This is a genomic window from Clostridium sp. UMB9555A, assembly GCF_030222355.1.
GTDB lineage: Bacteria > Bacillota > Clostridia > Clostridiales > Clostridiaceae > Sarcina > Sarcina perfringens.
In genome coordinates this window covers 1-230,686 of record NZ_JASORQ010000003.1, presented here as the reverse complement: position 1 = coordinate 230,686, position 230,686 = coordinate 1, and the positions used below count along the sequence as shown (strand labels likewise).

General features: G+C 26.9%; 200 protein-coding genes, 1 tRNA gene, 4 pseudogenes and 2 riboswitches (1 of these 207 cut by a window edge). Of the genes and pseudogenes, 176 read left to right on the top strand and 29 right to left on the bottom strand.

Annotation, left to right across the window (positions count from 1 at the left end):
- The 8 genes and pseudogenes from QP548_RS11075 to QP548_RS11040 all read left to right on the top strand — a co-directional run.
- Positions 1–177: pseudogene (locus tag QP548_RS11075) on the top strand (transposase) (it extends 134 nt beyond the left edge of the window).
- A complete protein-coding gene (tnpB, locus tag QP548_RS11070; protein ID WP_060794355.1) occupies positions 161–1,234 on the top strand; it encodes an IS200/IS605 family element RNA-guided endonuclease TnpB in 1,074 nt (357 codons plus the stop codon). The pseudogene QP548_RS11075 and the gene tnpB overlap by 17 nt, the downstream one beginning before the upstream one ends.
- Before the next feature lie 164 nt (positions 1,235–1,398).
- On the top strand, positions 1,399–4,011 hold the full coding sequence (locus tag QP548_RS11065) for a 3'-5' exonuclease (protein ID WP_061426348.1): 2,613 nt from the start codon (positions 1,399–1,401) through the stop codon (positions 4,009–4,011).
- Between the two features lie 114 nt (positions 4,012–4,125).
- Positions 4,126–4,785, top strand: coding sequence for a tRNA (guanosine(46)-N7)-methyltransferase TrmB (gene trmB / locus QP548_RS11060; protein ID WP_003471427.1), 660 nt, complete (start codon positions 4,126–4,128; stop codon positions 4,783–4,785).
- 1,201 nt (positions 4,786–5,986) lie between these two features.
- Positions 5,987–7,270: a glycoside hydrolase family 125 protein gene (locus tag QP548_RS11055; RefSeq protein ID WP_061426349.1), complete on the top strand. Its 1,284-nt coding sequence runs from the start codon at positions 5,987–5,989 to the stop codon at positions 7,268–7,270.
- Positions 7,271–7,735: 465 nt separating this feature from the next.
- Positions 7,736–8,314: a hypothetical protein gene (locus tag QP548_RS11050; protein WP_061426350.1), complete on the top strand. Its 579-nt coding sequence runs from the start codon at positions 7,736–7,738 to the stop codon at positions 8,312–8,314.
- Positions 8,315–8,542: 228 nt separating this feature from the next.
- Complete coding sequence (locus QP548_RS11045) at positions 8,543–8,698, top strand: hypothetical protein (RefSeq protein WP_164472972.1); 156 nt, start codon at positions 8,543–8,545, stop codon at positions 8,696–8,698.
- A 392-nt stretch (positions 8,699–9,090) separates the two neighbouring features.
- On the top strand, positions 9,091–9,618 hold the full coding sequence (locus QP548_RS11040; RefSeq protein ID WP_061426351.1) for a hypothetical protein: 528 nt from the start codon (positions 9,091–9,093) through the stop codon (positions 9,616–9,618).
- Between the two features lie 87 nt (positions 9,619–9,705).
- Here QP548_RS11040 and lepB read toward each other — a convergent pair whose 3' ends face one another.
- Positions 9,706–10,248 (bottom strand): signal peptidase I, encoded by a 543-nt coding sequence (gene lepB, locus QP548_RS11035; RefSeq protein ID WP_061426352.1) that lies wholly within the window; start codon positions 10,246–10,248, stop codon positions 9,706–9,708.
- 207 nt (positions 10,249–10,455) lie between these two features.
- Here lepB and QP548_RS11030 point away from each other — a divergent pair, with 207 nt between their 5' ends.
- The 4 genes from QP548_RS11030 (at position 10,456) to QP548_RS11015 (ending at position 14,666) form a co-directional block, all read left to right on the top strand.
- Positions 10,456–11,298, top strand: coding sequence for a metallophosphoesterase (locus QP548_RS11030; protein WP_061426353.1), 843 nt, complete (start codon positions 10,456–10,458; stop codon positions 11,296–11,298).
- A 283-nt stretch (positions 11,299–11,581) separates the two neighbouring features.
- Positions 11,582–12,421, top strand: coding sequence for an alpha/beta fold hydrolase (locus QP548_RS11025; protein WP_061426354.1), 840 nt, complete (start codon positions 11,582–11,584; stop codon positions 12,419–12,421).
- Positions 12,422–12,506: 85 nt separating this feature from the next.
- The gene (locus QP548_RS11020; protein ID WP_061426355.1) at positions 12,507–13,802 is read left to right on the top strand and encodes a WG repeat-containing protein; all 1,296 of its coding nucleotides are present in this window, start codon (positions 12,507–12,509) and stop codon (positions 13,800–13,802) included.
- Positions 13,803–14,177: 375 nt separating this feature from the next.
- Positions 14,178–14,666 (top strand): GNAT family N-acetyltransferase, encoded by a 489-nt coding sequence (locus QP548_RS11015; RefSeq protein ID WP_061426356.1) that lies wholly within the window; start codon positions 14,178–14,180, stop codon positions 14,664–14,666.
- Positions 14,667–14,720: 54 nt separating this feature from the next.
- On the opposite strand, the gene QP548_RS11010 is transcribed toward QP548_RS11015, so the two are convergent.
- Positions 14,721–15,005 carry a hypothetical protein gene (locus QP548_RS11010; RefSeq protein WP_242944976.1) on the bottom strand — a complete coding sequence of 95 codons (285 nt, stop codon included), beginning with the start codon at positions 15,003–15,005 and terminating at the stop codon, positions 14,721–14,723.
- A gap of 56 nt (positions 15,006–15,061) precedes the next feature.
- Positions 15,062–15,478, bottom strand: coding sequence for a YtxH domain-containing protein (locus QP548_RS11005; RefSeq protein ID WP_061426358.1), 417 nt, complete (start codon positions 15,476–15,478; stop codon positions 15,062–15,064).
- Positions 15,479–16,023: 545 nt separating this feature from the next.
- On the opposite strand from QP548_RS11005, the gene QP548_RS11000 reads away from it, so the two are divergent.
- The 11 genes from QP548_RS11000 (at position 16,024) to QP548_RS10950 (ending at position 25,654) form a co-directional block, all read left to right on the top strand.
- Positions 16,024–17,361: a hemolysin family protein gene (locus tag QP548_RS11000; RefSeq protein ID WP_075808096.1), complete on the top strand. Its 1,338-nt coding sequence runs from the start codon at positions 16,024–16,026 to the stop codon at positions 17,359–17,361.
- A 293-nt stretch (positions 17,362–17,654) separates the two neighbouring features.
- The gene (locus QP548_RS10995; RefSeq protein WP_003449860.1) at positions 17,655–18,707 is read left to right on the top strand and encodes a Fe(3+) ABC transporter substrate-binding protein; all 1,053 of its coding nucleotides are present in this window, start codon (positions 17,655–17,657) and stop codon (positions 18,705–18,707) included.
- Entirely contained in the window at positions 18,707–20,299 is a 1,593-nt protein-coding gene (locus QP548_RS10990; protein WP_041702739.1) for an ABC transporter permease, read from the top strand. Before QP548_RS10995 ends, QP548_RS10990 begins: the two co-directional genes overlap by 1 nt.
- Before the next feature lie 2 nt (positions 20,300–20,301).
- Positions 20,302–20,982, top strand: a complete 681-nt coding sequence (locus QP548_RS10985) for an ABC transporter ATP-binding protein (protein ID WP_003450225.1) — start codon at positions 20,302–20,304, stop codon at positions 20,980–20,982.
- A 289-nt stretch (positions 20,983–21,271) separates the two neighbouring features.
- Positions 21,272–21,961 carry a nitrite reductase gene (locus QP548_RS10980; protein ID WP_061426360.1) on the top strand — a complete coding sequence of 230 codons (690 nt, stop codon included), beginning with the start codon at positions 21,272–21,274 and terminating at the stop codon, positions 21,959–21,961.
- Positions 21,962–22,150: 189 nt separating this feature from the next.
- A complete protein-coding gene (locus tag QP548_RS10975) occupies positions 22,151–22,324 on the top strand; it encodes a (2Fe-2S)-binding protein (protein WP_003449944.1) in 174 nt (57 codons plus the stop codon).
- A 267-nt stretch (positions 22,325–22,591) separates the two neighbouring features.
- The gene (locus QP548_RS10970) at positions 22,592–22,963 is read left to right on the top strand and encodes a GntR family transcriptional regulator (RefSeq protein ID WP_003455483.1); all 372 of its coding nucleotides are present in this window, start codon (positions 22,592–22,594) and stop codon (positions 22,961–22,963) included.
- A 33-nt stretch (positions 22,964–22,996) separates the two neighbouring features.
- Positions 22,997–23,860: an ABC transporter ATP-binding protein gene (locus tag QP548_RS10965; protein WP_003471481.1), complete on the top strand. Its 864-nt coding sequence runs from the start codon at positions 22,997–22,999 to the stop codon at positions 23,858–23,860.
- Between the two features lies 1 nt (position 23,861).
- A complete protein-coding gene (locus tag QP548_RS10960) occupies positions 23,862–24,488 on the top strand; it encodes an ABC-2 transporter permease (RefSeq protein ID WP_061426361.1) in 627 nt (208 codons plus the stop codon).
- 1 nt (position 24,489) lies between these two features.
- A complete protein-coding gene (locus QP548_RS10955; protein ID WP_061426362.1) occupies positions 24,490–25,158 on the top strand; it encodes an ABC-2 transporter permease in 669 nt (222 codons plus the stop codon).
- Positions 25,159–25,273: 115 nt separating this feature from the next.
- Positions 25,274–25,654, top strand: a complete 381-nt coding sequence (locus tag QP548_RS10950; protein WP_003450196.1) for a VOC family protein — start codon at positions 25,274–25,276, stop codon at positions 25,652–25,654.
- A gap of 137 nt (positions 25,655–25,791) precedes the next feature.
- On the opposite strand, the gene QP548_RS10945 is transcribed toward QP548_RS10950, so the two are convergent.
- Positions 25,792–26,649: an AraC family transcriptional regulator gene (locus QP548_RS10945; RefSeq protein WP_061426363.1), complete on the bottom strand. Its 858-nt coding sequence runs from the start codon at positions 26,647–26,649 to the stop codon at positions 25,792–25,794.
- 187 nt (positions 26,650–26,836) lie between these two features.
- Here QP548_RS10945 and yiaY point away from each other — a divergent pair, with 187 nt between their 5' ends.
- From yiaY to QP548_RS10925, 4 genes are all read left to right on the top strand, one after another.
- A complete protein-coding gene (gene yiaY / locus QP548_RS10940) occupies positions 26,837–27,985 on the top strand; it encodes an L-threonine dehydrogenase (protein ID WP_061426364.1) in 1,149 nt (382 codons plus the stop codon).
- Positions 27,986–28,175: 190 nt separating this feature from the next.
- A complete protein-coding gene (locus QP548_RS10935) occupies positions 28,176–28,499 on the top strand; it encodes a CGGC domain-containing protein (protein WP_061426365.1) in 324 nt (107 codons plus the stop codon).
- A gap of 110 nt (positions 28,500–28,609) precedes the next feature.
- A complete protein-coding gene (locus QP548_RS10930; RefSeq protein WP_061426366.1) occupies positions 28,610–29,002 on the top strand; it encodes a VOC family protein in 393 nt (130 codons plus the stop codon).
- A 314-nt stretch (positions 29,003–29,316) separates the two neighbouring features.
- Positions 29,317–31,320 (top strand): SH3 domain-containing protein, encoded by a 2,004-nt coding sequence (locus tag QP548_RS10925; RefSeq protein ID WP_061426367.1) that lies wholly within the window; start codon positions 29,317–29,319, stop codon positions 31,318–31,320.
- Positions 31,321–31,638: 318 nt separating this feature from the next.
- Here the strand turns inward: QP548_RS10925 and QP548_RS10920 are convergent, their stop codons facing one another.
- A complete protein-coding gene (locus tag QP548_RS10920) occupies positions 31,639–32,424 on the bottom strand; it encodes a MerR family transcriptional regulator (protein ID WP_061426368.1) in 786 nt (261 codons plus the stop codon).
- A 114-nt stretch (positions 32,425–32,538) separates the two neighbouring features.
- Here QP548_RS10920 and QP548_RS10915 point away from each other — a divergent pair, with 114 nt between their 5' ends.
- The 25 genes from QP548_RS10915 (at position 32,539) to QP548_RS10795 (ending at position 63,082) form a co-directional block, all read left to right on the top strand.
- Positions 32,539–34,359 (top strand): FUSC family protein, encoded by a 1,821-nt coding sequence (locus QP548_RS10915; RefSeq protein ID WP_061426369.1) that lies wholly within the window; start codon positions 32,539–32,541, stop codon positions 34,357–34,359.
- Positions 34,360–34,659: 300 nt separating this feature from the next.
- Positions 34,660–35,169: a DedA family protein gene (locus QP548_RS10910; RefSeq protein ID WP_061426370.1), complete on the top strand. Its 510-nt coding sequence runs from the start codon at positions 34,660–34,662 to the stop codon at positions 35,167–35,169.
- Between the two features lie 73 nt (positions 35,170–35,242).
- The gene (locus QP548_RS10905; protein WP_061426371.1) at positions 35,243–35,875 is read left to right on the top strand and encodes a hypothetical protein; all 633 of its coding nucleotides are present in this window, start codon (positions 35,243–35,245) and stop codon (positions 35,873–35,875) included.
- Between the two features lie 229 nt (positions 35,876–36,104).
- Positions 36,105–36,809 carry a response regulator transcription factor gene (locus QP548_RS10900; RefSeq protein ID WP_061426372.1) on the top strand — a complete coding sequence of 235 codons (705 nt, stop codon included), beginning with the start codon at positions 36,105–36,107 and terminating at the stop codon, positions 36,807–36,809.
- Positions 36,784–39,024, top strand: coding sequence for a sensor histidine kinase (locus QP548_RS10895; protein WP_061426373.1), 2,241 nt, complete (start codon positions 36,784–36,786; stop codon positions 39,022–39,024). Before QP548_RS10900 ends, QP548_RS10895 begins: the two co-directional genes overlap by 26 nt.
- Positions 39,025–39,959: 935 nt before the next feature.
- Complete coding sequence (locus QP548_RS10890) at positions 39,960–40,997, top strand: FUSC family protein (protein WP_061426375.1); 1,038 nt, start codon at positions 39,960–39,962, stop codon at positions 40,995–40,997.
- Positions 40,998–41,816: 819 nt separating this feature from the next.
- Entirely contained in the window at positions 41,817–42,230 is a 414-nt protein-coding gene (locus tag QP548_RS10885; RefSeq protein WP_061426376.1) for a hypothetical protein, read from the top strand.
- A gap of 484 nt (positions 42,231–42,714) precedes the next feature.
- Complete coding sequence (locus tag QP548_RS10880) at positions 42,715–43,413, top strand: YveK family protein (RefSeq protein WP_061426377.1); 699 nt, start codon at positions 42,715–42,717, stop codon at positions 43,411–43,413.
- Positions 43,414–43,426: 13 nt separating this feature from the next.
- Positions 43,427–44,080 carry a CpsD/CapB family tyrosine-protein kinase gene (locus tag QP548_RS10875; protein ID WP_061426378.1) on the top strand — a complete coding sequence of 218 codons (654 nt, stop codon included), beginning with the start codon at positions 43,427–43,429 and terminating at the stop codon, positions 44,078–44,080.
- 175 nt (positions 44,081–44,255) lie between these two features.
- The gene (locus tag QP548_RS10870) at positions 44,256–46,172 is read left to right on the top strand and encodes a polysaccharide biosynthesis protein (protein ID WP_061426379.1); all 1,917 of its coding nucleotides are present in this window, start codon (positions 44,256–44,258) and stop codon (positions 46,170–46,172) included.
- Positions 46,173–46,189: 17 nt separating this feature from the next.
- Positions 46,190–47,416, top strand: coding sequence for a DegT/DnrJ/EryC1/StrS family aminotransferase (locus tag QP548_RS10865; RefSeq protein ID WP_061426380.1), 1,227 nt, complete (start codon positions 46,190–46,192; stop codon positions 47,414–47,416).
- On the top strand, positions 47,410–48,093 hold the full coding sequence (locus QP548_RS10860) for a sugar transferase (protein ID WP_061426381.1): 684 nt from the start codon (positions 47,410–47,412) through the stop codon (positions 48,091–48,093). Before QP548_RS10865 ends, QP548_RS10860 begins: the two co-directional genes overlap by 7 nt.
- Before the next feature lie 49 nt (positions 48,094–48,142).
- Positions 48,143–49,300: a glycosyltransferase family 4 protein gene (locus QP548_RS10855; protein ID WP_061426382.1), complete on the top strand. Its 1,158-nt coding sequence runs from the start codon at positions 48,143–48,145 to the stop codon at positions 49,298–49,300.
- Positions 49,301–49,438: 138 nt separating this feature from the next.
- Positions 49,439–50,578 (top strand): glycosyltransferase, encoded by a 1,140-nt coding sequence (locus tag QP548_RS10850; protein WP_061426383.1) that lies wholly within the window; start codon positions 49,439–49,441, stop codon positions 50,576–50,578.
- Between the two features lie 32 nt (positions 50,579–50,610).
- Positions 50,611–51,768 carry a glycosyltransferase gene (locus QP548_RS10845; RefSeq protein ID WP_284905339.1) on the top strand — a complete coding sequence of 386 codons (1,158 nt, stop codon included), beginning with the start codon at positions 50,611–50,613 and terminating at the stop codon, positions 51,766–51,768.
- The gene (wzy, locus tag QP548_RS10840; protein ID WP_075808094.1) at positions 51,762–53,177 is read left to right on the top strand and encodes an O-antigen polysaccharide polymerase Wzy; all 1,416 of its coding nucleotides are present in this window, start codon (positions 51,762–51,764) and stop codon (positions 53,175–53,177) included. Before QP548_RS10845 ends, wzy begins: the two co-directional genes overlap by 7 nt.
- Entirely contained in the window at positions 53,170–53,688 is a 519-nt protein-coding gene (locus tag QP548_RS10835) for an acyltransferase (RefSeq protein ID WP_061426387.1), read from the top strand. Before wzy ends, QP548_RS10835 begins: the two co-directional genes overlap by 8 nt.
- Positions 53,689–53,697: 9 nt before the next feature.
- Positions 53,698–55,200, top strand: a complete 1,503-nt coding sequence (locus QP548_RS10830; protein ID WP_061426388.1) for a lipopolysaccharide biosynthesis protein — start codon at positions 53,698–53,700, stop codon at positions 55,198–55,200.
- Between the two features lie 4 nt (positions 55,201–55,204).
- Entirely contained in the window at positions 55,205–56,326 is a 1,122-nt protein-coding gene (locus QP548_RS10825; RefSeq protein ID WP_061426389.1) for a glycosyltransferase, read from the top strand.
- A gap of 111 nt (positions 56,327–56,437) precedes the next feature.
- Positions 56,438–57,493, top strand: a complete 1,056-nt coding sequence (locus tag QP548_RS10820) for a nucleoside-diphosphate sugar epimerase/dehydratase (protein WP_061426390.1) — start codon at positions 56,438–56,440, stop codon at positions 57,491–57,493.
- The gene (locus tag QP548_RS10815; protein WP_061426391.1) at positions 57,493–58,713 is read left to right on the top strand and encodes an NAD-dependent epimerase/dehydratase family protein; all 1,221 of its coding nucleotides are present in this window, start codon (positions 57,493–57,495) and stop codon (positions 58,711–58,713) included. Before QP548_RS10820 ends, QP548_RS10815 begins: the two co-directional genes overlap by 1 nt.
- 524 nt (positions 58,714–59,237) lie before the next feature.
- Positions 59,238–59,849: a hypothetical protein gene (locus tag QP548_RS10810; protein WP_061426392.1), complete on the top strand. Its 612-nt coding sequence runs from the start codon at positions 59,238–59,240 to the stop codon at positions 59,847–59,849.
- A 340-nt stretch (positions 59,850–60,189) separates the two neighbouring features.
- Complete coding sequence (locus QP548_RS10805) at positions 60,190–60,714, top strand: hypothetical protein (protein WP_061426393.1); 525 nt, start codon at positions 60,190–60,192, stop codon at positions 60,712–60,714.
- A gap of 30 nt (positions 60,715–60,744) precedes the next feature.
- Positions 60,745–61,932 carry a non-hydrolyzing UDP-N-acetylglucosamine 2-epimerase gene (gene wecB / locus QP548_RS10800; RefSeq protein ID WP_061426394.1) on the top strand — a complete coding sequence of 396 codons (1,188 nt, stop codon included), beginning with the start codon at positions 60,745–60,747 and terminating at the stop codon, positions 61,930–61,932.
- A gap of 64 nt (positions 61,933–61,996) precedes the next feature.
- Complete coding sequence (locus QP548_RS10795) at positions 61,997–63,082, top strand: NAD-dependent epimerase/dehydratase family protein (RefSeq protein ID WP_061426395.1); 1,086 nt, start codon at positions 61,997–61,999, stop codon at positions 63,080–63,082.
- A 53-nt stretch (positions 63,083–63,135) separates the two neighbouring features.
- Here the strand turns inward: QP548_RS10795 and QP548_RS10790 are convergent, their stop codons facing one another.
- Complete coding sequence (locus tag QP548_RS10790; RefSeq protein ID WP_061426396.1) at positions 63,136–64,614, bottom strand: nucleotide sugar dehydrogenase; 1,479 nt, start codon at positions 64,612–64,614, stop codon at positions 63,136–63,138.
- Positions 64,615–65,029: 415 nt separating this feature from the next.
- Between QP548_RS10790 and QP548_RS10785 the strand changes: the two genes are divergently transcribed.
- From QP548_RS10785 to QP548_RS10735, 11 genes are all read left to right on the top strand, one after another.
- A complete protein-coding gene (locus QP548_RS10785) occupies positions 65,030–65,983 on the top strand; it encodes an LCP family protein (protein ID WP_061426397.1) in 954 nt (317 codons plus the stop codon).
- Positions 65,984–66,183: 200 nt separating this feature from the next.
- Positions 66,184–67,104 (top strand): UTP--glucose-1-phosphate uridylyltransferase GalU, encoded by a 921-nt coding sequence (gene galU, locus QP548_RS10780; protein ID WP_061426398.1) that lies wholly within the window; start codon positions 66,184–66,186, stop codon positions 67,102–67,104.
- 375 nt (positions 67,105–67,479) lie between these two features.
- Complete coding sequence (locus QP548_RS10775) at positions 67,480–68,127, top strand: sigma-70 family RNA polymerase sigma factor (RefSeq protein WP_003471487.1); 648 nt, start codon at positions 67,480–67,482, stop codon at positions 68,125–68,127.
- Between the two features lie 423 nt (positions 68,128–68,550).
- Positions 68,551–70,791 carry a hypothetical protein gene (locus tag QP548_RS10770; RefSeq protein ID WP_061426399.1) on the top strand — a complete coding sequence of 747 codons (2,241 nt, stop codon included), beginning with the start codon at positions 68,551–68,553 and terminating at the stop codon, positions 70,789–70,791.
- 77 nt (positions 70,792–70,868) lie between these two features.
- Complete coding sequence (gene galE / locus QP548_RS10765; protein WP_061426400.1) at positions 70,869–71,885, top strand: UDP-glucose 4-epimerase GalE; 1,017 nt, start codon at positions 70,869–70,871, stop codon at positions 71,883–71,885.
- Positions 71,886–72,166: 281 nt separating this feature from the next.
- Entirely contained in the window at positions 72,167–73,111 is a 945-nt protein-coding gene (galU, locus tag QP548_RS10760; RefSeq protein WP_061426401.1) for a UTP--glucose-1-phosphate uridylyltransferase GalU, read from the top strand.
- A 333-nt stretch (positions 73,112–73,444) separates the two neighbouring features.
- A complete protein-coding gene (locus tag QP548_RS10755; protein WP_061426402.1) occupies positions 73,445–74,137 on the top strand; it encodes a VanZ family protein in 693 nt (230 codons plus the stop codon).
- A 143-nt stretch (positions 74,138–74,280) separates the two neighbouring features.
- Positions 74,281–74,356 (top strand) — tRNA-Met (locus tag QP548_RS10750).
- Positions 74,357–74,717: 361 nt separating this feature from the next.
- Positions 74,718–79,382 (top strand): cell wall-binding protein, encoded by a 4,665-nt coding sequence (locus tag QP548_RS10745; RefSeq protein WP_061426403.1) that lies wholly within the window; start codon positions 74,718–74,720, stop codon positions 79,380–79,382.
- Between the two features lie 426 nt (positions 79,383–79,808).
- Positions 79,809–82,010, top strand: a complete 2,202-nt coding sequence (locus QP548_RS10740) for an alpha-galactosidase (RefSeq protein ID WP_061426404.1) — start codon at positions 79,809–79,811, stop codon at positions 82,008–82,010.
- Between the two features lie 367 nt (positions 82,011–82,377).
- Positions 82,378–84,180 (top strand): glycerophosphodiester phosphodiesterase, encoded by a 1,803-nt coding sequence (locus QP548_RS10735; RefSeq protein WP_061426405.1) that lies wholly within the window; start codon positions 82,378–82,380, stop codon positions 84,178–84,180.
- A gap of 186 nt (positions 84,181–84,366) precedes the next feature.
- Here the strand turns inward: QP548_RS10735 and srtB are convergent, their stop codons facing one another.
- Entirely contained in the window at positions 84,367–85,116 is a 750-nt protein-coding gene (gene srtB, locus QP548_RS10730) for a class B sortase (RefSeq protein WP_061426406.1), read from the bottom strand.
- A gap of 232 nt (positions 85,117–85,348) precedes the next feature.
- Between srtB and QP548_RS10725 the strand changes: the two genes are divergently transcribed.
- From QP548_RS10725 to QP548_RS10700, 6 genes are all read left to right on the top strand, one after another.
- On the top strand, positions 85,349–85,876 hold the full coding sequence (locus QP548_RS10725) for a signal peptidase I (protein WP_061426407.1): 528 nt from the start codon (positions 85,349–85,351) through the stop codon (positions 85,874–85,876).
- A 43-nt stretch (positions 85,877–85,919) separates the two neighbouring features.
- Positions 85,920–86,651, top strand: coding sequence for a BsaA family SipW-dependent biofilm matrix protein (locus tag QP548_RS10720; protein ID WP_061426408.1), 732 nt, complete (start codon positions 85,920–85,922; stop codon positions 86,649–86,651).
- Between the two features lie 46 nt (positions 86,652–86,697).
- The gene (locus tag QP548_RS10715) at positions 86,698–87,429 is read left to right on the top strand and encodes a hypothetical protein (protein WP_061426409.1); all 732 of its coding nucleotides are present in this window, start codon (positions 86,698–86,700) and stop codon (positions 87,427–87,429) included.
- A gap of 2 nt (positions 87,430–87,431) precedes the next feature.
- Positions 87,432–88,058, top strand: coding sequence for a hypothetical protein (locus tag QP548_RS10710; protein WP_061426410.1), 627 nt, complete (start codon positions 87,432–87,434; stop codon positions 88,056–88,058).
- Between the two features lie 16 nt (positions 88,059–88,074).
- Positions 88,075–89,943 carry a vWA domain-containing protein gene (locus QP548_RS10705; RefSeq protein ID WP_061426411.1) on the top strand — a complete coding sequence of 623 codons (1,869 nt, stop codon included), beginning with the start codon at positions 88,075–88,077 and terminating at the stop codon, positions 89,941–89,943.
- A 274-nt stretch (positions 89,944–90,217) separates the two neighbouring features.
- Entirely contained in the window at positions 90,218–90,934 is a 717-nt protein-coding gene (locus QP548_RS10700) for a LytR/AlgR family response regulator transcription factor (RefSeq protein ID WP_061426412.1), read from the top strand.
- 177 nt (positions 90,935–91,111) lie between these two features.
- Here the strand turns inward: QP548_RS10700 and QP548_RS10695 are convergent, their stop codons facing one another.
- Entirely contained in the window at positions 91,112–91,234 is a 123-nt protein-coding gene (locus tag QP548_RS10695) for a hypothetical protein (RefSeq protein ID WP_265156941.1), read from the bottom strand.
- Between the two features lie 106 nt (positions 91,235–91,340).
- Here QP548_RS10695 and QP548_RS10690 point away from each other — a divergent pair, with 106 nt between their 5' ends.
- The 6 genes from QP548_RS10690 to QP548_RS10665 all read left to right on the top strand — a co-directional run bounded on the left by QP548_RS10690 (position 91,341) and on the right by QP548_RS10665 (position 96,942).
- On the top strand, positions 91,341–92,225 hold the full coding sequence (locus tag QP548_RS10690) for a sensor histidine kinase (RefSeq protein WP_170869542.1): 885 nt from the start codon (positions 91,341–91,343) through the stop codon (positions 92,223–92,225).
- Between the two features lie 155 nt (positions 92,226–92,380).
- Entirely contained in the window at positions 92,381–93,187 is an 807-nt protein-coding gene (locus QP548_RS10685) for an SGNH/GDSL hydrolase family protein (protein WP_061426413.1), read from the top strand.
- A gap of 368 nt (positions 93,188–93,555) precedes the next feature.
- A complete protein-coding gene (locus tag QP548_RS10680; protein WP_061426414.1) occupies positions 93,556–93,999 on the top strand; it encodes a PTS sugar transporter subunit IIA in 444 nt (147 codons plus the stop codon).
- A gap of 175 nt (positions 94,000–94,174) precedes the next feature.
- Positions 94,175–94,447: a PTS sugar transporter subunit IIB gene (locus tag QP548_RS10675; protein ID WP_003471182.1), complete on the top strand. Its 273-nt coding sequence runs from the start codon at positions 94,175–94,177 to the stop codon at positions 94,445–94,447.
- A gap of 168 nt (positions 94,448–94,615) precedes the next feature.
- Positions 94,616–95,887 carry a PTS ascorbate transporter subunit IIC gene (locus tag QP548_RS10670; RefSeq protein ID WP_003461029.1) on the top strand — a complete coding sequence of 424 codons (1,272 nt, stop codon included), beginning with the start codon at positions 94,616–94,618 and terminating at the stop codon, positions 95,885–95,887.
- A gap of 260 nt (positions 95,888–96,147) precedes the next feature.
- A complete protein-coding gene (locus QP548_RS10665) occupies positions 96,148–96,942 on the top strand; it encodes a Cof-type HAD-IIB family hydrolase (RefSeq protein WP_061426415.1) in 795 nt (264 codons plus the stop codon).
- 265 nt (positions 96,943–97,207) lie between these two features.
- On the opposite strand, the gene QP548_RS10660 is transcribed toward QP548_RS10665, so the two are convergent.
- The gene (locus QP548_RS10660) at positions 97,208–97,654 is read right to left on the bottom strand and encodes a MarR family winged helix-turn-helix transcriptional regulator (RefSeq protein ID WP_061426416.1); all 447 of its coding nucleotides are present in this window, start codon (positions 97,652–97,654) and stop codon (positions 97,208–97,210) included.
- Between the two features lie 322 nt (positions 97,655–97,976).
- On the opposite strand from QP548_RS10660, the gene QP548_RS10655 reads away from it, so the two are divergent.
- From QP548_RS10655 to QP548_RS10570, 18 genes are all read left to right on the top strand, one after another.
- Positions 97,977–100,274: an ABC transporter ATP-binding protein gene (locus QP548_RS10655; RefSeq protein WP_061426417.1), complete on the top strand. Its 2,298-nt coding sequence runs from the start codon at positions 97,977–97,979 to the stop codon at positions 100,272–100,274.
- Positions 100,267–102,123, top strand: coding sequence for an ABC transporter ATP-binding protein (locus tag QP548_RS10650; protein ID WP_061426418.1), 1,857 nt, complete (start codon positions 100,267–100,269; stop codon positions 102,121–102,123). The genes QP548_RS10655 and QP548_RS10650 overlap by 8 nt, the downstream gene beginning before the upstream one ends.
- A gap of 511 nt (positions 102,124–102,634) precedes the next feature.
- Positions 102,635–103,516, top strand: coding sequence for a hypothetical protein (locus tag QP548_RS10645; RefSeq protein WP_061426419.1), 882 nt, complete (start codon positions 102,635–102,637; stop codon positions 103,514–103,516).
- A gap of 254 nt (positions 103,517–103,770) precedes the next feature.
- A complete protein-coding gene (locus tag QP548_RS10640) occupies positions 103,771–104,820 on the top strand; it encodes an AEC family transporter (RefSeq protein WP_011591597.1) in 1,050 nt (349 codons plus the stop codon).
- Between the two features lie 326 nt (positions 104,821–105,146).
- Entirely contained in the window at positions 105,147–106,145 is a 999-nt protein-coding gene (locus tag QP548_RS10635; protein WP_061426420.1) for a 2-hydroxyacid dehydrogenase, read from the top strand.
- Positions 106,146–106,442: 297 nt separating this feature from the next.
- Positions 106,443–107,993 (top strand): ATP-binding protein, encoded by a 1,551-nt coding sequence (locus tag QP548_RS10630; protein WP_061426421.1) that lies wholly within the window; start codon positions 106,443–106,445, stop codon positions 107,991–107,993.
- On the top strand, positions 107,993–108,661 hold the full coding sequence (locus QP548_RS10625; protein ID WP_061426422.1) for a response regulator: 669 nt from the start codon (positions 107,993–107,995) through the stop codon (positions 108,659–108,661). The genes QP548_RS10630 and QP548_RS10625 overlap by 1 nt, the downstream gene beginning before the upstream one ends.
- 188 nt (positions 108,662–108,849) lie before the next feature.
- The gene (locus QP548_RS10620) at positions 108,850–109,479 is read left to right on the top strand and encodes a hypothetical protein (RefSeq protein ID WP_061426423.1); all 630 of its coding nucleotides are present in this window, start codon (positions 108,850–108,852) and stop codon (positions 109,477–109,479) included.
- 20 nt (positions 109,480–109,499) lie between these two features.
- Positions 109,500–109,931 (top strand): DUF350 domain-containing protein, encoded by a 432-nt coding sequence (locus QP548_RS10615; RefSeq protein ID WP_061426424.1) that lies wholly within the window; start codon positions 109,500–109,502, stop codon positions 109,929–109,931.
- Positions 109,931–111,433 carry a polyamine aminopropyltransferase gene (locus tag QP548_RS10610; RefSeq protein WP_061426425.1) on the top strand — a complete coding sequence of 501 codons (1,503 nt, stop codon included), beginning with the start codon at positions 109,931–109,933 and terminating at the stop codon, positions 111,431–111,433. Before QP548_RS10615 ends, QP548_RS10610 begins: the two co-directional genes overlap by 1 nt.
- A 256-nt stretch (positions 111,434–111,689) precedes the next feature.
- Positions 111,690–111,869 carry a hypothetical protein gene (locus tag QP548_RS10605; protein WP_061426426.1) on the top strand — a complete coding sequence of 60 codons (180 nt, stop codon included), beginning with the start codon at positions 111,690–111,692 and terminating at the stop codon, positions 111,867–111,869.
- Positions 111,870–112,039: 170 nt separating this feature from the next.
- Positions 112,040–112,570, top strand: coding sequence for a hypothetical protein (locus QP548_RS10600; RefSeq protein WP_061426427.1), 531 nt, complete (start codon positions 112,040–112,042; stop codon positions 112,568–112,570).
- Between the two features lie 478 nt (positions 112,571–113,048).
- The gene (locus tag QP548_RS10595; RefSeq protein ID WP_003450208.1) at positions 113,049–113,189 is read left to right on the top strand and encodes a hypothetical protein; all 141 of its coding nucleotides are present in this window, start codon (positions 113,049–113,051) and stop codon (positions 113,187–113,189) included.
- Between the two features lie 523 nt (positions 113,190–113,712).
- Positions 113,713–114,354 carry a manganese efflux pump MntP family protein gene (locus QP548_RS10590; RefSeq protein WP_061426428.1) on the top strand — a complete coding sequence of 214 codons (642 nt, stop codon included), beginning with the start codon at positions 113,713–113,715 and terminating at the stop codon, positions 114,352–114,354.
- Between the two features lie 208 nt (positions 114,355–114,562).
- Positions 114,563–114,976 carry a hypothetical protein gene (locus QP548_RS10585; RefSeq protein ID WP_060796689.1) on the top strand — a complete coding sequence of 138 codons (414 nt, stop codon included), beginning with the start codon at positions 114,563–114,565 and terminating at the stop codon, positions 114,974–114,976.
- Between the two features lie 310 nt (positions 114,977–115,286).
- On the top strand, positions 115,287–116,402 hold the full coding sequence (locus QP548_RS10580) for a 4-hydroxybutyrate dehydrogenase (protein WP_003461317.1): 1,116 nt from the start codon (positions 115,287–115,289) through the stop codon (positions 116,400–116,402).
- 8 nt (positions 116,403–116,410) lie between these two features.
- Positions 116,411–116,599: a hypothetical protein gene (locus tag QP548_RS10575; protein WP_061426429.1), complete on the top strand. Its 189-nt coding sequence runs from the start codon at positions 116,411–116,413 to the stop codon at positions 116,597–116,599.
- Positions 116,600–116,634: 35 nt separating this feature from the next.
- Entirely contained in the window at positions 116,635–117,315 is a 681-nt protein-coding gene (locus QP548_RS10570) for a TrkA C-terminal domain-containing protein (protein ID WP_003461340.1), read from the top strand.
- Between the two features lie 115 nt (positions 117,316–117,430).
- On the opposite strand, the gene QP548_RS10565 is transcribed toward QP548_RS10570, so the two are convergent.
- A complete protein-coding gene (locus tag QP548_RS10565) occupies positions 117,431–117,883 on the bottom strand; it encodes a MarR family winged helix-turn-helix transcriptional regulator (protein WP_057230769.1) in 453 nt (150 codons plus the stop codon).
- 254 nt (positions 117,884–118,137) lie between these two features.
- Here QP548_RS10565 and QP548_RS10560 point away from each other — a divergent pair, with 254 nt between their 5' ends.
- Positions 118,138–119,271: an AI-2E family transporter gene (locus tag QP548_RS10560; protein ID WP_061426430.1), complete on the top strand. Its 1,134-nt coding sequence runs from the start codon at positions 118,138–118,140 to the stop codon at positions 119,269–119,271.
- Between the two features lie 404 nt (positions 119,272–119,675).
- Entirely contained in the window at positions 119,676–121,067 is a 1,392-nt protein-coding gene (locus QP548_RS10555) for a peptide MFS transporter (RefSeq protein WP_060796694.1), read from the top strand.
- Positions 121,068–121,218: 151 nt separating this feature from the next.
- On the opposite strand, the gene QP548_RS10550 is transcribed toward QP548_RS10555, so the two are convergent.
- Both QP548_RS10550 and QP548_RS10545 read right to left on the bottom strand, forming a co-directional pair.
- Complete coding sequence (locus tag QP548_RS10550) at positions 121,219–121,434, bottom strand: hypothetical protein (RefSeq protein WP_061426431.1); 216 nt, start codon at positions 121,432–121,434, stop codon at positions 121,219–121,221.
- Positions 121,435–121,448: 14 nt separating this feature from the next.
- Positions 121,449–121,679, bottom strand: coding sequence for a hypothetical protein (locus QP548_RS10545; protein WP_061426432.1), 231 nt, complete (start codon positions 121,677–121,679; stop codon positions 121,449–121,451).
- A gap of 246 nt (positions 121,680–121,925) precedes the next feature.
- On the opposite strand from QP548_RS10545, the gene QP548_RS10540 reads away from it, so the two are divergent.
- From QP548_RS10540 to speB, 5 genes are all read left to right on the top strand, one after another.
- Positions 121,926–123,476: a nitrite/sulfite reductase gene (locus QP548_RS10540; protein WP_061426433.1), complete on the top strand. Its 1,551-nt coding sequence runs from the start codon at positions 121,926–121,928 to the stop codon at positions 123,474–123,476.
- Between the two features lie 313 nt (positions 123,477–123,789).
- Positions 123,790–124,605, top strand: coding sequence for an adenosylmethionine decarboxylase (gene speD / locus QP548_RS10535; protein WP_011009885.1), 816 nt, complete (start codon positions 123,790–123,792; stop codon positions 124,603–124,605).
- A 17-nt stretch (positions 124,606–124,622) separates the two neighbouring features.
- On the top strand, positions 124,623–126,077 hold the full coding sequence (locus QP548_RS10530) for an aminotransferase class I/II-fold pyridoxal phosphate-dependent enzyme (RefSeq protein WP_061426434.1): 1,455 nt from the start codon (positions 124,623–124,625) through the stop codon (positions 126,075–126,077).
- 14 nt (positions 126,078–126,091) lie between these two features.
- Positions 126,092–126,943: a polyamine aminopropyltransferase gene (gene speE, locus QP548_RS10525; protein WP_003449853.1), complete on the top strand. Its 852-nt coding sequence runs from the start codon at positions 126,092–126,094 to the stop codon at positions 126,941–126,943.
- Positions 126,930–127,787 (top strand): agmatinase, encoded by an 858-nt coding sequence (gene speB, locus QP548_RS10520; RefSeq protein WP_061426435.1) that lies wholly within the window; start codon positions 126,930–126,932, stop codon positions 127,785–127,787. The genes speE and speB overlap by 14 nt, the downstream gene beginning before the upstream one ends.
- 322 nt (positions 127,788–128,109) lie before the next feature.
- On the opposite strand, the gene QP548_RS10515 is transcribed toward speB, so the two are convergent.
- A complete protein-coding gene (locus QP548_RS10515; RefSeq protein WP_003450079.1) occupies positions 128,110–128,373 on the bottom strand; it encodes a DUF1294 domain-containing protein in 264 nt (87 codons plus the stop codon).
- Between the two features lie 209 nt (positions 128,374–128,582).
- Here QP548_RS10515 and nanJ point away from each other — a divergent pair, with 209 nt between their 5' ends.
- Together nanJ and QP548_RS10505 are read left to right on the top strand one after the other, a co-directional pair.
- Positions 128,583–132,104: an exo-alpha-sialidase NanJ gene (gene nanJ / locus QP548_RS10510; protein WP_061426436.1), complete on the top strand. Its 3,522-nt coding sequence runs from the start codon at positions 128,583–128,585 to the stop codon at positions 132,102–132,104.
- Between the two features lie 145 nt (positions 132,105–132,249).
- Entirely contained in the window at positions 132,250–132,888 is a 639-nt protein-coding gene (locus QP548_RS10505) for a TasA family protein (RefSeq protein WP_061426437.1), read from the top strand.
- Between the two features lie 118 nt (positions 132,889–133,006).
- Here QP548_RS10505 and QP548_RS10500 read toward each other — a convergent pair whose 3' ends face one another.
- Positions 133,007–135,658, bottom strand: a complete 2,652-nt coding sequence (locus QP548_RS10500; protein ID WP_061426439.1) for a heavy metal translocating P-type ATPase — start codon at positions 135,656–135,658, stop codon at positions 133,007–133,009.
- A 300-nt stretch (positions 135,659–135,958) separates the two neighbouring features.
- Here QP548_RS10500 and QP548_RS10495 point away from each other — a divergent pair, with 300 nt between their 5' ends.
- The 8 genes from QP548_RS10495 to treR all read left to right on the top strand — a co-directional run bounded on the left by QP548_RS10495 (position 135,959) and on the right by treR (position 147,001).
- The gene (locus tag QP548_RS10495) at positions 135,959–136,615 is read left to right on the top strand and encodes an FMN-dependent NADH-azoreductase (RefSeq protein WP_061426441.1); all 657 of its coding nucleotides are present in this window, start codon (positions 135,959–135,961) and stop codon (positions 136,613–136,615) included.
- A gap of 1,286 nt (positions 136,616–137,901) precedes the next feature.
- Positions 137,902–139,038, top strand: coding sequence for a betaine/proline/choline family ABC transporter ATP-binding protein (locus QP548_RS10490; protein ID WP_061426445.1), 1,137 nt, complete (start codon positions 137,902–137,904; stop codon positions 139,036–139,038).
- Positions 139,031–140,584 carry a glycine betaine ABC transporter substrate-binding protein gene (locus QP548_RS10485; protein WP_061426446.1) on the top strand — a complete coding sequence of 518 codons (1,554 nt, stop codon included), beginning with the start codon at positions 139,031–139,033 and terminating at the stop codon, positions 140,582–140,584. The genes QP548_RS10490 and QP548_RS10485 overlap by 8 nt, the downstream gene beginning before the upstream one ends.
- A gap of 258 nt (positions 140,585–140,842) precedes the next feature.
- Complete coding sequence (locus QP548_RS10480) at positions 140,843–141,418, top strand: sigma-70 family RNA polymerase sigma factor (RefSeq protein ID WP_061426448.1); 576 nt, start codon at positions 140,843–140,845, stop codon at positions 141,416–141,418.
- Positions 141,411–142,460 (top strand): DUF4179 domain-containing protein, encoded by a 1,050-nt coding sequence (locus QP548_RS10475; protein WP_061426449.1) that lies wholly within the window; start codon positions 141,411–141,413, stop codon positions 142,458–142,460. The genes QP548_RS10480 and QP548_RS10475 overlap by 8 nt, the downstream gene beginning before the upstream one ends.
- 274 nt (positions 142,461–142,734) lie before the next feature.
- On the top strand, positions 142,735–144,156 hold the full coding sequence (gene treP, locus QP548_RS10470) for a PTS system trehalose-specific EIIBC component (RefSeq protein ID WP_061426450.1): 1,422 nt from the start codon (positions 142,735–142,737) through the stop codon (positions 144,154–144,156).
- Between the two features lie 203 nt (positions 144,157–144,359).
- Positions 144,360–146,027 carry an alpha,alpha-phosphotrehalase gene (treC, locus tag QP548_RS10465; RefSeq protein ID WP_061426452.1) on the top strand — a complete coding sequence of 556 codons (1,668 nt, stop codon included), beginning with the start codon at positions 144,360–144,362 and terminating at the stop codon, positions 146,025–146,027.
- A gap of 266 nt (positions 146,028–146,293) precedes the next feature.
- A complete protein-coding gene (treR, locus tag QP548_RS10460; RefSeq protein WP_003457761.1) occupies positions 146,294–147,001 on the top strand; it encodes a trehalose operon repressor in 708 nt (235 codons plus the stop codon).
- A 446-nt stretch (positions 147,002–147,447) separates the two neighbouring features.
- Here the strand turns inward: treR and QP548_RS10455 are convergent, their stop codons facing one another.
- On the bottom strand, positions 147,448–149,634 hold the full coding sequence (locus tag QP548_RS10455; protein ID WP_004460693.1) for a stage V sporulation protein D: 2,187 nt from the start codon (positions 149,632–149,634) through the stop codon (positions 147,448–147,450).
- A gap of 357 nt (positions 149,635–149,991) precedes the next feature.
- On the opposite strand from QP548_RS10455, the gene QP548_RS10450 reads away from it, so the two are divergent.
- The 5 genes from QP548_RS10450 to ribE all read left to right on the top strand — a co-directional run bounded on the left by QP548_RS10450 (position 149,992) and on the right by ribE (position 154,943).
- Positions 149,992–150,660, top strand: coding sequence for a peptidoglycan recognition family protein (locus QP548_RS10450; protein WP_061426454.1), 669 nt, complete (start codon positions 149,992–149,994; stop codon positions 150,658–150,660).
- An 89-nt stretch (positions 150,661–150,749) separates the two neighbouring features.
- Positions 150,750–150,865, top strand: a riboswitch (FMN riboswitch).
- Positions 150,866–151,232: 367 nt separating this feature from the next.
- Positions 151,233–152,330 carry a bifunctional diaminohydroxyphosphoribosylaminopyrimidine deaminase/5-amino-6-(5-phosphoribosylamino)uracil reductase RibD gene (gene ribD / locus QP548_RS10445; RefSeq protein ID WP_061426455.1) on the top strand — a complete coding sequence of 366 codons (1,098 nt, stop codon included), beginning with the start codon at positions 151,233–151,235 and terminating at the stop codon, positions 152,328–152,330.
- A gap of 21 nt (positions 152,331–152,351) precedes the next feature.
- Positions 152,352–153,005: a riboflavin synthase gene (locus QP548_RS10440; protein ID WP_061426456.1), complete on the top strand. Its 654-nt coding sequence runs from the start codon at positions 152,352–152,354 to the stop codon at positions 153,003–153,005.
- 150 nt (positions 153,006–153,155) lie between these two features.
- Positions 153,156–154,355, top strand: a complete 1,200-nt coding sequence (locus QP548_RS10435; protein WP_061426457.1) for a bifunctional 3,4-dihydroxy-2-butanone-4-phosphate synthase/GTP cyclohydrolase II — start codon at positions 153,156–153,158, stop codon at positions 154,353–154,355.
- Positions 154,356–154,481: 126 nt separating this feature from the next.
- Positions 154,482–154,943, top strand: coding sequence for a 6,7-dimethyl-8-ribityllumazine synthase (gene ribE / locus QP548_RS10430; RefSeq protein WP_061426458.1), 462 nt, complete (start codon positions 154,482–154,484; stop codon positions 154,941–154,943).
- Between the two features lie 306 nt (positions 154,944–155,249).
- On the opposite strand, the pseudogene QP548_RS10425 reads toward ribE, so the two are convergent.
- A pseudogene (locus tag QP548_RS10425) lies at positions 155,250–155,765 on the bottom strand (cell wall-binding protein); the annotation flags it as partial.
- A 280-nt stretch (positions 155,766–156,045) separates the two neighbouring features.
- The gene (locus QP548_RS10420; RefSeq protein WP_061426460.1) at positions 156,046–156,453 is read right to left on the bottom strand and encodes a secondary thiamine-phosphate synthase enzyme YjbQ; all 408 of its coding nucleotides are present in this window, start codon (positions 156,451–156,453) and stop codon (positions 156,046–156,048) included.
- A 557-nt stretch (positions 156,454–157,010) separates the two neighbouring features.
- Between QP548_RS10420 and QP548_RS10415 the strand changes: the two genes are divergently transcribed.
- The 33 genes from QP548_RS10415 (at position 157,011) to QP548_RS10255 (ending at position 185,050) form a co-directional block, all read left to right on the top strand.
- Complete coding sequence (locus QP548_RS10415; RefSeq protein WP_236907326.1) at positions 157,011–157,379, top strand: hypothetical protein; 369 nt, start codon at positions 157,011–157,013, stop codon at positions 157,377–157,379.
- A gap of 17 nt (positions 157,380–157,396) precedes the next feature.
- Positions 157,397–158,188: a hypothetical protein gene (locus QP548_RS10410; protein ID WP_061426461.1), complete on the top strand. Its 792-nt coding sequence runs from the start codon at positions 157,397–157,399 to the stop codon at positions 158,186–158,188.
- A gap of 34 nt (positions 158,189–158,222) precedes the next feature.
- A complete protein-coding gene (locus tag QP548_RS10405) occupies positions 158,223–158,624 on the top strand; it encodes a type II toxin-antitoxin system PemK/MazF family toxin (RefSeq protein WP_061426462.1) in 402 nt (133 codons plus the stop codon).
- A gap of 14 nt (positions 158,625–158,638) precedes the next feature.
- Positions 158,639–158,908: a hypothetical protein gene (locus QP548_RS10400; protein ID WP_061426463.1), complete on the top strand. Its 270-nt coding sequence runs from the start codon at positions 158,639–158,641 to the stop codon at positions 158,906–158,908.
- A 60-nt stretch (positions 158,909–158,968) separates the two neighbouring features.
- Positions 158,969–159,967, top strand: a complete 999-nt coding sequence (locus tag QP548_RS10395) for a CAP domain-containing protein (RefSeq protein ID WP_061426464.1) — start codon at positions 158,969–158,971, stop codon at positions 159,965–159,967.
- A 163-nt stretch (positions 159,968–160,130) separates the two neighbouring features.
- The gene (locus QP548_RS10390) at positions 160,131–163,700 is read left to right on the top strand and encodes a SpaA isopeptide-forming pilin-related protein (RefSeq protein WP_139312209.1); all 3,570 of its coding nucleotides are present in this window, start codon (positions 160,131–160,133) and stop codon (positions 163,698–163,700) included.
- A gap of 120 nt (positions 163,701–163,820) precedes the next feature.
- Positions 163,821–164,168: a hypothetical protein gene (locus QP548_RS10385; RefSeq protein WP_061426465.1), complete on the top strand. Its 348-nt coding sequence runs from the start codon at positions 163,821–163,823 to the stop codon at positions 164,166–164,168.
- A gap of 21 nt (positions 164,169–164,189) precedes the next feature.
- Entirely contained in the window at positions 164,190–164,522 is a 333-nt protein-coding gene (locus tag QP548_RS10380; RefSeq protein WP_061426466.1) for a hypothetical protein, read from the top strand.
- Between the two features lie 183 nt (positions 164,523–164,705).
- A complete protein-coding gene (locus QP548_RS10375) occupies positions 164,706–164,960 on the top strand; it encodes a hypothetical protein (RefSeq protein ID WP_061426467.1) in 255 nt (84 codons plus the stop codon).
- Positions 164,961–164,968: 8 nt separating this feature from the next.
- Positions 164,969–165,580 (top strand): class D sortase, encoded by a 612-nt coding sequence (locus tag QP548_RS10370; RefSeq protein WP_061426468.1) that lies wholly within the window; start codon positions 164,969–164,971, stop codon positions 165,578–165,580.
- Positions 165,581–165,829: 249 nt separating this feature from the next.
- Complete coding sequence (locus QP548_RS10365; RefSeq protein ID WP_061426469.1) at positions 165,830–166,210, top strand: single-stranded DNA-binding protein; 381 nt, start codon at positions 165,830–165,832, stop codon at positions 166,208–166,210.
- A gap of 41 nt (positions 166,211–166,251) precedes the next feature.
- The gene (locus QP548_RS10360) at positions 166,252–166,467 is read left to right on the top strand and encodes a helix-turn-helix domain-containing protein (RefSeq protein ID WP_061426470.1); all 216 of its coding nucleotides are present in this window, start codon (positions 166,252–166,254) and stop codon (positions 166,465–166,467) included.
- A gap of 39 nt (positions 166,468–166,506) precedes the next feature.
- Positions 166,507–166,743, top strand: coding sequence for a helix-turn-helix domain-containing protein (locus QP548_RS10355; protein ID WP_061426471.1), 237 nt, complete (start codon positions 166,507–166,509; stop codon positions 166,741–166,743).
- A 2-nt stretch (positions 166,744–166,745) separates the two neighbouring features.
- Positions 166,746–166,949, top strand: a complete 204-nt coding sequence (locus QP548_RS10350; RefSeq protein WP_170869541.1) for a hypothetical protein — start codon at positions 166,746–166,748, stop codon at positions 166,947–166,949.
- A gap of 93 nt (positions 166,950–167,042) precedes the next feature.
- The gene (locus QP548_RS10345) at positions 167,043–167,588 is read left to right on the top strand and encodes a hypothetical protein (RefSeq protein ID WP_061426473.1); all 546 of its coding nucleotides are present in this window, start codon (positions 167,043–167,045) and stop codon (positions 167,586–167,588) included.
- Positions 167,578–167,847: a hypothetical protein gene (locus QP548_RS10340; RefSeq protein WP_236907327.1), complete on the top strand. Its 270-nt coding sequence runs from the start codon at positions 167,578–167,580 to the stop codon at positions 167,845–167,847. The genes QP548_RS10345 and QP548_RS10340 overlap by 11 nt, the downstream gene beginning before the upstream one ends.
- Positions 167,848–168,526: 679 nt before the next feature.
- Positions 168,527–169,234: a hypothetical protein gene (locus QP548_RS10335; RefSeq protein WP_061426474.1), complete on the top strand. Its 708-nt coding sequence runs from the start codon at positions 168,527–168,529 to the stop codon at positions 169,232–169,234.
- Between the two features lie 120 nt (positions 169,235–169,354).
- On the top strand, positions 169,355–169,540 hold the full coding sequence (locus tag QP548_RS10330) for a hypothetical protein (RefSeq protein WP_061426475.1): 186 nt from the start codon (positions 169,355–169,357) through the stop codon (positions 169,538–169,540).
- 1 nt (position 169,541) lies between these two features.
- Positions 169,542–169,799 carry a hypothetical protein gene (locus QP548_RS10325; RefSeq protein ID WP_003476200.1) on the top strand — a complete coding sequence of 86 codons (258 nt, stop codon included), beginning with the start codon at positions 169,542–169,544 and terminating at the stop codon, positions 169,797–169,799.
- A 58-nt stretch (positions 169,800–169,857) separates the two neighbouring features.
- Positions 169,858–172,053: a VirD4-like conjugal transfer protein, CD1115 family gene (locus QP548_RS10320; protein WP_061426476.1), complete on the top strand. Its 2,196-nt coding sequence runs from the start codon at positions 169,858–169,860 to the stop codon at positions 172,051–172,053.
- Positions 172,054–172,057: 4 nt separating this feature from the next.
- Positions 172,058–173,929, top strand: a complete 1,872-nt coding sequence (locus QP548_RS10315; protein ID WP_061426477.1) for a pLS20_p028 family conjugation system transmembrane protein — start codon at positions 172,058–172,060, stop codon at positions 173,927–173,929.
- A gap of 2 nt (positions 173,930–173,931) precedes the next feature.
- Positions 173,932–174,219 carry a DUF5592 family protein gene (locus QP548_RS10310; protein WP_061426478.1) on the top strand — a complete coding sequence of 96 codons (288 nt, stop codon included), beginning with the start codon at positions 173,932–173,934 and terminating at the stop codon, positions 174,217–174,219.
- Between the two features lie 55 nt (positions 174,220–174,274).
- A complete protein-coding gene (locus QP548_RS10305; RefSeq protein ID WP_061426479.1) occupies positions 174,275–174,937 on the top strand; it encodes a hypothetical protein in 663 nt (220 codons plus the stop codon).
- 13 nt (positions 174,938–174,950) lie between these two features.
- Positions 174,951–176,840, top strand: a complete 1,890-nt coding sequence (locus tag QP548_RS10300; RefSeq protein ID WP_061426480.1) for a VirB4 family type IV secretion system protein — start codon at positions 174,951–174,953, stop codon at positions 176,838–176,840.
- A 1-nt stretch (position 176,841) separates the two neighbouring features.
- The gene (locus tag QP548_RS10295; RefSeq protein ID WP_061426481.1) at positions 176,842–177,435 is read left to right on the top strand and encodes a hypothetical protein; all 594 of its coding nucleotides are present in this window, start codon (positions 176,842–176,844) and stop codon (positions 177,433–177,435) included.
- Positions 177,436–177,499: 64 nt separating this feature from the next.
- Positions 177,500–178,654, top strand: a complete 1,155-nt coding sequence (locus QP548_RS10290) for a C40 family peptidase (protein WP_061426482.1) — start codon at positions 177,500–177,502, stop codon at positions 178,652–178,654.
- Between the two features lie 99 nt (positions 178,655–178,753).
- Complete coding sequence (locus QP548_RS10285) at positions 178,754–179,605, top strand: hypothetical protein (RefSeq protein ID WP_061426483.1); 852 nt, start codon at positions 178,754–178,756, stop codon at positions 179,603–179,605.
- Between the two features lie 293 nt (positions 179,606–179,898).
- Positions 179,899–180,192 (top strand): hypothetical protein, encoded by a 294-nt coding sequence (locus QP548_RS10280; RefSeq protein WP_061426484.1) that lies wholly within the window; start codon positions 179,899–179,901, stop codon positions 180,190–180,192.
- Complete coding sequence (locus QP548_RS10275) at positions 180,180–180,584, top strand: hypothetical protein (protein WP_061426485.1); 405 nt, start codon at positions 180,180–180,182, stop codon at positions 180,582–180,584. Before QP548_RS10280 ends, QP548_RS10275 begins: the two co-directional genes overlap by 13 nt.
- A gap of 2 nt (positions 180,585–180,586) precedes the next feature.
- Positions 180,587–181,705 (top strand): MobP2 family relaxase, encoded by a 1,119-nt coding sequence (gene mobP2, locus QP548_RS10270; protein ID WP_061426486.1) that lies wholly within the window; start codon positions 180,587–180,589, stop codon positions 181,703–181,705.
- A 10-nt stretch (positions 181,706–181,715) separates the two neighbouring features.
- The gene (locus QP548_RS10265; protein ID WP_158024730.1) at positions 181,716–182,747 is read left to right on the top strand and encodes a toll/interleukin-1 receptor domain-containing protein; all 1,032 of its coding nucleotides are present in this window, start codon (positions 181,716–181,718) and stop codon (positions 182,745–182,747) included.
- Positions 182,748–182,804: 57 nt separating this feature from the next.
- Entirely contained in the window at positions 182,805–183,011 is a 207-nt protein-coding gene (locus QP548_RS10260; protein WP_061426488.1) for a hypothetical protein, read from the top strand.
- A 212-nt stretch (positions 183,012–183,223) separates the two neighbouring features.
- The gene (locus QP548_RS10255; RefSeq protein WP_061426489.1) at positions 183,224–185,050 is read left to right on the top strand and encodes a pentapeptide repeat-containing protein; all 1,827 of its coding nucleotides are present in this window, start codon (positions 183,224–183,226) and stop codon (positions 185,048–185,050) included.
- A 202-nt stretch (positions 185,051–185,252) separates the two neighbouring features.
- On the opposite strand, the gene QP548_RS10250 is transcribed toward QP548_RS10255, so the two are convergent.
- From QP548_RS10250 to QP548_RS10240, 3 genes are all read right to left on the bottom strand, one after another.
- Positions 185,253–185,561 carry a hypothetical protein gene (locus QP548_RS10250; protein ID WP_061426490.1) on the bottom strand — a complete coding sequence of 103 codons (309 nt, stop codon included), beginning with the start codon at positions 185,559–185,561 and terminating at the stop codon, positions 185,253–185,255.
- Between the two features lie 70 nt (positions 185,562–185,631).
- On the bottom strand, positions 185,632–185,928 hold the full coding sequence (locus QP548_RS10245) for a hypothetical protein (RefSeq protein ID WP_061426491.1): 297 nt from the start codon (positions 185,926–185,928) through the stop codon (positions 185,632–185,634).
- Between the two features lie 97 nt (positions 185,929–186,025).
- Positions 186,026–186,229 carry a hypothetical protein gene (locus QP548_RS10240; RefSeq protein WP_061426492.1) on the bottom strand — a complete coding sequence of 68 codons (204 nt, stop codon included), beginning with the start codon at positions 186,227–186,229 and terminating at the stop codon, positions 186,026–186,028.
- Between the two features lie 498 nt (positions 186,230–186,727).
- Here QP548_RS10240 and QP548_RS10235 point away from each other — a divergent pair, with 498 nt between their 5' ends.
- The 3 genes from QP548_RS10235 (at position 186,728) to QP548_RS10225 (ending at position 189,348) form a co-directional block, all read left to right on the top strand.
- A complete protein-coding gene (locus QP548_RS10235) occupies positions 186,728–188,362 on the top strand; it encodes an EAL domain-containing protein (RefSeq protein WP_061426493.1) in 1,635 nt (544 codons plus the stop codon).
- 250 nt (positions 188,363–188,612) lie between these two features.
- Positions 188,613–188,879, top strand: a complete 267-nt coding sequence (locus QP548_RS10230; protein ID WP_061426494.1) for a hypothetical protein — start codon at positions 188,613–188,615, stop codon at positions 188,877–188,879.
- Between the two features lie 151 nt (positions 188,880–189,030).
- Positions 189,031–189,348, top strand: coding sequence for a DUF2726 domain-containing protein (locus tag QP548_RS10225; protein ID WP_061426495.1), 318 nt, complete (start codon positions 189,031–189,033; stop codon positions 189,346–189,348).
- A gap of 711 nt (positions 189,349–190,059) precedes the next feature.
- On the opposite strand, the gene QP548_RS10220 is transcribed toward QP548_RS10225, so the two are convergent.
- From QP548_RS10220 to QP548_RS10210, 3 genes are all read right to left on the bottom strand, one after another.
- A complete protein-coding gene (locus tag QP548_RS10220) occupies positions 190,060–191,211 on the bottom strand; it encodes a ParB/RepB/Spo0J family partition protein (protein ID WP_061426496.1) in 1,152 nt (383 codons plus the stop codon).
- A 62-nt stretch (positions 191,212–191,273) separates the two neighbouring features.
- A complete protein-coding gene (locus tag QP548_RS10215; protein ID WP_075808063.1) occupies positions 191,274–192,026 on the bottom strand; it encodes a ParA family protein in 753 nt (250 codons plus the stop codon).
- A 68-nt stretch (positions 192,027–192,094) separates the two neighbouring features.
- The gene (locus tag QP548_RS10210; RefSeq protein WP_061426497.1) at positions 192,095–192,319 is read right to left on the bottom strand and encodes a hypothetical protein; all 225 of its coding nucleotides are present in this window, start codon (positions 192,317–192,319) and stop codon (positions 192,095–192,097) included.
- Positions 192,320–192,786: 467 nt separating this feature from the next.
- On the opposite strand from QP548_RS10210, the gene QP548_RS10205 reads away from it, so the two are divergent.
- The 13 genes from QP548_RS10205 to QP548_RS10145 all read left to right on the top strand — a co-directional run bounded on the left by QP548_RS10205 (position 192,787) and on the right by QP548_RS10145 (position 209,180).
- Positions 192,787–194,139 carry an IS110 family transposase gene (locus QP548_RS10205; RefSeq protein WP_061426498.1) on the top strand — a complete coding sequence of 451 codons (1,353 nt, stop codon included), beginning with the start codon at positions 192,787–192,789 and terminating at the stop codon, positions 194,137–194,139.
- Positions 194,140–194,780: 641 nt separating this feature from the next.
- Positions 194,781–195,029 carry a hypothetical protein gene (locus QP548_RS10200; protein ID WP_003457734.1) on the top strand — a complete coding sequence of 83 codons (249 nt, stop codon included), beginning with the start codon at positions 194,781–194,783 and terminating at the stop codon, positions 195,027–195,029.
- A gap of 292 nt (positions 195,030–195,321) precedes the next feature.
- Entirely contained in the window at positions 195,322–197,526 is a 2,205-nt protein-coding gene (gnpA, locus tag QP548_RS10195; protein ID WP_061426499.1) for a 1,3-beta-galactosyl-N-acetylhexosamine phosphorylase, read from the top strand.
- A gap of 184 nt (positions 197,527–197,710) precedes the next feature.
- Positions 197,711–199,462, top strand: coding sequence for a sensor histidine kinase (locus QP548_RS10190; RefSeq protein ID WP_061426500.1), 1,752 nt, complete (start codon positions 197,711–197,713; stop codon positions 199,460–199,462).
- A 12-nt stretch (positions 199,463–199,474) separates the two neighbouring features.
- Positions 199,475–201,064, top strand: a complete 1,590-nt coding sequence (locus QP548_RS10185) for a response regulator transcription factor (RefSeq protein WP_061426501.1) — start codon at positions 199,475–199,477, stop codon at positions 201,062–201,064.
- 152 nt (positions 201,065–201,216) lie between these two features.
- A complete protein-coding gene (locus QP548_RS10180) occupies positions 201,217–202,602 on the top strand; it encodes a carbohydrate ABC transporter substrate-binding protein (protein ID WP_061426502.1) in 1,386 nt (461 codons plus the stop codon).
- A 78-nt stretch (positions 202,603–202,680) separates the two neighbouring features.
- Entirely contained in the window at positions 202,681–203,607 is a 927-nt protein-coding gene (locus QP548_RS10175) for a carbohydrate ABC transporter permease (RefSeq protein ID WP_003457627.1), read from the top strand.
- 1 nt (position 203,608) lies between these two features.
- The gene (locus QP548_RS10170) at positions 203,609–204,490 is read left to right on the top strand and encodes a carbohydrate ABC transporter permease (RefSeq protein ID WP_003449831.1); all 882 of its coding nucleotides are present in this window, start codon (positions 203,609–203,611) and stop codon (positions 204,488–204,490) included.
- 234 nt (positions 204,491–204,724) lie between these two features.
- Positions 204,725–205,420: a TVP38/TMEM64 family protein gene (locus QP548_RS10165; protein ID WP_003450082.1), complete on the top strand. Its 696-nt coding sequence runs from the start codon at positions 204,725–204,727 to the stop codon at positions 205,418–205,420.
- Positions 205,410–206,522: a (Fe-S)-binding protein gene (locus QP548_RS10160; protein WP_061426503.1), complete on the top strand. Its 1,113-nt coding sequence runs from the start codon at positions 205,410–205,412 to the stop codon at positions 206,520–206,522. Before QP548_RS10165 ends, QP548_RS10160 begins: the two co-directional genes overlap by 11 nt.
- A gap of 161 nt (positions 206,523–206,683) precedes the next feature.
- On the top strand, positions 206,684–207,271 hold the full coding sequence (locus tag QP548_RS10155; RefSeq protein ID WP_057257332.1) for a CDP-alcohol phosphatidyltransferase family protein: 588 nt from the start codon (positions 206,684–206,686) through the stop codon (positions 207,269–207,271).
- A gap of 285 nt (positions 207,272–207,556) precedes the next feature.
- Positions 207,557–208,189: a DUF47 domain-containing protein gene (locus QP548_RS10150; protein ID WP_003450071.1), complete on the top strand. Its 633-nt coding sequence runs from the start codon at positions 207,557–207,559 to the stop codon at positions 208,187–208,189.
- On the top strand, positions 208,182–209,180 hold the full coding sequence (locus QP548_RS10145) for an inorganic phosphate transporter (protein WP_003450180.1): 999 nt from the start codon (positions 208,182–208,184) through the stop codon (positions 209,178–209,180). The genes QP548_RS10150 and QP548_RS10145 overlap by 8 nt, the downstream gene beginning before the upstream one ends.
- Positions 209,181–209,329: 149 nt before the next feature.
- Here the strand turns inward: QP548_RS10145 and QP548_RS10140 are convergent, their stop codons facing one another.
- Genes QP548_RS10140 through QP548_RS10130 form a run of 3 tightly spaced genes read right to left on the bottom strand, consistent with a single transcriptional unit; the run spans position 209,330 to position 212,892 of the window.
- The gene (locus QP548_RS10140; protein WP_061426504.1) at positions 209,330–211,222 is read right to left on the bottom strand and encodes a PTS fructose transporter subunit IIABC; all 1,893 of its coding nucleotides are present in this window, start codon (positions 211,220–211,222) and stop codon (positions 209,330–209,332) included.
- 3 nt (positions 211,223–211,225) lie between these two features.
- Positions 211,226–212,146: a 1-phosphofructokinase gene (gene pfkB / locus QP548_RS10135; RefSeq protein WP_061426505.1), complete on the bottom strand. Its 921-nt coding sequence runs from the start codon at positions 212,144–212,146 to the stop codon at positions 211,226–211,228.
- Complete coding sequence (locus tag QP548_RS10130; RefSeq protein WP_061426506.1) at positions 212,146–212,892, bottom strand: DeoR/GlpR family DNA-binding transcription regulator; 747 nt, start codon at positions 212,890–212,892, stop codon at positions 212,146–212,148. Before QP548_RS10130 ends, pfkB begins: the two co-directional genes overlap by 1 nt.
- Positions 212,893–213,375: 483 nt before the next feature.
- On the opposite strand from QP548_RS10130, the gene QP548_RS10125 reads away from it, so the two are divergent.
- Positions 213,376–213,828, top strand: a complete 453-nt coding sequence (locus QP548_RS10125; RefSeq protein WP_061426507.1) for a hypothetical protein — start codon at positions 213,376–213,378, stop codon at positions 213,826–213,828.
- Between the two features lie 50 nt (positions 213,829–213,878).
- Here QP548_RS10125 and QP548_RS10120 read toward each other — a convergent pair whose 3' ends face one another.
- Entirely contained in the window at positions 213,879–214,979 is a 1,101-nt protein-coding gene (locus QP548_RS10120; RefSeq protein WP_061426508.1) for an AI-2E family transporter, read from the bottom strand.
- Between the two features lie 256 nt (positions 214,980–215,235).
- On the opposite strand from QP548_RS10120, the gene QP548_RS10115 reads away from it, so the two are divergent.
- The 5 genes and pseudogenes from QP548_RS10115 (at position 215,236) to QP548_RS10095 (ending at position 219,367) form a co-directional block, all read left to right on the top strand.
- The gene (locus QP548_RS10115; protein ID WP_061426509.1) at positions 215,236–215,895 is read left to right on the top strand and encodes an isochorismatase family cysteine hydrolase; all 660 of its coding nucleotides are present in this window, start codon (positions 215,236–215,238) and stop codon (positions 215,893–215,895) included.
- Positions 215,896–215,947: 52 nt separating this feature from the next.
- A riboswitch (Fluoride riboswitch) is annotated at positions 215,948–216,007 on the top strand.
- Between the two features lie 402 nt (positions 216,008–216,409).
- Complete coding sequence (glsA, locus tag QP548_RS10110) at positions 216,410–217,333, top strand: glutaminase A (protein ID WP_061426510.1); 924 nt, start codon at positions 216,410–216,412, stop codon at positions 217,331–217,333.
- Between the two features lie 301 nt (positions 217,334–217,634).
- Positions 217,635–217,910 (top strand): annotated as a pseudogene (locus tag QP548_RS10105) (MgtC/SapB family protein); the annotation flags it as partial.
- 224 nt (positions 217,911–218,134) lie between these two features.
- Positions 218,135–218,626, top strand: coding sequence for an MgtC/SapB family protein (locus QP548_RS10100; protein ID WP_075808062.1), 492 nt, complete (start codon positions 218,135–218,137; stop codon positions 218,624–218,626).
- A gap of 300 nt (positions 218,627–218,926) precedes the next feature.
- Positions 218,927–219,367 (top strand): hypothetical protein, encoded by a 441-nt coding sequence (locus QP548_RS10095; RefSeq protein ID WP_075808061.1) that lies wholly within the window; start codon positions 218,927–218,929, stop codon positions 219,365–219,367.
- A 47-nt stretch (positions 219,368–219,414) separates the two neighbouring features.
- Here the strand turns inward: QP548_RS10095 and QP548_RS10090 are convergent, their stop codons facing one another.
- Both QP548_RS10090 and QP548_RS10085 read right to left on the bottom strand, forming a co-directional pair.
- Entirely contained in the window at positions 219,415–219,585 is a 171-nt protein-coding gene (locus tag QP548_RS10090; protein WP_081092138.1) for a helix-turn-helix domain-containing protein, read from the bottom strand.
- Between the two features lie 63 nt (positions 219,586–219,648).
- On the bottom strand, positions 219,649–220,386 hold the full coding sequence (locus QP548_RS10085; protein ID WP_139321055.1) for a hypothetical protein: 738 nt from the start codon (positions 220,384–220,386) through the stop codon (positions 219,649–219,651).
- A gap of 494 nt (positions 220,387–220,880) precedes the next feature.
- Between QP548_RS10085 and QP548_RS10080 the strand changes: the two genes are divergently transcribed.
- The 6 genes and pseudogenes from QP548_RS10080 to QP548_RS10055 all read left to right on the top strand — a co-directional run bounded on the left by QP548_RS10080 (position 220,881) and on the right by QP548_RS10055 (position 230,491).
- Positions 220,881–222,398 carry a type I restriction-modification system subunit M gene (locus QP548_RS10080; protein ID WP_075808059.1) on the top strand — a complete coding sequence of 506 codons (1,518 nt, stop codon included), beginning with the start codon at positions 220,881–220,883 and terminating at the stop codon, positions 222,396–222,398.
- 16 nt (positions 222,399–222,414) lie between these two features.
- Positions 222,415–223,695, top strand: coding sequence for a restriction endonuclease subunit S (locus QP548_RS10075; protein ID WP_075808058.1), 1,281 nt, complete (start codon positions 222,415–222,417; stop codon positions 223,693–223,695).
- Positions 223,696–225,639: 1,944 nt separating this feature from the next.
- A pseudogene (locus QP548_RS17015) lies at positions 225,640–225,717 on the top strand (SEC-C metal-binding domain-containing protein); the annotation flags it as partial.
- 23 nt (positions 225,718–225,740) lie between these two features.
- Entirely contained in the window at positions 225,741–228,923 is a 3,183-nt protein-coding gene (locus tag QP548_RS10065) for a type I restriction endonuclease subunit R (RefSeq protein ID WP_075808056.1), read from the top strand.
- A gap of 44 nt (positions 228,924–228,967) precedes the next feature.
- On the top strand, positions 228,968–229,684 hold the full coding sequence (locus tag QP548_RS10060; protein WP_075808055.1) for a M48 family metallopeptidase: 717 nt from the start codon (positions 228,968–228,970) through the stop codon (positions 229,682–229,684).
- Between the two features lie 39 nt (positions 229,685–229,723).
- Entirely contained in the window at positions 229,724–230,491 is a 768-nt protein-coding gene (locus QP548_RS10055; protein ID WP_075808054.1) for a hypothetical protein, read from the top strand.
- The last annotated feature ends 195 nt before the right edge of the window (positions 230,492–230,686 follow it).

The following is a 230,686-nucleotide window of genomic DNA, read 5'->3' as shown; positions in this document are numbered from 1 at the left end:
TTATAAATCTGCAAGTAGTAGACTAATAAAAAAAGAATATCCAAGTATAAGAAAACAACTTTGGAAAGAATATTTTTGGAGTAGAAGCTACTGTTTGTTAACTATTGGGGGGATCATATTGAGGTGGTGAAAAAATACATGAAAATCAGGGGAGGAAATAATGCTCAAAGCTTATAAGTATAGGATATATCCTAATTCAGAACAAAAAGAATATTTAGCTAAAACTTTTGGATGCACTAGATTTATTTATAATAAAATGCTTAATGATAAGATTGAGTATTATAAACAAACTGGTGAAATGTTAAAGAATACACCAGCACAATATAAGAAAGAATTTGAATGGCTAAAAGAAGTTGATTCATTAGCGTTAGCAAATGTTCAGCAAAATTTAGAAAAAGCCTATAAGAATTTTTTTAGAGATAAATCTGTCGGATTTCCAAAGTTCAAGTCTAAAAAGACAAATTATCATAGTTTCACTACTAACAATCAAAAGGGAACTGTAAGTATTGACAATGGATATATAAAAATACCTAAATTAAAAACTAGGATTAAAATTAAATATCATAGAAAATTTATAGGTAAAATTAAAAGTTGTACTATTTCTAAAACACCAAGTAACAAATACTTTATTTCTATTTTAGTTGATACTGAAAATATGACATTGATTAAAACTGATAAAAAAGTAGGTGTTGATGTTGGGTTAAAAGAATTTGTAGTTTGTTCAGATGGATACAGAGTTGATAATCCCAAATATTTAAGAAAATTAGAAAAAAGATTGATAAAATTACAAAGAGATTTGTCAAGAAAACAAAAAGGAAGCAATAATCGATATAAAGCAAGATTAAAAGTTGCTAAACTACATGATAAAATCGCCAATCAAAGGAAAGATTTCTTACATAAATTATCTATAAAGCTTATTAGAGAAAACCAATCAATAGCAATAGAAGATTTGAAAGTAAGTAATATGTTAAAAAATCATAAGTTAGCAAGAGTAATATCAGAAGCTAGTTGGTATGAATTTAGAGTGATGCTTGAATATAAGGCTAAATGGTATGGAAGAAATATTGTTGTTGCTCTATCAAATTATGCTAGTTCACAACTATGTTCTGAATGTGGATATAAAAATAGTGATGTAAAAAGTCTAGCACTTAGAAATTGGATTTGTCCAAAGTGCGGAGCAGAACACGATAGAGATATTAATGCAGCTAAAAACTTAGAGAAATTGATAGTATAAATAGATATTATATTGGGGTAGGAACTACCCTATAAGCTTGGGGAAACTTGTGCCACTAGGTATATTGACCAAGAAGCTCCCACTTCTATAAGTGGAGAGTAGTTCACAATTAATAACATATAAATAAAACTTTTAGCCAATTTTATATGGAAAGGAAGGCTGGTATGATTAATTTAAATGAAGAGCAACAAAAGGTTATAAATGAACAAAAAAATAATATTATTTTGCTTGCCTCTGCTGGAACAGGAAAAACTAATACCTTAGCAGAAAGAGTCACTTCCATAATAAAGAATGGAAATTCAAAGCCTTCAGAAATTTTATGTATCACTTTTACAAATAAGGCATGTAAAGAGATGAGTGATAGGGTAATGAAAATAGTTGGGGGAGAGGCTAAGGATATAACCATAAGAACTTTTCATAGCTTTTGTTTTGATGTAGTTAGAACTTATGCAAAGAGAAATACAGATATTTTTTCAGATTTCACAATATTTGATGAAGATGATTGTAGAGAAGTTATAAGTAAATTAAGTTATTACTATGCTACAAGCAATTTAATGGCTACTAATATGCAAATTCAAAAGGTTATTGATTTTATAAAGGTTGAGAGAGCAAGAATAGAAACTTTAGAGGATAGAGTTTTAGATGAATATAAAACTGTAATTGATGAAATTTTTAAATTTAGAGAAGAAAAAATAAATCAAGTTTGTACTAACAAAGGAAATTTAAATTTAAACCTTAAAAATTATATTAAGTTTCATGGTCATGAATTAGTAACACTATATGATTCTAGGCTTAGAGATGATCATGCTTTAGACTTTAATGATTTAATAATACTTACTAAGGAATTATTTAAGGATGAAAAAGTTGTTAGGGCTCTTAAAAATAAATTTAAGTATATAAATATAGATGAGGTTCAAGATACAAGCATTATAGAGTATTCAATAATTGAGAAGCTTTTTGAAGGAAATAATGTTCTTATATGTGGAGATTTCTTTCAAACCATATATAGTTGGCGTGGATCTGACCCAGAGATGATTTTTAATAAATTTAAAGAGAAATATAATCCTATAGAAATTGTTTTTTCTAAGAATTATAGGGCAACTAAAAATTTAAATAAGGCTTCATTAGAATTTTTGAACAATGCTTTTTCGAGTAAAGTTTCTACTATGTATAAGGATGGTATTTTAGCAGAATCAAAAGAAGATGGTGAGAAAATATTATTAAAGGAAACTAGAGGATTAAGAGAAGAAGCTAGGTTTATCTTTGATTATGTAAACAAGCTATGCAAAAATGGTGAAGATTTAAAAAGAGTATGTGTTCTTACAAGGGATAATAACTATAATATAGGACTTAGTGAAGAGCTTTATCAAATCGGTGGATATGAGGGGGCAGATTTTGAGTTTATACTTGTTGATCAATTTAAGTTTTTTAGGAGACAAGAAGTTAAAGATATATTAGCCTTTTTAAAATTAATAGCTAATAGATATGATTCACTAAGTTTAAAAAGAATAGTCAATAGACTTCCAACAGGAATTGGTATGAGAACCTTAGAGGCTATAGAATCTTATAAGTACAAAGAGGTTGGTATAAGATTAGCAGATTATATAGATCCTCTTGTATTAGAATATGGAGAAAAATTTTCCCTACTAATAAATGAATTTGAAAAAGAAAATATAATAGTTTTTGATGTGGAAAGTACAGGGATTGATGTTACAGAGGATGAGATAATTCAAATAGCAGCCATAAAATTAAATAAGAAGGGGGAAGTAGTAGATAAGTTTGAAAAATTTTTAAAGAACAAGAAACCAGTTAAGGATTCTTATTATGTTCATGGTTTTTCAGATGAAATGCTTCAAAGTATTGGAGAAGACAAAGAAAAAGTTTTAAAGGAATTTGTGGAGTATTCTAAGGATTCTATAATAGTTGGGCATAATGTTCAATATGATATAAATATCCTACGTAGTGAACTTGAAAGAAATAATTTAGGAAAGCCTAAGTTTAAAACTTTTTATGATACTTTAGATATATATAGAAGATTTTATCCTGGAAATATAAATTATAAGTTAGAAAATCTAAGTAATGTTTATGATACTAAACATAAGCCAAGCCATGATGCTATGGATGATATTATTGCTACAGGTGAGCTTTTAGTTAGGGCAATAAATGAAAAGATAATTCCAACTTCAATGGAAAGAATGGCTTTAATGTCAAAACATCTAAAAGTATTTAAGGCTATTAGTAAGAAACTAAATGAGCTTTTTAAAATAGCAGAAAGTAAAAGACCTTACGAATTAGTTGCCTGTGTAATGAATGGCTTTAATATTAAGAGTATGTATGCTGGAAATGAAAACAAAGAAAAGTTAAATAGATTAAGAGATTTATATGCTTTATTTAGAGATTTAGATGATAAGAGCAAAGGAAATAGAGATGCCTTGTTAGATATTATAAGAATAACAGGCCTTTCTAATGGAGAGTTAGAATCTTTAATAATAAATAGAACTAAAAAGCCTAGAATACCAATAATAACTGTGCACCAAGCAAAGGGCTTAGAGTTTGATACTGTATTTTTAGCAGGTATTCAAAATAATACATTTCCTTCTTATATGTCTATTAAAGAAGGAAATCTATCAGAAGAAAAAAGAGTATTTTATGTGGCAATAACTCGTGCAAAGAAAAGGTTAGTTATAACATATAATTCTCAAGGGAAATATGGACATAGAAATGAAATAAGTCAGTTTATAAATTATATTCCAAAGGAGTTCTTTAAGATTATATAAGAAATATTTTAATTAGATATATAATTTTTATAGGTTAGGAAAAGCCTAAGGTTGATATACTTCATATAAATCTGTATAATAATTCTGAAACTAAAGGATGGAGTGGATTTTAAGATGAGAATGAGAAGAAAGCCTTGGGCTAGACCAGAATTAGAAGCATGTGACTTCTTTGTAGCTAATCCAAAAGAGAATAAAGGTAATTGGAAAAATACTTTTAAAAATACAGAAAACCCAATATATTTAGAATTAGGATGTGGAAAAGGAACATTTATGGCTGTACATGGTTCTGACCATCCAAACATAAACTATATAGCAATAGATATAAAAGATGAAGTTCTTGTTTTAGCTAAAAGAAATATAGAAAAAGCATATGAGGAGAAAAATCAACCTTTAGATAATGTTAAATTAATGCCTCAAGAGATTGCTTTAATAGATACTATATTAGATAGCAATGACAAGATAGAAAGAATTTATATAAACTTCTGTAATCCATGGCCTAAAGATAGACACAAGAAGAGAAGATTAACTCACACAAGACAGTTAACAAAATATAGAGATTTCTTAGTTGATGGTGGAGAAATTCATTTTAAAACTGATGATGATGAGCTTTTTGAAGAATCTTTAGAGTATTTTAAAGAGTGTAATTTTGAGATAACTTACATAACTCGTGATCTACATAATAGTGGATATGAATATAATGTAGTAACAGAGCATGAAGAAATGTTCTCAAAACAAGGAATAAAAATAAAGTTTTTAATAGCTAAAAAGTTATAATTTACTTGATAGTTTAAGTGTACAAATATTGAAAATAAGATATTTAAAAAGGACCAATGATTTATTGGTCCTTTTATTTTGTTATTTATTAAAATTGTTCTTGAATTAAAGTATAGATTAGTATATTATTTATTTTTTTATTCGTTTAAAATCAATCCATATTTCTTTAATAATGCTAAGTATACAAAGGATAATAAACATCCTGCTAACCCGTATATAGCATCAATAATATCCTTCGTGTTTATAATACTTAAAAATAATTCATATATAAAATTTCCTAAAATTAAACTTATACCTAATGCAATTACATATCGAAATTTAACATCAAATAAGATAATAATATAACCATAAAACAAGTAAAAAAGAATACTTAAGGAAAAGTTTGATATATGTGAAGTAATAGTGTTATTAATGAATACAATGTTGCTATCAAAACTATTAATCCATCTAATAATAATTAAAGTGAGACAAAAACAAACTAGTGAAAGATAACATATATTAAATCCTTTTTTTATATTGTATTTATATTTTAGTTTCATAGTATTTCTCCAATTTATATGTACTTAATAATATAATAAAGTTTTAATTCTATTATAATACAGAAAATTATTTTACTTTACTTGTTTTGGTGTTTTTGATTAAAATAGTTATTTAAAAATTGTAATATAGTTTTATACAAAAAACATATTTTTTTAACTGATGTGTATAAAACTTATAAATAGTATGAAGAGAATATCTAAATAAGCTCTAGAATTTAAGCTATTACGTAGAATATTTTACCTTAAGAAGCGAAACTGTTTGACCTAAGGGAGTTTTCCGCTTTAGTAAAATCTTCGGAGTAATTGCTATAAATTCTTAGCGAAATTCAGTAATTTATTTATAAGTTGTTTATTCTGAACTTGTCTAGTTTCTAGATTTAAGTGATAAATTTTAGAAACATAAAGAACTTTAAAAAAGTATATTTATTACAATGATGAAATGGTATACAATGTATCTGAAGTTGCTTAGGAATTCTATAAAATTAAGTCAACTTTTAGTTAAATAGTAAAGCATAGAAGTTAAATAAATTTAGTTTTTAATTAGTGTTTATTAAAAAATTACTTAGTTTTTAATTATAACTTAAGAAGCACATTTAATTAAAATTTAGTTTTAATTTAGGAAATAACTAAATAATAAATATTTGAACTTGGGGGTAAAGAAAATGAGTTTATCAACTAACGAATTAAAAGAGATTGTAAGAAAAATTGGTAAAGATTTATCAGCTAAAATAGAGGACAAGAAGTTACAAGAATTATTTTATAATTGCTTTATAAATACAATGGATACAACTGTAGAGGTTTCAGAGGGAGATGCCTTTGTAATTACTGGTGATATTCCTGCAATGTGGCTTAGGGATTCCACTTCTCAAGTAGAACATTACTTACCATTTGTTAAGGAATATCCAGAATTAAAGGCTATTTTTACTGGATTAATAAATAGACAAGTAAAATGTATATTCATAGATCCATATGCAAATGCCTTTAATAAAGAGCCTAACGGACAAAAATGGGACAATGATATAACTAAGGATAGTCCTTGGGTTTGGGAAAGAAAGTATGAAATAGATTCACTATGTTATCCAGTTAGATTAATACATAAGTATTGGAAAGAATCTGGCGATGAAACTTTCTTTAATGATGATATCAAAAAAGCTTTCAATATGATAATAGATCTTTGGAGAGTGGAGCAATATCATAGAGAAAAATCAGATTATAGCTTCCAAAGATTAAATTGTTCAGTAACTGACACTTTAAGCCATAAAGGATTAGGAACTCCAGTTACTTATACAGGAATGACATGGTCAGGATTTAGACCAAGTGATGATGCGTGTGAATATGGATACTTAATTCCAGCAAACATGTTCGCTGTAGTTGCCTTAAGATACATTTCAGAAATTGCAGAAAAAGTTTATAAGGATGAAGAGCTTAAGGAAAAAGCTGATAGTTTAAGAGAAGAAATAGATAATGCTATAGAAAAGCATGGAAAAGTTTATAAAGAAGGATTTGGAGAAGTTTATGCATATGAAACTGATGGTATGGGGAACTATAACTTTATGGATGATGCTAACGTACCAAGCCTCCTATCAATTCCTTACTTAGAGTACAAAGGAATTGAAGATGAAGTTTATCAAAATACTAGAAAATTTATTTTGAGCAAAAATAATAGATTCTTCTTTGAAGGAAAAGCTGCTAAAGGAATTGGAAGTCCACATACTCCAGACCAGTATATTTGGCACATAGCTTTATCAATGCAAGGATTAACAACAAATAATCAAGAGGAAATAGATCAGTTAATTAAATTATTAAAAGAAACTGATGCAGGGACTGGATACATGCATGAAGGTTTCCATGTAGATGATCCAGCTAAGTTTACAAGAGATTGGTTTGCATGGTCAAACTCATTATTCTCACACTTTATATATGAGAAAGTTATAAATAAAAAATAATAAATTTGCTTGTTTTAACTTAATTAGTGGTTATTTTAAAGAGTTATACTCTTTAATACTATCTCCAGTGTTGTTTAAAATATAAAATTTTATTACTCTTAATAATCCTCTAATTAAGTTAAATATATATTTATAGATTTTAATAAGCTGTATAAAAAATAACTATAAAACTTATAAATAAATTCCGAGAATTACTGAATTTCGCTAAGAATTTATAGCAATTACTCCGAAGATTTTACTAAAGCGAAAAACTCCCTTCGGTCAAACAGTTTCGCTTCTTAACGTAAAATCTTCTACGTAATAGCTTAAATTCTAAAGCTTATTCAGATATTCTCTTCATATTATTTATAAGTTTTATTATAATTTATTTTTATACAGCTTTTTATTATTTTCAGAGTTTTATTGTTTAGGGTTTTATTTGAATAGAGTTTGGAGAAAAAGGTAAAAATATACTGAGGTGAATTTATGAAAAAGGTAAGCCTAATTTTAATAAATATAATCTTAGTATGTAACTTAATAGCTTGTGGAGCACAAGGAAATGAGATTGCCATAAATTTTATTGATAATGAAATTGAAGTTGAAGAAAATGAGAAAAGAGATATAACAATACAATCGAAAGATAAGTATAAGCAGTTTAGAAATAGTAATACGAAAATAAAGAAAGAAGATTTAAAAACTTATTTTAATAATGATAAAACCTTAAAAGATTTTGAAGTTCCAAAGAAGACCATAGAGGAATATGAAAATTGGTTTATAAATATGGCTAGAGATAGAGGTGAAAGTGCTAAGGATATTTCTGATGCCTTTAGGTCAGTAGATATGTTAATAGGAGAGGATATAGTTAAATTTCCAGTTATAATAGATACTGTTAGCTTTAATGATAGAGAAGCTTATGCCATAGCTTACTTATGTGAAGAAGGAGAAAACTTAGATATGGAAGCTCAGGAGGCAATGGAATTAAAAAGATTTGATGAAGTATTAATAATTGGAGTATATAAGGATTCTTCTGATATATTTTATAAAGATAAATATAGTTTAAAATAAAATTTGTTTGAAAAATATATTCTACTTAAAAATTAATTATTTTGTGGATTTTTATAAAGATATTATACTAATAATTTAAATATAAAAACTTATTATACATGAAAAACTTAATTTTATAATTTAAAAGAGAAGACTTGTATTAGTGTTATTTCATTATTTACCATAATAATATTTTCTTTTTATGAGAAAAATAAAATTGAATTTAACTAACTAAGGAGGAATATATTTATGACAAAGGATAGTCAACCAGATAATAAGGTAGCAAGAATGGAGAAATGTAACTTTCAAACTCCAATAACTAGCGAAGAAGGAAAAAATCATAATAGAACAGCAAAAAAACATTCTGTAAAGAGAGAAGGATTCCAAAGTCCTCATATAAACTAACATATAATCTTCTATATTAAAATATGGTTTTAGTCCTATATTAGTTTTGTATAAATCGTTGGTGCGACGGGGTTAGCTTGGGAAAACTTGTACCGTTGGGTATATTGACCAAAAAGCTCCCACTTCTATAAATGGAGAGTAGTTCACTTGTGAAATATAGCAAAGAAAGCTTAAATAAAAAAACTTCCTTTTTTTATAGGAATTAGAATCAAAAAATGTTTAATTTTTGAAAAAATACTTGAATAATAAGTAACAGTATGTTAATATAATATTAACAGGTTAAAGCATAAACCTAATTTCCCTATATTTCATATATATATGCATTTGTCCTATAAGTATCCCTTAGCTTATAGGACTTTTTGTTATATATGAAATTTTTTGGAGGCGTTATTATGGTAAATAAAAAATTTGGCGTATTAGCAAGAATATTTTTATTACTTTTAATATTAGTACCTATAACTTTTAGAGTTTATGATCTTTATTATCTAAATTCAAGTTGGGATATAAATTCTAAAGTTGTTAAAAGAGGTAAGGTATATAGAGACTATATTAAGGAAAAGAAATTAACAGGAGTTCCTAATATTTATTATAAATATAATTCTTTAACTCCAGAAGAAATGATGACTTTAGATGTTTTAGCAAATACTAAGGGGTATAATATGGAAGAGGTTTTACCAGATATTCAAAAATATGTTTTATCAAAAAATCATGAAAAAAGTGGAGCAAAACTTAATGAAGATGAAAAAAGAGAAGTAAATCAATGTATTGAAGATATAAAAGAGGGAGTAAATGAAAGCTTAGAAAAAAATTCATCTTATATATATTGGATGAAAATGTTGATGTCAGTCTTTACTGCATTAATGCTGGGTTTAAGTATATATGCAATTTATATGACTGTTGTTTTTATAAATGAAAAGTAAGATGAAAGTTTTAGAGATGTTTTAAGTTATTGTTGATTTTTAACTAAGCTTGTTAATTGAAAATCAACAATAGCTTAAAATAGAGATTTATTTTAAAAATCCAATTCTGTCTTTAGGATATACAGTAAAAAGAGCTTTCCCATCTAAATTTTTTTTAGGAACATAGGGGTTTTCCCATCTTCGTGCATCTTCTGATCTTGCTCTATTATCACCAAAAAATAGGTAGTTTCCTTCAGGAACATAAAAAGTTTTATTCATTGATTCATTATTTTTCACATAAGGTTCATCAATAAAAACATCATTTACATATAAAAGCCCATCTTTTACTTCAACTTTTTCGCCAGGAAGACCAACAACTCTTTTTATAAGCAATTCTTCGGAGGATTCATGACTGAATACAAAGATATCCCCTCTATTTATACTAGTGTAAATTTTACTCACAATTACTTCATCTTCTTCCATTATTGTAGGTCTCATAGAACCAGTAGGAATATAAGCTTTGAAAATTAGGTAATTGGTCAAAAAATAAGAGCCTAAAAAAACTATTACACAAAAAATTATTAAATTTTTTATTTTTAAGTATGATTTTTTATTTAAGGTAGATATATTTCTTTCAGATAATAAATTCATAAATATATTATGTTGCCTTAGGTACTATATTTAATTAAATTTAACTAAATTTGCAACAAGGACACCTCCTATCTTAAAATAATAATATCACAAAAACCAATATTTGGAAATAAAAGAAATAAAAGTAAATTGGTTTGAGAGTTTTAATTATATTTTTATATTCATATATAAAATATAAGAGCAAAAATTTAAAGGATTAGTATTCATATGAATGAGATTTCAGATTTGGCAAAGATAACTTCAATTTTAGGAATTGCTGCTACCACTTATTTATTTTATGAAAATAATAGTATTTTTATAAATGAATATGAATTATTTACTAGAAAAACTCCTAAGGCCTTTAGAGGATTTAAGATTTTACATTTAAATAATTTATATGGAAAAACCTTTGGAAGTGAAAATTATAGACTTATAGAAAAAATAAATTCTTTAAAGCCAGATATTATTGTTACAACTGGAAATATGTTAACTTCATCCTTAGATAAGGATTTTGTTTTTCTTGAATTATGCAAGAAGTTAAGAAGCTTTTATCCAATTTATTATTCTATAGAAGGATGCAAAAATTTAAGTGGGAAAAAATATGAGAAATATAGAGATTATTTAAAGGGGTTAACGGATATAGGGGTGATACTTTTAAATAATAGTAAGGTTTCACTTATAAAAAAGGAAGATAAATTAAATATTTATGGAATTTACATAGAAGATGAAATAAAGTCTTTTTCTTTTAAAGGAGGATGTAAGAAGGAAAATATATTCTCAAAAGAAGAGGTAGTAAATAAATTAGGGAATCCAAATAGAAGTGAATTTAATATTGTGCTAGCAAATGATGTAATAAATTTTGAGGCCTATGTAAAGTGGGGAAGTGACATTACTTTTTCAGGATATACTAGAGCCATAAATAGATATATATTTAATAACTTAATGGAGAGAAAAAAGGGGATTTTCATAGAAAAAGATTCATCTATGATTTTAAGTAGAGGGCTTGGAAATGATTTTTTTAAAATGAGAATTATGAATAGACCAGAAATAACCTTGATTACAATAAGGTAATATTGCTTAGGTTTAAACAATGTTAATGCTGTGTAAAATTTTATTCAAATATCCATAGACAGTAGAATATAGTGCATGAAAAGGTGATAGAATTTAAGAAACATAATTAGACGTAATTTAAAATAGCTTTAAAAGGGACTGTATCAAAAGTTAATAATAAAACTTTATTTTGATATCCCTAAAAATATATGACTTAAAATTTTTCTGCTAAAGAGATTAAGCTATTAACTCATAAGATGAATGTGAAAGTTTTTAAATCAGAATATTAAGGAGTGCAATATAAATGCTATATTATAAAGTAGTAAATAATAAATATCTCCATAAAGATAAAGAATGGATTCTGATGCTTCATGGAATAGGTGGAAATTTAAATATATTTAAAAAGCAAATAGATGTGCTGTCAGAAAATTATAACTTGCTTTTAGTAGACCTTCATGGCCATGGAAATTCACAAAATTACACTTTGAAAAATATGAAAAAAACTAAAGGTGAAATATCTTTTAAATACATTTGTGAAGATATTGTAGAGATAATAGATAAGTTAAATATAGAAAAAGTAAACGTATTAGGTATATCACTTGGTACTATAGTTGGAATGCAATTTGAAAAATATTTCCCTAATAGAGTTTCTTCTATGATATTAGGGGGAGGAATTGTAGGTATGAACTTAAAGTCTAAATTTTTCTTGAATTTAGCCTTATTTACTAAGAATATTATTCCAAGGGAAATCTTTTATAAAATTGTAGCTTATATGTCGATGCCATGTAAAAATCATAAGCTTTCAAGAAATATATTTTTAAAGGCTGCTGAAAAGTTGGATAAAAATGAATGTTTTAGATGGGTTGAGCTTATGAGGGAACATCTAGAAAATTATAAATATGTAAAGAACAATGTAAAGAAAATTTTTATTATGGGAGATCAAGACCATGTTTTTCTTCCTACTATAAAAAAGTTTGTGCCAGAAGAAGATATTGTAGTACTAAAAAATTGTGGGCATATATGCAATATTGATTCTTTTGAAACTTTTAATCATCTTACATTAAACTTTTTAATAAATAATCATGGATATATGTTGGGGACAAAAGAAAAAAGAAAATATGTTTATAAATATAACTTTACATAAAATATCTTATGTAATATTTTAAGAGGAAAATAAAGGAGAGTGTTTAATTAATAATAAGTAGATATTTAAAGGGGGGAATTTTAGTATGAGACTAAAAAATATTTGCTTCATGGCTATGGCTACCATATTATGCACTTCAGTATTAACAGAATGTGGTACAAATAGTGCAAAGGAAGATATAGATAATGAACTTTATATTGTAACAGAAGATAAATCTTCAAGGTCTTTAAGTAATTCTAAGCCAGGTATGTTTGGAGTCACTGAAGACGGAGAAATATTTATGGAAAAAGGATATGAAGGCAAAGTTGGTTATATAGATAAAAAGGGAAAAAAATCTATAGGGTTTAAGTTTGATAAAGGTAGTGAGTTTTCTTATGGAATGGCCGGAGTTAAAGAGGGAAATACTTACAAGATAATAAATCAGAAGGGTAAAACTTTAGTAGAAAAAGAAGATGGTGTATTATCACCTTTAAATAATAATCTTATAAAATATGAAAAGCTAGCTAATGAAATCTTAACTAATGAAAATACTACAGAAGCAATTGAAAGCTTAGCTCAATCTGGTAAGACTTTAAAAACTACTGGAATACTAAATACTAAGGGTGAAGTTATTGTAGAACCAGGAAGATATGATGAAATCATAAAGGATATTGGAGAGGGATATATATTAGTTCAAAAGAATAAAATGTATGGACTTTTAAATGCTGAGGGAAATGAAATAATTCCTTGTGAGTATACATCTATAGGAGCTATAAATGAGGGATTTATTCCTGTATCAAAGGGTAATCTTTGCGGAGCACTTAATGAAAAGGGAGAAATTATAGTGCCAATAGAATATTTCTATGTTGGATCTATGAACGAGGGGGTAGCTCCAGCAAGATTAGATGAGTCTGGAATAGGATTTTTAAATAAAGAGGGAGCTTGGGCAATAATGCCAGACTTTGATGGTGTAACAGCAATGAATGAAGGTGTTGCTTTTGCTAGAAAAGATGATAAGCATATAATAATTGATAAAGATGGTAAGGAAGTAGAAACTAATATAAACTTTGAGAATAAAGTATCTATAAATGGATTTAGTGATAGTGGATTAGCAGTGGTTAATATATTAGATGGAGAATCAAAATATATGTCTGTTATAAACACTAAGGGGGAAGAAATTAAAAATCTTGAAAAGAAAGATTACTCAGCTTTAGAAGTTTATCCAAGTGGATTAATAGTTTCTATCAATCAAGAGGGAAAAAAAGGTTTGCTTAATGAGGACGGAAGTGTAATTTTAAAAGAGGAGTACAATGATATAAGAGTTATATCAAAGGATGTTATTTTAGTAGACAAGGATGGAACATATTCATATATTGATTCCACGGGGAAAACATTATATTAAATATTGGGCTATGTTTTAGGTGAATTTTGATTTTTAGTTAAATGTAGATTTATCTTAATTTCGGAAATGGTTTAAGATATAGAAAAATATTAAAGTCATATTAAAACTTTTATTTAAAGGTTTTGATATGGCTTATTTTTTATCTAATATATTATTGTTGGTTATATTGGATATATACATCTAATATGAGCATTAATGGAGGGAAATGAATAATAAGTTACTAGAAATATTACAAAAAGAATTCTATAATTTAGTATAAGTAGTTATATAAAATAATATTGTTGTAACTAATAAAATGAAATTATTGGTTAAAATTATAAGAGAAATAGGAATATGCTAAAACCTTAATATAAAGCTTTATAGGGAGGATTGAAAATGGAGAGTCAAGAAAATAGTAAAAAATCTTCAGTAGCAAAGAATAAACTAGAAAAAATTTATAGTACTTCCCTGCCTGATGGATATAGATTTACTGATTTTAGAATTGGTGATGAGAACAACTGGGCGTATATTCAATATTCAGCAGGTGTTTTTAAAGATTATCAATTAGCAATTAGAAGGATTTTTAAAGAGGAAAATAGCTTAAAAGGAAATTTTAAAAATCGTTGCGTATTTCTTGAAAATGAGAATGGAGAGAGAATTGGAACCATAATGATTGTTCCAAGCCTTTCAGAAGAAGAGGGAGTTCAAGAAATTAAATATTTAGCACTTCTTCCTAAATATCAAGAGATGGGTTTAGGTAAACTTCTTATATCAAAGGCATATAAAATGGTTGATGATGTAGAAGGGGCAACTAGAATAAATTTAGAAGCTTATAATGATAAATCTATAGGAATTTTTGAAAATTTAGGTTTTGAAAGAGTATAATAAAAAAACTCATTCCAAAAAAATCTTAAAAGATTTAGATTGGAATGAGTTTTTTTATTTTTTAAAGAAAACTTGATTAATTATCTTAGCAATTTCTTTAACTGTTTCAACATTAGATTCTATATTTTCTTTAGCAACAATTAAGTCAGCTGTAGTTTCAGTTGCAACATCAGATATATCCTTAATGTTTTGACAAGCATCATTCACATTATTAGCTATTGCAGGTAAATCGTTAATAGTCTTAGTAAGGTTGTCCTTATTTTGATCTAAGAGACTATTTATATTTGATACTAACTTTAAAACTTTGTTTAATGTCAGTATCAAATAAACAATAGCCACACAACCTAATAGAGCTAATAATAGGTAAATAAAATTTAAATCTATATACATAATTATTAGTTAGATTCTTTAACTTCTTCAGTTTCTAAAGAAGTAGCTTCATCTGCAACCTCAACAGGAACATTTAAGTTTTCTTCTACAGCCTCTTCAATGTTTTTGCATTTTTTACTATTAAGATAGTCTTTTATTTTACTTTTTGCATCAGAAATATTTTCTTTTCCTTTTGCAACTTGTGTATTTAAATTTTCTTTTAATTCAACACTTTTATCATTTAATTTTTGAGCAGCCTTTTTTGAACCCTCTTTTATATCATTTCTTGTTTCTTTTCCAGATTTAGGAGCAAATAGTAAACCACCTAATACTCCAGCTAATGTACCAACGGCAGCTCCAGTTACAGCAACTTTAGCTTTTTTATTTCTTTCAGCTCTAGCCTTAGCTTTTCTTTTTTCATCTATTAATTTTGCTAAACTCATAATCCATACCTCCCAATAAATTATTCATATCGTTTAATTAAATTATACTATATAGTACAAAAAAATCAATAATAATTATTAGTTAATATATTTATCTTACAGAAACCTATTTTATTTACCTTTGCGAAGTTTAGCTTTCAAAGTTGTTTTTGTATATCTTATGGAATTTAAGATTATATCTTTGCTTAAACCACATAAAAGAATCGTTGTTCCAAAAAGAAATTTAAAAAGATTCAAATTTTCTTTCACAATAAATCACCTTACTTAATATTAAAGCTTATATTTGCTTTCTTTATCATATGTAGAAAAGATAATAAAAGTTAAATATTATAGTATTATTTTTCAAATATATGTAATAAATAATATAAGTGACTTAAATTATTTATTTAGTATAATTTAGGCTAAATTGTGCATATTATATAATTGAATAAAAGGTACCAGTGTGGTATTATGGTCTAAAATTGGTTATCTTATATGACATTTTATTTCAAATTAATCTATAAGATAAAGAAGAAAATTCATTTTTTTAGAGGAGGAGTTAAAGAATGGACCCGAGTCCCAGTATTTTACCAAAAATTATTCTAATATTAGTTCTTATCTTAATTAATGCGTTCTTTGCAGCTGCAGAGATGGCAATGGTATCTGTAAATAAATCTAAGATAAAGATGCTTGCAGAGAAAGGGAACAAAAAAGCCCTTTTATTAAAAAAGGTTTTAAAATCACCTGGCAACTTCTTATCTACTATTCAAATAGGAATAACATTTGCAGGATTTTTTGCCAGTGCATCAGCAGCCACTAGCATTTCAGAAACTCTAGCGCAATTCATGTACAAGCTAAATATTCCTTATGGTAATGAGATATCAGTTATACTTATAACTGTGCTTTTGTCTTATATAACTTTAGTGTTTGGAGAATTACTTCCAAAGAGAATTGCATTACAAAAGCCAGAAGAAATTGCTTTAATGGCTATAAGACCAATCAATGTTATTTCTAAAATATCAACACCATTTGTAAAGATTCTTTCAGCTTCAACAAACTTATTTATAAAAATATTAGGTTTAAATAAGTCTGAAGACAAAGAAACTGTGTCTAAGGATGAAATAAAATCCATGATAAGTATTGGACAAGAGAGTGGTGTAATTGATAAAGCTGAAAAAGATATGTTAGATAATATATTTGAATTTGATCATAAAGTTGTTAAAGAAGTTATGACTCCTAGGGGAGAAGTCTTTGCTATAAAATCAACAACTCCAAATGAAACAATTGCTAAGAAACTTATAAGTGAGCAATTTTCAAGAGTTCCTGTTTATAATGAAACTAGGGATAATATAGTAGGAATACTTTATTTAAAAGACTTCTTTGAAGCCGTTGTAAAGGTTGGAGTAGATAACATTAAATTAGATCAATTAATACGCCCAGCTTACTTTGTTATTGAAAATAAAGCTATAGATGATTTGTTTAAAGAACTTCAAGATAGTAAGCAACATATGGCTGTAATAATAGATGAATATGGTGGTTTTTCTGGAATTGTTACTATAGAAGACTTAATTGAAGAAGTTATGGGTGATATATTAGATGAGTATGACGATTCAGAGAACTATATAGATAAAATAGATAATAATACCTATGTAGTTGATGGTTTATTAACATTAGATAAGCTAAATGATTATTTAAACCTAAATCTTGAAAGTCAAAATATAGAGACTATTGGTGGTTTTGTTGTTAACTTAATAGGAAATATTCCGCAAAGTGAAAATCAAATGGTTGAATATGACAATCTTTCTTTCCAAGTTTGTAAAACAAATAAGAAGAGAATTGAAAAACTAAAAATTTATTTAAATAATTCAACTAGTTTCAATTCAGATGTTATATTAAACAATTAAAATTATAAATAATAGGGCAATGAGCTAATAAGTTCATTGCCCTTTAAGTTTGTTAAATTTAGAAAGGGGATTAATTTAGTAAAGCATATAATGTTAATGAAAAGAAATGATAATGTGTATTAAATGAAAATAATTATTTAATAATATTAAAAATCATTGACTTTAGAAATGATAACCGATATCATTATTTTGAGGTTTTTAAATTTATTAAATATACATAAAGATAAAGTGAATTTTTTAAGTTGTTATAAAAAAATAACTTAATTATTTGTAAATTTAAGGGGGAAAAGAAAATGTTAAAAAGAAAAAAAATATTAGCCTTAACATTAACTGCTTTAGTATCTATGGGAGTTTTAGCTGGATGTGGACAAAAAAATCAGGAAGCTAAGGCAGAAGAAACTGGATCAGGAGAGAAAGTTGTTAATGTTTATTCATCAAGACATTATGATATAGATAAGCAATTATTTAAAGATTTTGAATCTGATACAGGGATAAAAGTAAATTTAGTTGATGGAAAAAGTGATGAGCTAATTGAGAGAATGGCAAGAGAAGGAGATAATACATCTGCTGATGTATTTTTAACTGTTGGAGCAGAAAATATAGCTCAACTTAATGAGAAAGATTTAATAAAGGATATATCATCAGAAAAAATAAATGAAAATATACCTTCAGAATATAGAGGGAAAAACTGGGTTGGATTAACTTCAAGAGCAAGAATCATTGTTTATAATAAGGAAAAGGTAAATCCAGAAACAATAAAAACATATAATGATTTAACTAAGGATGAATTTAAAGGAAAAGTATTAACAAGAAGTTCAAGTTCATCATATAATAATGCTTTACTTTCATCTTTCATTCAATTAGATGGGGCTGACAAGGCAAAAGAATGGGCTCAAGGTATTGTTAATAATTTTGCTAGAACACCAGAAGGAAATGATAGAGATCAGGCTAAAGCTATTATGGCTGGAATAGGTGATGTTGGAATAATGAACTCATACTATATTGCAAAGATGATATCTTCATCAGATGCAGAAGAAGCTAAAGTTGGTAAGGAAATAGGAGTTTTATTCCCAGAAAATACTCATTTAAATTTAAGCTTTGGAGCAGTTACAAAGAATGCTAAAAATGAAGAAAATGCAGTAGCATTATTAGAATATTTAACTGAAGAAAAAGCACAAAAAGCATATGTTGACGAAAATGGAGAGTTTGCTTTAAATACTAAAGTTGGTAAGAGTGAATTACAAAAATCATGGGGAGACTTTACAGTTCAAAATTTAAACTATGAAACTTTAGGAGAATCAAAACAAGAGGCTACATTAATTTTTGATCAAGTAGGATGGAAATAATGAAAAAAATTAAATTTAATGGGTGGGCACTTTTAAGTACAATCATCAGTTTGATGATTGTACTTCCTAATATAGATATAATTATTCATTTATTTCAAAAACCAAACAAAACATGGTATCACATAAAAGAATATTTATTAAAGGATTATATAGTTACATCTATAATAGTAGTCTTTTTTACTGTTTTATTAAGCATAATAATAGGGGTAACTTTAGCTTGGCTTATATCTGCCTATGATTTTCCATTTAGGAAATTTTTTAGATGGGCTTTAATACTTCCATTAGCTATACCACCATATATAGGAGCATATACATATTCAGGGATGGTTAGCTATACTGGAGTTATACAGAGATTTTTTAGAAATATTTTAGGGGTAGAATTAAATCAAAAATACTTTGATATTATGTCTATTGAGGGAGCTATTTTTATATTTACATTGTTTTTATTCCCATATGTTTATATGGTTACAATGACATTTTTAGAAAAACAATCGGCAGGATTAATAGAAAGTGCAAGACTTTTAGGAAGCAGTGCAATAGGAATATTCTTTAGAGTTATCATACCTGTAAGTAGGGGAGCTATAGTAGCAGGCTCAACCTTAATAGCCTTAGAAGTTTTAAGTGATTATGGAGTTGTATCATATTTAGGTGTACAAACATTTAGTACAGCTATATTTAAAAGTTGGATATCCTTAGGGGATGTGGATTCAGCCATAAGATTAGCAGGAATACTTATGGTAGTAGTATTTATAATTATTTCGTCAGAAAAGGCCTTAAGAGGAAGAAAAAAATATAGTTTTACTAATACAAAGGTTAGACCAATAAAGAGAAAAAATCTTAAAGGCTTTAATAAATTTATAGTTACATTATATGTTTTAATAATATTTTCACTAGGATTTCTTATACCAGTACTTCAAATGATAGCTTGGGCAATTGCTAGCTATAAAAATATCTATTATAGTCAATTTTTAAGTATGATATTTAATTCAGTAATACTTGCCTCTGGATGTAGTTTACTTATAGTTATAATGGCTTTAATAGTAGCAAACTATGTAAGAACTAGAAGTGGATTATTATCAAAAATATATGCAAAAGTAACTTTAATAGGATATTCCATTCCTGGGGCTGTAGTTGCCATAACTATGATCTTATTTTTTGTAGATATTGATAATAAAATAAAAGGATTAGCCTTAAGTACAAGTATAATAATGTTGGTATTTGCGTATGTAATAAGATTTTTAGCAATAGGATATCAAAATATAGAGGGTGGCTTTGAAAAGATAGGTAATAAATTTACTGAAGCTTCAAGAACTTTAGGATATGGGGTTACTAAAACATTCTTTAAAGTGGATATACATATGTTAAAACCTGCTATTTTAGGAGCTTTTGCTTTAACTTTTGTTGATATTATAAAGGAATTACCTTTGGTTTTAACTTTAAGACCATTTAACTTTTATACTTTATCAACAAAGGTATTTGAGTATGCCAATGATGAGATGATACCTGAGTCAGCAATACCATCTCTAATAATAGTTTTTGTTAGTTTTGTGGCTATATATTTCTTATATAAAGTTGCTGACAAGGAGGATTAGTAATGTTTATTGAAATAAAAGAATTATATTTTAAATATCCTAAGTCTAAGAATGATATTATAGATAATTTTAATATGAGCTTAGAAAAGGGAGAGATATTATCTATTCTAGGTGAAAGTGGAAGCGGAAAAAGTACAATACTTAGAATAATTGCTGGTTTAGAAGAGTCATATAAAGGAGAAATTAAAATTGGTGGGAAAATAGTTTTTTCAGATAATAATTTTGTTGAGCCTGAAAAAAGAGGAGTTGGAATGGTCTTTCAAGACTATGCTTTATTTCCTCATATGACTGTGAAAAAAAACATTCAGTTTGGACTAAAAGGCAAAAATAAGGAAGAAAAAGAAAAAATAGCTATGGATATGCTTAAACTTGTTAATTTAGTGGAACATAAAGATAAATATCCTTATGAATTAAGTGGAGGACAGCAGCAAAGGGTAGCCATAGCGAGAGCTATAGCACCAAAGCCATCAGTACTTTTATTAGATGAACCTTTTTCAAACTTAGATGCAGATCTTCAAGAAAAAATAAGAGGGGAAATAAAAGAGATTCTTATAAAAGCTGGAATTACATCTATATTTGTAACTCATGATAGAAGTGATGCAAAGGCTTTAGCAAATAAATTTATAGAGTTAAAAGAAGGAAAAATAATAAAAGCAGCTCCCATTAATGAATTAAGGTGTTAGCTTTATAAATTAAAATAGTATATATGAAGAGATTGGTGAAAAATAAAAGGTGTGAATTAAAAATAAGTTTTATTAAAATTTATTTTCATTCATACCTTTTATTTTTAAATTAATATTAGGTTAGTAAGGGACTATCTAATATAGTTAAATATATTTTGGAAAACTTTAGTTTTTAATTGATATTATTTTAGTAACCTAAGTTACTTCTGAAAAATATTTTTTAGTGTATACTAAAATTAATTTATAAATTGAAATCTTTACATTTAATATATAGGAGGAATTTTTAAGGATGGATGGTATAGGAATTGGAATACCTAAAATGGTTAGCGGAACTCATTATGGAAACTTACAAAAGGTTAGAGGAGGAAAAAGAACTTTTGGAATAACTCCTCATATTCCAGGAGGATTTATTACTCCAGAGCAATTAGAAAAAATTGCAAAGGTAACTAAAAAGTATAATGGGGTAATTAAAATTACATCAGGTCAAAGGCTCTTAATAACAAATCTTAAGGGAGAAGATTTGCCTAAAATATGGGATGAACTAGGAATGGAGCCTGCTGTTAAAAAACAAAACTCAGTAAAAAATGTGGAAATGTGTCCAGCTGGTTTTTGTAAGAGATCAAAATTTAATACCATAGGCACAGGTATGAAATTATTAAATAAATATAAGCATATGGATATGCCATGTAGAACTAAAATCGGAGTAGCAGGCTGTAGAAATGCCTGTGGAAGTGTTTATTCAAAGGATGTTGGAGTTATAGCTGATAAAACAGGATTTTTAGTAACGGCAGGAGGGTCAGCAGGTCATAATCCAAGAATGGCAGACATACTTATAAAGGATGTAGATGAAAAGGAAGCTTTAAGAATAGTTGATAAAATCTTTGAGGTTTATAAAGGGGAAGCTGAGGCTGGAGAAAAATTAGGAGATTTTATTGATAGAATAGGAATTGAAGTGTTTAAAGAGAAAGCCTTAGTATAATAAAGAAATATAGATTTAATTTGATATAATAGCTTTTAAAGATGAAAAATAAAAGAATTTAGCATGTGCAAGAAGAGTTTTTATCTGTTATTATCTATTTAAACAATAAAGATTATTAATTAATAGTAATGATGAATTTAGAGATAAGTAATATATAATATTCAGGTAAAACGAGAGGAGAATTTTATTATGTCAAATGTTTGTTTATGTAAAGGTGTTTCAGAAGAAAAAATAGTTGAGGCAGTAAAGAACGGAGCTCTTTCTTTTGAAGAAGTAGGAGAAAAAACAGGAGCAGGAACTGGTGCTTGTTGTGGTGCTAGATGCAAATGTAAAATCGAAGAATTAATAGAAGAAAATAAATAATTATATAAACCTAAGAGGTGCACATTTATGTGCACCTCTTTTTTTGTCCCTTATTCTAATATCTTAATAGTAAAAACTTTAAATTAATTTTAGCTATGTATTAAAAAAGGATTTTTTATACGTAGCTTTTATTTTATAAGGTTTTAAGTAAAGATGATTTTAAAGATAAAAAATTAAATAATGAAAATATATTGACACTATATGAAAATGGTGTATATACTGTATATATAGAATATATACAGTATATACATAGAAAGAGGTGAGTTTTTGAATATAGTAGTTTCAAACACTTCAGGGGTACCCATATATGAACAAATAGCTAAAGCTATAAAAAATGAGATTTTATCTGGAGATTTAAAGGAAAATTCAGCATTGCCGTCAATAAGAAGCTTAGCTTCTGAGCTTAGAGTAAGTGTAATTACAACTAAGAGAGCTTATGAAGAACTTGAAAGAGATGGTTTTATATACACTTTACCTGGTAAGGGATCTTATGTGGCAGAGCAAAATAAAGAACTTTTAATGGAAGAAAAGCTTAGAGAAATAGAAGAAAAATTAGGAGAAGCAATTGATATTGCAAATAGCATAGGACTAAATTTTAATGATTTAGTTGGAATGCTTAAAACTTTAAAGGAATTATAAAGATAAGGGATAGGTTTAAGGAGGAAGGTTTATATGGAAAATGTACTTGAAATAAAAAATATAAGTAAAAATTATAAAGGATTTTCTTTGAAAGATGTAAGCTTTAATATTCCTAAAGGTTTTGTAATGGGATTAATAGGGCCAAATGGAGCAGGAAAGACTACAACAATAAAAGCCATAATGAATTTAATAAATTTAGATAGTGGAGAAATATATATTTTTGGTGAAGATATAAAGAAAAATGAAATATCAATAAAAGATAGAATTGGATTTGTTTATGATGATTGTTGTGCTTTTGAAGATTTTACAATAAAAGAAAATAAAAAAATAATATCTAAATTTTATTCAAAATGGGATGAAGAAAAATTTAAGTATTATCTTGAAAAATTTGAGTTAAATGAAAATAAAAAGCTAAAGCAATTATCAAAGGGACAAAAAATGAGATTTTCTTTAGCCTTAGCTTTATCTCATAAGGCAGAACTCTTAATATTAGATGAGCCAACATCAGGCTTAGATCCTGTTTTTAGAAGTGAACTTTTAGACATTTTATTTGAAATAATAGGTGAGGAAGAAGTATCAATACTTTATTCAACTCATATAACAACGGATCTTGAAAAATTAGCTGATTATATAACCTTTTTAAACAAAGGAAAAGTTGAATTTTCCTTAGAAAAAGACTTGTTATTAGAAGAATACTTTTTAGTTAAGGGACCTTTAGATATTTTAAATAAGGATTTAGAAAAAGAATTAATAGGATTAAGAAAAACAAGATATAACTTTGAAGGGCTAACTAACAATATGAGAAATTTAAAAGAACTTTTCGGTGAAAAAATTATTTTTGAAAAGGCTACTTTAGATGATATAGTTGTTTATTATTCTAAAAAGGATGTGAAGTAGTATGAAAGAATTACTTAAGTTAGATTTTTTTATACAAAAGAAATATATCAAGAGTTCAATTATTGTGTTTCTTTTTTTAGGCATTACTTTTGCGTTAACTCAAGGAATGAATTATTTATATACTATGGGAACTTTTATTGTATTTTATCTTACCATAATACCAATTGAAGTTGAAAGAAAAAGTAAATTTAATATTTACTTTAATTCTTTACCAACTAAAAAATCAAATTATATTTATAGTAAATATCTATCAACATTAATTTATATTATAGTAGTTAATTTATTTTTATATTTATTCTGTACTATTTTAGGAGTAATTTCAGGAAGTGATTTTACATTAACATTAAGAGCAATTCTTCCAAATATAATAGTTCAACTATTTTATGTATCACTGACTTTACCAGTATATATGATTATAAGTCATAAATTTTATAGAGTGGTTAATACAATATTTATTATTTTAATAATGATGATTAGTTCAATATTATTTAATTCTCTTGAAAATGAAAATTTACAAGTATTATTTAATATTACTAATGGAGTTTATGGTTTAGTATTTGGAATACTGGCTCTAATAATATCATTAATAGTGTCTCTAAATATTTATAAAAAAAGTGAGGTGAGTTAATATGAAAAATTTAATTATTAAAGACTTAAAAAATATAAGAGTAATATTTATATTTTATATCCTTACAATGACTTTTGGATATTCTCCTTTTTTTATAGACTTATCGAAAGATAGATATGATTTTTTAATAAATAGTGTTTTCATTTATTTTACCTTGTTAGCTTCAATGATTAGTGTTAATTTTATAATTGCAAAAAATACTAATAAAGGAGCAATGACAAATAAATTATTAAGATCACTGCCAATTGATGCAAGAAGTGTAGTACGCACATCTTTTATATTACCTATATTAATTTTTTTAATATTTTCTTTACCAAATATATTAGCAGGCATGGGTGTAAGTTTTATGTTAGGAGAAAAAATCATTGTAAATCCATTTAATTTACTTTTAACATTTATAATTTTCTATATATATGCATCAATAACATTTAGTATGGCAATTATATACCCAGAGAGCAGTGTAGTATCTTATTTAAGAAGCGTTCCATTATTTATATTAATAATCGGTCTTGCTTTAGTAGAAAAATTTATGAAAAATATAAATTATGATGTTTCAAATATTTTAAATTCATTACCTCTTGTGGTACTTATATTAGCAGTAATATCAATATTTATATTAATTGTTTTTTACAAGTTTTCCTTAAATAAATTTATAAGAAAAGAATTATAATACTTGTTTTATAAGAATATAGTGTTATTTGAAATTATATAGAGATATGTAAATATAAATATGATAACATATAATAAAAAACAAAAAGTATTATTTGAAATATGGAGGTTATGAAATGGCAAGCAAAATGTTACACACATGCATAAGGGTAAAAGATTTAGATAAATCTTTAAAGTTTTATAAGGAAGCTTTAGGACTTGTTGAAACAAGAAGAAGGGATTATCCAGAATATAAATTCTCTTTAGTTTATCTTTCAGATAAAGAAGATGGATATGAAGTAGAATTAACTTATAACTATGATCAAGAAAAGCCATATGATTTAGGAAATGGGTTTAGTCATATAGCTGTCGGGGTAGAAGATATAGAAGCTGAAAGAGAAAGACATATATCTTTAGGATATGAAGTTACACCTATGAAAGGTCTTTCAGATGGAGCTGCAACATATTATTTTGTAACAGATCCAGATGGATATAAAGTAGAGGTAATTAAACTTTAGTTATAATCCTATAAAAATAAGGGCGTATATAAAAATAATTTTGACAAAACTTACAAACAGTATCAAAAGAATATTTAGTAATTCTCAGAATAAGTTTGTGAGTTTTGTTTTTATATTTTTATACAGCCCTTTATTTTCTATTGAATTTGTATGACTTCTTCAGAATACTTTAAGGAATATTGTTTAGGTGTTAATCCAAACTTCTTTTTAAATAATTTTATAAAGTGAGAAATATTTTCATATCCTAAATCATAAGCAACCTCTGTAACTGATGAAAACTTAAGAAGTCTTGCAGCCTCATTAAGTTTTAAGTTTGTAAGATAATCATTAGGAGTCATTCCCATAACTTTTTTAAATTTAGAAGAAAAGCTTGGAAGAGACATGTTGAGGTCATATGCAATTTCTGAAACTGTTATATTATTTTTAAGATTCCCTTTCATTATCTGAATTGAACGATTTATTGGATTATTAAAATCACTAGCAAGAATATCTCTAGCCCCTTTAGTATTTAATAGGCTATAAGTTATTTCTTGTGCATATAAATCAAGTAAAAATTCTTTATTATTTGTATCTTTAGTAGCAGTCTCTACAATTCTTTTAGTTGTCAATTCTATTAATTCATTATTTTCATTAAAAAATGGTTTTTCTAATATAGATTTATTTAAATCTACATCTAATTCATAAGATAGTTTTTCTGAAACTGTATTTATTAAATCTTCATTTAATTCTAAAACTAGAGCTTTAGTAGGTTTTTCAATTTTCATTTCTACACTTGAGTTTGGTGGAAGAAGCATATATTTAGATGAATCATATATGATATTCTCACCGTTATTAATTCTTACATTTTTTTCTCCATCAACTATAGTGCATAGTCTTTTATATTCATAAGATTTGTATGTATCTATGTAATTTTTCTCAAAGGTGTAATATAGAATTCTTAAATATTCAGTTTCTATACCATCTGCCAATTCAAGTTGTCTATCAAATCTGTCCATAAAATTCTCACCTCATAATAAATAATATAAAAGCTTATTATAGTATTGTCAATTTCTGTCGATTTAAAAATGAGATATTTTTTAAAAAAATGGATTAGTTAAATTTTTAACGATAAATTAAAATTAAATTATAAAAGAAAGCAAATATTGAGAATATACTCAAGAGAAAGACTTGGAGGAGAAATATATGAGTTATAAATTTTTTATGCCAGCTATAAGTTTAATGGGAGCAGATTGCTTAAAAGACGCTGGAGAACAAGTTGCAGAATTAGGATTTAAAAAAGCTTTAATAGTAACAGATAAAGTTTTAGGACAAATAGGGATAGTTAAAAAAGTAACAGATGTTTTAGATAATAAAAGTATAGAATATGCAATATATGATGAAACTAAACCAAATCCAACAGTTAAAAATGTTAATGATGGTTTAGCATTATTAAAAGAAAAAGAATGTGATTTTGTTATTTCATTAGGTGGCGGCTCAGCTCATGACTGTGCTAAAGGAATAGCTTTATTAGCTACTAATGGTGGAGAAATAAAAGACTATGAGGGAGTAGATAAATCCAAAAAACCTCAATTACCAATGGTAGGTATAAATACAACTGCTGGTACTGGTAGTGAAATGACTTTATTCGCTATTATAACTGATGAAGAAAGACATATAAAAATGGCTTTAGTAGACAAGCATTTAACACCAATAATAGCAGTTAATGACCCTATGTTAATGCTTGCTATGCCAAAATCATTAACAGCGGCTACTGGTATGGATGCCTTAACACATGCTATAGAGGCTTATGTTTCAACTTCTGCTACACCAATAACAGATGCTTGTGCAGAGAAAGCTATAGAACTTATAAGTAATTATTTAGTGAATGCTGTTGAAAATGGAGAAGATGTGGAAGCCAGAGATATGATGGCTTATGCTGAATACTTAGCAGGAATGGCATTTAACAATGCTAGCTTAGGATATGTTCATGCTATGGCTCACCAATTAGGTGGATTCTATAACTTACCTCATGGAGTATGTAATGCAATATTATTACCTCATGTTCAAGAATATAACAAAGCTACAAGTGCTTCAAGATTAGCTAAAATTGCTAAAATAATGGGTGGAAACATAGAAGGATTAACTGATGAGCAAGGAGCAGACCTTTGCATAGATATGATAAAATCATTATCACAAACTGTAGGAATTCCAGAGGGACTTGGAGTATTAGGAGTAAAAGAAAGTGATTTTGAAACTTTAGCTACTAATGCTTTAAATGATGCTTGTTCATTAACAAATCCAAGAAAAGGAAACTTAGAAGAAGTAATAGCTATATTCAAAAAAGCAATGTAGTTACTAGATAATAAAAAAAGAGCTTCAAAAAACTGATATATTTAATTTAAAATAAATATAATTACATTGACCACTTTAAATTTCATAATATATGAGCAACAAGGCTTAGGCTTTGTTGCTTTTTTTAAGTCTTTGTTAAGAATTTATGATATAATTTTTTTTGTATAAATAGATGGAAGGAATGGTTTTAATGAGTATAGCAATAATGGCATGCAGAAAAGTAATAGGGAAATGTGCTGCATCAGGATGCTTTAAGGCATATAATAATTCAACAGCTGCTTTTAGTATTTATGGAGAAAATAAAGAAGATTTAGCTAGTTTCTTTTATTGCGCTGGTTGCAAGGATACCCTAGTTGAAGGAGAAAATTGGACACATAAAGTAAAGCAATTAAAAAAGAATGGCGTAGAAAAAATACATATATCTCACTGCGTAGAATCTAAATGTGATGACTTAAAAAAACATGAGAGAATTTTAGAAAAAGAGGGCTTTAAAATAGTTCACGGAACTCATTAATATTGATTCTAAGTTAAATTAGCCTTATTTTAAATTTTAGTTTGGAGAAGAATTTGTTAGGTTATTATGAAAAAATAGCTTAATTATTTATGGAATTTAGGGGGAAATAAATGAATTTAAAGAAGATACATCATGTGGCAATTATTGCTTCAGATTATAGAAAATCAAAAGATTTTTATGTAAACTTATTAGGTTTAAAAATTATAAGAGAAGTTTATAGAGAGGAAAGGGATTCCTATAAGCTTGATTTGGAAATAGGGGATTCACAAATAGAATTATTTTCATTTAAAAATCCGCCTAAAAGACCAAGCTATCCAGAGGCCTGTGGACTTAGACATCTTGCCTTTGAGGTTGAAAATATTGAGAAGCAGGTTAGAGAACTTAAGGAAAAAGGTATTGAAGTGGAAAAAATAAGAATAGATGAATTTACAGGACGTAAATTTACTTTCTTTAGTGATCCAGATGATTTACCTATTGAATTATATGAAATCACATGTAACTAAAATGGTTACATGTGATTTTTTTGTTAATTTTATTTAAAAAGTATGATTTCTATTAATAAATTCTTATTTTTTTATGAAAAAATGTTTGAAAATCATTTTCGATTATGAGATAATCTAATCTACCAGACTAATTCATTCATTTTAGACTTAAATTTTCTTCGCATTAAGGAAAGTTTAATAGTATAAGATTTATATAAAATCTATCAATAGAATGAATTTTATAACCTCTTTAAAGCGCAAAAATATAAATGAACTAATTATAAAAATATTTAATGAACTAATTATGAAAAATTTTTAAGGAGATAATATTAAAAATGAAGAGAAAAAAATTAAGTATTTTTATACTATCAGCAGCTATAGTAACAAGTTCAATATCATATGGGATATCAGCAAAAGCTGATGAGGTTAAGGAAGTTAAAGGGTATAATCAAAATATAAATGTATCAACTCAAAAAGGTGTAGCCAAAAATAAGGTTTCAGTAAAAAAAGTTGATGGAGAAATTTTAGGCTATGCTAATCCGTTTACTATGTTAGAAATACTAAATACCAATGAATCAACAGTAGAAGTAATTACTCAAAATGGATTAAGAGGATATGTAAATGCAGACGAATTTACTTTAGTAGAATCTGCAGTTAATGATAAACTAATTGAAAAAAATATGGAGGGACATGTTACTAATGTCTCAACAGTATTAAATTTAAGAAAAGAGCCTAGAATAGGTTCTGAAATAATAAATAGATTACTTAATAATACAAAAGTTAACATAATTGGAAAACAAGGTTCTTGGTATAAGATTGAATTGAACGGACAAAAAGGATATGTTTATGGTATGTTCTTAAATGAAGGAACTATAAAAAATAATAATTCAAATGTTGCATCAAATAAAAAATCAGAAGTTAAAGAAGATGATAAAAAGAGTACAAACTCTTCAGTTAAGTCAGAGGTTAAGAAAGAAATAAAAATTGAAGCTAAACAAGATACTATTTCAAGTGCCAAAACTAAAGTGACACAAAAATTAGGCCAAGAGGCTAAATCTCAAACAATTAAAAAAGTAAACCCAGAAATGAATAAAGAGAGAAATCTTAAGGGGAATACTGAAGTAAAGTCAGAGATGAAAAATGAAGTTAAACCTGAAATAAATTCAGAGGTTAATACTAAAGCAATAAAACAAGTAGATCAAGAAATAAGACAAGAAAATAAATCGGAAATTAATTTGCAGGTAAGACCAGAAATTAATACAGAATTAAAGTCTGAAGAAACAGAGATGGTATCTAAAGAAAACTTAGAGGTACTTCAAGAGGGGATCTCAGAAGAGAAATCTGAAACAAAGTCAGAAATGAAGCCAGAAGTTAATAATAAAGAAGTTTCAGAGATAATTGCAGAAACAAAACTAGAAGAAAAAACAGAATCTAAACCTGAGAAAGTTGAAGAAGTAAATACTGAAAAAGAACCAGAAATTAAACCAGAGGATAAAGTCGAAGAAAAAACAGAAACTAAGTCAGAGAGTAAAACAGAAACTAAGGCAGAAGATGTTTTACAAAGTGAAGAATATAGATATTTAAGAATGAGTATATCTTATGGTGAAAGATTAGTTGATAGAAAGGATAAATACACAAAAGAATCATTAAAAACTTTAAGAACTGAATTAGAAAAAGCGAAAAAGGTATTTAAAGATTCACAAAATTTAACTATGAAGTTAGTTGAAGATACAAGATATGATTTAGATAAAGCTATAGTGGATTTAGTTAAATTAAGTGATGTTAAGAAACCAGCTGAGTCAAAAACTAAGGTGGAAATAAAGAAAGATTCTAAGACAGAGAAAAATCAAGAAATTAAGGCTGAAGAAGTTAAAAATGAACCAAAAGCTAAAGTTGAAGAAAAACAAGAAGTTAAATCTGAGAAAGTTTCAGAAGAGAAAGTAGAGCCTAAAAAAGAAGCTAATACAGATAATGTGGAAGCAATAGTTACAGAGGCAAAAGAACAAGAAAATAAAGAGATTAAGGAAGATGAGCCAGTTAAATCTAAAGAAGAAGTCAAGTCAGAGGTAGCTCCAGAGAAGAAATCTAGAGAAGAAGAAATAGAAGAAATTTTAAAAAGTGAAGAATATAGATTTTTATTAAAAGATATAGCTTATGGAGAAAGATTAGCTGATAAATTTACTGTGTACACAAGAGATTCAATAAAAACATTAAATATTGCAATAGAAAAAGCTCACAGAGTAGTTAGCGAACCAGAAAAATTAACTAAGAAATTAGTTGAAGATACAAGAGATGATGTAGATAGAGCTATAGTAGATTTAGTTAAAAGAGATAATTAAAGAATTTAGTTAATCTATTTAAAAACTTTTTCTAAAATATTAGTAAGATTTAATGTAGTAGTATGTAAATTACATATTAATTTAGCAAGTGTTTATATAATTTAAAAGTTTAATCAAGGGAGTTTTGTGTAAAGGCAAAACTCCCTATTTTTTTAGTTATTAAATTTTAGAGAAATTTATAAAGCCTTATATAAGTTTTTAAATAATGTAGATAAGTTTTCAAATTTCGTAGCAAAGTTTGTAACTCTTATATAAAAGTTTTTATGAAAAGAAAGTATTTTAAGAGCTTATTATATCTTCTACATCTTAAATTCTATTTTAAATTAAAATTTGAAATTGAAATTCTTCTTTTGGAAGTGTTGTTAGGACTAAATTTAAAATTGGTCCTTTAACTTCAATATTATTTTCTTCAATATAGGATTTTAATTTAAAAATAGCTTTATCACGTTCATTTTCTTTATATGAAAGACATAAATAGTTACCACTAGGTATAATAAAATTATGAATGTTTTCATAATCTTTTAGAAGCATATAAACCTCTGTATTATTATTTTCTAGGTCTTCTAAGGTATGTAAATAGAGTCCTTTTTCTAGAGAACGAGGAGGTTCTAAATTATTTATTTCTGATTTAAACTTTGAAAATACTTGTTCTCTATGGGAAACAACAAAATTTATATTTTTATTTAGGCTTTTCTTTACTACATATCTTTCATCAATATACTTTTTATGAATATAATTTATATTGCTTAATTTAAAGTTACATTCAAAGGTATGCTTAATTTCACTTATATCTTCTTTTATCATATTTAAACTTTCAATTTCTTTTTCAATATCCCTTATTTTGAGTTCAAGAAACTTCGCAAATTCCTGAGAGTCTATATTTTTATTTAGTATTAAATCAATTTCTTTTAAGGGAGTACCAATTTTTCTAAGATATTTTATGATTCTTAATTTTCTAAATTTATTTTCTGAATAATATCTATATCCACTTTTAGGATCAATATAAGAAGGTTTTAATAATCCTATTTTGTCATAGTTTCTTAGTCTATCTATGGATAAACCAGTAATTTTTGAAACTTCACCAATTGAAAAATATTTATCCATTAAAATAATCGCTCACTTTCTAAAAAAGTCTTTACTCTAGTATTATACTAGAATTTATAATACTTATTATTATAAATTTTATTAATTATAAAGATAAGAAGAGTGAAAATTACAATGACAATTAAACAAATTAATATAAAAAGATTTAAATTACCTTTAATATTTGCAGTTTTATCTGTGGTATTAATGGGATTATACAAAACAATATTTGGAGTGGAAAACACTGTTATAGGATTAATAATAGCAATGGCGTCATATGCTTTTCTAAGATTAGATTTAACTTCATATCCAATCTATAAGTCTATGATATTTCTCATATTAAATTTATTTTTAGCCATAAGTGCTTATATATCTGCCATAAATCCATTTGTGGGATTAATAATAAACTTTTTAATACTTTTTACAGTATCATTTATATATACAACAGAATTTAAAAATGTTATTTCCTATATCTTTCTATTATTATATGTGTATATGTGGGAATATCCTATTAGTTTAGATGAGTTGCCAAGAAGGTTAGTAGCTATGGGGGTAGGGGTTTTCATTATTATTGGAATTCACATATTATTTAATAGAAGAAATTTCAGAAGGAATTCAAATAATATAATCATAAAATCTATAAGAAATATTCAAAAGGAAATCTATCATATAATAAATGAAAGTTATGAGGAAAAAGAAAATATCTATATAGATAGTGAATTAAGAAAACTATTAGTTTTGATTAAGGGTAGAAATAACAATAAATTTATAGGAAATAATAAAGATGATATTTATTTTAATATTGTACTTATATTAGAAAGAATAAATTCAATAATCAATAAAGTTGGTAAAGTTAATAATAAATCTAAAGACATAATAGATTATTTAAATAGCTTAAATCATGATTTAGAAAACATAACTTTATTTTTAGAAAGAAAAGTAGAATTCATTAATGAGGAAAAGGATGATTTAAATAAGTCTTCTATGATAAATAATTGGACTGAGAAAGAATATGCCTTTTTAGGGGAATGCACTGAGCTTATAAGACTTTTAGAGAAAAATATAAATAATTTATATGAGTACAGTAGGAAGAAACCAAGGAAAAGAATTAAAGTGAAATTTAATCTTAAGGAACTACTAATAGGAAATAGCTCTTTAAAAATGAAACATTTAAGAGTAGCATATTCTTTAAAACTAGCTATAGCAGTCTCCTTAATAATGTTTATAGTAGATTTATTTAAAATACCTCAGGGAAGATGGATTGTTACCAGTGTTTATGTTGTTATACAGCCCTATGAAGAAGAAACCTTAACAAAAGCAATAAAAAGATTCAAAGGGACAATAATAGGAGTGATACTTTATATCTCTATATTTACATTTTTCCCACATATTATTCCTTTAGAATTACTTCTATTAATATTAATGTTCTTTTACTTTGTTCAAAAGGATTATGATAAAAAGGTTGTATGCACAGCACTTATGACCTTAAGTTTTGGATTATCTAGAAGTACAGTCGGATCTTTAGCTTTTTATAGATTTTTATTTGTAATAATAGGAATAGCAATAGCTTTAGGAGTTAATAAAATTATTTTCCCACAGAGTGTAAAAAATTCTATATATGATTTAAAGGAAAGGTATTTAGAATTAACAAATAAACTTCTTTATGAGTTAAAGAGCATATTATATGAAGATAAATATAATGAAAATACAATTAAACTTCTATTAGATTGTAACCTTATTGAATCTAAGTTAATGGAAAATAAATTAATCGCTGAAAATTTAGAGCTTAAAGATTTAGTATATAAGCAGAGCGTAATTTTAAGCAAGATAAGGTGTCTTATATTATTTATAAATTACTCAAATTGGGGAATTACATCAAAACATATTAATGTAGATAAAAATTTACTAAATGTAATTTTTAATAAAATAGAGGAAGAACTAAGGGAAATTTATTAAGAAAAAAGGTATATAAAAATTAGGTTACTTGAATTTTTAGAAGTTAAAAATTAAGTGCCATTAAGATTACTAACTAAAATCAAAAAAATATTAAGAAACTCTTTAGAAAATCTTTAGATTTATCTGAGGAGTTTCTTTATTTTTAAAGTTTATTATAAGAGTGTAGCAAATGAGAAGAAAGCAATTAACAATTTAGATAATAGAAATTCCCTTTGAAATTAGGTTGGGTTAAAGGGAAGCTAAAATCAAAATTAATAAAAATATAGATTAAATAAAATTTTAAAATTGGAAGGTAAGGGTATGGATTTTGGAACTATAACAAACTATTTTGCAGAGTACGGGCTTTTATTTTTATTTGTGATTATTCTTTTGGAATATATGAATTTACCAGGGCTTCCTGCAGGGATAATAATGCCTGCAGTGGGAGTGTTAATTTCTAAAAGTGAAATGAGTCTTATAACAGCACTTTTAGTGTCTGTAATAGCAGGACTAATGGGAAGTTGGATACTTTATTGTATAGGAAGATTTGGAGGAGAGGTAATTCTTAAAAAATATCTAGATAAATTTCCAAGTCATGAAAGCTTTATCAATAGTAAAATTGATTATTTAAGAGAAAAGGGTTATACAGGAATTTTAATAAGCAAACTAATTCCAATGGCTAGGACAGTAATATCAATACCAGCAGGAGTCTTAAAATTAAATTTTTTTAAGTATAGTGCTTATGCAACTTTGGGAATTTTTATATGGAATACAGTTTTAATATCATCAGGGTATTTCTTAGGAGAGGAATTATTAAAATTTTTAGGATAGAAATATGGAGGTGTTTTTTTGAAAAATAAATTTGAAAATATATAAAAATAAAGGTTAGGGGGGGAGTAATAAATTGAAGGCGGTAGTTAAGCGAGTTTACAATGGATATTTAAACTTTGTCCTAAAGACAAGTACAGTAAGTTTTGAAAACTTTTATGAGATAGATGATGAGATTATGGATAATTGTATTTTAGGCTTTTGGCAGGAAAATAGTTATTCTATGAATCTTCTACTAAAAAAATTAAATAGATATTATAAAGTTAAAAAAAATCAAGAGTTAGATGTAAATGTAGTGGTTACAGATGATTCTAGAGGTGAGTATATAGAATATATTCTTAATTCTTATGGAGCTAATGCTCTTAAAATGCCAGATGCTATTGAGAAGAAAGAGTTTCTTAAGAAATTAAGGGAAAAAAGCAAGGAGGATTCCTTAGTTGTTTTAGCTTTAGATGGCCCCATAGGCCCATTACATGAGCCAAAGGAAATAGCTTTTTCCTTAGCAAAAGATTCAAATAAACCTTTTGTTGGAATAAAGGTTGAACATTCAAAGAAGTTAAATTTAAAAAAGAGAGGAGATAACTATGGCATACCCCTTCCTTTTACAAAAATACAGTTTTCAGCAGATGTTTTTGGAAATATAGATAATGATGTATTAACAAACTTTAAAGAATATAAGGAAATAGTTAAGGAAAGGCTATGTTTCTAACAGTGAAAAAGCTTTCTATGATATTATTATATTGAAATTATTGGATAAATTAAAATATTAAAGAAAATTTCTAGTTTAAATTTATGAAATTATGTGATGCTAAAGAAAGTGTTAAAATCAATACTAATTAAATTAAGAGTAAAATTCAAAAATCATAGAGGTAAAGTTAAGCTAGATCTTTATATGAATCTAATAAAAATATAGTAATAAAAAAGGGAGTAATAAAGAGATGGAAAAGTATAATGTTTTAGTTGTTGAAGACGAAAAGGAAATAGCAGAGGCTATTGAAATATATCTAAAAAATCAAGGGTACAATGTATTTAAAGGAAGTAATGGTTTAGAAGGATTAGAAATAGTTGAAAAAGAAGAGATTCATCTAGCTGTTGTTGACATAATGATGCCTAAAATGGATGGGGCGACAATGGTAATGAAAATTAGAGAAAGTTATGACTTTCCTATAATAATGTTATCAGCAAAATCAGAGGATATGGATAAAATTTTAGGACTAAATATTGGAGCTGATGATTATGTAACAAAACCATTTAATCCATTAGAACTTCTTGCAAGAGTTAATTCTCAACTAAGAAGATATTCTAAATATTTAAATATGGTAAAAAAGGATGAGAAGAAAACAAATTCTTATGCCATAGGTGGATTAGAAGTTAATATTGATAGAAAAGAAGTAATGTTAGATGGAGATGTAGTAAAAGTAACTCCTATAGAATTTAAAATACTTCAATTACTTATTAAAAGTCTAGGAAGAGTTTTTTCAGCAGAGGAAATATATGAAAGAGTATGGAATGAAAATGCAGTAAACACAGACACTGTAATGGTCCATGTAAGAAATATAAGAGAAAAAATAGAGATAGATCCAAAAAATCCAAAATATTTAAAGGTGGTGTGGGGAGTTGGCTATAAAATCGAAAAGCAATAAGGAAAATTTACAACCTAACAAAGAAAATAGAACTAATAAAACAAATTGGATTCTTACAATAATAACCTTAACGTTAATAGGAATTATATCTGTATGTTTATTATTATCATATCCAATAATGAAGAAAAATGTTCCAAACTATATTACCAATTATAGTGTATTTGGTAATTATGATTTTAAGGAAAAAATAATAGATGTAAGTTATGGAATTTACTATGATTATTTAGAAAAAAAGGCTGAGGAAAATGAAAAAGCAATAAATCCAATGGAAGATTTCTTTAATTTGAAAAAAGAAAATAGATATGAGTATGGACAAGATTATGAGTATAAATTAAATGAGGATAAGGCATCTCTAAATGAATATGTTAACTATCTTATTAATGAATTGCACGACCTAGGAAATTTAAGAGTATATGCTATGGATGAAAATGGAAATACAGTGTATGAAACTAAAGAAGATCAATCATGGCTACTTGAAGCACTAGCAAAGAATTCATATATGGAAAAAGATGATTTAAAAAATTATTATAGATTTTATGTGGTACTTAAGTATGATGATAGAGGAAAACTTTCTATTGAAGGTTGGTATGGTGAGAATGAATATAAAGCAAGACAATTATTAAACAGTAGTAGGTTAACTTCTTTAAACAATTATAGTTTTTATAATGAATATGAAGCAAAACCTATAGAAAATATGACTTATGTTTATGCAATACCAAAAACTTTAGAATATCATGATAGTTTATATTACAATGAAATATATAATAAAACTATGGCACTTAGCGATTCAAGTATGGTATTTATAATGATTGGAATGGCATTTGCTTTTTTACTTGCATTAGTTATTCCATTTAAATATACGAGAAATATTTTATGTTTTAATAAGTTTTCAAAAATTCCTTTAGAGATCAATTTTATAATAGCTGCAATTATAATGGCATTAACATTTGAAAGTGCAAGTCTTATAATAAGTCCAACACTTCAAGGAGGATTAAGCGAAGCACTTAAAATGACCAGCTTACCTCATTTAGATATAGTTACTTATATAATTAATGTACTTTATTGGATGGTCATATATGGATTTGTATTTTATGAAGTAATCAATATTAAATATATATTTAATATTGGATTTAAAAATTATATAAGGAAGAATGTTTTAGTTTACAAATTTAAAGAGGTTATATTTGCTATATTAAGAAAGTTAGTAAACTATATTAAAGGAGTAGATTTAAATAAGAAGAGTGATAAAGTTCTTTTAATAATTTTAGTAATAAACTTTTTCATTGTATCAGTCCTTTGTTCAGTGTGGTTTTTTGGAATACTTGGATTGATTATATATTCAGTACTTTTATTCCACTTTAGCAGAAAATATATAAACAAGTGGAAAAAGGACTATAACAAAATTTTAGAAAAGACCAAGGAAATATCAAATGGAAACTTAGATTCTAAGGATGATGAGGATTGTGGATTCTTCAATCCAATGAGAGATGAATTAAATAATATCCAAAAGGGATTCAAGGCAGCCGTTGAAGAAGAAGTTAAGAGTCAGAGAATGAAAACAGAGCTTATATCAAATGTTTCTCATGATTTAAAAACTCCACTAACATCAATAATTGCTTATGTTGATTTATTAAAAGGAGAAGAAGATGAGGAAAAAAGGAAAGCTTACTTAGAAACTTTAGAGAGAAAATCACAAAGATTAAAACACTTAATAGAAGATTTATTTGAAGTAAGTAAAGCTACTACTGGAAATATAAATTTAAATATAATGGATGTGGACATTTCATATCTTATGAAACAAGTAGTTTTAGAATTAGATGATAAAATAAATGAAGCTGGTTTAGATATGAGACTTTCATTGCCAGAGGAAAAAGTAATCTTGCCACTAGATGGACAAAGAACTTACAGAGTATTTGAAAATTTAATAATTAATGTAGTTAAATATGCGCTTCCTAATTCAAGAGTATATATAGACATTAAGAATGGAATAGAAAATGTTGATGTCATCATAAAAAACATTTCAGCAGATGAAATAACCTTTAATATTAACGAAATTTCAGATAGATTTGTAAGGGGAGACAAATCTCGTAACACAGAGGGTTCAGGATTAGGGCTTGCAATAGTTAAGAGCTTTGTCGAACTTCAAGGTGGAAAATTTAATATAGAAGTAGATGGTGATTTATTCAAAGCAATAATAAGCTTTAAGAAAAAGTAATTTAAAGAGTTACACATATTTACTTAATTTCATAGGGGATTTTTAAAGGGGACTTTGATTAATTTTAAATTTTCATTGTCTCCAGTTTTCTTTACTCCAAAGCCTCATGTAAAGTTCCTTGTAAAATATAAAATTTTAGGGGTAACAAAATGACTTTTTAATTTCATTTTGTTACCTCTTTTGTTATACTTCAAATTGATTCTATTTGAAATCTTTTTTATCAAAATAATTCAAAAATTTTATAAAATCTATAATTTTATAAATAACTGAAAATAATAAGTAAATTAATCCAATAAGTTTAAATTCATCACTTCTAATAATAAATATAGAAATTAAAAAAGCAGGAATAATCTTTGATAAAAAATAAAAGTAAAAATTATATTTTTTATAATCTTGATTGAATTTAATACTATTGATCTTGAAAAATATAAAGTTTAAAGATATAAGTAATCCAATAGAAAGAAAATAATCTATTGCTATAAATAAAATAAATATAAATATGTTTTTCATAGTTTTTCTTTTATTCCCTCCAAAATTCCATTATATATACAAGTAAATTATAAAAATTAAATAAAAAAAGTTAAATATTAGATACAAAACTGGTCAAATTTTAAACATAAATGGGCGAAAAAATAGGACTAAAAATATTTTTGGTCTTATTTTTATTAATTAAAATTTGAATTTTTATCTAAATTATGAGTTGCTTCTAACCCTCTAAAGTAATCTATTTTTATATAATAGTTTGGTGTAAGTTGTAAAAAAAGTTTTTTAAAGACACTAGAGATATTAATAAAGTAATGAATAAGGGTTCAAAGTAATAAAAAAATGCTTTGAACTATAATTTTTTACCTAAAAAACTTATTTCACTAAAATTTATAAATGTGGTATAATGCTCGACAGAAGAAATGACTAGATGGAAAAGAGGAAGAAAGAGAATGATAGAAAGTATAAAAAAGAATTTAAAACCTAAGATTCTTATAAGTAATTTAATTTTGATAATTGGAATAGTTTTATTTGTTACTTTATATGGATCTGTCTTTGGAAGTTCTAATAGTCTTATAGGGGTATGCGCCATAACTGCAATGCTTATGTTTGTAGATGTTCATTTAAGTTTAAAGTTAAATGAAGCTATTATAACTACAGTGTTATCCTTTGTTCTTATGGGAGTTTCAAGTCAAATAGCTTCAATAAATCCATTTTTAGGATTTATAATAAACTTTATAAGTATATTTGTAGTTTCATATTTAGTTACTAATACTATGGAAACAAAGGCATATTTACCTTTTATACTTTGTTATGTATTTATAGAGGGAACTCCTATTACATGGAGTGAATTGCCAAGAAGGCTTATAGCTTTATTTGTTGGAGGAGGATTAATAGCTTTAGTTTATTATTTCAGTCATAGAAAAAAAGATGACTCTGATCATATGAATATAAGTGAAATGATAAAAACCATTAATAAAGACACCCTTCAATTTAACTTTTCACTAAGAATGGCACTTGCTGTATCCATAGCTATGTTACTTGGAAGCATACTTGGTTTTCAAAAATCAATGTGGATAAGCATTACTGCAATGTCAATAACTCAACCACATTTTGATGATACTAAGACTAGGGTTAAGGAAAGATTTTTTGGTACTTTAATAGGATCAGCAATATTTGTATTAATATTTGTTTATCTTGTACCACAACAGTTTAGCAGTATAGTTTTACTTATCCTAAGTTATATTTACACATTCATCAAGGAATATAAAATAAAGATGATATTTATAACCATGAGTTCTTTAGGAGCTGCAATGATTTTATTCCAACCAGGAGTTTCAGTACCTATGAGAATAGCTTTTATAATAATGGGAATAGGTATAGCTTTAGTAGTAAATAAAGTTATATATGGAAGATTAAAATTAGATGAAAGCAATGAAGAATTAGAAGATACCGTAAAAAGTATAGATAAAGTAAATGATGGATTTTAGAGTAAATATACTATGTTATAATTAGAGCTTTATAGAATCAATTAAAGAGTATAAAGCTTAATTTTAGAAGAAGTATATTGTATTGATTAAAGTATATAAAATTAGCTTTTAAGAAAAGTATATTAAATATGATTAAGCTAAATATCCATAATAATTAAAAATATATATTAAATTATTAAGAGGCTTGTACCAAAGTTACTCCTTAATAAAATTTATAGATTCCTAAAGAGAGATAATATATTACTTTTTATATTTCAAAATAATATAGAAGGTTTTATATTAATTGATTTAAGGAATAGGTTTATAAGTTTTATAGTGAGTTTAGGTACAAGCCTTTTTTATTAGATTTTTTTATAATAAATATAAGAATGAACTAAAGATTTAAATAGTGACAATAGGGAGGTGAAAAAGTTCTAGGGATATTTTAAAAGAAGTAATAATATTTTTTATATAATTTATAAATAAAATTTTTCTATAGAATTAAAGGTGTAACCACAATATAAACTTTCTTTAAAAAGTCTAGTATGATTTAAAAAATAAAATGAAAAAATTAAATTTAACAATGAACATGTTGTAAATTGTAAAACGAATTAAATTTACCTAAATATTATGATTTGATAATATGAAACTGTATTAGAATAGGGAGTATAAACATAGGAAGTAAAAGGCCATTTAAGGAGGAATTTAAAAGAAAATAATAAATTTATATTTATCAAAGTTTATTAAAAAATCATTTGTCTAGGGATTCTTATTGAAGTGAAAATATTTTTAGATGCTTAGATGGTTTTCATAAAAATAATATTGATAGTAGGTGGAATTATGAGTTTATGTAAGGGAAAAGTTAAAATTGGGAAAAAAAATCTTAAAAGAAGAACTAATAAGTATTTTTTCAAGAGATACTTAAAAAAGAATTATGAGTTTACACTCTCAGAATTTAAGGATAGAAATAAATTCGAACTTTTAGAACCTGTTAAAGTGGAAGGATTAGATTTTTTTATTGATGTGGAATTTAAAGGAATTAGACCAAAGGAAATAGATCTTAGAAGCATTGATAATTTAGAAAAATATCAATTTGAGCGATATGAACAGTGGATTTCTAATGATTTAGGAATTACTTTAGAAAATAGCAAGTGGAAAAAAAGAAAGTTTAATTGGGGAAATTTAAGCGTGAAGCTTTCAAAGACATTAAAAGATGATTTAGGATGTATAACAATAAAAGTTGTATACAAGTAATAGTTTCAGTTCAATGACCTAAATTAATAATACTTCTTTTTTATAAATAAATGTATACAATAAAATGCTTTAAAAGTTATAAGAAAAGTTAAGTTAACAAAAAGTTCACAAATGTGAGTATTGTTGAAAAAAGTCAAATGTATTATTTGTCAAAATGTGATTTTATAAGAAAGAAGTGCTTTTATTTACAAATGAAAACTTTTTATTTTGAAAAAATTAGTATTTTTAAGAGGAAATAATTCATATTTTTTAAAATAATTAATTTACAAATAAAGTATATGAAAATTTAAACATTTTTTGGGGATAAATTTAATTATTTTTAAAAAATAATGGATATATATTTAAAAATAATTTATTAAAATAGAAAAAAAGAAAATATAGAAACTATAGGGGGCTTTATGAAAGAAACATTTTGGTATATTATAGTTAAGTGAGATTAATTTGTTAAAAATATTAAAAACTAAATAAAGTAATAGGAGGATTCATGGAAGAGAATACTATAAGCTTACAAGAAATTGCTTACGCTTTAAAGAAAAGATGGAAACTAATAGCACTAATAACTATAGCTGCTACCTTAGTTTCAGCAATATTAAGTTTTTTTGTTATAAAACCACAATATGAGGCAAAAACTAAGCTTTTCATTGGTAAGCAAGAGACTACTCAAGAAAATGCATCTTATAATAATAATGATGTTATGATGTATCAAAAACTTATGAAGACTTATGCAGAACTTGTAAAGACTTCAGACTTAGTTACTAAGGCGGTTAAAAGTGCTAACTTAGATTATAATCAAAAGGAAATAAAGGGAATTTTAAATAATCTTAATGTTACTCCAAGTGCTGATACTCAAATATTAGATTTAAGCTATAAGGGAGGAAATCCTAAGGATGTCTTAAAAGTAACAGAAGCTATAACAAATGAATTTATTTCAGAATCTAAGGAGCTTATTCCAAATGGAAATGTACAGATTATACAAAAAGCTCAAATTCCAGAACATCCAGTAAGTCCAAATAAGAAGCTTAATATACTTATAGCCTTCGTTTTAGGACTTATGGTAGGGGTAGGAGTAGTACTTTTACTTGAATACTTAGATAATACATTTAAATCAAGAGAAGAGCTGGAAAAAACTTTAGAGTTACCTATAATAGGTGCAATTCCAGATTATGATAATATGGGGAAATAAAGGAGGGAAGTAGATGTTAATATTAGAAAGTAATTCACAATCAGTGGCAGCTGAAAGCTATAGAACCTTAAGAACAAATATACAATACTCTTCCTTTGACAATCCTGTTAAGTCAATTGTTATAACTAGCTCTGAGCCAGGAGAAGGAAAGTCAACAACAAGTGCCAACTTAGCTCTTTCTTTTGCGCAAGATGGAAAAAGGGTTATTATTATAGATTGTGATTTAAGAAAACCAGTTGTACATAAAAACTTTGGAATAAGTAATTCTATAGGGCTATCAGAATTTTTAATTGGAAAGGCTGAATTTTCTAAGGTGGTTTATAAGCATGAATCAGGACTTCATGTACTACCTTCAGGATTAGTGCCGCCAAATCCAGCTGAGATGTTAGCTTCAAGAGCAATGGAGCATCTTTTAACTCAATTAGAGGAAAAGTATGATTATATAATATTAGATACTCCTCCAGTTAATGCAGTAACTGACTCAAAAATACTTTCAACAAAGGTTGATGGAACAATACTAGTTGTAAAGTATGGATATACAAAGAAAGATGCTGTAGTAGAGGCTGTAAAGGGATTAAGAGCAGTTAAGGCTAATATAATAGGAACAGTATTTAATGGTGAGGAAATTCAAAGGGGAAAATACTATCATTATTATAAAAAAGATTAATATTAAATAAAGCAACTTAACACTCCTACTATGGAGTGTAAGTTGTCAATTTTGATGTAAAAAAACTGAAAAAAAGTAATAATATTTTAAGGGTTAAAGTGTTTACTTTATATAAATAAAAATAACTAAAGTAGTTAGTTAAGAAATTAATTTGGTTAAGGGGGAGTTAAGGAACGTGTCCAAAATAAGTAAAGTAAAAGGAATTTTATTAGTACTAATTGATATACTCCTTATAAATATAGCTTATATTTTTAGTATGCTAGTTAGATTTGCCTTTAATGGCCCTGTGTTAGGAGATATTCCAGTAGAGCAATGGAATTTATATTTTAAATGGATGCCTCTTATAGTATTAATATATGTTGTTTTATTTGTATTTTTTAAAATGTATAAGAGTCTTTGGAGTTTTGCTGGGTTAGATGAAGTTATGAAAGGTGTTGCAGCTTGCATAGCAGGATGTTTAATAAATGTTATTATTATGCTTTTCTTAAATCCTAGAATTCCTATGATGGTAACTTTATCAGCAGGAATATTAACAATGGTACTTACTCTTGGGTTTAGACTTTCCTTTAGAATGTATAGAAGGCTTGTAATCTATGGAACATTAAAGGGAATTGAATCACAAAAAAATGTTTTAATAATAGGAGCTGGTTCCTGTGGTAGATTAGTTATTAATGAAATGAAAAGAGAAACGGGAGCCGGATTTAAGCCTATAGGAGTTATAGATGATGATAGAAGTAAACTTGGGACTTATATAAATGGAGTAAAAGTTTTAGGAAATAGAAATGATATAAAAAATATTGTAAAAAGTCAGAAAGTTGATTTGATTTTAATAGCTATAGCATCAATAACTTCTGATGAAAAGAAAAAAATCATAGAAGCATGTCATGAAACTAAGGTTAAGGTTAAAATAATGCCTGGAGTTTATGAAATGATAGGTGGTAAGGTTAACTTAACTAAGATGAGAGATGTTGATTTAAGAGATCTTTTAGGAAGAGAAGAGGTTAAGCTTAGTAAGGATGAAATAGCTAATTATATAAAGAATAAAAGAGTTTTAGTAACTGGTGGAGGGGGATCTATTGGTTCAGAACTTTGTAGACAAATAGCTAATTTTAATCCAAAGGAATTAATGATTTTAGATATTTATGAAAATAATGCTTATGATTTAGAAATGGAATTAAATAGAACACATCCAGAGCTTAAGAAGCAAGTAATCATAGCTTCAGTGAGGGATAAGGAAAAGTTAGATTCTATCTTTAGAAATTTTAAACCACAAGTAGTATTCCATGCAGCGGCACATAAACATGTTCCTTTAATGGAGACAAGCCCAGGGGAGGCAATAAAAAATAATGCTGGTGGAACTTTAAACACTGCAGAGTGTGCAGATAAGTATGGAGTAGAAAAGTTTGTATTAATTTCAACAGATAAGGCTGTTAACCCAACTAATGTAATGGGAGCAACTAAGAGAATGTGTGAAATGATAATACAAGCTATAAATAAAAAAAGTAAAACAGATTTTGTTGCTGTTAGATTTGGAAATGTTCTTGGAAGCAATGGCTCAGTAATTCCTTTATTTAAAAAGCAAATAGCTGAGGGAGGACCAGTTACTTTAACTAATAAGTATATAACAAGATATTTTATGCTTATTCCTGAGGCAGCTCAGTTAGTTCTTCAAGCAGGAGCCTATGCTAAGGGAGGAGAAATCTTTGTTTTAGATATGGGTAAACCAGTTAAGATATATGATTTAGCAAAGAATTTAATAAAGCTTTCCGGATATGAACCTTTTGAAGATATAGATATTAAAATAGTTGGATTAAGACCAGGAGAAAAGCTTTATGAAGAGCTTCTTATGGATGAAGAAGGATTAACGGAAACAAAGCATGAGAAGATTTTTATAGGAAAACCTGGAGATTTTGATTTTGACTATATAAAAGATAGTATAGAAGAACTTATTAATATAAGTAGATTTGGAACAGGTGATGATATAAGAGATAAAATAGAAGAATTTGTTCCAACATACAATAGATTAGATAAGAATGAAAAAAATATTAAGTTTAAGGAAATAACTTTAGAGGCAGCTGTAACAAAGGTTTAGATAAGGAGGAATTTATAATGAGAAAAGTATCATTTTCACCACCTGATATTACTCAGAGTGAGATTGATGAAGTAGTAGATGCATTAAAGTCTGGATGGATTACAACAGGACCAAAAACAAAAGAATTAGAAAGATTGGTAGCACAATATAGTGGAACATCAAAAGCAGTTTGTTTGAATTCAAATACAGCATGTTCAGAGATGACACTTCGTGTACTTGGAATCAAAGAGGGAGATGAGATTATAGTTCCATCATATACTTACACGGCAACTGCCTCAGTTATAGAGCATGTTGGAGCAACTATTGTTATGGTAGATTGTGAACCAGGAAAATTTACATGGGATTATGATAAGTTAGAAGAAGCAATTACAGAGAAAACTAAAGTAATTATTCCAGTTGATCTTTTTGGTATTCCAGCAGATTATGATCGTATTATGAGTATTGTGGAGAAGAAAAAATCATTATTTAAACCTTCAAATAATAAAATTCAGCAAGCTCTTGGTAGATGTATTGTTATGACAGATGGTGCACATTGTTTTGGAGCTAAATATAAAGGTAAACCGGTTGCTACTTATACAGACTTTATTAACTATAGTTTCCACGCTGTAAAAAATTTAACGACTGCTGAAGGTGGCGCAGTTACTTGGAGAGATATTGAGGGTATTGATAATGAAGAAATTTATCATGAATATATGTTGTTAAGTCTTCATGGACAGAGCAAAGATGCTTTAGCAAAAACACAACTTGGAGCCTGGGAATATGATATTGTAGGACCATGGTATAAATGCAACATGACCGATGTTCATGCAGCAATTGGATTAGGACAAATCAGAAGATATGATAGTATTTTATCAAGAAGGAAAGAAATTATTGAAAAATACAATAAAGCTTTTGCAGAATTACCTTTAGAATTAGTTGAACATTATTTTGATAGTTATGAAAGTTCAGGACATCTATATGTAGTACGTTTATTTGATAAATCAGGAGATTTAGTAGATTCTGAAATAAGAAATAAATTTATTATAAAAATGGCGGAATTTGGAGTTGGAACAAACGTTCACTATAAACCACTTCCAATGCATACTGCGTATAAAAATCTTGGCTTTGATATAAAGAATTACCCCAATGCTTATGAACAGTTTAAAAATACAGTGACATTACCACTTCATACTTGTATGAGTGATGAGGATGTTGAGTATGTAATTAATTGTGTGAAGAAAGTAGTTGATGAAATATTATGTTAAAGTGTTGGGACGATCTTCCAAAGAATATGCAAACTGAAGCAGTTCGCCCTTATTATGATATATTAAAAAAGAGAAAAATAAGCCTTTTATTTAAAAGAGTTTTTGATATTATTGTTTCTATAATAATGTTAGTAATTCTTTCGCCTATAATTATTATATTGTCTATAGCGATTGTACTAGACTCTAAAGGCGGAGTTTTTTTTAGGCAAGAACGTATTACTCAATATGGAAGAAAATTTTATATACATAAATTCAGGACAATGGTTGCAAATGCTGAAAATCTTGGATCACAGGTAACGGTTGCCAATGATATGAGAGTAACTAAGATTGGAGCAAAGATTCGTAAATATCGTCTTGATGAATTGCCACAATTAATTGATATCCTTCAAGGAAATATGAGTTTTGTGGGTACAAGACCTGAAGTTACTAAATATGTTGAAAGATACACACCTGAAATGTTGGCGACTTTATTATTACCAGCAGGGGTAACATCAGAGGCAAGCATTAAATATAAAGATGAGGAACGATTATTACAAAATGCAGATAATGCTGATGAAGTATATATAAACGAAGTACTTCCAGAAAAGATGGAATATAATCTAAGAAGTTTATATGAATTTAATTTTTTTAGTGAATTAGGAATTATGATAAAAACAGTGTTGGCTGTAATAAAATAATGAAGTTTAGATTTGTTGGAAATTATAAGATAATAGGAGTAGTAAAATAATGGGGGAATTTAAGAAACCTTTAAATAGAAAAAAACCAGTTATAGCTTTAATTACAAATCATGATGATGATGTTTACTGTTTTCGTAAAGAATTGATAGAGGGTATCATAGAGAGCGGTTATGATATTTTGATATCGTGCCCTAATGGTGAAAAATTAAAATTAATGGAAGATATTGAATTTATTCATGATGATGTATTTATAGATAGGAGAGGAACAAACCCACTTTCTGATTTTAGACTTTTAATTCATTATCGTAAAATGATGTCTAAATATAAACCAGATATGGTGCTGAATTATACTGTAAAACCTAATATATATGCGAGTCTTGCGGCAGGAAGTTTAGGAATACCATATATTAACAATGTGACAGGGCTTGGTAGTATTCTTAGTATGGGAAAGCTTATGAAAGGTTTTGTTTTAACTTTATTTAAAATAGCATTTAGAAAATCAACTTGTATATTTTTTCAAAATGAGGAAAATATGAAGTTAGCAATAAAGCAAGGGTTGGTATATGGTGATTATCAATTAATTCCAGGGTCAGGTGTAAATACAGAAAGATTTCCATTACAAAACTATCCTAATGGTGGGGATGGAATTAATGGTGAAAAGATTGTTTTTAATTATATAGGTCGTGTATTACGTGATAAAGGGGTAGATGATTATATAGAAGCTGCAAAAAGGATTAAAAAGAATTATCCCAATACAGAGTTTAATATTATAGGTTTTATTGAGCCTACAGAAAGTCATTATGAAAAAAAATTAGAAAGACTTAAAGAAGATAATATTGTAATTTATAGGGGACAACAAAAGGATGTAAAACCATTTATAGAAAGATCTCACGCAATTATTCATCCATCAACATATGGAGAGGGGATGAGTAATGTACTTTTAGAAAATGCAAGTTCTGGCAGATTTATTATTACAACTGATAATCCGGGATGTAAAGAGACATTGATAAATGGTACTACTGGTTTTCAATATCATGGAGGCAATGTAGTTGAGTTAGTATTAAAAATCGAAGAGTTTTTAATTATGGATAATAAACAAAGACAAGAAATGGGAAAAAAAGGAAGAGAGTATGTAGAAAAAAATTTTTCCAGAGAAATAGTTAAAAATGCTTATATTAAAAGAATTAATAAAAAAATAAATAGATAGACAGATTTATAATATTTAAAGTCTAATTTATTTATTAATAAGATTTTGGATATTGAAAATATTTAATGAAATTAAAATATTTACTAAATATATAGCTTTATAAAGTTATAAAAATTAATGGAAATTGTAGGTGGAAAGATGAAAATTTTTATTGCATCAGAATTTAGATGTACAGTATTTAAAGGTAAGTATTACTTAGCACCTAAAGCATTCACTATATATAAAAGATATGCAGATGCATTTGGAAAAGTAACTTTATGTTGTCGATTTGAAGAAAAGGAAAAATTAATGGAAGGTTATAAAGAAGCAACATTCGTAAGTGAAATTGTACCAATTGATAGTTTGTATGGTGTTTTATTTGGAAAATATAAAAATATAATGACAAATGAAATAAAAAAATGTGATTTAGTTATTGCAAGGATGCCATCTATAATTGCTTACAGAGCAACGGATTATGCTAAGAAGGTAGGTGTTCCTTATTTAGCTGAATTAATGGGAGATGCTTGGGACAGTTATTGGAATCATGATTTATGTGGCAAATTTATTGCTTTTTACATGGATCAAAAGATGAAAAAAGTTGCATGGCAAGCAAATTATTCATTATATGTAACAGATAAATATTTGCAAAAGCGATATCCGTGTAAAAATAAAGGAATTAATGCTTCAAACGTTGTTATAAAAAGTGTGGATGAAAGAGTATTAGAGAAACGTATTGAAAAAATTAGAAAATTTGATAAAACTAAAATTTCATTAATGACAACAGGTGGAGTTGGTGTTCGACATAAAGGACAACAATTTGTAATTAGAGCAATAAAAGAATTGAAAAAACAAGGAATTGAAGTGGTTTATTATTTAGCAGGTGGTGGAAATCAAAATTATTTGAAAAAAATTGCATTAAATGAAGGTGTTGAAGATAATGTTATTTTTTTAGGAGAATTAACAGTTAATGAAGTTTATAAATATATAGATTTAGTAGATATATATATTCAACCTAGTTTACAAGAAGGTTTACCACGTTCAGTAATAGAAGCGATGAGCAGAGGATGTCCTTGTATTGGCTCAAGAACAGCTGGTACTCCAGAACTTATAGAAAATGAATATATATTTAAAAGATCATCAGTTAAAGGAGTAGAATCCGCAGTTATAAAAATATTATCTGAAAATTTAGAGAAGATTGCACAAAGAAATTTTGAATTTTCAAAACGATACAAAGAAGATGTTTTGAGTGAACGACGAAATGAATATTTTTATAAGATTAAAAATGAAATCCTATTCTGATATTGTCTTAAATATAGAAAAGAGGTATAAGAATGAAAAAAATACTATTTGTTATTAATAATATGCATTTAGGTGGAACTAGAAAGAGTTTATTATCTCTTTTGAATGAATTGAGTAATATTAATGATTTACAAGTAGATTTGATGATATTGTCTCATAATGGTCCGTTAATGAATGAAATTCCAAATAAAATAAATATACTTAAAAAAAGTAAAATTATGGAGACGATTGTATGCAAAAAATCTGAATTAACTTCAGTCGGATCAAAATTATTTAGAGCTAATATTGCCTTTTTACATAAAATAATAGGATATGATAAATTATATTCATATATATATAGGATTATAATAAGAAGAACAGTTAAATTAGTTTATGATGCATCAATTGGGTTTCAAGAAGGAGTTAGTAACGATGTTGCATTTTACATAAATGCAAAAAAACATTATGCTTGGATTCATAATGATTTTGATAATTTTAAACATTCAAAGAGTAATTCTGGAATAGAAAAAATATATCCATTATTTGATAAAATACTATTTGTTGCAGAAGCGAGTAAGAAAAATTTTGTGAAAAATCATCCATTATTAGAAGAACAATGTGAAGTAATTAAAAATACAATTGACTCAAGGTTACTGTTAACTAAAGCAAATGAGCCTGTGAAAAATTACTTTAAAACTAATTATCCTCATTTTATTACTGTTGGAAGAGCTAGTCATCAAAAAGGATACGATAGAATAGTTAATATAGCTAATAAAATGAAAGATAGAAATTTAAAATTTGAATGGATAGTAATCGGTGATGGCCCTAATCTAGAGGAATTAATTGAAAGTGTAAAATATAATAATTTAGAAGGATTCTTAAGATTTATAGGAGGAAAAACTAATCCGTATGCAATAGAGCGTCAAGCAGATTTATATGTTATGACTTCAAGATATGAATCTCAACCACTTGTTTTAATTGAAGCAGCAATATTAGGTCTTCCGATATTGACAACCAATTTTGATTCGGCACACGAAGTTGTTGGGTCCTTAAAATCAGCTTATATTTGTGATAATAATGAAGAAAGTATTTATAAATTTTTAGAAGATGTAATAATCAAGCATGATATACTTGAAAAAATGAAGAGAGAGTCTGGTAAATACGAATATGATAATGATGCAGTTGTTGAAAGGTTACTTAAATTATGCTGATATCTAAGAAAAAGTTTTTAAAAATTACTATTATTGTTTTATTTTTGGGAATAGTGCTTTTCTTTTGGGGATCAATTGATAGTAGAGATTCTAGTAGTGCTTATTACACTATGAATTTATTAAGTTTCGCATCATTTATTATTTTTATTATTACTAATCCGTTTCAATTCATTTCTCCATATACTTTTATTTTTTTGTTTATATATCTATATAATTGTGGTCAATTATGGATGAACCTTTTTGGATTTAGAATACCATTTGGTAGTTTTGTTATTTCTAGATTTTCAGATAATTTACTTACAGAATGTGTGTTTTATTTTATTATGTTTTCTATGTTGACTCATTTATTTGGTTTGATATTTTCAAAAAATAAATTAAAAATTAAAACAGATGTTTTTAATTGGGATAAAGCATTAAATGATTATAATAATATATTATTTAAAAAAACAATGTATATTTTACTTATTGTAATTATACCTTTATTAGTACTTTTGGATATAAATCAAGTAGTATTGGCTAATAATGGAGGGTATACTGTAGCATTATATTCAAGAAGTAATAATGTATTTTTTGAAATAGCAAATTCTATGTGTCCATTACTCATATTTGGAATTATTATATGTGAGGAAAACAAAAATAAAAGAAAAGTAGTTGCTCTTTATGGAATTTTTAGATACATAATTATGATGGTTTTAGTTGGATATAGAATGCAAGCAATGGCTTTCCTTTGTGGAATATTTATTTCATGGACATTACGTGATAATGAAAAAACTTTGAAAAAAAAGGCTATTTTAGTAGTTATTTTGGGAATAGTATTACTAATTGTTACAACAATAGTATCACAATTAAGAAATGGATATGTTAATAATAATATGAGTATAGAAGATTTACTGTTAAATGCAATAAAGGAAATTGGAGGTTCATTTATTGATATTCCAATAGTATTTGAATCAATTGGTAATATAGGTTTTGCATATGGTAAAACTTATTTATATGGTTTAATTAATATTATTCCTTTTATTATAAGATTATTTCCAAATTCAACTCAGTATTTAACTCTTTCATCAACGTTAAATGATAATTTTGTTATATATAGTTCTTCTTCATTAGGTGGAAATATTTATGCTGAGATGTATTATAATTTTGGATGGTATGCTTTATTAGTAACCCCTATCTTAGGATATCTTATTAGTATGATAAACAAAAAGGTTGATTCAAATAAAATGTTGATAAGTAAAACAATAGATATGTATTTGTTCTTCATTTTTGCTTTGTATATTCGTGGAAATATGGGAGAAGTTACAGTTTTTTTGAGAAATATTGTATATTTACTTATAATTTACAGTGTTTTTAAAGCGTATTATGTTAGAAAGAAACAAGTAAAAAGGAGAATGGAAATATATGATTAAAGCTCTGTCGTTTATAAAGTTTTTATTAATGAAAATTAAGCTAGGTAAATATTTAGATATGTGTCCTCAAAATATAATAAAAGGGAAGGTTGAAGTTATTATTAATAAAGATTCTTTAATAAGTATAAATCGAGGTATGCATTCAACTGGTCCGCTTTATTTGAAAGCTGTTAACGGTGGAAAAATAAAGATAGGACGTAACTGTTTTTTTAATCATAATTGTTCAATTACAGCATGTTCTAATATTTCTATAGGAGATAATTGTTGCTTTGGAAATAATTTGGTAGTTATTGATCATGATCATAATTTTAGAAGTATTGGTAATAATATATTTATTAGTGATGAAATTATAATAGGCAATAATGTATGGATTGGAGCAAATGTTACTGTATTAAGAAATACACATATTGGAGATAATTGTGTGATTGGAGCTAATTGTGTTGTTAAAGGAAATATTGAAAGTAATACAATATATACAGAAAATAAAGATTTTATAAAAAGAAAGATATAGGTGAATATTATGAATCAGATGTCTAAAAATATAATTTCATCCATATTATCGCAAATAATTACAATAATTACAGGGTTTTTAGTTCAAAGATATGTGTTAGTTTCATTTGGATCAAATATAAATGGATTAACATCCTCAGTTACGCAAATATTATCATATCTTGTTTTACTTGAGGCAGGGATTACAACAGCGTCTATTCAGGCCTTATATAAACCTGTCGCAAAACAGAATTATGGAGAAATTAATAGTATAATATCGGCTACAAAAATTAAATTTATAAAAGTCTCATGTGTTTTTTTTATAATACTTGGAATATCATCATTGATTTTTCCATTTATAATTGGCAAACAATTAAATTATAGTTTAGTTTTTGCTATTACTTTTATTTCTGGTGCGAGTTCAGGGTTATCATATTTATTTGTAAATAAATATCAAGCTTTATTGTATGCAGATGATAAAACAAGAATAGTTTATAATTCAAATTCTTTTTGCAATATATTTGTTTGTGTTTTAAAAATACTTACAATGAAATTAGGATTTGGAATTGTAATTGTGCAGTCAATTCAAATAATTGGTACTATAATTAAAACTTTGATATTATTTTTATATTTTAAGACTAAATATCCTAAATTAACATATAATTATAATCCAAATTATAATGCAATAAGTAAAAGTAAAAATGTGTTTGTACATCAAATTGCAGGATTTATTAATAATCAAACGGATATTTTAATAATTAGTATTTTTTCTACTCTTAAATATGTAAGCTTATATAGTGTTTATAGTCTTATTTATAATCAACTAAACACATTATTACAAGGTGTATTTGCTCAAGCTTCTATGGGCTTTTTTGGTAAAAAATACAGCTCTGAAAAAAATACTTTTAAAAAAGCATTTGATATGTATGAATCAATTTATACAAGTATACTTTTTGTGATATTAACAACAGCTCTTATAATGACTATACCTTTTGTTAGATTATATACATTAGGTGTCAATGACATGAATTATAAGGATATTACATTAGCTTGGTTATTTTTCTTTGCTCAATATTTTAATTTAATTAGAATACCATCAATTTTAGCAATAAATGTTTCAGGTACATTTCAAGAAACTCAAAAAGGCGCAATTATAGAAGCGGTGATTAATCTTGTGGTATCAATTCCATTATTTTTTATTTTAGGTATAAAAGGATTATTATTAGGTACAATTGCTGCAATGTTCTTTAGAAGTTTTGATGTTACATATTTTACTTATAAAAATGTATTGAAGAAAGATATAAAAACATTTTATTTGCTATCATTTTCACATTTAATTTCTGCAGTAATAATATCGATATTAATTTGTAATAATGTTAGTAATATAGTTAATAGTTGGACATCCTGGATTTTTACGAGTATAGTTATTGTTATTATATTGTTCGGAATAACAATAATTATACAAAGATTATTATTTAAAAAACAATTTATCTATACTGTTAATTTTATTAAAGATAGTATTTTGAGGAGGTGATGTAATGAAAAAGGGAAGAATACTTTATGTAGGTCCATTTATAATGCCAGATGGAAATGCTACAGCACATAGGGTGATGCAAAATGCAAAAATATTTAGTATATGTGGATTTTCTACTACTTTCATAGAACTAAGAAATGGAGATAAACAAGTTTATGAGAATATAAGAAAATTTGATGATTATGATACTTGGAAAATTAAATATACAAGTAAAAGTAAAAGAATATGGAAAGAGAAATCAGTAATTGAGGATATTATTAAATATTATGACGATGTTGTAGCAATTATGGGTTATAATCTTCCAAGTACAGTAACAATATTAATAATGAACATATGCAAAAATAATAAGATAAAGTATTTAGTTGATTGTACAGAGTGGTATTCTGCAAAACATATGAATTTTTTTAAAAAACCATTTTTTGCATTAGACACATTTTTAACCATGAGGATATTAAATAAAAAGGTTGATGGTATAATTGTTATAAGCAGTTACTTAGAAAAGTATTACAAAAAATGCAACAATATTGTAAGAATACCACCATTGGTAGATAAAAAAGAAGTTATTTGGAATAATGATAATAAAAAAGATAATAGTATAATTAGATTTATTTTTTCAGGAACATTAAGAAAAGGTAAGGATGATTTAAAACCATGTGTGGACAGTATTAAAAGAATTGATAATGCAATATTAGACATATATGGTATTACAAAAGAAGAATATTGTAAATTTTATAATATTAAGAAAAATGAAATAAATGAAATAAATGAAAAAATAATATTCCATGGATTCGTTAGTCATAAAGAATCTGTTAATGCTATAAAGAATGCAGATTACATGTTGTTGATTAGGGAATCATCAAGAAAAAACAATGCTGGCTTTTCAACAAAACTTGTTGAAGCAATCAGTGCAGGAACTGCAGTTGTAGGCACTGATACAAGTGATTTGAGATATTTAATTGACAAATATTCTTGTGGACACATTATTTCTTATAAAAGTGAAGAAATGGAGCAAAGAATACAAGAAATATCAAAAAATCCTAAAGTGTTATTGACAAAAGAATGTACAGAACTATTTGATTATAGAAAATATGTAAAAAGTGTAGATTATTTTTTGAAATCAATATAATAACATATAATTTATTCAATTAGAATATTTTTATTAAACAGCAAATTAATGATTAAAGGATTTTAATCATTAATTTGCTAGATTAGAAGAGTTCAAAGGAGTAAGAGAAATATGAATAAATCTTATTTTTTTAAAAATAAAATACTTATGATTACTGGAGGAACTGGCTCATTCGGAAATGCAGTATTGAATCGTTTTTTAGAAACTGATATTAAGGAAATTCGTATATTTTCAAGAGATGAAAAGAAACAGGATGATATGCGTCATGAATTTCAAGCAAAAATGCCAGAAGTATCTGGAAAGATTAAATTTTTTATTGGAGATGTAAGGGATCTTCAATCACTAAAGAGTGCTATGTATGGAGTAGACTATGTATTTCATGCTGCAGCATTAAAACAAGTTCCATCTTGTGAGTTTTTCCCGTTAGAAGCTGTTAAAACTAATGTAATTGGTACCGATAATGTATTAACAGCAGCAATAGAAGAAGGAGTAGAATCTGTTATATGTTTATCGACAGATAAAGCAGCATATCCAGTAAATGCAATGGGAACTTCTAAGGCAATGATGGAAAAGGTAATTGTTGCAAAGTCAAGAACTGTAAACCCAGAGAAAACAAAAATATGCTGTACACGTTATGGAAATGTAATGTGTTCACGTGGTTCTGTTATTCCTCTTTGGATTGAACAAATAAAGGCTGGTAACCCAATAACTATTACAGAACCATCTATGACACGTTTTATTATGTCATTAGAAGAAGCAGTTGATCTTGTACTATTTGCATTTGAAAATGGGACAAGTGGTGACGTGCTAGTTCAGAAAGCTCCAGCCTGTACTATAGAAGTTCTTGCACAAGCTGTAAAAGAGTTATTTAACTCAAGAGATGATATTAAGATTATAGGTATCCGTCATGGAGAAAAAATGTATGAAACTTTACTTACTAATGAAGAATGTGCTGGAGCAATTGATATGGGAGAGTTTTACAGAGTTCCTTGTGATAAACGTGATTTAAACTATGATAAGTACTTTAAGGATGGTGATATAGACCGTAATCCATTAACAGAGTTTAATTCAAATAATACAGAATTACTAAATGTTGAACAAGTAAAGGAAAAGTTGTTAGAACTAGAATATATACAAAATGAATTAGCTGATTGGGAGAATAGATAATGAATATATTAGTTACTGGTGCTAAAGGATTTGTTGGTAAGAATCTTGTAGCAGCTTTAGAATGTATAAGAGATGGTAAGGATAGGATACATAAAATTAATGGGTTAAATGATCCATCAAAATTAGTAATTTATTGCTATGATATTGATTCTACTAAAGAGCAATTAGATGAATATTGCAAAAATGCTGATTTTGTATTTAATTTAGCAGGGGTTAATCGTCCAAAAGATGATAATGAATTTAAAAAAGGAAATTTTGGATTTGCATCTAGTTTATTAGATACATTAAAAAAATACAATAATAAGTGTCCAGTTATGTTAGCATCATCTATTCAAGCAACATTAATTGGGCGTTATGGACAATCAGAGTATGGTAAATCTAAACTAGCTGGAGAAAAAGTATTTTTTAAGTACTCAGATGATACTGGAGCTAAAGTTTTAGTATATCGCTTTCCTAATTTATTTGGTAAGTGGTGCAAACCTAATTATAATTCTGCAGTAGCAACGTTCTGTAACAATATAGCTAATGATATGCCTATTCAAGTTAATAATAGAGCAACAGAATTAGAATTATTATATATTGATGATTTAGTAGAAGAAATGTTACTTTCATTAAATGGTGAAGAACATCATTGTGAATTTAATGGACTAGAAACAATCATTAATGAGTATGGAAAGTATTGTTGTGTTCCAGTAACATACAAGGTTACTTTAGGTGAGATTGTTGATTTATTAAATTCTTTTAAAAATCAAGCAGAAACACTTATTATGCCAGAAATACCTTATAATTCATTTGAAAAGAAGTTATACTCTACATATTTATCTTATTTACCTAAAGAAAAAGTAATTTTTCCTCTTAAGATGAATATTGATAGTAGGGGAAGTTTTACAGAGTTGTTAAAAACTCATAATTGTGGTCAATTTAGTGTAAATATTAGCAAACCTGGTATTACTAAAGGAGAACATTGGCATAATAGTAAATGCGAGATATTTATTGTAGTAAGTGGACATGCGTTAATTCAAGAGCGTAAAATTGATTCTGATGAAATTATAGAATTTGAAGTTTCTGGTGATAAAATTGAAGCTATTTACATGCTACCTGGATATACACATAATATAATTAACCTTTCTGATACACAAGATTTAGTAACTATTATGTGGGCAAATGAACAATTTGATTTATGTAATCCAGATACATTTAGTGATAAGGTAGTTCGCTGAAAAAATTTATTAAAAATTAAGTGTATTAGATTATAGAAGATATAACGGTATAGTTTAAGATATTATTAGAAAGAAGAAATATATATTTTCTAGATATAAGAAAATTATAATTAATAATCAATAGCTGCATTTAAAGATATAAAAAATTAAACCTTGATAAAAATTTATAGAGAGTAAGAATTTAAGTTATTTAAACAGACATATAAAGAATAAAATTTGTTCTCTAGGATTCACAGAGTGTACTTTCTAGAAAAGCTTTAATATAAAGCTTATTCTATACATTTTGCATAAAAATTTTTATTTTTGTAGTCTCAGAGTTATATAAAATATTATGAAATTTTTCTTTTAAATTAAACCATATAGATATGAATATATAAATTGATATTATAAAGTGATTCATAATTATAATTGAGTAGTTAGTAATATACTTTAAAGAATTTATTAAAAATAATATTTTAATAAAAGCGATTGTTTAGAAAGAAAATCTATAATGATATATAGACAATATTAAGGAGTTAAAATTTATGATTAATACAAAAAAAGAATTAAAATTTTATATAAAAGCTGATTTAATGATGAATAGAGGAACTTTTGATGTTGGATTTAAGCAACGCATAGTAAATTTTTTTTCGCCAGATTATGTCATACACTTTCTTAAAGTTTTGAGAAAAAGTGAGTATTATTATAATAAAAATAAATTTTTATCTAAGTACTATAATTGGAAGAAACATAAATTGGAATTGAAATTAGGGTTTTCTATAGGAAGTGGTGTTTTTGGATATGGTTTGACAATACCTCATTATGGAACTATTGTTGTAGGAAGTGGTAATAAAATAGGAAATTATTGTGTTTTACATACTGGTATTTGTATTACCGCTGGTGAAAAACAAATAGGTAATGGTTTATATTTAGCTTCAGGATCAAAACTTGTAAAAGATATTAAATTAGGAAATAATATAACTGTTGGAGTAAATTCTGTAGTTAATAATTCATTTGTACAAAATAATTTACTTTTGGTTGGAATGCCAGCAATTAAAAAAAGTAATTCAATAGAGTGGTATTTACGAGATGGAAAAGAATATTCTAGAAGAGTTAATATGTGTGAAAGCTTGAAAAAACAGCTATCAATTAAGTAAAAAAGTTGTAATGTTTAATAATTTAATGATATTAATATAATATTAATGATTTAAATTATCCATATATAAATATAATATAATTATTTGTTAAAAGTATTTTTCTATATGACAAATAGTTTTACAGAAATTTTCCACACATTAATAAAAATATATAGAAATAAATACTATAAGTTGTAAGAATACAATAAATAATATTAAATTTCTGTTTTATTAATTCAATTTTTATATAAAATTAGTAATGATTTAGTTTTTTTATAATGCAAAATTTTAATATATGAGAATTAAAAATAAGATTAGTGTAATAAATTTTATACTAAAATATTATTGAGAAGGTAATTAGATGAAAAAAATTAATAAAAGACTTATTATACTAGGGGCAGGTGGTTATGGAAAAGTTGTAGCTGATATAGCAGTGCAAATGAATTCTTATAAGATTATTCTATTTCTTGATGATAATTATAGGAGTAGTAATGTTATTGGCAAATGCTCTGATTATAGGAATTTTATTGATGAATACACAGAGTTCTATCCAGCTTTTGGAAGTAATGAACTTCGTATTGATTGGATTAATAAGTTAATTAGTGAAGATGTTTCAGTAGCAACAATTATTCATCCATCATCCTATGTTAGTTCTTTATCCAATATAGATTTAGGTACAGTTATTTTACCCAAGGCAATAATAAATAGTTATGTAAATATAGGAAAAGGATGTATTATAAATCTTGGTGCAATAGTTGATCATAACTGTTATATAGGGGAAGGTTCTCATATATGTCTTGGTGCTATTATAAAGGCTAATAATAATATTTATCCGTGTACTAAGATTGAAGCTGGAACTGTAATTAAAAACGGATTTTATAGGTAAAAACTTATAGATTAATATGGAGGTAAAATAATGAATGAAATACGATTAGATTATTCTGATATAAAATTTAAAGATGATGGTAGGTTAAAACTTTTAATAATTGTTGGAACAAGACCAGAAATAATTCGTCTTGCGGCAACAATTAATAAATGTAGAAAATATTTTGATTGTGTATTAGCGCATACAGGTCAAAACTATGATTATAATCTTAATGGAGTATTTTTCAGTGATTTAAAGCTAGTAGAACCTGAAGTATATATGGATGCAGTTGGTGATGATTTGGGTGCAACTGTTGGTAATATAATAAATTGCTCTTACAAGCTTATGAATGAGATTAAACCAGATGCATTGTTAATTCTTGGTGATACAAATTCATGCTTATCAGCTATTTCAGCAAAAAGGCTTCACATACCTATATTTCATATGGAAGCTGGTAATCGTTGTAAAGATGAGTGTCTTCCAGAAGAAACAAATCGTAGAATAGTTGATATTATTTCAGATGTGAATTTAGCATATTCAGAACATGCGAGAAGATACCTTGCTGAATGCGGATTACCAAAGGAAAGAACATATGTGACTGGATCACCAATGGCAGAGGTTTTACATAATAATTTATCAGAAATAGAAGCAAGTGATATTTTGGAGAGATTAAATCTTAAGAGAAAGAATTATATGTTACTTTCTGCTCACAGAGAAGAAAATATTGATACAGAAAAGAACTTTTTGTCATTATTCAATGCTATAAATAGACTATCAGAAAAATATGACATGCCAATACTTTATTCTTGTCATCCAAGAAGCAGGAAGAGATTGGAGACAACTGGGTTTAAGTTAGATAGTCGTGTTGTTATGCATGAACCTTTAGGATTCCATGATTATAATCACTTACAGATGAATGCATTTGCTGTAATTTCAGATAGTGGAACATTACCAGAGGAAAGTAGTTTTTTTACAAGTCAAGGATATCCATTTCCAGCTGTATGTATTCGTACAAGTACTGAGAGACCAGAGGCTTTAGACAAGGCAGATTTTATACTTGCTGGAATAGATGAAAAAAGTTTATTACAAGCGGTTGCTACTGCAGTAGAAATGGTGAATAATAACGATAATGGAATACCAGTGCCAGATTATGTAGAAGAAAATGTTTCAACGAAGGTTGTTAAAATTATTCAATCTTATACGGATATAGTAAATAAAATGGTTTGGAGAAAGTATTAGAAGTAATATTTAAATAGATAGATTATTTTAAGATAAAGTATAAGTAAAATAGGGGGGATTGATAATGAACCATATAGATCTTAAAAATAGAATGATTTTGGTAACTGGTGCTGCTGGTTTTATTGGTAGTAATTTAGTTTTAGAATTATTAAAAACACAGGAATCAGTACATATTGTAGGAATAGATAATATGAATGATTATTACGATGTTAGTATAAAGGAATGGAGACTTAATAAAATTGAAAAGGAAGTTAAAAATCATAAAGATTCTACTTGGAAATTTATTAAGGGTTCCATTGCAGATAAGTCTTTAATAGATGAGGTTTTTGCCACATATAAGCCTGATATAGTTGTGAATTTGGCAGCACAAGCAGGCGTTCGTTATTCAATTCTAAATCCAGATGCTTATGTGGAAGCAAATTTAGTTGGTTTTTATAATTTGTTAGAAGCTTGTCGTCATTCTTATAATAATGGTGAAAAGGGTGTTGAACATTTAGTATATGCATCTTCATCATCTGTATATGGATCTAATAAGAAAGTACCATATTCCACAGATGATAAGGTGGACAATCCAGTATCTTTATATGCAGCAACTAAAAAATCTAATGAGTTAATGGCTCATGCTTATAGTAAACTTTATAATATTCCATCAACAGGACTTCGTTTCTTTACAGTATATGGTCCAGCAGGAAGACCTGATATGGCGTATTTTGGATTTACAAATAAACTTTTAAAAGGTGAGACTATAGAGATATTTAACTATGGAAATTGCAAACGTGATTTTACATATATAGATGACATAGTAGAAGGTGTAAAACGTGTTATGCAAGCTCCACCAGAGAAAAAGAATGGAGAAGATGGATTGCCAATTCCTCCATATATGGTATATAACATAGGTAATAGTAATCCTGAAAATTTACTTGATTTTGTAACAATTCTTCAGGAAGAATTAATTAGAGCAAATGTGCTTTCATCAGATTATGACTTTGAAGCACATAAGAAGCTGGTTCCAATGCAACCAGGAGATGTACCTGTTACATATGCTGATACAACACCTTTAGAAAAAGATTTTGGATTTAAGCCAAGTACAGATTTAAGAACTGGATTAAGAAAATTTGCTGAATGGTATAAAGAATTCTATAATGTTTAAAGTATTTAAAAAGCCTCAGAATTGTAATTTCAATTCTGAGGCTTAAGTTTTTATTAATCTCTTTGGAATAAGTCTCTTGTATAAACTTTTTCCTTTATATCATCTAAACAGCTATCATATCTATTAGCTATAATGCTCTTACTTAATTTTTTAAATTCATCTATATCATTTACTACTTTTGAACCAAAGAATGTAGTTCCATTTTCTAATGTTGGTTCATAAATAATTACAGTAGCTCCTTTTGCCTTTAGACGTTTCATAACCCCTTGAATACTACTTTGGCGGAAGTTATCAGAATTACTCTTCATAGTTAATCTATAAACACCAATTACAACTTCTTTTTCTTTTGAAGCTTCCCATGTACTATTTGCTTCATATGCACCTGCAAGTTCTAAAACTCTATCTGCAATAAAGTCTTTTCTTGTACGATTACTTTCAACTATAGCACTCATCATATTTTGAGGAACTTCATTATAATTTGCAAGTAATTGTTTTGTATCCTTTGGTAAACAGTATCCACCGTATCCAAAACTTGGATTGTTATAGTGTGTTCCTATTCTTGGATCTAAACATACACCATCAATTATTGCTTTAGTATCTAACCCTTTCATTTCAGCATAAGTGTCTAATTCATTAAAATAAGATACACGTAATGCTAAGTATGTATTAGCAAATAACTTTACAGCTTCAGCCTCAGTAAATCCCATAAATAAAGTAGGAATATTTTCTTCTATAGCACCTTCTTGAAGAAGAGAAGCAAAAGTATGAGCAGCTTTTACTAATCTTTCATTATTAATATCAGTAGATACTATAATACGGCTTGGATAAAGATTATCATATAATGCTTTTGATTCTCTTAGGAACTCAGGGCTAAATATAATATTTTCTGTGTTATATTTTTTACGTACACTATCTGTGTAACCAACTGGAATTGTAGATTTTATAACCATTATTGCATCTGGATTTACTTTTAAAACTAATTCAATAACAGACTCTACAGCAGATGTATCAAAATAATTTTTTTTACTGTCATAGTTAGTTGGAGCAGCAATTACAACAAAGTCTGCATTCTTATATGCAGATTCTCCATCAATAGTAGCAATTAAATCTAAATCATTTTCTGCAAGATACTTTTCAATATAATCATCTTGAATTGGAGATTTCTTATTGTTAATCATTTCAACCTTTTCAGGAATAATATCAACTGCTGTTACATGATTATTCTGTGCTAATAATGTTGCAATAGATAATCCAACATAACCAGTACCAGCAACGGCAATATTAAGAGGAGAGCATTTTAAAGGAGAAGCTTTATCTTCATCATTTAAAAATAATGAAATAGGCTCAAATTCAAGAACTTCACCTAATTTTTCTAATTGAGGAATTGATGGAATATAATCCATAGACTCCAAACGACTAATCATTGCACGATTTATATTAGTTAAATCTGCTAGCTGTTGTTGTGTAATATTTTTTTCTTTTCTGGACTCTATAACCTTCTTTGCTAGAAGGGATAATGATAATTTCTTCATATTTATGTATTTCCTTTCAAATTTATTTTTGTTATTTAAAAAAACAAAAATAATAAAAATTTATATTAAAGACATTATTATTATACTAAATATGGACAAAAATTACAATTTAAAAGAAAAAAATAGAAAATAAAAGATATAATGGCGTTTAAAATAACAAAAAAATATTATTGATTTTAAGTTGTTATAATCAAAATTTCATTTCTATGTGTAAATAGTAGAAATTTATGATAAAAAATATATATTTGAAAAAATAAAGTAATTTATGATATAATTTGAAATGTAATTTTTTAGATATTAATATATTTATAATTAATGTGGTTAATTATAAATGAAATTATACAATAATGTAAAATTTGTAATAATTTATAAAAATAACGAAATTTTAAAGAATAAATTATTTAGAGGTTAAATTATGAATAGAAGTACTAAAAATAGTAAAATAAAAAATTCAAAGATTAAATATATTATTTTACCTTTAATTTTAGTAATTTTAGGGTTAGTAGGTGTAGGTACTTATTATATAAATTCAAAAATTAATAAAGTTCAAAAAGTTGAAATTAATAAGGAAAATTTATCAATTAATGAAAAAAAGGTAAAAGAAGAAAAGCATATAAAAAATATTGCTTTATTTGGGATTGATGCACCTAAGGGGAAAGCTGGTAGAAGTGATGCTATTATGATTCTTACTTTAGATGAAGAACATAAAGTTATGAAGTTAACTTCTATTATGAGAGATTCTTATGTTGATATTCCAGGACATGGGGATGATAAGATTACTCATGCCTATGCCTTTGGCGGACCAGAACTTGCTATGAAAACTTTAAATGAGAATTTTAAGGTTAATGTAGAAGAGTTCATGGCTGTTAATTTTACGTCTCTTCCTGAAATTATTGATAAATTAGGTGGAGTTAAGATTAATATAATTCAAGAAGAAATTCATCATATATCAGGAATAACTTCTCCAGGAGAACAAGTTTTAAATGGAGAACAAGCTTTATCTTATTCTAGAATAAGATATGCCACTGGTGGAGATTATAAGAGAACAGAAAGACAAAGAGTAGTATTAGAAGCCGTTTTTGAAAAGTTAAAATCAACTCCTACAAAAGAGTATCCTTCATTAATTAATGACTTTTTACCATATATAGAGACAAATATGTCTTCTATGGATATGATAAAACTTGCTACAGATGCTGCACCATTAGTAAAAGGAAATTTAGAAACAGCTAGATTCCCATTAGATGGTTATTGCGATGGGAAAATGATTAATGGGGTTTGGTATTTGGTTTATGATAGACAAGCTACTTTAAATCAGATTCAAGAATATATATATGATAATAAAAACTTGGATTCATTTAAAAAGCAATAATAAGAGATTTTAATTTGAATAAAGTTGTAAAATAGGTTTTTAATATTTTACAGCTTTATTTTTATTAATTAAATCTAAATGAATAAAATGTAGAAATTTGTTGGAAAAAATTTATTTAAGTAAAATTATTATGGTGTTAAAATATTTAAAGTAGGTTATTGTTAATTATTATAAAAATATAAAATCAAGGGGATAAAAAAGTGAATAAGAAAATAAGAAAAGCTATAATACCAGCAGCAGGTCTTGGTACTAGATTTTTACCTGCAACAAAGGCACAACCTAAGGAGATGCTTCCAATAGTTGATAAGCCAACTATTCAATACATAATAGAGGAAGCTATAGCCTCAGGCATTGAAGAGATTCTTATTATTACAGGAAGAAGTAAAAAGTGTATTGAGGATCACTTTGATAAGTCTGTTGAGCTTGAAATGGAACTTGAGAAATCAGGTAAGAATGAGCTTTTAGATTTGGTTAGGGATATATCAGATATGGTAGACATTCATTATATAAGACAAAAGGAGCCAAGAGGACTTGGACATGCTATACATTGTGCAAAGACTTTTGTAGGGGATGAACCTTTTGCTATACTACTTGGGGATGATGTAGTTTATAATGAGGAAAAACCATGCTTAAAACAGTTAATTGATTGTTATAATGAGTATAAAACTAGTGTATTAGGAGTTCAAACTGTTCCAGAAAGTCATGTTTCTAAGTATGGAATAGTAGATGGAAAACATATTGAAGGAAAAGTTTATAAGGTTAAGGGCTTGGTTGAAAAACCATCTGTTGAAGAAGCGCCTTCAAATGTTGCTATATTAGGAAGATACATAGTAACTCCAAGAATATTTGATATTTTAGAAAATACTAAGCCTGGAAAAGGTGGAGAAATTCAATTAACAGATGCGCTTCTAGAACTTATGGGACAAGAAGCAATGTATGCTTATGACTTTGAGGGAAGAAGATATGACGTTGGAGATAAACTTGGATTCTTAGAAGCTACTGTTGAATATGCTTTAAGAAGACCAGAGCTTAGAGAAGGATTTGTTGAATATCTAAATAATTTATCAGAAAAAGAATCTTTATTCAAAAAAGAAGTTGAAAAAGAGATTATTACTGTATAATTTCCATTAATAGAATCCAGTAGAGAGTTAATTTAAATTCTCTACTGGATTTTTTATATTTAATAAAAGTGGAATTTGGAATATTATAGATATATTTAAAGAAACTTAACATAATATTACAGCTTTTTCTCCTACTAAAGCATATTTAAATAGTGAAGAGGTTTTAATATGTATTTATTGTTAAAAAATAGAAAATCATTTGTTATTCTGTTGAAATGTAAATGTAAATGTTTAAATGATAAGATGAATTTACAATAAATAACATAACTTTATATATTATGAAAAATAAAAAACTATTTAATTTAAAATTAAAAACATAACTAGGTATATTAATAGGTATTTTAAAATTCTGCATTTTAAGGGGGATAATTAGGTATGGCAGAAAAGAAGCAAAGATTTATTAATAAGACTGCTAGGGAACTTAGACTTTTAGGGGAAAAGGGAAATAAGGAAGCTTTAAATGAGTTAATTATTAGGGGTAAAAAGGGTGATAAGTGTGCTATGGCTGAGATTGTTTCTATTTATGAAGGGTTAATTCATAAATACTCTACTAGGTTTTTTATTAATGGTTATGATGTTGATGATTTAAAGCAAATAGCTAGAAGTGTTATTATTGAATCCATAAGCAAATTTGATGGAGATCATGGTTCTGAGTTTATATTTTTTATTAGTACAAATGTTAAGAATAAACTTGGAACTATGTGTAAGAAGAAGGAGAATAGATTGGATTTTTCAAGTTTAGATAGTCCTATAGGGGAGGGTATTACTATTGGTGAGACAATTAAGGATGATATCTCCATAGAGGATGAATATGTTGAGAGGGAAAAAATGAGAGCTTTCGTAAAAGCTTTAGCTAATATTTCAAAAAGCGATAGGGAATTTATACTTTATGTATACAAAGATAGAGGAAACTTTCAGAAATATTGCCAAGAGCATAAGCATATTACTACCTATTCAAAAGCAAGATGGAGAAAGGAAAGAATACTAAAGAAACTTAGGGAAGAAATGAAAAACTTTGAATAATATGATTTAACTATAAAGATCAAAGGAAAAAATTATAGGAGAAACTTAATATGGATAAGATTTTTATGAATTATTAAAATAGGCAATATCTTTTTTAGAAGAGAATTGTCTATTTTTATTTTTTTCTTTTAAATAAGCAGTGCTTTTTAAGTAGTATTTTTATAAATAGAGTAAAGAAATAATTTATATTAATAGTTTTTTTATAGTTGCATCTAAAAATTTATATAGTTTTAAACTATTGGAGATTAAATCTATAAGCTTTAAATTTATTATTAATATTACACTGTGAGCATAATATACCCATATAAATTCATTATAATTTAAATTAGAAATTAGTTTATATTTTAGTATTAATTTTTGTTTATATTCTAGTTAGGGATTAAGATATTAGCTATTTTTATTTGGATTATGGAAGGTGAATTTATGAATAAGTTAAGAGAAAAGGGAGTTTCATTACTAGAGCCAAAGAATAAGGGGGTTCTTACAGTAAACTTTAAGCATCCTATTTTAAAGGATTATAAGGGGAATGGAAGAATTATAACTAAAAGTTTAGGTGCTGATGTAGGGAAGGATTATGAAGCAGCTAACAAGTTTCTTAATGAAATTAAGAGCATTATAAATAATAGTGATTGTTATGAAAATTATTACGGCTTTTTAAAAAGCTTAGAAAAGTATAGTGAGAAATCTATGAAAATTGTTTTTGATAATACTCATTTTATGGAAGAGTTTTATTATGATTTTAGAAAAAGTATTTTAGAAAAATTTATTGGAATTTCTCATAATAATATTAATAAGAAATTAGAAGAGAATTTAAAAGAGTTTTTTAAACTTCTTAAACTAGAAGAAGTTGAATTGAGGGAGAATAGCAATAAATCCTTTGAAGTTTTTGTGGAAGAGGAGATTAAATCTAGATTTAACTTTGAATTTAAAAAGAAAATTCAGTTATTAGGTGGGGATTATGGATATAGAAAAAAATTAATTTCTAATCTTATTGGATCAAGTGGAGAGTTTAATGAAGCATATAAAAATACTAATAAAACAAGAGAAAATAAATTAGTGAATAAGTTTTTTAATAATATGGGAGTACCAAATTTTGAAGTGCTTTTTAAAAAGGATTCTAATAAGTTTAAATTTGTTGGAACTCCATATTCAAAATGTATTATTAATAAAAAAATAGATTTTAAGGGGATTTTGGAAGAGTTTTTATTTAGGATAAATAGTTTGGAGAATATTTTTCAATATAAGATTGAGTTTAGGGAAAGAAAAAGTGGAAAAAGTTATGTTTTTAATAATGAGTTTTTAGTTAATGGGAATTTTATTAATAATAAAGATTTAGATAAGCATTCTTTAGATAATATTGGAGAGCTAGCTTATATTTATTTTCATATAGGTTATAAAGAGAATTATAAAGAAAAATCTCAAGAAGAATTAAAATTAAAGTTTTTCTATATATTAGAGAGTCTTTTTAATGAGAAGGATAATCCTAATAGTAGTAATTTAATATTTAGTGATATAAGATTAGAAGGAAATTTTAGGGGAGAAGAAATTTTACATAATAAAGAGAAGGATTTTATTTTAGCTGATTATAGTGGAAATATTAATGAATTTAGAAATCAATTATTAAATTATGAGACTAGGAAAAACTTAGCGAGTAGTGATGAGATAATATGGCTTTTTAATATTGAAGAAGAAGCTTTTGAAAGAAATTTAGAAGTTTTAAAATACTTAATTATAAATGGATATTTAAATAAAACTAATATATATATTTATGAAAAACCTATTTATAAGGATTATTTTTCTTCTGAATTTGATAATAGTGAAAGTAATTTTATGAATGTATTAAATGAAAAAGAGGCATATCATATGCCTAATATTTTTAATTCTTTTTTGAAAGATAACTTTCAAAATTTATTGGAGGAATTAGGAGAGGAAGAGGCTTCAATAATAATTAGGGAAAGAGAAGAGTATTATTTAAATTTAATAATGGAGAGAGTAATATTTCCTTGTGATGAACAGAAAAAGGTATTAAATGATAAAGGCTTAATAGAAAAAATAATAAATCAAAGTGAAGAAGTTTTAATAAATAAAATAAAAGAAAAAAGTTTTCTAATAAATGAGTATAAGCCATCTTATAAATATGGAAGATTAGCAATATTATCCCTAGGAATTAACAGGAAAGTTAAGAGAGAATTTATAAGAAGAGTAAGGGGAAGCTATGATAAGAATCTTAAAGAGTTTTCCTTAAGAATGGCTTATAACTTTGGAGGAAGAGAGTATAAAAGCCTATGTCCAGAGAAACTATTAGAAGCTTCAATAAAAAATAGTATAAAGACCTTTTTATTAAGCCCATATAAAATAAGAAAGGATATAAATATTTTAGAATTTGAAAAATCCATAGAATATATTATGGAAGGTATAAGTGAGGAAATAATAGAAGAAGTTAAGATTTTAATAAGAGAAGATAACTTATTGAAATGGAAGGAAGCAGCAGAGCTTTTAAAAGATGATATTATAGAGGGAAGAAATTTAATAGAAGAGATAATAGAAGAGACATTTGTAGTAAGTGATGATATTTTTAGAGAAGATAAAATATTAAAAATAATAAAAGAGGTATTAAAAAATAATAGTATATTTAAAGCAATAAAGGGAGAGTTTGCTATATAAATAGTATATAATTTGAAAATTTAAATTACTTTATGTTATAATTTAAACTGTAATTTTTTGGTGAGGGAGAAGTGTTAATGAATATATTATTAACTGGTGGAATTGGCTATATAGGAAGCCATACAATAGTAGAATTATTAAGGGATGATAATAATTCTGTGGTTGTTATTGATAATTTAGTAAATAGTAGAAAAGAAGTTAAGGATATAGTTGAAAAGATAACAGGAAAAAATATAAAGTTTTATGAAGGCGACTTAGTAAATTTTGAAGATATAGATAAGGTTTTTAAAAATGAAAAAATAGATGCTGTTATACACTTTGCTTCTCTTAAGGCAGTAGGAGAATCAGTGGAGAAGCCTTTAGAATATTATAATAACAATATTATTGGGACTTTAAATCTTTTAACAAGTATGAGAAATCATAATGTTAAGAAATTTATATTTAGTTCTTCAGCTACTGTTTATGGAGAAAGTGAAATAGTACCTGTACATGAAGGACTTCAAGCAGGATTTGCAACAAATCCATATGGTAGATGTAAGTCTATGACAGAGGATATTTTAAGAGATTTATATATATCAGATAATTCATGGGATATTGTACTTCTTAGATACTTTAATCCAGTTGGAGCTCATGAAAGTGGATTAATTGGAGAATTACCTAATGGAATACCAAATAACCTTATGCCTTATGTTTCAAAGGTAGCTGATGGTGAATTAGACTATGTAAGAGTATTTGGAGATGACTATAACACTCCAGATGGAACTGGTGTAAGGGATTATATACATGTTGTAGACTTAGCAAGAGGACATGTAGCTGCTATGAAAAAGTTAAAGGATGGTTCTGGGATTAGTACATATAATTTAGGAACTGGACAAGGATATTCTGTATTAGATATAATAAAAGCTTTTTCAAAGGCATCAGGGAAGGAAATACCTTATAAAATAGTAGATAGAAGAGCAGGAGATATTGCCATAAGTTTTGCAGATCCATCAAAGGCAGAAAAAGAGCTTGGATGGAAGGCTGAGAAAAACTTAGAGGACATGTGCAAAGACTTCTGGAAATGGCAATGCGTTGGAATGAAAAACTTTAAATAAACTTCATATTAAGCTTTATTTTTAGTTAGTTTTGATTTTGAAATAGCCTTAAAGACCTAACTTAATTTCGCAAAGAGTTGCTATTATCTACTTCAGAATAATAGATAAAGCTTTTAAACTCGCTATATTCAAACAATAAAAGCTTCTTAACGCTATTATTCTTATGTATATAATGTAACACTAATTGCTTATTAAGATGGTCTTATAGGTCTATTTCAAAATCAAGAGCACTTTAACTTAGAACTTAATATTAAAATTTTGATTTACAAGGGGATAAGAGGATGAACAATAAAATAAGAAAAGCTATAATACCAGCAGCAGGTCTTGGTACTAGATTTTTACCTGCAACAAAGGCTCAGCCTAAGGAGATGCTTCCAATAGTTGATAAGCCAACTATTCAATACATAATAGAGGAAGCTATCGCTTCAGGTATAGAGGAAATACTTGTTATTACAGGAAGAAGTAAAAAATCAATTGAGGATCACTTTGACCGTAATGTTGAACTTGAAATGGAACTTGAAAAGTCAGGAAAAACTGAACTTTTAGATTTAGTTAGAGATATATCAGATATGGTTGATATCCATTATATAAGACAAAAAGAACCAAGAGGACTTGGACATGCTATATATTGTGCTAAGACTTTCGTAGGGGATGAGCCTTTTGCTATATTACTTGGTGATGATGTAGTTTATAATGAAGAAAAGCCATGTTTAAAGCAATTAATTGATTGTTATAATGAATATAGAACTAGTGTATTAGGTGTTCAAACTGTTCCAGAAGAAAATGTTTCTAAATACGGAATAGTTAATGGAAAACACATTGAAGGTAGAGTTTATAAAGTAAAAGGCTTAGTTGAAAAGCCATCACCAGAAGAAGCACCTTCAAATGTTGCTATACTAGGAAGATATATAGTAACTCCAAGAATATTTGATATATTAGAAAACACAAAACCAGGTAAAGGTGGAGAAATTCAATTAACAGATGCACTTTTAGAGCTTATGAGTGAAGAAGCTATGTATGCTTATGACTTTGAAGGAAGAAGATACGATGTGGGAGATAAACTTGGATTCTTAGAAGCTACTGTTGAGTATGCTTTAAGAAGACCAGATCTTAGAGATGGGTTTATTGATTACTTAAAAGAATTATCTGCTACAGAAAATATTTTTAATGAAGCAAATGGTAAAGAAAAAAAGGATAAAGAAGTAGAGCTTGTAACAGAAGCTTAATTTTAGAAAGCTGTATCAAAATAACTTATAAATGGCCTTATAAACCTTTAATTAACTTTATTGATTTTGTAATTAGGTTTGTAAGAGGTTTAAGGATTTTTGATACAGCTTATTTTTGTAATTAATTTGATTAAAATAAGAAGAAAGAGGCTATACTTATTAAAGTAATATAAAGCTATTTATTATATTTTTATTAGGTTTTGATTTCTAAAAAATATATATAAGATTATCTTAATGAACAATAGAAGTCTTTTTATTATTAATATTATATTTAAAAATCAACATTAACTTAAATAATATATTAACTAAAATTTATAATTAAAAGGAGAATTTATGCTTATTATTTCCCAAAACACATTTTTAATATTAGGAATTCTACTCTTTTGTTTATTTAGAGGAACAATTAAAATTAAAGGAATAATTAAAGAAGAATACACATATAAGCAAATATATTCTAATGAAGAATTTATCTTTGATTTATTTTGTATTTACTTAATTGGAGTTGCTTCTAAGGTTTATTTTCCACTTACCATAGCTTGGGGAAATAAACTTGTTCACAATCCGCCAGAAGTTTGGCTTAGTCCTCTGTGGAGTATAAAGCAAATATACCATGCAGGAGGATTGGGAGATGTTATTTATCAGCTAATAGGAAATTCAATTATGTTAAGTCCAATGGCATTTTTTCTTTGCTATTTTTACAGTATAGATGAAGAAAAATTAACTTTAGGAAAAGGGATTATAGATAAAATAAATAAAATTTTAGAAAGTTTTGAGTTGCATAATAAAAAGAAGCTGAAAGAGGATTCATATGTACCTTCATTAAATACAGTGTTGAAATTCTGCTTTTTTATGTCTTTATTCATAGAGAGTTCCCAGGTTATACTATCCTTAGTTTTTCCTAATACAAAAAGGTTTTTTGAAGTAAATGATCTTATGTGTAATACTTTAAGTGGAGTTTGGGGATATTATATTTATATTAAAATTATTAAATTAGATATAATACCAAGAAAGATATTTAAGTTATAAAATAAAAAGTAAATTTCTTATTGAGGCTATAAGTAGGCTAAGAGTATTTAATGTAGAAATAAAAAATATTTTCTTAAAATAACATTTGACTTATTAGAGAATTAGGAATATACTTAATACAAGTCAGAGAGACAATTTAATGACGCGGGATGGAGCAGCTGGTAGCTCGTCGGGCTCATAACCCGAAGGTCGTAGGTTCAAGTCCTGCTCCCGCAACCACAAAAAGTTCTACTTTTTTAAGTAGAACTTTTTTTATTTTAGAATAAATAAGACTACCTGCTATGGGGGGGCCATAAATTCTTATAAAATTATTGCAATCCACCAGTTTTACAGGTGTTTATGACTTTGTTTGATTATAAATTAGAAGATTTTTTAGAGAGAATTTTTTATATATCTACTTTAAATGAATATCATAATATATTTCTTATTGAATTTATATGTAATAATATTACTTATAATAATATTAACGGAAAATATCTATATAATTAACTTTATTTACAATATTTAAATAAAATGTTAAAATAATATTTGGAAATTTTTAATATATTAGTTAAATTGAGTGGATTAATAGAGGTGTTTTATGAAAAAAGTAAGAGAGAAAGTAGCTATTGCCGTAGCTATAGCAAGTATAACTACTATATCTAGCTTTGTAATAAGCAATGGAAAGAAAGTTTATGCTGAAGAAGTAAGGGTTACAGCTACTGCTAATGTAGATAATATTAAGGATAATGGAAAACAATTAAAAAATGAAAGCCCTAAGGCAAATACGCAAGAAGATACAAATGTTAAGAATGAAGATTTAAAAACTGATGAAAAAAAAGATATAAAAGAAGTTGAAAGTAATTTTGTAAAGAATGCTGAAAATAAAACAGAAAAAATCAATGAAGATAAAAGTTTAGAGAATAATAATAACAAGGTGTCTACTAAATTAGAGTCTAGTGATAAAGATGTAAAAGAAATTAAAAATGATAAAGATAGTAAAGACAAAGATTCTAAAGAAGTTAAAGATGAAAATATAGAAAAAGTTCATAATAATAAAAAGGATATTTTAGAAGAAGTAGAAAATAAATCTAATAAAAATAATGAAGATAAAATAAATAGAGATAAGAAAGTAGAAGTAAAAAGTGAAGATAATGAAACTTCTAAAAGAGATGAAGAAAGCAAGAAAATAGAAGTAGAAAATAAGGAATCTGAAAGTAAGTTAGATAAAAATCAAGCTTTAAAAAGTGATTACATAAATATTAATGAATCTGGACAAGCGTTAACAGTAGGTACAGAAAGTCAAAAGAATAGTGTAATTGATGAAAATAAAAAAGATGGCTGGCAAACAATAGGTGGTAAAACATATTATTTTGAAAATGGAAAGGTATCAACTGGAAAGAAAGAAGTATATGATACTAAGAATGGAGAGTATAAAACATATTTTTTTAATGAGGATGGAGCTCTTGTAACTGATACTGGAATTCATGATTATTGTGAATCTTGGGGAGGAAAAAGAAAGGTCTATGTAAACAATAAAGGTGAAGTTGAAAATGGTTGGAAAACAATAGATGGTAAGACATATTATTTTGATCAATATAATGGTATGTTAACTAATGTTCATGAAATAGATAATGGTGATAAAAAAGAGGCATATTTATTTGATAATGATGGAGTTTTAAGAAAAGGCACTGGATTAAAAGAAATAGATGGGAAGTGGTATTACTTTAATAGAGATAATAGCTTAGAAACTGGCTGGAAAGTAATAGATGGTAAAACATATTATTTTGATACGTATAGTGGTAGAGCAAAGGGAAGTATAAGAATATATGATTCTAATCATGAAAAATACAAAGTGTACCTTTTTAATGAAGACGGAGCTCTTATAACTGAACCAGGTATTCACACTTATCATGAAAATTGGGGTGGAGAAAGAAAAATATACGTAAACAATAAAGGTGAAGTTCAAAGTGGATGGCAAATAATAGATGGTAAGACATATTATTTTGATGAAAGTAATGGTATGGTAACTTGGGTACATGAAATAAATGAGAATGATAAAAATAAATCATATTTATTTGATAAAGATGGAGTTTTAGTAAAGGGTTCTGGATGGAAAGAGATAAATGGAAATTGGTATTATCTTAATAATGATAATAGTTTATTAGAAGGTTGGAAAACAATAGATGATAGGACATATTATCTTGATAAATATAATGGAATGGTAAATGGGGTTTATGAAGTAAATAGTGGGGATAAAAAGGAAACTTATTTATTTAATAAAGATGGATCATTGGTAAAAGGCAATGGTTTAAAAGAAGTAAATGGTACATGGTACTACTTTAATAGTGATAATAGCTTAGAAAATGGCTGGAAAATAATAGATGGCAAAACATATTATTTTAATAAGTATGACGGTAGGTCAAGAGGATGTGTAAGAGTATATGATGATTTAAATCATGAAAAATACAAAGTATATTTCTTTAATGAAGATGGAGTCCTTATAACTGAACCTGGTATTCATACTTATCATGAAACTTGGGGTGGAGAAAGAAAAATATGCATAAATAATAAAGGTGAAGTCCAAAGTGGATGGCAAATAATAGATGGTAAAACATATTATTTTGATGAACATAATGGAATGGCAAAGGGAGTAAGTTGTATAAGTAACGGGGATAATTATGAAGTTTACTTATTTAATGAAGATGGAAGTTTAGTAACAGGAAATGGTTGGAAAGAGATAGATGGTAAGTGGTATTATTTCAACAATAATAATAGTTTAGCAAATGGGTGGAAGACTATTAATGGAAAGACATATTATTTTAGTTCTCACATGAGTATAGGACCAACTTTAATACAAGGTAATAGACCAGAAAAATTAGATTTATATTATTTTGGAGAAGATGGAGAATTAATAAATAGAAAAGGATGGTCAAAATTAAATGATGACTGGTTCTATTTCAATGATGATAGTTCATTAAAAACTAAGTGGCAAACAATAGGTGGAAAGACATATTATTTTAATGAAACAACAGGGGCTATGGCAACTGGACAAAGAAAAATTAATTACGATGGAGAAATATATTGTTTTACTTCTGATGGATCCTTGTTAAAAGGAAAAGGCTGGTTTAGCAAATATGATGAATATAATAATTATAAAAAAGTTTGGTGTTATATAGATGAAAATGGAGTTTTAAAAACAGGTTATCAAACAATTAATGGTAAAGATTATTATTTTGATTATGATGGAAAAATGGTAACTGGAGTAGTTAACATCGGAGGTGTTATAGGAGAGCCTAATTTTTATTGTTTTGATAATAATGGAGCACTATTTAAAAAAGAAGGATGGAAAAAAATAAATGAAAAATGGTATTATTTAAATGAAGATGGATCTTTAGTTAATGGGTGGAAAAATTCAGGAAGCGATTGGTACTATTTAAACTATCATCATGGAATGGTTAGTGGTCCTACAAAGGTTATAGATAATAAAAAATTAGATTATGATGTATATTATTTTGAAGAAGATGGAAGATTAACTAATATAACTGGATGGATTAACCATATAAATGGAGAATTTAGTGATTGGTACTATGTTGAGAATGGTGGAAAGGCAGCATTAGGATGGAATAAAATCAATGGAACTTGGTACTATTTTAATAGTGATGCAAAAATGGTTACAGCTCCAACTAGAATATTTGATAAAGATAGTTCAAAAGATAAGATTTACTTCTTTGACAAGAATGGTGCATATAGAAGATATTCAGGATGGTATGAACTTAAACCTGTAGATGGAGAGCCATGTTGGTATTATTTTGGAGAAGATGGTTTAGCTAAAACAGGTTGGCAAACAATAAATGGAAATAAGTATTGGTTTGCACCTAATGGAATAATGTGTAAAGGAACTAGTACTATTTTTGAAAATGAAGTTGAAGATGGTTGTTATAAAGTAGATTTACCAACATATTTATTTAATGAAAGTGGAGCTTTAGTAACTAGTGAAGGATGGCATAAGGTTACTTTATATGATGAAGATAAATGGTGTTATATAGATAATACTGGAGTATGTAAAAAAGGATTAGCAAAAATAAATAATAAATATTATTATTTTGAACCTCATGCGGCGTTAATGGAAACTGGAGTAATTTCTATATATGGGTTTAATGGAAATAAGGAAGCAAATTATTTCTTTGATGATAGTGGAGCATTAAATACTTCAAAAGGATGGCATAAGTGCAAAGATAGATATAATTCTTATTATATTTGGTGTTATATTGATGATAATGGTGAATTAGCAGAGGGATTTAAAGAAATAAATGGAAACAAATATTATTTTAAGAATGGAGTTATGAGTACAGGAAATACTCAAATAGAGGGAAACCAATATTACTTTAATGAATCTGGATTGATAGCAAAAGGTTGGAGCCAGAATAAAGATGGAGAATATTACTATACAGATAATAATGGTATTATTCAAAAAGGATGGCAAAAAATCAATGGAATTTGGTATTATTTTAATGACGGTGGAGTAATGGCAACTGGTCCTAAATATATGTTTGATGAAAACACTTATGACACAAAACTATATTATTTTGATAATAGTGGAGCTCTACAATATAAAAAAGGTTGGGTTAATCATATTGGGAAATATAATAATGATTGGTACTATATAAACTCAAATAATGAATTATCAACTAGTTGGCAAAATATAAATGGAACATGGTATTATTTCTATGAAAATGGAAAAATGGCAAAAGGTTCAACTGCAGTTACTTATTCAAATGGTGATAAAAGATATTATTGTTTTGATAATAGTGGAGCATGGGTTACTAATCCAGGATGGCATTCATGGCAAGATGAATTTAATAATACATGTTGGGCTTATATAAATAATGATGGAAGCTTGGCTGAAGGGTGGAAAGAGATAAATAATAAATGGTATTATTTCTACAAAGAAAATAAAGTTATGGCTAAAGGTGCTGTTAAGGAATGGGATTATAAAACTAATAAACCATATATTCAACATTTCTTTAATGAAGATGGATCTTGGGATGCTTCAGAAGGATGGAAGTCATTTAAGAATTTAGAATACTCACCAGATTTACAATGGGCTTATGTTGAATCAAATGGAAGATTAGCTTCTGGATGGAAGATGATTGGTGGACAATGGTATTATTTTGATGAAGGTAATGGTTTCATGGTTACAGAAAAGAGAGATATTAATGGTAAGTTTTATGAATTTAATTCTAATGGTACTTTAAAAAATTAATTATAGGGCTGTTTTAAATAATATTTAAATAAAAGAAATTCTGTAAAACAGGGATCTAATATTACTAAATAAATATTTATTTAGTAAAGTGAGGAGTTATATTTAAAGTAAGTTTATTAACTTTAAATATAACTCCTTTTTAATAGTTTAAATGTTATCTAAAATATTGAAATTTATATATTTAAATTTGATAAAATTACCTATATAATGCTATTAAAGGATAATTTGTATGTAGACTATTTAGATTTTTGATTTGACTTTTTATAATGAATTTAGTTTAATTAAGACTTTTATTTATAGCTATTAGCAACTAATGTTAAGGTTTTCTTAAAAGGTTAAATTTTCTTTAGAAGTTAAAATCAATTTAGAAGAGTTCATACAAAATATTAGTATTAATATAGGGGGAAAGAGTTAATAGATAACTTTATGAGAATTATGAGTATAAATTATAATGAGAATTTTAAAACTTTTCATCTAAGGACAAAGAAAACAAGTTATGTTTTGAAGGTTATGGAGACAGGACATTTAAGTCATTTGTATTGGGGAAGAAAGTTAAAAGCTGATAACCTAGAGTATTTTTTTAGAAGAAGAGGCTTTGGAAGTTTTGCCGCTGATACTGATAATATAAGTGGATTTCAGTTAGAGTTAATACCTCAGGAGTGTCCAACCTTTGGAGCTACTGATTTAAGAAGTCCAAGTTTAGAGTTTCAATATGAAGATGGTACATCAGCTACTGATTTAAGATATAAGTCACATAGAATTTATGAAGGAAAGCAAAGACTTTCAGGTTTACCAGCTGTGTATGTTGAAAGTGAGGAAGAGGCTACTTCTCTAGAAATAACTTTAGTTGATTCTTTAAAAAACTTAGAGGTTATCTTAACATATAATGTTTTTGAAAACTTTGATGCTATTACAAAAAGTTTAAAGATAGTGAATAATAGTGATGAAAAGATAAATATAGAGAGAGTTTTAAGTGCCAATGTAGATTTTACAACTGATGAATTTGATTTTATTCAGCTTTCAGGATCTTGGGGAAGAGAGAGACATATTCTTAGGAATCCTTTAAGAAGTGGAAGTCAAGCTATTGAAAGTAGAAGAGGGGCAAGTAGCCATGCTCAAAATCCATTTATGGCTCTATGTAGTAAGGATACCAATGAAGAATATGGAGAAGTTTATGGTTTTAGCTTAGTTTATAGTGGAAACTTCTTAGCTAATGTGGAAGTTGATATGTATAGAAATGCAAGAGCTCAAATAGGAATAAATCCTTTTGATTTTAAATGGTTACTTGAGTCAAAAGAAGAGTTTCAAGCACCGGAGGTAGTTTTAGTTTATTCCTCAAAGGGACTAAATGGCATGTCTCAAATTTACCATAATCTTTATAGAAAGAGATTGTGTAGAGGAAATTATAGAGATAAGATAAGGCCTATACTTATAAATAACTGGGAAGCCACATATTTTGACTTTAATGAGGTTAAGATAAAGGAAATAGCTAAGGAAGCTTCAAAGTTAGGAATGGAACTTTTTGTTCTTGATGATGGATGGTTTGGAAATAGAAATGATGATAAAAGTTCCTTAGGAGATTGGTTTGTTAATGAGGAAAAATTAAAGGGTGGACTTAGTAAACTAGCTAAGGACATAAACAATATGGGTTTAAAGTTTGGATTATGGTTTGAGCCTGAGATGATTTCACCTATTAGTAAACTTTATGAAAAACATCCAAATTGGTGTATTCATATTCCAGGAAGAACTAGATCACAGGCAAGAAGTCAGTTAATATTAGACCTATCAAGGAAAGAAGTATGTGATTATATAATAGAATCTATTAGTAAAATTCTTGAAAGTGCTAATATATCTTATGTTAAGTGGGATATGAATAGAAATATGACAGAGGTGGGTTCATTAGGATTGAATTCAGAGAGACAAAGAGAAACAGCTCATAGATATATTTTGGGATTATATAGGGTTATGGAGGAAATAACAAGTAGATTCCCTAATGTATTATTTGAAAGCTGCTCAGGTGGTGGTGGAAGATTTGACCCAGGAATGCTTTATTATATGCCTCAAACTTGGACAAGTGATGATACAGATGCCATAGAAAGATTAAAAATACAGTTTGGAACCTCTATGGTATATCCTCCAATTTCCATGGGATGCCATGTATCAGCAGTTCCTAATCATCAAGCTAATAGAATAACTCCACTTGAAACTAGAGGGGTATCTGCCATGGCTGGAAACTTTGGATATGAGCTTGATATAACTAAATTAAATGAGGAAGAAAAGGAAGAACTAAAGCAACAAATAAGTTTATATAAAGAAATTAGAGAAACTGTACAATTTGGAACCTTATATAGATTAAAGAGTCCTTTTAATAGTAATGAAGTAGCATGGATGATGATTTCAGAAGATAAGAATGAGGTTGTTGTAAGCTATGTTAGACAGTGGGCTTTAGTAAATGAAAGCTTTAGCAATTTAAAACTTACAGCCTTAGATAAGGATTCAGAGTATGAAATAATAGGCGAGGATATAGTGCTTAGTGGAGATGAACTTATGTATATAGGTTTAAATATTCCAGAACTTCAGGGAGATTATGTTTCAAAACTTTGGAGGCTAAAGAAAAAAGTTTTATAATGGTGAATTTTAGTGGAAATGAGCTCAGCTATATACCTATAACTAACTTAAAGTTAGCATTATTACTTTAAGTTTAGCTTTTAATTTATATCTTTAAATAAAAAAGAATTTTCTATCTTTAATTAGAGAATAGATATGGTTATATATAACTTGAAGCATATGGAAAACCACTTAAAATACAGTATAGAATAATAGTTCATAATTAACTTTTTTTATATGTTTTTATAATATATAGGAGTTTAATTATGAACTTTTTTAAGTTATAATTAACAATATATTTTTATTAGGATAGTTTATTTTATAAAAATTTTTTGAAATAAATTATTGATGGAGAAGTATATTAAATAAGTTGCAAATGAGGATGACTATGAATAAAAAAATATTTAGAAACTTTATATGGTTAATGAAATATAATTTAAGTACTTTATTTATTTTTGAATTATTCCATAAGGGATTAGCTTTGATATTAATTTGGCCAATTATTCAATTATTCATAAATTTATCAATAAAAAAATCAGGATATGTGTATCTTGTTACGGAAAATCTAATTAAGATATTAACTAATCCATCATCAATAATATTAATGTTAATATCAATTATAATTTTAGGGTTTTATATGTTTTTTGAAATAGCTGCTGTAATTATATGTATTGATGAGGCGAGGATAGGCAATAAAATTAAGGTGTCTAAGTTGATTGTTGCTGCTTTCAAAAGAAGTTTAGTAATATTAAATCCTAAAAATATACTATTATTTATATTTGTATTGCTAATAATCCCACTTACTAATTTGAATTTAACTTCTGGATTAGTAGGAAGTATAAAGGTGCCAGAATATATTTTAGACTACATATACTCAAATACTATTTTAAATATAATTTATACAATTATATTCTTACTATTATATATACTGGTTAGTAGATGGATTTTTAGTATTTACGAAATAATATTAAATACTAAGAGTTTTAATAGGGCAGTAAAAGAGAGTTTGAAGTTTACAAAGGGAAAGTTAATTAAAATAATTCTTTATTCCATAAGCTTATTTACTATTATGTATTTAGTTGGATTTTTAATTAATATTATTGGGATTTTTTTAATCGCAGTATGGACTAAATATGTTACTGATATGAATGGCTTGAAAGAATTATTTATAAGTAGAAGCATTATGTTTAACTATTATTCTGCTTTTATTGGAGGAATATTTTTATTTTTAATAAGTATAGGCTTCTTTTTAACTCTTTATTATGAATATAAAGGAATTGAGATATGTAAAAATAAAGTTCAGAATAAGAGAAGATCTGAAAAGAGAGAAGTATTAAAAAAGTTTTTAAAATTAGTAATTATAGTACTAGTTATTGATATAGAAGCATTTGCTTTTTCTAATAATAGTCAAAGTATTTTTAATCTAGAAATGTTTTATAATACTACAGCTACAGCTCATAGGGGAGCATCTTTGTTAGCACCAGAAAATACCTTAGCAGCTTTTAAAATTGCAGCTGATAGTAAAGCAGAATATGCTGAGCTTGATGTGCAGGAAACTAAGGATGGTCAACTAGTAATAACTCATGATTCTAATTTAAAAAGAGTTACAGGAGTTAATAAAAATGTATGGGATGATAATTATGATGAAATCAAAAAATATGATGCAGGTAGTCATTTTGACGAGAATTATAAAGGCGAGAAAATGCCTACTCTTGAGGAAGTTTTAAAGTTTTCTAAAGGAAAAATAAAATTACTAATAGAGATAAAGTTACATGGTCATGAAAAAGATGATGTAGTTAAAAAAGTAGTGGATTTAATAAAAGAAAATAAAATGAGTAATCAATGTATAATAGGTTCCATGGACAAAAATATATTAAAAGAAGTGAAAAAGATAGATCCAAATATGATTACTTGTTATATAACAGCTTTTGCTTATGGTGATTTTTATGATTGGGATTTTGTTGATATATACTCTATAGAATCAACATTTGTAAATGAAACTACAGTTGATAATGTACATGATATGGGAAAACAAATTTTCGTATGGAGTGTAAATAATGAGAGTGAAATGGAACGATTAATAGATTTAAATGTAGACAGTATAATTACAGATAATCCATACTTAGTATTAGATACGATACATTGGAAAGAGAATAACTTTATAAAATTAATTGCAGATGAGCTTTTCTGATTAGTTTAAATAAGGAAATGTATAAGATATAGGGGTAAATTATTGTGTAATAAATATTTATAAAATAAACTTGAAATTTCAAACTGTTATGAAAGTATTATCACCATAATTTTATTGAATAAGTAAAAAGCATCAAATTAAAGTTTGGATGCTTTTTACTTATCTTTTTATATTTATAAAGTTTTTTTAATCAATTTCTTTTGCAACAATTACTATTCTAGCGTTAACAAAATCATATCCACAGGTTATTAAAGTTAAGATTCTATCATTATCATTTAAATCTATGCCTTCTCTTTTAAATAGTGATTTTGCTTCCTGTTCCTTTAAATATTTTTCATACTCTTCTTTATTTGAAAATTTGATTTTTATTTGAGATTCTAAGTCCTTAGCATTTTCTTGGTAAACTGAAAAAATTTCAAATGTTGATTTTTTTCCATCTCTATAAAGAGTTATATATTTATTTGAATTGAAGAAATTCTCATTTTTAAAATGTTTAATTTGAGCAAACATAGTATCATTTCTCATGTTATGACCATAAACAACTATATTAGAATCATCATTTAAATTATTTTCTGAGTTAACAAAAATTGAACCTGAGAAGCTTTTTTCTTTGTTAAAGTTATGATGCAAGTAGAAATCATTATCTTTTCCTTGAACCACTGGGAAATCTATATTAGTTCCTTCAACTTTTATCCAAAATCTATAGTCTGAATTTATATTTTTTAAATTCTTTTCATTCTCTACATCTTTCTTATTTTCATCTGGATCTTTATTAATAGAAGAATCAGATAGAGGAGAAAGACTTCTTAAGCTATCATAATCCCTTGAATCAGTATAATATCCTAAACGTTTTTGGTATATTTTCATTGCACAAAAGAAAATTATAATTAATAGAATTAAACTTATTATTTTCTTAATTCTTTTTGAACTTTTCATAATACTCACCTCTAAATAACAACTTAAATTTTTCCAAAAAAACTACGATAGTTTCAATGTTACACCAATTTATTTATGAATACAACAATAGATTTTTATATTTTTGAATTTACATTTACGCAGTAAAAAATGTAATTCACGCCATATTTATTGAGCTAGTGAATTTATGATGATATAAATACTTTGCAAGTAAGAGATTTAAATAAATTATAAAATTGAAAAGGAACAATATATGAAAGGTAGTATAAAGATTTTATGTAATATTTTGTTTTATGCTTTTTTAATAATATTTATAGCGTTTTTAATTTTAGGTTTTATTGATAATAAAAGTGAGTGTGGAGTTAGCATAAGCGGATATAGAGTTTATGATATTTTAACTGGAAGTATGAGTCCTACTATAAATCCAGGAAATTTTGTAGTTGTAAAAGAAATTTCACCAAATGAGGTGAAGATAAATGATGTTATAACCTTTAAAAGCGATATAACTAATAATGTAACAACTCATAGAGTTATAAAAATAATAAATAATAATGGAGAGATTAAGTTCATTACAAAAGGAGATGCAAATAATACTCAAGACCCTATGCCATTAAGTGAAAGACTACTTATAGGAAAGGTAATATTCCAAATTCCTTATTTAGGTGGGATTTTAAGGAGTCTACAAAACAATAAAATCATACTTATTTGTGGATTTTTATTTGTTATTTTTGCTAGCCTCATATCAGATAGGTGTAAAAAGGCGAAAAATGGTTTTAAATAATAAAAATAATATAAATAATCGTTAATTTAGGAGGTAGATTTAATTGAGTAAGAAAAAAATTATAGGTTTATGCATAGCTAGTGCTTTAGTAATAGGAAGTATAGGAGGATCTTTAGCTTGGTTTACCTCAAGCGATTCTGTAACTAACCCTTTTGCAACAGCAAGTACAGATAATCCTAATGATCCAAATTCAGGTATAAAAATAAATGAGAATTTCGATAAGGATAAAGCTGACAATACTTTACCAGGAGATAACATAACAAAACAAGTTAATGTAAGTAATAAAGCTACATATGATCAATTAATTAGAGCTAAAATTAAAAAAGTGTGGAAAGATTCTAATGGAAATGAAATAACTAGTATATGGATTAAAGATGGACAAAGAGTTCCAGCAAATACTAGTGGAGCTAAAGAAGAAAAATTAAATACAGATTACATAGTTTTAAAATTTGAAAATGATACTGATGGAAATAGATTAACTGACATAGCGAATCCAGAGCAAGGAAAGTGGATAAAAGGAGCAGATGCAAATTTAGGTGCTGATGGTGGATATTATTACTATTACGATGTAGTAGCACCAAAAGCTAAGACGGGAAATTTATTAGAAAGTGTTACATTGTCACAAAATACTCCAAATGAGTATAAAGGATTAAAATTTGATGTAATTGTTGATTCAGAAGGTGTTCAAGCAGCTAATGGAGCAGTAAGTGATTCTTGGACAACTGCACCTCAAGCTATAAAAGATTTAGGTGCAGGAATTAATGCTCATAAATAATTAATATATAAATTTATTTATAATAATGGTGCAAGGAGTGAAAAGGATGAAAAATCTAATAAAATCCTTTTTATTTACCATGACATTCCTTTTAATAGTATGTAAACCAGGGGTTGCAAGTACATTTGCAACCCCTAATATTGAATTACAGGGAAATGCTAATGGTATAGTATTCATTCAGGGAGATGAGCCTTTTTTATGGTCAGATAATATGCTTCCAGGGGATAAATTTGAGAGAAGTATTTTATTAAATAATAAGTATGATAACTCTTATAAGATTTTTATGAGAGCTGAACGAGTTAGTAAAAAGGAAGATTATGATTTATTAGAAAAAACAAAACTTAAGGTTTTATATGATGGAGATTATATATATGATGGCGCTATTAGTGGACAGAATGGGTTAGAAAACAATATTTACTTAGGTGTAGTAGAGCCAGGAGAATGCAGAAAGCTTGAAGCATTTGCTGAATTTCCAGGATCAGAACTTGGAAATGAATATAAAAATAAAAAATGTCAAGTTGATTGGATTTTCACTGCTGTTAGAGTAGGGGAGACGGATAATGAAAATATTTCAGGTGGTAAGGAAATAAACGAAGGTAATATAGATTCTAATAAAAATAATATTAAAGATATAATTAAAAAAATTATAGTTCCTAAAACTGGAGATAGTAGTTTGATTTTATATTTTATAATTTTTTCATTATGTTCTATTGTTCTTTTAGTTTTAAATAATAATTTTATAAAAAATAAAATAAAGATTTTCAAAAAAGAGGAATGATTATGAAAAGAAAAAAAGGAGTAGTTAAAGTTTTCTTTGGAGTTTTGGCAGTAACTAGCATTATATCTGTAACAGTATTTGGGGAAAACTTTATTTCGCTAGATAGTATAAAAAATAAATTTTCACTAGGAAGTATAGAAACGGAAATTACCGAAAAATTTGATGCTCCAAATGAATGGAATGGAAGCAACATAAATAAGAAGGTTTCAATTAAAAATACTGGGAAAAGTAGTGAACTTATTAGGGTTAGTTTAATACCGAGATGGGTTGATGAAAATGAAAATCCTTGGGCTGGAGATTCAAATCTAATTCAATTAAATTTAAATGAAAATAATTTAGCTAGTTTGGATAAAGATAATATTGATGATTTATGGGTTGATGGTAAGGATGGTTATTTTTATTATATGGCAAAATTAGAAAGTGGAAGTGTGACAAAAGAATTATTAAAAAGTGTAGAAATAAAAAAAGATTCTATACAAAATTCTTTAAAAGAAAAATATAATGGGAAAAAGGTTAAGGTGGATGTAAAGGTAGAAGCAATTCAACCAAATAAAGATGCTTTAATAAAAAAGTGGACAATAATAGATAAAAATATAGAAAATAAATTTTTAGAAATTTTAGGTGAGTAGTTAGGGGGGAAGATTTATGAAAAACATAAGAAAATTTTTAGGGGTATTCCTTATAATAAGTTTAATTATAACCTTCCCAGTCTTAAACGTAAGTGGTGTTGAGAATAGTGGAGTTAAGGATGAGTTCAATGACATTGGTAATGGAAGTGAAGGGAAAATATGTAGTTATGATGGTACAGAAATACTTAAAGAGGCAACACAAAGTCCAGATGAAAATGGTAATTATGAAATAACTTTAACTGTAAAAGGAAAGCCTAAAAAAGTCACTGAACCTGTAGAATTATTATTAATTATGGATGCTTCTAATAGTATGTACTATGATATGGATGAATTAAAAGCGTCTATGAATTCTTTAGTTGATAATGTTATTGATAATATTCCTAATTCTAAAATTGCAGTTGTGGCCTTTGGTACAGAGGTTAAGGAAGTCTTTTCATTTAATGATAAAAATAACTTTATTTCAAAGGAAGAGTATAAAAAAGCTATAAAAGATTCTTATAATTCTATAACAGGAATGGGAAATACCAACATAGAGGGTTCTTGGAGGCTAGCTGATGAAATATTTAAAAAAGAACTTAATAATAACTCTACTTCAAAGAAGAATGTTGTTTTCTTTAGTGATGGGTATCCAAATATAACTAATAATGGAAGCTTTGCTATGGGGTATATAGCAAGAGATAAAGGCTATAGTGATGAATATTGCAATCAGTTTTTAGATAATAAGGATTTTTGGGATGGATACAATTATAGAATAAAGAAAAAAGATCCTGAATATGAGAAATTTATAATGAGTGATAAATCTGATGGTAATTATAAAAGTATAAATGAATGGGCTTTATATGAATATAAAAAGTTTTTGAAAAATCATCCTAATACCAATATTTTTTCAGTTGCATTAATTGATAATATCACTGAAGTAGAGATTAAAGATATTGCAAAAGAGCTTTTAGGAGAAATGCAAAACTCTGGATACTTTACTATAGATTCTAGAGAAAGTGATAGTAAAAATGAAAATAACAAAAAAAGTTTAAAAGAAATATATGATAAGATTGCAAATAATATTATATTAGATAAAAATATGGCTAAAGGATTAAAAATAACAGATGTTGTTTCTAAAGATTTTAAAATTGTAAAAAATGGTTCTTATGATGGGAAAAATTCTAAAGTAATAAATTTAGAGAATAATTCTATTATTGATTTAGAAGAAAATATTGAAGGAAATAAAATAAGTTGGGATAGAGGAAAAAATACAATTGATAGTACAGATGGAATTCAATTTAAGTTTAAAATAAAACCTAAAAATGAATATTGGGGAACTGGAGAAAATAAGGTGCCTACAAATGACATTGCTACTATTAACTATAAAAAACCAAATGAAGAAAATAAAATTATAGAAGGAATATTTAATGTACCAACAGTATCTATTCCATATAAATTAGGAACAATAAAGGTTACTAAGAAATTTTTTGATGAAAATGGTAATGAAGTTAAGATTGATGATAAAAAGAATTATATTGTTTGTATAGATGGTGGAGATTTAGGAAAATACTATCTAAAAGTTGATGGAAACGGAAATACTAAGATTTTAGATTTCTATATGAGAGATAAAAATACCGATATATCTAATAACAATGATAATAAAAAAGGATATTTAAAGGTTACAGAAGATTTAGAAAATAAAAGAGTATATACGGTTAGTGAAATTAATACTATGGATTCAGAAACTAAATCAATTTTAATAAATGGTTCCCCAGGAAATACTTTTGAGTTAAATATGAAAAATAATAATATTGATATAGTAATAAATAGCATTATAAAAAAAGAAAAATACTTTCATGATAGTGATGAAAAGACTAATGACTTTGGAACAATAAAATTAAGTTAAATTTAAAAACTTTCTACTAAAAATATTTTATTATTTTAAGTGGAAAGTTTTTTTATTGCAGTTTACGCTTAAAAATATGCAGTTTACGCTTGGAAAGTAGAAAAAATTAATTTAGAAGTTTATTATATTTAACAGAAAGTTTTCAAATAATTACAAAAATAGAAAAAATATTGATGGATATGTATTTGAAATGATATGTTTAATATGAATTATTGAAAGATTGAGTTAATTATTATGATTTACGTGGCTTGTTAACATTATTAGGAGGGAAAATATGTTGAATATAGCTATATGTGACGATGAAAAAATTCAATGTGCTATAGTAAAAAAGATGATTTCAAAAATATGTGCTAAAAATAATATGGAAATAAGTATTGATGAATTTAATTCGGCAAGTGAATTAATTAATATCTACAATAGAAATATTAAGAAATATAGTATAATTTTATGTGACATAATCATGGATGAAATGAATGGAATTGAATTGATTAGGAGAATGAGAAAAATAGATTCATCATTTCAAGCAATAATTATAACTGGAAGTAATGAATATGTATTTGATGGCTATGATGTTGGAGCTTTAAATTATCTTATGAAACCAATTGATTCTAATAAATTAGAAAAAGAATTTTTGAGAGCGATTAAAAGTTTGAATTATGCTAGCCCATCAACATATACAATCAATATAAATGGGAAAATAAGTTTTATAGATTTATCTTCAGTTTTATTTTTTGAAGTTAATAATAAGACTATTACAGCTAATCTAGAAAATAAAAATATAGATTTTAGTATGAAAATAAAAGTTTTAGAAGAAGAATTAGAAGATAAAAATTTTTTAAGGTGCCATAGAAGTTATTTAGTAAATATGTCTCAAGTTGAAACTATATTACAAAATAAAATTATGCTTAAAAATGGGAATAGTATTCCTATTGGAAGATGTTATAAAAAGAATTTGAAAAAATATATATTAGAAATGATTAATGGTATTTAATAGTATGCAATTTAATTATTTTACTAGCCTTTTATACAGTGTATATATAGTTTCATTAGGAATTATGTTTTTTTTTAAGTTAAGGAAAAAATTAACCTTAAAAAAGAGAATTTTAAGTGTAGGCTTTATAAGTGTACTTGTCTTATTTATGAATTTAAATTTTAAAATTAATATTTTTTATTGTATGGCTGAGACAATAATAATATTTTCTATTATACATCTTGCTGTAATTAATAAAGTATTTGTAAGTTTAACAATAACATCAGTATATTCGTTAGCTGTATATTTAGCTAGATACATAATTTTTTTAATATACTCCATAATGTTTTTTGACTTGAAAATATTAAAAGGTTTGAATGAAAGATTATTGATGATATTAATTTGTGTTATGTTAATAGGATCAATTTTGTACATAAAGTATTTACTTAAAATTGCATTCTCCAATAAGGTAATTACTATAAAAAATTATACTAGATTTACTATTATTTTAGTAATAGCGGTTATATTATCAGTTAAATTATTTGATAGTATAAAAGTAAGCAGTATTCATATATATAAAGCCTGTATAATTGCAATCAATATTACAATATATTTAGGAGTAGTATATTCATGTGTATATAGAAAATATAAAGAAAAAAAATTGGAGTCTAAGCTAAAATTATTAGAAAATCAATTAGATTATCAAAAGTATTATTATGAAAAGGTAATTGACAACTATTATGATGGAAAAAAATTATTGCATGATATAAATAATCATATGAGTGTAATAAAATATTTTTTAGAAAATGAAGATTATAAAAGTATGAGTGAATACATAAATAAATTAAGCGAAAGAATTCCTAATAGTAAAAATAGTAATATTTGTTCTAATAAAATAATAAATGCTATATTTCTTGAAAAAGCTAGAATATGTAAAGAAAAAAATATAAATATAAGTTTTGATGTATGTGTTAACTCTGAATTAGATATAGATACTATAGATATTTGCACAGTATTTGGAAATTTAATAGACAATGCAATCGAAGCATGTGATAAAAATGTAGGAGAAAAATTTATTAAAATAAGTACACGAGTTTGTTTGAATCAATTACATATAAAAATAATTAACTCTAAAGAAAATAAGATTAAGAAGCAAAATGGGAAGTTTTTAAGTAGTAAAATTGATAGTAATAATCATGGAATAGGATTAGAAAATGTTAAACAAGCAGTATACAAAAATCAAGGAGATATTGAATTTAGGGATTTTAAAAATTTATTTGATGTAAGTCTATATATGAAATGTATAAACTGAATATTAATTTATTAAGATGATAATCATAAAAAAATTACTGTTTTTATGTGTTTACTTAATTAATTTACAAAATATACTGTAAAAATGCCCAGTTTTTAGATAAAATATAGAATATATAACAAATTATCTCACAAATAAAAATATGGAGGAAAACTATGAAAACTGGAAGAAGAGTTAAAAATCCTAAAAAAACTTCTTCTAATAGAAGTAAATATAAGGTTCTAGATATTTCAATAATAATTTTAATAATAGCTTTAGCATTAGTTATAGCTGTTGGAACCATAAGGGATAAGAAGACTTTAGCTAAAAATATGGAAATTTACAGTGCAGATTCAAGTAATAATTCTGAAAATAATGAAAAGCAAGCGACCACACCAAATCCTTATGAAAAAATAAAGAAAGGTGAAGAAGTTAATATTTTAGTTTTAGGTAACGGCGTAGGACTTAGTGAAGGAAAAACAGATGAAAGTGGTAATTGGACAAGTAGTCTTTCTAAATGGTTAGAAGAAACATATAAATCAAAGGCTAATATAACAAATTTATCACAAGATAAAGCTACAGTTAAAGTAGGTTTAGAGGAACTAGAGAAAAATAAAGATAATTTTGATTTAGCTTACATAATATTTGGTGAAGATGATCAAAAAGCACTTAAACCTAATGAATTCAAAGAAGATTATGAAAAAATAATTAAGAATTTAAAGGAAAGAAATAAAAATATCTCTATAGTTCCTATAATAGAGAATTCTCTTAGAAAGAAGAATGAATACACAAATATAATTGAAGACATTGGAAAAGCTAATGATTTAAAGGTTTTAGATATGGCTACAGTATTTACAAAGGATCCAGCCCCTTATGCTAAATTAACAACTAAGGGTGGAATATATCCAAATAATGTAGGATATAGTCTATATTTTTCTAATATAAAATCTTTAATAGAAGCTAATATAGCAGCTTTAAATTAATATAATTTATATTTTAGAAAAGATTAAGTTTATAGGGAAATTTAATAAAGCAAAATATCTTTTAATAAGTGAATTATAAATATCACATTTATAGTATACTAATTATTCTAGTTAATAAAGAATAGTTAGTATATAAATGTGATATTTTTTTATTTAAGTAAAATTTAATTTTTATAAGGATATTAAATTTAAGATGGTTAAATATTTACTTTTTTATTTTGTATTTAAAAGGGTTATTTTACTTAAATATCCTTTAAAATTGACTTTAAATGCTTTGGAATGATAATATACTTAGGTAAATTTAACATATTTATAAAGTAATTAGGGGTTTTTGTTTGTATGATGTTAAATTAACGTAAGGAAAGTTGGTGAATTTTATTAGGGATTTATTAAATGAGAATAATATAATTCTCAAGGCTACGGCTTTTAACAAAGAAGAGGCAGTTAGGTTGGCTGCGGAACCTCTTTTAAGAGAGGAAAGTATAACAAAGGAATATGTAAAGGACATTTTAGAGAAAATCAATGATTTAGGACCATACATGGCAATTATGCCAGGGGTAGTTATTGCTCATTCTAGACCAGGTGATTATGTTCTTAAAGATTGTATTAGCATGCTTACTTTAGAAAATCCAGTTGAATTTGGTCATGAGGATAATGATCCAATAGAAATAATTTTTGTTATTGGAGCAAAGGAGAATACAGGTCATTTAGATGCTCTACAAGATTTAGCTAGGGTTTTAATAAATGAGGATTCTGTTAATAAAATTAAAAATGCTCAAAATAAAGAAGATATAATGGAGCTTTTTATGTAATTTATTAAACTTTTAAAAAAGCAACTTATAAAATATTTTAAATTAGGATATTTTATAAGTAATATTTATTTGTAGATAAATTTTAAGGGATGAATTGACTTCTAAGGGTATAACTATTAAAAGAATTTCTTGAGATTTAAAGCTATTTATATACTATGGAGAGGAGGGGATGTAGGTGAAAATTATGACTGTATGTGGATTTGGAGTTGGAACAAGTTTGCTTTTAAAAATGACAGTTGATTCAATTCTTGAAGAGGAAGGAATAAATGGTGAGGTTGAAGCTATTGATATGACTTCAGCATGTGGAAATTCTGCAGATTTAATTTTAACATCAAAAGAAATTGGAGAAGAGATAGAAGGGCAAGTAAGTGGAAAACTTGTTTATATATCAAACTTTATGGATAAAGAAGAAGTAAAGGAAAAGATTTTAAAAGCTATAAGAAATTAAGAAAAATATTGTGTTTATTTTAAATAGCTTTTATTTTGGATTTATCATTTTATAGAGAAATCACTAAGCATTAAGTTCATAATAAATTTATGTATGCTGCGATAACTCTTAATTTGTATGAAATCAAGGAAAAATTAAATTAGATTAAATAAAAAGGAATTATTAAAAATGAAAGAAATATTAGATTTTTGTGTAAGTTTTTTTAGAAATCCAGCTTTATTTATGGGGCTTGTAGTAGCAATTGGTTTAATACTTCAAAGAAAACCAATAGATGCTATTTTAAAAGGCATATTTAAAGGAATAATAGGAATGGTAATTCTACTTAAGGGGGTAGATATAGTAGTTTCTTCAATTACTCCTTTAGCTAATGCCTTTTCAGGATTATTTAACACTCAAAGCAATAGTACATTAGGAGATTTTAATGTATTTTTAGGTCAGTATGGAAGCTATGTTGGATTAATACTTCTTTGCGGATTTGTAATCAATATAATCATTGCTAGATATACAAGATTTAAGACTATATACTTAACAGGAAATATATTATTTTGGTATCCAATGCTTTTCTTAGCAGTTGGTATTGAAAATAATGTAAGTGGATTAAAGTTATTCATATTCACATTAATTATGTATATTTTAGTTATAACAATATTCCCATATATATTAAGAAAACATGTTAAGTATGTAACTGGAAATGATAGTTTTACTATTGGACATACTGCTTCAATATATTGTTTATTAGGTTCTTATATAGGAAAACTTGTTGGACAAAAAGATAAAAATATAGAGAATTTAAATCTTCCTAAGTCTTTAAGTTTCTTTAGAGATACAAATATAACAGCGGCAATAGTTATGTTTATAGTTTATATAATAGTTGGTTTATTTATAGGAAAAGAAAGTAGAATAGCTATATATGGAAGTGAGCCACTTATTACTTATTCTTTAATTCAAGGAATAACTTTTGCAGCAGGTATGATAATACTTTTAACAGGGGTAAGAATGATCTTAGGAGAAATAATACCATCATTTAAAGGTATAGCAGATAAATTAGCTAAGGGTTCAATTCCAGCTTTAGATATTCCTATGATATTCCCATATGGACCAAATGCTTTATTAATTGGATTCATAATAGCACTTATAACAAGTATAGGTACTTTATTCTTATTAGGAGCATCAGGGGTATTAACCTTTGCTCTTATACCACTAGTGGTTGCATGTTATTTTGATGTTGCCCCAGGAGCTATCTTTGCTAATGCAAGAGGTGGATGGCCAGCAGCTATAATTACAAGTGCCTTAGGAGGAATAATTCTAATGGTATTAGCAGCTATTTCTTTAAATTTAGTAAGTGGAACTGTAGGAAACTTCATTCAAACATATGGAGGAAATGAATTCTCAATATGGGTAATAATAGGTGACTTAGTAGGAAAGCTTTTTAGCATATAAAATAAAAGAGTTTAATTTAGAGATTAATATTATATAAAGTATCTATTATATGTAACAAATAAATAGGACTTTATAAAAATAACTTTTGATAAAACTTACAAACAGTATGAAGAGAAATATAGTAATTCTCATAATATGTTTGTAAGTTTTATTTTTATATTTTTATACAGGGTTACTTTTCCTTTAATTATGTTGAAAAGATTTATAATCTTAAAAAAAGTATGATATTATAGTAATTATTAAAAAGGAGGAGGGTACTTATGGAGAATTTAAAAGGAATAGTATTTTTTGATGTAGATGGCACATTAATTGATTGTGGTAAAGGGTTATATAAACCTTCAAATAAAACTAAAGAGGCAATTAAAAAATTAAAAGAAAATGGATATTTAACAATTCTTGCAACAGGACGTCCAATGAGCTTTGTTGATGATGGCTTAAAAGAATTAGAGTTAGATGGATATATAGCATCTAATGGAACATATATAGAATTAAATAATGAAGTTATTCTTAATGATGATATAAAATTAGAGAAATTAAAAGAGATAATGGATTATTGCGTTGAACATAATATTAACTTTATTTTAGAAGGACAAAAAACAAGTTATGTTTTAAATAATGATGTGGCTAAAAAAATGGTAGAAAATTTTTCACTTCCAGAGGAAAGTTTTACTGGTGATTGGACAGAAGAGGAGCTTTCAGCAAATAAGCTTGTTATTGTTGATAATAATAAGGATGATTTTAAAGACATATTTGAAAGATTTAAGGATGAATTTGTATTTATGCAACATCCAGGACATTCATCTTATGATATGTATAGAAGAGGATGTACAAAAGCCCATGGAATAGAACATTTAATAAAGGAGCTAGGGTTAAGTGATAAGGATACTTATGCCTTTGGAGATGGAGAAAATGATATAGAAATGTTCCAAAGAGTTAAATATGGAATAGCAATGGGAGAGGCCCATGAAACTTTAATACCACACGCATATAAGCAAACAGAAAATGTTCCAAATGAAGGAATATATAAGGCCTTATTAGAACTAGGATTAATATAATAAAAATTATGAAGTGCGTGTATAAAAATAATTTTTTATAAAACTTACAAACAGTATGGAGAGAATATCTAGATGAGCTTTAGAATTTAAATTATTACGGAGAAGATATTACGTTAAGAAGCTTAAACTGTTCGAAGCGAAGCAAGTTTTGAAGCTTTAGTAATATCTTTGGAGTAATAATTATAAATTCTTAGAGAAATCTAGTAATTCTCGGAATATGTTTGTAAGTTTTATTTTATATTTTGATATAGCTCTGTCAGTCCTATTATTCTATTTTAGAAAAAATGCTATTAAGTTCTTTAGCTAAATCTTTTACTCTTTCTAATTCATCTGGTGAAAGAGAAGAGATTTTTTCCTCAAGATGCTTTTTGGTTCTTTCTCTTTGTTTTAAACAAAATTCATGTCCTTTTTCTGTTACTCTAACTCTAATAATTCTTCTATCATTAGGATCTGTAAATCTTTCAACTAAATTTTCTTGAATAAGCTTATCTATAATTGGAGTCATATTTGATTTTGATATAGATAGTTTTTTAGCTATTTCTGAAACAGAAGCTTCTCCACCGCAATGTAAATGAAATACAACCTTGGCATGTGATGGCGGAATAGACAGCCTTTTAACAATATCATCATGAGTAAATACTTTTCTATTTAAACACAATAATAATGTGTAAAGTTCTTCAGTAGCTCCCATTGAATTTTCTATGGTATTCATTTTTACCTCCTATTGTATTAAGTTCATAAATTTTAGTTGATGTATAATATAATAAATGAATAAATTTTAAAAGTTTTTAGTATTGTAGCAAAACACTTTATATTATAACCACATATAACTATTATACACCAAAAATAGTTATTGACATAGAATAGTTATGAAAATATAATTAATATTAAAATATAACTATTTATAAAGCGATAGATTTGAAAAATTTTGTTTTAGTAAGTATTGATTTTTTAATATATTTTTAGAATTAACTTAATTTCAAAGACAATACAAATTTAAAACATTATAAATTAAAAAGAAAAGAGGGAAATACATGTCAAAGCTAATTAAATACTTAAAACCATTTACGGCATCAATTTTAGCTGTTATAGTACTTCTTTTTGCTCAGGCAATGTTTGATTTATCTTTACCAGATTATATGTCAAACATAGTCAATGTAGGAATTCAGCAAGGTGGGATAGAAAATGCTGTTCCAAAAGTAATTAGTAAATCAGAATTTGATAAACTGACACTTTTTATGAGCAAAGATGAAAAAGAAAAGGTAGAAAGCAATTATACGTTGTTAGATAAAGGGACTCTATCTCAAAGTGATTATGATGAATATGTAAAAGATTATCCAGCCTTAGAGAAAGAGAATATTTATAAATTAAATACTAAGGATAAGGAGATAATTAATGAATTAAATCCTATTATGGGTAAAGCAATGATAGTTGTAGGTGGAATTGAAGAAAAAGGCCTACAAGGAGTAATGGGAAATTCAAATCTTACAGGAACTTCTGATAATTCAAAGGCTAATATGGAAGCCAATGCCCCTAAAGAAGGGCAAATACAAGGAATGCCTGCTAATACAGATCCATTCTTTATAATTAAGAATATGCCAGAGGCACAAAAGAATGATATGCTTAAGGAAATTAATGAGAAATTTGAAAAGATGCCAGAGAGTATGGTTACTCAAACAGCAGCTACTTTTATTAAAGCTCAATATACTGATTTAGGCATGAATATAGAGAAGATACAAAGCCAATACATACTAAAAACTGGAGGGATAATGATTCTTTTAGCTTTTGGAAGTATGATTGCAGCAGTATCAGTAACATTAATAGCCGCAAGAGTGGCAGCAGGATTTGGAAGAAATCTTCGTAGTAAAGTTTTTGGAAAAGTTGTTAGATTTTCAAATGCAGAATTTGATAAGTTTTCAACAGCTTCCCTTATAACTCGTAGTACAAATGATATTCAACAAATACAAACTCTTATGGTTCTGCTTCTTAGAATAGTTTTCTATGCACCTATCTTAGGTCTAGGAGGTATTTTTAGAGTTGTAAAAACAGATACTGGAATGTCATGGATAATAGCTGTAGCCCTAGCTGCTATACTTTCTTTAGTAATAGTTTTATTTGGACTTGCTATTCCAAAATTCAAGTTAGTTCAAAAACTTGTTGATAAACTTAACTTAGTAGCTCGTGAATCACTTACAGGAATGTTAGTAATTCGTGCCTTTAATACAGAAAAATATCAAGAGAATAAGTTTGATGGAGTAAATAAAGATCTTACTAGAACCAATCTTTTTGTTAGTAGAATAATGGGTGGAATGATGCCACTTATGATGCTTATAATGAACCTTATAACTATTCTTATAGTATGGGTTGGTGCTCATAATGTAAATGATGGAGTTATGCAAGTTGGGGATATGATGGCATTTATTCAATACACAATGCAAATCATAATGGCATTCTTAATGATATCTATGGTATCAGTAATGCTTCCAAGAGCATCAGTTTCAGGTCAACGTATAGCTGAGGTTTTAGAAACTAAAGAAAGCATAAAAGACCCTGAAAAGAATGATGAGTTTAATAAAAATAAAAAAGGATATGTTGAATTTAAAAAGGTTTCATTTAAATATCCTGGTGCAGAGGAATATGTTTTAAAAGATATTTCATTCACTGCAAAGCCTGGTGAAACAACTGCCTTCATTGGAGGAACTGGTAGTGGTAAATCTACTTTAGTTAATTTAATACCACGTTTCTATGATGTTACAGAAGGTGAAATCTTAGTTGATGGAACAGATATAAGAAAAGTTTCTCAACATGATTTAAGAGAAAAAATAGGTTATGTTCCTCAAAAGGGAATATTATTCTCAGGTACTATAGAAAGTAACTTAAAATATGGTAATGAAGATGCACTTTTAGAAGAATTAGAAGAGGCTGCAAATATTGCTCAAGCTTCTGAATTTATAAATACTAAAGCCTTAAAATATGCAGAGGAAATTTCACAAGGTGGTACTAACGTATCTGGTGGACAAAAACAAAGACTTTCAATTGCTAGAGCTTTAGTAAAAAATCCGGATGTATATATTTTTGATGATAGTTTCTCAGCTCTTGACTTTAAAACAGATGCAGCTGTTAGAAAAGCTCTTAATGAGAAAACATCACATAGCACAATGCTTATAGTTGCACAAAGAATAAGCACAATTATGGGAGCTAATCAAATAATCGTACTTGATGAAGGTAAGATTGTTGGTAAGGGAACTCATAAAGAACTTCTAGAAAATTGTGAGGTTTATAAGCAAATAGCTTTATCTCAACTTTCAAAGGAGGAGCTAAGTAATGAGTAAAGAAAGAAAAGGCGGAATGGGCGGCCCAATGGGTAGAATGGGTGGAGGTCCAAGAGCCGTTGAAAAAGCAAAAGATTTTAAAGGAACAATGAAAAAGCTTGGGGTTTATTTAAAACCCTATAGTTTATCTATAGCTATTGTAATATTATTTGCTATAGGAAGTGCTGCCTTCTCAATTGTAGGACCTAAGATTTTAGGTAAAGCTACTACAAAAATATTTGAAGGTTTAGTTCAAAAGATATCAGGGGTACCAGATGCTTCTATAGATTTTGGATACATTGGAAATATAGCAATGATTTTAGTAGCTCTATACTTAGTAAGTTCATTATTTGGGATTATACAATCTTTTATAATGTCAGGAGTTGCTCAAAAGGTTTCTTATAACTTAAGAAAGCAAATATCAGAAAAAATGGATACTTTACCTCTTAATTATTTTGATACAAGAACAAATGGAGAGGTTTTATCAAGAATTACAAATGACGTTGATACAGTGAACCAAACTTTAAATCAAAGTTTATCACAAATAATAACTTCAGTAGTTACTTTAATTGGGGTATTAATAATGATGTTCTCAATAAGTTGGATTATGACTTTAGCAACATTTATAATACTTCCAGTTTCAATGGTTCTTATATCTTTAGTTGTTAAGAAGTCTCAAAAATACTTTAAATCTCAACAAGAATACTTAGGTCATCTTAATGGTCAAGTAGAAGAGGTTTATGGTGGACACAATATAATGAAAGCTTTCAATAGAGAAGAAGCTTCAACTAAAGACTTTGATGAATTAAACAATACTTTATATAAATCAGCTTGGAAATCTCAATTCTTATCAGGTATGATGATGCCAATTATGTCTTTTGTAGGAAACTTAGGATATGTTTTAGTTTCAATACTTGGTGGATGGTTAACAATTAAAAGTGTTATAACTGTTGGGGATATACAAGCATTTATCCAATATGTACGTTCATTTAATCAACCAATAGCTCAGATGGCTCAGGTTGCAAATATAATGCAATCAACAGCAGCGGCTGCTGAGAGAGTATTTGAATTCTTAGATGAAAAGGATGAGGTTAAAGATCCAGTTAATTCAGTAGATCCTTCAGAAATAAGAGGAGAAGTTGAATTTGAAGATGTTCACTTTGGATATAACCCAGATAAGATAATAATAAATGATTTCTCAGTAGATGTTAAACCAGGGCAAAAGGTGGCTATTGTTGGACCTACAGGAGCAGGTAAAACTACAATAGTTAAATTATTAATGAGATTCTACGATATAAATAGTGGAAGCATTAAGATTGATGGTCATGATATAAGAGACTTTAAGCGTGCTGATTTACGTAACTTATTTGGTATGGTTCTTCAAGATACATGGTTATTTAATGGAACTATAATGGAGAATTTACGTTATGGAAGACTAGATTCAACTGATGCTGAAGTTAAAGAAGCTGCTAAGGCGGCTCATGTTGATCATTTCGTAAAAACTTTACCAGATGGATATAATATGGTCTTAAATGAAGAAGCAAGTAATATATCACAAGGACAAAAGCAGCTTTTAACAATTGCTAGAGCTTTCTTAAAAGATCCTAAGCTATTAATACTTGATGAGGCTACAAGTTCAGTTGATACTCGTACAGAGCTTTTAATACAAAAAGCCATGGAAAAACTTATGGAAGGAAGAACAAGCTTTATTATAGCCCACAGACTTTCTACTATACGTGATGCAGACTTAATCCTTGTTATGAAGGATGGAGATATAGTTGAACAAGGAAATCATGAAGAGCTTCTAGAAAAAGGTGGATTCTATTCAAGTCTTTACAATAGCCAATTTGAACAAAGTAGTGCTTCATAAGAAATATAAACTTTAAAATTTAAGATTATGAGACTTTAGAATAAGTTATTTTAAATTAGAGTTCTATAGAAGTATGTAATAAATTATTTAGGTTAAATAGTGTTAAAAAGTAATTTTTCTTAAAAATAGTATAAATAAAATATATGAATAATGTAGCTGATATGAATTTTTAGAATTTTAAATTTGTATCAGCTATATTTTTTATTTTAAAGTAGCCTATTTAATTGAAAGTAAGTTACTAAATTAAAAGTAATTAAAGTAAGCTATTAATTTAAAGTAACTTATTTACTTTAAAGCAAGTTATTTAATTTAAAGAAATTTATTTTAAGATAATTTTTAAATAATTAGTTTGATAGATATAATTTTAGTTATTACATAATGCAAAGAATCTAATATGATATAATTATATTTAGCTGAGAAAAATAATTATTAATAGCTTTTATTGCCTAGGTTTTTATTAAATAATTTTAATTAAAATAAGGTATTAAAAGTGAATTTTGTGAGGTTTTTTATGAAGTTTAGGTTTTTATATGTTGGTGATAAAATCTTAAGTCATAGAGAAGAGGGACTTTTTAGGGTTTTAAATTGTGAGGAATATTCTTCAAATAAAAAGGTTTTAGATTATAAAGAAATTTGTAATAGAAAAAAATATAAAAATGGATTTAGTGAAGAGAAGTTTAATAGGATTTATCTAAGTAAAAGAGGTTCTGTAATTAACTTTTATTCATTAGGAAGTAAAGAATTCAATGAAACTTATTTAAATGATACAAATAGGTTTAAGGATTTACTTGATTTAAATAAAAATAGTGAAAATGAAGAGATTAAAATAATTTTTTTTGATTTACTTAATAAAGAAGCTAATAAGGATGAATTGTTTATAACTTCATTTATGAATAAATTAGGTAAAATTTCAAAGGATATAAATTGGGACAAGATATTAATCATATTTAATGAAGAGATTATATTTAATAAAGTTACTAATATAGATTCAAGATTTAGGAAGTGCTCTTTAGTATTAAATAATTATGATGTTAATTTAAATGAGTTTATTCATATTTTAATAGATTTCTTATTATTAAAGGATGATTTAGTAGATAAATGGTCTGAATATAGAAAAAAAATAGCTAACTCTAAATTAACTCTTGGAAAGGTTAAGGGGGTGGATTTTTCAGGAGAGGTAATTATGAGGATTTTAGGGGAGTTTTCTAAAATACAGAGAGATAATTTATTTAAATTAATATTAATGAGCAAAGAAGGAGTAAATTTAAATGAAATAGCTCTTATAGAGGATGCTTTAAAAGAATACATATCCTTAGATTCTAAGTTGATAATTAAACAATTAACAAAGGATTTTTTTAATGATGAAGTAAGATACATACTCATTTCTAAATAAAAAGAATAATAATTTTATAGGTGAAAGTTCTTAAAATGGCTTATAAAGCTGTTTTAAGGGCTTTTTTTAGTTTTTAATAAATTTTGATTTTGTTAAATATTTAACTTAAATAACTTAAATAATTATTTAAAAACTTAAATAAATTGTTTGAAAAGGGCAAGGCTTGTACAATAATTCTTGTGAGAAGAAATTTCGACAAAAATCAACATAACTTTAAATGTTAAAAAAAACACAAAATAGGAGGAAGGTTAGTAATGTTAGAAATCATTCAAAAAACACTTACTGATAATGCAATCATAGGTGCAATATTTTCATCAATAGCAATTATATTCTTAGGATTTTATATTAGAAAAAGAAATATATTAACAGGGGCTGCATCTAAAATATTAACTAAGGTTGTATTAACAGTTGCAATTCCAGCATTAGCATTTACTTCATTCATGAAAGATATTAATCAAAAAGAATTACATGAAGGTATTAATATTCTAATATGGGGATTTGTAATTTACATATTATTAATTGTATTAACAAAGTTTATCTTTGCAAGAGTTAAAGGGGACAAGCAAGATGTATTTAGAGTACTTACTATATTTGGATCAACAACTTTCTTTGGAGTTCCAATAGTTAAAGCAGTTTATGGCTCAGTTGGAGCTATGTACTCATCAATATTTAACATAGCATATAGAGTTTTCTTATATTCATATGGATACATTAAAATGTCAGGTGTAAAAATGGACAAAGAAAACATGAAGAAAAATTTAAAAGAAATGTTATTAAACCCAGTAATTATAGCTACATTCTTAGGATTATTTATATGGTTATTCCAAGGTATGTTACCACAAGTTCAAATAGGTGATAAGAGTTATGCATTCTTAAGAATAGACCAAACATTACCTTGGTTATATAAACCACTTACATACTTAGATAAATTATGTTCACCACTTGCATGGTTAGCTATAGGTATTACTTTAGCAGAAGTACCATTTAAGCAAGCTGTAGGACAAAAAGAACCTTGGGTTTACAGTTTAATAAAAATAATATTAGTTCCAGTTATAAACTTAGGATTATTAGTAGTATTAAATAAAACAGGTATATTACCAGTTTCATTTGAAGGAATGGCTACTACAGTTATCATGTTAGCTACTCCAACTGCTACAGTGGCAGCAGCTTACGCAATAAGTTTTGATAAGGAAGCTTTATTAACATCAAACTGTTCATTACTATCAACAGTGGTTGCCGTAGTAGCAATGCCATTCTGGATAGTAATATTACAAATAATCAAAAACATAGGATTATTCGCTTAATAATATAAGCACTTAAAAACTAACAAACTTTTTAAAGCTAAAAACATATTTTTCATATTAAATATAGTTCAATAATTATTGAATTTCGTGGAGAATTTCTATTCTTTATTCCATAGATTCAGCTAAAGCTCAAAAACTCGCTTCGCTTCAAACAGTTTTCGCTTCTTAACGCTGAATCTATTCCATAAAAAATGAAATTCTAAGCACTCATTCAAATATTATTTCACTTATATTTAATATGAAAAATTTAATTAGAAATTTAAATTAAAAGGATAAATAGAGATTTAAATAAAACAAAAAGATGGGGAAAAGAGGAGGTTTTTCGTATGATAAAATTAGTATGTTATGGAGTTAGAGAAACAGAGGTACCATACTTCCATAAGTTAAATGAAGAGTTCGGATATGATTTAACTTTAGTTGAAAAAAACTTAAACCATGAAAATGTAGAGGAAGCTATAGGGGCTGAGGCTATAATGGTAAGAGGAAACTGTATGGCTGATAGACAAAACTTAGAACTATTAAAGAGCAATGGTCTTAAATATGTTTTAACTAGAACTGTTGGATTTGACCATGTTGATTTAGATGCTGCTAAGGATTTAGGATTAAAAGTTGCTAGAGTACCAGGTTACTCACCAAATGCTATAGGAGAATTAGCTGTGAGTTTAGCTATGATGCTTTTAAGACATACAGCATACACTACTAATAGAACAAGCAATAAAAACTTTGTAGTAGATGGATTTATGTTTAGTAAAGAAATAAGAAACTGTACAGTTGGAATATTAGGAGCAGGTAGAATCGGATTAACAACTGCTAAATTATTTAAAGGACTAGGAGCTAAGGTTGTAGCATATGATGTATTCCAAAGTGATGCTGCTAAGGAAATAGTTGAATTTATGCCTTTAGATGAAGTTTTAAAAGTTTCTGATGTAATATCAGTACATATGCCATATATAAAAGGGCAAAATTATCACATGATAAATGAAGAATTCATATCAAAAATGAAAAATGATGCTATTATAATCAATACTGCAAGAGGAGAATTACAAGACATAGAAGCTATAGTAAAAGCTCTTGAAGAAGGAAGATTAGGTGGATTTGGAGCTGACGTTTTAGAAGGTGAATCAGCAGTATTCTTCAAAAACTTAGAGGGACAAAAGTTAGAAAATGAATCATATGAAAAATTAATAAGCTTATATCCAAGAGCTTTAGTAACTCCTCATATGGGTTCATATACAGATGAGGCTTTAAGAAATATGATAGGAATATCATATGAAAACTTAAAGGAGTATTTAGAGGGAAATACTTGTAAAAATGCAATAGCATAATAAATAAAGTAGCTTTAAATTACTTTAATTAAGGTTAAAATTAAATAAGTTTACTAACAAAAGAAGTATATCAATAATTATGTTCTTAAGAAAATATAATCTATATTTTCTAGAGATATAAATTATGATATACTCTTTTTTTATGAGATTTCTTGAGTTTAATTTAGAACTAAAATATATTTAAAAATCAAGAAAACCTTAAAATTATTGGTCTAGAAAAAAGATTAGTGAAAAGTTAAAAATAGAATTGGAGTAATCTTTACAATATGATATAATTCCTTCACGGTGGTGAAAAATATGAAAGTAAAATTTGAAAATAAAATATTATTATGGGCTATACTTATAACTTTCATTCCACTAGCATTATCTTTTACTTTATTTATAGAAGATAAGCTTTCATATATGGATGAAGATGTAAGAAATACCTTAAAAGAAACTGCTTTTAGTATAAGTGAGATTCCTTTTGTTCAGGAGGATCTTAATAATGGAGAAATAAACTCAAGAATACAAGAATATACCAAACATTTTATTGAAGCTATAAATGATGTTGATATTATTGTTGTTGCTGATATGCGAGGGGTTAAGTACTCTCATTTAGATGAGAAGCAAATAGGACAGGTATTTGTTAATGAGGATAAGAAAGAAGTTTTAACACAAGGAAGTAGTTATTATTCTTTGATGAAGGGTTCTATGGGAGAAACCTTAAGATGGTTTCAACCTGTAATGTACAATGGAAAACAAGTTGGTTTTATTATGGTAGGTAAGTATTATAATGAGATTCAACTTTTAACTCATAAGACTTTAATAAAATATATGGGGCTTTTTATTTTAGTTTTTTTAATTACTATATTAATATCTAAACTTTTTGCTAGAAAGGTTAAAAAGGCGATTTTGGGAATGGAACCAGAAGAAATTGCTGCCTTATATAAAGAAAAAAAGATAATATTAAATACGGTAAGTGAAGGTATTATTGCCTTAAATAAAAACAATGAAATAACAGAGATAAATGATAATTGCTATAAGCTTATAGATGGGTTTTCAAAGTATAAGGTATTGAAAAAATTATTACCTTATATAGAAGAAAATAAAACTGTAGAAATGAAAGAAATTATACTTCAGGGGAAGAAGGTATTTGTAACTATACAACCTATTATGAAGAAGGGTGAATATTTAGGTTCTGTAATAACTTTAATGGATAGAAATGATATTAGAAAAATTGCAAAAGAGATAACTGGAGTTGACGAGGTTGTTAAGAATCTAAGAGCCAATGTCCATGAATTTAGAAATAATCTACATGTAATTTTAGGATTAATTCAACTAGGTGAATATGAAGAAGCTAGAAAATACATATTAAAAACTCAAAAGGTTCATGAAAATAACTCTTTAAAATTTTCAAACGTAGAGGATTATTACGTAAGAGGATTACTTTTAAGTAGAGAGTTAGTTGCTAAAGAAAGAGGAGTAAACTTTGTCTTAACAGAGGAATCATTTTTATTTGGAAATCATAATTATGTTGATTCCTATGATATTGTTACTATTTTAGGTAACTTAATAGAAAATGCTTTTGATTCTTGTGTATATTCAAGTATTGAGAACAAGGAAGTTGAGGTTACTTTATATGAAGATGATGAAAAGATAGAGATGCAAGTGAGAGATAATGGGAAACCTATAGATAATAATATAAAGGAAAGAATATTTGAATTAGGAGTTTCCTCAAAGGGAGAAGGAAGAGGAACAGGATTATCATTAGTTAAGAATAGAGTTGAGCTTTATGATGGTTGTATTGATATTGAGGAATTCAATGAAGAGAAAATATTTATTATAACTATTTTAAAAGGAGAAAAGTAATGGAAAAGAAGATACTTATAGTAGAAGATGATCCAATGGTGGCTCTTATTAATAAAAGATTTTTAGAAAATATGGGCTTTAAAGATATATTAGGACCAGTACAAACTGAGGAGGAAATAATAAAGGTATTAGATAAAGAAAACATTGATTTAATTCTTTTAGATGTATATCTTCCTAAAAAAAATGGTATTGATATATTAAAAAGTTTAAGATACAAGAAGTATTTAACTGATGTAATAATGATAACTGCTGCCAATAGTGTTGAAGAGGTGAAGAGAGCCTTTGCTTATGGGGTAACTGATTACTTAGTTAAGCCCTTTGAATTTGAAAGGTTTGAGGAGGCTATAAATAAGTATAAGCAAAAAAATAATCTTTTAAATAAGAGAGAGGCTTTAAGTCAGCAGGACATAGATGTTATTTCAAAATCTTTAGAGGAAAAGATTGAATTACCTAAGGGATTAAATCAAAAAACTTTAGATAGAATAATGGAGTTTTTAAAAGAAAATCAAGGAAAGGTTTGGACACTAAGAGAAATAGCCTATGAACTAAAAATAAGCAATGTAACAATAAAAAAATATATGGATTACTTAGAGGATGTTAAAAAGGTAAATGTAACTTTAACTAGTGGGAATGTTGGGAGACCAGAATATAAATATACTTTAGGTTAGTAGTTATAGTTTACTAATGTAAATCAAAAGATTTAAAAAAATATTATTGATTTATGATGAATTTGTAAAGAATACTAGAAATAGCTCTGATTTTACCTATAATTTGGTATAATTGGAGCTATAAATATTTGTGGAGTAATACTTTTAATTTAAAAAGAGCTAAAGTTATTGAAAGGTGGAAATAAAAATTGAGGTATAACAAAAAATATCTAAAACCTATTAGTTTAGTGATTATATTAATCTGTATAATACTTTTTATCAACCTAATAATTTCAGGGAATTCCACAATTTTAAATTATTTAAAAACTAATTCATCTAAATACATTTATATAACATCAATAACAGGAGAAAACAATGAGAAGGCAGATGTATATAAATCAAATAGTGATTTGGATTCAACAGCTAAAGACATTATTAACTCAATTAATGGCGAAGTTGAGAGTGTGCAACAAAATACAGAAGATGGTGATAATAGTATAGCAATTTTAACAAATGATGAATATTGTTTAATTTATATTTCAGAAGATAAAGAGGTTCTTATACAAGTTTCAAGTAGAAAATATGCCTATACAACGGACAAGAGTCCCTATAATGCTTCTAGTGGAACATATGGTTATTATAGAAGTTACTATTATTCAAGGGGCTATAAAAATGACATAGATGACTTTAGTAGTTCTAATTCAGCATATAAAAATTTTGATGGTAAAAAAGTTGATTTTAATAGTTTAGATAGCTACAATAATTATTCTTCAAGTATAAGACAATCAAGTATTAAGAGTCGTTCCTCATCTGGTGGAGGAATAAGTAGTGGGAAATAAATGGTGAAGGAGTTGAGAATATGAATTTATTAATTGAAATTATAAATATTTCAGTTTATTCAACGCTTGGTATTTTACTTATGATTGCAGGAATTTTTTTAATTGATTTAATTGTACCTTGTCATTTTCCAACTGAAATAAAAAAAGGGAATCAAGGGGTTGGATGGTTGAGTGCTGGTTCATTTATAGGAATTGGTATTATTTTACGTACAGCAATTATGTCACCTACTACTCAAGTAATGAAAGAAAGTATGATGAATGGAATTCTAAATAGCATTTTATATTTTATATTAGGCATTTTATTTTTAATGTTTGGATATACAGCACTTAATTTTGTAAATAAACGTTATAATTTGAACGAAGAAATTGGTAATGGAAATGTGGCAGCTGGTATTATGGTATTTGGAATTTTTGTTGGATTAGCCTTGGTTATAAGTGGAGTTATTTACTAATGAAAAAATATGGTTTATTAATGTTTACTACACTTATTATTTCTGGATGTTCAATTTGTTATGAATTAATAATAAGTGCAATAAGTTCTTATTTAATAGGGGATAGTACACTTCAATATTCAATTACAATAGGACTTTATATGTCTGCAATGGGACTTGGAGCATATATTTCAAAATATATAAAAAATAATTTGTTTAACTGGTTTGTTTTTATTGAAATTGCTGTGGGAATTGTTGGAGGAACAAGTGCTCTTGTTTTATTTTTTTCTAACCTTTATTTAGAAACCTATCAAATTGTAATGTATATAGAGATTATAGTAATTGGAACATTGGTTGGAGTTGAAATACCATTATTAACAAGAATTATAGAAAGTGATAATGAGAACCTTAGAGTTACTTTGTCATCTATTTTTAGTTTTGACTATATAGGAGGGCTTATTGGCTCAATTGCATTTCCATTATTATTACTTCCCCAATTTGGATATTTTGCAACAGCATTTTTTATAGGGTTTATGAATATAATTGCAGCTACTATGATTGTTTTTAAGTATTATAGTTACATTAAAAATGGATATATATACAAAATGTTAGTTGTAATATTATTAGCCTTTATGACTATAGGTATGTTATGTTCTGATAGTATTTCTTATAAAATTGAAAATGGTCTATATAGAGATAGGGTTATTTTATCAGAGCATACAAAATATCAGCATATTGTTGTTACAAAGCATAAGGAAGATTTAAGGTTATATATTGATGGAAATATACAATTTAGTTCTATGGATGAATATAGATATCATGAGGCTCTTGTACATATACCAATGGCAGCAGCTGAAAAAAATGATAATGTGCTAGTCCTTGGCGGAGGAGATGGCATGGCAGTTCGAGAGTTATTAAAATACGAAAATACTAAAATTACTCTTGTTGACTTGGATGAAGAGATGATTTCGATTTGTAGGGAGAATGATAATATAAAAAAATTAAATAGAAATTCATTATCTGATGAACGTGTAAAAATTATTAATCAGGATGCCTATGAGTTTTTGAAAAATACAGATGAAAACTTTGATGTAATAATAGTTGATTTACCAGATCCAAACAATGAATCATTGAATAAGCTTTATACAAATATTTTCTATAGATTGTGTTATCAAGCCCTGACAGAGGATGGAATTATGACGGTTCAGTCAACAAGTCCTTATTATGCTACAAATTCCTTTTGGTGTATTAACAATACATTGAAAAGTGAGAACTTTTTTGTTAAACCTTATCATTTGCAAGTTCCCTCTTTTGGAGATTGGGGATTTAATTTAGCTTCTAAAAAGGAATTAAATAAAAAGCTTGTTATTAATGTAGATACTAAATATCTTTCAGAAGATAATATTGATTCCCTTTTTATTTTTGGAAAGGATGAAATTCCAGAAAAGGATGTTGAAATTAACTCCTTATCAAAGCCTTCATTACTTCATTATTATTTAGAGAGTGTTAAGAATTGGGACTAAAATATCGTTAAGATAATATAAAAAGAAAGTTATTTAAGTTAGAGATTGCTTCTTTTAAAGTAGGTAGAAAAAATACATGCCAAAATATACTTTAAAAGGAGTATTTTATTTGTAAAAATAATTATTAATTGAAATAACATTATACTCTATAGAAAGCAATTATGGTGTAGCCATGAGCTTTATTTATAACATGAGTATTTAATACATAATTAAAGTTATATAATTATATTATAAATACTTATTAGGAGGGGATAGTGTGGAATACAATAAACACAGATACTTAGGATTTTTAGGGTTACTTTCATTAATAGGACTCAAGGGATTTACAGGAGGAAATGCCCTATGGTATATTTTCTTTCTTAATTTCTTATGGTTTACACTTTTTTATGAGAACAGTTGGTTATATATAGGATCTCCCTTTAAAGTTCATAAATAAAATATTTGAAAAATCTTTTGTTTAGGGTAGATTTTTAATTTAAAAGGAGACTAAAAATAAGTTTTGTAATTTTTCTTTGGGGAAACTATACTATAATTAGATGAAGATGCAAATCATATACATTTGCATATGAAAAAACATACGAAAAAAATAGGTGGGGGAGAAAAAGGATGAATAGAAAAAAGATTGTTGCTAGTATTTTAACGACCTCTTTATTAGTTACATCGCTGGTTGGGTGTGTTGGATCAAATAATAAGGCTAATACAAGTAGTAATGATTCAAAAGTTCAAGAAAGTGTTGAAAATCAAAGTGATTTTAATGATTTAAGAACTTATGTAGGAAAGACTTACAATGAGGTTTCAGAAAATAAGGGAACTGGAAATGAAAATATAGAAGAGGTTGAAGGAAAGAAAGTTATTGTTTCCTCAAGCTATTCTACAAGAATGTTTAATTATAATGCAAACTTAATACTAGAACTTGATGATTCAAAAAATGTAAGTGCAGTAAGTGTTCATTTTAAAGGTATAGGGCCAGAAAATATATTAGAAAATATAAAGAAGGTATTAGGTGAGCCAAAAGTTAGCAAGGATAAAGAAAATGGTGATTCTAAAGTTTATTCATGGGAAAAAGATGGATACCAATATAAGCTTTCACAAGTTGGAGAAGAGACTATAATCACTGTAAATAAGAGTGCTATTTAATTTATTTCATTTTTAATATTTAAAAATAAGAATAGCATGTATCAGTATTAATTTTAGATAGAACTTTAATTATGACTTAATGGCTATAAAGTAAAGAGCTATCTAAAATAAAACCTAAAATAAAATTATTGTAGAAATGTAGAGAATTAAGAGGTTTATAGTTTTAGACTATAAATTTCTTAATTTTTTTATGCTTTAAAGATAATAATTCTAATAAAATAAATAATAGTTTATTAGAATTATTTTTATTTTAGAGGGTTTTTAAAAATAGTGCAGGATATGGCTTAATATACAGAAAACATATTGAGTATTAGGCAAAATAAGAAATTTCAACTTTAAATCATAATAAATGAGTCTTTATTAATTTTTACAAATACCTAGCTTCGGAGTAGCATGGGGGTAAAGGTTAGGATAAATTTAATCCAATATCTTTAATATAAAAATTTACCTATGCAATAAAAAATAAGGAGGGGTTTATATGTCAAAACACCATAGAATAAGTCATTGTGATGCAGAACATACAATGAAAATAGAAAAAGAAAAAATGGCCGAAGTAAGAAAAGAAGAAGAAAAAATGGCTAACAAAGTTAAATGTCATGAAAAATGTTGTGGTAAATAATTAAGTTCATAAACCTAAAAGTCAAAGCATGTTATGTAAGGATAGAGATAAATTTATTAAATAGTAAATTAATCTCTATCCTTATTTTTTTAATAAGCAATGAAAATTTAAGAGTTAATTAATTGAGATTTATATATAAAATGAATACTACACTAATTGAAATTAGAAAGTTCCACAAAATTTTGTTATTGATATTTTAATATATGATATAAAAATAAATATAAAATTAGTGAAATAAATTTACTTAAATCGGAGTAAAATATAAAGAACATATTTATGTTAATAAATTTTAATAGTAATATACCATTGATTTATGCAAATATTTATGATAAAGTTTTAAAGTGTTTAACAAACTTTGTTTCCATATGAGGGAGTAGTTAGCTCAAGTTGAATGAGTGATTAAGTCAACAAATTGATCAAAGGGTTTTGGTCTGGCTTAATCTTAAATAGCGAGACTTATATGCAGTTTTTTGCTGCATATAGGTCTTTTTTTATAAAGTTTTTATAAGTAGGAGGATATATTATGAGTATTTTATCGATTGTTTTAACTGGTTTTGGGCTTGCTATGGATGCTTTTGCTGTGTCAGTTGCTAAGGGAATAACCCTTACTAGAGTAAAAGCTAAAGATGCATTAAAAGTTGCTTTATTCTTTGGGGTATTTCAAGCAATTATGCCTTTAATAGGATGGGGAGCTGGAAGATATTTTGCAGATTATATAAAAGCCTTTGATCATTGGATAGCATTTATATTATTAAGTTTCATAGGTGGAAAAATGATTTTTGAAGCTTTTAAAGAAGAGGATGAAGAAAAAGCTGAGGTTGCAGTATCAATGGAAGTTAGCAAAAATAAAGAGAGGGAATTTGCTAATATGAAACGTAAAGAGGAGTTAAGTGCTAAAAATCTTACAGTATTAGCTATTGCAACTAGTATTGATGCCTTAGCAGTTGGTGTTAGTTTTGCATTTTTAGGTATTTCTATAGTTCAAACTATAATAATAATTGGTATTATAACTTTTGTTTTATGTTTTTTAGGAGTAATAATAGGTGAAAAATTAGGAGATATATTCAAAAACTATGCTGAAATAGTAGGAGGAGTTATATTAATTCTTATAGGTATAAATATATTGTTAGAACATACAGGAATTATTGAAAAGTTATTTTCTTAGTATCATAATTAAGTTAAGGATATATATAACTTTATCTTAGGTTTAAACTTAAAATCACTATTTTTTAAATAAGAGAAAAAATATTACTTGTAATAATACATTAACAAGTGATATAAATATATAGGTAGATTTTAGAATAATAATTTTAATTAAATATATTTTTGTTAAATATGGTTTAGAGTTATAAACAACTAAGGAGGTAATTTATATGTACGTTGCATTTGGAAACAGAGTGTTAGATAGTGAGGACATAAAAAAAGAAATAGAACTTAATACTGATGCCAGAGTTGTAAGTGATTTATGTAAGAGCTCAAAAAGAGAAGATATAATTGCTTTTAAGTTAAGCATAGATATGGATATTTTAAGAGGTCTTATGAAAGAGAATTCTGATCTTAAAGATTTAAATGATGAAGAGTTATTTGAAGATTACTTAGATTTAGCAGAAGAGGTTGCTGGAATGATATTTGAATACATGCCAGAAGATGCTATATTAGATATAAGATCATATAAATGGGATATGTCTTACGATGATATAAAATTAATAATGGTAATGGCTCATGAAGATCTTGGAATAGCTAAGGTTAATGATGTTATGAAGAGATTATTAAGACAAGTAGATTAATTTTAAATCATTTATTAAACTTTTAAATTAATTTTTATATGTTAAGTTTTATATGAATTAGATAATTAAAATCTATAAATGTTATTTGTTTTTCTAACATTTATAGGTTTTTTTATTGTGTTTTTAATAAAGAAATTCATGAAATACTTATTGGAAATACTTTTGGTTGTAGAAAAAATATAAAATTTAGTATAATAAAATTATTAATTTGTTGTAAATAAAAATTTAAGATTAAATGAAAGTTTTAATTCATGAAATTTTTATAAGGACGATTAGTTAAAATATTTTAGTGATTTAGTAGGTGATTAAGATGAAACTTTTAAGTTTAAATACGGAAATACTAGGGTTTGATACTTCTTCTGAATTTGCAAAAGAATTAAATTTAAATGAAAAAGACCTAGTTTTTACAAACAGAAGAATATATGAAGGAAGTTTTAAATCTTTAGATTTAAAATGTAATTATGTATTAAAGGACAAATATAATTTCAATGAACCTAATGATGAAATTATAGATGAAATTTTTAAAGATATAAAAAATATAGATTTTAATAGAGTTATAGCTATTGGTGGGGGATCAATTCTAGATGTAGGTAAACTTTTAGCTTTAAAAGACGTAAGTAGTACAAAGAAACTATTTAAAAGAGAACTTCCTATAATAAGAGATAAGGAGCTTATTATAGTTCCTACAACTTGTGGTACTGGTAGTGAGGTAACAAACATATCTATTGTGGAAATAAAGAGTGAAAATACTAAGTTAGGTTTAGCAGTAGATGAACTTTATGCAGATAAGGGAGTTTTAATTCCTGAACTTTGTAAAACAATGCCTTATAAAGCTTTTGTGTATAGTTCTATTGATGCATTAATACATAGTATAGAAGGATTTTTATCTCCAAATTCTACTCCATACACAGATTTATTTGCCTTTAAAGCAATTGAAATGATTTTAAGTGGATATAAAGAGATAATAGAAAAAGGTGAAGAATATAGAAATACTATAATGGATAAATTTTTAATTGCAAGCAATTATGCAGGAATAGCCTTTGGAAATGCAGGAGTTGGTGCAGTTCATGCCTTATCTTATCCTTTAGGAGGAAAATATCATGTTCCTCATGGAGAAGCAAATTATCAATTTTTAATGGCAGTATTAAATTTCTACAAGAAAAACAATGGTGATGGAAAAATTAGCGAATTAACAAAATTAATAAGCAGTATTATAAATGCAAAGGAAGAGGATTGTTATTTAGAGTTAGAAAACTTATTAAATAATCTTATTAGAAGAAAGAATTTAAAAGAATATGGTATGACAATTGATGAAATTGAAAAATTTTCTCAAAGTGTAATGAAAAATCAACAAAGATTACTTAAAAACAATTATGTATCTATGGAAATAAAAGATATGGAGGAAATTTATAAATCTCTATATTAGGAGGCACTATGAAAGTTTTTAGGATGATTTTAATTGCTGGAGAAGTTTTGCTTGTAATTTTGTTGCTTTTAGGTATTGTGTTTAAAGTAGCTGAATGTGAAAAGAAGGATAAAAGCACCAGTAATATTAAAGAACAATATATTAAATTGGATGATGAACAACAAGAAAAATTACTATATTGTAGTATTATCAGATAGTAATTTTAAATAGTTAATGGGAAGGAGAGGTACTTGTGGTTTTAGTACTTACATTTATTTTATTTTTAATGATATTTTTAATAATAGTAGATTTCTTTGCTATATTATTTAGACTTACAGGGGTGCCAATAGAAAAAGCCAGATTTCAAGTTACATCTCTTTTAACAGGAACAGGTTTTACAACAAAAGAAAGTGAGATAATAGTTCAGCATCCTACTAGAAGAAAACTTGCTATTTGGCTTATGGGATTTAGTTATGCCAGTACAGCTACTATTATATCTTTTGCAGTAAATATAATAACTAGCAGTGTTATAGATGTAGGTTCCATAGCTGTAATTGTTCTTTTTATTATATTTGTTTTGTTTTTTCATAAAAGTTCTTTACTAGAAAAGTTTGAAAATAAAATTGAGAAATTTATTGTTCAATCTAAAATTTGGGACAAGATTAATTCAAAGCACTTAACTTTAATAACTAATACTAAAGGCTTTGGTGTTTATGAAATATATCTTTCAAACAAGGCAACACTTATTGGAAAAAGCATAAGAGATAGTGATCTTAAATCAAATGAAATAGAAGTTTTAAATATAGATAAAGGTGACAAGTTTGTTAATTTCCCTACTCCTGACTATACTTTTGAGGTATGTGATAAGGTAACAGTGTATGGGAATGTAAAAAATATAAAAGCTATGTTTAAGCATATAAATGAAGTTAAATAATAAAATGGGCATGTATCAAAATAACTTTTTATAAAACTTACAAATAGTGTATGTTTGTAAGTTTTATTTTTTATATTTTAGATACAAACCCATTTTTTATTATTTTATAGCCTAATTAGATTCTTAAGTTATTTAGATTTTTAATCATTTTATTTAAAACTTCATCGAAAAATATAAGTTCCTCATCTTTTAAATCTTCTAATAATAACTTAAAAAATCTATTACTTACTTTGTTTAAAATATTAAGTGTTTCATTAGCAGAGGGAGATATGTATAATCTAAATATTCTTTTGTCTTTGTCATCTTTTTTTATTGATAGCATTTCTTTTTTTAATAAGCTTTCTATAGATCTTGAAATTAATCCTTTAGAAAGACCTGAAAATTCGACTATATCCTTTGCAGTATTATATTCTAAATTTTCTTGTAAGAAAACTAATATTTCAAATTCATTATGCGTTAATCCCAAATCATTTAATGTTGGTGAAATAAATTTTTTATATGTTTTTTTTGCTTTAGTAAAAGAAACTAAAAAAGCATTTCCATTAGGATTAAGAGCTTTTAAATCCATTAACCTTCCTCCTTGAATAGTTCAATTGTAAACTTTATATAAATTATACCTTAAAATGGTTTATAAGTAAACTATATATTTTTCATTTAAAGCATATAATCATTATACATATGAAAATATACTTTTTTAATAACATTTTGCAAAGTTTAATGTATAAAAGATTAATATTTTTTAATTAAGTTAATAATATAAGGATAAAATAGTAAAAATTTACTATAACATATTATATAGATTTATTTAGGAGAGGAAAAACATTGGAGTTTAAAAATAATAAAATTAAAGATTATATTCTCTTATCAACATACATAATACTTTTAATATTCTTTTTTATAAATATAAAGGATATTATAAACTTTCTTTATAAGTTTTTAGGAATACTAAAGCCTTTTATATGGGGGATAGCCATAGCTTTTATTCTTAATATTCCAGTGAAATTAATAGAAAGACACTTAGGGAATGGTAAGTTTTTTAAAGGGATGAAAAGAAGCTTTTCTATAACTTTAACATTTCTTGTCTTTATATTAGCTATAACATTATTTATATTATTTGTAATTCCTCAATTATTAAGTAGTATTTCAACTTTAATGAATAGTATTCCAGAATACCTATCTCAATTTGAAAAATTTTTAGAGGCGAATGCAATAAATAATTCACAGTCAAAAGTTATGATGCAAAATATAATTAATGAGTTACTAAATATGTGGAAAGAAATATTAAAGGTAATAAGTCAAATAGTAGGCACCTCCTTAGGGTATTTATTAGACTTTACCCTAGGAATAACTTATGGAGTAATAAATTTCTTTTTAGCTTTAGTTTTAGCCATATATATGCTAGCAAGTAAAGAAATCCTAATAAGTCAACTAAAACTTATAATATATGCATTTTTCAATAAAAATAAGGCAGATAGGATTATGGAACTAGGAAATATGTGCAATGAAATGTTTTCTAAATTCATATTAGGGCAGTGCACAGAGGCCCTAGTTATAGGGATTTTATGCTTTATAGGGATGATAATTCTAAAAATGCCATATGCTTTATTAATAAGTGTAGTAATTGGAGTAACAGCATTAATACCTGTCTTTGGAGCGTTTTTAGGTACAATACCATCAGCTTTTATAATACTAATAATAGATCCTATTAAGGCTATTTGGTTTATTATATTTATAATAGTACTTCAGCAATTAGAAGGAAATTTAATATATCCAAGGGTTGTTGGAAACTCTATAGGTTTATCTGCTTTGTGGGTTATGTTTGCTATGATAGTTGGAGGAAGTTTATTTGGAATAATAGGAATGTTAATAGGAATTCCTATCTTTGGTGTAGTGTTTAAAATCTTAAAGAGAGTAGCTAATAGGAAGATAAATGAAAAGGGAATTGAAAGAAGATAATTTAAGATATTCATTTTAAAGCAGTTTATTATAAATAGGCTGCTTTTTTTATTTTGATTTTTTTAAGGAGGTATAATAAGGGGAAATTAATAAAATGATAAAATTAGATAACTAAACTTACTAGTTTGTTAAAATGTTTATATTAGAGATAGAAGTTTTAAGTATATGTTTTTCTGTAAAAAACAATTGTGTTGTTATGATACACATAGAAAAATGGAGTATTTAAGAGGAAATGTAATCAAATTATTAAGAAACTTGCAATAATTTGTTAAGAAGAAGTTTGATTACAAGTAAAAATGTATTTATAATTAAAAATGTGTTAACGAAATAATAAGTTTAATGATAAATTCATATAAATGATAATTTGAATGAGGTCATAATTAAAAGAGGGGGATCAATATAAAATGGCAGAAGCAATTAAATCTACTGATTTTGAAGTAGAAAAAGGCAATGGACGATTAAAGCATCCAGCAGGACTATACCTTTTATTCTTCACAGAAATGTGGGAAAGATTTAGTTACTATGGAATGAGAGCTCTATTAATGCTTTACTTAACAGCATCATTTGTTACTGGTGGATTAGGATATGATGTATCTAGTGCCGCTAGAATATATGGAGCTTATACTTTTTTAGTTTATTTTACACCAATAATTGGTGGAGAAATAGCAGATAAGTTTTTAGGACAGAAAAAATCAATTATGCTTGGGGCAGCAGTAATGATTTTAGGTAACTTAACTTTATTTGGATGGCAAACTAGATGGGCTTTATACTTAGGATTAGGGTTCATAATAGTAGGAAATGCTTTCTTTAAACCAAATATATCAACAATAGTTGGTCAATTATATGAAGATGGTGACAAGAGAAAGGATTCAGCATTTACAATATTCTACATGGGAATAAACTTAGGATCTTTAATAGCACCAATAATATGTGGATTATTAGCAGAAAACTTTTTTGCTACAAAATCAGGAGAAGTAATACTTCACTATGGATTTAGATACGGATTCTTAGCAGCAGGTATAGGTATAATATTAGGAGAAATTATCTTCATAACTTTATCTCCAAAATACTTAGCACATGTTGGTGAAATTAAAAGAGAAAAAAATAAAAAAGACGTTGCAAAAGAAAAGAAACCTTTAACTAAGCAAGAGAAGAAGAGAGTTGCAGTTATATTAATACTTGCGTCATTTGTTGTATTCTTCTGGGCAGGATTTGAACAAGCAGGTACTACTTTAACATTATTTGCTGAGAATGCAACTAATAGAAGTTTATTTGGATGGACAGTACCAGTAGCATTCTTCCAATCTATAAACCCATTATTTATATTAATATTAGCACCATTATTCTCAAAATTATGGTTTACACTTGCTAACAGCAAAAGAGGGGATTTATCAATCCCAACTAAGATGGCTATGGGTATGATAGTTTTAGGATGTGGATTCTTATTAATGGTTTTCGCAACTATGTCATTAGGTGGAAATGTTGAAAATCCAGCAGTTAAAGCTAGTATGTTCTGGTTGGTAGGAACTTACTTATTTAACACAATGGGAGAACTTTGTTTATCACCAATAGGACTTTCAATGGTAAGTTCATTAGCACCAGCTAAATACGCTTCATTATTAATGGGTGTATGGCTTGCTAGTAACGGAGTAGCAAACTACTTATCAGGATTCATAGCATCATTTGTTGAAAAACTAGGAGCTTTAGAACTATTTGGTTCAATAGCTGGAGTAAGTATAGTATTAGGTTTAGTACTATTACTATTAAGCAAAAAGATTACAGCTATGATGGAATAAAATGATATTAAAATTAAATCTCTTTAAGAAGATTTGAATAATTAAATTAGGATATTTAAGTTTTATATAAGAAAAGACACATTAATAAAATAATGTGTCTTTTTTGTATTTTAAAAAAATTTTATTTTAGTTAATTTAAGTTAAGTATTTTTTAAACTCTAAAATATTCTTCATCTAAGTATAGAAGCATTTCTTCAGTTATAGGAACTGGCAATCCTGCATAGTCTGAAAATCTTTGGATCTCATCTTCTTTTTCTTCTTTTTTTAGCTCGTGATGATGTTTAATTTTTTTGCCAGCTTTCTTTTCAAGGTCTTTCCACTCTTTATAAACTTTTACTAAATCTTCTTTTAATTTATTATCGCTCATAAAAAAACATCTCCTTAAATAAATGTATTATTGTAATATTCTTCTAATTCAAGTATTTCTTTTTCTGTCAATGGTGTATCAATTTTAGCGAAGTCAGAAAAATTCTTTGCTATAAGTTTTCGTTGCTCTTTTTCTAATTTTTTAAAATCATGATTTAATTTTAATTTTTCAAAAAAGCTTTTTTCAGAAACTCTCCATTTAATATAGAGATCTAATAGTTCTTTTTTAAATTTTTTATCTCCCATAAAATTCAACTCCTTCTAAAACCTATAATTATATTATATAATAAAAATATATATTTTAAAATATTGAAAATAAAGTGAATTTTTTGTTAACAAAAAATATGGAATTTAATTTGTAAAAGATAATATTTCCAAAATATTTATTGAAAAAACTATATATCATATAAGTAGTTACTTATATGATATATAAAGAAATAATTGTTTACTAATGAAATTTAGAGGCATAAAATTTTAGTGAGGTGATATAAAATGAATACATTAAATGAGATTTTATCAAAAGAAATTGAAGAGTTTAGAGAAAAAGGACATAAGTTTTTAAATAAAGAAATGACCGTTGGTGAATTTAAAAAGGCATCAGGAGGTATGGGAGCTTATGCACACCGTGGAGGAAAAGAATTCATGGTGAGATTAAGAGTTCCATCAGGAGTTGCTGGATTAAACTTATTAAAGGAAGCATATAATTGGGCTAAAAAATATAATTTAGAAAAAATACACTTAACAACTCGTGAAGCAATACAATTACATGGAATATCAATAGATGCTGTATGCGACATAATGCAAGAAGGGTTAACTAAAGGAATATACACTAGAGGCGGTGGTGGAAACTTCCCAAGAAACGTAGCTTTAAATCCTTTATCAGGAGTTCAAATAGGAGAAACTTTTGATGTAACTCCTTATGCACTAGCATCTAATGCACATTATATGAGTAAAATATATACTTATAATTTACCAAGAAAAATTAAAACTGCATTTTCAAATACAGAAGAGGATTCAGCACATTGCACAGTTACAGACTTAGGATTTTTAGCTGTTGACAACAATGGTAAGAGAGCATTTAAACTTTACATAGGTGGAGGATTAGGAAGAAATCCAAGAACATCAGTGGAATTTGATGAGTTAATAGATGAAAAGGACGTATTATATTGTCTTGAAGCTATGACTAATTTATTCGTAGCTGAAGGAGATTATAAAAATCACGGAAAAGCTCGTATAAGATATATTGTTGAGAGAATGGGTGAAGAAGAGTTCAAAAACTGCTTTAGAAAACATTTAGAAGAAGTGAAAGCTAAAGGTGGATTAGACCTTAAGGTTGAAGATATAAAATATAGTAAAAAAGGTGAAAAAACTAATATAAAACATGAAAGATTAATACCTCAAAAACAAGAAGGATTATATACTGTTTTATTCCACCCAGTTGGAGGACAATTAAGCTTAGATGTATTAAAAGAATTAATAGAAAAAATAGAGAAAATAGAAGAAGTAGAAGTAAGATTAGGTATGGATGAAAATCTGTATGTAAGAAACTTAAATGGAAAAGAAGCTGAAGCTATCTTAGAATTTACTCAAGGTAAAGGAGGAGAGACTTTAGCTGAAAGAAGTGTTTCTTGTATAGGTACACCAATATGTCAAATGGGAGTACTAGAAAGCCAAAAAACTTTAAGAGAATTTGTAGAATTATTAAAAGAAAATTCAATTAAAGAAGGAACATTACCAAGAGTTCGTTTCTCAGGATGTCCAAATTCTTGTGGTATGCATGAAATAGGAGATATAGGATTCGCTGGTAAAAAGAAAAAAGTTTGTGATGTTTTATCAAATGTATTTGAATTACATTTTGGTGGAAAATTAGGAATAGGTGAAACTCGTTTAGGAGATTACTATGGAGATATACTTCAAGACAAGGTTCCAGAATTCTTAATTAAGGTTGCAAAGGCTGTAGAAGCTAAAAATTCAACTTTTGAAGAGTGGATTAAGGATAATAGTGAAGAATTTAAAGCTATAGTTAAAGAATATAATGTATAGTTGTTAATAAAATATTTACAAAATCCAAAAAAACTTAATAAATAAGTTTTTTTGGATTTTTTTGATTTTTACTTAAAATTCCTTTCAAAGGGCATATTTAAATACTTTTTTAGTTCATTTTACTAAAGTTTTTGTTTAGTAATACTAAGTATTTTATTTAGTTTTTGTTACCGAAATATTAACGCTGCCCTTTGAAGATAGCTTGAGGTAAGGGTTAGAAAGAATTTGCTATAGAAAAAAATAAAATGGTGATATATAATAAATTCAAAATTTATATTTATGCAGTAAAATAAGTTGTTTAAAGAAAGGATTGATGTTAGGGTTGAAAGAAAAGATATGCCTTTATGGTTTTAATAATCTTACTAAGACATTAAGTTTTAATATTTATGATATTTGTTATGCGAAAACAGAGAGAGAAAAGGAAGACTATATAAAATATATAGACGAGCAATATAATTCTGAACGTCTTACAAAGATTCTTTGTGATGTTACAGAAATGATAGGTGCTCATGTCCTAAATATTTCAAAACAAGATTATGAACCTCAGGGAGCTAGTGTAAATGTTCTTATAACAGAGGAGGCATTACCAGTAGCACTAATTGACCCATCATGTAATAAAGGAGAACTTTCATATTTGGAACTTAGGGATAGTGTAGTTGGACATTTAGATAAAAGTCATCTTACAGTTCACACTTATCCAGAATTTCATCCAAATAACGATATAATTTCTTTTAGAGTGGATATAGATGTATCTACTTGTGGAAAAATATCTCCATTAAATGCTCTAGATTACTTAATCGGAAGTTTTGATTCAGATGTAATAACTATTGATTACAGAGTTAGAGGATTTACTAGAGATGTTGATGGTAGAAAATGCTACATAGACCATGATATAAAATCTATTCAAGATTATATAGATGGAGAGACCCTAAAAAAATACGATGCTATGGATGTTAATGTTTATCAATCTAACATATTCCATACAAAGATGATGCTTAAGGATATAGTTTTAAATAACTATTTATTTAATTCTGATCCATATGAATTATCTCCAAATGATAGAAGAGAAATAAGAGATAGAATATCAAAAGAGATGATTGAAATATACGGTGGTGTAAATATTTATTAAGAAAAGGAGGGATTTCTGTGAAAAGACTTTCTCAAGAAAATGCTCCTATTTATGAAGCATTAAAATGGTACAAGAATCAAAGAATTGTTCCTTTTGATGTACCAGGTCATAAACAAGGAAGAGGAAATACAGAATTAAGAGAATTTTTAGGTGAAGATTGTGTTTCAGTAGATGTAAATTCAATGAAACCATTAGATAATCTTTGTCATCCAACTTCTGTAATAAAGGATGCAGAAGAATTAGCAGCTGAGGCCTTTGGTGCTGATAAGGCATTTTTCATGGTTAATGGAACCACATCAGCTGTACAAGCCATGATAATGAGTGTTTGCAAAGATGGAGATAAGATTATAATGCCTAGGAATGTGCATAGATCTGCAATAAATTCTTTAATAATAACAGGGGTAACTCCTGTGTATATAAATCCAGGAATTCATGGTAGACTAGGAATTTCTCTAGGAATGGCAATGGAAGATATAAAAAAAGCCATTAAGGAAAATCCAGATGCTAAGGCTATTTTTGTTAATAACCCAACATACTATGGAATTTGCTCTAATTTAAGAGAAATAGTTAAGTTAGCTCATGAAAATAATATGTATGTCTTAGTTGATGAAGCTCATGGAACTCATTTTTATTTTGATAAAAGACTTCCAGTATCAGCTATGGAGGCAGGGGCAGATATGGCAGCAGTTAGCATACATAAAACAGGAGGCTCATTAACTCAGAGTTCTATGTTGCTTATGAAGTGTAATAGAATTAAGCCAGATTATGTGAGAACAATAATAAATTTAACACAAACAACTAGTGGTTCTTATTTACTTTTATCTTCTTTAGATATTGCTAGAAGAAATTTAGCCTTAAATGGAGAAAAAATATTTGAAGAGGTTGTTGGAATAGCTGAATATGCAAGAGAAGAAATAAATAAGATAGGTGGTTATTACGCTTTCTCAAAAGAAATAAATAATGGTGATGATATTTATGATTTTGATGTAACTAAGCTTACTATAAACACTTTAGAAACTGGACTTGCTGGAATAGAAGTTTATGACATATTAAGAGATGATTATGGAATTCAAATAGAGCTTGGAGATGTGGCTAATATTCTTGCCATAATATCAGTTGGAGATACTAGATATAACATTGAGAGATTAGTTTCAGCTTTAAGTGAGATTAAGAGAATTCATGAAAAAGATAAAAAAGATATTTTTGACCACGAATATATAGATCCTATAGTTAAGGTTAAGCCAAAAGAGGCTTTTTATGCTGATAAGAAGAAGATTCTTTTAAGAGAAAGTGAAGGATTAATTTCTGGAGAATTTGTAATGTGTTATCCACCAGGAATTCCAATACTTGCCCCAGGAGAGCTTATAACTAAAGAGACTATAGACTATATTGAGTATTCTAAGAAAAAGGGAAGTTTAGTTACTGGCCCTGAAGATATGGAAATTGAATATATAAATGTTTTAGATTGTTAGGAGGAATTTAAATTATGGAATTATGGTACACAGAAGAACATACAGACAAGGTGCGTTTTTCAATCAAAGTAGATGAACAACTTTATAGTGGAAAGAGTGATTTCCAAAGAATAGATGTTTTTAAATCTCAAGAGTTTGGAACTTTCTTCACATTAGATGGACTTATGATGGTAACAGAAAAGGATGAATTTATTTATCATGACATGATAGTTCATGTTCCAATGGCTACAAATCCTAATATAAAAAATGTACTAGTTATAGGAGCAGGAGATGGTGGCACTGTAAGAGAACTTACAAGATATGAAACTATAGAAAAAATAGACATGGTTGAAATTGATAAGTTAGTTGTTGATGTTTGTAGAGAATATTTACCTCAAACAGCTAATAAATTAGATGATCCTAGAGTAAGTTTATTCTTTGAAGATGGATTAAAGTTTGTACGTTCAGTTGAAAATAAATATGATTTAATAATAGTTGATTCAACAGATCCATTTGGACCTGGAGAAGGTTTGTTCACAAGAGAATTTTATGGAAATTGCTTTAAGGCCTTAAAAGAAGATGGAATACTTGTAAATCAACATGAAAGCCCATACTATGAAGAGTATGCAAGGGGAATGAAGAGAGCTCATAAGAGAATAAAAGAATGTTTCCCAGTATGTAGAGTTTATCAAGCTCATATACCAACTTATCCATCAGGACATTGGCTATTTGGTTTTGCATCAAAAAAATATGATCCACTAAATGCTGATATAGAAAAGTGGAATGATTTAGGATTAAAAACTAAATATTATAATACTGATTTGCATAAAGGATGTTTTGCATTACCTAATTATGTTAAGGAGATGCTAGAGAATGTTGATGAATAGAAATGTAAGTACTTTTATAGGGTGTGAAGCTGAATATGATGAATCAAGCATAGTTGTATTTGGAGCTCCTTTTGATTCAACAACTTCTTTTAGACCAGGTACTAGGTTTGCAAGTCAGGTGATGAGAGGAGAGTCTTGGGGATTAGAAAGCTATAGTCCATATCAAGATTTAGATCTTTATGATTTTAATATTTTCGATGGAGGAGAAATAGAGCTTCCTTTCGGAAATTCAGAGGGAGCATTAGCTTTAATAGAGGATTTTTCAACTAAGGTTGTTGAAGATGGGAAAATACCAGCTATGATAGGTGGAGAGCATTTAGTAACTTTAGGGGCATTTAAAGGAGTATTTAAAAAATATCCTGATGTTCATATAATTCACTTTGATGCTCATGCAGATTTAAGAGAAGATTATTTAGGTCAAAAATTATCTCATGCTACTGTTATACATAGAGTTTGGGATTTAGTAGGAGATAATAAAATATTCCAATTTGGAATACGTTCTGGTGAAAAAGAAGAATTTTTATGGGCAAAGGATCACGTTTATACAAATAAGTTTAATTGTGATACTTTAGATTATGCCTTAGAAAGGGTTAAAGATAAACCTGTTTATGTAACAATAGACTTAGATGTTTTAGACCCATCTGTATTCCCAGGTACAGGAACGCCAGAACCAGGTGGAATTCAGTTTAATGAACTTTTAAATTCAATATTAAAACTTAAGGGCTTAAATATTGTGGGATTTGATATTAATGAATTATCACCACAGTATGACCAAACAGGAGCATCAACGGCTGTGGCTTGTAAAGTTTTAAGAGAGATGTTATTAGTAGCAAATAACAAATAGAATGATTTTAAAGCTAGATTAGTATTAGATAAATTTAGGATATGTATTAAAAAACTAGTTAAAATTAAAACTAGTTCTTAATCAATTCAGTTAAGGGTATATTTAGAGATTTTTAAAGTGAATTAAAATTGAAATTTATGTAAAATATATTTTTAGCTAAATTTAATTTAGAATTCTTAGATATTTAAATATAAAAAATAGAACTGTATCAAAAGCTAATAAAAAATTTCTTAAATTAATGAGAGAGAGTATTTAGTAACTCTTTCAAAAATAGTCTTAGAAATTTTTAAAAGGTTAATTTGATACAGTTCTTTTTGCGTATTTATCTAATAAAGTAAAGAATTAAAAGTGCTTGAATTGCTATTATTAAAGGAATACCTATGGTAAATTTTGCATGTTTTGTTTTATGACGAAAGACATGCATTCCCCATAATGCTCCAATTCCTCCTCCTATTATAGAAACGCCTATTAAGGTATCTTCACTTATTCTCCATTGATGTTTTTTAGCTTTTTGTTTATCTATATACATTAGAATTATTGCCACTAAATTTATTACAATCAAATAACCTACAAAAAGTTCTTTCAATAATTACCCCTCCTAATTTATTTCATTAGTATTTATTATATGGTTCTCAAATTAATTATAACTTATTTATGTGGAAAGTTATTATTAATTAGTAGATAAATATAAAATTTGTGTATTATAAAGTATATTTTACACATTTTTAGTCATATTAAAGTTAATTTAAACGTATACATAATATGAGGTTATTTTATTTTAAAGGGGGAGAGCTAATGAAAAGTAAAAAGATTATTGCTACACTTGTTGCAAGTTTATTTATTTCTAATATGGGAGGATATTTAGTAAAAGCTAATCCTAATGTAAATCATAAGCCAGTTGTTGTAGAGGATAGACAAGCTATTATTGAAACTGCTATTCCACAATCAGAAATGACAGCTAGTGCAACTTCAGAAGAGGGCCAAGATCCAGCTTCAAGTGCCATTGATGGAAATATAAATACTATGTGGCATACAAAATGGAATGGTAGTGATGCACTTCCACAGAGTTTATCAGTGAATTTAGGAAAAGCTAGAAAGGTTAGTTCTATAGCTATTACACCAAGAACAAGTGGAAGTAATGGATTTATAACTAAGTACGAAATTCGTGCTATTAATAATGGGGTGGAAGCTTTAGTTGCAGAGGGAACATGGGAAGAAAATAACTTGGTTAAAACTGTAACTTTTGATTCTCCTATTGATGCAGAAGAGATAAAAATAACTGCAATTCAAGGTGTTGGTGGATTTGCTTCAATAGCAGAGTTAAATGTTTATGAGATCAAAGGCGAAGTTGATGAAATTGCTAACTATGGAAACTTAAAAATAACTAAGGAGGAAGAAAGGGTAAATATAACTGGTGATTTAGAAAAATTCTCCTCACTAGATGAAGGAACTATAGTAACTAGATTTAATATGAATGATACCTCAATTCAAAGTTTAATTGGTTTAAGTGATGGAAATAAAGCAAATAACTATTTTTCACTTTATGTAAGTGGAGGGAAAGTAGGATATGAGCTTAGAAGACAAGAAGGAAATGGAGATTTTAATGTACATCACAGTGCAGATGTTACTTTAAATAAAGGAATAAATACTTTAGCTTTAAAAATAGAAAAGGGAGTAGGGGCTAAGATATTTTTAAATGGTTCTCTGGTTAAAACTGTATCAGATCCAAATATTAAATTTTTAAATGCAATAAATCTTAATAGTGGATTTATTGGTAAAACTGATAGAGCAAATGGGCATAATGAGTACTTATTTAGAGGCGATATAGATTTTATGAATATTTATGATAAACCAGTAAGTGATAATTATTTGTTAAGAAAAACAGGAGAAACTAAGGCTCCATCAGAGGATAGTTTATTACCAGATGATGTTTATAAAACACAACCAGTAGAATTATTCTATCCTGGATATTTAGAATCAAGAGGATATAGAATTCCTGCCTTAGAAACAACTAAAAAAGGAACGGTTTTAGCTTCTATAGATGTTAGAAATAATGGCGATCATGATGCTCCTAATAATAATATAGATGTGGGTATAAGAAGAAAAGAAGTAAATGGAGAATGGGAAGAAGGAAAAGTAATATTAGATTATCCAGGTAAATCAGCAGCTATAGATACTTCCCTTATGTCAGCCACCATAGAAGAGAATGGAGTTGAAAAAGAGAGAATATTTCTTATAGTAACTCATTTCCCAGAAGGTTATGGATTCCCTAATACAGAAGGGGGAAGTGGATATAGAGAAATTGATGGAAAATATTATTTTATATTAAAAGATACTCAAAATAATGAATATACAGTTAGAGAAGATGGAATTGTTTACGATTCAGAAGGAAATCAAACTGATTATGTAATGAAAAATGATAAGACTCTTCTTCAAAATGGAGAAGAAGTCGGAAATGCTTTACTAAGTAATTCTCCACTTAAAGCTGTTGGAACAGCTCATATTGAAATGATTTATAGTGATGATGATGGTAAGACATGGAGTGAACCAGAGGATTTAAATCCAGGACTTAAGAAAGAGTGGATGAAATTCTTTGGAACTGCACCAGGAAAGGGAATTCAAATAAAAAATGGAGAGCATAAAGGTCGATTAGTATTTCCAATATACTATACTAATCAAAATGATTTCCAATCAAGTACTGTAATTTATAGTGATGACTTTGGTGAAACTTGGAAGTTAGGAGAATCTCCAATAGATACAGCTTCTGTAAGTTCTGAAACAGTTTCTTCAGGAACCCAGTTAACAGAGTGTCAAGTAGTTGAAATGCCAAATGGACAACTAAAATTATTTATGAGGAATACTGGTTCATATACAAAAATTGCAACTAGTTTTGATGGAGGAGCAACATGGCATGATGAAGTTCTAGAAGATACTTCTTTAAGAGAGCCTTATTGCCAATTAAGTGTTATAAATTATAGTGGAAAAATAAATGGTAAAGATGCAATTATATTCTCAAACCCAGACGCAAGTAGTAGAGTAAATGGAAGTGTTAAGGTTGGCTTAATAAATGAGAATGGAACTTATGACAATGGAGAACCAAAATACGAATTTGATTGGATTTATAATAAAACAGTTAAACCAGGTTCATTTGCTTATTCTTGTTTAACAGAGTTACCAGATGGAAATCTAGGATTATTCTACGAAGGTGAAGGGGCAGGCAGAATGGCATATACTGAGTTTGATTTAAATTATCTTAAGTTTAATGCTTCTGAAGATTCACCAGCAGCTACAGTTCAGTCAATTGAAAGTTTAGATAAAGATTTAATTTATAATGCTGGAGATGAAGTTTCAATAAAAGTAAACTTCAATCAATTAGTTAGTATCATAGGAGATAGAAAAATAACTTTAGATATAGGAGGAGTAGATGTACCATTAAATATGGTTAATTATGAAGGGAAAAACTCGGCTATATTTAAAGGAACTATGCCAGAAGGAATTAATCCAGGAATTTATGAAATAAAGCTTAAAGAAAATAATGCTTTAGAACTTAATACTGTTTATAATAAAGTTTCAACTTTGAATGGATTAGATAATACAGGAATTAATGTACAGATTGGTGAAGTAAAAACAACTGTTGGAAATTCAACCATAAAGGTTAATAATGAAGTTCAAGTTGGCTCAGCATTTGATGCTATATTAGGAATTGAAGGATTAAATGGAGATACAGAAGCGTATTCAGCAGAATATTTATTTGAATATAATTCAGAAGCATTTAAATTAAATGAAATTACTTCATTTAATGATTCTTTATTTGTAAAGAGTAAAGAAGTTGAACCTGGAAAAGTTAGAATATTATTAACTTCTTTAGGTAGTGAAATAGAAAAAGATTTAGATCTAGTAAAAGTTAACTTAACCCCAAAGATTTCTTCTGAATTAGAAGTTTTGGGAGTAACAACAGCTTTAGTAGGAGCTGGAGATGGAAATACTCATGACTTAGAACTTTCAAGTAAGGAAGTTAAAATCAATGAAGAAGCTTCAGGAGAGATAGTAGTAAATCCAGTACAAAATTTTGAAATTCCAGAAGTAAATAAGAAAAATGTTAAATTAACATGGAATGCTCCAATAACAACTGAGGGGTTAGAGGGATATGTAATATATAAAGATGGAAATAAATTAACAGAAGTTCCAGCTGAATCTACAGAGTTTGTGGTTTCAAAATTAAATAGACATACTATTTACAATTTTAAAGTGGCAGCTAAATATTCAAATGGAGAACTTTCAGCTAAAGAAAGTAAGACTATTAGAACTACTAGGTAATGAATAAATTTAAAATTAAATGTAAATAAGTAAAAAATAAGTAATATTATGTAATGTAAACGAATATAAATATTTATGTAGATTATTAAAGTAATCATACATTTTATGTATATAAAAAAAATGAAATGTTTGGGGGAGAAATTTTATGAAGAAAAAAGTAGTAGGTATGTTATTAGCCGGTGCATTAATGGTAGGAGCAGTTGGATCATATGCTTGGTTCACAGACAGAGAGACAGTAAATGGGGATATAAAACTTACAATGGGTACATTGGATGTTAAGGTAGATTATAATGAAAGAGAGTGGTCTGTTGTAGATCCAGATTCAGAAATATTAGACAAAGAGCCAGGTAGAAAATTTGTAAATGTTAGACCAGGAGATTCTTTTAAAAGAGAACTACTAATAAGTAACAACGGAACTTTAGAGCAAAATGTAACAGTTAAAATTAATCCAGACCTATTAAACCATGAAATAAAACCAGGTGTAACTATTGATGATATGTTTAATTTAACTTTCACAACTGAAGAATCACCATATTCATTAGGACAAACTGAGGACAGTTTCAAATTAGATTCAGTTGAAACTTCAGTTGAAAATAGCATTGGAGGATACACTAGTTCAAGAAAAGTAATCCTTAACTTAGAAGTAGATCCAACTACAGGAAATGAATTAAATGCAGAGGGAACAGAGTATAAAAATGTTATTAATTTAAATAACATTAAAGATGCTGACGGAAATAAAATTCCATTAATCGTTATAGATGCTCAACAAATCAATCAAAAATAATATTGTTAAAATAAAAAAACAGAGTCTTAGGACTCTGTTTTTTTATTTGTAATTAAGGGTTAAGGATTTTAAAAGTTTATAATTTTAATTTGAATATAATATATTTAAATTAAAAAGCTTATTTATAATTTGGTTTGAATTTTTTTAGTCTTAAGGCATTTAATAATACTGATACTGAACTAAAGCTCATGGCAAAGGCACCTATCATTGGATTAAGTAATGGGCCTCCAAATATATGAAGAACTCCCATTGCTACTGGAATACCTAAATTATTATATCCAAAGGCCCAGAATAAGTTTTCTTTTATATTTTTCATTGTTTGTCTGCTTAATTGAATAGCACCAACAACATGTAATATATCGCCTTTCATTAGAACTATATCAGCAGATTCCATAGCTATATCAGTACCTGAACCTATAGCCATTCCAATGTCAGCAATAGCTAAAGCTGGAGCATCATTTATTCCATCACCAACCATAGCGACTTTTTTGCCTTCATCTTGAAGATCTTTAATTTTTTCTGCTTTTTCTTGAGGAAGAACTTCAGCAATAACTCTATCTACACCTACTTCTTTTGCAATAGCCTTAGCTGTTTTTAAATTATCTCCTGTTAACATTACTACTTCAAGTCCCATTTTTTGTAGGGTTTCTATAGCTTTTTTACTTGTTTCTTTAACTGTATCGGCAACGGCTATTATACCAGCTATTTTTTCATCAATAGCAATAAACATAGGAGTTTTTCCTTTTGAAGCTAGTTCTTCAGAAGTCGCTAATAAATTTTTAATATTTATATTTTTATCTTTCATAAGTTTATAGTTACCTAATAAAATTCTTTTATCTTCAATAGAACATTTAATTCCTTTACCAGGTATTGCTTCAAAATTTAAAACTGTTTTTAGAGTAAGATTTTTTTCTTCAGCATCTCTAACAATAGCTTCTCCAAGAGGATGTTCTGAACCTTTTTCTGCTGAGGCAGCTAATAAAAGCAGTTCATCTTTTGAGATATTTTCACAAATAATATCTGTAACCTTAGGCTTACCTTCAGTTATTGTTCCTGTTTTGTCGAAGACAACAGTATTTAAGTTTTGTGTGCTTTCTAAAGCTTCACCACTTTTAATAAGTATTCCATTTTCAGCTCCCTTACCTGTACCAACCATAATAGCTGTTGGGGTAGCTAAACCTAAAGCGCATGGACAAGCAATTACTAATACAGATATAAAGATTGTAAGTGCAAAAGTTTTACTTTCACCAGAGAAATACCAAGCTAAACTTGCAACTACTGCTAAAGATATTACTATAGGTACAAAATAACCTGAAATAGTATCAGCTAATTTTGCAATTGGAGCTTTTGATCCTTGAGCATCTTCTACTAACTTAACTATTTGAGAAATTACAGTATCTTTACCTACCTTTGTAGCTTCATAAATTATTCTTCCATTTTTATTTATACTAGCTCCAAATACAGTATCACCTATATTTTTTTCGGAAGGAATACTTTCTCCAGTTAGCATACTTTCATCAATTGATGTATATCCTTCTACAACTTTACCGTCTACAGGTAGTTTTTCACCGGGTTTAACAAGTATTAAATCACCAACTTGAACATCATCAATAGATACAATTTTTTCTTTGCCATCTACAAGTAGAGTAGCTGTTTTAGGGGCTAATCCCATAAGTTTTTTTATTGCATCAGAAGTTTTACCTTTAGTTAAAGTTTCTAAGTATTTACCTAAACTTATTAATGTAAGTATTGTTCCAGCAGATTCAAAATATAACTGCATAGCATAGTTATTATCTCCCATATAAATGTGATATATTGCAAATAAACCATAAACATATGCAGCACCAGCTCCTATAGCTATTAAGGAATCCATATTAGGACTTCTCATAAATAAATTCTTAAAACCATGTATGAAGAAATCTCTACATATGAATATAACCACAGTTGTAAGAAGCAATTGAATAAGTGCAAAGTTTAAGGGATTATGCATTGGATCTATTATATTAGGTAAATGAAGGCCAACCATATGTCCCATTGAGATTATGAATAATGGAATAGTGAATATTGCTGAGCCAATAAGTCTATTTTTCATTCTTTTAGTTTCATTTTCTTTTGCTTTTTCATGTTCATCTTCTTGAGATGCATCTAAAAGTTTATATCCTAATTTTTCTACCTTTGCTTTTATATCATTAGTAGAAAGTTTATCTTTATCGAAAGAAATATTAAGGGTAGAATTTGCAAAGTTAACATTAGAACTTTCAACACCATCCATTTTACTTGTTACTTTTTCAATTCTAGCTGCACAGGCTGAACAAGTCATTCCTTCTACCTTAAATGAAGTAGACTTATTATTTCCTTTTAGTTCAAAGCCTAATTTTTTTACTTTTTCTTTAATTTCTTTTAAGGAAATTTCATCTTCATCATATTCAACTTGAAGACTTTCATTAGCAAAATTAACAGTTGCATTAGAAATACCAGATAATTTATTTAAAACTTTCTCAATTCTAGCCGCACAGGAAGCACAACTCATTCCAGAAACTTTGAAAGATTCTTTCTTTAAGTTTCTAACTACTGAGAAGCCAAGCTTATTTATTTTTTCTTCTATTTCTTTAAAGGAAATTTTATTTTCATCAAACTCTAAGTTTAATTTTTCAGTTGCAAAATTAACATTAGCTTTTGATATACCATCTATTTTACCTAGAACTTTTTCGATTCTAGCAGCACAAGCGGCACAACTCATACCTTTTATTTTAAGTGATTTATTTATCATAAAAATTATAGCTGCTATATTCCCTTGTTATAAAGAAAGGAATAACAGTTTTCCTCCTTTTAAATTTTTACCTCCCCTAGGGGGTGGTTGTGATTCAAATATACTCTTTGATTTTTCTTTTGTCAATAATAAAGTGATAAGTGTTATCAACGAAATTAAAGGTTTATAGTAAGTATTTTTAATAATATAAACTTATTTTGGCTAAAAAATAAAAACTTATTTAAAATTAGATAATTATTAATAAAAAACTAAAAAAATCACAAGATAAGAAAAAGAAGTTAATTTAGATGAGGTGAGTATATGAAAAAGTTACTTTACATTACAGTAAACTCAAAGCCAGAAAAGCTTTCATCAAGTAAGACTATTGGAAGAGCTTTTATAAGTAGGTTTGTAGAGTTGAATCCAGAGTTTGAAATAGAGGAAGTTGACTTATACAAAGATTTTATTCCTAGATTAGAGCATAAGCATTTTTCAGGAAGAAGCTCTGTGGTAGATTGCGAGAATGCCAGTATAGATGCAAAGACAAAGGAAGAAGTAAAAAGAATAATAGAATTAAGTGAGCAATTTAAAAGTGCAAATTTATATGTAATAGCAGCCCCTTTATGGACATTATCTTTCCCAGCACCATTAAAGGAGTATATAGATTGTGTTGTTCAAAATAAAATAACAATAAAAATAACACCAGAAGAAGTAAAAGGATTATTAGATGATAAACAGAGGGAAATGGTTTATATACAATCTTCAGGTGGAGAAATTCCTTGGCTTACTAGAGGCGTATTTAACAAAGGTTTAAATTATGTTGAAGATGTAATGAAATTCTTAGGAATAAAAAAATTCCATCAATTATTAGTGGATGGAACAGGTTTTAGCATAGAAGAAAAGTTTAAAGCTGAAGATAAGTCTGTTGAAAAAATAGATAATGTAATAAAAGACATACATTTTAGTAATAAAGGTTAAAATAAAAGTTTTTTGTTTGGTTAAGAAAATTTCATATGAAAATTAAATTTGGTTATATTTAAATATTGATTTTTTAGGTTCATAAATATTTTTAAGAGAATTTATCAAAGAGATTTATTAATAAAACTTACCGGTACATAACATATTAATTGTAAGCTTTATTCATGATCTTTGATAAATTCTTTTACTTTAAATATAAGGAAAAGTATTTTAAAGATAAGGTTTCTAAATTCAAAAGAGAACGAATGTTTGCATTTATTACTTTTATATGTTATACTTAACTCTCAGCTTGTGGGTTTAAATGCTGAAATTAGAATATAGAAATAAATTATTTTTATAATAAAATAAAGTTTAGAGTTTGTTCTCAGGTTTAAAAAGGTATAGAAGAGAGATAAAATATTTAAATTACAATATGGTAAATTGTAATTCACTTCGTAAAGAGGATTTTCACTTCAATAGGTACAAAATTATTTTATACTAATGTTTTAAAATTTCTAAAAACATGATAAATGGTATAAAAACATAACACCTAAAATATTCTTAATAAATCCAGTAAAAAATTTAAAAGTATATTATTAATTCAGGACAGTTTTACATCATAGGACTATTTATATTTAAGATTTATAAAAAGGTACTGCGTGAAAAATTAATAATATGTATTTTCATATATTATAGCTAATTAAAGTTGATTTAGAATGATATTTGATTAGTTTAATTTTTGTTGAAAAAAATAGAATATATTCATACTTAGTTGTTAACTCAAAAGAGAAACTAGATGATTTTTAATACTTACAATTAAACCTGTGAATTAAAGGGAAAAAATGAAAATTTTGATATATAAATATTAAATTATGTCTATAATTTAAGTGAAAGTTGAATTCTCTATATAGGGAGAATTCATTTAAAATTTAAATAAAAAGGAGGATAAAAATTTGTTAATATATAATATTTGTAATGAATTTAGTAAAAGTAAAAAGAATAAAAGAAGAACAAGTAAAGATGTAAAGAATATTTTAAAAGAGGCAAAAAATAAATAGATATTATTATGTAGAGCACTGTTTTATATAATGGTGTTTTTTTATTATTTTAAGTACTATTTTAAAAGTTAGTAATGATAGTAATATAGCTATTAAGATGAACTAACATAGTATTTAGGATTTAATAAATTATATGAAATAAATTTTAGGTTAAACAAATTAAAATTTGAATTTAACTTAAAATCGTGTTACAATGAACTAACAACTTTTTAAAATAATAAAAGTTGTCAGAAGAAAAGGGGGATTTGTATGATAGAAATAAAAAATGTATCTAAACAAATAGGGGACAGAAAGATACTAGATAATATTTCTTTAACTATTGATAAAGGAAGTCTAGTTGTTTTAATAGGTTCTAGTGGATGTGGTAAAACAACTACTTTAAAACTTATAAATAAGTTAATAACACCTACTTCTGGTGAAATATTTATAAATGGGAAATCTTTGGCGAAGGAAGATCCTATTGAATTAAGGAGAAATATTGGATACGTAATTCAGAATAATGGATTGTTTCCACATTTAACAATAAAGGAAAATATAGAGCTTATTCCAAGACTAAAGAAAGGCAAAGATGTTGAAAAAATAGAGCAGACAACTTTAGATCTTTTAAATATGGTTGGATTAGATCCTGAAATTTATTTAAATAAGTATCCATCAGAGCTTAGTGGAGGACAGCAACAGAGGGTAGGTTTTGCAAGAGCTTTTGCTACAGATGCTGAGATAATTTTAATGGACGAGCCTTTTAGTGCTTTAGATCCAATAACTCGTACTTCACTTCAGGAAGAGCTTTTTACTATCCAAGAGGAACTTAAAAAGACAATTATTTTTGTTACTCATGATATGGATGAAGCTTTAAAGATAGCAGATAAAATATGCATAATGAATGGAGGAAAAATAGCTCAATATGATACTCCAGAAAATATACTTAGAAATCCAGCAAATGATTTTGTTAGAGATTTTATAGGATCAGATAGGGTTTGGAATAATCCTGACTTCATAAAGGCAAAGGATATAATGATAAAAAATCCTGTATCTGTTAAAGGGACTAGAACCATATTACAGGGAATCGAAATAATGAGAAGTAATAAGGTCGATAGTTTATTAGTTATTGATAAAGAAAATGTACTTAAAGGTATTGTTACTTTTAAAGATATAAAAATTACAAATGAAAAATCAAGAGCACTTTCAGAAATTATGAGTGAAAATCCACTAAGAGTTAACGAAGATGATAGTTTAGTTGATATTTTAACTGTAATGAATGAAAACTCAGTAGGATTTATACCTGTTGTTAACTCAGAAGAAAAATTGGTAGGGCTTATAACAAGAAGTAGTTTACTTTCAATATTAAGCGACCAATTCTTAGACATGGAGGTGAATATATTTGAATAATTTATTACAATATGTAATTTCACAGAAAACTCAAATATTAGATTTATTAGTTCAACATATATATTTAACAATTACGGCTATAGGAATAGCTATATTAATAGGAGTTCCCTTAGGAATTCTTGTTTCAAGGGTCAAATTTTTAAGAAAGCCTATAATAGGATTTGTAAACTTAGTACAAGCTGTGCCTTCTATGGCCTTACTAGGATTGCTTATTCCCATATTAGGAATAGGGAGTACACCTGCAATCTTTATGGTTGTAGTATATTCATTGCTTCCAATAGTTAAAAATACTTACACAGGAATTTCTGGCATAGACCCAGTAGTATTAGAATCTGCTAAGGGAATTGGTCTTACTAAGAACCAAAGTTTATTTAAGATACAATTACCATTAGCATTGCCAATAATAATGTCTGGTATAAGAATATCAGCAGTTACAGCCGTAGGGCTTATGACTTTAGCAGCCTTTATTGGTGCTGGTGGACTTGGATACTTAGTATTCTCAGGAGTTCAAACGGTAAATAATAATATGATTTTAGCAGGAGCTATACCAGCTTGTATTTTAGCCTTGATAGTTGACTTTATTTTTGGAAAAATAGAGGTAGCTGTTACACCAAAGGGATTAAGTAATGATAACAAAAAGAAAAATACTTTTGTTCTTAAAGTAATAAGTGTAATAATGATAATAGCTATTTTATTTATGGGAATTTCATCATTTATATCAAGTAAAAAAGATAAAGTGGTTATTGGATCAAAAAACTTTACTGAGCAACTTATTTTAGGAAATATGTATGCAGATTTAGTTCAGGCTAAAACAGATTTACAAGTTGAAAAAAAGTTAAATCTAGGAGGAACATCAGTTGCCTTTGGAGCACTTGAAAAAGGTGATGTTGACATGTATATTGATTATACTGGAACATTACTTGTTAATGTTATGAAAGAAAATAATATTGATAATAGTGTGGATTATTATAATAGCATAAAAGAAAATATGAACAAGGAACATGGGTTAACAGTAATGGAACCACTAGGTTTTAATAATACTTATAATATAGCTATATCAAAAGAATTAGCTGATAAGTATAAAATAAATACCATATCAGATTTATCAAAGTACAGTAATGAATTTGTATTATCTCCAACTATTGAGTTCCAAAATAGACAAGATGGTTTAGTAGGATTAAAGAATTACTATGGCATGGATTTCAAAAATGTTAAATCTTTAGATGGAAGTCTTAGATACTCAGCATTATCAAATGGGGAATCACAGGCTATAGATGCTTTCTCAACAGATGGACTTCTTAAAAAGTTTGATTTAAAAACTTTAGAAGATGATAAGAAATTCTTTGTAAATTATAGTGCAGTACCTATAGTTAACAATAAAACTTTAGAAAAATATCCACAATTAAAGGAGATTTTAAACTCTTTAAGTGGTAAAATCAATGAAGAAAAAATGATTGACTTAAACTATGAAGTAGATGTATTAGGTAAATCACCAGAAGAGGTTGCTAAAGCTTTCTTAATTAGAGAAGGTTTAATAGAACAATAGTGAGTATTTATTATATGTTAAATAAAGATTATAAGAAGCATATTAGGATTTATATAAGTCTTAATATGCTTTTTTTATTGCTTAATTTATAATTAGTATAGTTTTTAGTGAAGGGGTGTTTAAAGAATATTATTTTAGAAAGTTTTTTAAATAAAACCTAACTTAAAGAAAAAATAAAAAAATTTGAAACTTTTTAGCTACTTAAAAAGACTAATGTATGTAGACATCGATGTTAAAGTTTTTGCTAGGAGGGGAAAGATGGAAAAAACCATGAGTATATCATATCTAGATATAGATAGAAAAAATAAATTAAATGAAATTAAGTTAATAAAAGAATCAATGAAAGGAAATAAAGAATCCTTTGGAATCCTTATAAAAAAGAATAAAGAATACTTATATAAAATGGCATTTTTATATGTTAAAGATGAGCAAGATGCCCTTGAAGTTATACATGAAACCATATATAGAGCCTTTTTAAATATTGAAAAATTAAAAAAAGCAAAGTTTTTTAACACATGGATTACAAGAATTTTAATAAATGTATCAATTGATTTCCTTAAGAAAAAAGGAAAAAATGAAATGTTGGATGAAAGTACACCAATAATAAAAGAAAAATGTGAAATATCCACAGAGGAAAAGTTAGATTTATATAATGCAATAGATTTATTAAATGATAATTATAAAACAGTAATAATCATGATGTACTTTAATGATATGAAAATAAAAGATATCTCAAAAGTTATGGAAATTCCAGAAAACACAGTTAAAACTTATTTGAGAAGAGCAAAACAAGCTTTAGGTGAGGTTTTAAAGGAGGGCTATTTAAATGAATAAAAAAGACTTAGATAAGATAAATTTACCAAATGATTTAGATGATGTTATAGATGAGGCAATAAATATGGCTCATGAAGATAAAAAGAAAAATAAAATAAAAGGTAAAGGGTATAAGAAAGTATTTAAAACTATTGCTGCAAGTGTTGCTATAGTTATTACTTTAGGAATTGGGACAACTACCTTAGCTCAAGGAATTTCTAATATAAAGATTATGTTTGAAGAAATTCATGACAATATTAAGGGAAGTGGATCTTCATTAAAATATGAAACTGAAATTAATAAAACAGTTAGTAATAATGGAATAGGAATAACAATATCGGAAGCAATTTATGATGGTCAGTCTTTATATATAACTTATAAAGTTGAAAGTAAAGATGCTTTTAAATATATAAAAGATGATAAGTTCCCTAATGTAGTTAATAATCAAATGTTGCCATTAGCAGATATTAAATTAAGTTTTACTGATGAAAAGATTATTGAAAGAAATGGGAGAATAGAAGGGAAGTTTATAGATGATCATACGTTTATTGGTGTGGGACAATATGATTTAATAGACTTAAAAAAGCCAATACCAAATGAATTTGAATTTATTACTACTATTAATGCTTTAGCTATTGAAAATATGAGTTCATCAGATGATGAAGGTCAAGTATTTAAAGGAAATTGGGGATTTAAAATCCCAGTAAAAGTTGAAAAGTCTCTTACAAAAGAGATAGATATTAATGATGTAAATGAAAGAGGATTGGGGATAAATAAAATTTATAATACACCATCTGAGATAAAGATTATAACAAAACACACAAAAGATATGGAAATTATGAGTTGTATGCTTTATGTATTTGATGAAAATGGAAAAATGATTTTAATAGAATCAGATAAATGGTATGATGATTACTCAGTTGCTACAATAATTAAGGATGATAGAGATTTTCATAAAATAAGAGTAGAATTTTGGAGTGAAGTTGTAAAGGGTGATGAAGAAAGAGCTAATGTAGATAAAGACATTATAATGTATTCAAAAGAAATAAATTTAGACAATTAATTTTATATGGTATTAAAGATAAATGGATAGTTTGATTAAAAAGTATATTTATTTAGAGCTAGTTTATTAGATTAATACTGAAAAAATATATAAGCTATGGTTGAAAAGAAATATCTATCATAGCTTATTTTTTTATGTAATATTTACTATGATATTAAAGAAAATAAAGATTATAAAAACTTTTGAAAAGGTTTAATGAAAAGGTTGACACTACATATACGTATATGTTAGTATAAAGCCATAAGATATACGTACAAGTTATGGAGGGAAAAAGATGAGTAAGTTTGAAAAAGATGCAAAGTTACTAACAGAGTACATAGGCGGAAAAGAAAACGTAGCTGCAGTTACTCACTGTGCTACAAGAATGAGATTCGTTTTAAATGATACAAGCAAAGCAGATGTTGAAAAAATAAAAGCTATTCCTTGTGTAAAAGGGACTTTTACTCAAGCAGGACAGTTTCAAGTAATAATTGGACCAGAAGTTGCAACTTTTTATAATGATTTTGTTGGACAGACTGGAGTATCTGGAGAAAGTAAGGAAGAAGTCAAGAAGGTTGCTAAGAAGAATATGAATATAGTTCAGAGAGCAGTTGCAGGCTTAGCAGAAATATTTGCTCCATTAATACCAGCTATCATAGTTGGAGGTCTTATATTAGGATTCCGTAATGTAATCGGAGATATGAAATTATTTGAAGGTGGAACTAAGACTTTAGTTGAAATTTCTCAATTCTGGGCAGGAACACATAGTTTCTTATGGTTAATAGGAGAGGCAATATTCCACTTCTTACCTGTAGGAGTTGTTTGGTCAATTGCTAAGAAAATGGGAGCAGATCAAATGCTAGGAATAGTTATTGGTATAACTTTAGTATCTCCACAATTATTAAATGCATATAGTGCAGGTAATGGAGCCGCTGCTCCAGTTTGGGACTTTGGATTTGCTCAAGTTCCAATGATAGGATATCAAGCACAAGTTTTACCAGCAATCATGGTTGGATTCACTTTTGTTTACTTAGAAAGATTATTTAAGAAGATTACACCAGGTCCTATACAAATGATAATAGTACCATTTTTCTCAGTAATTCCAACAGTATTATTAGCACACACTGTTTTAGGACCTATAGGTTGGAAAATAGGTAGCGTAATATCAGGAGTTATAGTAGCAGGCTTAACATCATCATTTGGATGGTTATTTGCAGGAATTTTTGGAATGATTTATGCACCATTAGTTATAACAGGATTACACCATACTTTATTACCAGTTGATTTACAACTTATAAGTGATATAGGTGGAACATTCTTATGGCCAATAATTGCATTATCAAATATAGCTCAAGCATCAGCAGTTTTAGCTATGATATATGTAAATAGAAAAGATGAAGATGAAAAACAAATATCAATACCAGCATGTATTTCAGGATATTTAGGGGTAACTGAACCTGCAATGTTTGGGGTTAACTTAAAATATTTATACCCATTCATAGCCTCTATGATTGGAGCAGGAGTTTCTGGTATGTTCTCAATGGCAATGGGATGTATGGCAAACTCAGTAGGAGTTGGTGGATTACCAGCAATCTTATCAATGCAATCATCTAGCATGTTAATGTATTTAGTTGCAATGGGAATAGCAATAGTTGTACCATTCGTTTTAACAATAGTATTCTCAAAGACAAAATTAGCTAACATGGCTTCAAAATAATATAAAAAGGTGGGGGTAACTCCACCTTTTGCTTATATAGATTTTAGGTAAAATAATACATGAAATACTAGGTAAGATCTATTAAATTATGGATTTAAATATAACTAAAAATTATATTTAGAATTTAACAAGAGTTGACAGAAAGAGTAAATTAGAATATATTTAAAATAACTTATACGTACAGGTTGTGTGAGGTGTGAATTATGAAAGATTTTAAGAAAAGTGTTGTTTATCAGATATATCCAAAATCATTTAAGGATTCAAATGGAGATGGTCTTGGAGATTTAAGAGGAGTAATTGAAAAATTAGATTATCTTAAATCTTTAGGAGTAGATTATATTTGGATGACTCCATTTTATGTATCTCCTCAAAAAGATAATGGATATGATATAGCAGATTATTATAAAATTGATCCTAGATATGGAACTATGGAAGATTTTGAAGAGCTAGTTAAGGAAGCTAAAAGTAGAAATATAGATATTATGCTTGATATGGTTTTTAATCATACTTCTACAGAGCATGAATGGTTTCAAAGAGCTTTAAAGGGCGAAGAAAAATATAAAAATTATTACATTTTTAAAGAAGGAAAAAAAGGAGAACCGCCAACAAATTGGATTTCAAAGTTTGGAGGGAATGCTTGGGAGTATGTTGAGGAGCTAGGAGAATATTACCTACATTTATTTGATGTTTCACAGGCTGATTTAAACTGGGATAATAAAGAATTAAGAGAAGAAATTTATAAAGTGGTGAATTTTTGGATAGATAAAGGGGTTAAAGGATTTAGATTAGATGTTATAAATCTTATTTCTAAACCAGAAAAATTTGAAAATGATTATGAAGGTGATGGAAGAAGATTTTATACTGATGGACATAGAATACATGAGTATTTAAAAGAACTTAATGAAAGAACTTTTGGTAAAGATGTAGAAATAGTAACTGTTGGTGAAATGTCATCAACAACTATAGAAAACTGTATAAAATATTCTAATCCTAAGGAAAAAGAATTATCAATGGTATTTAATTTTCATCATTTAAAGGTAGATTATAAAGATGGCCAAAAATGGTCTTTAATGGATTTTGATTTTATTGAATTAAAAAAACTTTTTAATAATTGGCAAAGAGGAATGATTAATGGAGGAGGCTGGAATGCTGTTTTTTGGTGTAACCACGATCAACCAAGAGTTAATTCAAGATTTGGAGATATAAAGAAATACTTTAATGAATCTTCAAAAATGCTAGCCACTTCAATTCATATGATGAGTGGAACTCCTTATGTATATCAAGGAGAAGAAATTGGAATGACAAATCCAGGTTTTGAAAGTATTGAAGATTATAGGGATGTAGAATCAATAAACTATTTTAATATTTTAAAAGAAGAGGGAATTGATGAAAAAGAAATAATGGAAATCCTTAAGAGCAAATCAAGAGACAACTCAAGAACTCCTGTTCAATGGAATGAAGAAAAAAATGCTGGGTTTACTACAGGAACTCCTTGGATAAATATTGCTAATAATTATAGAGAAATAAATGTTGAAAGAGCTTTAGAAAATAAGGATTCTGTATTTTATCATTATAAGAAACTTATTGAATTAAGAAAGAATGAAGATGTAATAGCCTATGGAGATTACATTCAGCTTTTAGAAGAGCATCCTAAAGTTTATGCTTATGAAAGAAATTATAATGATGAAAAGTTACTTGTTATAAATAACTTCTATGGAGAAGAGTGCTTAGTAGATTTATCAAAGGAAATTGAAGGGCTAGAAAATTATAATAAGAGTATTTTAATATCTAATTATAAGGATAGTACATTAGATTTATTAAATTTAAAGTTAAGACCATATGAATCAATAGTTTATAAATTAGAAAAGTAATATATAATAATTGAAAAATTTTAGGCTTAAATAGTATAAAAGATATACTTTGCGCATCAATTATATATTACAAATTAAGAAGGGGTTGTATTTTAAATAAGGTGCAACTCCTTTAATTTTTTGAAATTCACTTAAAACGTACTATTATGTTAAAATATAATTGAATTTTAATGTTTATAGGTAATAATAAATATTGAATTATTTATTATTAAGAAAGTTTTAAAAGTAGTAAAAGTTATAATTATAGGTTGGGGAGAGTTTAAAATATGTCTAGTAAGTATTTAAAAATATATAATGATATTGTTGGAAAAATAGATAGTGGGATTTTTGAAGCAAATACTAAATTGCCTTCAGAATCACAACTTATGGATGAATACAATGTATCTAGAGATACTGTAAGAAAATCCTTAAATTTATTAGAGCAAAATGGGTATATTGAAAAATCTAAAGGTAAGGGATCCTTTGTACTTGATATGAATAAATTTGATTTTCCTGTGTCAGGTATAAAGAGCTTTAAAGAGATTGAAAATAGCTTAGGAAAAGAGTGCGAAACTATATTAGAGGAATTAACATTAAAAAGTCCTAGTGATAGCCTTATGAAAAAACTAGAGGTTTCTCCTAATAAATATATTTGGAGTGTAGTAAGAGTTAGAAATATAGATGGTGAAAAGATAATCTTAGATAAGGACTATTTAAATTCAGAGTTTGTTCCAAGACTTACAGAAGAAATATGCAAGGATTCTCTATATAAATATATAGAGGGAGAATTAGGATTAAAAATAGCCTATGCTGAAAAAGAGATAACAGTACAAACTGCTACTGAGGAAGATCAAAGACTATTAGATTTAAGAGGATATGATATGGTAGCTGTGGTTAAAAGCTATACCTATTTAGAGGGAAGAAAATTATTTCAATATACAGAGTCAAGACATAGACCAGATAAGTTTAAGTTTGTAGATTTTGCAAGAAGATAGACTTAAAATGGTGATGAAGGCTATATCAAAATATAATAATAAAACTTGCAAATATTATAAAAAGAGTAGTTAGATGAGCTTTAGAATGTTTGTAAGTTTTATTAAAAGTTATTTTGATATAAGCCTTTTTTATTTATTATTTTAAATTAAAAAAATGAGAGCACTTTATGTACTCTCATTGACTAAATAATGTTTAACACCTAAAATAGCAAAGGAAAAAGTTTCGATGTAGTAAAGGCTAATTTAGGAAAGCCACTTAAGTATCAAACAGTTTTAAAAAAAGTTAATAATGTTTACAAATTATTTATAAAACTTTTTGCATTTAATGTCAAATAAATGGAATTAAATAATTTTAATATTTAAGCCTATATTTTGAAATTAAATATATTTTACCCATTAAATAATTATTTAAATAAGGAATGTATACATTTTACATTAACAAATTTTTAATATCCTAAGGTTAATGTAATTTTTGAATTTCCATTTACAACTTCATCAGGTGAAATACTTTGCTTAGTTACAGATGGCCCTTCACCAACAAATTCTCCTATAAGTCCTAACTGATTAAGAAGTTTTTCAGCAGATTCTTTAGAATAGTTTTTGAAGTCTGGAATTATAACATCACTATTTAAGTTTGAACTATCACCGGCTATTAAGGTTATTTTTGTATCAGGAGATATTGGATAGCCAGGAGCAGGATTACTTTCAACTATAAATTCACCTTCACCTTCTATTTCGTAAGATATACCTAACTCTTTTAGCATGCTTGTAGCATCATTTGTAGGTAATCCACGAACTTCAGGAATTATAATAGTTTCTTTTTCAGGAAGTTTTTCATCTAAGTGGAATTCTGTTAAATCTATATAGTTAAATATATTTTGGAATAGCATTCCAGCTAAAGGTGCTGCAACTCTACCACCATAATATTCTCCATTTTTAGGATTATCAACAGATACCATAACAGATATTTGTGGATTATCATAAGGAGCAAAACCAACAAAGGAAGCCACATATCCTCCACCATATCCACCAGTTTCAGGATTAACTTTTTGGGCAGTACCTGTTTTACCAGCAACTCCATATCCTTCTTTATAAGCTCCTTTGGCTGATCCATTTTTTACTGCGTTTTCTAGTGCTAATTTTATTTGATCAGCAGTTTCTTTGCTTATTAAATTTTCTGTTTTTTTAGGTACAAAGGTTTCATCTATAACTCTATCATTATTTTCATTTATATAACTTATTTCTTTAACAACATGGGGTTGAATTAATGTTCCACCATTGGCAACGGCATTAACTGCAGTCATGAATTGAATTGGGTTAACAGTATTAGTTTGACCAAAAGAAATAGTTGCTAAGTCCATATCTGTTATATTTTCTGTTTTCTTAACTATTCCAGGAGATTCACCAGGTAAATCTACACCAGATTTTTTACCAAGACCAAATTTTTTAATATACTCATTTAATTTTTCAGCACCTAATTTTTCTCCTAAATTCATAAATCCAACGTTACATGAATTTTGTATTATTTCTTCAAAGGTTTGAGTGCCATGTCCACCTCTCTTCCAGCATTTAATGAATCTATCACCTTTTTGGAGACCACCACTACAGGTATAGGTTTCATCCTTACCAGCTACCCCTTCTTGGACAGCAGCGGAAGCTGTTATTATCTTAAAGATAGAACCAGGTTCGAAGGAGTCTGAAACAGATCTATTTCTCCACATTTTTTGAATTCTATCTGAGGAAGTATTTCCAGAAAAATTTTCAGCCCCATCATAAGGTTTATTTGGATTAAAGTCTGGTTTGTTAGACATAGCTAAGATTTCACCATTGTTTGGATTCATTATTATTACTGATGCTGCATCAGCATTATGATGTACTAAACCTATTTCAGCGATTTGTTCAGCAAAGTATTGTAATTTTTCATCAATTGTTAAGACTACATCTTTGCCATCTACAGGGGCTGTAAATCTAGAAATAGTATAAGGATATTCAGCACCGTCTTTAACCATCTCAGTTATTTTTAATCCAGGACTTCCAGATAAAACTCTATCGTATTTTAGCTCAATACCATTTAGTCCAACACCGTCAGAGTTAGTAGTACCTAATACATGAGAAAGAAAATTATCATTAGGATAGTATCTTTGAGTATCTGGAGAAACCATTACTCCTGGAATTTCTAATTCCTTAACTTTATCAGCTTTCTCCTTTTCTATTCTTCTAGCAAGGATTGCAGCACCAGCAGGAGCTCCAGAAGGAAGTTTAAATTCTAATTTTTTTAAAACTGTATCCTTATCCATTTCAAGAACCTTAGAAATTTCTAAAGCTAATTCTTCATTAGTTTTTCCAGTTTTCTTTGTATAAGATCTAATTGCATTTAGGTTGAAGTCAACTCTATAAACGTTAGAACTAACAGCAAGCTCATTTAGATCTCTATCTAGTATTTTTCCTCTTCTTGCAGATATTTTAACTTCGTTTGTCCATTGTTCAACAGCTAGTTCTGCATATTCAGGTCCTTTAACTATCATTACATAAGATAATCTAATGCTTAGTATAAAACACATAATTATAATAAATGCTAGGATAAACGAAAGTCTTTTTCTTATTATGGCCATATCTCTATATGATCTTTTCAATATTAAATACCTCCTCCAAAAAAACTTATCTATACATAATATTAGTTAAATAAGAAATTAATTATAAAATTTAAAAAAAAGCTTATTTAAAATAAAAGTTTATTTTTATGTGTATAGTAAAATTTATAATAATTTAATGTTAGTATTTAAAATATTTTAAGTATTGAATAAAAAATTATAGAGGCAACAAAATGTAAATTCTTAAAAATAAGGTAGAGATTAAAAAGGATTTTGTTTATTATTTACATATAAGGTTTTTAAATACTATGGTGTATTTTAATATTTTAAAATAGTAGATATATTAAAAAGTGAAATATTAGGGTGCTATATTAGAAAATAAAAGGGGGAAGAGCAGAGTTGGAGCATACTAAAATTAAGAATATTAATTTATCAAAGAGAAGAAAAAAGATTTTTAGAAGAAGACTTATATTTTTAATTAGTATTATATTGATTATTTGTGGGAGTATTTTCTTTGTTTTTCCTAAAATGAATAGAGATGAGAGCTATAGAGATGCTTATAAAAAGAATATTTCAAGTAGAGAGTTAGAAAAAATGAGGCAGGAATTAGATATAAAGGAAGTTGATTATAAATGGGGAAGCGGGCTTAAAAAAGGGAATTCACCTAAAAGATTAATTATTCATCATTCAGCAACGGATTCACCAGAAACTCCAGAAGATATTCATAAGTTTCATTTAGATAATGGATGGAGTGGAATAGGATATCATTTTTATATAAGAGAGGATGGGACAATTTATAAAGGTAGAGATGAAAATGTAATAGGAGCTCATGCAAAAAATGCAAATTATAATACCTTAGGAATATGCATTGAAGGAAACTTTGAAAAAGAGGGTTTAAATGAGGCACAAAAAAATTCACTTGTTAAATTAGGAACTTATTTAAGCTTAAAATATCCAATAAAAGATATACTTCCACACAGGGAAGTTGTGGATACTTTATGTCCAGGCACACTTTTTCCAATGGATAATATAAAAAGTAGCATTATTGAGGAAATAAAGAATATGTGATGATTATATAGTGAAAATTAGATTTTATAAACTAAATAGGAAATTGACATGAAAAAGTTTAAATGGTAATTTATAGATATAATTTAATAAAAATTCTTCAGGGCAGGGTGAAATTCCCTACCGGCGGTAAAGCCCGCGAGCTAGTTTAGCATGATTCGGTGAAACTCCGAGGCCGACAGTAAAGTCTGGATGAAAGAAGAATATCTAATAAGTTATCTTTTTATTATGTTTTATATGCATATTAAATTGATTGTTGTGCATTAGAATCTTTAGCTCTGAACATTTTTTGTTCAGAGCTTTACTTTTTATACTATTTATATTGGTATTAATTATTTTGAATTGGTTAAAACTTTTATTTTTAGAAATATAGAAATATATTTAAAGGATTTATTAAACCAATTAAAAATTTTATTAAACCTAATATTCTTAGATATATTAATTAAAATTTTAAGATTCTATTTAAATAACTTCAATTACTTGGATAACTAATAAAAGCCCTGAGTTAATTAAAACTCAGGGCTTTTATTTTTTATTAGGTACTTCTAAAGAAGAATTTGGAAGGAGAGGATAACTTGGATGAATTTTTTATGAAAAAAGCTTTGGAATTAGCTAGAAAAGGAGAGGGATATGTAAATCCAAACCCTTTGGTAGGAGCTGTTATTGTTAAGGATGGAGAAATAATAGGACAAGGATATCATGAGTTTTTTGGAGGAAATCATGCTGAAATTAATGCTATTAATAGTTCTATTAAATCTACTGAGGGAGCAACAATATATGTTACCTTAGAACCTTGTTGTCACTATGGTAAAACTCCTCCATGTGTAGAAGCCATAATTAAAAATAAATTTAAGAGAGTAGTAGTTGGAACCTTAGACCCAAATCCTTTGGTATCAGGAAAGGGTATTAAAATTTTAAGAGAGTCAGGCATAGAGGTTAAGGTAGGAGTTTTAGAAAAGGAATGTATTAGATTAAATGAGATATTTAATTTTTATATTAAGGAAAATAGACCTTTTATTGCACTTAAATGGGCAATGACCTTAGATGGAAAAATAGCAACTAAGGAATTTAAATCAAAATGGATAACTAATAGAAAATCAAGAGAGTTTGTTCATTCCTTAAGAAATAAATATAGTTCAATAATGGTTGGAATAAACACTGTTTTAAAGGATAATCCAGATTTGAGATGTAGACTTAATAAAAATAAAGAGTTAGAAAGAAAGCATTTTAGGATAGTACTTGATAGTAAATTAAGAATTCCTTTAGATTCAGAAATATTAAAAAATCAAAGTGAGTCAAAAACCTTAATTTTTACAACAAATAAAAAAGATAAGATAAAAATTGAAAAATTAAAAGATAAAGGTATAGAGGTAATAGAAGTAAATTTAGATGAAGGAAAAATTAATATTAATCAGGTTTTAGAGTGTTTAAAAGAAAAAAATATTGATTCAGTTCTTATTGAAGGAGGAGGAAATTTAAATTTTACTTTTTTAGAAAATAAAAAAGTAAATAAGATATATGCCTTTGTTGCACCAAAAGTTTTTGGAGGGAAAAATGCTATTACTCCTGTTGAAGGGGAAGGAGTAAGCAATGTCTTAGATGCCTTTGAATTTCCTGAAGTAAATTTGAAGACCTTTCATAATGATATTTTAATTGAATGTAACCTTAGTTAATAGAAAAAGGAAGTGAATAATATGTTTACTGGTATTGTGGAAGAAATAGGAGAAGTTATAAGCATAGATAAAAATGAAAAATCATCTTTACTGAAAATAAGAGCTAATAAGGTCTTAGAGGACACAAAGATAGGTGATAGTATATCAACAAATGGAGTTTGCTTAACTATAACAACTAAGGGAAAAGATTATTTTACTGCATATGTTATGGGGGAAACCTTAAGAAAAAGTAATCTTGGAAATTTAAAAAAATCAAGTAAGGTGAACTTAGAAAGAGCCATGAGTATTAATGGCAGATTTAATGGACATATAGTAACTGGCCATATTGATTCCACTGGAGAAATAATTTCTTTTAAAGATGAGGGGGAAGCAATATGGGTAGAAATTAAAGTTTCATATGAGTTAAGCAAATATATAGTTTATAAAGGCTCTATAGCTATTGATGGAATAAGTTTAACTATTGCAGAGGCTAATGGGGAAAGGTTTAAGATTTCCATAATTCCTCATAGCCAGGAAGAGACAACACTAACTAAAAGAAAAATTGGTGATTTAGTAAATATAGAATGTGACTCTATTGGTAAGTATGTTGAAAAGCTTTTAGGCTTTAAAAAACATAATAGAAAGAAAAAGTCTGTTTTAACAGAAGAGTTTTTAACTATTAATGGGTTTATTTAAATTATATTTTAAAATTTAATATTTATTTTTATATATTGTTTTAGATCAAGTTTAATTTTACAAAGTAGATATATTTGCTAATAAAAAAATAGCTAATAATTTTAAAAATTCTTGAAAGGTGGTGTTGGGGATTTTTATCTCCTTAAAAATATGAAGAAGTTTAATTTAATAGAAGAGGCAATAGAAGATATAAAAAATGGGAAAATGGTTATTGTTATTGATGATGAGGGAAGAGAAAATGAGGGGGATCTAGTTATGGCTGGAGAACTTGTTACTGGAGAAAAGATAAATTTTATGGCCACTTATGGAAAGGGTTTAATATGTGCTCCAGTAAGTGAGAGTATAGCTGAAAATTTAGGATTGAATCCTATGGTTTCACATAATACAGATAATCATGAAACTGCATTTACAGTCTCTATAGACTATAAAGATACAACTACAGGAATATCAGCCTTTGAAAGGGCTCATACAATTAAAGAATTAATAAATGAAGAAAGTAAAGCAGAGGATTTTAGAAGACCAGGACATGTATTCCCTTTAATAGCTAAGAATGGTGGCGTTTTAAAGAGAGCTGGGCATACAGAGGCAGCAATTGACTTAGCAAAGTTAGCTGGATTAAAAGAAGTTGGGGTAATCTGTGAAATAATGAAAGATGATGGAACTATGGCTAGAACTGATGAATTATTAGAATTTGCAAATAGTCATAATATGAAAATAATAACTATAGAAGATTTAATTGCTTATAGAACAGAAAGAGATAATTTTGTTTATAGAGTTGTTGAAACTAATATGCCAACTAAACATGGAGATTTTAAGGCTATTGGGTTTATAGATAAACTTACAGGAGAGCATCATGTGGCTTTAGTTAAAGGAGAGATAAAATCAGAGGAGCCAGTATTATTAAGAGTGCATTCAGAGTGTTTAACTGGAGATGTTTTTGGATCAAGAAGATGTGATTGTGGAGAGCAATTTCATAGAGCTATGGAAAAAATAAATGAAGAGGGAAAAGGAATATTACTTTATATGAGACAAGAAGGAAGAGGAATAGGTCTTATAAATAAGTTGAAAGCTTATAAGCTTCAAGATGAAGGATTAGATACTGTAGAAGCTAATATAGCCTTAGGATTTCCAGAAGATCTTAGAGATTATGGCGTTGGAGCACAAATTCTAAAAGATTTAGGTGTAAGGGAAATAAGGTTAATGACCAATAATCCTAAAAAAATAACTGGCTTAGAGGGATATGGACTTAAAATAGTAGAAAGAGTACCTATAGAAATAAAGTGTAATGAGGAAAATGAGTTTTATTTGAAAACTAAGAAAGAAAAAATGCACCATTTAATAATGCAGTAATTTTATAGAGTTATTTAAAATTTTAAATTTAAAGATAGATTAAAAGTGGATAAAAAAGTATCAATATTAGATACGAAGAATTAAAAAAATACTTGAAGTATAAAAATGTTTAAAGGAGAGATTAGAATGAGGATTTTAGAAGGAAATTTAATAGGTCAAGATAAAAAGTTTGCTATAGTTGCAGGAAGATTTAATGAATTCATTGTATCAAAGCTTATAGATGGAGCTTTAGATGCTTTTAAAAGACATGGAGTAGAGGAAGAGAACATAGACCTTGCTTGGGTTCCAGGAGCTTTTGAAATACCATTAATAGCTAAAAAGTTAGCTAAATCAGGAAAATATGCCGGAGTTGTTTGTTTAGGAACAGTAATAAGAGGAGCTACCAGTCATTATGATTATGTTTGTGGAGAGGTATCAAAAGGAATAGCTAATGTAAGCTTAGATACTGAAGTACCAGTTATCTTTGGAATCATAACAACTGAGAATATAGAACAAGCTATAGAAAGAGCCGGAACTAAAGCTGGGAATAAAGGGTTTGATGCAGCTATGGCAGCCATTGAAATGGCAAATCTTTTAGAGAATATATAACTTTCCAAGTTAAGCATATAAGTTCAAGTTATAAAATTAAAGATTCTATAACTTGAACTTATAATTAAAAGTATTTATCTTAAAATTAAGAATAACTATTTAAATAAACTTAGTGTTAAAGTTTGTTTATTTAACACATAAGTTACAAGGATCAGATTTTCCTTTATTTATAGCTTCATTAAGGCTCATGCCAAGGATAGAAGAGCTTCTTTTTAAGGCTGTACAATCTTTGCTATAGTGATAGCTTTTACCGTTTGGAGTTACATATACAATAGAATGGTTTTCATCTTTTAATGGCGTTGCTATACCGTTAGAATCTATTTTCCAACCATCAATAATTGTGTTAGTAACCATCTCACCAGAACTATTTAAATAGTACCAAGTACCATTGTCATTTAGCCAGCCAGTTTGCATAACTCCGTTAGAATTTGAATAATACCATTTAGAATAGACTTTATACCAACCTGTAGCCATAGAGCCATTGTCGTTTAAATAGTACCAAGTACCATTGTCATTTAACCAACCAGTTTGCATAACTCCATCAGAATTTGAATAATACCAGTTAGAATTAACTTTATACCAACCTGTAGCCATAGAACCATTGTCATTTAAATAGTACCAATTGCCATTATCATTTAGCCAGCCAGTTTGCATAATTCCGTTAGAATTTGAATAATACCAGTTAGAATCAACTTTATACCAACCTGTAGCCATAGAGCCATTTTCATTTAAATAGTACCAAATACCATTATCATTTAGCCAACCAGTTTGCATAATTCCATTTTTATAGAAGTACCATATTCCATTTGTATTAATCCAACCTTCTTTAGAAGATTTAATTAAATTTTCATTTTTTATGTTATATGAGTTAGATAAATTTAAGTTTGATACTTGGATTTTCGAATTAAGTGTTTCTGCATTTACATTGATTGTATATATGCTTGAAGATATTAGTCCAAGTGTTAATACAATCGATGTTATTTTGTGATTGATTTTCATAATATTCCCCCTAAAACAAATTGTTTAAGTAAATTATACTAAAAAACAGAAAATTTTGGATGAATATTATTGAAAATATAATTAATAATAAATTAATTAAATATTATCCCTCCAGAATCTTAACATAAAAAGTTCTGTTTCTTGGACCATCAAAGTCGCAGAAATATATATCTTGCCATTGACCTAGGATTAATCTACCTCTATGTAATATTAATTGCTGAGATACTCCAACTGTAGAACTTTTAAGGTGGGAATGTGAATTGCCTTCAAAATGTCTGTATTTATGATCATTAGTTGGATAAACTTTTTCAAATCCATAAATTAAATCTTTAACAACATCAGGGTCTGCATTTTCATTTATTGTTATACCGGCAGTAGTGTGTGGACAATAAACAACTACAATTCCATTTTCAATATTACTATTTTTTATATCTTCTCTTATATAAGATGTAATTTTACTCATACTTTGAGGTGTATGAGTTTCTAGTGTATGTTTAAAAAAATTATTCATAAAAACACCCCTTTAAATCTTACTATATAAACATTATATAATATTTTTAAATTTTAAATAATATAATATTCTTAGGTTTAATATTAATAAATGTGGATAGAATGGCATATGAAGAACTTATATTGGAGGAAGTAGTATGTTTGATTTCATATTTGATAAAGAGGACAAAAAGATTAAGGGAAGAAACTTTTTAGATGAGAGAAATTTTATAGTGTTGTTTCTTTCACAGATGTATTTATAAAATAATTATTTATTTGAAATTTTTTAAAATGAAGTAACAATAAGAAAGATAGAAATGTTATTATAGCGATATTTAAACATTGAAAAAATGCGTTAAATATTGATAAATTATTAGTATAAACTACTAATTAGTTTATTAATTATTAAAAACGCATTTTTTTTCTGTTTTTATTAGGAAATTAATTATTTGTTAATAAATTATAAAGATTAAATAAACAAATTTTCCACACCTGTTGGTATGGAATAACTATACACTTTTTTAGGAGGTGTAGAAAATTAAGAAAGGCAATTGGAAAAAGGAAGAAGAGTTAAAAGTTGTGGAACTTTTTTACTTGGGATATACAGCAAGAGAAATTGGAGCAGAGATAGACAGAAGTAAAGAAGCTGTTCAAAAGAGAATACAATTTTTAAAACTTAAAAATGTTATAAACGAAGAAGATAAAAATTATCTTGTTTTAAAAAATAAAAATAGTTTAAGGCTTTGGGAAACATATCCCGAACGAGTTAAAAGAGAAATTAATAGAGCATTAAACCACGAAAGTAATAAATATATTACTGGGAGCAATTTAGAAAAACAATGTAAAAGTGCATATGAAAATTATAGCGGTGGTAAAAGACTAAAAAAAGAAACAGAAGATATGGTCTATCCGAGTGATATGCCTAAATATATAAAAACAATAGTTTAGAGAAGGGAGGTATACAGATGGCTTATAAGATACCTTTTACTAAAGAGCAAAAAGACAGATTGAGTGAAATTGGTAGTAAAAAGAAAATCCAAAAAGCGGGTTCTGTTTTAGCTTATATTACAAAATATGCAAATAAAGAAACTGGATATTTAGACGTATCAATCGAAAGATTACACGCTAAGTATGCTGAAAATAAGAAAAAAATAGTTAATGGGAAAAAGAAAGCTCAAATTTCTTTAACTTACTTTAAAAAATTAGCAGATTTGTTAGTTGATAAAGGAATTTTAAGTATAAAAAGAGAAGGTAAATTAAAATTTTATGGTATAAACTACTTTTCAAACGAAGAAAAAGAAGATAATGATAATGATGATACAAAAGAAGAAAAAGTACAAGATGATTCAAGTGATGAAGGGTTGCTAGAGAAATTAGCAAAAACTTATAAAGGGGTAGAGTATAATGTTATAGCAACAAAGAAGCAATTAAAAACAATAGCAAAGGCTTTATTAGTAGCAAATAATTTAAATTCTAATTCAGTTCATGACAAATGTGTCCAATGGCTAGTTTTTAAAAAAATTAAAAATAGTTTGCAAAGGATTAATCTAGTTGGGGCTATAAGGTATATAGAAACAATACTGTATGAAAAATTAATTGAGGTACAAGATGATAATTTTAATGTACCAATGTGGCTATATAATAATATTGAATTGCCAAAAGTAAATTTCACACAAAGAAATTACAGCAAAGATGATTTTGAAAAATGGGATAAAGAATGGCAAAAAGATTTATGGAATGGTACAGCTTTAATTTAATACATATAAGTCTAACAAGGAAGGAGGAAAAAGTATGAGGACAATAAGAAGTGAACTTTTAAAAATAAATTCAACAAGAGCTTATTTAAGGGGAGATATTTTTTATGCAGATTTGCCCGACCAAAAAGGTTCAGAGCAAAATGGATTAAGACCAGTTGTTATAATTCAAAATAACTTAGGAAATAAATATGGAAGAACTCTTATTGTAGCACCAATAACATCACGAGATAAAAAAGATTTACCAGTACATAGTGAAATTTATAATAGCTTAGAAAAAGATTCTACAATTCTTTTAGAGCAAGTAACTACGATAGATAAAAATAAGGTTAAAGAATTTGTAGGTCATTTAACAAGAAATGAATTAAAAAAATTAAATATAGCTTTAGCAAGAAGTGTTGGCTTAATGGATTTAAACTCTTTGGAATTTATCCTATAATAGGAGATTAGCTTATGAGTAAAGAGTATTTACACATGAAGGAATGTCCTTATTGTAAAAGTGATGAAGGATATTTTTTTAGAAGTTCATATCGAGGGACATATCATGAACGTTATAACTTTAATGGAGAAATAGCTGAAGAAAGTGGAGATATACATGATCATGCTACTTATAAGCAAGGTAAGATAGCTTATTGTAGAAATTGTGGTGAAAAATTATTTAAGGTGGATAACAGTTTAGAGTTTTATGTTGACATTGAAAATAAAAGGCTAAATACAATATAAAAGTGTTCCCGAGGGACACCAAATAAAATTATACTTAGAAATGAAGGGAGAATGGTAAGTATGAATAAGAAAGTAAAAGCCATAATAGAATTTATAAAGGTACATAGAAAAGAAAGTATAGGAGTAGCAGTAGCCTTAGGAATAGCAGTTATTGGAATAGGCGGATATGCTATAAATAGTCATTATTCTAAAAATAATATAGAAAAAAGTAATATAGCTTTAGCAGAGAAGAAAGAAGATACAACTAAAGCAGATGAAAATAAGGAATTAGATAAAGAAAACCAAGAAGAAACTACAACAGAAAGTGATGTAGTGGTTGAGGAAAAGGAAGATGGAACTTTAGTAGTTAAAGACAAAGAAGGCAATATCGTTGCTGACAGTAGTAAAGGTGATGATGTAACAGTTAAACCTCCAGTTATAGCTGAAAATACTAAACCGAGTGAACCATCAAAACCTAGTGAAAATAAACCAAATAATTCAACTGGTGGAAATACTGAAAGTAATCAAACACCACCAACAAATAATGAAAGTAGTAATAATAACCCTGCCCCACCAGTTGAAAACAAACCAGTAGATAAGCCTAATAATGAGAGTAGTAACAACAATAAACCACAAGATAAACCGCAAGAACAAGTACCAGCACCAAAGCCACCTACTGAAAATAAGCCAGTAGAAAAGCCACAAGAACCAGTTAAACCTCAAAGAACATGGGAATATCAAAGTGCTATGTCAAATGAGCTTTGGAGTTTATTCAATCAGTATAGACAAGAAAATGGATTAAATGCTTTAACTTGGAGCAATAAATATAATGGGTGGGTAAAACAACATACTGAAGAAATGGCACAAAAAGAAAGTGCTTTCCATAAGTTATATCCTGAAGGTGGACAAGTAACAGGATTAAATGGAGCTAGTATGACTGCTAGTAAGATATTACAACAATTTAAAAATTCACCAGCACATGATGCTAATTTATTAGATGATGAGTTAACAGAAGGTGCTTGTGCAGTATATAAAGATAGCAATGGAGTATATTACTTTGTTATAGGATTTGATTATTAATATAGTTTTCTCCTTATTTAATTTAATATAGATTAAAAGGGTCTTAGTTAATACTAAGGCTCTTTTTTATGTTTAAGTTTTTAATAAAAGACAATTCAAGGGAATTACTCATTATGAGTAATTTTCTTTTTATATATATTAAAATTTTTTTAGGAGGGATTTCATGAAGATATTCAAGAAGTCAAAAAAGTTATTTAAAACACTTGCTATGATGTTAGCAATGTTAATTATTGCACCGAGCCTTGGTGTATTTGCAGTTGAAATTAACTCAACTGATGGAGAGTCATATTTAAAATATGATTCTCCAACGTGGGGGAAGGTGTTACCAATAGGAAATCATAGGTACTATGCACCAGATTTAAAGACATGTTATTGCTTAAATACTGGAGCATTAAATCCAACAGGACAAGACTATACTGAGGAAATAAAGGTTGATAAGGGAATAGAAACTATTCTTTACTGGGGTTATCCAGCTAAAGATGGTTCAGAATGGGGAATATCTGCTGATGAATATAGATATTGTACTCAACTTGCAATATGGTCTTATCAATTTGAAGCTGGAATAAGCCGTGGAATGGATAGAACAAGACTTAAAAATGGAACTGTTTCAGTAAGTAGATTAAAACCAGTAATAGATTTTCTTGTAGAAAAAGCTCATAATAGAGAATTACCAAAATTTTTTGAGATTACTCCAAGTGAAGTTAATGCAACTGAAAATGGTGATTATCTAGTGAGTGAACCTATAAAAATAAAATCAGACTATTCATTTTCTAATGCTAGAGTATCTGTAAAAAGTACAAGTGATCCTAGTTTAAAAGATAGCATTAAAGTAATGGATATGAATGGTAGTGAAAGAAATTTATTTAATTCAAATGAAAGCTTTAAAGTGTATATTCCTAGAAATGCAAAAACAGGCGAACTAAATATTTCTATAAAAGCTATGGTTGAAATTCCTTCAACAGTTGCTTATAAAACACCACAAGCTGGTAAACAAGATATGGCAGTTGTACCTTTAGAAACAACACCACAATCAAAAGATAATATAACTGTAAGATGGACAGGTTTAACTGGAAACTTAAAGGTTATTAAGACTGGTGATAATGGAGAGCTTTTAACTGGAGCTAAGTTCCAATTAAAAGATATGAATGGAACTGTAGTAGGAGAAAAGACATCTGAAAATGGAGAATTAACTTTTACGGATATAATGGATGGTGAATATATTTTAGAAGAAGTTGAAAGTCCAAAAGGATTTTTAAAGGCAGAACCAGTTAAGGTTACTATAAGAGCTGGAGAAACGGCTGAAATCAATATTGTTGATACTCAAATAAAAGGTAGAGTAGAAATAACTAAGATTGATGAAGAAACTGGAGAGCCACTTGAAGGTGCTGAGTTTGAGATGGTAAAAGCAGATACTAATGAAGTTGTCGAAAATATGACTACCAAAGAAAATGGAAAAATAACAAGTGGATTACATCCTTTTGGAGATTACATTGTAAGAGAAATAAAAGCTCCCAATAAATATACTTTAAATGGTAAGGAGTATCCAGTTACTATTAGTGAACATATGCAAACTATAGAAATTACTCATGCTAATAGAATAATTAAAGGAAGAGTTGCGATAAATAAATTCGATAATGAATTTAATGACCTTAAATTAAAAGATGCTGAGTTTACTATATACGATAAAAACGATAAAGAAGTCGATAAGCTTATAACTGACGAAAATGGCTATGATGAAAGTATAGACTTAAATTATGGCGATTATTATATGAAAGAAACTAAAGCACCAGTAGGACACAAGTTAAGCGATAAAGTATATGACATTCAAATAAGAGAAGATAAAAAAGTTTATACTTTTGATGTTCCTAATTATGTAATAAAAGGGTCAATACAAATAGTTAAAGTTGATAGTGAAAATGAAGAAAAGCCAGTTGAAGGTGCTGGATTTGATGTTGAGGCAGTTAAAGTTGATGGTATAGAAACTGGAACTGTTGTAGATCATGTTGTTACAGATAAAGATGGTTTTGCGTTCACTAAACCACTTAGATATGGAGAATACAAATTCATTGAAACTAAAACTCCTAATGGATATTGGCAATCAGACAGAGAATATCACGTTAATATAACAGAAGATAATAAGATTTATGTTAAATATGTTAAGAATGAACCTATTAGAGCTAAATTAAGAGTAGTAAAAACAGATTCTAAGGATAACACACCAATTGAAGGAGTTAAATTCCAGATTAGAAATACTGATACCAACGAGCTTGTAACATTCAAAAACTTTGTTGGAATATTACCATTACCAACAAAAATATTAACAACAGATAAGAACGGAGAAATACTAACTCCACAAAATTTAGAGTATGGAAATTATGTCCTTGAGGAAGCAGAACCAAAAGAAGGCTATGTTGGTATAGAACCAATACCTTTTAAAATCGACGAGAACGCTCCTTTAGAAGATATTAAGGATTTAGGTACTATTTATACTATTAAAGTATCTAATGAACGTATAACAGGTGATGTTGAACTTTTAAAAGTAGATAGTGAAACTAAAGAACCTTTAGCAGATGTTAACTTTAAATTTACTTGTATAGATGGATTTATGAAAGACCAAACTTGGGATTTAACAAGTAATGAAGATGGAAAAATAAACTTAAAAGGTTTAGAACATGGAAAATACATGGTTGAGGAAGTAAGTACATTGTGGAATTACGTACTTAACAAAGAGCCATTATACTTTGAAATAAAAGAAAATGGTCAAGTAGTTAAGCTTGAAATGGAAAATAAAAAGATAAGAGCTAATGTAGAGCTTATCAAAATTGATGAAGATACTCAAAGACCATTAAAAGATGCGGATTTTGAACTTTGGAATGGTGAAAAGCTTGTAGGAACTTACACAACTAACCAATATGGAAAAATTAGTTTAGAAGGCTTAGAAGCTGGAAATTATTATTGGAAGGAAGTTAAAGCTCCAGAGCATTATATTTTAGATGAAGATAAGGCTTTAAACTTTGAAATAATAGAAGATGGTAAAACTGTAACAACAACAGTTGAGAATAAAGTTCAAACTGGAGATGTTGATTTTACTAAAACTGATGTTACAACTGGAGAAAATATTGAAGGTGCTAAGATAGAAATAGTCGGATTAGAAGAACACAATAAGCACATTAAATTTGAGTTCGATTCTTCTTTAGAAGGAAATAAATTCAAACTTCCAGTAGGTAAGTATCAGTTCAAAGAAATACAAGCACCTAATGGATATGAACTTTCAATAGAAGTTGGAACTTTTGAAATTAAATACGGAGAAATAACAAAAGCTAACTTAAAGAATGAAATAACAACAGGAGTTTTAGAGTTTACTAAAACAGATGTTGCTACTGGAGAAGTTTTAGAAGGAGCTAAAATTAAAATAGAGTGCTTAGAAGGATTAGATCAAGGAAAGATTATAGAATTTACTTCTAGCAAGGAAGGAAATAAATTTAATCTTTCAAAAGGTAAATACAGAATTTCTGAAACACAAGCTCCTAGTGGTTATGAATTAACTACAGAAACTGGTGAATTTGAAATAAAAGAGCATGGACAAGTTATAAAATGTAACTTAACAAATAAAAAGTTTGAAATAGTTAAAACTGGTGGAGCATTTAATGTAAATATGATGTTACCACTTGGCTTAATTTTAGTAGTTGGAAGCGTAGGAGCTTTAGCATTTACTAAGAGAAAGAGAGCATAATGTTAAATTTATAGGACTAACTAAATTTATTAGTTAGTTCTTATTTTTTAGTTTTTAGGGAGTATAAAATAGAGCTGTAATCCCTTACTACTCCCTAAAAATATAAATGAGGTGAATGTTATGAATGATGAACTAAATTTATTTATATTTGTGGTAATAGTTTTTTGTGTCATATGTCTTATTTGTCAAATTGGACATGAAATATATTTAGAAATAATTGATTCTAAAACAACTAGCCATATAGAAAATGGAATTATTATTGATAAAAAAGAAGAAGTAAATCAAGCACCAATTCTTATAGGTACTAATATTTTTTTAAATTTCAATAGTCAAGAATATTTAATTGTTAAATGCAATTATAATACATATGAAATAGAAGCAGATTCAAATGAATATGATATTGGAGATGAAGTCCAATTACAAATAAAAGAATATAAAGATAAAGTTATTTCATTTTCAATTATTTAATAATTAAATGGAGGAATAATTATGAAAAAGAAAATTTTAGGATTATTAGTAGTTGGAGCATTAAGTTTAGGATTAGTTGGTTGTAGTGGAGTTTTAGAAAATAATTTAGCTTCTAAAAGTTTAGATGAAACTAAAAAAAATTACGTAGTTATTAATTACTCTGGAGGAAAGAACGTTGATGTTTGGACTTTGGAAAATTTTAATGTTCAAACTTTAATTAATTCAATTAAATGTGAGTTTGTTGATGATAATGGAAATAAGGTATTTGTTTTAGATGACGTTTTAGTTATTGTGTGCAAGGATGATAAGGAATTTAGTAAATATAAAGAATTTCATGAAGCAATAAAGGAGTAGAGCAATGAAAGTTGTAATTATACTAGGAATATGGATGGTAAGTTTTTTATTTTATTTATCTTTATTTAGAGTAGCTTCAAAAGAAGATAAATATTATGGAGCAAGTTTAGAATAAAAGTGTCCACGGGGAATACTTTTTTATTGGTATTAGATAAAGAAAGTTTTATAAGGGGAGAGTAGGATATGAGAAGTGATTATTTTTTAGAATTAGAAAATATTCAATTTGAATTAAGTAAATTAATGTTTAGAAGGTTAAATGCTGATGAATTAGAATACAGGAGATATTTAATTTCAAAAATAGAAAGAATATCTAAAGAGATAATGAGGTTAGGTAAGAAGAAAGAAGTTTATAGGTTAGAAGATAAGCTTAAATCATTTATGATTAATTATAATATTAATATTTATTATAAGTTATTTATATTAAATAAAGTTGGATAGTGGTAGTTATGAGGAAGTCATTAATTATTTTATGTTTAATAGGAATTATTTTAGTAGCATTATCATTAACTTTAGATTATAAATCAGAGAAGATTAAAAATGATTTAATAGAGAGCTATAAGATTAATTCTGAAGAACAAGAACTTAAAAATGAAGATAATCCAATAGAACAGAATATTGATAATGGTAACAGCAATATACAAGCAAATAAAAAAATTAATAGTAGTGTTAATACTAAAAATGAAAATATAATTGGGATTTTAAAAATTAGTAGTATTAACTTAGAAGCTCCAATCATATTAGGTGAGGAAAACTTAGATTATGTTGTTGCAAAGTATAGAAATAGTCCAAGCTTTGGAGAAAGTGGGAATGTAATTCTAGCTGGACATAACAATATGAAAGGTTCTATATTTAGAAGTTTACATAAATTAAAAATTGGAACAATAGTAGAAATTCAAAGTAATAATAAAGTATATAAATATAAAATAACAGAAAGAGAAATTGTAGAACCGAATAATTCGAGTTTACTATCACAAGATTTAAGTAAAAACGAGATAACATTAATAACCTGCACTAATCATGCTAAACAAAGATTAATACTTAAAGGAGAGTTGATTTAAAATGAATACTTTTATATTTTTAGGATTAGATTTTTTAATCCTTTTTTTATTAACAATAGTATTAGTTAAACTTGAAAATTATGAGTTTAGAGTTAAAAGGGAGCAGTTATGATAGATAAGAAAGTTAATGAGATAGCAGAAAGTATTTTTAATGAAAAGAAAAAGGTTTTATTATATTGCTCCAATATTTATTAAATTATAGAATTTTAAAAATTAATAATTGATATTAATAAGAAAGTAGGGAAAAGAATGAATAAAATAATTTTAGCTGGAAGATTAGTAAAAGAGCCAGAGCTTAAATTTCTTGATGGAAGTGGAAAGGCTGTTGCTAGATTTACTATAGCAGTAAATAGAAAGACTAAAGGAAAAGAAGGAAAAAGAGAAGCTGACTTCTTTAATTGTGTTATATTTGGAAAGTTAGCAGAAGGTATTACTAAGTATGCCAATAAAGGACAAGAGATTGTTTTAACAGGAGAAGTTAGAAATAGAAGTTATGAAGATAATGATAATATAAAAAGATATATTACAGAAGTATATGTAAGTGAATTTGACTTGTTTGGAAATTATAAGAAAGAAGAAAATAATAACATAGATTATCCAGAAGAATTAGATGGAGATATACCGTTTTAAAGTGTCCCTAGGGAACACTTTTTTAGATTGGGGGTGATTAAATGAAATCAAAGAATGAAGAAGTTAATTTATCTAAAAACTTAAAAGAAAATAGATTAAAGAAAAATCTTACACAAAGAGAATTAGCTAAGAAATGTGGATTAGATTTTCATACTATAAGTCTAAATGAAAATAAAGAAAGAAACTCTAGTTTTGAAATTATATTAAGACTAGCATTAGGGTTAAATATATCATTAGAAGAATTATTAGTAGGATAGGTGTTCCACGTAGACACAAAATGACAGGAGGGAATTTTCATGGATAGAATACTAGAAGAGTATTTAGAAGAAGCTATACAAAATATTGGAGAGAATATAAAGAAAAGAAGAAAAAGAAAGAAATGGACACTTAAACAACTCTCTAAGAAAAGTGGACTAGGGATAAAGACAATACATGATATAGAGAGTGGGATTAATAAACCAACAAAAAATACTCTATATAGATTATCTAGGAGTTTTGGAGTAACTATAGATGAATTAGTTTATGGAAAATAAAAATGAGAAATGTGTATTCAGTTAGTTTTAAAAAATCGGAAAAAGAGCTTAAAGAATTTGCACTAACTCATGATGAATTTTCAAAATATATTAAAGGGTTGATAAAAATAGACAAAGAAAAAACAGAGAAGATATTTACTGATGAAGAAATAAAAGAGATAAATAGATTAATAGAAAAGAAATTAAAAGAGAAAAAGTGTCCCTAGGGAACACTTTTTTTATTGATAGTATTAATTATTTAAGAGCTTATAAATCATTATGAAAAGTGTCCACGGGGAACATTTTAAGGAGGAGAAAAAATGGATGATAAATTAAAGAAAAGAAAATATAGATTAGGATATGAGTATACTTTTACACCTAGAAAATCATTTAAGCATAAAGATGATGCAATAGATTCAATAAGTATAACTATTTTATTTAATATTTATGATAAAGCTGGTAATGAAATATTATTTGAAAGTAAAGGTGGGGAATTTACAGAGCAAAAGATAAAGCTTGATGGTATTGGAGAATATTATTTATTTGAACTATTAGAATGTTATATTTTCGATAAAGATTTATTTCTAGGTGAATATTCATATAAGTTTTTTCCAACGCCCCAATTATTAGATAGTGAATATATATTGATGTTTAAGATTTCAAAGTTTACAAAGGATGTTATTTTAAAGGCTGGCTTTTCAAAGTCTATAGAAATAGAAGAAGATGAATTTAATGAAATATTTGAAAGAAATTTAGGGGTTTTCAAGAATAAAATTAGTATTAAAAGTTATATAACACAAGAAGCTGATGATACAGAGAATATTTTTGACAAATTAGTTATAGGGACTGGTAATAATGGATTTTGATACAGTTATGAAACTTTTTCTTATAAACTGCTTTTATATGATATTTTTAGGAATTGAGGAACTAATTTTTATTTATCATTTGTCAAGAGAGGGCGATGAAAAAGAGAAGTATATTAGTCTACTTTTAATAAATGCATTTTTTTCATTTTACAGTAGTTTTACATTAAGTTATATAGGTATTTATGTAGCAGGATTAACAATGTTAAAGACACTAATAATATTAGTAAGAAAAAGAATGGAAAAGGATAATATATTTTAGTATAAGAAATGTATTTTATGTATCTTTTTTATATTATATATATGCCACTAATACTCCTGTGAATCAACTTTTTTTTCTGAGATAGCAACAAAAAACAAATTAATAAAAGTGTCCACGGGGGATATTTTTTATGAGGTTATATTTTATTAAACAACTGAAAATATAATGTAGCGTAGTGGAATTATAGTTGAAGGCGTTAGCTCCAAGTGGGTGAGGGAGAAAGTGTTTTCTCCCTATAATATTTAAACAATGGGGGAGGGTATTGATGATATATAATCAAATTATTAAATTTTTTTTGACAATGATTATGATAAGTACATTTTTTATATTTGAAAAATTTGAGTGTACTGTTGAGTAGTGTGATGAAAAGAAAAAGACATCATTTAGTTTAAAACAAATTTCAATTTTATTAATGTTAATATCTTTAATTTATTCTTTAAGGAAAGGAAGTTATATATTTGTATATATCTTTGGATTGGAGATGTTATTTAAATTAGTAATATTATTTGTGAAAAAAAGATGGGAGGAATTTATATATGTTTTAATGAGAACTATAATATATATCTTACTTTTATATTTATGTAATGAAATAATTTTTATATTTATTAATATAGTATATTTTTAGTATTAAATTAAAAGAAAAAGTCTCCACGGGGAACATTTTAAGGAGGGAATGTAAATGAGTTTAATAAACAAACAGACAGGTCAAAAAGCTAGAGAAATACTAGAAGAAATGAACAAAAAAGAAAAAAACAATTTAAAGAAAAGAATATATAGAATAGATCACTATTATTTTGATGATTCTAAGGTGAGTAATAGGGAATGTTTATTAATAGAAATAGATAAGACAGTAGAAGAATTATCAGAAATAATTGTAGGAATTGAATTTAGATTAGATGAATTAGTTGGTGGAAATATAGAGATACAATTTAATCATCTTTTAGAAATATTGGAAAAGTTATTTGAAGCTAAGAATGTGAAAGAAGAATATAACTATGTATTACAGAAAACTGATTTAGAGCATGAGGGAGAAGATGTTAATAGTTATGCAACTAAATATGATTTAGAGAATGTTGAAGTAATAAAAATAGATTTGTATTTTAATTGGGAATATAATTGTGAGGATAGGTATAAAGAAATTCTTGAGAAGTATTCAAGTGAAGATATAGATAAAATCCTTTTAAGTTTTAAAGATGAATATGAGAAGTTAAATGAAGAATTTAAAGAAAGTCTAAAGTTAGCTGGAATATATATAGGAAAGAAAGTATCCGCTGGGGATACTTTTATTTTGAATGATCCAAAAGGAGAATTATTTTTTAATAATAAAAATAATGATACTTTGCAAGTTGGTACTGGAAAAGCAATTCATAAAAATGATAAAAAATAATTATTTATATAGGAAAATAAAAAGTGTTCCCTGTGGACACTTTTATTTATAAATATTTATATTAGGTGTCCCTAGGGGACATTTTTTTTATTGTAATTTTATTGAAGGGGGTGATTAATCATGAGTGCTAGAAGAAAAGATAAAGATAGCTTCAATAAAAAGCTAGTGGCTAAACTTCTTGAAATTCAAGGTAAAACTTATGAAGAATGGATTGAAGAAAAACATAAGGAATTTTTAGACAATGAAGATGCAGAAAATCAATTATTAGCAGGATTAGATACATTAAAAGAAATAGGAGGAATTTAGTATGTTATCAAATATATATGTTTTAGATGTCTTTACAAGTTTAAATCAAATAGGTGTAGACCTTTTAACAAAATCCCAAACATTAGGATGGATAAGTTTAGCTTTATCATTAGCAGTAGCAGGTTTTGCATGGATATTGGGTGGAACTGATGGTATGAGAAAAGCTAAACCAATAATCATAGGTGGAATAGTTGGATTTATATTAATTATGGGAGCTAACGCTTTTGCAACATATTTCAAAACAACTGTTACATTTTAATTTTAAGACTAGGATATATATTCCTAGTCTTTTAAATTTAGATTAAGGTAGGTGTAATATGAGGTTTTTGAAAAAAATATTTAGAAAAATAAAAATTTATTATAGTACAGATGATGAAACAAATAGAGAAATTAAGAAAGCGAAATTCTTAGCTAGTAGAAAATTTTCACTATTCATAACAATAGTGTTAACCATAGTAATTACATTGATAAGTAATATTATTGCTAATGGATTAGATATAGTTTTTTCTAGTATAAAAGGAAAAGAGAAAGCTTTTAATTTTTTAGAAGCTATATTTTATTTTGAATTTAATAAATATTGGTATGTATATATATTTACCTATATAATGCTAATTCTAATTATTATAAAGATTCAATTTAGATTAAAGACTTCTTTTAGAACAATAAATGAAGGACAAAAAGGAAAGTGTAGATTTTGTTCCTTATTAGAGATAGAAGAACAATATAAATCAGTACCAAAGAAGGAAAAAGAATTTGAAGGAAAAGGTGGAGTTGTAATTTCAAGTTATGAAGATAAAGTTTTTATTGATGAAGGAGATGTAAATAACTTAGTAATAGGGACAACAAGAAGTGGTAAAGGAGAACTATTTTTATTTCCAACCATAGATGTTTATTCGAGGGCTAAGGTTAAATCTTCATTAATAATAAATGACCCAAAAGGGGAGTTCCTTGCTTCAAGTAAAGATACTTTAGAAAAAAGGGGATATAGGATAGAAGTATTAAACTTAATAGACCCTAATAATTCAATGAGTTATAATCCACTTCATTTAATAGTAGAAGCTTATTTGGAAAAAGATTATGGGGAAGCTCAAAAACTATGTAAGTCATTAACTTATTCTATGTACTATAAGCCTAATGTTAAAGATCCGTTTTGGCAAAATTCTGCAATGAGTTTAGTTAATGCTTTAATATTAGTAACTCTTGAAGAATGTTATAAAAAATATGGTGAAGAAGAAATAAGAAATAGGGTAACAATGTTTACTGTTGCTAATATGCTTTCAGAATTAGGTTCAGCTTATGATGAAGATGGTAATAATGAGTTGGACAAATACTTCCGAAATTTACCTTCAAATTCAATTGCTAAAATGCAGTATGCAACAAGTAACTTTGCTAAAGGTAGTGCTAGGAGTGGTATTTTTTCAGTTGCTATGACAGAGTTAGAAAAATTTACAATGGAAAAAATAGCAAAGATGACTTCAAGAAATTCAATAAACCTAAAAGATTTTGGGTTTATCAATAAGAAAGATGATAGACCAATAGCATTATTTATGATACTTCCAGACTATGATAATTCAGATTACTTTATAGCTTCTATGTTTATAAGGCAACTTTATTGGGTCTTATCAAAAGAAGCAACTTTAACTAAAGGTGGAAAATGTGAAAGAGAAGTAGTGTTCTTAATTGATGAAGCTGGTAATATGCCACCAATAGAACAATTAGAAGTTATATTGACAGTATGTTTAGGAAGAAATATAAAATTTACTTTAGTAGTACAAGCTTTTTCACAAATAGAAGAGAAGTATGGTAAAGATAAAGCGAAAACTATAATAGGGAACTGTGCAAATAAGGTATATATAATGACTACAGAATATGATACCGCAGAAGAATTTTCAAAGCTTTTAGGAGATAAAACAATAATTAATATATCAAGAAGTGGAGAAATAACAGATACTACAAAACATTATACAGAGAGTGTTGATTCCGAAAGATTAAAAAATCCTAATGATTTAATGCTATTAAAAATGGGAGAAACAGTCGTTACAAGAAATTTAAAAAGAGAAGATCAAAAAAGAAATAGAATAGTTCCTAATCCTATTTTTAATAGTGGAAAAACAAGTATGCAATATAGATATGAATATTTATCTAAGTGGTTTGATAACAATAGCTCTATTGCTGATGTAGAAATACCATCTTTACATAAAGATGTAGATTTAAATGATTTAATATTATTTGAAAATATAGAACCATTAATAATTGAAGAACAGAGCATTGAAGATATTAAGCAGGAAGAAAAAGAACGTAAAGTTCATTTAAATGAAATATTCTCTCCAATGGAAATTAAAGAAATAATTGAATTAGTTGAAGCTAGATATAAGAAGGGAAAAACTAAAATTAATTTAGATAGTACCTTTGATGATTTAGAAAAGGCTTGTAAAGAAAATAATGATAACAAAGAAATTAAATCCTTTGTTGATAAAGGATTTGAATATATAAAAGAATTAGAAAGGAAGTGAAGTAATGAGCAATATAGAATTTCTAAAAACACTAACAGAAAATAATGTTTTGGAGCTTGTAGGAATATTTAGTTATGGGCTTAGATATTTAGGGTGGATATTAATTCAAGGCTTAGTTAAGCTAGTAGATGGTTTAGAAAATGCAGTTAGTACAATTTATAATATAAATAATTTTTTTGAAACAAAAGAAGTAGTACACTTTCTTGATAATTATAAACCTGTACTTTGGACTATATTTGCAATAGCATTAGCATTTATAGGTTTTCAGATAATGTTTCAAAGGAAAAGAGATAAAGGACAAATACCAGTAAATATATTAATATCAATAACTATAATAGTAGGATTACCATTTTTAATGACAGAGTTAAATAAAGCAACAAAACTTATAGTTGATAATAATATTGGAACATACGAATCAAGTGCTAAGGAAATAGTAAAAGGAAACTTATCAGATTTATACTACTTAGATAGTGTGGGATATAAATTATCAGATAAGAAAAATAATATATTACTAGATAATATTATGAATATAGATATAAATGAAAAGCTAGAACCTAATGACTTAAAAGACCCTATGTATAAAGACGCTTTTAAAGAAAAAATAGTGGAAAATAGTAATGGAGAGTTAGACTTAGTAAAGCTTGATAAAAGCTTTTTTTCCTTTTTAGATGAAGATTATTATAGATATAATTTAAACTTTATGGTGGTTATAGGTTCACTTCTAGTATCTATAATAGCAATGTTTTGTTCATGTCTGAAAATAGGAAGAATACTTATTGAACTGGCTTTTAATAAAATATTAGCGACAGTTTTAGCTTTTAGTGATATAGGTACAGGTAAAAAGCTTAAAATGGTTGTTGAAAATATATTATCAATGTTTGCTATTTTAATTTCTACATCAGTTTTACTAAAACTATATGTGGTATTTACAGGTTGGCTAAATAGTCCTGATGTTGCTATAGAAAATCAAGTTGTTAAATTACTTGTACTTGGAGCAGGTTCATGGGCAGTTATAGATGGTCCTAATATAATTGAAAGAATTTTTGGAATAGATGCAGGTATTAAATCAAGTTGGGGAGCTGTAGTTGCTGGTATTGAAGGAGCTAAGATGTTAGGTAAGGGAACTAGAAGTATGTTTAGTGCTGGAAATAAACTTTACAATGGTGGTAAAAGTGCTTATTTAAGTATGCAAGACGGTTTTAGCAAGTTAAAGGATAATACTAATTCTAAAAATGTATCTGAAGGTTCTAGTAATATTAAAAATAATATTGATGGAAAAATGAGTAGTAATCCTAATATGAAGAATAATTCAGATATGAAAAATAATTCTAATATAAACTCAAATAAATCTAACAAAGATGGCAACTCAAGTTTAAATAAAAATTCTAGTGAAACACCTAATATAAATAACAAAAATAATATGGGCGTAAATAAAAATGGAAATAGTGAAAAATCTAACTTAAATGGTGGAAGTAGCTTAAATGGCAAAGGTCAAAGTTCTAAAATTAATGAAAAAAATAATTCCAATATAGGAAATGGAAACAATCAATCAAGCTTAGGAGAAAAAGAAAAACTATTAAAAGAAGCTATATTGAAAAATCAAAATGGATCAGCAACTAAGGGACAAGGATTTGATGGAGCAAAGGATATAAATAATGAGAAAAATAATAAATTCAATAAAGGTATAAATCAAAATTCAAACTCGATGAATAAAGGCTATGGACAAGCTAATAAGTTCAATCAAAATGGAGTAAATGGAAACAAGCTTAATAATAGTAGTATAGGAAGAAATAACAATTCTTCTCAAAGTAGAAAACTTACTATAAGTGATAAAAGTAAGTTTAATATAAAAAATAATAATGGAGGTAAAAAGTAATTATGATTTTTAATATTCCTAAAGATATAAATGTAGAAATGAAGATATTTAATACACTATCATTCTTTGATATAGCTTTTATAATTGTATTTATGGCTTTAGCAAAAATATTAAGTCCTTTTGTATATACACGATTTATAATTGTATATTATATATTTTGTTTCTGTTCGGCTGTATTTTTAACATCCAAAAGTATTAGTAATCCTAAAAGGAGAAATTTTCAGAGCATATATTTAGCTTTTATAAGAAATAGAAACATATATCGTAGATTAAAAATAGATAAAGAGTAAAAGTGTTCCCTGTGGACACTTTTTCTTTTTACTATTATTTTTTAGGAGGAATAGTATGTATAAAAAATTTGATGATATAAAAATAGGAGAAGAAAAAAAGAAGCTAACAAGAAAAGAGAAGAAAGAGTTAAAAAAACAACAGAAAGAAGAACGTAAAAGGAAAAAGGAAGAAGCTAAAGCATTAAAAAAAGAAAAAAAGAACTTACCTAAAATAGATAAGTTTATTGTAGATAAGATGGAAGAAGTAGATATAACAGATAATGAATTTATCAAAACTAAGAGTGGTTATATGAATATATATCAAGTTAGTGGAAAAGATGTAGATTCATTATCTTTAGATGAGCAAGAAGATTTAATAAGAAACTTTATGTTTTTCCTAAGAGAATTTATTCATGATTTTAAAATAATAATTATGAATTTCCCAGTTAATACAAGTGAACAACAAACATATATACAAAAAAGAATAAACAAGACTAATAATGAACTATACAAAATAATGTTAAATGAAAAATTAGAAAAACTTATAGAGCTTGAGAAGACTAAAACTAATATAGAGTATTACATCATGGTATTTATTGATAAGGAAGATTCGGTAAATGATACATTAAATAACTTAATAAGAAGTACAAATAAAGATATTCATTTAAGTGAAATAGATTTAGAAAAGAAACTAAAGGTATTATATAAACTTAATAACTTAAATAGTAAGATACTTTAAAGGAGATATATTTATGAAGAAATTAGATTACAATCCTAATTTAATAGATAAAATTCAACCATGTGGGGGAATTATATTTAAAGATAATTATATTAAAAAGGGTGATGGCTATGAAGCTTGTATAAATATTTATGATTATCCTCATGAAGTTAATTATTTTTGGCTGAAGGGCTTAATTAAAGAATTAGATGATACTGTAGTAACTATTGATGTTGGAACTGCAAATAGAAATGAGATATTAAAGAAAATAGATCGTTCAATGAAAGAACACGGTTCAAGAATTGAGGATAGTAGAGATTATACAACAGCGATAAATTCAAATAGTGAGTTTGGAGAATTATCAGCATTAACAGATGATATTGTTAACAATAGTGAGATAATGAAGTACATTGTTATAAGAGTTTTTGTTTGGGACAGGACTTTAGAAGGGCTAGAAAATAAAGAGAAAAATGTATTAGAAAAACTAGAAACTTTAAAATATAAAGGGGCTATTTTTATTAATGAACAAGAGTATGAATGGAAGTCAATGCGTTTACCAATGTCAAGACAAGAGAAGTTACCGAATGGAATTATAAAGCAACCTATACCAGCTTTAAGTCTAGCAGGTGGGTATCCTTTTGATTTTATAGAGTTAAAAGATAAAACGGGTATGCCTTTAGGAACAACTAGAGTTGGTGGAAGTGTAATATTTGATTTATTTACTAAAAACTCTGTAAGAAAATCATTTAATGCACTTATTTTAGGGGTTACTGGTGCTGGTAAATCTACACTATTAAAAAAATTAATGAACAATAATGTTATACTTGAAGATACAATAAGAGTTTTAGATTTAACAGGAGAGTTTGGAGGAACTATTGAACGATCTGGTGGAAAAATAATAAAGTTAGATGGTAGTAATGGAATGATAAATCCATTTCAAATTTTCGCAACTATGATTGATACGGACACAAACGAGATTTTGGAAGAACAATCATATATGTTCCATATAAATAAATTATCAATGACTTATAAATTCTTAGCAGAAGGGTGTTCAAGTGATGAAATTAGAGAGTTTGAGAACTTAGTTAATGATTTTTATATTGATTTTGGTATCAAAAGAGAGAACTGTACTCAATATAAAGTGAAGGAATATCCAATAATGGAAGAATTCTTGAATTTTATAAAGAAACAATTGTATAATGATGTAGAAAAAGAAGAATTAAGAACTAACTTAACGGCTCAAAGACAAGAAAGAATTGAGCGTATAAAATTAACAATTGAAAATGCAATAAACAACTATAGTAAATTATTTAATGGATATTCTACTATAGAAGATATGTCATCAGAAAGAATATTAAGTTTTGAATTAAGAAACTTATCTCAATTTGATAACAGAATATTTAATGCACAAATGTTTAATATATTAACTATGCTTTGGAATGGAGCATTAAAACAAGGTATTCAACAGAAGAAATTATTTGATAATGGAGAAGTTACATTAGATGAAGCAGTAAAATATATTCTATTTATAGATGAAGCTCATAAGTATATAAATTCAGATAATGAATTAGCAGTAGACTATTTTATAACTTTTGAAAGAGAAGCTAGAAAGTATTTTGCAGGTCTTGTTTTTGCAACACATAGTATAAATGATGTTGTTCCAGAAAGTTCAGATAAAGCAATATTAGGAAAGATAAAAACATTATTTGAATTAACTCAATATAAGTTTATAATGCAACAAGACAATAATGCAAAGAAAGCTTTAGAAACAATATTTGACGGTCAATTAAATGAAAATGAAATTAATACAATTCCAACCTTTGGACAAGGTGATACAACATTAATAATAAATGGTATGAATAATATAACATTCCATGTTGAAATTTCAGAAGAAGAAAAAATATTATTTGAAGGAGGAGTATAATGTGGAGAAGAAAAAGTTAATAATAGGTGGAGTAATACTTGGGGTATTAGTTGTTGGAGGTACTATATTTGCATTAAATAAAGGAAAAAGTAATAAACAAGAAGTTGCAAAAGTAGAAACAAGTAATAATAACGTTATATCAGAGCAAAATGATGAAAATAAAGGGCTAAGTGATGAAGAATTAAAAAAGAAATACTATCTTTTAGAGAATAGTAATATTTCAGTAAATGATAGAGTAGAAGCTTCAGAAGTTGCTAGAAAATTTGCAAAGGACATGACAGAATTTGATATAAATGACCCTAAGAAAAATGAAGCAGAAGCTTTAAGTCTAGTATCAACAGATATAGATAAAGAAGTTCAAGGATACTTCATGACTTTAGGTCAAAGTAAAGAAATAAAAGAAAAGAAAATAACAAAGATAAGAAGTGAAGAAAGAAATAATAAAGATGATAATGGATATATATATATTTATGTTACTGTAGCCTATGACAGTATAGATGAAAATAATGAGAAGAAGCAAGATTCAAAATCATATAAGATGCAGTTATTAAAAATAGATGGTAAATATAAAGTAACAAGTTATAAAGAGTATTAAAAAAAGAACCAACTTAGTTTTAAGTTGGTTCTTTTTATATGTCTTTTTTTAGGTAGGTGATTATTTGAGTAAAAAAATAATAAAGAAAATAATTGTTACTATAGGTATATCTAATTGTTTAGTTTTTTTCTTGGCTACTATTATTATGATAGGAGTTGTTGGGATAGTTGGAGAAAGTAATAAGAAAAATTATTCTAACATAACAGATATAGGAGCTATGGGAGTACCTTTAGAATTTGTTCCTTATTTCAATGAAACGGCTGAATTAGTTGGTATTCCTAACTGGGTTTTATGTGCCATTGCAAAACAAGAAAGTGATTTTAATCCTAATTGTGCTTCGCCAGACGGTGCATATGGAATAATGCAACAACAAAAATTTGATTTTGGTGGTGGAGATATATTTAAGTATTATATGGATTATGGGTTAGCAGATTTATATAGACAAGTAGGATATAGTTTTACCGATAGTGATAATATGTGGGATATATTTTTAACAGATGCGAGAGCACAAATTATAGCTGGTGGATTTGAAACAATGTATTATGCTAACTATGTTTTATACAGAAAAGGAATTATTGGCGTTCAAAAATTTAATAATGTAGAGAATATGAAGCTGATAGATTGGAACGCTAGTGAGAATGACCCTAATTTCAGAGAGATATTACGAAGGATATTTGCTTGTTATAATGGAGGACAAGGCTACGGTATGGAAGTAGATTTAGATAAGGCACAAAACAATTATCCTAACAAAGTTTTTCAGTATGCAATGGAATTTAGAAATGCAGGTATTACTGGAAGTGGAACAGCAGGAGATAATGAAATAATTGAAAAGGCTATTGAAGCAGGTATGAAGTGGGTTAGTAAATCTCCATATGTTTGGGGCGGAGGTCGTAATCAATCTGACGTTGATGCAGGACGATTTGATTGTAGTTCATTAGTTCACTATTGCTATGCAAGTGCTGGAGTGCAACTTGGTGATCGTTCAAGTGTAACTACTTGGACTTTATTAGAGTTAGGTAGAGCAGTTTCACCATCAGAAATGAAGCGTGGAGATTTATTATTTTTTGATACTGCGGGAAGAAATGGACACGTTGGAATATGGCTCGGAGATAGTAAATTCCTGAATGATAGTTCAAGTAAAGGTGTTAGTATAGGCGATTTAAATTCGCCTTATTGGAGCAGTAACTTCAATGGAAATGTTAGAAGGGTAGTAGAATAATTTTTATAAGGAGATGTATATATGTAGTGAATTGAAATATTTAAATGAAAATATTTTGTAGTAATTATATTTAAATGTAATGAAAGGAGAATGATAATATTGAAAGAAAAGATACTAGATTTTCAAAAAAATGTTGAAAGTAAGTTTAAAAAGTTCAGAAGAAGTAAGAACCAATCCTTTATTTATTTTGGTGCAACATCAATAATAATTTTAGGAATGGTCTTTTTTTTAACTTCAAATAGAATTTTTAATCAAGATTTTTTTGTTAAAAGTACAGTCTTGAATCAAGAAATATTATTTGAGAACAACAATATAAAGATACTAGATAGAGAATATAATCCTAATACTGGAGTATTTGAAATGTTTCTTAACATAAAAAATAGCAACCCTAATATTGATAAACCTATAAATATTTCATTAAAAGAAAAGAACAATTTAGATGAAAGCATCTCATGTGAGTTAATAAAAGTTGGTATTGATGAGTATGTTATTTACTCCGAATTACCTTTAGATTGGTCAGCAGTTTCTATTAGTGTTACTTCTTCTGATAAAGAAAATAGTTTAGATGAAGTTATAAAAATTTATTCAGATAGAAAAGATACTAAAGAAAATAATAACTTAAAAAATGAAAGTGTTAATGGATATAAAGTTAAATTTATAGATTTGGAAATAGAAAGTTTTAATAGTAATATTTCAGAAATAGATAAATTACTTGATGAAAAAAATACTACTGAAATTAATTTAAAGAAAATAAATAGTGAACTTGAAGAAGATAAAAAGTACCAAACTGAAAATGAAAAGCAAGAAAGTGATAGCAAAATTAATTCTAATAAAAGTTCTATAGAGAAAGTTAATAAGGAAAAAGAAGAACTTAATAAGCAGAAAAAAGAGCTTCAAAATAAAATTAGTAAGCTTAATCAAAAGAAAAATGACCTAGAAAAACATGAGTAAAACCTGCGTGTTTTATGTGGATTTTATGTGTTTCATATGTGGTGAACCTGCGTATTATGATGAAATTGTGATATCGTTGAAACACTAGGCTTTGCCTAGTCTAGCACCTTGTGTGATAGCAGTTTCTCCTTATGCCCTTTAGTAAGAAGTAACAGGTGGTAAATAGTAACATAGAGAGTAGAAACCCAAAAAATATTTTTGTTAACTTTTTTTATAAAAAGTTTGCGACTAGAATTTTAAAATTAAAATTTTAGTCGCTTTTAGTTTAGATTTATTTATATAAGGAGGTACAGATGAGTGATATTTTAATAAGAGATGTACCAGAAGATATTGTTTTTAAATTAGATGAATTAGTAAAGAAGAGTGGAGCAAAAAGTCGGAACGACTTTTTAAAAAGACAATTAGAATTAATGTCATCAATAGAAGAGTTAAAAAGAATTGAGGGGAATTATTCTTATTTAATTAAAAAGCTTGGAAAGATAATAGAATATAATTCAGCATTAATGGAAGTATTGTCAGAAGAAATATTGGGTGAAAATATAGGAGATATAATTTCAAAAAGGAGTAAAAGTATATGGGAAGAATAAGAAAAGATTACATGGTTTCTGAAAAAAATTTAGAGTATATAGAAGAAGTAAAAGAAAAAAATGATTTCAAATATTCTAGTGAAGCTTTAGATTTAATAATAAGAGAGCATAGAGAAAATGAAAAGATGTCTATTAAAATGCTTAGAGAATATTTGGCTAATGAAATATCAGAAGCTTTAAAAGGTGAATTTAAAATGCTAATGAAGGTGAATAAATTTACAGATAAAAATACACAAGTGATTATAGAAATGTTAAATGGTATGTTCATAAAAGAAGAGTATGGAAAAATAATAACTACTAATGAGGAAGTTTGTAAAGCCTTAACTATTGCAGAAAATACTGTTGAAGAAAGAATAAACAAAAATTATAAGAAAGGAAATAGGTTATATTAACTATGGGAAGTCCGGGAATTGTTTATAAGTTAAGGTTTATAACTCCACAAGAAGGATATAATTTTGGAAGCTATATTGACTATATGAACAGAGATAAAGCAACAAAAAAACACCATGATAATGATTATGCTAGTTTTAATGATTACATGGGTAATGCAAAAAAGAAAGGTTCTTTATTCACAAGAGATAAAGATGAATTAAATGAAAAAGAAATAGAAAGCTTAAAAAATGCTTTTACAATTGCACAAAATAGGGGAAGTAATTTATGGCAAGATGTATTTAGTTTTAATAATGATTGGTTAGAAGAACAAGGGATTTATAATTCTAAAACTAAAGTTTTAGATGAAGAAAGAATACACAAAGCTATAAGAGCAACCATGAATACCTTAGAAAGAAAATGTGGATATAAAGATTTAGTTTGGTCAGCTTCATTACATTATAATACGAAACACATTCATGTTCACGTAGCAACAGTACAATTTAATCCAGATGAACGAGGGAAAAGAGAGTACAAAGTTTTAAGAGCAATGAAAAGTAGTTTTGCTAATTCACTATCTGATTTTAGTAAAGAGTATAAAGAAATAAATGATATAATAAGAGAAAGATTAGTTGATAATAGAAAAAAATATGACTTAAAAAAAGATAAAATGATGAAAGAAAATGTAAAGGAAATAATTAAATTACTTCCAAAAGATAAAAGACAATGGAACTATAATTATAATTCTTTACAAGAAGTAAAACCATATTTAGATGAAATAACAAGAAACTTTATAGAAGATAATTTCAAAGAAGATTATAATTTGCTAGTTGGAAAATTAGAAGAACAAGAAATTAAACTTAAAAATATGTATGGAGAAAAGAATACAAGTTTATATAAATATTATAAAGAAAATAAAATAGAAGATCTGTATACAAGAATAGGAAATGTTACTTTAAAGCAAATAAAGGATTATGTATATGAGAATGAAAATAAAAAGTTTATAAATTCTAATAAAGAGCTAATAGTAACAAGTAGAGCATTAAATGAAATAAAAAAAGCATTAAGGAAAGATTTTGATAGTATAAAAAATATGAATGAATATGAAAAACTACAAAATGAAATTGAATATGAAATTAGATAGGGAGGAAAAAATGGATGAGTTAACAAAATATTATACATTACCTTTAGTTGAGTTTTTGAAAAATTATAGAACTAAAAAAGGAGAGTTTGAAATCCCATTAAAAATATTTGTTTTTAGAGAAAGAGCGACTGAAATACAAGCGAAATATCAAATTATAAATTTATTAGAAAAAGCTAAAAATGAAAAATTTGAAATATTTGCATATTTTGATTATAATTACTCTAAAATTATAATTAAGGAGTTGAGATATATGAGAAAAAGTTTTTATGTAGAATTTCCGTATATGAAAAGAGAAAAGTATTTTCCATTTTTGTTAAAGTTAGAGGAATTAATATCATTGGATGGTATGATATGTTTAGCTGTAAATAATGTTCCAGGATATTTAAAATCAGCTTTTATAATTGAATGTGTAGATAATGAAGAAGATAAAGTAAAAAAACTTTTAGAAGAATTTAATTTAACATCAAGAGTTGATAGAGGACTTGAAGAAGTTATAAGGGAACTAAAGTATAAAATGTGGAATATAAAAGGTTTACCACCATATGGAAAAGATGAACTAAGAGAAGCGTATAGAAGTATGTTCTTTTTTTCTTCTAATGAAGAACTTGAAAAAAAAGGATATAAATTGGAGGTCGAATTAAAAAGAAAACAAGTATTTATTTCATATAGTCATAAAGATAAGAATATAGTTAGAACATTTGCAGATGAATTAAGAGATACTGGGATTAATGCTTTTATTGATGCACGATCAATAGATTATGGAGAGAATATTTTAAAATCAATTATGGAGGGAATGGAACAAAGTGATTTAAACATTATATTTATAAGTAATAATTATAAAGAATCTAACTATGCAAAAACAGAGTTATATAATGCCTTTAATGGAATTATACAAAGAAATTCTAATTGGATAATAGTTAAATTAGATGATGTAAATCCTGATGATGTTATTTTTGGATTGGGAGGATATAAGTATTTTGAATGGGAGAATAACTCGAATGAATTAATAAATGTTATTAAAAATAAATTAAGAAAAATATAGATTAGTATAAAAGAATATTCAATTGAATATTCTTTTATTTTTTTATGGAGGAATTTAATGTTTGATAATTTAGCTTTAGTTGAGAAGATATTAAGCAAAAATGAAATAGAAGTTTATACATTAGATACAAAGGAAACTATAACTTTAAAAGTTGAAAATTATGAAGTAGAAGAATTAAAAGAACTTTTGGAAAATGAAGAAATGATTATCGTTGTATATGATAAGAAAAATAAAACTATTAATAGAAGTATAAAAGAATTTTAAAAATCGCCCCTGGTGTTTTATTCAAAAACACCAGGGGCGATTTTAATAAATATATTTAGATGAGTAAATTTCTTAATAAGAAATAAAAATTAATCTAATTAAAAAACATTCGTTTTTATATTAGATTTTCACCAGGATATTTTTTATTTTTATAAATTTATCCTGGTGTTTTTTATTGAAAAAGCGAATGTTTTTAGAAGGGAGTTAAGAAAGTGGCTTATAAGAAAAAAGAATATAAAATTAGTAAATCACAAGAAGAAAAAAGAAAGGAGATAGATTTACTTGTAAAACAAGCAGATGAAAAAATAGATAAGGTATTTAGTAGTCCTAATGACTTAAAAGAATATATTTCTTTTATGGCTAAGTTTCACAACTACTCTTATAGAAATTCAATTTTAATAGAAACACAATTTAGGGGAGCAATTGCAGTTGGAAGTTTTGCATTTTGGAAAGAGAAAGGATATTCAGTAAACAAAGGTGAGAAGGGAATAAAAATATTAGTTCCAACAAAACTTGGAGATAGATTTATAGCAGAAGATGGAACTATAAAATTAATAAGTAAGGCTAGTGAAAAAGAAAAACAGTTAATAAAAAGTGGGGAATTAGAAATACTAGAAGGAGCTATTAAGTTTAAGCAAGGGTATGTTTTTGATGTAAGTCAAACTAATATGCCATCAAGTGAATTACATAAAATATTTCCTAATAAATGGCTTGATGTAGATGTTAAAAATTATAAAGCTTTTTATAAATCACTAGAAGATGTGGCTAGTAAAATAGGGGTTAAGATAATAGAGCCTAAATCAGAGCTTGGATTAGTTAAAGGTGTTAGTTATACATCAACTAGGGAATTAGCTTTAAATCCTAGAAATTCAGAGTTACAGAATATTAAGACTTTAATACATGAGTTAGCACACGCAAAACTTCATACTGTAGAAACAAGAGATAACTATACTAAGGCAGAGAAAGAATTTCAAGCTGAAATGGTTGCATTATCAGTAAGTAGTTATTTTGGAATTAATACAGAAGAATATTCACTTAGATATTTAAGTGAATGGACTAAAAATGCAACCTTTAAGGATAAAGAAAAATTATTAAAAGAAGTAAGTACAACTGTAAAAGAATATGTAGAGATAATGGAAGATAGCTTAAATGCAGAAAGGGAGTTAACTAAGGAAAATGAATTAGTTAACTCCCTTTCTGATAAAAATATAAAAAATGAAATTGAATTAAATTTAGAAATGGAGGGAGAGATGGATTTTGAAAGTGAAAAATTTATAGAAATTAAAGATGAAAATATAAAAGAGTTTTTACGAACAGATAAAGTAGTAATTCATGAAGTAAGTAAAAGTGAGTTAGAAGAATTTGTTGATAATAACAAATCATTTATTTGGTTTAAAACAGAGAAGGGGAAGGAGATTAATTCAGATGTTTTCACTAAAGAAAATCATATAGTAGCAGTTAAAGAAAATGGAGTTTATAAAGATGTATATATTAGAAAAAGCTATGATTTAGAAAATTTAATATATGTAGATGATAAGAAAAATTTGTATAGAATTAGCAACAAAGAAAATGACATTGAAATAGAACATAAAAAGTTAAATAATTCAATTAATACGGAGGGGAACATGAAGAAGTATAAATTAGATAATGATATTTCAGAGAAAATAAGAAAGCATGAATTATGGCTTGAAAGTAATAAAAGAAATGGAGAAAGACTAAATTTAGAAGGAAGAGATCTAAAGGGAGTTAGATTTTTAAATGTAAATTTAAAAGAAGCTAACTTTAGAAATAGTGATTTAGAAGGAGCAATATTTTTTGCAAATTTAACAGGTGCAAACTTAGAAGGAACAAATTTAAAAAATACTAAATTTATAGGTTCTAATATAAAGGATATGATTATAGAGCCAAATAAGCTGGAACGAATTAATTTAGAGATTAATGAAGAGTTAGAATTTCATAATAAGATGAATAAGACTTTAAAAATTAATAATAAAGAAAAAAATAAATCTAAAGAAAATAATTATGAAATGGAGTTTTAAATTTATATACGTAAACAATATACTCGTAAATGAAAATAAAATATAATAAGAAAGAAAGTATATTACTTGAAAAATATTATAATATAGTATATATTATTTATAAAACAGTATAATTTAAATTAAATGTCCTAATTTATCAAATGTTCGTTCCTAATTGGATAGAGCAAAAAAGAGAAAAGAGTTTAAACTTTTTTCTCTTTTTTTATTCATAGGGTAGTTTTATAGTTATTAATAGCACATCTTTTGTATTATCAAATTTACTTTTTATCCAAATAAAAATATTATTTATAATATATACTCCAGTAAAGATTTCATCAAGTTTTGGATTTCTATTTTTAATATAGAAGCCTTCAATTAGCATACGATTTTGTTCTTCCGTATCATCTGAATTTAGTTCGCCCCAATCATTTTTACAAAACTTAGATAGTATAATATCAATTTCTTTTTGTGAGAGATAATTATTTTTTATTAGATTTTTAATACCGATACTCATATTTGTAATTGCCTTCATAGTAGTTGCTCCTTAAAAATATATTTTATTTTTTTATTAAAAGGTGTCCTCGGAGGACACCTTTTAAATTTTAGTATTCATGTGGAAATAGAACAGTTATTATTAAGGTATCTATTGTATAATCATATTCACTCATAATCCAAATCTCAATATTTTTCATCAATTTATATACCCCCATAAATCTATTATGTAGTTTAGCGTCAACTTCTTTGATTAATGAGTTTTGAAGTTCAGTATCTTCTTGACACAAATCACCCCAATTATTCTCTAAAAACTTAAAAAGTTGAAGTTGTAAATCAAATTCGTAAATCTCTTTATTTTGTAGTGCATTGCTAACTCCATGAGTTAATAAAATAGTTTTTTTCATAATTCTAAATTCCTCCTTGATAAACATTACCAAACAGGCTATAATATAAGTATAGCAATTTTTTGGGTGTTGCCTGTTAGGGTAATGCCTTTTTTATTTAATTTTGATTGTTAACAATTCTAGTTATTTCAGATAATTCTTGATTAGTTAGATTTTGAAAATATCCATGTCTGCAAGATGTACCTTTTAGAGCAATTAAGTTCTTATCAAAATCTATATCTAAATAATCACTTATTCCATAAATATTTTCTTTGATTTTATAAATAGTTAAATTAATTTTTTCAATGTACTTAATTTTCATTTTTAAAATCTCCTAAAGTCTATATTTTAAAGTTTAGCTTCTTCAAGTTAAAGCCTTCTTTTTTCAAGTCTTTCTCTTTCCTTAGAACTTTCAAGAAGTTCCTTCATTAAGATTTCTAAAATTTCATTATTCATAAAAATTCTCCTTTCAATAAAACACTAGCGTTAAACACTCCTTGTTGTTGTTTTTTGATAATCCTAAGACTACACATAGGAGCGAATTGTAAAGGAAAATGGAGCAAAAATTTTTAGCTGCTATGAAAGGAGAGAATAGCTGATAAAAATTTTTGTGGAATAGCTTTACAATTTTAGCGTATATGTGATAGGCTAGTGACACAAAAAACAAAGATTATTTAGAATTACGCTAGTAATTATTTCATTGTTTAAATAAAAAAATATTTTAGATAGTTGTAAATAAATTTATAAGAATGATATTATATAAAAAGCTTAATGTTAATAAAAATATAACTATATGATAAGTTTATTAGGGGGAGATTTTATGAAGAATAAAAAATTACTTATAATTCCATTTGTTATTTTTACTATTTTTATTGTTGGACTTTGCTCATATGAATTTTATATAAAAGATATTAATACTGATGAAAGAAAAATAAAAGTAGGATTCTATGAATATTATCCCTATTATTATATTAATAATAGGGGTAGTTATTCTGGTTATTATAATGATCTAATGAAGTTAATTTCTAAAAATTTAAATGTGAATTTTGAATATATTAATTGTTATGATGTACCAAATGGATTAAAAATGTTGGAGAATGGAGAAATAGATTTATTGTTTGGAGTTAATAAATCTAAAGAGCGAGAAGAAAAGTTTTTGTATACAAATCAGTATATAGGGAATGAAAACTGTGAAATTTATACCAATAAAGATATTCCTTATGGTGAGATACAAGATTTAAATGGTTTGAATATGGGATATATAAAAGGCGATGAAAGTAATGAGTGGATTTTGAATTTATTTAAGGATAAAGGAATAAATGTAAACTTAGTTTATGCTAATTCTTATAATGAATTAAAAGGATTTTTATATGAATCAAAAGTAGATTTTATTGTATATAACAAAGAAAGTAAGTTAAATTTAGAGAATAGAAAAGTAAAAAGTATTCTTGATTTTTCGACTGGTCCTGTTTATATAGTATCTAATAAAAATAATAAAAAAGTTATTAACTTAATAGATAAAGTTTTAAGTGAAAATAGTTACTCTAATTTTAGAAAGGATAAAAATTTATATAATAAATATTTCAATCAATATAAGAAAGTTTTATCTAAAAGGAACTTATTAATTTTAATTTTTATTTTAATTTTAGGTGCGATAATCGGAAAAAGAATAAAATTAAAATTTTTTTTTAGAAGAAATAAAAAAAATATCTTAAATGATTTAAATAAAGGGAATTTTATTTTATACTATCAACCTATCGTTGATCCAAAGAAAAATTTAATTGTAGGTTTTGAAGCTTTATTAAGATTAAGACGTAATGGACAAATATTAACACCCTATTATTTTTTGAATGATATAGAAAAAAGTAATATGATGTCAGAAGTATCATTATCAAGTTTTAAGAAAGTAATATCAGATTACAAAGTTATAAGCAATTATAATAATTTAAAAAATAAAAAAATTTATATTTCATTTAATTTATCATTTAAAGAGATAGAAGATTCTAATTTTTTGAATAAACTAATAGAAATTGCAGTAAATAATAATATGCCTAATAATTCTATTTGTTTAGAAATTGTAGAAAAATTTACTTTAGAAGATATAGATAAAATTAAAAAGTCTTTGGAAATTTTGAGATTGCATGGATTTTTAATAGCTATTGATGATTTTGGAGTAGAATATTCTAATTTAGATTTATTAGATAAAATAGATTATGATATTATAAAATTAGATAAATATTTCATTGATAATATAAATTCAGAAACAAATAAAAAAATAATAGATTTCTTGTCACAAATATGTAAAGTATCTAATAAGAGAATTGTGTTTGAAGGTATTGAAGAAAAGGATCAATTTGATATAATTAAATCTTTATCTTATGAAAAAATGTATATACAAGGATATTATTTTTCTAAGCCAGTAGATATTGAAATGTTAAAAAAATTAAAGTTATAATTAGATATTTTATGATAAATATTAATATTTAGTTCAAATACTAGTTTTGTTATTAAAATTTTGTTGAATTAGAATTTAATATTTAAGAATAAATTCCTTGTGTTAGTTCCTTTCAGAAATGAGAAAAAAGCTTTATTCTTTACATTAAATTAGAATTAGTTAAATATTTAGACAGAATATGTTAATTATTAAATTTCTTGAAAAATAATTGAAAATAAATTTAAATATTGCAATGTGGTATAGATCTTAAATGAGAGTTATGAATATTATATGTAAAATTATATTTATATTAATAGGCTTTTGCATTGGTTACATATACAAAGAAATAAAGAGTGAAAAAAATACTGTTCCTATAGAAAGTGTTAAAAATGAAGTCAATAATAATTTAAAAGAAAGAACAAATAAGTCTTTTGAAAAAAGGCAGGAAAGTTTTGAAGAAAAAAAGAACGATTTAAAAATTATTCGGAAAGGTATGTTAGAAAATGGGGTTTGGGGGATAGTAATTCAGAAAGAATAGCTTATACTAATATAAAAAATATATTGAGCAGTATAAAAATGAATTGAATTTAGGAAATTATAAAGTAGAATTAATACCACATGTTTCTTTTAGAGAAATTTTTAAGAGTTCTAATAAAAAATATTAAAAAGAAAATTTAGAAAAATTATCTATGTATCATGTAGATATAGTTTTAGTAGATTCAATATGGGGAAATCCATTAATAGGTATAGAGATTGATGGAATTACACATAAAAATGAAGAACAAATTTTAAGAGATACATTCAAAGATGCAATTTTTAGTGAAAATAATATCCCATTAATTAGGATACCTATTAATGAAATTAGTAATAAAAATTACATAATATATAGCATAAATGAAAAATTGAGATATGTTAATAGAGCTTGTCCAAAGTGTGGAAGAAAAATGATATTACAAAAGAACTCTGGTATTGGAGAAAATTTTTTAGGATGTACTAATTATAGTTGAACTTATGGTGAAAAATGTAGGTGTAGTATTAGCGTTAAATAAGTTTAATTATTTAAGTTGGGAGAAAACACTTTCTCCCACACCCACTTGGAGCTACCGCTTTCAATTATAATTCATATTCATTTCATTATAGTTTCAATTGGTAAATACTATTAGATTATTTATTATTTTTGATATAAAATATAAATGAGAAGAATTTTTACAAATAAAAATATATCACTTCGGTTTTTATTTAATTCTTCCGTACAACTTAATATTATAGACATAAGCGTAATGAGAGAAGGTAGTATTGCCTTCTTTCATTATTTTTATATTAAAGTTACATTTGTCCTACTATTTAGGTCGTTTGTGCAATTAAGATTTATTAAATACATTTATATGGTATTATTTAATAAATTAGTCACATAAAACATTCAATTTCCTTTGGTATGCAACGGAAAAATTATGAAAACAAAGAAAGTATTAAATGTATTTTGAATACTTTCTTTGATATTAGAACTTAAAAATATATAATTTCAAGATTTTCATTATTATATGTTTTTTATACTATTAATAGTGTTGTTTATTAAATTTTTAATAATTAAATTAATTTATGAAGTAGAATAAGTTAATGTAAGCAGTATTCATTTGTTTCCTTAAGATATGTATTACAAAATTAATCGTAAATCAGAAGAATGTATTCAAAAGATTTTTGAATACATTCTTCATTTTTTACTTTATTGAATTTAATAAATCTTTTAAATCTATTGGACTGTATGAACTTAGAAAATTTTTAGTATCATCAGATATTTTTATATTATCTTTTCTCATTTTATCTATTTGTTTATATAGGGAACTTAGAGAACTTTCTATATTTTTTAAGTTTTGTATAAGGGTTATATTTTCTTTAAATTCTGTTGTAACATCTTTAGGAGCATTAGCCTTTAGTTTAGATATTTCATCTTTTATACTATTTAGCTTATCTGCATATTTATTTTCTAATTCTTTTTCAAGTTCAATTCTTAATTGTCCTTCAAGTTCTTTTCTTTCTTCATTAGTTTTCTCTAGGTTAGAATTTAATTTATTTTTTAGAGTAGAGTTTTCTTGGATTAATTTTTCTCTTTCTTTATATTCAAGTGCTTTTTCTTCTTCAACTTTCTTTAATTTATTTTTAAGTTCAATGGCTTCATTTTTAGATAAGTTTACATTTGAGTTTATTAATTCTAAAATAACTTTCTGATTATATTCACTTAGATTAGCGAACTCACTAGCATTTGCTATTGTTAAGTTACCTTTTTCAAGTACATTTTTTAGTTCGGGAATAAGACTACTATTAAATTTTTCATATCTTCCAACTTGGGTAGGGGATAGTTTTAAATCATTGGCGATAATTTCTCTTACTTTACCAGTTACTTTTTCACCATTAGCTTTTTTTATTTTATATAGTTCTTTTAATCTTTGAACTTGTTTAAGTTTTTCAACTTCTGTTAATTCTCTAGTTTGTGCATTAGCTTGTATAAGAATTATTTCAGCGTCTGTGTCATTAGCTTCAATTACTTTACAAGGAACTAAAGCAAAAGTTTTATTTCCTTCTTTAACAAGTTTACTAAGAGCAGTATATCTTCTTTCACCACTTATTAATTCAAATTGACCATTATCTAATTTTCTAACAACTAGGTTATGATTTAATCCATTCAATTTTATATCCTCGGCAAGTTCTTCTACATCTACTATGTCATAGAAGTTTTTCTCATTCCTTTTTATATTATCTATATCTATGTACTCAACTTTGAAATTGTCCTTAGCTTCAATTTCTTCAACCTTTTTCACATTTTTTGAAATTTTGTTTAACATTCCTTCACTTATTGAAAATTTTTTACTCATTTTATTAACTCCTTCTACTATAAATTTTATTATTAGGTGTCCCTAGGGGACACCTTTAATTATTAAAATATTTCATTACTTAATTCTATGTAATTTAAACTAGCCCTTGCTTTCTTTGAAGAAAAGACAACTGGACATTCTTCAAAGGTACTTTCAACAACTTTTACATTTTGCTTAATAGTTGTATTAAAGACTTTATCACCTAGTATATTTTTAAGTTCTTGTTTTATTACTTTATTTACAGTAGTAGCAGAGTCCATTGTAATGAAGCAACCTTTAAAATTTAGACTTGGATTAAATTCGTCTTTTATTTCTTCTATGCTATCAAGTAGGTATTCTAATCCGTCTAGTGCGAACTTGTCTATTTTTATAGGTACTAAAACATCATGAGAAGAACAAAGAGAATTTACAGTAATCATATTAAGAGCAGGTGGACAATCTATTAAACAGTAATCATATTCATCTTTTATGCTTTCTAAAGCTTTTGATAATCTATTTTGTTGACTACGGCTAACATCAAGTAGTATTTTTCTTTCTGCAAAAGCAAGGTTAACATTAGCTGGTAGTATATCAATATTTTCAAAATCAGTTTTCTTTATTACCTTATGTAAATCTAAATTCTTGTTTAAAAGAACATCAGCAATTGATAAATCTTCCATGCTATAGGCTTTAAATAGCTTTGTTAAGTTAGATTGAGGGTCTAAGTCTACAAGTAATACTTTCTTTCCATTTTGGCTTAAACAAGCTCCGAAGTTTGCTGTTGAAGTAGTTTTGGCAACTCCACCTTTAATATTAAAAATTGATAAGTTTTTCATCATAAATTCCTTCTTTCTTTTATAAATTTTATTTTTATGTCATGGTGTCCCTAGGGGACACCTAATAATTACTTTTTAAAAATTTCTATGTATCTGACTTTACGAGGAACTAATAAGTTTCCTTGTTTAACTAAATCTTCATAGCCCTTAGTTACATATTTTATAGTAAAGCCTTTAAGTTCGGGAATATCTTTAATTTTAATATCTCCCAATAAATCAACTCTAAGTTTAGCACCATTAGTAAGTTTATTAAATTGAGGTGCTAAGAATAAATTATATTTTTTATTGACCATATAGATACCTCCTTCAAGTTAAGTAAACATTAGCGTTAAACACTTCGTGTTGTTGTTTTTTTGTTGAGCCTAAGACTACACATAGGAGCGAATTGTAAAGGAAAATGGAGCAAAAAATTTTAGCTGCTATGTAAGAATGGAATGGCTGATAAAAATTTTTGTGGAATGGCTTTACAATTTTAGCGGATATGTGATAGGCTAGTGCCACAAAAAAACAGTAACTTAAAAAGAACTAGCCTAAGCTAGTTCTTACTTATTTGGTTTGTTAAACTTTATTAAAGTTTATGGGTGAGCGGAGCGAGGGCAAAGCCCTATTAATGTAAGACATGATCTTTTTAAATTGGTATATTCAAATATATATTCAATAAAAAACAAATTAATTGTCTATTTCCTATGAAAATTAATATAGAATTAATAAATTTTAGGTGATAATATTTCCTTAAATTATAAAATATGGAGGAGATACTATGAGAATATTTATAGGAATAGATATAGGAAAGGAATATAATTATGCGTCTTTTTTGAATAATGAAGGAATGGAAATAGATAAAAGATTTAAGTTTAAGAATAATCATTTAGGGTTTATAAGCTTTAAGGATAACATAGATAAGTTAACCTATGATTGTAATTTTAACTATGATGATGTATTAATTGGATTTGAGTCTACTGGACATTATTGGATAAATACAGATTGGTTTTTAACAGAAAAATTAAATATTAAAACTGTTATGGTTAGAAATGATGCTGTTAGGCATACTAGAGCTTTAAATTCACAAGGAAAAGGAAAAAATGATTCACTAGATAGTAGAACAATAGCAGAATGTTTAAAGAATGGATATTACTTTGATGTCCAAGGAAGAAAAGAAGATTATATTGTATTAAGACGTCTTACAAGAGAGAGAACTGAGTTAGAGAAAGAGATAGCAAGATATAAAAATAGATATAGAGCATGGCTAGATGTCAATAATCAAATATTTTTAGAAAACTTTTCAAATGTTTTTTCGACAGGAGCATTTTCACTATTAAAAGTATATCCATCACCTTTAGATATAATACAAGATAGTTATTTAGAAGTAAGAGAAAAGTTAAAAGAAGTAGGATATAACAGAACCAATAATACTTTCAAAATTTATTATGAGGAAGCTAAAACATATAAAAATATTATTAATGGAATAACTTATGCTGATAGATTAGAAATAAATGAGTACATAGAAGCTTTAGAAATGTATATGAAGAAAAAAGAAAGTTTAGATGAAAAAATAGAAGCATTGATGAATTTTTTAGAAGGCAAAGTGTATACTTCCTTATCAGAAGTTAAAGGTATGCCAAAAGCACAAGTTGCTTCACTTTTAGCTGAAATAGGAAATGTAAATAATTTTAAATCAGCTAGACATTTAATTAGTTATGCTGGACTAAATGTTCAAGGCGAAGGATCAGGAAAGAATAAAGGGTATTCTTGGATAAGTAAAACAGGAAATAGAAGGATTAGAAAAGAAATTTATGTAATTACATTTACTTTAGTAAAACACAATGATTATTTTAGGGGGCTGTATTGTTACTATAAAAGTTATAAAAGACCAAATGAGAAATCAAATAAAGAAATGCTGATTGCTTTAGCTTGTAAAATATTAAGAGTTATATATGGAATGCTTAAATATAACGTAGAGTTCGATTTAAATGAAATGCTTAAAAATTATGACTTTAGAAATATAAATAAAGAAAAATTTATTGATGAATTTTTAGGAAGTAGCGAGAAAAAACAAAAAATAATTTCACAAGAAATAGAAGATATATTTTTAAATAATAGAAAAAGTAACTAAAAAAGTGATGATTAAAGATATTGGACAAACCTACTAATAATAAGGATTTAAGGAGGAAAGAACAATGGATAATTATATAATCTAGTTATAATATATACCTAATACTTATATATAATAAAAATTTAAATTGAAAAGTACATTAAAATTTAATATAATTAACAATGTAATGTAGGTGGTACAATATACTTAAAGTTTAAATTTGGAAAGATAGAATAAACCACATTACACCATAGAATATATTAAGCGGAATAACATTTTAAATGAACTCTCTAAGTTGTTATATGGTAAATAGGAGTGTGTGCTAATATATTCATTTAAAAGGTGTAAGAGCGTACATTGTTAATTTTAACAAATGTAGGCTTTTACATCTTTTTTTAAAATTTAAGATGTAAAGGTCTATTTGTCGTGAGAAAATTTAAGTTTTAGTTATATAAATTTTGAAAAATTAAGAGTTTTTTTGAATTAAAATATGTAAAATGAAGAAAGTCTATGAAAATAATAGCATTTAGGATGTAGTTAAGTTTAATTAAAGGAGTATATTGTAATTATTTTTTGTAAATAATAATTAAAGATTATGTAAGAAAAATTTACTAATATATGCTAATATGTAATTAGGATTATTATTTATGGAGGGATTTATTATGTACACTATAATGGCTATCAAAATATCACCTAGAACTGTTGCAGCACCAAGAGTTCAAGAAATACTAACTAAATATGGTTGTATAATACATACTAGAATAGGCTTACACGAAGCTACTGAAAATACATGTTCAACTTCAGGTCTTATTCTTTTAAACCTTACACCAAGTGCTGAGGAAGAAATAAAAAATTTAGATAATGAATTAAATTCTTTAGAAGATGTAACAGCTAAATTATTAAACCTTTAATAAGATTAAAAAAGGGAAGGGATCAAAATAACCATCTATAAAACTTACAAACCGTGTGAATAGAACTTTTAGTAGTTCTTAGAATAGGTTTGTAAGTTTTTTTGTTTTTAATAAAGTAATTTTTAACTATAAATTATCATTAAAAATAATATACTCAAAATTTTCAATGATTTAGTAAATAAATTACATGTAAACGTTAATTGACAAATGTTAATATTAAACTGTAAGAAAAAGGTTATATTAATATACATGACTTTAAATGTTTAGATTGAGGGAAATGGAGGAGAAATTTATGGGTGAGTTAAAGGGAAGAGTTACAATACCAACTGATTCTAATATGAAAGAAGAAATAAAGAGTATTATAGATAGATGGGGAGCTGATGCCTTAAGAGATTGTGATGGTACTAAGCTTTCTAAGGATATAGTTGACTTAGGGGTTAAGCTATATTCTACATACCTAACAGTTAGAAGTGATCAAAAATGGGCTAGTGAAAATAAAGATGAATTACAACAACTTTACTTAATGTCAGAGCCTGTTATTGCTAAATCAGAAAAAACTGAAATAAAAATATTAGCTGGATATTATTCTGAGCAATTTGAAATAGATAAGGTTCATGATGAAAAAGAATGGTGGGAAGTTATAGATAGAACTACTGGTGAAGTTGTAGATCCTTCAAAATGGAATTTTAATAAAGAGAGTGAAATTTTAACAGTAGAAGAAACTGCACCTTATCATGAATATACAGTAAATTTCTTAGTTTATATGATTTGGGATCCAACTCAAATGTATAATCATATAACTAATGATTGGGGAGATAAACCTCATGAAATGCCATATGACTGTAGACAAGCTAAGACTAGTGTACATGTTAAAGAAGCTTTAAAGAAATGGATTGATGAGAATCCAGAAGTAGATGTAGTTAGATTTACTACTTTCTTCTATCACTTTACATTATGCTTTAACGAGGTTGCTAAGGAGAAATTTGTTGATTGGTTTGGATATAGTTCATCAGTGAGTCCTTTAGCTTTAGAGCAATTCGAAAAAGAAAAAGGATATAAATTAAGACCAGAAGATATAGTTGATGCTGGTTATTATAATTCAACATTTAGAGTGCCAACAAAACAATATAAAGATTTCATAGATTTTCAATGTCAGCATGTTTCAAAAATGGCTAAAGAGTTAGTGGATTTATGTCATGAAAATGGAAAAGAAGCAATGATGTTTTTAGGTGATAACTGGATAGGTACAGAGCCTTATGGAAAGTATTTTCCAAGCATTGGATTAGATGCAGTGGTTGGTTCAGTAGGTAATGGAACAACTATGAGAATGATAGCTGATATTCCAGGAGTTAAATATACAGAAGGAAGATTTTTACCATACTTTTTCCCAGATGTATTTAATGAAACAGGAGACCCTGTTGGGGAAGCAAGGGAGAATTGGTTACAAGCAAGAAGAGCTATATTAAGAAGTCCACTAGATAGAATAGGATATGGTGGATATTTAGGACTTGCAGTTAAATTCCCAGAGTTTGTTGAGCAAGTTGAAAAAATATGTGATGAATTTAGAGAAATTCATGAAACTATAAGAGGAACTAAGGCATATACAACCCCATTTAAGGTTGGAGTATTAAACTGTTGGGGTAAATTAAGAAGTTGGCAGACTCAACAAGTAGCTCATGCTCTTTGGTATAAGGAAATATACTCATATGCCGGAATTGTTGAATGCTTAAGTGGTATGCCTGTAGAAGTAGAATTTATTAGTTTTGATGATATATTAGAAAATGGAATTCCAGAGGATATTGGAGTTATTATAAATGCTGGAGATGCTTACACTGCTTGGAGTGGTGGAGAGTATTGGAAAAATCCTAAATTAGTTTCTATGATTAGAAAATGGGTTCATAATGGCGGAGGATTCATAGGAGTTGGAGAACCAACTGCAATACATTATGAAAATAAATTCTTCCAGTTAGCAGATGTTTTAGGAGTTGACAAAGAAGTTGGATTTAGCTTAAGTACTAGAAAATATAATGAATTAAATCCACATCATTTTATAACAGAAGAAATTGGTGAAAAAGCTATTGATTTTGGTGAAGGGATGAAAGGCGTTTATGGAAAGGGTGATAGTTACCAAGTTTTAAGAATGGACTTTGGTAATGAGCATTGCTTAAAGAATAACTTCAGAGGAGATACTACTTGTGCTGTAAACACATATGGAAAAGGTAGAAGCGTTTATTTTGCAGGATTCCCATATACTCCAGAGAATTGCAGAATTTTATTAAGAGCAATTTATTGGGCTGCAAGTAAAGAGGATGAGATGAAAAAATTCTATGTAACTAATATAGATACTGAGTGTGCTGCCTTCTTAGAAGTAGGAAAAATGGCTGTAATAAACAATACTCAAGAAGAAAAAATTACAGATGCATATATAAATGGTGTTAAGGTTGAAACTTTAACTTTAGCTCCTATGGAAATAAGATGGTTAAATATAAATAAATAAGCTTTTTCTTTTAATTCCCTTATATATATAGATCCTTAGTGAGTTTTTCACTAAGGGTCTTTTTAGATTTTATATAATTTTTGTAAAAATTAGGAAAATAAAATATTTAGCCTAGGAAGTTAGTTTCAAAAAAATACCATATATGATAAAATGTTAAAAAAGAATATAGAAATTATACTAAGGAGTGAGGAAAATAATAAAGAAAATAACAAATACCTTAAGAGGAATATCAAATTTTCTTAGAAAAACTTCTATTAAAAATAGACTTATAGCATCATTTTCTGTAGGAATAATTTTTTGTAGTAGTATTTTAGGCATACTCCTATATAAAAAGGCTACCAATGCATTGAAGAATAATGCAATAAATTATTCGGAAAATATGCTTTCTATCATGAGTGAAGACATTTACAAAAATAAAGAATTCTTAGAAAGAGCATCTATTGAATTATCAATGAATGAAGAAATAGCTAATAATCTTATAAATTACAAATTTATGGATGGAAAAGAAAAGAATGAATTTTTAAAGTATATGAATGATTACTTGTCTAAAAAACTTTCTCTTTTACCTAATCTAGCAGAGGTTGAAATAATATCAAAGGATTATGAAGTCACTTATATGCAAGGCTTTAAATATTTTAAGAGAGAAGATATAGAAAGATATGCAGATGAATCTGAAAATGGACTATTTTGGTTTTCTACAATTTTAAATAATGAACCTCACATATGCATAGTAACTCCAGTAAAACAGGATAACAGTATTGTGGGATATGTTTTTATGGCTATAAAAAGTGAAGTTTTTGCTTCTTCTTTTTCTCTTTTTAATATTGGTAAAGGCAGTGAAATTTTTATAATAGATGATAAGAATAACATAATAATTTCTGAAAATAATTTAAATAGTAATTTTATATTAGAGGAGCCCGATTTAAATAAGTTCCTTAAAAATAAAGGGGCTAAGGATACAGCAAGGAGTATAGTGGTAAATGGAGAAAATTATGTAGCTACATATAGAAAATTAAAGGGATTTAATTGGTATATAGCTTCAATGACCCCTTATGATTTTATAAATGCTGATATTCAAAGTTTAAGGAAGGAAATGACTATAATAGGATTACTTTTCACTTTAGTGGTATTAATATTTTCATATTTTCTATATTCAAGTATTAAAGTACCTTTATATAACCTTTTAAATAAGATGAAAAGAGTATCTGAGGGGGATTTAAAGGTTTTAGTAAATGATACTTATGAAGATGAGATTGGTGTTATTTCTGATAATTTTGATTCTATGTTAAAAAGAGTAAATGAATTAATTGAAAAGACTAAATTACAAGAAGTTGAGAAAAGGGATTTAGAGATAAGGATGTTACAGGCACAAATTAATCCTCATTTTCTCTTTAATACATTGAACTCTTTAAAGTGGACAGCCTTAATGAATCAAGATTATACAGTAAGCGAGGGGCTTAGTTCCCTAGCAGAATTATTAAGAAATACTATTATAGATAAAAATGAGCTTGTAACCATTAGAGAAGAACTAGAGAATATAAAGAATTACGTTGTTATTCAAAAGATAAGATACGGTAATTCCTTTGATGTTCAGTATGAAGTAGATGAACTTTTATTAGAAAATAAAGTTATAAAGTTTATCTTACAACCAATAGTAGAAAATTCAATAATTCATGGAATTGATGAAAATAAGGAGAATCAAAAGATTATTATTAAAATTATGTCAGAGGAAGAAAATATTTTAATATCGATTAAGGATAACGGAAAGGGGTTTAATAGTAAAGAAAAGGTTAAAGATAATAAACTTTCAGGTATTGGATGGAATAATGTTGATGAGAGGATAAAGTTAACATTTGGATTAGGTTATGGGACAACTATTTACAGTGAGGTGAATAAAGGAACTATTGTTAAAATAGTAATTCCTAAGAGTATATAGGGGGAATTTTTTATGTTCAAGGTTATTATTGCTGATGATGAAAAAATAGTTAGAATTGCTATGAGAAATATAATAGACTGGGAATCTCATGGGTTTAATATAGTTGGATTAGCTCAAGATGGCTCAGAAGTTCTTAATATACTAAATGAAAATTGTGCTGATCTTATTATAACGGACCTTAAAATGAAAGGATTAAATGGAATTGAATTAATTGATAAGCTTAAAGAAAAGAATTTTAGGGGTAAGATACTTGTTCTTAGCAATCATGGAGAGTATGAATTAGTTAGAGAAGCAATGAAAAAGGGTGCAGATGATTATTTATTAAAAATAACTTTAAGACCAAAGGAACTAGAAGATATAATTGATAAATTTAGGGAGAGTTTAGAAGAGAGGAAAGAGGAAGAAGAGAAAGAAGCTCAGTTTAAAAATGAATTTGATAAAACAAAAAAATTAGCCGAGATTTCTTTGTTAAAGGAATATTTAAAGGATGATCTATCTTATGAAGAACTTTTAAATGAGTTTCCAAAGATTAATTTTTTAGATGATAATTGTGAATATTATATCGGTGCCTGTATTTATATAGATAATTATAAAAAGATTTATGAGGAAAAAATTAAGGATAAAAATAAATTGGCCATTACTATAGAAAACATAATAAAAGAAGAATTTAGTGTAAATGGGGTTAAGATTATCCCAATAAATAATCATAAGTATATTTTTATATCTAAAATGGATTTTAATAGTTTAAAGATAAAAACAATAAATATACAGAATTTAATAATGCTTTATTTAAATATTAAAGTTAGTGCTGTCTTAATAAAAAGGATAGAAAGTGTAAAAGGCTTAAAAGAGAGCTTTAAAAAGGTTGAGGAAATTCTTAGCCTAAAGTTTTATGGAAAAGAAAACTTTTTAATAATAAGTGAAGAATTTTTAGGGTTTGGTGATGCTATTAAGCTTAGAAAAGAAGTAACAGATGCCATTTTAGAGAATATAGAGTTAGGAGAAATTTCTGCTAATAAGGAACTTATAAAAGAATTTGCTAGAAGATGTTCTAATATGAATGTAAAACCTTCGGCTTTAATAAACTATGTAAATTTTATGTGCGAATTAATAGAGAATCATGAGTATGTACAAGATGATTTAAATTGTATAAAAGAATTAAAAGGAAAGATATTAAAGAGTGATAACATAGAGGAATTAATAAATAATTCAACTATTTTAATAGATTACATCAATCAAAGATATATAAAGAGCAAAGAGCTTAGTTATAAAAAAGAGGTTAATGAGATTATAAAGTTTATAGAAAAGAATATTGATAAGAGAATAACATTAGTTATGGTGGCTAATGCTGTGAATTTAAATGAAAGTTATTTAAGTAGAATTTTTAAAAATGAAACAGGAAAAAATCTTATGTATTTTATAAACGAAGTAAAGATGAAAAAGGCTAAGGAATTATTAAAACAGCAAGATACTTTAGTTAAAGAGGTTGCTAATAGTATTGGAATGACAGATCAGTTTTATTTTAACAGGGTTTTTAAGAAGTTTTATGGGGTAAGTCCATCTAAGTTTAAAAAGGATTATAGTAATAAAGTTTTGTCATAAATATAGATTATTTTTATTTTGGATTGATATTGTAAAAAAAGTACATGTTTAAGTAAAATCCTTATATTCAAAAAAATTCCAATAAGAAGTATTATAAATATGAGAAGAAAATGTTTACAAGAAATGAGTAAGGGTATTGGAGGAGAGAGTTTATGAAAAGAAAATTAGTTAAAATGCTAACTGTTGCATGTGTTACAGCTATAGCTGCTTCTGCATTTGTTGGATGTGGAAATAAAGAAGAGGCACCAAAAGATAATGAAAAGCCATCAACTGAACAAGCTGAAGGTTCAGGAGAGAAAAAGGTTTTAGAAATAGCTGTTTTTGAAGGTGGATTTGGTAAGGATTACTGGGATGCTTGTATAGATGCCTTTGAAGCTGAGCACCCAGATGTAGAAGTTAAGATGGAAGCTAATCCTAAAATAGGTGATATTATAAGACCTAAATTATCATCAGAAAATACACCTGACTTTATATACTTAAGTACAAATGACCCATCAGGTATAGCTAATGCTTTAATAAAGGATAAAGCTTTAGTAGATTTAAGTGATGTATTTGATAGAGAAGATCCAGATAATCCAGGACAAAAATTAAAAGATAAAATATTACCAGGATTTTTAGATACACCACTTACAACTCCATATGGAGATGGAAAAGTATTCTTAGCACCACTTTACTATAATGTTACAGGTATGTGGTATAACAAGGCTTTATTCAAAGAAAAAGGATGGGAAGTTCCAAAAACTTGGGATGAGTTCTTTGAATTAGGTAAGAAGGCAAAAGATGAGGGAATAGCTCTTTATACTTATCAAGGACAAGCGCCAGGATATAACGAGGCTGTAATATTCCCAATGTTAGCTAGTGCAGCTGGAGAAGAAGCTGTAGAAAAGATATTCAACTATGAAGAAGGTGCTTGGAAAGATCCAAATGTTAAAAAAGCATTAGATGTATTCCAAAGAATGGCTGATGAGGACATGGTTCTTAATGGAACAGTTGGTATGACTCATACTCAAGCACAAGTTGAATTCTTAAATGGAAAAGCATTATTCTTACCATGTGGTAGCTGGTTAGAAGGAGAAATGAAAGATGCTATACCAGAAGGATTTGAGTTTGGATTTATGGCTCCACCAGCATTTAAAGAAGGGGATACTCCATATGTAACTACTACAATAGAGCAAATGTATATCCCAGCTAAATCAGATCAAGTTGAATTAGCAAAAGAATTCTTAGCATTCCAATATACAGATGCTATGGTTCAAAAGAATGCTGAAATAGCTAAGGCTGTAGTTCCAGTTAAGGGAGCAGTTGAAAAAGCTAAATCTTCATTAGATGCATCAGGATATGAATCTTATAAGGTTGTTGAAGAAGGTGTTAAACCAATTCCACTTTCATTTAAACCAACAAACTCTAAACTAGATTTTAGAAATGATAGTTTATTTGGACCAGTAGGAAGTATCATAAATAAAGAATTAACAGTTGATGAATGGATTAATAACTTAGAATCTGATTCACAAACTCTTGCTAAAGAAGTTGTTGAATAATTATTAAGATAAAATAAAATTTATTGAGAAGGAGAGGAGGTTCTTCTCCTTCTTTAAAATTATAGGGGGTGAAATTTCATGAACAGTAATAAAAGAAAAATATTTTTAGCAATGTGTGTGTTGCCTGCACTTATACTATTTACAATATTTATGTTATACCCAATTGGAAAAGGTTTCATGATGTCTTTATATGAATGGAGTGGGATTTCAGGAGAACCAGTATTTGTGGGGTTAGATAACTTTAAAGCACTTTTAAATGATAGATATTTTAAGGAAGCATTTGGGAATACATTTTTCATAATAGTTTTATTTCCAGCAATAACAATAACCCTTTCTTTATTCTTAGCTGTAGTAATAACTCAAAGTAAGTTAAAAGAAAAGAATTTCTACAGAGTTATACTATTTTTCCCAAATATATTATCAATGGTTGTTATAGGGGTTTTATTTACATATGTTTATGACCCATCAATAGGAATTCTTAAAGCATTTTTTGAAATGATAGGACTAGATAAGTTAGCAGGTCTGGCATGGCTTGGAGATTCAAAATTAGTTCTATGGGCATTAGTTATAACTATGGTATGGCAAGCTGTTGGTTATTATATGGTAATTTATATAGCTGGATTAGATGGAATATCACCTTCACTTTATGAAGTTTGTTATTTAGAAGGAGCTTCAGCTTGGCAAAAGTTTAGATATGTAACCTTACCACTTTTATGGGATGTAGTTAGAGTAACCTTTGCATTCTTTATTACAGGGGCACTTAACTTAAGCTTTATATTTGTAACTGTAATGACTAAAGGTGGACCAAATGGAAAATCAGAGGTTTTATTGACATATATGTATAAGCAAGCCTTTACAAATTCTCAATATGGATATGCTATGGCAGTTGGGGTAACTATATTTGCCTTTGCTATGATCCTTGCATTAATAATAAATAAGCTAAGTGATTCTGATGCAAGGGAAGAAAAGAGAGTAAAAAGATTACAACAGAAAGGAGTGAGATAACATGTTAGAAACTAAAAAGAGAAAAAATGTAGGTTTAGATACTGAGAACAAAACTAAAAAAGTAATATCTAATACATTATTAAGGATTATATTAATAGCTGCAACTATTTTAGTTATAGTGCCAATTATATGGACAATAATGTCTTCTTTTAAAACTACTAAAGAATTCTATGCAAGTCCATGGGCTTTACCAAAAAGTTTTGGGTTTGCTAACTATATGACTGCATTTACAGAAGCTAACATGGGAGCTTACTTCTTTAACTCAATATTAGTTACTATAATAGCTATGGTTTTATCACTATGCTTAAGTGTACCCGCATCATATGTTTTAGCTAGACAAAAGTTTTTTGGATGTAGTTTTATAAAGAATTTATTTATGGCAGGATTATTTATCCAACCAGTATATATTATAGTACCTTTATTTACAATATTAGAAAAAATGAAACTGTTAAATAATTTATTTGCACTAGCTCTTGTATATGCAGTGCTAAGCTTACCTTTCTCAATCTATATAATGAGTGGATTTATGAAGGGGATTGCAAAGGATTATGAAGAGGCAGCAATGATAGATGGATGTACTAATCTTCAAATATTAACAAAGATAGTAGTTCCACTAGCTAAGCCAGGTATTATAACTATAATGATATTCAACTTTATGAATTATTGGAATGAATATGCTATGGCAATGACTTTCATAACAGATGCAGATAAAAAGACATTACCAGTAGGATTACAAAACTTAATGGAAGTTCAAAAGTTTGCAACTGACTGGGGAGCATTATTTGCAGGATTAGTTATAGTAATGGTACCTACAATGGTTATATACTCACTAGTTCATAAGAAGTTAACAGAAGGTGTTAATATTGGTGGAGTTAAGGGCTAAATTTATTAGCATTTAAAAAAGAAAATAATATTATTAAAATAAGAGCAGATGTCACTTTTAGTGAGATCTGCTTTTTAGTTAAAATAAAATTAAAATTTAAATTTACAATAATCAGTATAGTTATTTAGAATTTTTGCTATATAATTAATTAGTGACTTTAAACTAATAATTTAAGGTTTGCCAATTAGACTTAAAACTTAATAATGAAATTTTGATTTAAATGGAGGTAATAATTTGAAGAAAATAGTTAAACCTTGGGTTGCTACCTTAATTATTTTAATAGTAGCTTTTTTGGTGTATTTTTTTGTTCCAACTGCTAATAGTAAAATAAATCAGATGATATTTTATTTAAGTAGTATGAATTTAGATATGATAAAGGAATATATATTATCTTTTGGAATATGGGCACCTATAACATCATTTTTATTAATGGTACTTCAATCTGTAATAGCACCAATACCAGCTTTTTTAATAACCTTAAGTAATGCAGCTATATTTGGATGGGTTAAGGGTGCTATATTATCATGGAGTAGTGCCATGGCTGGGGCAGCACTATGTTTTTATATAGCAAGAGGATTAGGAAGAGATGCAGTTGAAAAATTAACTAGTAAATTTGCCTTAAAGGATATAGATGGTTTCTTTGAAAAGTATGGTAAACATACTATACTAATAGCAAGATTGCTACCTTTTATATCTTTTGACTTAGTTAGTTATGCTGCAGGACTTACATCAATGAATTTTTGGTCATTTTTCATTGCTACAGGTATTGGACAATTACCTGCCACAATAGTATATTCTTATGTTGGTGGTATGCTTACTGGGGGAGCACAATTACTTATGAGTGGACTTCTAATTTTATTTGCTTTAAGTATAGCAATATATGTAGGGAAAAAAGTTTGGAATGAGAAAAGAGGTAAAAATGACAAATAAGGAACTAAAGAAAAATTTAGAGGGTTGTGTTAATTGTGGACTTTGCTACAAGGTATGTCCAATGATGAATACTTTTGGAGATAGTCCTAAAAACATATTAAGAGATATAGATGAGAATAAAATAAGTTATGATGAAATTGCATATTCTTGTATGCTTTGCAATGCATGTACTGAAGCATGTCCAAAAGATATAAACTTAAAAGAGATGTTTCAAAATTTAAGAATAAAATCTTATAGAGAGAATTTAAAAAATACTAGCAAGAAATTTAATTTAAAGGTTGTTCAAAATCATCAAAAAGGTAGTTTTTCTAAGTTTTTAACATCAAAAAATAATAAGAAGAAAATAAAGAGAGTGTTTATTCCAGGGTGTAGCTTAAGTGGATATAATAATGAAATTATTTTTAAAATAAAGGACTACTTAATAGAAAATTTAGGAGAAGTAGAGATACTTCTAAAATGTTGTGGAAAACCTTCAAAGGATATTGGAAACTTAGAATTATTTGAAAGCAATTTAAATGATATAGAGAATAATCTAAAAATCAAGGAAGTTGATGAAATAATAGTAGCCTGTGAAAATTGTTATAAGACTTTTGGATCAGCTTTTAAAGATATTAAAGTAATAACACTTTGGGAAGTTATAAATGAATTTGGAGTGCCAAAGGAACTAAAAAACAAATATTCAGATTTAAAAGAAGAATTTGCCCTGCATGATCCATGTCCTATAAAAAAAGAAGAACAAATTCATGAAGCTGTTAGAAGCATACTTAAAGATTTAGGAATTAAAATAGTAGAATTTGAGAAGAATAGAAGTAAAACTGAATGTTGTGGTTGTGGAGGAATGGTAGGAGTTACAAATAAGGAATTATGGCTAAGTCAAAAAAATAAAAGAGCTAATTCTACAGAGTGTGAAAATATAGTTTCTTACTGTGAATCCTGCGTAAATACCTTTAAATCTTCAGATAAAAATGCACTACACATATTAGACTTTATTTTTAATGAGGATGTTATTAATGGCAAGGCTAAAAGTCAAAAGAATATAAGCACAATTAATCAATGGATAAACAGAATTAAATTAGCAAACAAAGTAGGAAAAGAGAGTTAATTTTAAATTGTGGTAGGAACTACTATATAAGCTTGGGGAACCTTGTACTTTTAGGTATATTCATTAAGGAGCTCCCATTCCTATAAGTGGAGAGTAGTTCACATACTTATCTAATAAAAATAAAAGCAAATGAAAGATTAAAATAGAGGGAGAGAAAAATAATGTTAGATACTTATGGAAGAAAGTATGTAAATCCAATAATAGATTTAGGTGCTAATACATTATTAAAGTTAAGATTAACACCAAATGGGGTTAGTATAATAGCTCTAATTATAGGAGTTTTGAGTTCTATATTTCTTTATTTCGATAAATTGATTTTATCAGTGGTTTTTCTTTGGATATCAGGATACTTAGATTCTGTTGATGGTGCTATGGCAAGAAAAAAGAATTTAACTAGCCCCTTTGGAACACTTTTAGATATAACCTTTGATAGAATTGTTGAACTAAGCATAATATTTGTCTTAGCTTTAAAATTTCAAAATAGTAGATTATATCTTTTAATATTAACAATGATGATTTTAATATCTATGACTATATTTTTAACAGTAGGAGCTTTAGCTCAAAATAATGGTATGAAGTCTTTTAGATACCAAGCAGGACTTGCAGAAAGGTCAGAAGGATTTATTTGTTTTTCACTTATGATTTTACTATCATCTATAAAATTAAATTTAGTTACAAATATATTTTCCTTAATAATATTTATAACCATAATACAAAGAGCTTTAGAGGCTAAAAGGCTTTTAAAATAAAATATAATTACAATGTTTTTAATAAAATATTAATAAAGTGCTGAACTATATATAATACAATGTTAAGTGGATTTACATATAATTAATAATATAATAGGTGTTTAAAAGACTTTATTTAATTAAATTAAATAAAGCGAGATGTATTTGTATAATAAATGGATAAAGATACATTCTGTGTTAAGTGTAAGTTAATTAATTAATTGAATGTTAAATTTAAAAAAATATTATGATATACTAGATTTGTTCAATAAAAATTCATAATGAGAACCAGGAGATGAAATACGAATGTTTAATTTAAATCCTAAAGACGATAAATTTTATGATATGTTTATCGATGAAGCAAAAAATGTAGAAAAAGCAGCAGTAATATTAAGTGAAGCCTTAGGGGATCTTGAAAATAAAACAAGCCACGTGGCTAGAGTTGAAGAGTTAGAACATAAAGGAGATGAAATAGTTCATAGACTTATAGAAGAGCTAAATAATTCTTTTATAACTCCTATTGATAGAGAAGATATATTTTCTATAACAAAAAGAATGGACGATATTTTAGATTCAATAGAAAGTACTATGCATAGATTCACTATGTTCAACATAAATGAATCAAAAGAAGGTGCTAAAGTTTTAGGAAGTTTAATAGTTGATGCGTCAAGAGAGCTAGTATCTTTAATGGAAGAATTTAAACATATGAAAAAGAAAAATAAAGAAATTACAGAGAGAGTAATTTCAATAAATAAAATAGAAAATAAAGGAGATATTTTCTATAGACAAATGATATCAGAATTATTTGCTGAAGATGGAAAAACTCCAGTTCTTGATATAATAAAATGGAGAGAAATATATAAATTCTTAGAGGCAACTTTAGATAGTTGTGAGGCTGTAGCCAATATAGTTGAGGGAGTAGTGATGAAGTATGTCTAGTACTTTAGCTGTAACAGTTGTTATTATTCTCTTAACATTAGCTTTCGATTTTATAAATGGATTTCATGATACTGCAACGGCAGTTGCTACATCAATTTCCACAAGAGCTCTTTCACCTAAGGCTGCCATAGCTTTATGTGCCGTATTTAACTTTGTTGGAGCATTTTTAGGAACTGAAGTTGCTAAAACTGTGGGAGATGGTATAGTAGATCAAAATAAAATACCTCTATGGGTTATTGCAGCAGTTATATTAGGAGCTATTATATGGAATCTTATTACTTGGTATTTTGGAATTCCAAGTAGTTCTTCTCATGCCTTAATAGGATCATTAATAGGTGGAGGAATAGCTTATTCACATTCAATAAACATAGTAAGTTGGGGAACTCTTTTTGATGAAGTAATTCTTTGGCTTATATTATCACCAATTATAGGTCTAATAGTTGGATACATATTTATGATTTTATTAAACTGGGCCTTAAGAAGATGTAAACCAGGCCCTGTAAATAGAATTTTCTCAAAATTACAAGTGGTTTCAGGAGCACTAATGGCTTTAAACCATGGTGGTAATGATGCTCAAAAATCAATGGGTATAATTACTATGGCACTTTTAAGTGGAGGATTTTTATCTACTTTTGAAGTACCAACTTGGGTTATAGCTTTATGTGCAATTGCAATGGCAACAGGAACTTCAATAGGAGGACAAAAAATAATTAAAACAATGGGAAGTGGAGTTGCTAAATTAAACGCCGTTAATGGATTTGCAGCACAAACTGGGGCAGCAGGAGTTATAGGAATAGCTACTATGTTCCATGCACCTGTAAGTACAACTCACATAATAACAACTACCATAATGGGAGTTGGAGCTTCTAAAAACCCTAAAGCGGTTAAGTGGGGAGTTGCTAAGAATATAGTTTGGGCTTGGATATTAACAATCCCAATAAGTGCATGTATAGCTGCTATAGTAGTTGAAATATTTAAATTTGTATTATAGTTTGAAAAAGTAAGTATATAAATATAATAGAAAATTTTAATTAAAGATTAGATAGAATTCTAAAAAGAATTTCTATCTAATCTTTTTTATTTATTAAAAAAATAAAACCACCTATTTTCAGGTGGGTTTAAATTATTTTATATATTAACTTATTTATTTATTTCATTTACAGGTTTCTTTAAGAATCCTATTATTAGAGCAGCTACAATAGAGCCTACTAATATTGATAGAAGATATAAAAGAGGATTTCCTTCAACTACTGGAACTACGAATATTCCACCATGAGGAGCTGGTAAACCTATTTTAAATACCATTGATAATCCTCCAGCTATAGCTGAACCTATAACACAAGCAGGTATAACTCTGAATGGGTCAGCCGCAGCAAATGGAATAGCTCCTTCAGTTATGAAAGTTAATCCCATTATATAGTTAGTAGTACCAGCATCTCTTTCATCTTTAGTAAATTTATTTTTGAAGAAAGTAGTTGCTAAAGCTGTAGCTAAAGGAGGTACCATACCACCAGCCATTATAGCAGCATGTGGATAGTAGTTTCCAGAAGCTATCATAGCTATACCAAAAGTAAATGCAGCCTTATTTATAGGACCACCCATATCTATAGCCATCATTCCACCTAATACTATTCCAAGAAGAACTAAGTTTCCAGTTCCCATGTTTTGTAACCATATTGCTATGTTATTATTTAAAGCAGTTACAGGGCCAACAATTACTAAGTACATTAAGGTACCAGTTATTAAGATACCAAATAGAGGATATAGTAAAACAGGTTTAATACCTTCTAATGATTGAGGTAATTTACTAAATATTTTCTTTAATAATACAACTACATATCCACCAAGGAAACCAGCGATTAATCCACCAAGGAAACCAGATCCACTGTTAGCAGCGATTAAACCACCAACCATAGCAGGTGCAAATCCAGGTCTATCAGCTATACTTGATCCAATGAATCCAGCAAGAACAGGAATCATAAGGAAGAAAGCATTTCCTCCACCAATATCTTTTAATAATTTAGCTATTGGATTAAAAGTAGGATCATTTATTTCAGCTGAGTGAATACCAAACATAAATGATATAGCTATTAATATACCACCACCAACAACGAATGGTAACATATTTGAAACACCATTCATTAAGTGTTTATAAAATCCTCTTCTTTCAGTCTTACCAGAAGATTGATTAGAAGAATCTCCAGAATGAGAATAAACTGGAGCAGAACCACTTAATGCTTCGTTTATTAATTCTTGTGGTCTTTTCATAGCTTGAACTACAGGAACTATTACAACCTTTTTACCATTAAATCTAGCCATTTCAACTTGTTTATCAGCTGCAACTATTATACCGTCAGCCTTATCTATGTCTTCTTGAGTTAATCTATTTTTTACTCCTGTTGAACCATTAGTTTCAACCTTTATATGTACATCCATTTCCTTAGCAGTTTTGTTAAGTGAATCAGCAGCCATATAAGTATGAGCAATACCAGTTGGACATGCTGTAACAGCTAAGATATATTTTTTATTTGAATTATTTTCTGATTCATTAGAATCTTGAGTTTCATCAGATTCTTCATTTTCTTCAAATTTATCAAGAAGAGAAATAACTTCTTCTGGTGTTTTAGCATTTAAAAGTCCATTTTTGAAATCAGGATTCATTAAAAGTACTGAAAGTCTAGATAGAGTTTCTAAATGCTCATCATTTGCTCCAGCTGGAGCAGCAATCATAAATACTATATTAACAGGTTCACCATCAAGTGAATCATAATCTACACCGTATTTGTATATACCAAGAGCTAAAGATGCATTTTTTACTGCCTTTGTTTTAGCATGAGGAATTGCTATTCTTTCGCCAATACCAGTAGAAGATAAACTTTCTCTCTTTAAAATCTCTTCTTTATAAAGATTTTTATCAGTTAACTTTCCAGCATCCCATAAAACATCAACTAATTGATCTATAACTTCATTTTTGTTAGATGCAGCAAGGTCAAGTTTTATTGTGTCAAGACTTAATAATTGAGAAATTTTCATATTTTAAACCTCCTCATATCTTTCAATTTTTATAATTGGTAATAATTTATTGACATCTTCAGCAAGAGCTAAATCTAAAGAAAATGCACTAGCACTTCCTGAGGCTATTCCATTTTTGAAGGAAGCAATTAAATCTTTAGTTTCAACATATTTTGCTAAGAAACCTCCTACTAAAGAGTCGCCAGCTCCTACAGAATTTTTAACTTCTCCTTTAGGGGCGTTTCCTTTGAATACACCATCCTTAGTTATTAATAGAGCTCCATCTCCAGCCATAGAGATTATTACATTTTCTGCTCCAAGAGAAACTAAATCTTTTCCATATTTAATAAGTTCTTTCTCAGAATTTATTTTTACATCAAATATTTCTTCAATTTCATGATTATTTGGTTTTATTAAAAAAGGTTTATTTTTTATAGCTTCTAAAAGAGCTTTTCCAGAAGTATCAACTACAACCTTTACATTTTTCTTAGAAACTCTTTTTTGTATTTGAAGGTATAAATCTTTAGGAAGAGTAGATGGAATGCTACCTGCAAGAACTAATATATCTCCTTCTACTAATTGATCCAATCTATTAAACAGTGAGTCTAATTCTTCAGATGTTATCATTGGACCAGCACCGTTTATTTCTGTTTCTTCATTAGATTTAATTTTTACATTAATTCTTGAATCACCTTTTACTTTTATAAATTCTGTTTTTACCCCTAAAGAGTTTAGATTATCTTCAATGAACTTACCAGTAAATCCACCAAGGAATCCAAGGGCTATATTATCTATTTTTTGATTTCCTAAAATTCTTGAAACATTAATTCCTTTTCCGCCAGGAAACTTAAAATCTTTACTTGTTCTGTTTACTTTTCCTAGCTCTAAGTTTTCTACATCTATTATATAGTCAATAGATGGATTAAGAGTAAGAGTATAAATCATTAAATATCAACCACCTTTATATCAGTTTTTTTATCATATGTATTATCTTCAGGTTTTTCGTTTGTTATTATTACACATTTGTTAATATCAGAGAATTTTATTGTTGAAATCTCTCCAAATTTAGAGTCATCAGCTAATACATAAGCTTTTCTAGAATTATTTATTGCACATTCTTTTAATATTGCTTCTTCAGTATCTGGAGTAGTCAGTCCATAGGTATGATGAACTCCGTTAGCACCAATAAAGCATTTATCGAATCTAAATTTTGAAAGACACATTAATGCATCACATCCAGTTATTGCTTTTGTAGAAATTTTAATATTTCCACCTATTACATAGCATTTAATATTTTTTTGGATTAATGTATCTATATGAGATAAGCCATTACTTACAACAAGTATATCTTTTCCCTCTAAGTAATCGATTAATTCATATGTTGTAGTGCCTGCATCTACAAAAATACAATCGCCATCTTCTATTAAAGAAGCTGCATATTTTGCTATAGCTCTTTTTTCGTGAATGCTTTTGGATGATTTCTCGTTGTAACTTAATTCTTTTGAGACATTAGCCAATGATTTAGCACCACCGTGAACTCTTTTTAATAGATTTATAGATTCTAAATAACTTAAATCTCTTCTTATAGTTGATTCAGAGCTTTCAGTAGCTTCAAGCAATTCAGTTAGGCTAACGAAACCTTTTAGTTTTAATAAGTTTAATATTATCTCATGTCTTTTTTCACTTAACATAATAACCTCCTAAAACCTTGTAACTAAATTATACAACCAAAAACAATCAAAATCAATAAAAAACATTCAAAAATTACAAGGTATTATATTAAAAATTTTAATTATAAAATATTTTGTGATTGAATTTGGCTTTTTATGAGTTATTCTATAACTTATTATAAAGGAAAAAGATAATTTATTAATACATTCTTTAATTAAGATAAGTATAGATTAAAATAAATATAAAGTTTGGGTTAAATATTCTAGACATTATTTAGTTAAGATAATTGTAAACTTAAAAATTAAATTTTATAGTGGAAGAGAAATAATAGCTAATTTAGGAATAATAAAAAATTATGTTTTAAGGATAAAAATAAATTAGAAGAAAAGATTTGGTAAGTTAGAAATAGAGAGTAGCTAAATAAACATTTAATTATAATTTAAAAGCTGAAAACATATAAATTAATAAGGTCTAAATATTTTAAAAACAAGAGGTGTTTATATATGTTAAATAAATCAGATAATGAAATTTATATTATGGCGCCAGGTGAGGGAAATGTTTTAGATTATATTGTTTTAAATAAGGCTTTTAATTTAGAGGATTTAGAAGATATAATTAGTTTAAATTCACATAATGAATTTTTCTTTTCTCCCGTTAAGGGGGAAGTTATTAATATTTCAAAGGATTATGGATTTATAGAGATAGGAATGAAAGAGGGAGTTAATATAATAGTAAGCACTCATATAAATAAGAATATAAAAGCTATTGAGCCTATGGTTGATATTGGTGGAAATGTTTTAACTGGTCAAATACTTATGTATTTTGAAAAGGAGAATGACTGTCATATGCCAATTACTGTAGCAATAAAAAAATCTAATTTAATAAAAAAATCTATAAAATCAACAAATAGGAATATAAATATAAATGAGTATATAATGAAATTAAATTTGATTTAAAATATATTTAAGTAATAAAAAGAAGTTGTATTAAATACAACTTCTTTTTATTATTCTGCTCTATATTCAAATTTTTTAATTAATTTTAAAGTATAGATTCTAATAACTGACATAACTGGACTTCCAAGTATCATACCTATAGGACCATATATAGCTCCTCCAAGGGTAACTCCAAGGATTACTAAAAATGGGCTAAGTCCAACTCTGTTTCCTATAAGCTTAGGATCTAAGTACCAAGCATCAAATTGTTGTAATATGAAAAGATATATTAAAACAATAACTGCTTTCATTGGGCTTATAAATACATTTATAAAGAATCCTACAACCATACCTATAAATGGTCCGAAGTAAGGAATCATATTAGTTATACCAACTACCACTGATAATAAAAGGGCATATTCAGATTTCATTATTGTTAATCCAATAAAGGCTAGTACACCTATTATTAAGGAATCTATTGCTTTTATTCCAACATAAGTTCCTATTTTTTCATTAAGTATCTTTACAAATTCTAATATTTCGTTTCCAAGATCTTTACCAAAAACAATTCTTGTAACCTTACTACTATGGGCTAAGAATTTATCTTTATCTACTAAAACATATATGGAAATTAAGAATCCAAATATCCAGTTTATTATAGAACTAGTTAAGCTTATGGCAGCATCTAATAACCAGTTTGATAGTACTGTAACCATAGACCCAATAAATGTTATTAGTTTATTAGTATCTCCATGAGGTAAATAAGAGTTTATTCCTTCAGGAACTTTAAAGCTTGCCATTATTTCTGTAAATAGGTTTTGTACATAATTAGTAAATGCAGGTATATTATCTATTAATTCAATTAAACTTGTATATAATTTAGGTAATAAATAAGTTGCTGCTAGTGAAATTGATGTTACAAATATTAAGTAAGTTATTACTATACTAATTCCTCTTGTTAATTTAAATTTTTTGCTAAATAAATTTACAATTGGATTTAATATATAGGCAATAATAAATGCTAATAAAAAAGGTAATAGTACTGCTAAAATCGTATGAATAGCAGACATAACACTAGGTATATTATCTATTAACTTTATTGATAGATAAGATACTATTATTACTAATACCATTTTTATATATGATTTATTGTTTCTAAAAAATTTATTCAATATTTACCCTCCTTCTCTATAAGATTTAACATTTAATAATATAAATTACTCTTTGATTATATGGTTTTAAAATTAATTTATCAAATGAGAGTTCATGTTATATAAATATAATAAATGAAATTATTTTATGTAAGTTCTAAGAATTTATTAAGAATGAATTCTTTAATTAAATGTTAAAAATATTTAGAGTTATTGATAAAGATATGAATTGGTTACATAATAAAATAAATATAAAAAATATAGGGGGATTTAAATTATGGAGACTAAAGAACTATTATTAAATGAAAGTAATGAAATGATAAATGGAATTTATGAAAGACTTCAATCATTAGAAAGTTTAGATTTAAAAAGTTTAGATAAGAATAGGACAATGCTTTTAATAGTTGATATAAATAAAGGATTTGCTAAAGCAGGAGCTTTATATAGTGATAGGATAGAGAAGTTAATAAATCCAATAAGTAATTTAGCAAAGTATGCTTTAAATAAGGGGATAAGAGTTAAAGCTTTTACTGATTATCATACAGAAGACTCAATAGAATTAAGAGCATACCCTAAGCATTGTATGAAAGATACAGATGAATGGGAACTTGTTGAGGAATTGAACTTAGAGGGAATAGAAGTTATAAAGAAAAATTCAACAAATGGGTTTTTAGAGGAGAATTTCATATTAAATAAAGAAGAGATAGACAATGTAATAATAGTAGGAGATTGTACAGATATATGTATTTATCAATTAGCTATAAGCTTAAGGGCAGAGTTTAATAGAGTTAATAAAGATGGAGAAATATATGTACCAAAAAAACTTGTAGATACATTTGATATGCCTATGCATAAAGCTAATTTTATGAATTATGTATTTTTAAACTCTATGCTTGATAATGGTGTGAAAGTTATTGAAGATATTATTTTAGATTAGGAATATAAATTCTTTAGTAATTTAATATAAGTATTTTTAAGTAATTATAAGTTTTTTTATAGGTGATGGAGTTCGCCATTAAATACTTTATGCTAATGACTCCTACGCAATATAAGTTATATGTTTATATAGCTTATATTGTGTAGGAGTTATTTTTATGCTTAAGAATTATTAATATCAATGAATGGAGAATATAAATGATTATTGTGGATATGTACCACTTCGTATGGGATTACTTTAGTTTTCTTTGGAAGAGTTGCAACTCATTTTTTGGGAGGATCAGCAGGTATGGAAAGAACTGGAGTATAGGAACCTCATATTGATTTATAAAAAAATACACTTTTAGGATTTCATATCGGTTAAAAGCTACTTTGTTTTAAAAGAAACTTAATTTTAAAATTAAATTCGCAAATAACCTGTAGAAAAATTATATGAAGTAAAAATCTTGACTTTTGATTTTGAAATTATTAACTGTTTATAATATTTTTATAAAGTAAATTGAGAGGTGATTTTTATGGATATAAATTTAGAGGCTTTAGTAGAAGATAATAGAAAATATACAAAAGAAGGACATGTAGCTACATATATTCCGGCTCTTGCAAAGGTAAATCCAGATCAATTAGGTGTTTGTATTTATGATTTAAAAGAAAATAGAGAGTTTTCAGCTGGAGAATATGACGTTAGATTTGCAATTGAAAGCATATCAAAGGTTCCTACATTAATATTAGCTATATTAGATAATGGAATAGAAAAAGTATTTTCAGAAGTTGGAACAGAACCTTCTGGATTTGCTTTTAATTCAATTATGAATATGCAAATAAATCATAAAAATAAACCATCAAATCCATTTATTAATGCAGGAGCTATTAAAGTAGTATCTTTACTTAAGGGAAAAAATGATGAAGAACGTTTTAAAAGAATTTTAGATTTTTATAGAAAGATTATGAATGATGATGAAATTACTTTAGATACTGAAATATATTTATCAGAAAGAGAAACAGGGGATATAAACAGATCTCTTGCTTATTATATGAAAGGTAATGGAATCATGGAAGGTGATGTTACTGATATTTTGGATTCATATTTTAAACAATGTTCAGTTTTAGTTACAGCTAAGGATTTAGCAAGATTAGGTGCTGTATTAGCTAATGAAGGGGTTATGCCTTGGAATGGTGAAAGATTATTTTCAATAGAAACAGCCACTGTTGTTAAATCACTAATGACTACTTACGGATTATATGATGAATCAGGAGCTTTTTCAGTTCATATTGGACTACCATCTAAAAGTGGTGTAGGAGGAGGAATACTATCTTCAGTTCCTAATAAATGTGGTATAGGATTATTTAGTCCAGCCTTAGATGTACCAGGAAATAGTGTTGCTAGTATGAAACTTCTAAAGGAAATAGCAGATAAATTAAAATTAGATATATTTAGATAGAAGTTTTTAAATAAGTAAATTAGGTTTAAGTATGTTTAGAGTGATTAAAAATCTAAATATATTTAAGCCTATATTTTTTTAGATTTTAACAACTATTTTATAGGTTAAAGAATATTTAATAGTGTAGACATTAATAAGTAGGTTAATATTTATTTTATATTTAATAACATACTTTATATAAATATGTTGTTTAAATTAATTTTAAAATAAAAATATTCTAATATGAATTAAGACTAAATATTTTAACATTTATTTAGCATATCTTATAATAAGTTCATTTAAAGTATTTGAGGAGTTTATTATGGGATTAACTTTAAGTTTTAAAGATATAATTATAAGGTTGTTATTAGCAACAATAGTTGGAGGTGTTATAGGTTATGAAAGAGAGTATCATAATAGAGCTGCTGGATTTAGAACACAAATATTAGTTTGTGTAGGCGCAGCTATAGTTTCTTTAATAGAAATAAGATTAGGTCAGGATGTGTTCGAAGCCATAAAAGATAATTATTATATAAGAAGTGTAATAAAAATTGATTATGCTAGATTGGGAGCTCAGGTCATTTCGGGGCTTGGTTATGAGGAAGTTTTGAATGGTATCATATAGGGCGAAGTTAGTATTAGTCAGGTTTTAAGTTGTATTTAAGAAAAAAATAAATATGAAACCAATTGGTAAATATAAATATCATTTATATTTATATTTAAGTTAAAATATTTTAAGTGATTTAAACTTATTTTGATACCAAAGTTAAATTTAAATTCATATTTTAGTAGTATAACATTTATTTTATATTGAGGTTAAATATGTTAGATATATATATTCAACTAATTAAATTAGCAATAGCTTCAATTATTGGATTAATAATAGGATTCGAAAGGACTAGAAGGAAAAAAGCAGCTGGAATAGGAACATTTTCTATAGTATGTATAACATCTTGTTTATTGACACTAATATCTATACATGGATTAGGTGAAGGAGCAGATAAGTCAAGGTTAATAGCCAATATAATTACTGCAATAGGATTTGTTGCTGGAGGTGTTATTTTTACTATTAATGATAGAGAAAGAATTGAAGTAAATGGGGTAACTACTGGAGCAGAAATTTTTTGTGTAGCATCTTTAGGTATCGGAATAGGACTTGGTCTTTATGAAATAGTTTTAACTGTTGTGATATTGGTTGAGATAAATATAGTAATAGCCATGTGCATAAAAAAATATTATAAACGTAAGCAAGTTAATAAATTTAAGAAATGCAATTCTAAAGAAGAGAAAGTTATTAATGATTTGAAAACTTAATAAAATAAGACTATGTTAGCCCTCTTTGTGATAAATATGGCATAAAAACAACCACACCTTAGACTTTTCAATACATTTTAAGAATAAACTGAGTATTATTAGGGAAGAGATAGAATCACTTTCTAATGAATTAAGTTCTGAAATAAGGACCATGCAATACATTATTAAACACCATAAGAAGATTAAGGATTTTGAAAATAAATATATGGCTTGCGTAAATAAAATGAAATCTTTAGAATTTCAAAAGGGCGAAATGATTGCAGATTATATAATAAATGGTGTGGAAAAGGAGGATGACTTATGTCTGAGTTAGAGAATAGTAAAAAGAATAAGCGAGGGAGAAAATCTAAATATACAACGGAAGATTTAAAGGAATTTATAGAACACTACATTAGGAATACTAAAGTTATAGGGCAAATAGATGCTTCTAAATTAGCCAGATATGTTGAAGCTACTTTTGGCATAGATTTTGATTATCGTTACTTCAACCGAAATAAAGAAATAAAAGAGCACATAGAAGAGTTAAACCATCTTTATGTTACTAAAAGAGATGAAGAATCTAAAGAAATAATGCTAACATTCAATCCAGATAAGCTTGTGGATACCTACAGGAATGACCCAATGATGCTAAAGCATCATCTTAGAGGATTTAATACTAGATATGAGGAGATAAGCGAAAAAGTCAAGGAATATAGGGAGCAATGTCTAATTAATAAGCATGAGATACAAAAATTAAAGTAATTCTAAAAATAACATTAAATCTCATATCGAACGTATGACTGAAAGACTTAAAAATGATTAAAAATCTCCTTGTTAAAGGTATCTGTCTTACCATTTTCTATGTTATTTATTAAACCTGGCGATACATTTAAGAGTTTGGATAATTCTTGAATAGAATAGCCTTTTTCTTTACGTTTTGACCTTATTAAATTCCCAGCATTATTTATTAATTTACTCATTAATTACACTCCTCACAACAAATATACATTTATATTATGGACAAGTATTATGAATTGTATAACTTAAAAAAGTAAATTTTCATGCATAAAAGATAATAAGCATATTTGGACCATTTCTGAGTATAAATCACGATTTTGTGATATTAGATTTTCAGTCTTAATTAGATTATGTTTATCAATAAACTTAGATATGTTAACTAGAATAAAATCCTTTATAGTTATTTGTCTTTCAGGAGAATTGTTATTTAATAAAGAATTAAAAGTGTTTAATTTCATTGAAATTAAGTTTTCAACTTTTTGATTTTCTGACTTGTTTTTATATTTATCTATATCCTTATTAAGACGGTCTATTTCAGCAAGTAAAGATTCTTTTTCATTAAGTAGGTTTTGATTTTCTAAGGAGACTTTATTAAAGTTTTCTTGAAGAACAGCTAATTGGTCTGTAAGCTCTTTGTTGATTAAATTAACTTTCTCAATATTGATAGTTTCATCAATTTCTATAGATTCAGAAGAGTTTTTAATATCAATATATTCATCGATTAATTCATCAGAAATTTCATAGGTTTCATTGAAATTTTCTTTTATTAAAGAGTAAATTTCTTTATCAGTACAATTATTTAAGTTTTTATCTAGAGAGTTATTATTTTTTATTAAAGTAATGAGTGAATCTATATTAAGCTTTATCTTTTCTGAAGTTTCAAGATTAGTTTGCTCAAGTTTTACTTCTTCTAAATTTTCTTTGTTGTAAATGTTTGGTGTTTTCGATTCTTTTATTGAATTAATTTCCTTTCTAATTTGCACAGAAATATTATCATAAAGATAGAAAGGAAGTTTTTCTTTGTCTCTTAATAAATAGGTTACTTCTTTAGTGCTTTTACATTGTAACAATTTATTATATATATTAACTTCCTCATTTGAAAGAAAATTTATAATTATTATGGCTTTTAAGCAAATAGATATATAGCTTCTACAAGAATTAAAGTTATCTTCAGATAAATTTAAAGATGAAATAATATCAGATTTATTTTTCTAATAAATTTGTTTATTTCATTTGGTTTTAAATTAATAATTTCTGAAAACTTTTTGTCTTTTAAATATTTTATTACTGAATGAAGATATGGATTTTTACTCATTAAACTTTCCTTTATAATAGTAATATCTATAATATATATGTTTAGTGTTTAATAAATAGTATATAAAAACATAACTGTTTAAATTTGTTATACCTATTAAAACAATATTTAATATTATTATGATAAAATTAATATAAGATTAAAAATAAAGGAGATTAATTTATGGCAAAGCTTACACTACAAGAATTAGAATCAACGCTTTGGCAATGTGCTGATATTCTTAGAGGAGAATTATCAGCTGCTGAGTATAAAGATTATATATTTGGAATGTTATTTTTAAAAAGATTAAATGATGAGTTTAATGAAGAAAGAGAAGAGAGAAGAAAAGAGTTTTTAGAAGATGGCTTAGATAAAGAGGAGGTAAGAGAACTTTTAGAAGACCCTAGTATTTATGAGACTTTCTTTGTTCCAGAACAAGCTAGATGGGAGAAACTTAGAAATTTAACTTTAAATATAGGACCAGAATTAGATAAAGCATTTAAAGCTTTAGAAGACGAACCTAAAAACTCAGAACTTGTGGGAGTTTTAAGCACAACTAACTATAATGACAAGGAAAAGGTGCCAGATAAAAAATTAGCACAGCTTTTAGTTTTATTTAGTACAGTAAACTTAGCAAACTCAAACTTAGAATCAGAAGATATGCTAGGGGATGCTTATCAGTATTTAATAAAACAATTTGCAGACCAGGGTGGTAAGAAAGGTGGAGAATTCTATACTCCTACTGAGGTTGTTAAGGTTATTACAAATATTTTAAAACCACAAGAAGGAGATAGAATATATGACCCTACATGTGGTTCAGGTGGTATGCTTATTCAAAGTATAGAGTATGTTAAAAAGCATAGTGGAAATCCTAAGAATTTAAGTTTATTTGGTCAAGAAATAAACCTTTCAACTTGGGCAATCTGTAAAATGAATATGTTATTCCATGGAGCAAAGGGAGCAGATATTCAAAAAGGTGATACTATAAGAGAACCAAAGCATACAGAAGGTGGAGCATTAAAGGTATTTGATAAGGTATTAGCAAATCCACCATTCTCACTTAAAAACTGGGGAGTAGAAGAAGCTTCACATGATGCTTTTCATAGATTTGCTTATGGAATACCACCAAAGTCATATGGAGATTTAGCTTTCGTTGAACACATGTTAGCAAGTTTAAATATGAAAGGTAAAATGGCATCAGTAGTTCCTCATGGAGTTTTATTTAGAGGGGCAGCAGAAGGTAAAATAAGAAAAGGATTCATAGAGAATGATTTAATAGAAGCGGTAATAGGACTTCCACAAAACTTATTTTATGGAACAGGAATACCAGCAGCTATACTAGTACTTAATAAAGCAAAATCAGAAGAAAGAAAAAATAAAATATTATTTATAGATGGAAGCAATGATTTTATAAAAGAAGGAAACAAAAATAAATTAAGAGAAGAAGATATAGAAAAAATAATAACTGCATTTGATGAGTTCGAAGATGTAGAAAAATATGCAAATGTAGTAGAGTTAGAAACAATAAAAGAAAACGAATGTAACTTAAATATAAGCAGATATGTTGATACAACTGAAGAAGAAGAACCAGTAGATATACAAAAAGTAATAAATGAAATAAAAGAGTTAGAAGAAGCAGAAGTAAAAACAAAAGAGAAACTTAATGGATACCTAAAAGAATTAGGATTTGATGTTCTGTAAGGCGGTGAGTTAATAAGTGAAAAAAGAAACAAGAGAAGGCTATAAAATGACTGAGTTAGGAGAGATACCTAATGAATGGAAAATACAGTATATAGATAATGTGGCAAAAAGATATTCAGGACATACTCCTAATAAGCAAAAGGAACAATATTGGAATGGAAATATTCCATGGATATCATTAAAAGATACAAAAAAATTAGATAATAGATATATTGAGAATACAGAAGATTATACGACTGAATTAGGAATAGAAAATTCTTCGGCAGTAAAGCTACCTAAAGGAACAGTCGTTTTATCTAGGGATGCAACCGTTGGAAAAGTAGGAATAACAAAATTAGAGCCTATGGCGACAAGTCAGCATTTTATAAATTATGTTTGTGGAGAAAATATAAATAATTTATATTTATATTATTATTTATTTAGTAAAAAGAAGTTGTTTGAAAGAATTGCAATAGGCAGTACTATAAAAACTATAGGTTTAAGTTTTTTTAAAGATTTTAAAATAGCATTACCAACTAAAGAAGAACAAGAAAAAATAGCATCTATATTATCAACTATAGATGACCAAATATATATTACAGAAAGACTAATGAGAGAAAAACAGAAGTTAAAAGAAGGATTAATGCAAAAGTTTTTACAAAAAGGGATTAAAAATAAAGAGTTAAAGAAAACCGAATTAGGAGATATACCAAAATCTTGGAGAGTATTAAAATTAAAAGATTTAGGTAAAACATATTCTGGACTAACCAATAAATCAAAAGAAAACTTTGGTCAAGGAAAAGCATATATTCCATATAAAAATATTTTTATGAACTCAAAAGTCGATGAGAAGTATTTAGAGTATGTTGAAATATTAGATGGGGAAAAGCAAAATAAGGTTAAAGTTGGAGATATATTTTTTACAACTTCATCAGAAACACCTGAGGAGGCTGGTATGAGTTCAGTACTGTTGAATGATATTGGAGAACTATATCTAAATAGTTTTTGTTTTGGATTTAGGTTAAATGATTTTAATACACTTAATCCTAAATTTGCAGAGTATTTGTTAAGGGGTAATTTGGTAAGAAAATACATATCTCAAAGAGCTCAAGGCTCAACTAGATATAATATTTCGAAGAATACAATACTAGATATGAAATTACCGATACCTCCGATTGAGGAGCAAGAAAAAATATATTCAATATTAAGGACATTAGACCAAAAAATAAAACAATATCAAAATAAAAAGGAAAAATTAGAAATTTTAAAAACTGGATTAATGCAAAATTTATTAAAAGGAAAAATAAGAATTTATTAAATTATTTTTTATTATATTAGTTAATATTATAAAAAAATAATATTTAGCCAGTGAAAAAATAATTTATATATAAGTTGTTAATTAGAAAATCGTATATATAGTGATATATACTTCTACTATTAAACTAAACCACCCAATTCAAGGGGGGTTATAGTTTGAATTTAAATCTTTTATCAATAAATATTATTAAGTGGTGGTGTAACGATGATAGAAAAAATAAATGAACTGAAAGAAATTTTATCAAAATATGAAACTATGGATATACTTGGTTATATTGCAACGAAATTTATAACATTCTCAAATAATAAAGATGATTTTGCTGATAATTCTAATATATTTAATAAGACAATTTTAGATTCACCTTATAAGCAATATATTTATTTAGCTGGATTATTAATGAGCACTGATTACAAAAAAGATGAAGATAGTAAAGAAGAATTAATCGAAGATGAAATGAATTCATTTGAAGAAATAGAGAAAAAGTTAAAAAGTATAACAGATGACTATATGAAATTTTTTATTCCAGAAGATAAGAGTATAGAAGAATTACAAAACTTAAATGATATGGAAAAGAAAAAAAGACAGATTTCAATGCAAGTTTTTTTATCATATTTTAATACAGACATATTAAGATACGAAGAGCAGATTATTGAAAGATTAAATTTATTTGCTAAACCATTTGATAATATTTTGGTTGAGGAAATTGGAATAAGTGTTTCTGAATTTATAAGTTTTTATGAATTCATTAGAAGTGGTTTTTCAAAAAGTATGGAAGAGAGTAAAGGTGGATATTCAAAATTTGTTCAACAATATCAAAAACTAATGCAGAAAGTAGAAATTAAATCTAAATCTAATGTTGAAGAAGCATATGAATATATGTTGAATCAAGCTAAAAGTTTTAATAAAGAAAATTTAACAAAGATGAATGATGTATTCATTGTTTATAAAAGCGATATAATTAAAAAATATGGAGAATTAAAAGGAAATAAACTTATAGAGTTATTTTCTTTACAAAGAAAGTCAAGAGACTTTTTATATTACAATAAAAATAATGTTTTTGAAGACAAGCCGTTATGTTGGATTGATGAATATAGATTGTTTATAGTCAATCCTAAAATAGTACTATCAGCTATATATAAATATGTAATATCTTTTTTAGAAGAGTTGGACAACAAAAATAAAATAAAATATTACGAAGCGAGAGGAAATAAGACAGAAGAATTAACATTAAATTTATTTAGAAAAATATTTGGAGAAGAAGCTGAATATTATAAATCTGTATGTGAAATATATGGTTCTGAAGAACATGATTTGTTAATTGAATATAAAGAAGAATTATTCATAATTGAAATAAAAAGTTCAAAAACTAAAGCACCTTTATTTAACCCTGATAAAGCATACAAACGAATAGTAGACCATTTTAATTCAAAATCAGGAATAGGGGGAGGTTATGAACAGGCTAATAAGTTAAAGAAGTTTATATTAAGTAGTGAAGACGTTACGTTATATAAAGATAAGGTAAATCCTTTTAAATTATATAAGAAAAATTACAAGAAAATATATACTATTATAATAACTTTAGAACAGTTTGGTCCATTAAATATAAACATGAGTCCATTACTATCATTAGGGGAATGTGATGAATACGCTTGGTCTTGTAATCTATATGATTTAGAAAATTTGGTTGATATGTTAATTTATATGGAAAAAGGGACCGAAGATTTTATTAATTATATAAATTGGAGAATATCTAGGCATGATAAATTTATAGCAAGTGATGAACTAGAAGTATTAGAAGTTTATTTTTCAAAGGATAGATTAGAAGAGAATGAAGAATATATTTATGTGCCTACTTTAGAATATAATCTAATAGATAAAATATATTTTGAGAAACATGGAGTCACATATAAACATCCAAATTTTAAAACTAAGAATATATTTAAAAAGCAAATAATAGGAAGAAATGACCCCTGTCCTTGTGGAAGTGGTAAGAAGTATAAAAAATGTTGTTTAAACAAATAATTAATTAAGTCAGAGGGATAAAAATGATATTATTAGGGAATGAAGAAACCTTGGTTGAATTACCAACAGTTGAGTATTTAGAGAAGAATTTAAGGTATTCTTTTATTCATGGTAAAGATTTAACTCCTGAAAGTGGAGCAAGAGATTCTTTAGCTGATGTTGTTTTAGTTGATAGATTAAGAGAGGCTTTAAGAAGACTTAATCCATGGATGAATAAAGAGAATTTAGATAGAGCAATTAGACATATTTCTAGAGCAGATAATCTAGGAAGTGGTTTATTAGAGATAAATGAAAAGATATATGATGCATTAGTAGATTTAACTTTTACTGTTGAACAGGATTTGTTTGGGAACGGACAGAAAAAGCCACAGACAGTTCATTTTATAGATTGGGATGATGTTGATAATAATGATTTTTTAGTTGTCAGGCAGTTTGAAGTTCAAACTCTTTCTGGAAAGTCTATATTTCCTGACATAGTTATTTTTATTAATGGTATTCCAGTAGTTGTTTTAGAAGCTAAATCTCCTTTTTTAGAAAAGGGAAATAATGAATGTATTGGAAAAAAACAAGCTTATGAACAGTTAAAAAGATATATGAATGCTAGAGATGAATCTTTAGGTGAAGGAGCTCCAAAGCTATTCTATACTAATTTTTTTACTGGAATTTTAAATAGATATAATGCTTATGTTGGAACTATAAGTTCAAGTTATAATTACTATTTAGAATGGAAAGACCCATATCCATTTAAACTTGAAGAAGTTGAAGATTATAAAAATTGTGGACAAAATATATTCTTACAAGGATTTTTAGAAAAGAAAAATCTTTTAGATTTGATGAGAAATTTTATAGTTTTTGAGGCAGAAGATGGAGTTGTAATTAAAAAGGTTTGTAGATATCAACAATTTAGAGCAGTAAATAAAGCTCTTAATAAAATTAAAAATGGAAAAGATAAGATTTCAAGAGGTGGAGTTGTTTGGCACACTCAGGGGTCTGGTAAATCTTTAACTATGGTTTTCTTAGCTAGAAAAATTAAGAGAACACAAGGATTAACAGATTCTACAATAGTTGTAGTAACAGATAGAATTGACCTTGATAAGCAAATAGCAGGAACTTTTGAAAGAACTTTAGGTAAAATAACTACTCCTGTTAGAGCTGATAAGATTGATAAAATGAAAAAATTATTATCGAATCCTCAACCACAAATTATAATGACTACTATTCAGAAATTTCAAAGTGAAACTGAAGAAAAGGAAGTTATGCTTGATGGAGAAAGATTAACTCAAAAATATGCTGTTGAGTATCCTGTTTTAAGCACAAAACAAAATATTATTGTATTGGCTGATGAGGCTCATAGAAGTCAATATAAGGACACAGCAGCTAATATGAGAAAGGCATTACCTAATGCTGTTTTTATTGGATTTACAGGTACTCCAATAGATAAAGAAGATAAATCAACACCAAGAACTTTTGGAGGATATATAGATAAATACTCTATTAAACAAGCCGTAGATGATGGTGCTACTGTTAAGATTGTTTATGAAGGTAGAAGACCAGACTTACAAGTAATAGGTGAATCTTTAGAAGAATTATTTGATGAAGCTTTTTCAGATAGAACTGATGAAGAAAAAGAAGCTATTAAACAAAAATATGCTAATAAAAAAACTATTGTTGAATCAGAAGATAGAATTGATGAAATTGCTAAAGATTTATTAAAACACTATAAAGAACAAATACTTCCTAATGGGTTTAAAGCACAGATTGTATGTGTATCAAGAGAAGCTTGTGTAAAATATTATGATGCTTTAAATAGACATATGAAAGAAATATTAGGTGAAGGATTTGAAGCTCAAGTAATATTCTCAGGAGATAATAATGATAAACCTCACTTAAAAAAGCATTTTACTACAAAATCAGAGCAAGAAAAGTTAATAAAAAGATTTAAGAAACCTATAAATAAGGACAAGTTAACATTTTTAATAGTTAAAGATATGTTATTAACAGGATTTGATGCACCTATTGAACAGGTTATGTATCTTGATAGACCACTAAAAGAACATACTTTACTTCAAGCTATTGCAAGGGTTAATAGAACATCAACAAGAGAAGTTGAGAGACAACTTGAAAATGGAGAAATAGTAAAAGAAAATATTACAAAGCAATGTGGATATATAGTAGATTATTATGGGATTTCAAATTACTTAGAAGATGCTTTAGCTATATTTGATAAAGAAGAATTAGGTAAACCTATGGAATCTTTAGATGATTTATATAATGAAATGTTATCTTATAGAGAATCTATAATGTCTATGTTTAGAGGTGTGGATAAAAATAATTTAGATGCTCTTGTGAATAAAATTGAGCCAGAAGATAAAAGAGCTGAATTTGAATTAATGTATAGAAAATTCTCAGGGGCAGTTGAAAGTCTTTTACCATCACATGTTGATACAGAAATATTAAATGATTTGAAATGGCTATCATATATTAGAGCGGCTGCTAAAGCTAAGTTTAGTCCAAGTGAATCAATAGATATTGCTGATTGTGGAGAAAAGGTTAGAGAAATAATAGAAACTCATTTAAAATCACTAGGAGTTAGAAGTTGGATTGAACCAATAACATTATTTGAAAAAGATTTTAAAGGTAAGATAAACACTCTAAAATCAGATGAGGCTCAAGCATCTGCTATGGAACATGCAATTAAGCATACAATTAATATTAGAAGAAAAGAAAATCCAGTTTATTATGCTTCTCTATTGGAGAGACTTCAAAAGATATTAGATGAAACAAAAAATGATTGGATTGAAAGAAAAATAAGATTAAATAAGTTTATTAAGAATCATGTTGAAGATGGAGCTGCTAATGAGGCTAGTGATTTAGGGCTAGATGAGAAAGAGTTTGCGTTCTTTAAAGTAGTAAAAAAATACTTAGAAGATGGTGGAGAAGAATTCATAGCTAAGGAAGAAAAAGCTTGCTACATATCTGATGAAACAGTAGAACTTTCTAAACAAATAGCCAAAGATGTTAGAACTGTAGTTGAAGATGTCAGTGGAATTGACTGGGTTACTAATCCTTCAAAAACTAATGATGTTGAGAGAGGAATAAAGCTTATGCTAATCAAAAAGTATGCTAAAAAAATTCCTAGGGATGTTAGAGAAAAAATAATAGAACCACTTCTAAACTTAGCTAAGATACATTTTGAAGTAGTTTAATTATATATAATTCTAAGCAGAATGATTAAAATCTGAGGTAGAATATGAAAAGTAAAATACAATTTGGAACAAAAGAAATAGAATTCAGAATTGAATTTAGAGATAGAAGAACTATAAGTATTTCTGTAGAGCCACCTAAAAATATTTTAGTAGTTGCTCCTATTAATACTTCTGAAGATGAAATTAAGGAGATAGTTAAGTCAAAAGGAGCTTGGATAGTACAAAAGCTTTTTGAATTTAGACATATACAAGAAGAGAAAGTTAAAAGAGAATTTGTTAATGGCGAATCATTCATGTACTTAGGAAGAAACTATTCACTACAAATTCATGTAGATGAAACTTTACAGAATAATTCATTTGTAAAATTATTTAGGGGAAAGTTTCATGTTTACGTAAAGGAAAAAAATGATGAAATAATAAAAAAGGCTATGGAAGAATGGTATAGAGAAAAAACTGAAGAACAAGTTGCCAAAAGAATAAAATACTATCAAAGATTCTTTAATAAAAAACCAATAGCTATAAAAGTTAAAGAACAAAAGAAAAGATGGGCTAGTTGTACAAGTAAAAACGAACTGTTATTTAACTGGAGATGTGTAATGGCTAAATCAACAGTTCTAGACTATATAATTGTCCATGAAATGTGTCATATGTATTATATGAATCATTCTCGTGAATTTTGGCAATTAGTATCTTCAGTAATGAGTGATTATGAAATTAGAAAAGATTGGCTTAGAGATTATGGGATAAGGATGGATTTATAATAACTAGAAGTAAAGTAATTTAAGGAGATATGAGTATTTATGAGTAAAAATAAAACTAAAAAAACAAAATATACTAGTATAAATTTGAATTTAGATAATGGGTTAAACATAGCATTAGATATTGATAAGGATGTAGCTAGTAAAATAAGAAAATTTACTAAAATGAAGAATTTAAACTTAAATCTTTCAAAGGTTAATGATGTATATAGGTATTTAATTTTTGGTGATAAAACTAAATTATATAAAAAAGAATTAGAACAAGATTTAGAGGTATTTGGTAAATCTAATTATAAAGATAGAAGTACTAAAGAAAGAGAAGAATATAAGAATATTGTCTTATTACTTGAATCTCCTCATAGCGATGAATATGACTCTAATAGATTTGCTATAGCGCCTGCTCAAGGAGAAACTGGAAGGCTTATAGATATGAACATTTTAACTGTATTAAGAGAATTGAAGGAATTAGAAAAAGATTTGTTTTCTAATGAAGAAAATAAATATAAGCTAATAATATCAAATCCTATACAATATCAAACATCATTATATATGTACCATAACAATAAATTAGAAGGTAAATATAAAACTTTAAGAAATAGATGTTGGAAAAAAATATGGAAAGAAGAAAAGATTAAAAATGAATTTAAAGAAAGAATGGATAAATATAAACCAGAACTTATAATAAATGCATGCACAAGTGATTTACAAGATAATGTTACTAAGTTTTTAAAAATAAATAATTTTAAAAATATATATACTTCATATCATCCAAGTTATTGGAAAGGGTTTAATATAACGAAAGAAGATTAGTTTCAGATAAATTTTATTATTTATATATATGATTAAGTAAATTTATTAGGTAATTAAATGGAAGTTATATACAACATCTATAAATAGCATTTTATTTATGAACTCAAGTGTCAAAAACAAAATGCACTTTTTAATTACAATTTCTTTTATAGGTTAAAAATAATAATTAGTAATATATTTTAATAATATCCTATA

Bases quoted from the DNA above. Each gene is read 5' to 3' on its own strand.
- tnpB (WP_060794355.1), top strand. From the start codon at position 161: ATGCTCAAAGCTTATAAGTATAGGATATATCCTAATTCAGAACAAAAA.
- QP548_RS11065 (WP_061426348.1), top strand. From the start codon at position 1,399: ATGATTAATTTAAATGAAGAGCAACAAAAGGTTATAAATGAACAAAAA.
- trmB (WP_003471427.1), top strand. From the start codon at position 4,126: ATGAGAATGAGAAGAAAGCCTTGGGCTAGACCAGAATTAGAAGCATGT.
- QP548_RS11055 (WP_061426349.1), top strand. From the start codon at position 5,987: ATGAGTTTATCAACTAACGAATTAAAAGAGATTGTAAGAAAAATTGGT.
- QP548_RS11050 (WP_061426350.1), top strand. From the start codon at position 7,736: ATGAAAAAGGTAAGCCTAATTTTAATAAATATAATCTTAGTATGTAAC.
- QP548_RS11045 (WP_164472972.1), top strand. From the start codon at position 8,543: ATGACAAAGGATAGTCAACCAGATAATAAGGTAGCAAGAATGGAGAAA.
- QP548_RS11040 (WP_061426351.1), top strand. From the start codon at position 9,091: ATGGTAAATAAAAAATTTGGCGTATTAGCAAGAATATTTTTATTACTT.
- lepB (WP_061426352.1), bottom strand. From the start codon at position 10,248: ATGAATTTATTATCTGAAAGAAATATATCTACCTTAAATAAAAAATCA.
- QP548_RS11030 (WP_061426353.1), top strand. From the start codon at position 10,456: ATGAATGAGATTTCAGATTTGGCAAAGATAACTTCAATTTTAGGAATT.
- QP548_RS11025 (WP_061426354.1), top strand. From the start codon at position 11,582: ATGCTATATTATAAAGTAGTAAATAATAAATATCTCCATAAAGATAAA.
- QP548_RS11020 (WP_061426355.1), top strand. From the start codon at position 12,507: ATGAGACTAAAAAATATTTGCTTCATGGCTATGGCTACCATATTATGC.
- QP548_RS11015 (WP_061426356.1), top strand. From the start codon at position 14,178: ATGGAGAGTCAAGAAAATAGTAAAAAATCTTCAGTAGCAAAGAATAAA.
- QP548_RS11005 (WP_061426358.1), bottom strand. From the start codon at position 15,478: ATGAGTTTAGCAAAATTAATAGATGAAAAAAGAAAAGCTAAGGCTAGA.
- QP548_RS11000 (WP_075808096.1), top strand. From the start codon at position 16,024: ATGGACCCGAGTCCCAGTATTTTACCAAAAATTATTCTAATATTAGTT.
- QP548_RS10995 (WP_003449860.1), top strand. From the start codon at position 17,655: ATGTTAAAAAGAAAAAAAATATTAGCCTTAACATTAACTGCTTTAGTA.
- QP548_RS10990 (WP_041702739.1), top strand. From the start codon at position 18,707: ATGAAAAAAATTAAATTTAATGGGTGGGCACTTTTAAGTACAATCATC.
- QP548_RS10985 (WP_003450225.1), top strand. From the start codon at position 20,302: ATGTTTATTGAAATAAAAGAATTATATTTTAAATATCCTAAGTCTAAG.
- QP548_RS10980 (WP_061426360.1), top strand. From the start codon at position 21,272: ATGGATGGTATAGGAATTGGAATACCTAAAATGGTTAGCGGAACTCAT.
- QP548_RS10975 (WP_003449944.1), top strand. From the start codon at position 22,151: ATGTCAAATGTTTGTTTATGTAAAGGTGTTTCAGAAGAAAAAATAGTT.
- QP548_RS10965 (WP_003471481.1), top strand. From the start codon at position 22,997: ATGGAAAATGTACTTGAAATAAAAAATATAAGTAAAAATTATAAAGGA.
- QP548_RS10960 (WP_061426361.1), top strand. From the start codon at position 23,862: ATGAAAGAATTACTTAAGTTAGATTTTTTTATACAAAAGAAATATATC.
- QP548_RS10955 (WP_061426362.1), top strand. From the start codon at position 24,490: ATGAAAAATTTAATTATTAAAGACTTAAAAAATATAAGAGTAATATTT.
- QP548_RS10950 (WP_003450196.1), top strand. From the start codon at position 25,274: ATGGCAAGCAAAATGTTACACACATGCATAAGGGTAAAAGATTTAGAT.
- QP548_RS10945 (WP_061426363.1), bottom strand. From the start codon at position 26,649: ATGGACAGATTTGATAGACAACTTGAATTGGCAGATGGTATAGAAACT.
- yiaY (WP_061426364.1), top strand. From the start codon at position 26,837: ATGAGTTATAAATTTTTTATGCCAGCTATAAGTTTAATGGGAGCAGAT.
- QP548_RS10935 (WP_061426365.1), top strand. From the start codon at position 28,176: ATGAGTATAGCAATAATGGCATGCAGAAAAGTAATAGGGAAATGTGCT.
- QP548_RS10930 (WP_061426366.1), top strand. From the start codon at position 28,610: ATGAATTTAAAGAAGATACATCATGTGGCAATTATTGCTTCAGATTAT.
- QP548_RS10925 (WP_061426367.1), top strand. From the start codon at position 29,317: ATGAAGAGAAAAAAATTAAGTATTTTTATACTATCAGCAGCTATAGTA.
- QP548_RS10920 (WP_061426368.1), bottom strand. From the start codon at position 32,424: ATGGATAAATATTTTTCAATTGGTGAAGTTTCAAAAATTACTGGTTTA.
- QP548_RS10915 (WP_061426369.1), top strand. From the start codon at position 32,539: ATGACAATTAAACAAATTAATATAAAAAGATTTAAATTACCTTTAATA.
- QP548_RS10910 (WP_061426370.1), top strand. From the start codon at position 34,660: ATGGATTTTGGAACTATAACAAACTATTTTGCAGAGTACGGGCTTTTA.
- QP548_RS10900 (WP_061426372.1), top strand. From the start codon at position 36,105: ATGGAAAAGTATAATGTTTTAGTTGTTGAAGACGAAAAGGAAATAGCA.
- QP548_RS10890 (WP_061426375.1), top strand. From the start codon at position 39,960: ATGATAGAAAGTATAAAAAAGAATTTAAAACCTAAGATTCTTATAAGT.
- QP548_RS10885 (WP_061426376.1), top strand. From the start codon at position 41,817: ATGAGTTTATGTAAGGGAAAAGTTAAAATTGGGAAAAAAAATCTTAAA.
- QP548_RS10880 (WP_061426377.1), top strand. From the start codon at position 42,715: ATGGAAGAGAATACTATAAGCTTACAAGAAATTGCTTACGCTTTAAAG.
- QP548_RS10875 (WP_061426378.1), top strand. From the start codon at position 43,427: ATGTTAATATTAGAAAGTAATTCACAATCAGTGGCAGCTGAAAGCTAT.
- QP548_RS10865 (WP_061426380.1), top strand. From the start codon at position 46,190: ATGAGAAAAGTATCATTTTCACCACCTGATATTACTCAGAGTGAGATT.
- QP548_RS10860 (WP_061426381.1), top strand. From the start codon at position 47,410: ATGTTAAAGTGTTGGGACGATCTTCCAAAGAATATGCAAACTGAAGCA.
- QP548_RS10855 (WP_061426382.1), top strand. From the start codon at position 48,143: ATGGGGGAATTTAAGAAACCTTTAAATAGAAAAAAACCAGTTATAGCT.
- QP548_RS10850 (WP_061426383.1), top strand. From the start codon at position 49,439: ATGAAAATTTTTATTGCATCAGAATTTAGATGTACAGTATTTAAAGGT.
- QP548_RS10845 (WP_284905339.1), top strand. From the start codon at position 50,611: ATGAAAAAAATACTATTTGTTATTAATAATATGCATTTAGGTGGAACT.
- wzy (WP_075808094.1), top strand. From the start codon at position 51,762: ATGCTGATATCTAAGAAAAAGTTTTTAAAAATTACTATTATTGTTTTA.
- QP548_RS10835 (WP_061426387.1), top strand. From the start codon at position 53,170: ATGATTAAAGCTCTGTCGTTTATAAAGTTTTTATTAATGAAAATTAAG.
- QP548_RS10830 (WP_061426388.1), top strand. From the start codon at position 53,698: ATGAATCAGATGTCTAAAAATATAATTTCATCCATATTATCGCAAATA.
- QP548_RS10825 (WP_061426389.1), top strand. From the start codon at position 55,205: ATGAAAAAGGGAAGAATACTTTATGTAGGTCCATTTATAATGCCAGAT.
- QP548_RS10820 (WP_061426390.1), top strand. From the start codon at position 56,438: ATGAATAAATCTTATTTTTTTAAAAATAAAATACTTATGATTACTGGA.
- QP548_RS10815 (WP_061426391.1), top strand. From the start codon at position 57,493: ATGAATATATTAGTTACTGGTGCTAAAGGATTTGTTGGTAAGAATCTT.
- QP548_RS10810 (WP_061426392.1), top strand. From the start codon at position 59,238: ATGATTAATACAAAAAAAGAATTAAAATTTTATATAAAAGCTGATTTA.
- QP548_RS10805 (WP_061426393.1), top strand. From the start codon at position 60,190: ATGAAAAAAATTAATAAAAGACTTATTATACTAGGGGCAGGTGGTTAT.
- wecB (WP_061426394.1), top strand. From the start codon at position 60,745: ATGAATGAAATACGATTAGATTATTCTGATATAAAATTTAAAGATGAT.
- QP548_RS10795 (WP_061426395.1), top strand. From the start codon at position 61,997: ATGAACCATATAGATCTTAAAAATAGAATGATTTTGGTAACTGGTGCT.
- QP548_RS10790 (WP_061426396.1), bottom strand. From the start codon at position 64,614: ATGAAGAAATTATCATTATCCCTTCTAGCAAAGAAGGTTATAGAGTCC.
- QP548_RS10785 (WP_061426397.1), top strand. From the start codon at position 65,030: ATGAATAGAAGTACTAAAAATAGTAAAATAAAAAATTCAAAGATTAAA.
- QP548_RS10775 (WP_003471487.1), top strand. From the start codon at position 67,480: ATGGCAGAAAAGAAGCAAAGATTTATTAATAAGACTGCTAGGGAACTT.
- QP548_RS10770 (WP_061426399.1), top strand. From the start codon at position 68,551: ATGAATAAGTTAAGAGAAAAGGGAGTTTCATTACTAGAGCCAAAGAAT.
- galE (WP_061426400.1), top strand. From the start codon at position 70,869: ATGAATATATTATTAACTGGTGGAATTGGCTATATAGGAAGCCATACA.
- galU (WP_061426401.1), top strand. From the start codon at position 72,167: ATGAACAATAAAATAAGAAAAGCTATAATACCAGCAGCAGGTCTTGGT.
- QP548_RS10755 (WP_061426402.1), top strand. From the start codon at position 73,445: ATGCTTATTATTTCCCAAAACACATTTTTAATATTAGGAATTCTACTC.
- QP548_RS10745 (WP_061426403.1), top strand. From the start codon at position 74,718: ATGAAAAAAGTAAGAGAGAAAGTAGCTATTGCCGTAGCTATAGCAAGT.
- QP548_RS10740 (WP_061426404.1), top strand. From the start codon at position 79,809: ATGAGAATTATGAGTATAAATTATAATGAGAATTTTAAAACTTTTCAT.
- QP548_RS10735 (WP_061426405.1), top strand. From the start codon at position 82,378: ATGAATAAAAAAATATTTAGAAACTTTATATGGTTAATGAAATATAAT.
- srtB (WP_061426406.1), bottom strand. From the start codon at position 85,116: ATGAAAAGTTCAAAAAGAATTAAGAAAATAATAAGTTTAATTCTATTA.
- QP548_RS10725 (WP_061426407.1), top strand. From the start codon at position 85,349: ATGAAAGGTAGTATAAAGATTTTATGTAATATTTTGTTTTATGCTTTT.
- QP548_RS10715 (WP_061426409.1), top strand. From the start codon at position 86,698: ATGAAAAATCTAATAAAATCCTTTTTATTTACCATGACATTCCTTTTA.
- QP548_RS10710 (WP_061426410.1), top strand. From the start codon at position 87,432: ATGAAAAGAAAAAAAGGAGTAGTTAAAGTTTTCTTTGGAGTTTTGGCA.
- QP548_RS10705 (WP_061426411.1), top strand. From the start codon at position 88,075: ATGAAAAACATAAGAAAATTTTTAGGGGTATTCCTTATAATAAGTTTA.
- QP548_RS10700 (WP_061426412.1), top strand. From the start codon at position 90,218: ATGTTGAATATAGCTATATGTGACGATGAAAAAATTCAATGTGCTATA.
- QP548_RS10695 (WP_265156941.1), bottom strand. From the start codon at position 91,234: ATGTATCTAGCTAAATATACAGCTAACGAATATACTGATGTTATTGTT.
- QP548_RS10685 (WP_061426413.1), top strand. From the start codon at position 92,381: ATGAAAACTGGAAGAAGAGTTAAAAATCCTAAAAAAACTTCTTCTAAT.
- QP548_RS10670 (WP_003461029.1), top strand. From the start codon at position 94,616: ATGAAAGAAATATTAGATTTTTGTGTAAGTTTTTTTAGAAATCCAGCT.
- QP548_RS10665 (WP_061426415.1), top strand. From the start codon at position 96,148: ATGGAGAATTTAAAAGGAATAGTATTTTTTGATGTAGATGGCACATTA.
- QP548_RS10660 (WP_061426416.1), bottom strand. From the start codon at position 97,654: ATGAATACCATAGAAAATTCAATGGGAGCTACTGAAGAACTTTACACA.
- QP548_RS10655 (WP_061426417.1), top strand. From the start codon at position 97,977: ATGTCAAAGCTAATTAAATACTTAAAACCATTTACGGCATCAATTTTA.
- QP548_RS10650 (WP_061426418.1), top strand. From the start codon at position 100,267: ATGAGTAAAGAAAGAAAAGGCGGAATGGGCGGCCCAATGGGTAGAATG.
- QP548_RS10645 (WP_061426419.1), top strand. From the start codon at position 102,635: ATGAAGTTTAGGTTTTTATATGTTGGTGATAAAATCTTAAGTCATAGA.
- QP548_RS10640 (WP_011591597.1), top strand. From the start codon at position 103,771: ATGTTAGAAATCATTCAAAAAACACTTACTGATAATGCAATCATAGGT.
- QP548_RS10635 (WP_061426420.1), top strand. From the start codon at position 105,147: ATGATAAAATTAGTATGTTATGGAGTTAGAGAAACAGAGGTACCATAC.
- QP548_RS10630 (WP_061426421.1), top strand. From the start codon at position 106,443: ATGAAAGTAAAATTTGAAAATAAAATATTATTATGGGCTATACTTATA.
- QP548_RS10625 (WP_061426422.1), top strand. From the start codon at position 107,993: ATGGAAAAGAAGATACTTATAGTAGAAGATGATCCAATGGTGGCTCTT.
- QP548_RS10615 (WP_061426424.1), top strand. From the start codon at position 109,500: ATGAATTTATTAATTGAAATTATAAATATTTCAGTTTATTCAACGCTT.
- QP548_RS10610 (WP_061426425.1), top strand. From the start codon at position 109,931: ATGAAAAAATATGGTTTATTAATGTTTACTACACTTATTATTTCTGGA.
- QP548_RS10600 (WP_061426427.1), top strand. From the start codon at position 112,040: ATGAATAGAAAAAAGATTGTTGCTAGTATTTTAACGACCTCTTTATTA.
- QP548_RS10595 (WP_003450208.1), top strand. From the start codon at position 113,049: ATGTCAAAACACCATAGAATAAGTCATTGTGATGCAGAACATACAATG.
- QP548_RS10590 (WP_061426428.1), top strand. From the start codon at position 113,713: ATGAGTATTTTATCGATTGTTTTAACTGGTTTTGGGCTTGCTATGGAT.
- QP548_RS10585 (WP_060796689.1), top strand. From the start codon at position 114,563: ATGTACGTTGCATTTGGAAACAGAGTGTTAGATAGTGAGGACATAAAA.
- QP548_RS10580 (WP_003461317.1), top strand. From the start codon at position 115,287: ATGAAACTTTTAAGTTTAAATACGGAAATACTAGGGTTTGATACTTCT.
- QP548_RS10575 (WP_061426429.1), top strand. From the start codon at position 116,411: ATGAAAGTTTTTAGGATGATTTTAATTGCTGGAGAAGTTTTGCTTGTA.
- QP548_RS10565 (WP_057230769.1), bottom strand. From the start codon at position 117,883: ATGGATTTAAAAGCTCTTAATCCTAATGGAAATGCTTTTTTAGTTTCT.
- QP548_RS10555 (WP_060796694.1), top strand. From the start codon at position 119,676: ATGGCAGAAGCAATTAAATCTACTGATTTTGAAGTAGAAAAAGGCAAT.
- QP548_RS10550 (WP_061426431.1), bottom strand. From the start codon at position 121,434: ATGAGCGATAATAAATTAAAAGAAGATTTAGTAAAAGTTTATAAAGAG.
- QP548_RS10545 (WP_061426432.1), bottom strand. From the start codon at position 121,679: ATGGGAGATAAAAAATTTAAAAAAGAACTATTAGATCTCTATATTAAA.
- QP548_RS10540 (WP_061426433.1), top strand. From the start codon at position 121,926: ATGAATACATTAAATGAGATTTTATCAAAAGAAATTGAAGAGTTTAGA.
- speD (WP_011009885.1), top strand. From the start codon at position 123,790: ATGTTAGGGTTGAAAGAAAAGATATGCCTTTATGGTTTTAATAATCTT.
- speE (WP_003449853.1), top strand. From the start codon at position 126,092: ATGGAATTATGGTACACAGAAGAACATACAGACAAGGTGCGTTTTTCA.
- speB (WP_061426435.1), top strand. From the start codon at position 126,930: ATGTTGATGAATAGAAATGTAAGTACTTTTATAGGGTGTGAAGCTGAA.
- nanJ (WP_061426436.1), top strand. From the start codon at position 128,583: ATGAAAAGTAAAAAGATTATTGCTACACTTGTTGCAAGTTTATTTATT.
- QP548_RS10505 (WP_061426437.1), top strand. From the start codon at position 132,250: ATGAAGAAAAAAGTAGTAGGTATGTTATTAGCCGGTGCATTAATGGTA.
- QP548_RS10500 (WP_061426439.1), bottom strand. From the start codon at position 135,658: ATGATAAATAAATCACTTAAAATAAAAGGTATGAGTTGTGCCGCTTGT.
- QP548_RS10495 (WP_061426441.1), top strand. From the start codon at position 135,959: ATGAAAAAGTTACTTTACATTACAGTAAACTCAAAGCCAGAAAAGCTT.
- QP548_RS10490 (WP_061426445.1), top strand. From the start codon at position 137,902: ATGATAGAAATAAAAAATGTATCTAAACAAATAGGGGACAGAAAGATA.
- QP548_RS10480 (WP_061426448.1), top strand. From the start codon at position 140,843: ATGGAAAAAACCATGAGTATATCATATCTAGATATAGATAGAAAAAAT.
- QP548_RS10475 (WP_061426449.1), top strand. From the start codon at position 141,411: ATGAATAAAAAAGACTTAGATAAGATAAATTTACCAAATGATTTAGAT.
- treP (WP_061426450.1), top strand. From the start codon at position 142,735: ATGAGTAAGTTTGAAAAAGATGCAAAGTTACTAACAGAGTACATAGGC.
- treC (WP_061426452.1), top strand. From the start codon at position 144,360: ATGAAAGATTTTAAGAAAAGTGTTGTTTATCAGATATATCCAAAATCA.
- treR (WP_003457761.1), top strand. From the start codon at position 146,294: ATGTCTAGTAAGTATTTAAAAATATATAATGATATTGTTGGAAAAATA.
- QP548_RS10440 (WP_061426456.1), top strand. From the start codon at position 152,352: ATGTTTACTGGTATTGTGGAAGAAATAGGAGAAGTTATAAGCATAGAT.
- QP548_RS10435 (WP_061426457.1), top strand. From the start codon at position 153,156: ATGAAGAAGTTTAATTTAATAGAAGAGGCAATAGAAGATATAAAAAAT.
- ribE (WP_061426458.1), top strand. From the start codon at position 154,482: ATGAGGATTTTAGAAGGAAATTTAATAGGTCAAGATAAAAAGTTTGCT.
- QP548_RS10420 (WP_061426460.1), bottom strand. From the start codon at position 156,453: ATGAATAATTTTTTTAAACATACACTAGAAACTCATACACCTCAAAGT.
- QP548_RS10410 (WP_061426461.1), top strand. From the start codon at position 157,397: ATGGCTTATAAGATACCTTTTACTAAAGAGCAAAAAGACAGATTGAGT.
- QP548_RS10405 (WP_061426462.1), top strand. From the start codon at position 158,223: ATGAGGACAATAAGAAGTGAACTTTTAAAAATAAATTCAACAAGAGCT.
- QP548_RS10400 (WP_061426463.1), top strand. From the start codon at position 158,639: ATGAGTAAAGAGTATTTACACATGAAGGAATGTCCTTATTGTAAAAGT.
- QP548_RS10395 (WP_061426464.1), top strand. From the start codon at position 158,969: ATGAATAAGAAAGTAAAAGCCATAATAGAATTTATAAAGGTACATAGA.
- QP548_RS10390 (WP_139312209.1), top strand. From the start codon at position 160,131: ATGAAGATATTCAAGAAGTCAAAAAAGTTATTTAAAACACTTGCTATG.
- QP548_RS10385 (WP_061426465.1), top strand. From the start codon at position 163,821: ATGAATGATGAACTAAATTTATTTATATTTGTGGTAATAGTTTTTTGT.
- QP548_RS10380 (WP_061426466.1), top strand. From the start codon at position 164,190: ATGAAAAAGAAAATTTTAGGATTATTAGTAGTTGGAGCATTAAGTTTA.
- QP548_RS10375 (WP_061426467.1), top strand. From the start codon at position 164,706: ATGAGAAGTGATTATTTTTTAGAATTAGAAAATATTCAATTTGAATTA.
- QP548_RS10370 (WP_061426468.1), top strand. From the start codon at position 164,969: ATGAGGAAGTCATTAATTATTTTATGTTTAATAGGAATTATTTTAGTA.
- QP548_RS10365 (WP_061426469.1), top strand. From the start codon at position 165,830: ATGAATAAAATAATTTTAGCTGGAAGATTAGTAAAAGAGCCAGAGCTT.
- QP548_RS10360 (WP_061426470.1), top strand. From the start codon at position 166,252: ATGAAATCAAAGAATGAAGAAGTTAATTTATCTAAAAACTTAAAAGAA.
- QP548_RS10355 (WP_061426471.1), top strand. From the start codon at position 166,507: ATGGATAGAATACTAGAAGAGTATTTAGAAGAAGCTATACAAAATATT.
- QP548_RS10350 (WP_170869541.1), top strand. From the start codon at position 166,746: ATGAGAAATGTGTATTCAGTTAGTTTTAAAAAATCGGAAAAAGAGCTT.
- QP548_RS10345 (WP_061426473.1), top strand. From the start codon at position 167,043: ATGGATGATAAATTAAAGAAAAGAAAATATAGATTAGGATATGAGTAT.
- QP548_RS10340 (WP_236907327.1), top strand. From the start codon at position 167,578: ATGGATTTTGATACAGTTATGAAACTTTTTCTTATAAACTGCTTTTAT.
- QP548_RS10335 (WP_061426474.1), top strand. From the start codon at position 168,527: ATGAGTTTAATAAACAAACAGACAGGTCAAAAAGCTAGAGAAATACTA.
- QP548_RS10330 (WP_061426475.1), top strand. From the start codon at position 169,355: ATGAGTGCTAGAAGAAAAGATAAAGATAGCTTCAATAAAAAGCTAGTG.
- QP548_RS10325 (WP_003476200.1), top strand. From the start codon at position 169,542: ATGTTATCAAATATATATGTTTTAGATGTCTTTACAAGTTTAAATCAA.
- QP548_RS10320 (WP_061426476.1), top strand. From the start codon at position 169,858: ATGAGGTTTTTGAAAAAAATATTTAGAAAAATAAAAATTTATTATAGT.
- QP548_RS10315 (WP_061426477.1), top strand. From the start codon at position 172,058: ATGAGCAATATAGAATTTCTAAAAACACTAACAGAAAATAATGTTTTG.
- QP548_RS10310 (WP_061426478.1), top strand. From the start codon at position 173,932: ATGATTTTTAATATTCCTAAAGATATAAATGTAGAAATGAAGATATTT.
- QP548_RS10305 (WP_061426479.1), top strand. From the start codon at position 174,275: ATGTATAAAAAATTTGATGATATAAAAATAGGAGAAGAAAAAAAGAAG.
- QP548_RS10300 (WP_061426480.1), top strand. From the start codon at position 174,951: ATGAAGAAATTAGATTACAATCCTAATTTAATAGATAAAATTCAACCA.
- QP548_RS10280 (WP_061426484.1), top strand. From the start codon at position 179,899: ATGAGTGATATTTTAATAAGAGATGTACCAGAAGATATTGTTTTTAAA.
- QP548_RS10275 (WP_061426485.1), top strand. From the start codon at position 180,180: ATGGGAAGAATAAGAAAAGATTACATGGTTTCTGAAAAAAATTTAGAG.
- mobP2 (WP_061426486.1), top strand. From the start codon at position 180,587: ATGGGAAGTCCGGGAATTGTTTATAAGTTAAGGTTTATAACTCCACAA.
- QP548_RS10265 (WP_158024730.1), top strand. From the start codon at position 181,716: ATGGATGAGTTAACAAAATATTATACATTACCTTTAGTTGAGTTTTTG.
- QP548_RS10260 (WP_061426488.1), top strand. From the start codon at position 182,805: ATGTTTGATAATTTAGCTTTAGTTGAGAAGATATTAAGCAAAAATGAA.
- QP548_RS10250 (WP_061426490.1), bottom strand. From the start codon at position 185,561: ATGAAGGCAATTACAAATATGAGTATCGGTATTAAAAATCTAATAAAA.
- QP548_RS10245 (WP_061426491.1), bottom strand. From the start codon at position 185,928: ATGAAAAAAACTATTTTATTAACTCATGGAGTTAGCAATGCACTACAA.
- QP548_RS10240 (WP_061426492.1), bottom strand. From the start codon at position 186,229: ATGAAAATTAAGTACATTGAAAAAATTAATTTAACTATTTATAAAATC.
- QP548_RS10235 (WP_061426493.1), top strand. From the start codon at position 186,728: ATGAAGAATAAAAAATTACTTATAATTCCATTTGTTATTTTTACTATT.
- QP548_RS10230 (WP_061426494.1), top strand. From the start codon at position 188,613: ATGAGAGTTATGAATATTATATGTAAAATTATATTTATATTAATAGGC.
- QP548_RS10225 (WP_061426495.1), top strand. From the start codon at position 189,031: ATGTATCATGTAGATATAGTTTTAGTAGATTCAATATGGGGAAATCCA.
- QP548_RS10220 (WP_061426496.1), bottom strand. From the start codon at position 191,211: ATGAGTAAAAAATTTTCAATAAGTGAAGGAATGTTAAACAAAATTTCA.
- QP548_RS10215 (WP_075808063.1), bottom strand. From the start codon at position 192,026: ATGAAAAACTTATCAATTTTTAATATTAAAGGTGGAGTTGCCAAAACT.
- QP548_RS10210 (WP_061426497.1), bottom strand. From the start codon at position 192,319: ATGGTCAATAAAAAATATAATTTATTCTTAGCACCTCAATTTAATAAA.
- QP548_RS10205 (WP_061426498.1), top strand. From the start codon at position 192,787: ATGAGAATATTTATAGGAATAGATATAGGAAAGGAATATAATTATGCG.
- QP548_RS10200 (WP_003457734.1), top strand. From the start codon at position 194,781: ATGTACACTATAATGGCTATCAAAATATCACCTAGAACTGTTGCAGCA.
- gnpA (WP_061426499.1), top strand. From the start codon at position 195,322: ATGGGTGAGTTAAAGGGAAGAGTTACAATACCAACTGATTCTAATATG.
- QP548_RS10185 (WP_061426501.1), top strand. From the start codon at position 199,475: ATGTTCAAGGTTATTATTGCTGATGATGAAAAAATAGTTAGAATTGCT.
- QP548_RS10180 (WP_061426502.1), top strand. From the start codon at position 201,217: ATGAAAAGAAAATTAGTTAAAATGCTAACTGTTGCATGTGTTACAGCT.
- QP548_RS10175 (WP_003457627.1), top strand. From the start codon at position 202,681: ATGAACAGTAATAAAAGAAAAATATTTTTAGCAATGTGTGTGTTGCCT.
- QP548_RS10170 (WP_003449831.1), top strand. From the start codon at position 203,609: ATGTTAGAAACTAAAAAGAGAAAAAATGTAGGTTTAGATACTGAGAAC.
- QP548_RS10160 (WP_061426503.1), top strand. From the start codon at position 205,410: ATGACAAATAAGGAACTAAAGAAAAATTTAGAGGGTTGTGTTAATTGT.
- QP548_RS10155 (WP_057257332.1), top strand. From the start codon at position 206,684: ATGTTAGATACTTATGGAAGAAAGTATGTAAATCCAATAATAGATTTA.
- QP548_RS10150 (WP_003450071.1), top strand. From the start codon at position 207,557: ATGTTTAATTTAAATCCTAAAGACGATAAATTTTATGATATGTTTATC.
- QP548_RS10145 (WP_003450180.1), top strand. From the start codon at position 208,182: ATGTCTAGTACTTTAGCTGTAACAGTTGTTATTATTCTCTTAACATTA.
- QP548_RS10140 (WP_061426504.1), bottom strand. From the start codon at position 211,222: ATGAAAATTTCTCAATTATTAAGTCTTGACACAATAAAACTTGACCTT.
- pfkB (WP_061426505.1), bottom strand. From the start codon at position 212,146: ATGATTTATACTCTTACTCTTAATCCATCTATTGACTATATAATAGAT.
- QP548_RS10130 (WP_061426506.1), bottom strand. From the start codon at position 212,892: ATGTTAAGTGAAAAAAGACATGAGATAATATTAAACTTATTAAAACTA.
- QP548_RS10125 (WP_061426507.1), top strand. From the start codon at position 213,376: ATGTTAAATAAATCAGATAATGAAATTTATATTATGGCGCCAGGTGAG.
- QP548_RS10115 (WP_061426509.1), top strand. From the start codon at position 215,236: ATGGAGACTAAAGAACTATTATTAAATGAAAGTAATGAAATGATAAAT.
- glsA (WP_061426510.1), top strand. From the start codon at position 216,410: ATGGATATAAATTTAGAGGCTTTAGTAGAAGATAATAGAAAATATACA.
- QP548_RS10100 (WP_075808062.1), top strand. From the start codon at position 218,135: ATGTTAGATATATATATTCAACTAATTAAATTAGCAATAGCTTCAATT.
- QP548_RS10095 (WP_075808061.1), top strand. From the start codon at position 218,927: ATGTCTGAGTTAGAGAATAGTAAAAAGAATAAGCGAGGGAGAAAATCT.
- QP548_RS10090 (WP_081092138.1), bottom strand. From the start codon at position 219,585: ATGAGTAAATTAATAAATAATGCTGGGAATTTAATAAGGTCAAAACGT.
- QP548_RS10080 (WP_075808059.1), top strand. From the start codon at position 220,881: ATGGCAAAGCTTACACTACAAGAATTAGAATCAACGCTTTGGCAATGT.
- QP548_RS10065 (WP_075808056.1), top strand. From the start codon at position 225,741: ATGATATTATTAGGGAATGAAGAAACCTTGGTTGAATTACCAACAGTT.
- QP548_RS10060 (WP_075808055.1), top strand. From the start codon at position 228,968: ATGAAAAGTAAAATACAATTTGGAACAAAAGAAATAGAATTCAGAATT.
- QP548_RS10055 (WP_075808054.1), top strand. From the start codon at position 229,724: ATGAGTAAAAATAAAACTAAAAAAACAAAATATACTAGTATAAATTTG.